General features: G+C 67.7%; 239 protein-coding genes, 3 tRNA genes and 4 pseudogenes (2 of these 246 only partly in view). 128 read left to right on the top strand and 118 right to left on the bottom strand.

The window, feature by feature from the left end; genetic code table 11:
* On the bottom strand, positions 1–534 hold the 5' portion of the coding sequence (locus P1L40_RS03625; RefSeq protein WP_284009949.1) for an agmatinase family protein. It extends 510 nt beyond the left edge of the window; only the first 534 of its 1,044 coding nucleotides appear in the window; it begins with the start codon at positions 532–534; its stop codon lies beyond the left edge, outside the window.
* A 116-nt stretch (positions 535–650) separates the two neighbouring features.
* The gene (locus P1L40_RS03620) at positions 651–1,385 is read right to left on the bottom strand and encodes a cysteine hydrolase family protein (protein ID WP_284009948.1); all 735 of its coding nucleotides are present in this window, start codon (positions 1,383–1,385) and stop codon (positions 651–653) included.
* 154 nt (positions 1,386–1,539) lie between these two features.
* On the opposite strand from P1L40_RS03620, the gene P1L40_RS03615 reads away from it, so the two are divergent.
* A complete protein-coding gene (locus tag P1L40_RS03615; RefSeq protein WP_284009947.1) occupies positions 1,540–3,090 on the top strand; it encodes an amidohydrolase in 1,551 nt (516 codons plus the stop codon).
* A 33-nt stretch (positions 3,091–3,123) separates the two neighbouring features.
* Here the strand turns inward: P1L40_RS03615 and P1L40_RS03610 are convergent, their stop codons facing one another.
* From P1L40_RS03610 to P1L40_RS03595, 4 genes are all read right to left on the bottom strand, one after another.
* Complete coding sequence (locus P1L40_RS03610) at positions 3,124–3,507, bottom strand: hypothetical protein (protein WP_284009946.1); 384 nt, start codon at positions 3,505–3,507, stop codon at positions 3,124–3,126.
* 76 nt (positions 3,508–3,583) lie between these two features.
* Entirely contained in the window at positions 3,584–4,870 is a 1,287-nt protein-coding gene (locus P1L40_RS03605) for a hypothetical protein (RefSeq protein WP_284009945.1), read from the bottom strand.
* The gene (locus P1L40_RS03600) at positions 4,870–5,298 is read right to left on the bottom strand and encodes a hypothetical protein (protein WP_284009944.1); all 429 of its coding nucleotides are present in this window, start codon (positions 5,296–5,298) and stop codon (positions 4,870–4,872) included. The genes P1L40_RS03605 and P1L40_RS03600 overlap by 1 nt, the downstream gene beginning before the upstream one ends.
* Positions 5,295–5,597, bottom strand: a complete 303-nt coding sequence (locus P1L40_RS03595; RefSeq protein ID WP_284009943.1) for a hypothetical protein — start codon at positions 5,595–5,597, stop codon at positions 5,295–5,297. The genes P1L40_RS03600 and P1L40_RS03595 overlap by 4 nt, the downstream gene beginning before the upstream one ends.
* Before the next feature lie 91 nt (positions 5,598–5,688).
* Here P1L40_RS03595 and P1L40_RS03590 point away from each other — a divergent pair, with 91 nt between their 5' ends.
* Together P1L40_RS03590 and cysK are read left to right on the top strand one after the other, a co-directional pair.
* The gene (locus P1L40_RS03590) at positions 5,689–6,387 is read left to right on the top strand and encodes an SOS response-associated peptidase (protein ID WP_284009942.1); all 699 of its coding nucleotides are present in this window, start codon (positions 5,689–5,691) and stop codon (positions 6,385–6,387) included.
* Positions 6,388–6,442: 55 nt separating this feature from the next.
* A pseudogene (gene cysK / locus P1L40_RS23480) lies at positions 6,443–7,371 on the top strand (cysteine synthase A).
* A gap of 7 nt (positions 7,372–7,378) precedes the next feature.
* On the opposite strand, the gene P1L40_RS03580 reads toward cysK, so the two are convergent.
* From P1L40_RS03580 to P1L40_RS03565, 4 genes are all read right to left on the bottom strand, one after another.
* Positions 7,379–7,792: a hypothetical protein gene (locus P1L40_RS03580; RefSeq protein WP_284009941.1), complete on the bottom strand. Its 414-nt coding sequence runs from the start codon at positions 7,790–7,792 to the stop codon at positions 7,379–7,381.
* A 61-nt stretch (positions 7,793–7,853) separates the two neighbouring features.
* Positions 7,854–8,465 carry a translation initiation factor IF-2 subunit beta gene (locus P1L40_RS03575; RefSeq protein WP_284009940.1) on the bottom strand — a complete coding sequence of 204 codons (612 nt, stop codon included), beginning with the start codon at positions 8,463–8,465 and terminating at the stop codon, positions 7,854–7,856.
* 55 nt (positions 8,466–8,520) lie between these two features.
* A complete protein-coding gene (locus P1L40_RS03570; protein ID WP_284009939.1) occupies positions 8,521–9,489 on the bottom strand; it encodes a quinone oxidoreductase family protein in 969 nt (322 codons plus the stop codon).
* A gap of 63 nt (positions 9,490–9,552) precedes the next feature.
* A complete protein-coding gene (locus tag P1L40_RS03565) occupies positions 9,553–10,659 on the bottom strand; it encodes a CapA family protein (RefSeq protein ID WP_284009938.1) in 1,107 nt (368 codons plus the stop codon).
* Positions 10,660–10,774: 115 nt separating this feature from the next.
* Between P1L40_RS03565 and P1L40_RS03560 the strand changes: the two genes are divergently transcribed.
* Both P1L40_RS03560 and P1L40_RS03555 read left to right on the top strand, forming a co-directional pair.
* Complete coding sequence (locus P1L40_RS03560; protein WP_284009937.1) at positions 10,775–11,170, top strand: hypothetical protein; 396 nt, start codon at positions 10,775–10,777, stop codon at positions 11,168–11,170.
* A complete protein-coding gene (locus tag P1L40_RS03555; RefSeq protein ID WP_284009936.1) occupies positions 11,167–11,430 on the top strand; it encodes a HalOD1 output domain-containing protein in 264 nt (87 codons plus the stop codon). Before P1L40_RS03560 ends, P1L40_RS03555 begins: the two co-directional genes overlap by 4 nt.
* 16 nt (positions 11,431–11,446) lie before the next feature.
* On the opposite strand, the gene P1L40_RS03550 is transcribed toward P1L40_RS03555, so the two are convergent.
* A complete protein-coding gene (locus P1L40_RS03550) occupies positions 11,447–12,520 on the bottom strand; it encodes an ABC transporter ATP-binding protein (RefSeq protein ID WP_419181188.1) in 1,074 nt (357 codons plus the stop codon).
* Positions 12,501–14,291, bottom strand: coding sequence for an ABC transporter permease (locus P1L40_RS03545; protein WP_284009934.1), 1,791 nt, complete (start codon positions 14,289–14,291; stop codon positions 12,501–12,503). The genes P1L40_RS03550 and P1L40_RS03545 overlap by 20 nt, the downstream gene beginning before the upstream one ends.
* A gap of 96 nt (positions 14,292–14,387) precedes the next feature.
* Here P1L40_RS03545 and P1L40_RS03540 point away from each other — a divergent pair, with 96 nt between their 5' ends.
* Positions 14,388–14,882: a DUF6653 family protein gene (locus P1L40_RS03540; protein WP_284009933.1), complete on the top strand. Its 495-nt coding sequence runs from the start codon at positions 14,388–14,390 to the stop codon at positions 14,880–14,882.
* A 23-nt stretch (positions 14,883–14,905) separates the two neighbouring features.
* Here P1L40_RS03540 and P1L40_RS03535 read toward each other — a convergent pair whose 3' ends face one another.
* On the bottom strand, positions 14,906–15,259 hold the full coding sequence (locus P1L40_RS03535; protein ID WP_284009932.1) for a DUF5658 family protein: 354 nt from the start codon (positions 15,257–15,259) through the stop codon (positions 14,906–14,908).
* A gap of 93 nt (positions 15,260–15,352) precedes the next feature.
* Positions 15,353–15,742: a hypothetical protein gene (locus tag P1L40_RS03530; RefSeq protein ID WP_284009931.1), complete on the bottom strand. Its 390-nt coding sequence runs from the start codon at positions 15,740–15,742 to the stop codon at positions 15,353–15,355.
* Between the two features lie 146 nt (positions 15,743–15,888).
* On the opposite strand from P1L40_RS03530, the gene P1L40_RS03525 reads away from it, so the two are divergent.
* On the top strand, positions 15,889–16,350 hold the full coding sequence (locus P1L40_RS03525) for a nucleoside deaminase (RefSeq protein WP_284009930.1): 462 nt from the start codon (positions 15,889–15,891) through the stop codon (positions 16,348–16,350).
* 1 nt (position 16,351) lies between these two features.
* Here the strand turns inward: P1L40_RS03525 and P1L40_RS03520 are convergent, their stop codons facing one another.
* The 3 genes from P1L40_RS03520 to P1L40_RS03510 form a co-directional block, all read right to left on the bottom strand.
* A complete protein-coding gene (locus tag P1L40_RS03520) occupies positions 16,352–16,507 on the bottom strand; it encodes a hypothetical protein (RefSeq protein ID WP_284009929.1) in 156 nt (51 codons plus the stop codon).
* A 67-nt stretch (positions 16,508–16,574) separates the two neighbouring features.
* Positions 16,575–17,285 (bottom strand): hypothetical protein, encoded by a 711-nt coding sequence (locus P1L40_RS03515; protein WP_284009928.1) that lies wholly within the window; start codon positions 17,283–17,285, stop codon positions 16,575–16,577.
* A gap of 64 nt (positions 17,286–17,349) precedes the next feature.
* Positions 17,350–19,098, bottom strand: a complete 1,749-nt coding sequence (locus P1L40_RS03510; RefSeq protein WP_284009927.1) for a transcription initiation factor IIB family protein — start codon at positions 19,096–19,098, stop codon at positions 17,350–17,352.
* A 268-nt stretch (positions 19,099–19,366) separates the two neighbouring features.
* Here P1L40_RS03510 and P1L40_RS03505 point away from each other — a divergent pair, with 268 nt between their 5' ends.
* Positions 19,367–20,686, top strand: coding sequence for a sulfatase (locus P1L40_RS03505; RefSeq protein ID WP_284009926.1), 1,320 nt, complete (start codon positions 19,367–19,369; stop codon positions 20,684–20,686).
* Between the two features lie 63 nt (positions 20,687–20,749).
* Positions 20,750–21,961 carry a YyaL domain-containing protein gene (locus P1L40_RS03500; protein ID WP_284009925.1) on the top strand — a complete coding sequence of 404 codons (1,212 nt, stop codon included), beginning with the start codon at positions 20,750–20,752 and terminating at the stop codon, positions 21,959–21,961.
* Here P1L40_RS03500 and P1L40_RS03495 read toward each other — a convergent pair.
* The 4 genes from P1L40_RS03495 to P1L40_RS03480 all read right to left on the bottom strand — a co-directional run bounded on the left by P1L40_RS03495 (position 21,948) and on the right by P1L40_RS03480 (position 26,722).
* On the bottom strand, positions 21,948–23,198 hold the full coding sequence (locus P1L40_RS03495) for a carboxylate--amine ligase (protein ID WP_284009924.1): 1,251 nt from the start codon (positions 23,196–23,198) through the stop codon (positions 21,948–21,950). The genes P1L40_RS03500 and P1L40_RS03495 overlap by 14 nt on opposite strands.
* The gene (locus P1L40_RS03490) at positions 23,195–24,271 is read right to left on the bottom strand and encodes a sugar-transfer associated ATP-grasp domain-containing protein (RefSeq protein WP_284009923.1); all 1,077 of its coding nucleotides are present in this window, start codon (positions 24,269–24,271) and stop codon (positions 23,195–23,197) included. The genes P1L40_RS03495 and P1L40_RS03490 overlap by 4 nt, the downstream gene beginning before the upstream one ends.
* Before the next feature lie 170 nt (positions 24,272–24,441).
* Positions 24,442–25,560: a beta propeller repeat protein gene (locus P1L40_RS03485; RefSeq protein WP_284009922.1), complete on the bottom strand. Its 1,119-nt coding sequence runs from the start codon at positions 25,558–25,560 to the stop codon at positions 24,442–24,444.
* Between the two features lie 76 nt (positions 25,561–25,636).
* A complete protein-coding gene (locus P1L40_RS03480; RefSeq protein WP_284009921.1) occupies positions 25,637–26,722 on the bottom strand; it encodes an AI-2E family transporter in 1,086 nt (361 codons plus the stop codon).
* Positions 26,723–27,134: 412 nt separating this feature from the next.
* On the opposite strand from P1L40_RS03480, the gene P1L40_RS03475 reads away from it, so the two are divergent.
* Together P1L40_RS03475 and P1L40_RS03470 are read left to right on the top strand one after the other, a co-directional pair.
* The gene (locus P1L40_RS03475; protein WP_379772815.1) at positions 27,135–27,329 is read left to right on the top strand and encodes a DUF1328 domain-containing protein; all 195 of its coding nucleotides are present in this window, start codon (positions 27,135–27,137) and stop codon (positions 27,327–27,329) included.
* A gap of 79 nt (positions 27,330–27,408) precedes the next feature.
* Positions 27,409–28,689 (top strand): TIGR00341 family protein, encoded by a 1,281-nt coding sequence (locus P1L40_RS03470; RefSeq protein WP_284009919.1) that lies wholly within the window; start codon positions 27,409–27,411, stop codon positions 28,687–28,689.
* Positions 28,690–28,792: 103 nt separating this feature from the next.
* Here the strand turns inward: P1L40_RS03470 and P1L40_RS03465 are convergent, their stop codons facing one another.
* Together P1L40_RS03465 and P1L40_RS03460 are read right to left on the bottom strand one after the other, a co-directional pair.
* Positions 28,793–29,263 carry a PIN domain-containing protein gene (locus P1L40_RS03465; RefSeq protein ID WP_284009918.1) on the bottom strand — a complete coding sequence of 157 codons (471 nt, stop codon included), beginning with the start codon at positions 29,261–29,263 and terminating at the stop codon, positions 28,793–28,795.
* The gene (locus tag P1L40_RS03460; protein ID WP_284009917.1) at positions 29,260–29,511 is read right to left on the bottom strand and encodes a hypothetical protein; all 252 of its coding nucleotides are present in this window, start codon (positions 29,509–29,511) and stop codon (positions 29,260–29,262) included. The genes P1L40_RS03465 and P1L40_RS03460 overlap by 4 nt, the downstream gene beginning before the upstream one ends.
* A 295-nt stretch (positions 29,512–29,806) precedes the next feature.
* Between P1L40_RS03460 and P1L40_RS03455 the strand changes: the two genes are divergently transcribed.
* The 4 genes from P1L40_RS03455 to P1L40_RS03440 are packed head-to-tail and all read left to right on the top strand — an operon-like array spanning position 29,807 to position 32,268.
* Positions 29,807–30,460: a DsbA family protein gene (locus P1L40_RS03455; protein ID WP_284009916.1), complete on the top strand. Its 654-nt coding sequence runs from the start codon at positions 29,807–29,809 to the stop codon at positions 30,458–30,460.
* Entirely contained in the window at positions 30,457–31,077 is a 621-nt protein-coding gene (locus tag P1L40_RS03450) for a hypothetical protein (RefSeq protein WP_284009915.1), read from the top strand. Before P1L40_RS03455 ends, P1L40_RS03450 begins: the two co-directional genes overlap by 4 nt.
* Positions 31,078–31,101: 24 nt before the next feature.
* Positions 31,102–31,680 (top strand): carboxymuconolactone decarboxylase family protein, encoded by a 579-nt coding sequence (locus P1L40_RS03445; RefSeq protein ID WP_284009914.1) that lies wholly within the window; start codon positions 31,102–31,104, stop codon positions 31,678–31,680.
* Between the two features lie 45 nt (positions 31,681–31,725).
* Positions 31,726–32,268 carry a hypothetical protein gene (locus P1L40_RS03440; protein WP_284009913.1) on the top strand — a complete coding sequence of 181 codons (543 nt, stop codon included), beginning with the start codon at positions 31,726–31,728 and terminating at the stop codon, positions 32,266–32,268.
* A 1-nt stretch (position 32,269) separates the two neighbouring features.
* On the opposite strand, the gene P1L40_RS03435 is transcribed toward P1L40_RS03440, so the two are convergent.
* From P1L40_RS03435 to cas5, 5 genes are all read right to left on the bottom strand, one after another.
* A complete protein-coding gene (locus tag P1L40_RS03435; RefSeq protein WP_284009912.1) occupies positions 32,270–33,916 on the bottom strand; it encodes a methyl-accepting chemotaxis protein in 1,647 nt (548 codons plus the stop codon).
* A 138-nt stretch (positions 33,917–34,054) separates the two neighbouring features.
* Positions 34,055–35,242 carry a redox-regulated ATPase YchF gene (locus P1L40_RS03430; protein WP_284009911.1) on the bottom strand — a complete coding sequence of 396 codons (1,188 nt, stop codon included), beginning with the start codon at positions 35,240–35,242 and terminating at the stop codon, positions 34,055–34,057.
* A gap of 98 nt (positions 35,243–35,340) precedes the next feature.
* Positions 35,341–36,111, bottom strand: a complete 771-nt coding sequence (locus P1L40_RS03425; RefSeq protein ID WP_284009910.1) for a response regulator — start codon at positions 36,109–36,111, stop codon at positions 35,341–35,343.
* Positions 36,112–36,166: 55 nt separating this feature from the next.
* Positions 36,167–37,171 (bottom strand): deoxyhypusine synthase, encoded by a 1,005-nt coding sequence (locus tag P1L40_RS03420; protein ID WP_284009909.1) that lies wholly within the window; start codon positions 37,169–37,171, stop codon positions 36,167–36,169.
* 67 nt (positions 37,172–37,238) lie between these two features.
* Complete coding sequence (cas5, locus tag P1L40_RS23475; RefSeq protein ID WP_379772802.1) at positions 37,239–37,370, bottom strand: CRISPR-associated protein Cas5; 132 nt, start codon at positions 37,368–37,370, stop codon at positions 37,239–37,241.
* Between cas5 and P1L40_RS03415 the strand changes: the two genes are divergently transcribed.
* Positions 37,333–38,850, top strand: coding sequence for a succinic semialdehyde dehydrogenase (locus tag P1L40_RS03415; protein ID WP_419181187.1), 1,518 nt, complete (start codon positions 37,333–37,335; stop codon positions 38,848–38,850). The two genes, cas5 and P1L40_RS03415, sit on opposite strands and share 38 nt — an antisense overlap.
* A gap of 7 nt (positions 38,851–38,857) precedes the next feature.
* On the opposite strand, the gene P1L40_RS03410 is transcribed toward P1L40_RS03415, so the two are convergent.
* Genes P1L40_RS03410 through P1L40_RS03390 form a run of 5 tightly spaced genes read right to left on the bottom strand, consistent with a single transcriptional unit; the run spans position 38,858 to position 44,018 of the window.
* Positions 38,858–40,036, bottom strand: coding sequence for a threonine synthase (locus P1L40_RS03410; RefSeq protein WP_284009907.1), 1,179 nt, complete (start codon positions 40,034–40,036; stop codon positions 38,858–38,860).
* Positions 40,037–40,073: 37 nt separating this feature from the next.
* A complete protein-coding gene (locus P1L40_RS03405) occupies positions 40,074–41,591 on the bottom strand; it encodes a DUF7519 family protein (RefSeq protein ID WP_284009906.1) in 1,518 nt (505 codons plus the stop codon).
* Complete coding sequence (locus P1L40_RS03400; protein WP_284009905.1) at positions 41,588–42,916, bottom strand: DUF58 domain-containing protein; 1,329 nt, start codon at positions 42,914–42,916, stop codon at positions 41,588–41,590. The genes P1L40_RS03405 and P1L40_RS03400 overlap by 4 nt, the downstream gene beginning before the upstream one ends.
* Positions 42,913–43,701 (bottom strand): DUF7269 family protein, encoded by a 789-nt coding sequence (locus P1L40_RS03395; RefSeq protein WP_284009904.1) that lies wholly within the window; start codon positions 43,699–43,701, stop codon positions 42,913–42,915. The genes P1L40_RS03400 and P1L40_RS03395 overlap by 4 nt, the downstream gene beginning before the upstream one ends.
* Positions 43,698–44,018, bottom strand: coding sequence for a DUF4129 domain-containing protein (locus P1L40_RS03390; protein WP_284009903.1), 321 nt, complete (start codon positions 44,016–44,018; stop codon positions 43,698–43,700). Before P1L40_RS03390 ends, P1L40_RS03395 begins: the two co-directional genes overlap by 4 nt.
* Positions 44,019–44,831: 813 nt before the next feature.
* On the opposite strand from P1L40_RS03390, the gene P1L40_RS03385 reads away from it, so the two are divergent.
* The 23 genes from P1L40_RS03385 to hpt all read left to right on the top strand — a co-directional run bounded on the left by P1L40_RS03385 (position 44,832) and on the right by hpt (position 64,541).
* A complete protein-coding gene (locus P1L40_RS03385) occupies positions 44,832–45,893 on the top strand; it encodes a M48 family metalloprotease (protein ID WP_284009902.1) in 1,062 nt (353 codons plus the stop codon).
* A gap of 52 nt (positions 45,894–45,945) precedes the next feature.
* The gene (locus P1L40_RS03380) at positions 45,946–46,326 is read left to right on the top strand and encodes a translation initiation factor IF-5A (protein WP_284009901.1); all 381 of its coding nucleotides are present in this window, start codon (positions 45,946–45,948) and stop codon (positions 46,324–46,326) included.
* A 6-nt stretch (positions 46,327–46,332) separates the two neighbouring features.
* Entirely contained in the window at positions 46,333–47,145 is an 813-nt protein-coding gene (gene speB, locus P1L40_RS03375; RefSeq protein ID WP_284009900.1) for an agmatinase, read from the top strand.
* Positions 47,146–47,188: 43 nt separating this feature from the next.
* Positions 47,189–47,950, top strand: coding sequence for a RodZ family helix-turn-helix domain-containing protein (locus tag P1L40_RS03370; protein WP_284009899.1), 762 nt, complete (start codon positions 47,189–47,191; stop codon positions 47,948–47,950).
* A 35-nt stretch (positions 47,951–47,985) separates the two neighbouring features.
* Complete coding sequence (locus P1L40_RS03365) at positions 47,986–48,753, top strand: Nif3-like dinuclear metal center hexameric protein (protein ID WP_284009898.1); 768 nt, start codon at positions 47,986–47,988, stop codon at positions 48,751–48,753.
* A 12-nt stretch (positions 48,754–48,765) separates the two neighbouring features.
* On the top strand, positions 48,766–49,338 hold the full coding sequence (locus tag P1L40_RS03360; RefSeq protein WP_284009897.1) for a SprT-like domain-containing protein: 573 nt from the start codon (positions 48,766–48,768) through the stop codon (positions 49,336–49,338).
* 52 nt (positions 49,339–49,390) lie between these two features.
* The gene (gene coaBC / locus P1L40_RS03355) at positions 49,391–50,548 is read left to right on the top strand and encodes a bifunctional phosphopantothenoylcysteine decarboxylase/phosphopantothenate--cysteine ligase CoaBC (RefSeq protein ID WP_284009896.1); all 1,158 of its coding nucleotides are present in this window, start codon (positions 49,391–49,393) and stop codon (positions 50,546–50,548) included.
* 105 nt (positions 50,549–50,653) lie between these two features.
* Positions 50,654–51,733, top strand: a complete 1,080-nt coding sequence (locus P1L40_RS03350) for a monovalent cation/H+ antiporter subunit E (protein WP_284009895.1) — start codon at positions 50,654–50,656, stop codon at positions 51,731–51,733.
* Positions 51,726–52,001: a cation:proton antiporter gene (locus P1L40_RS03345; RefSeq protein ID WP_284009894.1), complete on the top strand. Its 276-nt coding sequence runs from the start codon at positions 51,726–51,728 to the stop codon at positions 51,999–52,001. The genes P1L40_RS03350 and P1L40_RS03345 overlap by 8 nt, the downstream gene beginning before the upstream one ends.
* Positions 51,998–52,318, top strand: a complete 321-nt coding sequence (gene mnhG, locus P1L40_RS03340; RefSeq protein ID WP_284009893.1) for a monovalent cation/H(+) antiporter subunit G — start codon at positions 51,998–52,000, stop codon at positions 52,316–52,318. The genes P1L40_RS03345 and mnhG overlap by 4 nt, the downstream gene beginning before the upstream one ends.
* Positions 52,315–52,854 carry a DUF4040 domain-containing protein gene (locus P1L40_RS03335; RefSeq protein WP_284009892.1) on the top strand — a complete coding sequence of 180 codons (540 nt, stop codon included), beginning with the start codon at positions 52,315–52,317 and terminating at the stop codon, positions 52,852–52,854. The genes mnhG and P1L40_RS03335 overlap by 4 nt, the downstream gene beginning before the upstream one ends.
* On the top strand, positions 52,851–53,327 hold the full coding sequence (locus tag P1L40_RS03330; protein WP_284009891.1) for a Na(+)/H(+) antiporter subunit B: 477 nt from the start codon (positions 52,851–52,853) through the stop codon (positions 53,325–53,327). Before P1L40_RS03335 ends, P1L40_RS03330 begins: the two co-directional genes overlap by 4 nt.
* Entirely contained in the window at positions 53,324–53,695 is a 372-nt protein-coding gene (locus tag P1L40_RS03325) for a cation:proton antiporter subunit C (protein ID WP_284009890.1), read from the top strand. The genes P1L40_RS03330 and P1L40_RS03325 overlap by 4 nt, the downstream gene beginning before the upstream one ends.
* On the top strand, positions 53,688–55,166 hold the full coding sequence (locus P1L40_RS03320) for a monovalent cation/H+ antiporter subunit D family protein (RefSeq protein ID WP_284009889.1): 1,479 nt from the start codon (positions 53,688–53,690) through the stop codon (positions 55,164–55,166). Before P1L40_RS03325 ends, P1L40_RS03320 begins: the two co-directional genes overlap by 8 nt.
* The gene (locus P1L40_RS03315) at positions 55,163–56,827 is read left to right on the top strand and encodes a cation:proton antiporter (RefSeq protein ID WP_284009888.1); all 1,665 of its coding nucleotides are present in this window, start codon (positions 55,163–55,165) and stop codon (positions 56,825–56,827) included. Before P1L40_RS03320 ends, P1L40_RS03315 begins: the two co-directional genes overlap by 4 nt.
* On the top strand, positions 56,827–58,623 hold the full coding sequence (locus P1L40_RS03310) for a Na(+)/H(+) antiporter subunit D (protein WP_284009887.1): 1,797 nt from the start codon (positions 56,827–56,829) through the stop codon (positions 58,621–58,623). Before P1L40_RS03315 ends, P1L40_RS03310 begins: the two co-directional genes overlap by 1 nt.
* A gap of 103 nt (positions 58,624–58,726) precedes the next feature.
* A complete protein-coding gene (locus P1L40_RS03305) occupies positions 58,727–59,227 on the top strand; it encodes a type IV pilin N-terminal domain-containing protein (RefSeq protein ID WP_336402178.1) in 501 nt (166 codons plus the stop codon).
* A gap of 118 nt (positions 59,228–59,345) precedes the next feature.
* A complete protein-coding gene (locus P1L40_RS03300; protein ID WP_284009886.1) occupies positions 59,346–59,918 on the top strand; it encodes a DUF7344 domain-containing protein in 573 nt (190 codons plus the stop codon).
* 169 nt (positions 59,919–60,087) lie between these two features.
* Entirely contained in the window at positions 60,088–60,597 is a 510-nt protein-coding gene (locus P1L40_RS03295; RefSeq protein WP_284009885.1) for a type IV pilin domain-containing protein, read from the top strand.
* A gap of 433 nt (positions 60,598–61,030) precedes the next feature.
* On the top strand, positions 61,031–61,492 hold the full coding sequence (locus P1L40_RS03290; protein ID WP_284009884.1) for a type IV pilin domain-containing protein: 462 nt from the start codon (positions 61,031–61,033) through the stop codon (positions 61,490–61,492).
* Between the two features lie 84 nt (positions 61,493–61,576).
* On the top strand, positions 61,577–62,062 hold the full coding sequence (locus tag P1L40_RS03285; RefSeq protein WP_284009883.1) for a hypothetical protein: 486 nt from the start codon (positions 61,577–61,579) through the stop codon (positions 62,060–62,062).
* Positions 62,059–63,927 (top strand): hypothetical protein, encoded by a 1,869-nt coding sequence (locus P1L40_RS03280; protein WP_284009882.1) that lies wholly within the window; start codon positions 62,059–62,061, stop codon positions 63,925–63,927. The genes P1L40_RS03285 and P1L40_RS03280 overlap by 4 nt, the downstream gene beginning before the upstream one ends.
* 44 nt (positions 63,928–63,971) lie before the next feature.
* Positions 63,972–64,541: a hypoxanthine/guanine phosphoribosyltransferase gene (gene hpt / locus P1L40_RS03275; protein WP_284009881.1), complete on the top strand. Its 570-nt coding sequence runs from the start codon at positions 63,972–63,974 to the stop codon at positions 64,539–64,541.
* A 16-nt stretch (positions 64,542–64,557) separates the two neighbouring features.
* Here the strand turns inward: hpt and P1L40_RS03270 are convergent, their stop codons facing one another.
* The 4 genes from P1L40_RS03270 to P1L40_RS03255 form a co-directional block, all read right to left on the bottom strand.
* Positions 64,558–64,971, bottom strand: a complete 414-nt coding sequence (locus P1L40_RS03270) for a hypothetical protein (protein WP_284009880.1) — start codon at positions 64,969–64,971, stop codon at positions 64,558–64,560.
* A 314-nt stretch (positions 64,972–65,285) separates the two neighbouring features.
* A tRNA-Met gene (locus P1L40_RS03265) sits at positions 65,286–65,360 on the bottom strand.
* Positions 65,361–65,428: 68 nt separating this feature from the next.
* On the bottom strand, positions 65,429–65,908 hold the full coding sequence (locus tag P1L40_RS03260) for a GtrA family protein (RefSeq protein WP_284009879.1): 480 nt from the start codon (positions 65,906–65,908) through the stop codon (positions 65,429–65,431).
* Positions 65,905–66,672: a glycosyltransferase gene (locus tag P1L40_RS03255; protein ID WP_284009878.1), complete on the bottom strand. Its 768-nt coding sequence runs from the start codon at positions 66,670–66,672 to the stop codon at positions 65,905–65,907. The genes P1L40_RS03260 and P1L40_RS03255 overlap by 4 nt, the downstream gene beginning before the upstream one ends.
* A 96-nt stretch (positions 66,673–66,768) precedes the next feature.
* Here P1L40_RS03255 and P1L40_RS03250 point away from each other — a divergent pair, with 96 nt between their 5' ends.
* A complete protein-coding gene (locus tag P1L40_RS03250; RefSeq protein WP_284009877.1) occupies positions 66,769–69,093 on the top strand; it encodes a DUF2298 domain-containing protein in 2,325 nt (774 codons plus the stop codon).
* Here P1L40_RS03250 and P1L40_RS03245 read toward each other — a convergent pair.
* Positions 69,090–69,362, bottom strand: coding sequence for an HAH_0734 family protein (locus P1L40_RS03245; RefSeq protein ID WP_284009876.1), 273 nt, complete (start codon positions 69,360–69,362; stop codon positions 69,090–69,092). The two genes, P1L40_RS03250 and P1L40_RS03245, sit on opposite strands and share 4 nt — an antisense overlap.
* Before the next feature lie 334 nt (positions 69,363–69,696).
* Here P1L40_RS03245 and P1L40_RS03240 point away from each other — a divergent pair, with 334 nt between their 5' ends.
* The 6 genes from P1L40_RS03240 to P1L40_RS03215 are packed head-to-tail and all read left to right on the top strand — an operon-like array spanning position 69,697 to position 72,557.
* Complete coding sequence (locus P1L40_RS03240) at positions 69,697–69,981, top strand: 50S ribosomal protein L44e (RefSeq protein WP_284009875.1); 285 nt, start codon at positions 69,697–69,699, stop codon at positions 69,979–69,981.
* Positions 69,982–69,983: 2 nt separating this feature from the next.
* Entirely contained in the window at positions 69,984–70,157 is a 174-nt protein-coding gene (locus P1L40_RS03235) for a 30S ribosomal protein S27e (RefSeq protein WP_284009874.1), read from the top strand.
* Between the two features lies 1 nt (position 70,158).
* Positions 70,159–70,959 (top strand): translation initiation factor IF-2 subunit alpha, encoded by an 801-nt coding sequence (locus P1L40_RS03230; protein ID WP_284009873.1) that lies wholly within the window; start codon positions 70,159–70,161, stop codon positions 70,957–70,959.
* A gap of 2 nt (positions 70,960–70,961) precedes the next feature.
* Complete coding sequence (locus tag P1L40_RS03225; RefSeq protein WP_284009872.1) at positions 70,962–71,144, top strand: RNA-protein complex protein Nop10; 183 nt, start codon at positions 70,962–70,964, stop codon at positions 71,142–71,144.
* A gap of 5 nt (positions 71,145–71,149) precedes the next feature.
* Positions 71,150–71,908, top strand: coding sequence for a proteasome assembly chaperone family protein (locus P1L40_RS03220; protein ID WP_284009871.1), 759 nt, complete (start codon positions 71,150–71,152; stop codon positions 71,906–71,908).
* 46 nt (positions 71,909–71,954) lie between these two features.
* A complete protein-coding gene (locus P1L40_RS03215) occupies positions 71,955–72,557 on the top strand; it encodes a J domain-containing protein (protein ID WP_284009870.1) in 603 nt (200 codons plus the stop codon).
* A 9-nt stretch (positions 72,558–72,566) separates the two neighbouring features.
* Here the strand turns inward: P1L40_RS03215 and P1L40_RS03210 are convergent, their stop codons facing one another.
* Positions 72,567–73,721 (bottom strand): threonine synthase, encoded by a 1,155-nt coding sequence (locus P1L40_RS03210; protein ID WP_284009869.1) that lies wholly within the window; start codon positions 73,719–73,721, stop codon positions 72,567–72,569.
* Between the two features lie 82 nt (positions 73,722–73,803).
* Between P1L40_RS03210 and P1L40_RS03205 the strand changes: the two genes are divergently transcribed.
* Entirely contained in the window at positions 73,804–75,060 is a 1,257-nt protein-coding gene (locus tag P1L40_RS03205; RefSeq protein WP_284009868.1) for an NAD(P)/FAD-dependent oxidoreductase, read from the top strand.
* An 89-nt stretch (positions 75,061–75,149) separates the two neighbouring features.
* On the opposite strand, the gene P1L40_RS03200 is transcribed toward P1L40_RS03205, so the two are convergent.
* Both P1L40_RS03200 and P1L40_RS03195 read right to left on the bottom strand, forming a co-directional pair.
* Positions 75,150–75,308 (bottom strand): hypothetical protein, encoded by a 159-nt coding sequence (locus tag P1L40_RS03200; RefSeq protein WP_284009867.1) that lies wholly within the window; start codon positions 75,306–75,308, stop codon positions 75,150–75,152.
* A 37-nt stretch (positions 75,309–75,345) separates the two neighbouring features.
* Positions 75,346–76,038, bottom strand: coding sequence for a metallophosphoesterase (locus P1L40_RS03195; RefSeq protein WP_284009866.1), 693 nt, complete (start codon positions 76,036–76,038; stop codon positions 75,346–75,348).
* A gap of 149 nt (positions 76,039–76,187) precedes the next feature.
* Between P1L40_RS03195 and P1L40_RS03190 the strand changes: the two genes are divergently transcribed.
* The 3 genes from P1L40_RS03190 (at position 76,188) to P1L40_RS03180 (ending at position 78,737) form a co-directional block, all read left to right on the top strand.
* Positions 76,188–76,349, top strand: a complete 162-nt coding sequence (locus tag P1L40_RS03190) for a hypothetical protein (RefSeq protein ID WP_284009865.1) — start codon at positions 76,188–76,190, stop codon at positions 76,347–76,349.
* 64 nt (positions 76,350–76,413) lie between these two features.
* Positions 76,414–77,526 carry a tyrosine-type recombinase/integrase gene (locus P1L40_RS03185; RefSeq protein WP_284009864.1) on the top strand — a complete coding sequence of 371 codons (1,113 nt, stop codon included), beginning with the start codon at positions 76,414–76,416 and terminating at the stop codon, positions 77,524–77,526.
* Between the two features lie 89 nt (positions 77,527–77,615).
* The gene (locus P1L40_RS03180) at positions 77,616–78,737 is read left to right on the top strand and encodes a pyridoxal phosphate-dependent aminotransferase (RefSeq protein ID WP_284009863.1); all 1,122 of its coding nucleotides are present in this window, start codon (positions 77,616–77,618) and stop codon (positions 78,735–78,737) included.
* Here the strand turns inward: P1L40_RS03180 and P1L40_RS03175 are convergent, their stop codons facing one another.
* Positions 78,738–79,772 carry a DUF7504 family protein gene (locus P1L40_RS03175; protein WP_284009862.1) on the bottom strand — a complete coding sequence of 345 codons (1,035 nt, stop codon included), beginning with the start codon at positions 79,770–79,772 and terminating at the stop codon, positions 78,738–78,740.
* 247 nt (positions 79,773–80,019) lie between these two features.
* Between P1L40_RS03175 and P1L40_RS03170 the strand changes: the two genes are divergently transcribed.
* The 4 genes from P1L40_RS03170 to P1L40_RS03155 all read left to right on the top strand — a co-directional run bounded on the left by P1L40_RS03170 (position 80,020) and on the right by P1L40_RS03155 (position 81,983).
* Positions 80,020–80,298 carry an ArsR/SmtB family transcription factor gene (locus P1L40_RS03170; protein ID WP_284009861.1) on the top strand — a complete coding sequence of 93 codons (279 nt, stop codon included), beginning with the start codon at positions 80,020–80,022 and terminating at the stop codon, positions 80,296–80,298.
* A 73-nt stretch (positions 80,299–80,371) separates the two neighbouring features.
* A complete protein-coding gene (locus P1L40_RS03165; protein ID WP_284009860.1) occupies positions 80,372–80,668 on the top strand; it encodes a DUF8036 family membrane protein in 297 nt (98 codons plus the stop codon).
* A gap of 45 nt (positions 80,669–80,713) precedes the next feature.
* Positions 80,714–81,085 carry a hypothetical protein gene (locus P1L40_RS03160; protein WP_284009859.1) on the top strand — a complete coding sequence of 124 codons (372 nt, stop codon included), beginning with the start codon at positions 80,714–80,716 and terminating at the stop codon, positions 81,083–81,085.
* A gap of 43 nt (positions 81,086–81,128) precedes the next feature.
* Positions 81,129–81,983, top strand: a complete 855-nt coding sequence (locus P1L40_RS03155) for a UbiA family prenyltransferase (RefSeq protein WP_284009858.1) — start codon at positions 81,129–81,131, stop codon at positions 81,981–81,983.
* A gap of 1 nt (position 81,984) precedes the next feature.
* On the opposite strand, the gene P1L40_RS03150 is transcribed toward P1L40_RS03155, so the two are convergent.
* From P1L40_RS03150 to P1L40_RS03140, 3 genes are all read right to left on the bottom strand, one after another.
* Positions 81,985–83,166 (bottom strand): redox-regulated ATPase YchF, encoded by a 1,182-nt coding sequence (locus P1L40_RS03150; RefSeq protein WP_284009857.1) that lies wholly within the window; start codon positions 83,164–83,166, stop codon positions 81,985–81,987.
* 51 nt (positions 83,167–83,217) lie between these two features.
* Positions 83,218–84,336 (bottom strand): polymer-forming cytoskeletal protein, encoded by a 1,119-nt coding sequence (locus P1L40_RS03145; RefSeq protein ID WP_284009856.1) that lies wholly within the window; start codon positions 84,334–84,336, stop codon positions 83,218–83,220.
* A 78-nt stretch (positions 84,337–84,414) separates the two neighbouring features.
* Positions 84,415–84,726, bottom strand: coding sequence for a hypothetical protein (locus P1L40_RS03140; RefSeq protein WP_284009855.1), 312 nt, complete (start codon positions 84,724–84,726; stop codon positions 84,415–84,417).
* An 82-nt stretch (positions 84,727–84,808) separates the two neighbouring features.
* Here P1L40_RS03140 and P1L40_RS03135 point away from each other — a divergent pair, with 82 nt between their 5' ends.
* From P1L40_RS03135 to P1L40_RS03125, 3 genes are all read left to right on the top strand, one after another.
* Positions 84,809–85,006 (top strand): DUF5800 family protein, encoded by a 198-nt coding sequence (locus P1L40_RS03135; RefSeq protein WP_284009854.1) that lies wholly within the window; start codon positions 84,809–84,811, stop codon positions 85,004–85,006.
* Positions 85,007–85,237: 231 nt separating this feature from the next.
* Entirely contained in the window at positions 85,238–86,404 is a 1,167-nt protein-coding gene (locus P1L40_RS03130) for a thiolase domain-containing protein (protein WP_284009853.1), read from the top strand.
* Complete coding sequence (locus P1L40_RS03125) at positions 86,401–86,787, top strand: Zn-ribbon domain-containing OB-fold protein (protein ID WP_284009852.1); 387 nt, start codon at positions 86,401–86,403, stop codon at positions 86,785–86,787. Before P1L40_RS03130 ends, P1L40_RS03125 begins: the two co-directional genes overlap by 4 nt.
* Before the next feature lie 4 nt (positions 86,788–86,791).
* On the opposite strand, the gene P1L40_RS03120 is transcribed toward P1L40_RS03125, so the two are convergent.
* From P1L40_RS03120 to P1L40_RS03105, 4 genes are read right to left on the bottom strand one after another with little or no spacing between them, the layout of a single operon-like run.
* Positions 86,792–87,730 carry an alpha/beta fold hydrolase gene (locus P1L40_RS03120; protein WP_284009851.1) on the bottom strand — a complete coding sequence of 313 codons (939 nt, stop codon included), beginning with the start codon at positions 87,728–87,730 and terminating at the stop codon, positions 86,792–86,794.
* Positions 87,731–87,756: 26 nt separating this feature from the next.
* The gene (gene meaB, locus P1L40_RS03115; protein WP_284009850.1) at positions 87,757–88,812 is read right to left on the bottom strand and encodes a methylmalonyl Co-A mutase-associated GTPase MeaB; all 1,056 of its coding nucleotides are present in this window, start codon (positions 88,810–88,812) and stop codon (positions 87,757–87,759) included.
* Entirely contained in the window at positions 88,809–89,231 is a 423-nt protein-coding gene (locus P1L40_RS03110) for a cobalamin-dependent protein (RefSeq protein WP_284009849.1), read from the bottom strand. The genes meaB and P1L40_RS03110 overlap by 4 nt, the downstream gene beginning before the upstream one ends.
* A gap of 46 nt (positions 89,232–89,277) precedes the next feature.
* The gene (locus P1L40_RS03105) at positions 89,278–89,553 is read right to left on the bottom strand and encodes a DUF7111 family protein (RefSeq protein WP_284009848.1); all 276 of its coding nucleotides are present in this window, start codon (positions 89,551–89,553) and stop codon (positions 89,278–89,280) included.
* Between the two features lie 111 nt (positions 89,554–89,664).
* On the opposite strand from P1L40_RS03105, the gene P1L40_RS03100 reads away from it, so the two are divergent.
* A complete protein-coding gene (locus P1L40_RS03100) occupies positions 89,665–89,949 on the top strand; it encodes a PadR family transcriptional regulator (RefSeq protein ID WP_284009847.1) in 285 nt (94 codons plus the stop codon).
* 230 nt (positions 89,950–90,179) lie between these two features.
* Positions 90,180–91,052, top strand: coding sequence for a class 1 fructose-bisphosphatase (locus P1L40_RS03095; RefSeq protein ID WP_284009846.1), 873 nt, complete (start codon positions 90,180–90,182; stop codon positions 91,050–91,052).
* Here the strand turns inward: P1L40_RS03095 and P1L40_RS03090 are convergent.
* Entirely contained in the window at positions 91,049–93,730 is a 2,682-nt protein-coding gene (locus P1L40_RS03090; protein ID WP_284009845.1) for a BGTF surface domain-containing protein, read from the bottom strand. The genes P1L40_RS03095 and P1L40_RS03090 overlap by 4 nt on opposite strands.
* Before the next feature lie 156 nt (positions 93,731–93,886).
* On the opposite strand from P1L40_RS03090, the gene P1L40_RS03085 reads away from it, so the two are divergent.
* From P1L40_RS03085 to P1L40_RS03075, 3 genes are all read left to right on the top strand, one after another.
* Positions 93,887–94,282, top strand: coding sequence for a hypothetical protein (locus P1L40_RS03085; RefSeq protein WP_284009844.1), 396 nt, complete (start codon positions 93,887–93,889; stop codon positions 94,280–94,282).
* Between the two features lie 140 nt (positions 94,283–94,422).
* Positions 94,423–95,679, top strand: coding sequence for a Glu/Leu/Phe/Val family dehydrogenase (locus P1L40_RS03080; RefSeq protein ID WP_284009843.1), 1,257 nt, complete (start codon positions 94,423–94,425; stop codon positions 95,677–95,679).
* 37 nt (positions 95,680–95,716) lie between these two features.
* Positions 95,717–96,202: an SRPBCC family protein gene (locus P1L40_RS03075; RefSeq protein WP_284009842.1), complete on the top strand. Its 486-nt coding sequence runs from the start codon at positions 95,717–95,719 to the stop codon at positions 96,200–96,202.
* 2 nt (positions 96,203–96,204) lie between these two features.
* Here the strand turns inward: P1L40_RS03075 and P1L40_RS03070 are convergent, their stop codons facing one another.
* Positions 96,205–96,741: a hypothetical protein gene (locus P1L40_RS03070; protein ID WP_284009841.1), complete on the bottom strand. Its 537-nt coding sequence runs from the start codon at positions 96,739–96,741 to the stop codon at positions 96,205–96,207.
* Between the two features lie 129 nt (positions 96,742–96,870).
* Here P1L40_RS03070 and P1L40_RS03065 point away from each other — a divergent pair, with 129 nt between their 5' ends.
* Positions 96,871–97,422, top strand: a complete 552-nt coding sequence (locus tag P1L40_RS03065) for an NAD(P)/FAD-dependent oxidoreductase (protein WP_284009840.1) — start codon at positions 96,871–96,873, stop codon at positions 97,420–97,422.
* 91 nt (positions 97,423–97,513) lie between these two features.
* Positions 97,514–98,401 (top strand): DMT family transporter, encoded by an 888-nt coding sequence (locus P1L40_RS03060; protein ID WP_284009839.1) that lies wholly within the window; start codon positions 97,514–97,516, stop codon positions 98,399–98,401.
* A gap of 6 nt (positions 98,402–98,407) precedes the next feature.
* Here P1L40_RS03060 and P1L40_RS03055 read toward each other — a convergent pair whose 3' ends face one another.
* Positions 98,408–99,220 carry an RIO1 family regulatory kinase/ATPase domain-containing protein gene (locus P1L40_RS03055; RefSeq protein WP_284009838.1) on the bottom strand — a complete coding sequence of 271 codons (813 nt, stop codon included), beginning with the start codon at positions 99,218–99,220 and terminating at the stop codon, positions 98,408–98,410.
* Between the two features lie 64 nt (positions 99,221–99,284).
* Positions 99,285–100,745, bottom strand: a complete 1,461-nt coding sequence (locus P1L40_RS03050) for an RtcB family protein (protein ID WP_284009837.1) — start codon at positions 100,743–100,745, stop codon at positions 99,285–99,287.
* Positions 100,746–100,960: 215 nt separating this feature from the next.
* On the opposite strand from P1L40_RS03050, the gene P1L40_RS03045 reads away from it, so the two are divergent.
* From P1L40_RS03045 to P1L40_RS03035, 3 genes are all read left to right on the top strand, one after another.
* On the top strand, positions 100,961–101,485 hold the full coding sequence (locus tag P1L40_RS03045; protein ID WP_284009836.1) for a DoxX family protein: 525 nt from the start codon (positions 100,961–100,963) through the stop codon (positions 101,483–101,485).
* Positions 101,486–101,550: 65 nt separating this feature from the next.
* Positions 101,551–101,835 (top strand): hypothetical protein, encoded by a 285-nt coding sequence (locus tag P1L40_RS03040; protein ID WP_284009835.1) that lies wholly within the window; start codon positions 101,551–101,553, stop codon positions 101,833–101,835.
* Between the two features lie 110 nt (positions 101,836–101,945).
* On the top strand, positions 101,946–102,401 hold the full coding sequence (locus tag P1L40_RS03035; protein WP_284009834.1) for a redoxin domain-containing protein: 456 nt from the start codon (positions 101,946–101,948) through the stop codon (positions 102,399–102,401).
* On the opposite strand, the gene P1L40_RS03030 is transcribed toward P1L40_RS03035, so the two are convergent.
* Positions 102,402–102,932 carry a GNAT family N-acetyltransferase gene (locus tag P1L40_RS03030; protein ID WP_284009833.1) on the bottom strand — a complete coding sequence of 177 codons (531 nt, stop codon included), beginning with the start codon at positions 102,930–102,932 and terminating at the stop codon, positions 102,402–102,404.
* Between the two features lie 127 nt (positions 102,933–103,059).
* On the opposite strand from P1L40_RS03030, the gene nth reads away from it, so the two are divergent.
* Complete coding sequence (gene nth / locus P1L40_RS03025) at positions 103,060–103,743, top strand: endonuclease III (protein WP_284009832.1); 684 nt, start codon at positions 103,060–103,062, stop codon at positions 103,741–103,743.
* Here the strand turns inward: nth and P1L40_RS03020 are convergent, their stop codons facing one another.
* From P1L40_RS03020 to P1L40_RS03010, 3 genes are all read right to left on the bottom strand, one after another.
* Positions 103,744–104,247, bottom strand: a complete 504-nt coding sequence (locus tag P1L40_RS03020) for a universal stress protein (RefSeq protein WP_284009831.1) — start codon at positions 104,245–104,247, stop codon at positions 103,744–103,746.
* Between the two features lie 88 nt (positions 104,248–104,335).
* Positions 104,336–105,331 (bottom strand): sodium:calcium antiporter, encoded by a 996-nt coding sequence (locus P1L40_RS03015; protein ID WP_284009830.1) that lies wholly within the window; start codon positions 105,329–105,331, stop codon positions 104,336–104,338.
* A gap of 76 nt (positions 105,332–105,407) precedes the next feature.
* On the bottom strand, positions 105,408–105,890 hold the full coding sequence (locus P1L40_RS03010) for a DUF7321 family protein (RefSeq protein WP_284009829.1): 483 nt from the start codon (positions 105,888–105,890) through the stop codon (positions 105,408–105,410).
* Positions 105,891–105,977: 87 nt separating this feature from the next.
* Between P1L40_RS03010 and P1L40_RS03005 the strand changes: the two genes are divergently transcribed.
* The 9 genes from P1L40_RS03005 to P1L40_RS02965 all read left to right on the top strand — a co-directional run bounded on the left by P1L40_RS03005 (position 105,978) and on the right by P1L40_RS02965 (position 111,394).
* Positions 105,978–106,883: a DUF7319 domain-containing protein gene (locus P1L40_RS03005; protein ID WP_284009828.1), complete on the top strand. Its 906-nt coding sequence runs from the start codon at positions 105,978–105,980 to the stop codon at positions 106,881–106,883.
* 60 nt (positions 106,884–106,943) lie between these two features.
* On the top strand, positions 106,944–107,606 hold the full coding sequence (locus tag P1L40_RS03000; protein ID WP_284009827.1) for a halocyanin domain-containing protein: 663 nt from the start codon (positions 106,944–106,946) through the stop codon (positions 107,604–107,606).
* Positions 107,606–108,025 carry a DUF7318 family protein gene (locus P1L40_RS02995; RefSeq protein ID WP_284009826.1) on the top strand — a complete coding sequence of 140 codons (420 nt, stop codon included), beginning with the start codon at positions 107,606–107,608 and terminating at the stop codon, positions 108,023–108,025. The genes P1L40_RS03000 and P1L40_RS02995 overlap by 1 nt, the downstream gene beginning before the upstream one ends.
* A gap of 1 nt (position 108,026) precedes the next feature.
* Positions 108,027–108,890, top strand: coding sequence for a ubiquinol-cytochrome c reductase iron-sulfur subunit (locus tag P1L40_RS02990; RefSeq protein WP_284009825.1), 864 nt, complete (start codon positions 108,027–108,029; stop codon positions 108,888–108,890).
* A 2-nt stretch (positions 108,891–108,892) separates the two neighbouring features.
* A complete protein-coding gene (locus P1L40_RS02985; RefSeq protein WP_284009824.1) occupies positions 108,893–109,696 on the top strand; it encodes a cytochrome b in 804 nt (267 codons plus the stop codon).
* Positions 109,697–109,700: 4 nt separating this feature from the next.
* Entirely contained in the window at positions 109,701–110,477 is a 777-nt protein-coding gene (locus tag P1L40_RS02980; RefSeq protein WP_284009823.1) for a cytochrome b family protein, read from the top strand.
* Positions 110,478–110,565: 88 nt separating this feature from the next.
* Positions 110,566–110,871 (top strand): DUF7315 family membrane protein, encoded by a 306-nt coding sequence (locus P1L40_RS02975; RefSeq protein ID WP_284009822.1) that lies wholly within the window; start codon positions 110,566–110,568, stop codon positions 110,869–110,871.
* Complete coding sequence (locus P1L40_RS02970) at positions 110,864–111,133, top strand: DUF7314 family protein (protein WP_284009821.1); 270 nt, start codon at positions 110,864–110,866, stop codon at positions 111,131–111,133. Before P1L40_RS02975 ends, P1L40_RS02970 begins: the two co-directional genes overlap by 8 nt.
* Positions 111,134–111,247: 114 nt before the next feature.
* Positions 111,248–111,394: a hypothetical protein gene (locus P1L40_RS02965; protein WP_284009820.1), complete on the top strand. Its 147-nt coding sequence runs from the start codon at positions 111,248–111,250 to the stop codon at positions 111,392–111,394.
* Between the two features lie 6 nt (positions 111,395–111,400).
* Here P1L40_RS02965 and P1L40_RS02960 read toward each other — a convergent pair whose 3' ends face one another.
* The 3 genes from P1L40_RS02960 to P1L40_RS02950 are packed head-to-tail and all read right to left on the bottom strand — an operon-like array spanning position 111,401 to position 113,913.
* Positions 111,401–111,862 (bottom strand): DUF7313 family protein, encoded by a 462-nt coding sequence (locus P1L40_RS02960; RefSeq protein ID WP_284009819.1) that lies wholly within the window; start codon positions 111,860–111,862, stop codon positions 111,401–111,403.
* A 50-nt stretch (positions 111,863–111,912) separates the two neighbouring features.
* Complete coding sequence (locus tag P1L40_RS02955) at positions 111,913–112,629, bottom strand: NAD(+)/NADH kinase (protein WP_284009818.1); 717 nt, start codon at positions 112,627–112,629, stop codon at positions 111,913–111,915.
* Between the two features lie 48 nt (positions 112,630–112,677).
* Entirely contained in the window at positions 112,678–113,913 is a 1,236-nt protein-coding gene (locus P1L40_RS02950) for a digeranylgeranylglycerophospholipid reductase (RefSeq protein WP_284009817.1), read from the bottom strand.
* Between the two features lie 125 nt (positions 113,914–114,038).
* Here P1L40_RS02950 and P1L40_RS02945 point away from each other — a divergent pair, with 125 nt between their 5' ends.
* The gene (locus tag P1L40_RS02945) at positions 114,039–115,205 is read left to right on the top strand and encodes a hypothetical protein (RefSeq protein ID WP_284009816.1); all 1,167 of its coding nucleotides are present in this window, start codon (positions 114,039–114,041) and stop codon (positions 115,203–115,205) included.
* Positions 115,206–115,252: 47 nt separating this feature from the next.
* On the opposite strand, the gene P1L40_RS02940 is transcribed toward P1L40_RS02945, so the two are convergent.
* The 5 genes from P1L40_RS02940 to P1L40_RS02920 form a co-directional block, all read right to left on the bottom strand.
* Positions 115,253–116,623: a cryptochrome/photolyase family protein gene (locus P1L40_RS02940; protein ID WP_284009815.1), complete on the bottom strand. Its 1,371-nt coding sequence runs from the start codon at positions 116,621–116,623 to the stop codon at positions 115,253–115,255.
* Between the two features lie 131 nt (positions 116,624–116,754).
* Complete coding sequence (locus P1L40_RS02935; RefSeq protein WP_284009814.1) at positions 116,755–117,237, bottom strand: DUF6789 family protein; 483 nt, start codon at positions 117,235–117,237, stop codon at positions 116,755–116,757.
* Positions 117,238–117,415: 178 nt separating this feature from the next.
* Positions 117,416–118,702: a serine hydrolase domain-containing protein gene (locus P1L40_RS02930; RefSeq protein WP_284009813.1), complete on the bottom strand. Its 1,287-nt coding sequence runs from the start codon at positions 118,700–118,702 to the stop codon at positions 117,416–117,418.
* 407 nt (positions 118,703–119,109) lie between these two features.
* Complete coding sequence (locus P1L40_RS02925; RefSeq protein WP_284009812.1) at positions 119,110–119,973, bottom strand: 2-oxoacid:ferredoxin oxidoreductase subunit beta; 864 nt, start codon at positions 119,971–119,973, stop codon at positions 119,110–119,112.
* Positions 119,970–121,745, bottom strand: coding sequence for a 2-oxoacid:acceptor oxidoreductase subunit alpha (locus P1L40_RS02920; protein ID WP_284009811.1), 1,776 nt, complete (start codon positions 121,743–121,745; stop codon positions 119,970–119,972). Before P1L40_RS02920 ends, P1L40_RS02925 begins: the two co-directional genes overlap by 4 nt.
* A gap of 142 nt (positions 121,746–121,887) precedes the next feature.
* On the opposite strand from P1L40_RS02920, the gene P1L40_RS02915 reads away from it, so the two are divergent.
* From P1L40_RS02915 to P1L40_RS23705, 3 genes and pseudogenes are all read left to right on the top strand, one after another.
* Complete coding sequence (locus tag P1L40_RS02915; protein WP_284009810.1) at positions 121,888–122,523, top strand: FAD-dependent oxidoreductase; 636 nt, start codon at positions 121,888–121,890, stop codon at positions 122,521–122,523.
* A gap of 42 nt (positions 122,524–122,565) precedes the next feature.
* Positions 122,566–123,589: pseudogene (locus P1L40_RS02910) on the top strand (NAD(P)/FAD-dependent oxidoreductase); the annotation flags it as partial.
* 71 nt (positions 123,590–123,660) lie between these two features.
* Positions 123,661–123,951: a transcriptional regulator gene (locus tag P1L40_RS23705; RefSeq protein ID WP_284009809.1), complete on the top strand. Its 291-nt coding sequence runs from the start codon at positions 123,661–123,663 to the stop codon at positions 123,949–123,951.
* Positions 123,952–123,972: 21 nt separating this feature from the next.
* Here P1L40_RS23705 and P1L40_RS02900 read toward each other — a convergent pair whose 3' ends face one another.
* The 6 genes and pseudogenes from P1L40_RS02900 to P1L40_RS02875 all read right to left on the bottom strand — a co-directional run bounded on the left by P1L40_RS02900 (position 123,973) and on the right by P1L40_RS02875 (position 128,754).
* Positions 123,973–124,389, bottom strand: a complete 417-nt coding sequence (locus P1L40_RS02900) for a Rieske (2Fe-2S) protein (protein WP_284009808.1) — start codon at positions 124,387–124,389, stop codon at positions 123,973–123,975.
* A gap of 115 nt (positions 124,390–124,504) precedes the next feature.
* Complete coding sequence (locus P1L40_RS02895; protein WP_284009807.1) at positions 124,505–125,377, bottom strand: aminotransferase class IV; 873 nt, start codon at positions 125,375–125,377, stop codon at positions 124,505–124,507.
* Entirely contained in the window at positions 125,362–125,979 is a 618-nt protein-coding gene (locus P1L40_RS02890; RefSeq protein ID WP_284009806.1) for an anthranilate synthase component II, read from the bottom strand. Before P1L40_RS02890 ends, P1L40_RS02895 begins: the two co-directional genes overlap by 16 nt.
* Entirely contained in the window at positions 125,976–127,448 is a 1,473-nt protein-coding gene (pabB, locus tag P1L40_RS02885) for an aminodeoxychorismate synthase, component I (protein WP_284009805.1), read from the bottom strand. The genes P1L40_RS02890 and pabB overlap by 4 nt, the downstream gene beginning before the upstream one ends.
* A 47-nt stretch (positions 127,449–127,495) precedes the next feature.
* The gene (locus P1L40_RS02880; RefSeq protein ID WP_284009804.1) at positions 127,496–127,909 is read right to left on the bottom strand and encodes a helix-hairpin-helix domain-containing protein; all 414 of its coding nucleotides are present in this window, start codon (positions 127,907–127,909) and stop codon (positions 127,496–127,498) included.
* A gap of 24 nt (positions 127,910–127,933) precedes the next feature.
* Positions 127,934–128,754 (bottom strand): annotated as a pseudogene (locus P1L40_RS02875) (shikimate dehydrogenase).
* 121 nt (positions 128,755–128,875) lie between these two features.
* Between P1L40_RS02875 and P1L40_RS02870 the strand changes: the two are divergent.
* The 5 genes from P1L40_RS02870 (at position 128,876) to P1L40_RS02850 (ending at position 133,518) form a co-directional block, all read left to right on the top strand.
* The gene (locus P1L40_RS02870; RefSeq protein WP_284011102.1) at positions 128,876–130,234 is read left to right on the top strand and encodes a sodium:calcium antiporter; all 1,359 of its coding nucleotides are present in this window, start codon (positions 128,876–128,878) and stop codon (positions 130,232–130,234) included.
* Positions 130,234–131,586, top strand: coding sequence for a D-aminoacyl-tRNA deacylase (locus tag P1L40_RS02865; RefSeq protein WP_284009803.1), 1,353 nt, complete (start codon positions 130,234–130,236; stop codon positions 131,584–131,586). The genes P1L40_RS02870 and P1L40_RS02865 overlap by 1 nt, the downstream gene beginning before the upstream one ends.
* Positions 131,587–131,678: 92 nt before the next feature.
* Positions 131,679–132,836, top strand: coding sequence for a cell division protein FtsZ (gene ftsZ, locus P1L40_RS02860; RefSeq protein ID WP_284009802.1), 1,158 nt, complete (start codon positions 131,679–131,681; stop codon positions 132,834–132,836).
* 60 nt (positions 132,837–132,896) lie between these two features.
* Positions 132,897–133,076, top strand: coding sequence for a protein translocase SEC61 complex subunit gamma (locus P1L40_RS02855; protein WP_276220679.1), 180 nt, complete (start codon positions 132,897–132,899; stop codon positions 133,074–133,076).
* A 4-nt stretch (positions 133,077–133,080) separates the two neighbouring features.
* Complete coding sequence (locus P1L40_RS02850; protein WP_276220680.1) at positions 133,081–133,518, top strand: transcription elongation factor Spt5; 438 nt, start codon at positions 133,081–133,083, stop codon at positions 133,516–133,518.
* A gap of 85 nt (positions 133,519–133,603) precedes the next feature.
* On the opposite strand, the gene P1L40_RS02845 is transcribed toward P1L40_RS02850, so the two are convergent.
* Positions 133,604–133,909 (bottom strand): DUF7565 family protein, encoded by a 306-nt coding sequence (locus P1L40_RS02845; protein WP_284009801.1) that lies wholly within the window; start codon positions 133,907–133,909, stop codon positions 133,604–133,606.
* An 84-nt stretch (positions 133,910–133,993) separates the two neighbouring features.
* Between P1L40_RS02845 and P1L40_RS02840 the strand changes: the two genes are divergently transcribed.
* On the top strand, positions 133,994–134,794 hold the full coding sequence (locus tag P1L40_RS02840; RefSeq protein ID WP_419181186.1) for a PHP-associated domain-containing protein: 801 nt from the start codon (positions 133,994–133,996) through the stop codon (positions 134,792–134,794).
* Here the strand turns inward: P1L40_RS02840 and P1L40_RS02835 are convergent.
* A complete protein-coding gene (locus P1L40_RS02835; protein WP_284009800.1) occupies positions 134,791–135,297 on the bottom strand; it encodes a metal-dependent hydrolase in 507 nt (168 codons plus the stop codon). The two genes, P1L40_RS02840 and P1L40_RS02835, sit on opposite strands and share 4 nt — an antisense overlap.
* Before the next feature lie 35 nt (positions 135,298–135,332).
* Positions 135,333–135,842, bottom strand: coding sequence for a CinA family protein (locus tag P1L40_RS02830; protein WP_284009799.1), 510 nt, complete (start codon positions 135,840–135,842; stop codon positions 135,333–135,335).
* A gap of 76 nt (positions 135,843–135,918) precedes the next feature.
* Here P1L40_RS02830 and P1L40_RS02825 point away from each other — a divergent pair, with 76 nt between their 5' ends.
* The 3 genes from P1L40_RS02825 to P1L40_RS02815 are packed head-to-tail and all read left to right on the top strand — an operon-like array spanning position 135,919 to position 138,696.
* Entirely contained in the window at positions 135,919–136,062 is a 144-nt protein-coding gene (locus P1L40_RS02825; protein ID WP_284009798.1) for a hypothetical protein, read from the top strand.
* 39 nt (positions 136,063–136,101) lie between these two features.
* Positions 136,102–137,220, top strand: coding sequence for a pyridoxal phosphate-dependent aminotransferase (locus P1L40_RS02820; protein ID WP_284009797.1), 1,119 nt, complete (start codon positions 136,102–136,104; stop codon positions 137,218–137,220).
* A 60-nt stretch (positions 137,221–137,280) separates the two neighbouring features.
* The gene (locus P1L40_RS02815) at positions 137,281–138,696 is read left to right on the top strand and encodes a geranylgeranyl reductase family protein (RefSeq protein WP_284009796.1); all 1,416 of its coding nucleotides are present in this window, start codon (positions 137,281–137,283) and stop codon (positions 138,694–138,696) included.
* A 4-nt stretch (positions 138,697–138,700) separates the two neighbouring features.
* On the opposite strand, the pseudogene P1L40_RS02810 reads toward P1L40_RS02815, so the two are convergent.
* A pseudogene (locus P1L40_RS02810) lies at positions 138,701–139,980 on the bottom strand (amidohydrolase).
* Between the two features lie 30 nt (positions 139,981–140,010).
* A complete protein-coding gene (locus tag P1L40_RS02805; RefSeq protein WP_284009795.1) occupies positions 140,011–140,337 on the bottom strand; it encodes an uS10/mL48 family ribosomal protein in 327 nt (108 codons plus the stop codon).
* 169 nt (positions 140,338–140,506) lie between these two features.
* Here P1L40_RS02805 and P1L40_RS02800 point away from each other — a divergent pair, with 169 nt between their 5' ends.
* Positions 140,507–140,932, top strand: coding sequence for a bis(5'-nucleosyl)-tetraphosphatase (locus tag P1L40_RS02800; protein ID WP_284009794.1), 426 nt, complete (start codon positions 140,507–140,509; stop codon positions 140,930–140,932).
* Between the two features lie 71 nt (positions 140,933–141,003).
* Here P1L40_RS02800 and P1L40_RS02795 read toward each other — a convergent pair whose 3' ends face one another.
* A complete protein-coding gene (locus P1L40_RS02795; RefSeq protein ID WP_284009793.1) occupies positions 141,004–141,357 on the bottom strand; it encodes a hypothetical protein in 354 nt (117 codons plus the stop codon).
* A 155-nt stretch (positions 141,358–141,512) separates the two neighbouring features.
* Here P1L40_RS02795 and P1L40_RS02790 point away from each other — a divergent pair, with 155 nt between their 5' ends.
* On the top strand, positions 141,513–142,550 hold the full coding sequence (locus P1L40_RS02790; RefSeq protein ID WP_284009792.1) for a DUF5787 family protein: 1,038 nt from the start codon (positions 141,513–141,515) through the stop codon (positions 142,548–142,550).
* A gap of 6 nt (positions 142,551–142,556) precedes the next feature.
* Here the strand turns inward: P1L40_RS02790 and P1L40_RS02785 are convergent, their stop codons facing one another.
* Positions 142,557–143,036, bottom strand: a complete 480-nt coding sequence (locus P1L40_RS02785) for a DUF5797 family protein (protein ID WP_284009791.1) — start codon at positions 143,034–143,036, stop codon at positions 142,557–142,559.
* 98 nt (positions 143,037–143,134) lie between these two features.
* On the opposite strand from P1L40_RS02785, the gene P1L40_RS02780 reads away from it, so the two are divergent.
* The 5 genes from P1L40_RS02780 to P1L40_RS02760 are packed head-to-tail and all read left to right on the top strand — an operon-like array spanning position 143,135 to position 148,317.
* Positions 143,135–144,676 (top strand): NEW3 domain-containing protein, encoded by a 1,542-nt coding sequence (locus P1L40_RS02780; RefSeq protein ID WP_284009790.1) that lies wholly within the window; start codon positions 143,135–143,137, stop codon positions 144,674–144,676.
* A complete protein-coding gene (locus P1L40_RS02775; protein WP_284009789.1) occupies positions 144,673–145,350 on the top strand; it encodes an ABC transporter ATP-binding protein in 678 nt (225 codons plus the stop codon). The genes P1L40_RS02780 and P1L40_RS02775 overlap by 4 nt, the downstream gene beginning before the upstream one ends.
* Positions 145,343–146,482 carry an ABC transporter permease gene (locus P1L40_RS02770; protein WP_284009788.1) on the top strand — a complete coding sequence of 380 codons (1,140 nt, stop codon included), beginning with the start codon at positions 145,343–145,345 and terminating at the stop codon, positions 146,480–146,482. Before P1L40_RS02775 ends, P1L40_RS02770 begins: the two co-directional genes overlap by 8 nt.
* Positions 146,483–146,521: 39 nt before the next feature.
* A complete protein-coding gene (locus tag P1L40_RS02765; protein ID WP_284009787.1) occupies positions 146,522–147,406 on the top strand; it encodes a hypothetical protein in 885 nt (294 codons plus the stop codon).
* Positions 147,407–147,459: 53 nt separating this feature from the next.
* On the top strand, positions 147,460–148,317 hold the full coding sequence (locus P1L40_RS02760; RefSeq protein WP_284009786.1) for a hypothetical protein: 858 nt from the start codon (positions 147,460–147,462) through the stop codon (positions 148,315–148,317).
* Here P1L40_RS02760 and P1L40_RS02755 read toward each other — a convergent pair.
* From P1L40_RS02755 to P1L40_RS02745, 3 genes are read right to left on the bottom strand one after another with little or no spacing between them, the layout of a single operon-like run.
* Positions 148,312–148,815, bottom strand: coding sequence for a Mut7-C RNAse domain-containing protein (locus P1L40_RS02755; protein ID WP_284009785.1), 504 nt, complete (start codon positions 148,813–148,815; stop codon positions 148,312–148,314). The two genes, P1L40_RS02760 and P1L40_RS02755, sit on opposite strands and share 6 nt — an antisense overlap.
* Positions 148,808–150,544 carry a DNA polymerase/3'-5' exonuclease PolX gene (gene polX, locus P1L40_RS02750; RefSeq protein WP_284009784.1) on the bottom strand — a complete coding sequence of 579 codons (1,737 nt, stop codon included), beginning with the start codon at positions 150,542–150,544 and terminating at the stop codon, positions 148,808–148,810. The genes P1L40_RS02755 and polX overlap by 8 nt, the downstream gene beginning before the upstream one ends.
* Position 150,545: 1 nt before the next feature.
* Entirely contained in the window at positions 150,546–150,998 is a 453-nt protein-coding gene (locus P1L40_RS02745; protein ID WP_284009783.1) for a DUF5788 family protein, read from the bottom strand.
* Between the two features lie 111 nt (positions 150,999–151,109).
* Here P1L40_RS02745 and P1L40_RS02740 point away from each other — a divergent pair, with 111 nt between their 5' ends.
* Positions 151,110–153,182 (top strand): hypothetical protein, encoded by a 2,073-nt coding sequence (locus P1L40_RS02740; protein ID WP_284009782.1) that lies wholly within the window; start codon positions 151,110–151,112, stop codon positions 153,180–153,182.
* 61 nt (positions 153,183–153,243) lie between these two features.
* Here P1L40_RS02740 and P1L40_RS02735 read toward each other — a convergent pair whose 3' ends face one another.
* Positions 153,244–153,378, bottom strand: coding sequence for a DUF7503 family protein (locus P1L40_RS02735; protein WP_284009781.1), 135 nt, complete (start codon positions 153,376–153,378; stop codon positions 153,244–153,246).
* 396 nt (positions 153,379–153,774) lie between these two features.
* On the opposite strand from P1L40_RS02735, the gene P1L40_RS02730 reads away from it, so the two are divergent.
* Positions 153,775–154,698 (top strand): response regulator, encoded by a 924-nt coding sequence (locus tag P1L40_RS02730; protein WP_284009780.1) that lies wholly within the window; start codon positions 153,775–153,777, stop codon positions 154,696–154,698.
* Positions 154,699–154,725: 27 nt separating this feature from the next.
* On the opposite strand, the gene P1L40_RS02725 is transcribed toward P1L40_RS02730, so the two are convergent.
* Positions 154,726–155,766, bottom strand: coding sequence for a zinc-dependent alcohol dehydrogenase family protein (locus tag P1L40_RS02725; protein ID WP_284009779.1), 1,041 nt, complete (start codon positions 155,764–155,766; stop codon positions 154,726–154,728).
* Positions 155,767–155,869: 103 nt separating this feature from the next.
* Here P1L40_RS02725 and P1L40_RS02720 point away from each other — a divergent pair, with 103 nt between their 5' ends.
* The 3 genes from P1L40_RS02720 to P1L40_RS02710 are packed head-to-tail and all read left to right on the top strand — an operon-like array spanning position 155,870 to position 158,496.
* Positions 155,870–156,838 carry a rhomboid family intramembrane serine protease gene (locus tag P1L40_RS02720; protein WP_284009778.1) on the top strand — a complete coding sequence of 323 codons (969 nt, stop codon included), beginning with the start codon at positions 155,870–155,872 and terminating at the stop codon, positions 156,836–156,838.
* Positions 156,839–156,840: 2 nt separating this feature from the next.
* A complete protein-coding gene (locus tag P1L40_RS02715; protein WP_284009777.1) occupies positions 156,841–157,626 on the top strand; it encodes an endonuclease V in 786 nt (261 codons plus the stop codon).
* Between the two features lie 54 nt (positions 157,627–157,680).
* The gene (locus tag P1L40_RS02710; protein WP_284009776.1) at positions 157,681–158,496 is read left to right on the top strand and encodes an SDR family NAD(P)-dependent oxidoreductase; all 816 of its coding nucleotides are present in this window, start codon (positions 157,681–157,683) and stop codon (positions 158,494–158,496) included.
* On the opposite strand, the gene P1L40_RS02705 is transcribed toward P1L40_RS02710, so the two are convergent.
* The 7 genes from P1L40_RS02705 to mct form a co-directional block, all read right to left on the bottom strand.
* A complete protein-coding gene (locus P1L40_RS02705; protein WP_284009775.1) occupies positions 158,493–159,584 on the bottom strand; it encodes an ArsA family ATPase in 1,092 nt (363 codons plus the stop codon). The two genes, P1L40_RS02710 and P1L40_RS02705, sit on opposite strands and share 4 nt — an antisense overlap.
* Positions 159,585–159,634: 50 nt before the next feature.
* Complete coding sequence (locus tag P1L40_RS02700; protein ID WP_284009774.1) at positions 159,635–159,796, bottom strand: DUF7563 family protein; 162 nt, start codon at positions 159,794–159,796, stop codon at positions 159,635–159,637.
* Positions 159,797–159,882: 86 nt separating this feature from the next.
* Entirely contained in the window at positions 159,883–162,330 is a 2,448-nt protein-coding gene (locus P1L40_RS02695) for an ATP-dependent DNA helicase (protein WP_284009773.1), read from the bottom strand.
* Between the two features lie 190 nt (positions 162,331–162,520).
* The gene (locus P1L40_RS02690) at positions 162,521–162,868 is read right to left on the bottom strand and encodes a DUF7344 domain-containing protein (protein ID WP_284009772.1); all 348 of its coding nucleotides are present in this window, start codon (positions 162,866–162,868) and stop codon (positions 162,521–162,523) included.
* A gap of 65 nt (positions 162,869–162,933) precedes the next feature.
* Positions 162,934–163,593: a helix-turn-helix domain-containing protein gene (locus tag P1L40_RS02685; protein WP_284009771.1), complete on the bottom strand. Its 660-nt coding sequence runs from the start codon at positions 163,591–163,593 to the stop codon at positions 162,934–162,936.
* Positions 163,594–163,659: 66 nt separating this feature from the next.
* Positions 163,660–164,580, bottom strand: coding sequence for a sodium:calcium antiporter (locus P1L40_RS02680; RefSeq protein WP_284009770.1), 921 nt, complete (start codon positions 164,578–164,580; stop codon positions 163,660–163,662).
* Between the two features lie 60 nt (positions 164,581–164,640).
* A complete protein-coding gene (gene mct / locus P1L40_RS02675; protein WP_284009769.1) occupies positions 164,641–165,831 on the bottom strand; it encodes a succinyl-CoA:mesaconate CoA-transferase in 1,191 nt (396 codons plus the stop codon).
* A 121-nt stretch (positions 165,832–165,952) separates the two neighbouring features.
* On the opposite strand from mct, the gene glmS reads away from it, so the two are divergent.
* From glmS to P1L40_RS02630, 9 genes are all read left to right on the top strand, one after another.
* Positions 165,953–166,393 (top strand): methylaspartate mutase subunit S, encoded by a 441-nt coding sequence (gene glmS / locus P1L40_RS02670; protein ID WP_284009768.1) that lies wholly within the window; start codon positions 165,953–165,955, stop codon positions 166,391–166,393.
* A 3-nt stretch (positions 166,394–166,396) separates the two neighbouring features.
* Positions 166,397–167,842, top strand: coding sequence for a methylaspartate mutase subunit E (locus P1L40_RS02665; protein WP_284009767.1), 1,446 nt, complete (start codon positions 166,397–166,399; stop codon positions 167,840–167,842).
* Positions 167,832–169,154 carry a methylaspartate ammonia-lyase gene (locus tag P1L40_RS02660; protein WP_284009766.1) on the top strand — a complete coding sequence of 441 codons (1,323 nt, stop codon included), beginning with the start codon at positions 167,832–167,834 and terminating at the stop codon, positions 169,152–169,154. The genes P1L40_RS02665 and P1L40_RS02660 overlap by 11 nt, the downstream gene beginning before the upstream one ends.
* Positions 169,151–170,287, top strand: a complete 1,137-nt coding sequence (mch, locus tag P1L40_RS02655; protein WP_284009765.1) for a 2-methylfumaryl-CoA hydratase — start codon at positions 169,151–169,153, stop codon at positions 170,285–170,287. Before P1L40_RS02660 ends, mch begins: the two co-directional genes overlap by 4 nt.
* Entirely contained in the window at positions 170,284–171,330 is a 1,047-nt protein-coding gene (gene citE, locus P1L40_RS02650; RefSeq protein WP_284009764.1) for an L-malyl-CoA/beta-methylmalyl-CoA lyase, read from the top strand. Before mch ends, citE begins: the two co-directional genes overlap by 4 nt.
* A gap of 41 nt (positions 171,331–171,371) precedes the next feature.
* A complete protein-coding gene (locus tag P1L40_RS02645) occupies positions 171,372–172,364 on the top strand; it encodes an ABC transporter ATP-binding protein (protein WP_284009763.1) in 993 nt (330 codons plus the stop codon).
* On the top strand, positions 172,357–173,142 hold the full coding sequence (locus tag P1L40_RS02640; RefSeq protein WP_284009762.1) for an ABC transporter permease: 786 nt from the start codon (positions 172,357–172,359) through the stop codon (positions 173,140–173,142). The genes P1L40_RS02645 and P1L40_RS02640 overlap by 8 nt, the downstream gene beginning before the upstream one ends.
* Positions 173,143–173,244: 102 nt before the next feature.
* Positions 173,245–173,577, top strand: coding sequence for a 2Fe-2S iron-sulfur cluster-binding protein (locus tag P1L40_RS02635; protein WP_284009761.1), 333 nt, complete (start codon positions 173,245–173,247; stop codon positions 173,575–173,577).
* A 199-nt stretch (positions 173,578–173,776) separates the two neighbouring features.
* Complete coding sequence (locus P1L40_RS02630) at positions 173,777–174,379, top strand: DUF7110 family protein (protein ID WP_284009760.1); 603 nt, start codon at positions 173,777–173,779, stop codon at positions 174,377–174,379.
* 109 nt (positions 174,380–174,488) lie between these two features.
* On the opposite strand, the gene P1L40_RS02625 is transcribed toward P1L40_RS02630, so the two are convergent.
* A complete protein-coding gene (locus tag P1L40_RS02625; protein ID WP_284009759.1) occupies positions 174,489–175,106 on the bottom strand; it encodes a stage II sporulation protein M in 618 nt (205 codons plus the stop codon).
* A 130-nt stretch (positions 175,107–175,236) separates the two neighbouring features.
* Between P1L40_RS02625 and P1L40_RS02620 the strand changes: the two genes are divergently transcribed.
* A complete protein-coding gene (locus P1L40_RS02620) occupies positions 175,237–176,214 on the top strand; it encodes a phosphoadenosine phosphosulfate reductase family protein (RefSeq protein ID WP_284009758.1) in 978 nt (325 codons plus the stop codon).
* A gap of 37 nt (positions 176,215–176,251) precedes the next feature.
* Here P1L40_RS02620 and P1L40_RS02615 read toward each other — a convergent pair whose 3' ends face one another.
* The 3 genes from P1L40_RS02615 to P1L40_RS02605 form a co-directional block, all read right to left on the bottom strand.
* Complete coding sequence (locus P1L40_RS02615) at positions 176,252–176,968, bottom strand: type 1 glutamine amidotransferase (protein ID WP_284009757.1); 717 nt, start codon at positions 176,966–176,968, stop codon at positions 176,252–176,254.
* 97 nt (positions 176,969–177,065) lie between these two features.
* Positions 177,066–178,199 (bottom strand): glutamate--cysteine ligase family protein, encoded by a 1,134-nt coding sequence (locus P1L40_RS02610; RefSeq protein WP_284009756.1) that lies wholly within the window; start codon positions 178,197–178,199, stop codon positions 177,066–177,068.
* Positions 178,200–178,744: 545 nt separating this feature from the next.
* Positions 178,745–179,689: a beta propeller repeat protein gene (locus P1L40_RS02605; RefSeq protein ID WP_284009755.1), complete on the bottom strand. Its 945-nt coding sequence runs from the start codon at positions 179,687–179,689 to the stop codon at positions 178,745–178,747.
* Between the two features lie 150 nt (positions 179,690–179,839).
* Between P1L40_RS02605 and P1L40_RS02600 the strand changes: the two genes are divergently transcribed.
* Complete coding sequence (locus P1L40_RS02600) at positions 179,840–179,962, top strand: hypothetical protein (RefSeq protein WP_284009754.1); 123 nt, start codon at positions 179,840–179,842, stop codon at positions 179,960–179,962.
* A 104-nt stretch (positions 179,963–180,066) separates the two neighbouring features.
* On the opposite strand, the gene P1L40_RS02595 is transcribed toward P1L40_RS02600, so the two are convergent.
* On the bottom strand, positions 180,067–180,615 hold the full coding sequence (locus tag P1L40_RS02595) for a type IV pilin domain-containing protein (RefSeq protein ID WP_284009753.1): 549 nt from the start codon (positions 180,613–180,615) through the stop codon (positions 180,067–180,069).
* 59 nt (positions 180,616–180,674) lie between these two features.
* Complete coding sequence (locus tag P1L40_RS02590) at positions 180,675–180,875, bottom strand: hypothetical protein (protein WP_284009752.1); 201 nt, start codon at positions 180,873–180,875, stop codon at positions 180,675–180,677.
* An 83-nt stretch (positions 180,876–180,958) separates the two neighbouring features.
* Between P1L40_RS02590 and P1L40_RS02585 the strand changes: the two genes are divergently transcribed.
* The 3 genes from P1L40_RS02585 (at position 180,959) to P1L40_RS02575 (ending at position 185,939) form a co-directional block, all read left to right on the top strand.
* On the top strand, positions 180,959–183,367 hold the full coding sequence (locus P1L40_RS02585) for a penicillin acylase family protein (RefSeq protein WP_284009751.1): 2,409 nt from the start codon (positions 180,959–180,961) through the stop codon (positions 183,365–183,367).
* A gap of 419 nt (positions 183,368–183,786) precedes the next feature.
* Positions 183,787–184,977: an MFS transporter gene (locus P1L40_RS02580; protein WP_284009750.1), complete on the top strand. Its 1,191-nt coding sequence runs from the start codon at positions 183,787–183,789 to the stop codon at positions 184,975–184,977.
* A 116-nt stretch (positions 184,978–185,093) separates the two neighbouring features.
* Entirely contained in the window at positions 185,094–185,939 is an 846-nt protein-coding gene (locus P1L40_RS02575; RefSeq protein ID WP_284009749.1) for a hypothetical protein, read from the top strand.
* A 44-nt stretch (positions 185,940–185,983) separates the two neighbouring features.
* Here P1L40_RS02575 and P1L40_RS02570 read toward each other — a convergent pair whose 3' ends face one another.
* A complete protein-coding gene (locus P1L40_RS02570; protein WP_284009748.1) occupies positions 185,984–188,023 on the bottom strand; it encodes an AMP-binding protein in 2,040 nt (679 codons plus the stop codon).
* Between the two features lie 106 nt (positions 188,024–188,129).
* On the opposite strand from P1L40_RS02570, the gene P1L40_RS02565 reads away from it, so the two are divergent.
* Positions 188,130–188,711, top strand: a complete 582-nt coding sequence (locus P1L40_RS02565; RefSeq protein WP_284009747.1) for a GNAT family N-acetyltransferase — start codon at positions 188,130–188,132, stop codon at positions 188,709–188,711.
* Position 188,712: 1 nt separating this feature from the next.
* On the opposite strand, the gene P1L40_RS02560 is transcribed toward P1L40_RS02565, so the two are convergent.
* Positions 188,713–189,198, bottom strand: a complete 486-nt coding sequence (locus P1L40_RS02560) for an FKBP-type peptidyl-prolyl cis-trans isomerase (RefSeq protein ID WP_284009746.1) — start codon at positions 189,196–189,198, stop codon at positions 188,713–188,715.
* A gap of 85 nt (positions 189,199–189,283) precedes the next feature.
* The gene (locus tag P1L40_RS02555) at positions 189,284–190,306 is read right to left on the bottom strand and encodes a DUF7544 domain-containing protein (RefSeq protein WP_284009745.1); all 1,023 of its coding nucleotides are present in this window, start codon (positions 190,304–190,306) and stop codon (positions 189,284–189,286) included.
* Positions 190,307–190,844: 538 nt separating this feature from the next.
* On the opposite strand from P1L40_RS02555, the gene P1L40_RS02550 reads away from it, so the two are divergent.
* Together P1L40_RS02550 and P1L40_RS02545 are read left to right on the top strand one after the other, a co-directional pair.
* Positions 190,845–191,330, top strand: coding sequence for a type IV pilin N-terminal domain-containing protein (locus P1L40_RS02550; RefSeq protein WP_284009744.1), 486 nt, complete (start codon positions 190,845–190,847; stop codon positions 191,328–191,330).
* A gap of 500 nt (positions 191,331–191,830) precedes the next feature.
* A complete protein-coding gene (locus P1L40_RS02545) occupies positions 191,831–193,330 on the top strand; it encodes a sensor histidine kinase (RefSeq protein ID WP_284009743.1) in 1,500 nt (499 codons plus the stop codon).
* Between the two features lie 453 nt (positions 193,331–193,783).
* Here P1L40_RS02545 and P1L40_RS02540 read toward each other — a convergent pair whose 3' ends face one another.
* The 4 genes from P1L40_RS02540 to P1L40_RS02525 all read right to left on the bottom strand — a co-directional run bounded on the left by P1L40_RS02540 (position 193,784) and on the right by P1L40_RS02525 (position 196,136).
* Positions 193,784–194,536: a hypothetical protein gene (locus tag P1L40_RS02540; RefSeq protein WP_284009742.1), complete on the bottom strand. Its 753-nt coding sequence runs from the start codon at positions 194,534–194,536 to the stop codon at positions 193,784–193,786.
* On the bottom strand, positions 194,526–195,413 hold the full coding sequence (locus tag P1L40_RS02535) for a hypothetical protein (protein ID WP_284009741.1): 888 nt from the start codon (positions 195,411–195,413) through the stop codon (positions 194,526–194,528). The genes P1L40_RS02540 and P1L40_RS02535 overlap by 11 nt, the downstream gene beginning before the upstream one ends.
* A 118-nt stretch (positions 195,414–195,531) precedes the next feature.
* Positions 195,532–195,696 (bottom strand): hypothetical protein, encoded by a 165-nt coding sequence (locus P1L40_RS02530; RefSeq protein WP_284009740.1) that lies wholly within the window; start codon positions 195,694–195,696, stop codon positions 195,532–195,534.
* A gap of 297 nt (positions 195,697–195,993) precedes the next feature.
* Positions 195,994–196,136, bottom strand: a tRNA-Met gene (locus tag P1L40_RS02525).
* Positions 196,137–196,248: 112 nt separating this feature from the next.
* Between P1L40_RS02525 and P1L40_RS02520 the strand changes: the two genes are divergently transcribed.
* A complete protein-coding gene (locus P1L40_RS02520; RefSeq protein WP_284009739.1) occupies positions 196,249–197,181 on the top strand; it encodes a DUF7115 domain-containing protein in 933 nt (310 codons plus the stop codon).
* Here the strand turns inward: P1L40_RS02520 and P1L40_RS02515 are convergent, their stop codons facing one another.
* Complete coding sequence (locus tag P1L40_RS02515; RefSeq protein WP_284009738.1) at positions 197,182–197,553, bottom strand: DUF5830 family protein; 372 nt, start codon at positions 197,551–197,553, stop codon at positions 197,182–197,184.
* Between the two features lie 75 nt (positions 197,554–197,628).
* On the opposite strand from P1L40_RS02515, the gene P1L40_RS02510 reads away from it, so the two are divergent.
* Positions 197,629–198,291: a TVP38/TMEM64 family protein gene (locus P1L40_RS02510; RefSeq protein ID WP_284009737.1), complete on the top strand. Its 663-nt coding sequence runs from the start codon at positions 197,629–197,631 to the stop codon at positions 198,289–198,291.
* On the opposite strand, the gene P1L40_RS02505 is transcribed toward P1L40_RS02510, so the two are convergent.
* Positions 198,266–201,157, bottom strand: a complete 2,892-nt coding sequence (locus P1L40_RS02505) for a hybrid sensor histidine kinase/response regulator (protein ID WP_284009736.1) — start codon at positions 201,155–201,157, stop codon at positions 198,266–198,268. The two genes, P1L40_RS02510 and P1L40_RS02505, sit on opposite strands and share 26 nt — an antisense overlap.
* 88 nt (positions 201,158–201,245) lie before the next feature.
* The gene (locus tag P1L40_RS02500; protein ID WP_284009735.1) at positions 201,246–201,368 is read right to left on the bottom strand and encodes an HVO_2523 family zinc finger protein; all 123 of its coding nucleotides are present in this window, start codon (positions 201,366–201,368) and stop codon (positions 201,246–201,248) included.
* A gap of 85 nt (positions 201,369–201,453) precedes the next feature.
* Here P1L40_RS02500 and P1L40_RS02495 point away from each other — a divergent pair, with 85 nt between their 5' ends.
* Both P1L40_RS02495 and P1L40_RS02490 read left to right on the top strand, forming a co-directional pair.
* Positions 201,454–202,953 carry a sulfite oxidase gene (locus P1L40_RS02495; RefSeq protein WP_284009734.1) on the top strand — a complete coding sequence of 500 codons (1,500 nt, stop codon included), beginning with the start codon at positions 201,454–201,456 and terminating at the stop codon, positions 202,951–202,953.
* Positions 202,954–203,060: 107 nt separating this feature from the next.
* A complete protein-coding gene (locus P1L40_RS02490) occupies positions 203,061–203,210 on the top strand; it encodes a hypothetical protein (RefSeq protein WP_284009733.1) in 150 nt (49 codons plus the stop codon).
* 72 nt (positions 203,211–203,282) lie between these two features.
* On the opposite strand, the gene P1L40_RS02485 is transcribed toward P1L40_RS02490, so the two are convergent.
* Together P1L40_RS02485 and P1L40_RS02480 are read right to left on the bottom strand one after the other, a co-directional pair.
* A complete protein-coding gene (locus tag P1L40_RS02485; protein ID WP_284009732.1) occupies positions 203,283–206,414 on the bottom strand; it encodes an adenosylcobalamin-dependent ribonucleoside-diphosphate reductase in 3,132 nt (1,043 codons plus the stop codon).
* Positions 206,415–206,756: 342 nt separating this feature from the next.
* Positions 206,757–206,897 carry a hypothetical protein gene (locus tag P1L40_RS02480; RefSeq protein WP_284009731.1) on the bottom strand — a complete coding sequence of 47 codons (141 nt, stop codon included), beginning with the start codon at positions 206,895–206,897 and terminating at the stop codon, positions 206,757–206,759.
* A 9-nt stretch (positions 206,898–206,906) separates the two neighbouring features.
* On the opposite strand from P1L40_RS02480, the gene P1L40_RS02475 reads away from it, so the two are divergent.
* Positions 206,907–207,095, top strand: coding sequence for a DUF8029 family protein (locus P1L40_RS02475; protein WP_284009730.1), 189 nt, complete (start codon positions 206,907–206,909; stop codon positions 207,093–207,095).
* A 38-nt stretch (positions 207,096–207,133) separates the two neighbouring features.
* Here the strand turns inward: P1L40_RS02475 and trpG are convergent, their stop codons facing one another.
* From trpG to trpD, 4 genes are read right to left on the bottom strand one after another with little or no spacing between them, the layout of a single operon-like run.
* The gene (trpG, locus tag P1L40_RS02470; protein WP_284009729.1) at positions 207,134–207,772 is read right to left on the bottom strand and encodes an anthranilate synthase component II; all 639 of its coding nucleotides are present in this window, start codon (positions 207,770–207,772) and stop codon (positions 207,134–207,136) included.
* Positions 207,769–209,373: an anthranilate synthase component I gene (gene trpE, locus P1L40_RS02465; protein ID WP_284009728.1), complete on the bottom strand. Its 1,605-nt coding sequence runs from the start codon at positions 209,371–209,373 to the stop codon at positions 207,769–207,771. Before trpE ends, trpG begins: the two co-directional genes overlap by 4 nt.
* A complete protein-coding gene (locus tag P1L40_RS02460) occupies positions 209,370–210,011 on the bottom strand; it encodes a phosphoribosylanthranilate isomerase (RefSeq protein WP_284009727.1) in 642 nt (213 codons plus the stop codon). Before P1L40_RS02460 ends, trpE begins: the two co-directional genes overlap by 4 nt.
* The gene (trpD, locus tag P1L40_RS02455; protein WP_284009726.1) at positions 210,008–211,003 is read right to left on the bottom strand and encodes an anthranilate phosphoribosyltransferase; all 996 of its coding nucleotides are present in this window, start codon (positions 211,001–211,003) and stop codon (positions 210,008–210,010) included. The genes P1L40_RS02460 and trpD overlap by 4 nt, the downstream gene beginning before the upstream one ends.
* Positions 211,004–211,179: 176 nt before the next feature.
* Here trpD and P1L40_RS02450 point away from each other — a divergent pair.
* Positions 211,180–211,254 (top strand) — tRNA-Val (locus P1L40_RS02450).
* Positions 211,255–211,410: 156 nt separating this feature from the next.
* On the opposite strand, the gene P1L40_RS02445 is transcribed toward P1L40_RS02450, so the two are convergent.
* Together P1L40_RS02445 and P1L40_RS02440 are read right to left on the bottom strand one after the other, a co-directional pair.
* Entirely contained in the window at positions 211,411–211,902 is a 492-nt protein-coding gene (locus P1L40_RS02445; RefSeq protein WP_284009725.1) for an HTH domain-containing protein, read from the bottom strand.
* 178 nt (positions 211,903–212,080) lie between these two features.
* Entirely contained in the window at positions 212,081–212,395 is a 315-nt protein-coding gene (locus P1L40_RS02440) for a lycopene cyclase domain-containing protein (protein WP_284009724.1), read from the bottom strand.
* Positions 212,396–212,503: 108 nt separating this feature from the next.
* Between P1L40_RS02440 and P1L40_RS02435 the strand changes: the two genes are divergently transcribed.
* Positions 212,504–213,646 carry a CBS domain-containing protein gene (locus tag P1L40_RS02435; protein ID WP_284009723.1) on the top strand — a complete coding sequence of 381 codons (1,143 nt, stop codon included), beginning with the start codon at positions 212,504–212,506 and terminating at the stop codon, positions 213,644–213,646.
* A gap of 27 nt (positions 213,647–213,673) precedes the next feature.
* Here P1L40_RS02435 and P1L40_RS02430 read toward each other — a convergent pair whose 3' ends face one another.
* The 4 genes from P1L40_RS02430 to P1L40_RS02415 form a co-directional block, all read right to left on the bottom strand.
* Positions 213,674–214,645, bottom strand: coding sequence for a phosphotransferase family protein (locus P1L40_RS02430; protein ID WP_284009722.1), 972 nt, complete (start codon positions 214,643–214,645; stop codon positions 213,674–213,676).
* A gap of 34 nt (positions 214,646–214,679) precedes the next feature.
* Positions 214,680–214,835: a hypothetical protein gene (locus P1L40_RS02425; protein WP_284009721.1), complete on the bottom strand. Its 156-nt coding sequence runs from the start codon at positions 214,833–214,835 to the stop codon at positions 214,680–214,682.
* A 202-nt stretch (positions 214,836–215,037) separates the two neighbouring features.
* Positions 215,038–217,266: a CDC48 family AAA ATPase gene (locus P1L40_RS02420; RefSeq protein WP_284009720.1), complete on the bottom strand. Its 2,229-nt coding sequence runs from the start codon at positions 217,264–217,266 to the stop codon at positions 215,038–215,040.
* Positions 217,267–217,372: 106 nt separating this feature from the next.
* Entirely contained in the window at positions 217,373–218,026 is a 654-nt protein-coding gene (locus P1L40_RS02415) for an L-threonylcarbamoyladenylate synthase (protein ID WP_284009719.1), read from the bottom strand.
* 128 nt (positions 218,027–218,154) lie between these two features.
* Between P1L40_RS02415 and P1L40_RS02410 the strand changes: the two genes are divergently transcribed.
* Together P1L40_RS02410 and larC are read left to right on the top strand one after the other, a co-directional pair.
* Positions 218,155–218,571 (top strand): universal stress protein, encoded by a 417-nt coding sequence (locus P1L40_RS02410; protein ID WP_284009718.1) that lies wholly within the window; start codon positions 218,155–218,157, stop codon positions 218,569–218,571.
* 32 nt (positions 218,572–218,603) lie between these two features.
* Positions 218,604–218,647, top strand: partial view of a nickel pincer cofactor biosynthesis protein LarC gene (gene larC / locus P1L40_RS02405; RefSeq protein WP_284009717.1) — the 5' end (the start) only. Its footprint extends 1,222 nt past the window's final position; the window shows 44 of its 1,266 coding nt (coding positions 1–44); its start codon is at positions 218,604–218,606; its stop codon lies off the right edge, out of view.

Genomic DNA, 218,647 nt, shown 5'->3' with positions numbered 1-218,647 from the left:
GGCGTCCAGGTGGATGAGGCCCACGTCCTCGCCGACGGTTTCGGCGTACGCGCGGAACGCCGGATAGGTGATGTAGTGGTCCCCGCCCAGGACCACCGGCATCGTCTTCTCTGCGACCGCGCGGACGTACTCGGTTACTTTCTGTGCCGTCGCCTCGATGTCGTTCGGCACCGTCGGCGCGTCGCCACAGTCCCGGAGTGTCGCCTCGCTGTAATCGGCGCGCCGTTCCATCGGCAGCGTGACCGACTCCCCGTCGGAGTGGAACCGACGGCCCTGCCAGGCGCTCGACTCCCGCAGCGCGGAGGGGCCGTGTCGGGTCCCCGGTTCGCGGGTCACGCCGCCGTCGAACGGGACGCCGACGAAGCCGACATCGACATCGCTCGTCAGCTCCGTCGGTGGCTCGTGCGGTGCGCGGAGGAAGGTCTCGATTCCGCCGTAACTGGTCCCGTAGGACTCGTTCCCGGCCAGGTCGTGCTGACCGTCCGCCGTCTCCTGTTCCGATACGGTATCGTCGACATCTACATCACTACTCATGCGTCATTCGATTCGAGAGTGTACAATAAAACCCCCGAGCAAGGCACATATAAGAATTAAATCCCTGAAATAGGGTACGAACGTACTTTTCTATCCCGTAACTGTCCAACTGTCCTCTATTCCGTTTCTGCGGGCCGCTTCCCGGCGAGCGTCGGCGGGACGGCACCGGTCTCCTGTGTCACTTTCCCCTCCTCTTTGACGCGCTGGACCACCGGGTTCCCGGCGTAGTCGTCGAGTGCTTCGGTCACCGCCTCGACGTTCCGCAGCCCCCGCGGCTGGAGATACCGGATGCATTCGAGGCCGATCTCGTGGAGGCGGTCGGTCGGTGCCCCGGTCCCCTCCTCGACGACTCTGAACGCGTAATCGCGTTCGTGGGCCCCGTGGGCCGTGTAGTGGACGCAGATGTTCGTCATGAAGCCGACGAGGATCACCGTATCGACATCGTACGTCGAGAGGATGTGTTCAATGTCGGTCCGGTGGAAGAAGTTGTACCGCCGTTTCTCGACGACGTACTCCGCCGGCGGGAGGTCCGCCTCGTCGACGACGAGGTCCGCGTCGAGTCGCTCGGCCGCCGACCCGTACGCCCCGTGTTCGGGCTCGCAGGACTCCAGTTCCGAGCCGTAGTCGGCGAAGTCAGTCCGGTGGAGTTCCTTTCCCCAGACGATCGGCACGTCGGCGTCCCGCGCGTGTTCGACCACGGTGTTGATCCGGTCGACGATCGCTTCCCGCCCGCCGGGGATCGAACCACAGTCCGACCGCATCGGGTGGTCGGTCTCGGATTCGCTGTCCTGTGCGTCGACGACGATCAGTGCCGGTGTCTCTCCGATGGCGCTCTCGGTTGTCGGTAACATACGCCTCCTCGGTCGCCGAATCCGGGGATAAAACCCGCTGTACATACACCACATACACCTTAGTCGTCCTCCGTCGGAACCTCCTGGAGCGTGTTTTAAGACGTTATACGGGGTGATGCACAGATACTTACCGGCCACCGAACAGGTGGGCCGTATGGATAGCGGTTCGGTGCATCTCTCCGGCGGCACCGTCTACTCACTGGACGACGCGCTCTCGGCGTCGGACTCGGTGACGATCCGTGACGGCCGCGTCTCGGCGCTCGGCGAGACGCCAGAGGACGGCATCCGGACGCTCGATCTCGACGGGGCGACGGTCCTGCCCGGGTTCAACGACGCCCACACGCACGTCCTCTGGATGGGGTTGTACGAACACGAGAGCGACCTGAGCGGGATCACGTCCCGAGCCGGGGCGCTCGACGCGCTCGAACGCAACGCCGATGGGACGCCGGCCGGCGAGTGGGTGCTCGGCTTTGGCTACGACGACGGGCCGTGGGACCGCGGGCTCGACGCCGCAGTGCTGGACGGCGTCACGACCGCCCATCCCGTCGCCGTCCAGCGCGTCGACGGCCACTCGGTGGCGCTCAACACCGCCGCGCTCGACCGGCTCGACTTCGACGGCGTCGCGGGCGTCGAGCGCGAGGACGGGAAGCCGACCGGGATCGTCGTCGAAGCCGCGGCCGGGCGCGTCCAGCAGGCGATCTATCCGGACCGCGAGCGGGCGCGGACGCTGCTCGACGCTGCCTGTCGGCGCGCGCTCGAACTGGGGATCACCTCGATGCAGGACATGGCCGGGCTCGTCACGCCGGCGGGGCCCGGCGATCCGATGCACGCCGCCTTCCACGCGGCCTGGCGGGCCGGCAGCCTCCCGGTGCGGATCGGCTACTACGTCCACGTCGATCGCCACGACGCCCTGACGACGCTGGAGCTCGCGCCGGGGTTCGGTGACGAGCGGCTGCGCGTCCTCGGGATCAAACTCTTCTCCGACGGCTCGATCGGCTCCCGGACGGCGAAACTCTCCGGGACCTTCGCCGAAGACCCCGACGCGGACGGCCAGTTCGTCGTCGACCGGGAGCGACTGGACGCGGTCTTCGCGGCCGCCGCTCGCGCCGATCAGCACCTCGCCGTCCACGCCATCGGCGACGCCGCCATCGAGCGGGTGCTGGACGCCTACGCCGCGGTCGCGGACAGCTACGACACGCCGCCGCCACACCTCCGGATCGAACACGCCGAACTGGCGACCGACGACCACCTCCGACGGATGGCCGACCTGTCGGTCCTCGCGAGCATGCAGCCGAACTTCCTCCAGTGGGCCGGCCCGGACGGACTGTACGCCGATCGGCTGGGCGAGCAGTGGCAGGGTCGGACCAACCGGTTCTCGACGGTCCTCGACCGCGGGATCGATCTCGCCTTCGGCAGCGACACCATGCCGTCGGGGCCGCTGTACGGCATCCACCAGGCGGTGACCGCTCCGGCCCCGGCACAGCGACTCGCTGTCGAGACGGCAATCCGCGCCTACACGCAGGGCGGCGCCGTCGCCGAGGGGGCCGCGGACTGGAAAGGCACACTCGAACCGGGGATGGTCGGCGACGCCGTCGTCCTCGACCGGGACCCCTTCGACGAGCCGACGGCGATCGACGAGATCGACGTGCTCGCGACGGTGGTCGACGGGACCGTCGCGTTCAGACGCGAGGGCTGGCCGGCGTGAGACGGCGACGCCGGCAGCCGACCAGGGCGTGCCTCAGGCGCCGGTGACGTGGCGCTCGACGGTCCAGTCCCCGCCGGAGGCGTCCCTGAGTCTGTCGTAGAACCGCCGCAGGCCCGCCGACTCCGTCGTCGGCAGCACGTGCAGCCGGACAGTCCCGTCGCGGACCGCGACACGGAACACGTCGGCCGTCTCCTCGTCGCGGACCAGCCACAGCGGCATCGGCAGGTCGTGAAAGTCCCCGTAGCGGTACGGTCCCGCCGCGAGCAGTTCGCGGACGAGCGCCGGGAGCGAGCCGTCGTCGAACGACCGGTCGGGGAGCAACCGAAACTCCGTCCCGCCCTCGTACTCGACCCCGCTGTCGTGGGGAAAGCGCCGCTGTGGCCGGGCGGGAATCTCGAACGAGGGATCGGTCGTCATGCGGTGCTGTGACGGTGTACGTCGTCACGGGGTTTAAAATCCGCCTCGCTCACGAACCCCCGCCGCCCGCCGGCGATCAGGCAGCCCCGAGTGCCTCGACGGCCCGGTCGACGGCCGCGGGCGTCGCGCGAGCGATCGTCGTCGCGATGACGTAACTGACGATGGCGTCGTCGATACGGGTCGGCCTGACGGTGCCGTCGAGCCGGCCCAGTTCCCAGTCGGCCGAGACGACCGAGTAGCTGGCGTCGCTGAGGACCGCCCGGGAAAGCGGCGTCGCGCTGCTCTCCGCCAGTGCCGTCTGGAGCGCGTCGAGAGCCGTCTGTCGGTACTCCATGACCGCCTCGGCGCTCTCGACACGGAAGCGCTCGCCGTCGTCGATCCGCTGCTGGGCGCGGTCGATGGCGCCGTGGGTCGCCAGCAGCCGGGTGCCGTCGACGACGCCGGCGGCCGGCCCGACACCAGCCACGACCGTCTCTCTGCCGTCGTCGACCCGCCAGCGAAGGTCGTGGATCAGTTCCTCTCTCGGTCCCCAGTCGTCCGCAGTCGGCTCGGGCGGGAGCTGTGACTGGCGCTCGCGGAGCGCCGTGCCAAGCGTCTCCCGGGCGCTCCGGAGCGCCGATTCGACCGATCCCGTGTCCGACGGGAGCGACGCGGTGTACTGCGCGTCGAGATACCGGGCGTCGTCGAGGTGTGCCTGTGCTGTCTCGATCGCCTCTCCCCACCCGGCGATCGTCAGGAGCGTCCCGCCGTGGGAGGTGTGGACGCGGTCCTCCTCGGTCGCCTGCTCTAAGGCCTCCTCGATCACCGCGTGGACGACGGTGGCCCTGACCGGGTCCTCGCCGACGTACTCGTGTCCCTCGCGGACCGAACGGGCCGTCGAGACGACCTCGCTGCGCTGCTCCCGGAGCTCCGGGACGGTCCGGCCCTCGGTGACGAACGCCCAGCCCTCCGCGGCGTACCTGGCGTGTTCGCGGGCCTGCCGGAGCGACTGGAGCGCCGACAGGTCCGTCGGCGACCGCAGCGCCTCGTCCAGGTTCGACCGCGCGTCCGCGGCGGCGGTCGTGAGGTGGCCCCTGACGTGCCCGTTCGGGATGTCGTCGGGACCCAGCGCCGTCGGGAGCGTCGACAGGAGTTCGGTCGTCCGCGACCGGCCCTCGTCGAGATAGGCCGCTTCGATGTCGACCGGAACCGTCGGCGGGACGGGGGTCGCCGGTTCCTCGCCGTCTTCGATGTCTGGAAGGCCGTAGGTGTTGATCTCCGGTACGTCCTCCTCGGTGGCGTTTTCGAGGGTGGAACAGCCGGCGAGCGCGCCGGCCCCGACGAGAGAGAGGAACCCTCTCCGGGTGACTGCGCTGTCCCGCATCAGCTGTCACCCCCCGACGTGGTGTCGGTCCCTGCCTGTGCGGTGGTTCCCGACCCCGACGCCTCGGCGGCCGTCGACTCGCTCTCGCCGCCGCCGGTCTCCGCTGTCATTCCTGGGCCTCGGTTACAGGTCCCCGACCCGATCGAGGAGCCGTGGCTGTTGACTTCGCCCTCGTCGAGCGCGGCCGGGATACGGATGAGCCGCGCCTCGAAGACGCGGTTCTCGACCGCGCAGGCCTCGTTGTAGGGGCGGATCGTCCGGGCGTAGTCCGTCTCGACCGAATCGGGCGACCAGGCGACGTAACACAGCGTCAACTCGAAACACTCCTCGACGCGGTTCGTCTCCAGATACAGCGTCTCGCTGGCGAAGTCGGTGGCGTCGACGAACGAGCGGACGCGCGCTCTCCCCTCGACATCCGCGACTGTCACGCGGTCGGCGCGCTCGGGCGAGTCGACGAGCGTCGACGTGATGTGGCGGCGCCGGTCGTCCGGGTCCGGCCGCTCGTCGCCGTCCTCGTCGGCGAGCCAGATCGGGGTCGTTCGCTGTCGGTCCGGAGGACCACGCTCTCGGGCGTCATCTCGCGACCGCCGTCGGGCGGCACGTCGTCGCGTTCGCCGGCCGTCGCCGTGCTACTCGCCGAGCCACCGGTCAGCCCGCTACACCCGGTCAGGGCGGCGGCCAGGCCGGCGGCTCCGTGGAGGAACCGTCGTCGCGTTGGAGGGACCATTGTCTCGTTTTCGACTGTGACGCCCAGAGATATATTCTTCCTGGCTCGCTGATGAGCCGGGTTTTTGTCCGCTCGCGCCCTCGGTTCGGGTATGTGTGGTCGGTACAGCCTGTTTACCCCGCCCGACGAGATCGAGTCCCGGTTCGGCGCGGCGTTTTCCGAGCCGTTCGAGCCGACCTACAACGCCGCGCCGAGCCAGTCGCTCCCGGTCGTCACGAACGAGGCGCCCGAGACCATCCAGCGGATGGAGTGGGGGCTGATCCCCTCGTGGGCCGACGACCGCTCCGACCACGGCTACATCAACGCCCGCGCCGAGACGGTCGCCGAGCGGGCCTCCTTCGCCGACGCCTACGAGTCACGGCGCTGTCTGGTCCCCGCCGACGGCTTCTACGAGTGGGTCGACCGCGAGGGCGGCAAACAGCCCTATCGGGTCGCGCTCCCCGACGACGAGCCGTTCGCGATGGCCGGCCTCTACGAGCGGTGGCGTCCGCCACAGCGCCAGACCGGGCTCGGCGAGTTCGGCGCCAGCGGCGGGAGCGACGGGGACGACATCGTCGAGACGTTCACGATCATCACGACCGAGCCCAACGAGACGGTCGAAGCGCTCCACCACCGGATGGCGGTCGTTCTCGGCCCCGACGAGGAGGCTGCGTGGCTCGCCGACGATACGGACGACCTCGACTCGCTGCTCGATCCCTACGACGGCCCGATGCGGAGCTATCCGGTCTCGACGGCGGTCAACAGCCCCGGCAACGACCACCCGGGGCTGGTCGATGAGGTCGAGGTGTAGGCACCCACAGTATTCTGGTGGGCAGCTTACCGATCCGACCGGACTATCGCGGGATATGCAGTCAGCCCCGGAGCCACGGCCCGAGCGCCCAGCCGCGTCGAGCGTGACCGATCTCGTCGGCGAGACACCGCTAGTCCACCTCGACGGCTTCGCCGAGAACCTCTCCGGGAAGTACGAGGCCGCGAACCCCTACTCGGTGAAAGACCGGGTCGCGCTGTACATGATCGAGGCGGCCGCCGAGTCGGGCGACCTGCCGCCGGACGGCACCGTCGTCGAGGCCACGAGCGGCAACACCGGCATCGGCCTGGCGATGGTCTCGGCCGCGCGAGGGTACGACTGCGTGTTGACGATGCCCGAGTCGATGAGCGAGGAACGCCGTCGGCTGCTGTCGGCGCTCGGGGCCGACCTCGAACTCACGCCCGCCGACGACGGGATGAGCGGCGCCATCGAGCGCGCCGACGAACTGGCACAGGCCGAGGGGGCCGTCCGCGCCCGCCAGTTCGAGAACGCGGCGAACCCCGCGCCCACCGGGAGACGACCGGCCCCGAGATCTGGCGCGACACCGACGGCGCGGTCGACGCTGTCGTCGCCGGCGTCGGCACCGGCGGCACGATCACCGGGATCACGGAGCACATCGAGGAAGAACGCGGCGCCGACCTCACCTCGGTCGCCGTCGAACCCGACTCCTCGCAACTGCTCTCGGACGACGACCCCGACAGTCACGACATCCAGGGGATCGGCCCCGGCTTCGTCCCCGATATCCTGCGGACCGAACTGCTCGACCAGGTCAGGACGGCGAGCGCCGAGCAGGCCCGGACGGCGGCCCGTCGGCTGGCCAGCGAGGCGGGACTCATGGTCGGCATCTCCGCGGGCGCGGCGCTACATGCGGCGACGGCCTACGCCGAGGACAACCCCGCGGAGGCCGTGGTCGTGGTCCTCCCGGACACCGGTGAGCGGTACCTCTCGACGGAGCTGTGGGCCTGAACGCGGGTCAGCGGACGAACTCGTGAGCGCTCTCGTCTTTCGAGAGCGGGCGCGTGTCCTCGGCGTCCGCGAAGGCCTCGCTGGCCAGTAGGAGATAGAGCGAACTGCCGACCGAGACGGCCAGCCCGACGAGCGGGACGCCGACGGTCGCCCCACCGATCAGCGGGGTTAGCTGGAGGACGGCGACACCGCCGAAGGCGACGATCCCGAGGGTTCTCCCCCAGCCCTTCCGGAGCGCGATCCCGACGCCCGCGGGGACGAGGACGAGCCCGGCGACTCCCTGGGCGAGTGCGAGCAGTGTCGTCGGAAGCGACCCGAGGCCGAACAGGAGACTCACCGCGCCGGAGGCGGCCTGGACGAGGCCGAGCCCGACGGCGACTGCGGCGACGACGTGGAGCTTCGGGTCGCTCGTGCGTGCCATACCTCGTCTCACGCACCGCTCGATAAGTGTCTTGTCACGACAGGCGAGAAAACGGGTGGGGTTACTGGACGCGGCCGAACGCGAGCGTGCCGCTGATGGACTCGATGTAGGCGTCGACGACCTGGCCCTCGCGGGCGCCCGAGACGAAGATGGTGTACTTCCCTTTCTCGGCGACACCGTCGCCCTCGCGGCCGGTGCCGGTGATCTTGACCTCGTAGGTCTTGCCCTCTTCGAGGGTCGGCTGGTCGTGTTGCTGTGAGGAGCTCCCGCCCTTGGCCACCGGGCGGAAGGCACCACAGGCCTGACAGCGGAGCATGTCGACGCCGTCCTCGGTCTTGAGGACGGTGTCGGGCAGCCCACACTCCGAACAGGTGACGTACTCGGCGATGTAGGCGTCGATGGCCGCCTGGAAGTCCGCGACATCGAACGACCCGTTGTAGCGGGCTTCGTTGCCGTCGAACTGGCCGTTGGTCCCGAACTCCCGCTGGATGGCCCGGTGGAGGTGGCGGGACTCCCGCGAGAGGGCGTCGGCGATGGCGCCGAGGTTGGTCAGTCGTGTAAAGGCCCCGTCGGTCTGTCCCTCGGGATCGGGGACCGAGAGCCGCTCGCCGGCCTCCCGTGGCTGGTCCGGCAGTACGTCGTACGCGCGGTCGAGTGCCTGCTCGTAGTTCATACGGGGACGAGTAGCCACAGACGTAAAGCGTCTCTGTGAGTCGTGGTGACAGACACTAGGGTTCGAGCACGACCTTCCCGCTGGAGGCCCGGCTCTCGATGTGTTCGTGGGCCGCGGCGGCGTCCGTTAGCGGGAAGGTCTCGCCGACGATCACTTCCAGGTCGCCGCTTGCCAGCCCCTCCTGTAGGTCCGGGACCGCCGCCATCACCCGCTGTGGCTCCCGGAGGAGGCCCCGACCGAGGTGGTAGCCGATCGCCTGCTGGTTCGCGAACAGGAGGTCGCTGGTCGACAGCGACCCCGGCTGTCCGCTGGCCGCGCCGTAGACGACCATCCGGCCGAACTCCCGTAGCGCGGCCAGCGAGTCGCTCGACGTGTCGCCGCCGACCCCGTCCAGCACCAGGTCGACGCCGTGGTCGGTCTCGGCCCGGACGGCCTCGACGAAGTCGGTCTCGGTGTAGTTGATCGGGTGGGCACAGCCGAGCCGCTCGGCGAGGTCGAGTTTCTCGGCCGTGCTCGCGGTCCCGAACACCTCCGCGCCCGCCCGGCTGGCCAGCTGGACCGCGGCCGTGCCGACGCCGCCGGCGGCGGCGTGGATCAGCACCGACTCGTCGCGCTCTAAGTCGCCCCACTCGAACAGGCAGTTGTGGGCGGTCAGGAACTGGACGGGGAACCCGGCGGCCTCGGTCAGGGACATCTCGCCGGGGATCGGGAAGGTCAGCTGTGGGTCCGCCAGCGCGTACTCGGCGTAGCCGCCCTCGTCGATCAGCGCCACCACGCGGTCGCCGCTGTCGAGTCCTGCGTCCGCGCCCACGGCGTCGATGCGGCCGGCGACCTCCATCCCGGGGACGTAGGGCGGCTCCGGCCCGCCCTCGTAGTGGCCCCGCCGTTGCATGATGTCCGCGAAGTTGATCCCCGCCGCCTCGACCTCGATACGGATCTGGCCGGCGTCCGGCTCGGGAACCGACCGCTCTGTCACCGACAGTGCCTCGCGGCCGCCGAACTCGGTCACCTCGATAGCGTCCATGTCTCCTCGGACAGTCCCCACACGCCTCAACCCTTCTGAACGGGGAGCAACACCCACCGGGTTTCAACACTCGCCCAGCGGGATCCGCAGACCGTCGCCGGCCCGCTCGACGGTCGTCCCGAACGGCTCCGAGAGCGTTCGCAGCCGCTCGCGCAGCCACGTCGCGGCCGTCTCGCCCGCCAGGCCGACCGCCGAGTCGTCGATCACGACCGGGACGAGGTCCAGCGCCCGGAGGGTACCGTCGGCGACGACCAACTCGAACAGGAAGCTCCGGTCGTTGTGCAACCCCTCCTTGATCAGGTAGTCGTCGACGAAGTCGCCGGCGTCGTAGACGATCGGCCGGCCGCGGTACGTCTCGACGCCCTGGATCACGTGGGCGCTGTGGCCGTGGACAACGTCGACGCCGCGGTCGATCAGCCAGCGGGCGGTCCGCTGTTGCCCCTCGGAGGGGCGGACCTCCCAGTTTGGCCCCCAGTGCAGCGTCGCCACGAGCAGGTCCGGATCGCGTTCCCGGGCCCGCGAGAGGGCGGCGTCGATCCGCCGTCTCGACAGCGGGTCGCCCGTCGACAGCGTCGTGTACGCGGTCCCGGGGCTGTTCCCCCGGGCGGTGTACAGGGGCGCCTGGTCGGTCAGCGCGACGACCGCGACTTCGATCCCGCCGACGGTCACCGTCGCCGGCGCGGCCGCGGCCGACCGGTCGGCGCCCGCCCCCGTCGTGGCGATCCCGCCGGCTTCGAGGTGTGTGACGGTATCGCGCAACGCCCGATACCCGAAGTCCAGCAGGTGGTTGTTCGCCAGGCCCGCCACGCTGGTCCCCGCGGCTTGCAGGGCCGGAACCGCCCAGTCCGGGCCGGCACGGAAGTAGTACCCCCGGCCCGGCGTGCGCCGGCCGCGCTCGGAGACACAACACTCCAGGTTCAGGACGAGGCCGTCGAGCACGTCCAGTCGGTCGATCGTCGACCCCCACACCCCCGCCGGGTCGCGCCCGTCCCAGGTCGCGTCCACGTTCCGGCCCAGCATCGTGTCGCCGACGAATCCGATCCGCACCGCGCCGTCGCTCTCGACGGCCGGCGGACACGCGGGTTCCGGGACGCGGCCGAGACAGCCGGCGAGGGCGGTCCCTGCGAGCGCGGCCGACGAACCGAGAAACGCACGACGGGTCGGTCGCATGGCGCGGTCTTGGCGGTCACCGGACTTGAAATCGACGCCGTGGGGCTGGCGCGTTCGGTGCCGACGCCGGCCGTCCACCACGAAATATTATGTTTTCAGGCATACACGTCCGAGTATGAAACAACTCCGGGACGAACAGAAACAGCGGATGATCGACCGGTGGGACACCGTCTTCCAGACGCTCGGGGCCGAACCCAGGCGACAGATCGTCGTCTCGCTGCTGGAGGCGCCCGAGGATCGAGTGCTGTCGCTGCCCGAAGCCGCCAACCCCTCGTACCTCCGCGTGGACCCATCACGGCTGGCGACCGAACTGGTCCACTCGCACCTCCCCGAACTGGCGGCGCCGGGGTTCGTCCGCTGGGAGTCAGAGCCGTTTACCGTCCGCCGCGGGCCGGCGTTCGAGGAGGCCGCGATCGTCTTCCGGGCGCTGCACGACTGGGCCGACGAGATCCCGCCGGGCCTCGCCGAGGGCTGTCAGCGACTGGAGGAGAAACGGGGGGACAGCCGATGACCAACCAGGACGTGACCGTCGCGATCGTGGAAGCGATCGCCGAGGTCGAAGGACGCGAACCGCACCGACTGGGCTACTCGCTGGGGACCCACGTCGACACGGACGCGGTCGAGCGACTGGCCGCGATGGACAACCGCGAGTGGACGCTGACTTTCTCGGTGCCCGACCACGAGATCACGGTCACCGGGGACGGGACGATCACCCTCGACGGCGAGGTCGTCCGCGAGCTAGACGCTGACCTGTCCTCTGAGCAACACTGACCCGCCCGGGCGACCCCTACCGGATCGTGACGACGTGTGCGTCGGCCGGTTCGAACGCAACGGTCGCCGTTCCCGTCGGCGGCGAGCGAGTCCGGAGTCGGAGCTGTCGGCCGTGCCAGTCCAGATGGACCCGCGTCGTCTCGCCCAGGAACTCCGCGCTGGTGACTGTCGCCGACAGCGCGTTCTCCCCGTCACCGACGGCCAGACGTTCCGGCCGGACACAGAAGGTGAGTTCGTCGCCGCGAGCGGCCGTCCGGCCGTCCAGTCCGACGGCCAGACGCTCCTCGCCGATCGCCACGTCGGCGACCCGGCCGGCCGCCGTCTCCCGGAGGTCGGTCACCGTCCCCGAGAGCACGTTGTTGTCGCCGATGAAGTCCGCGACGAACGGCGTCGCGGGCCGCCGGTAGATCTCGCGGGGCGAGCCCACCTGCTCGGGGGTCCCGTCGCGCATCACCGCGACCCGGTCCGAGATCGCCAGCGCCTCCTCCTGATCGTGGGTGACGTACACCGTCGTGATCCCCAGTTCCTGCTGGAGCTCCCGGACCTGGACCCGGAGCCGTTCGCGGAGTTTCGCGTCCAGGGCACTCATCGGTTCGTCCAGCAGGAGGACCTCCGGACCCGGCGCCAGCGCGCGGGCGATGGCGACGCGCTGTTGTTGCCCGCCCGAGAGAGTGTCGGGGTCCCGATCGGCCATCCCTCCGAGGTCGACCAGTTCGAGCAAGTCCCGAACCCGCTTGTCGCGGCCGACCCCGCCCGGCGGGTCGGCGAAGTTCAGCCCGTAAGCGACGTTCTCGCCGACGGTCATGTGGGGAAAGAGCGCGTAGCTCTGGAAGACGACGCCCACGTCCCGGCTCTCGGGCGGGACGCCGGCGACGGACTGCCCGCCGAAGCGGACGGTGCCGGTCGTGGGCGTCTCGAACCCCGCGAGCAGGCGCAGCGTCGTCGTCTTCCCACAGCCCGACGGGCCGACGAGGGTGAAGAACTCGCCTTCCCGGACCGACAGCGAGAGCGCCGAGACGGCCGTCGTCTCCCCGTAGCGCCGCGTCACACCGTCGAGTTCGACCGCGGGCTCAGAAGCCAACGTCGTCACCCCCCAGCCGGTCGATGACGAGGAAACTCGCGCTCGTGACCAGGAGCAAGACGACGCCCATCGCCGTCGCCGGCCCGAGCCGTCGGCCGATGAACCGCTCGATGGCGATGGGCATGGTGAACTGGCTCGTCCCGGTCGCGAGGACGATCGTCGCCGAGAACTCCCCGATCGAGAGCGCGACAGCGAAGGCCGCACCGGCGACCACGGCCGGCCAGACCAGCGGCAGTTCGATGTCGACGAGCGTCCGCGCTCGGGGCGCCCCGAGCGCCCGTGCGGACTCGACGAGGGACTGGTCCAGGCTATCGAGTTCCGGCGCGACGGTCCGAACGACGAAGGGGTAGCCGCCGACGGCGTGGGCGCCGACGATGGCCAGCGCCCCGCCGACGGCCAGGCGCGCGTCGCCGATCTCGACGCCGAACACCAGGCCACGGAGCAGTCCGAGCCCGACGACGATGCCCGACACCGACAGGGGCGCCATCGCCAGCGCGTCGACGAGCTTCCGGCCGCGGTAGTCTCGGGTCGTCAGGACGGCGACGACGACGCCCATCGGCAGCGCGATCAGCAGCGACGCCGCGGCGAAGAGCACGGAGTTATGCACCGCGTCCCAGGGTTTGACCTGGAACGCCGCGCCGGTGGCCTGGCGCTCGACGAGAAACCGGTAGTGGTCCAGCGTCAGCCCGTTCGGGCCGGTGACACTCGCCAGGAGCATGCTCGCGATGGGGCCGACGAACACGGCCAGCGCGACCAGCGCGTAGACCGCCAGGCCGAACCGGGGGAGCAGTTCCCGCGGCGACCACTGCTCGGGGACGAGCGGCTTCCGGGCGAGTGGCTGTCCGCCTGCTCGCTGGACGGTGTTTCGCGCCTCGTACCGGAGGTAGGCGTACAGCAGCCCCAGCGAGATTCCCAGTTCGAGCAGCGCCAGAGCCGCCGCCTCGGCGTACTCGAACTCGTCGACGAGGCGGTAGACGAACACCTCGACGGTCGCCAGCTGGTAGCCGCCCAGCGCGAGGACGATCGGGAACGTGCTGAACGTGAACACGAACGTCAGCGCCCCGCCCATCAGCACCGCCGGATACAGCTGTGGCGCGACGATATCGCGGAACGCGCGCAGCGGCCCCGCACCCAGGCTGCGCGCCGTCTCGACGGCGCTGGCGTCGACGGACTCCCAGGCGGCCGTGGTCACCCGGGCCACCAGCGGCGCGTTGTAGAAGGCGTGGGCGACGATCACCGCCTCTAGCGTGAACAGCAACTCGACCCGCTGGAGCCCCAGCGCGGTCAGGACCGCGTTCAGCGTTCCGGTCCGCCCGAACGTGGCGACGAACCCGACGGCGACCAGCATCGACGGCAGGACGAACGGGAGGATCGTCAGCGACCGCAGCAGCCGCCGCCCGGGAAAGTCGTAGCGGGCCAGCAGATACGCCGCCGGCAACCCCAGGGCGACGCTCGCGACCGAGGAGAGCGCGGCCTGGTAGGCGGTGAAGCCGACGATACCGAGCCGGCGATCCGGCGAGAGCGCGGCCCGAGCGACCGCGATCGGCGAGTCGCCGGTCAACAGTCGCGCCGGCTCGCCGAAGTAAAACGGGTCCGAGAGGATCGTCCAGAACACCGACAGCGTCAGTCGCCCCTCGACGAAGACGCTGTCGACGAAAACTGTCGAGATCGGGTAGTAAAACAGCACGAGCAACACGAGCAGGGTCCCGGCGGCCAGCGCAGGCAGCGCCCGTCGGTCGAGGCGCTGGCGGATCACCCGCGGGAACCCCGGTCGTTCCATCACGCGGTGGTCACACCCAGTGGTACTTAGCTTCCGCGTTCTGTCGCCCACGAGTGTGGGCAAACAGTGATCACTCCGTGACGAGAGGGCGTATCCATGGCCGATACAGAGCCCGACCGGGGCGTCCGCCAGCGGCTCGCGGACGCCGTCTGGCGACGGCACGCGAACCCGCTGAGCGGGTGGTCCCGCGTGGCCGTCCTCCCCGTCCTGATGTACGGAATCTACGCGCGCCGACCGCGACTCGTCGTTGCCGCCCTGACGTTTACGGTCGTCAATCCCGTCCTCTTCTCGCCGCCGGCCGACGCGGACGCCTGGATGACCCGGGTCGTCCTGGGCGAGCGGATGTACTACCGCCACCGCGACGGCCGTCGCCCGATCGACCTGCTCAACTACGTGAACGGACCGATCAGCGCCTACGCGGTGTACGCCGCCTACCGGCGCCAGCCGCTACGGACGGTCGTTGCCACGGCGCTGTCGATGCTGACGAAGTTCGCCTTCGTCGCGTACGTGGCGCGGTACTACGACCGGAACCGGGAGCGGTATCCCGCGGACGTTCCGGCGTTCGACCGGCGCGACTCACCGTCGTCCTGAACGGGTGTCACAGCGACAGCCGTTCAGACGCCCAGCAGTAACGCGGTGTTGTACACCACGACGGCCAGCGTCACGGTCGCGAACAGCGCCAGAAAGACCGTCGCGTTCCGGTCCGAGAGCAGCGCCCACCCGCCGACGAGCCACACCATTGCCCCGAACTTCACGAGCCACAGGCCGGCGAGTCCGAACTCCGCGAGCAGCGTCGCCACGACGACGTTGCCCTCCTCGAAGCCGCGTGCCAGCCCCGTCATCGTCAACAGCACGTCGGCGACCGTCGCGGCGAGGATCACCGCCCACAGGACCGCGTGGGACCGGGTCAGCCGCCGCTCCCGCCGGAACGTGAACAGCGACTCCTCGTCTGTGGTCCCGCCTGTCATCGTCCGTTCCAAGGCGTGCCCGTGCAAAAACGCTGTGTCTGGACCGATCACCGACCGTGACGTGCGGGCCGTGACTTCTCGCAGACGACAGCGTCACTCCGTCGCCGTCGGATCAAGTATCGGATAGCCGTCGACCAGATCGGCCGGTAACTCCGCCGTCCCGTTGCGGGCGAGTTCCAGCGGCGCCGCCACCTCGTCGAAGTTCGGACCACGGGCGACGGTGAAAGGCGCGTCGTCGTACACGACGTAGCCCGCGTCCGCCAGCGTCGGCAGGTGACAGTGGCGCAACTGGACCGAAAGCGCCTCCGGGTCGATCGACGAGCCGGCCGGTACGACGCCCTCCGGAACCGCGAGGCGGCTGTCGGGTGGGGCTTCCAGCAGCGCGGCCAGTACCTGTCGGCGGGGTTCCGCCGACAACTGCCGCAACACTCGGTCCCAGCGATCAGCTACCGTCTCGTCGCTCCTGCGTTCGTCGCTGCCCATGAAGTGTTGTACGAATTTAATGTATACTCTATTTAACCTAACGGGTGGGCACGACTTTTGCGAGCGCCGGACCGTCACCGCTCCGGCCCGGCGACGGCGGACGAGACGACCGTGAGACGTTTGCCCGTCCCGTCCGAGGGTCGAGTATGTCCGCCGAGTTCGACGAGTTCGACCACGACGCACACATGGCGACAGCCTTCGTCCGCGCCCGTGTCGCGGCCGAGCGCGGCGATCGCCCCTTCGGATCGGTTCTGGTCCGCGACGACGAGGTGATCATGGAGGCGTCGAACCGCGTCGTCACCGAGGACGACGTGCGCCGCCACCCCGAACTGGACCTCGCGAAACGCGCCCGCCAGGAGCTGACAGCCGAGGAACGCGCCGAGACGGTGATGTACACGAGTACCGAGCCGTGTCCGATGTGTGCCGGCGGGATCAGACACGCCGGCCTCGGGCGCGTCGTCTACAGCGTCGGCGGCGACGAGATCGGCGACTTCACCGACCAGGAGGCCCCTGTCCGCTCGGCGGAGATCTTAGACGGTGTCACCGAGGTCGTCGGGCCTCACCAGAACGCCGTCGGGCGTCAGATCCACGAGGACTACGACTGGTAGCTCACCGCTGCCACTCGTAGAACCACCACGCCGCCCCCAGTAACAGGAGTCCGGCACCCAGCGCCGAGGTCGCCGGCTCCGGGATGACGAACAGGATGAACCCGATGAGTGCCATCGTCGCTGGACCGATGTCGTCGAGATAGGCTTCGAATCCCATAGCCGACTGTACGCGCGACCCGGCTAAAGTCGTTCTCCCGGCCCGTCGAGGAACGACGACCCTCGCGTCACACTCGGCCGGCAGCGGCGGCGAGGTTCAGGGCCAGTCCGAACAGGAGCAACACCGTGCTGGCGGCGTAGTTCAGCGTCGCGGCCGCCGGGCTGAACAGCGTCGGCAGTCCGCCGGCCTGCAGCGCGATGCCGTTGGCGACCCCGCCGACGACGAGCACCAGGCCGAGCAGCCCAAGCGACACCCCGCCGAGTGCGCCGAGGCGGCCGGAACCGAAGTCCTGAGACTCCATGGCCGCGGTGACCGACGCTTCGACCTGCTCGCCCAGTTCCCCCGTCAGATCGTCGAGCTGGTCGCCGACGTACGCCTCCAGCGTCTCGGCCTCGCGGTCGAGTTGGGCCGCCCGCTCGTCGAGTTCCCGCTCGCGCTCGTTGAGCGCCGTCCGCCGGTCTTCGAGGTTGGACTCGAACTCGGCGAGTTCGGCCTCCTTGTCTTCGAGTTCCTCCCGGAGGTCGACGGTCTGTTCGCGGCGCTTGAGCGTCTCTTCTTCCTGTTGATCGAGCTCCCGCTCGCGCTGATCGAGCTCCTGTGCGCGCTGGTCGAGTTCCCGCTCGCGCTGTTCGAGGCGCTGTTCCCACTCGTTGAGCCGCTCTTCCCGTTCGATGCTCTGGCCGCCGCCTGCTACGTCGCCGTCGGGCGGTTGATCGCTCTCGTCCCCCTCACTGGTCTCGAACGGGAGGTCGTCCTGCGGGTTGTTATCGTCGCTCATGACCCTTCTGCGTGGGATGTCGACACCACACCACAAGTAGCTTGTTGCTCACCCGACCGTCGCGTCACTCCTCGCCGAGCACGACATCGAGCGTGGCGTCGTCGATGTGACGCCCCTCGCGGCCCGCGGTGTAGGTCTTGGCGAGCGCGATCACACGGCCCGTGTAGGAGTCGCCGATGTCCGGCGACAGCTCCGACTCCAGGAGGTCGGTCGTCCAGGCACACTCCGCGTAGTCGATGTCACCGCGGACGAGCCCGAGACACAGCGAGACGACGATGCTGTTCATCGCGTCGGTGATGTAGTTCGGGTCGGCACCGCTCACCTCACCCAGAGACGTGATATCGAGCTGGGTGCCGTTGACGGTCGCGGCGAAGACGACCGCGCCGGCGCCCAGTTCGGCCGCCGTGTAGTCGGCGTCGCTCTCGGTGGGGTCGTACCGGTCGAGCGATCGCAGGCTCTCCTCCTGGATGTCGGTGGCGATCCCGACCTCGTCGGCGATGTCACCGACGACCTCCTCGGGGTCCCGCCGCGGAATCTCGACATCGACGGTCCCGTCGAGCGTGTCGAGCCACTGTGAGAGGACCCGCGGCGGGAACTCCCGGACCCGTGCGACCTCGACCGCGCCGACATCGCCTTCCTCCATCCGGGACGCCCCGACGACCGTCGCACCGGCCAGCTCGGCAGCGTCCTCGACGGCAACGTCGTCGACCGCGTCGCTGACCATCCCGCGGGCCAGCAGCCGCGTCGAGGCGCCGATGTCGAGCTCCTCGACCAGGGCGTCGACCTCGGTCTCGACGGCGTCGACGGTCAGGTCCGTCCCGACACCGTTCTGCTCGGCGGGGATCCAGACGACCACGGACCCGGCGTGCTTGCGCTTGAGCGTCCCGTCGTCGGCGAGCTGTTCGAGGGCGTCACCGACGGTCCCCTCGCTCTCGTCGTGGGCCTCGGCCACGCTCGTGGTGGTCGGGAGCTCGTCCGGGTACATCGACGTGACCGTCTCGACGTACTTCTCGGCCTCGACGACCGCCGTACCGTCCTCGGCCGCGGTCACCGTGTCGTCGTCCGCCGCGGCGTCCTCGCTCTCGGTGCCGGCGCCGTCGGCGGCCGTCGACTGTGTCTCGGTCCCGTCGGCCGTATCGTCGCTCGACGCTGCTGTCTCGGTCCCGTCGGCGTCCGGCGCGACCCGATATCGGTCGCTCTGTAAGTGGTCCTCGCCCAGGAGGTCCTTGAGTTCGTGGGCGCGGTTCCGGACGGTCACTTCGTTCGTCCCCGAGGCCTGCCCGAGCGTGTCCTGATCGAAGGTGTCGGCGTCGCCGTTGACGATCGCCGCAAGCGAGAGAACCGCGCCCGCCGTCGCCGCCGGCGAGGGACCGCCCGAGACCACCGTCGCGTCGGCCTCGAACGAATCGTGGAGGATGCGGTGGCCGACGTTGACGAGTTCGTCGGGCATGTCGACGGCCTCGCCGAAGCCCTGGACGAGCGCGTCCGGATGCGGCGGTACGTCGTCGATATCGAGATAGGAGCCGACGGCTTCGAGTTGCTGGTGTGAGATCGCGATATCCCGGTCGGCGTCGAGCAACTCGGACCACGCCTTCGCGATGTCGTGTTCGCTGACCGGCAGCCCGTCTTCACGCGAGGAGAGGGCGAGCGCCGCTGCCGCGACGTTGTCGAGACTGTCCGCGTCGACATCGGGCTCGTTGCTCAGCTGGTTCAGCCGGACCTGTGTGATCTGGAGTGTGTTGTTCGGGATCCGGAGCTGTTCGCCCACCTGGGCCAACCGACTTTCGACGCTGTCGTCTGAGCTGCTCGACATGGTTGCCCCATTCGACCGTCACTGTCTTAACTTTTGGATACTGTCCGCTGGCTCGCGGTAGGGAGGTCTTACCCCACTGTCGGGGCGAGCACGCGGCGGATTCCGGGCGTCGGCCGACAGCCACCGCTACGATCCGAGCGGGCCGTGGAGACGGCGTTCGACGAGTGGCTGTCGAGTCTCCTGACCACTCACGAGCGGTCGGGAGACGACAACCCACACACGTTGCCCAATTAGCGACCCCTACACCGGATGCCACCGACGGGAGGGTATGTCTGGCGTCGAGACGGCACCGAACGTCTTGCTCGTGGTGTTGGACTCCGTTCGAGCACACAACTGCTCGCTGTACGGCCACCGACGGCCGACCACACCGTTTCTGGAGTCGCTGGCCGCGGAGTCGACGGTGTACACCCAGGCCCGCGCGCCGTCGAACTGGAGTCTGCCGAGCCACGTCTCCCTCTTTACGGGACTGGAGGCCCACGAACACAGGGTGACGGTCCACGACCGCTTGCTCCCGGGGAACACGGTGTTCGAGACGCTCGCTGCCGAGGGGTACGACACCGGCCTGTTCACGGAGAACGGGTTCGTCGCGAGCCACAAGGTCGGCCTCAAAGACGCCTTCCAGACGGTGGAGACGGTCCCCGACTCCTGTCCCGGGGGCTACGACACGACGGCGCTGAACCCCGGCCCCGACGGGTTCTACTACGCCGATAGCTTCGACTCGTGGGTCACCGACCGGGACGGCCCCTGGGCCGCCTGTGTCAACTTCATGGACGCCCACCGGCCGTTCGAACCCCGGGCGGCGTTCGACCGCTGGGGCGACGACGAGGCCAGGGCGCTCCAGCGGGACCTCCCGACGCGCTGGGAGTGGGCGTTCCACGGCGGCGACAGACCGTACTGGCAACTGAACGGACTCGAAGCCCTCTACGACGGGGGGATCCGACAGGCCGACGCTCTCGTCGAGCGACTGCTCGGCCGCCTCCGCGACGACGGCGTGCTCGACGAGACGCTCGTCGTGATCTGTGGCGACCACGGCGACGGGTTCGGCCGCCCGGGCCTGCTCCCGGACGAACCGCCCGCCGTCTCGCACATCGTCCCGATGCACGAGACGCTGTTGTACGTCCCGCTCGTGGTCCGTCCGCCCGGTGGTGGCGACGGCCGGCGGTGTCACCGGCCCGCCGCGCTGACCGCGTTCCCGTCGGTCGTCGAGTCGGCCCTCGACGGGGAGCCGATCGTCGACGGATTCGCTCGTGACCGGGTTCTCACGACCAAACAGCCCGTGACGGCCGACCTTCGCGAGCGGTTCGAAGACGCCTGTGTGGACCCGTCGCAGTTCCTGGCCCCGAGTCGGGCCGTCTACCGTCCCGACCCGGACGACGAGCGTGCCGTTCGGAAACGGTACTACTGGGGGGAGACGGCCGCCGAGTGCCGCATCCACGGCCCCGGAGCAGTCTCGCGGAGCGAGCGGATCGAACCGCACCGGGTCGACGAGGCGTTCACCGAGGCACAGCCAGGGGTGCGTGAGCCACTGGAGGGCCGCCAGGCCAGCGACGCGACCAAGGAGCAACTGGCCGCGCTCGGCTACTACTGAGCGTCCCCGGTAACCGCGACATAACCAAGCCCGGGACGGCGAAACCCGGCAGGCGAACGGCCCATGCACCAGTCACCGGCCGCGGCGCGGTCACCGTCGGTCCCTCCGGCCGACACCGACCGCGCCCGTCAGGTCCTCGAACAGGCGCTGGCTTACGCTGCCGACCGCGAGTACACCGGCTGGGACTACGCCGACGGGCTGAGCAGTCGCTTCCGGACCGCGCTCCCCGTCGAGAACCGGTGGCTGAACCTCGCGTTCCAGGAGGGGATCAAACGGACACCGGTCAACGTCCGGCCGCTGTTTCTCGTCGAGCAGCGCCGGAGCTTCATGGGCGCCGGCCTGTTCGTGCTCGTCCACCGAATCCTCGATCGACTCCCCCCGGAACACGACGGCTTCGACCACCGGGCGGCGGCGTGTCGGCTGGCCGACTGGCTCGTCGACAACCGCTGTCGGGGGTACAGCGGGTTCTGTGGCGGCCACCGCCACGACCACCAGCACCTCGACCACAAGACGACACCCGCCGAACCCGATGTCGTGACGACCGCCGTCGCGGTGAAGGGACTGCTGGCCGCGGCCGACTACGACGACCGCTACGCCGACATCGCCCGGACCGCCGAACGGTTCCTCGTCGAGGACATGCGGTATCGGACGGTCGACGGCACCGCCCGGATCGACTACTACCCGCAGGACCGGCCGGCCCAGCACACGCTCAACGCGACCGCGATGGCCGCACAGACCTTCCTCGACCTCTACGAACGGGTCGGCCGGGACCGCCTCCGCCAACGGGCCGCGGCGTTGCTCGACTTCGTCGTCGGCCACCAGACCGACCGGGGCGGCTGGTACTACCGGGTCCCGGCCAGCGCCTCACACCTCTCGATGGACACCCACCACAACTGCTTCGTCGTCGAGTCGCTGCTCCGGTACCACGAGGTCACCGGGACGGACAGATACGCGGAGTCGCTCGCCGACGCGCTCGCTTTCCTCCGGCGGTCGCTGTTCCGGGCCGACGGAGCGCCCAACTGGGACGAGACGGCGTCGTACCCCCGAGATGTCCACGCGGCCGCACAGGGAATCCTGGCGTTTACCGCTGCCGGGGACCACGCCTTCGCCGGCCGCATCGTCGCGTGGCTGCTCGATACCCTCTACGTCGGCGGCGGGCGGTTCGCCTTCAGGAAACACCGACTGTACACCGAGCGGACGACGCTGATGCGCTGGTGTCAGGCCTGGCCCTGTTACGCCCTGGCTACGTATCTCCAGGCGGTCAGGAACCGGTGAACCGGTCGATCGCCCCCCGGAGCTCCGCCCAGCCTGTCGTCGAGCCGAGCCAGCCGGCCTGTGCCAGCACCGCCAGGGTCGGCAGCGGGTCGTCGTCGTCGACGAAGGTGTGTCGGGTGCGCAGGAAGTCACCGAGAAACGGTGCGACAGCGGCGACGTTCCCGCGGGCGAGGTTCTCGACGAGCCACTTGCAGTCCTCGTAGAACAGCCGCCGCTGGACGATGTCGGTCCGGTAGGCCCCGCTCGGACGGGGGTTGACCGGCCGGTGTCCCATGAGGTGTCGGTAGTGGTGCCAGGGGATGTCGACGCCGCTCTCAATCGCGAAGGGAAGCGAGCCCCAGTAGCGGCCGTTGACCTCGATGACGGAGAACTCGCCGTCCGGAGTCTGCATGAACTCCACCATCGCCGGCCCGGTCCAGTCGACGGCCGTCAGGACCGTCTCGGCGTGGTCGAGCATCGTCCGGTCCCGCATCGATCCGAGCAGTGCCGAGTTCCCGCCGGACGCGGGGTAGGTCCGCAGCCGTACTTCCTGGAAGAACTCGACGAACGTCCCCTCGATCGCCAGCCCGACCGTCGTGGTCGTCCGGCCGGGAACGTACGCCTGGACGAGCGGATACTGGCGAGTCAGCCCCTCGTGTCCCTCGACGAACCGGCGGTAGGTACGCACTAACTCCGCGGGTGACCGGGCGTAGTTGTCGTCGGTCACGAGCGTGGTCTCGACGGCGTTGTCGACGAGGTGGCTCTTGCTCCGGGGCTTGACGACGACCGGGTAGTCCAGGTCCGGGGCCATCGCCTCCACCGCCTCGATCGACTCCGGGCTGTGTGTCTCGGGGGTGGGGACATCGAGCGGCGAGATGGTCTCGAACAGCGCTCCTTTGTCGTATACCCGACGGAAGGTCGGCCAGTCCTCGCAGGCGACGCGGGTCCCGGTCGCCTCCAGGGTCGGCTTGTGTTGTGCCACGAGCAGCGCCGTCGCGTCGTTCGCGGGGATCACGATGTCGTAGTCGGACTGGTCCAGGTGTGACTGCAACACTTCCAGAAACGCCCGGCAGTCCCGCGTCGGGTCCGGATAGACGTACCAGTCGTCGCTGTACCGCGAGAGCCGGCCCAGCGACCACGGCGTACTGCTCCCCGCGGTGACGGGGATACCCTTGCTCCCCAGTGAACGGACGATACTCAGCGCACACTGGCCGTCGCTGTCGAGGACGAGCACGCCGTCCTCGCCGTCCGGTGTCATGTCCACCGTCTCCACGGGTTCGAGAGGACGCCGTGGTGCTCGTAGAACCGCCGCGCACGCTCGTCCGTGAGCAGCGGGCCGTGTGCCTGCTGGTCCGGGTCGACGGACTGGGGATCGCCCTCCAGCACGGTGATCTCACCGGCGTCGGTCCGGACCACAACGTCCCAGCCGACGTGGGGCCACAGCCAGCCGTACGCGCCCGCCAGATCACGGACGGTCGCTTTCACGCGCTCCCAGCCCGGCACTTCGACACCACTGATCCGGGCACCGGTGTCGGGATGGCGCGCCAGCCGTGTCCCGGGTCGGCCCTCGCCGGCCGGACTCGTGACCGCCGCCCCCAGTTGCCCCGTATCGAGGTCGACTCCGGCGCTGAGCCCGCCGGCGGACCAGTTGTCGGTGGTGCCGCTCTGGGCGGTCCCGAACCGGTGACTGGCCGCCGCGACGAACGGCGTCCCCGACGCCGGATCGATCATCGTGAGCAGTCGCAGCGTGTTCGTCGACTGCGGGAAGACCTCGCTCGCGTAGTCCGCGGCCGAGACGTGTTCTTCGAGCAAGAGGTCCTGGCCGTCCGGGAGTCGGGAGAGGAGTTCGTCGTCGGGGACTGGGGTGCCGTCGATCCGGACCGCGCCGTCGTCGCTGTCGAGTATCCTGACACCGTTTCCCTGCGCGCCCGTGATCGGTTTCGCGACGATCGATCCGTTCCGGATGCGGTCGTGAAGGTCGTCGAACGTCGTCGCCCAGTCGAACCGCGCGGTGTCCAGCAGGTGCCCCTCTCGGACCAGGCCGTGGAGTGTGGGGAGGACCGCCCCGTGTGACGGCGCGAGCAGGAGATGGAACAACAGCTTGTTGCCGAGCCCTTCGGCGTAGTGTGAGAGGCCGTTCACCGATCGGTACTCGACATCCGAGAGATACTGGTCCACGGTCTCCTCACGGAGGTCCCACAGCGGCGCCTTCGACGAGAGGAACCCGTGTGCGTACAGCCAGAGCCGCCGCTCCCAGGGCACGTCGTACCGGCGAACGTTCCGCGCCTCTGCCCTGAGGAAGGACCGAACACCGTCGAGCAGCCCGGACATGGGTATGCCTGCAGACGGCACGCGTCGCGGGATTTGTAATAGGCTCCTTACCCGCGGTAGCCGTCGGTAACTCGTCTCCGATGTCCCTCCGGCAGTTCGGCAGCCGGCTTCCGGGCGGTGAACTCCGTCCGAGCGGTGTCCACACCCCTCCCGCGATAGTCGGCGCCCGCTTACGGGACGGCCACCCGTTCGACGACGGTGCCGTCGGCCCCGACAGCCACGGCCCTGTCTTCGCCCAGTGCCACCGCGTCCAGCGGCACCGTCGCTGGCGTCGCGACCCGCGTCCAGCCGTCGCCGTCCCGCTCGAACACCGTCCCGGCCGGGCCGCTGGCGAGACACTGTCCGTCCCGCGTGGCGACCGCGGCGACCGCGCTGTCGGCGACTCGGTCCGGCGTCCACTGCCTCCCGTCGTACCGGCTGACCGCCCCGCTGTCGTCACTCACCAGACAGCCGTCGGCACCGGCCGCCGCCAGATCCGTCGGCGTCCCGGGGGCGTCGAGACCGATCCGGTCGGCCGTCCGCCCGCCGTCCGTCGTCCGGAACACCGCCTGGTTCGTGTCACAGACGAAGCCCGTCGACGGGGTCGAGAGGGCGACACCGCTCACGCTGGAGCCACTCCCCGGCGTCGTCGGTTCGTCCCACGCCAGTTCGCCGTCGCGGTACCGACCGCGCCGGAGTCGGCCCGACCCGTCCGCCAGCAGCACCGTCTCCCCGTCGGCGGCCCCGGCGGCACCGAGCGCGACCACGTTCGTCGTGTCGCCGTCCGGCTCGGCGTACGAGACGTGACGGCCCGTCTCCGCGTCGATTCTGGCGACGGTCCCGGCGTCACCGGCGACCCAGACGGCCCCCGTTCCCGTCGCGGCGACGCCCGCCAGTGCGGTCGACCGTGCCTCCGGCCCGTCGGCGACGACCTCCTCCCACCCGTCGCCGTCGTCACACAGCACGGTTCCAGCCGCCCCGACCGCGTACGCACGGCCACCGTCGACCGTCACGTCGGTGAGCGCCTCGTCGGTGGGGACCGTCCGCGTCGTCCACGCCGGCTCGCCACTCCCGTGGTGCTCGCTGTGGGAGTCGCCTGCGCTGTCACTACCGGCGTCCGATCGGGAACGCGCGTAGAGGACCACCGGCGGCAGGACGTACGCCAGCAGCGCCAGGAGAGCAAAGAGCCGGTGGAGGACGGTCAGTGTCCCGAGCGCGGTCAGTGCCGCCGTCGCGACGGCGTGGTGCCACGTCCGTGCGTACCGCTTGAAGAACGCGCCGAAGCTCTCGCCCCGCTCCGTGCCAGTCATCGTCCGCACTCACACGGTCGGACACTCGGGCCTTTCGGCTGTCCGACTCGTCGTGAGGGGGGCACTCCCCGTCGGCTCACTCCTCGCCGGGGTCGCCGCCGCTGATTGCGACACGCTCCCGCCGGACGAGTGCGGGAAGCACGTCGTGAGCGACCCGCAGGATGCCGACCAGCAACAGCGGCCCCAGAAACAGTCCGGCCCAGCCAAACAGTACCGTCCCGAGGACGTACGCGAACATCATCGCCCCGCCGTGGAGGTCTCGCCCCGACAGGTACGGCCGAATCCCCATCACCGGGAGCACGTCGAGGAGGACGAACGCCCCGACGACGAACCCGACCACGTAACCGACGAAGGTGCCGTCGGTGACGAGCGCCCGGGCGACGATCGACAGCGCGACCGGCACGTAGACGAACTTGCCGACGACGATCGGGACGAACGTCGCGAACCCCGTGGCGATCCCCAGCACCGTCGGCAGCGGGATCGTCAGGGCCTGTGGCGCGACGAGGTTGAACCCGTTGTAGAACAGCGTCGCCACGATCGTCACGATGAGTACGGTCAGGACGTTCCCGAAGTACACTGTGTGCAGGTCGCTGTCGACCCTGCGAGCGAACGCGTACCCCTCGCTGTCCGGGCCGAGCGTGGTCCGGAGCCAGTCGGCGACCCGGTCGTCGTCCCGCAGGAGGAAAAACGCCAGCGCGAACGCCAGCGTCACCCGGAGCACCCCGCCCATGACGGCGCCGGCCACTTGCAGACCGACGGTCAGCGCCCGGCGGAGGTTCTCGACGGTCGGGTCCCGGAGCAGTGACCGCGGATTACGGGCGACCGACTCCTCGACGTACGGGCCGAGCAGGTCCAGAACCGGCGCCGCCTGCCGCCCGTCTATCGCCGAGAGTTCCTGTAACCCGACAGCGACGAGGACGGTGACGACGGCCAGTGCCGGGACCAACAGGCCAAACAGCGGGAGCGCCGCCGCGACGCCGTCGGGGAGGCGCGGCTGGAGCCGTCGCGCGAGCGGACGAGCGGCGTAGTAGAGACCGAGTCCGAGCACCAGCGGCCCGACGAGCGTCCAGGCGACGAACCCGACGACGCCGAGGGCGCCCGCCGCGAGCAGCCACCAGGCCGCACGTGACCGCGACAGCCCCCCGAGCGTCTCCCGACTCATGCCCGCCCGTTTTCGCGCCAGACGGATACGTGTCGGTGGTCCGGACTGTGCTGTCAGCCAGGTCACCGGCTGGCGTGTGGCCCGGTTCTACGGAGAAGCGGCCTCGGCACTCACGTCTCAGGATCGATCTAGAGTGAACACCGCGTCGATAGCGTTCGCTTGTCCGGTTACTGCTCGTCCAGTATACGGATGTCACGCGCCACGACTGCCCTGGTCACGAAGAGACTCATCTCACGCTGGAGTGCTCGCACTCGGGATGCAACTCCGGTTCTATCTGACCGAGGAGATAGCGAAGCGCGATAATTCGTTCGTAACTCGCTCTCTTGGGTCCTAGTCACAGAATAACTAACGGGTCGATATCTCTGTGATCCGTATGACCTCTGTATCGTTGATATCGTCGAGCGACCCCGTGATGACGTTCGAACAGGTGACTTCCATGCCGCTCGTGATGTCGGGAGAGTTCCTCCAGTGGGCCGTCGTGTTTTTCGTCATCGCGATCGTCGCTGCCATCGTGGGCGCCCGGGGCGTCGCGGGTGTCACGATGACAGTTGCGAAGTGGTTCGTCATCATCTTCCTTGTGCTGGCGCTCGTCTCGCTCCTGCTCTGATGAGGGGCGAGCATCGCTTCGTCGAGACCACGGACGGTTCGGGGCCAATCCGTTCACGGACGCGGTCCCGCGGCTACTCATGCGACTGGTAAAGATCCTCGTCGACGAGGACGACCTCGACGCTGTGCTGTCCGTACTCGACGACGAGGACATCGATCACGTCAGTTTCGAACGCGTCACCAGCGGTGCCGAGACGAGCGAAGAGTTGCTCGTCGAATTCCCGCTCCCGAACCAGGCGGTCGAGTACGTCCGCGACCGTCTCGACGAGACCGGGGTTACGGGTCGGTATTTCGTCGCGGTCAACGCCGAGATGGCTCAGACCGAGCACTTCGACGCGCTCGAGGACCGGTTCATCACTGGGACCGAGGAGGGCGACAGCGTTTCGCCGGAGGAACTCCGCTCGACCGCGCTGTCGCTCCATCCCGATCCGGCGGCATACTACGTGATGACCGTCGTCAGCACACTCGTCGCCGTCGCGGGCCTGCTGCTCAACTCCGCGGCGCTCGTGGTCGGCGCGATGGTCATCGCCCCACAGGTAGGGTCGGCGCTCACTGCCAGCGTCGGTACGACCATGCGCGATTGGTCCATGCTGAAACGCGGGGTGCGTGCTCAGGTCCTGAGTCTCTCGCTCGCCGTCCTCGCCAGCGCAGTCTTCGGCGTCGCGCTGCAGTCGCTCGGCTCCGTCTCCCCGGTAGTACACTTGGAAACCATCGCCGAGATCGGCGAGCGCACCTCACCGGGGCTGCTCACGCTGGCCGTCGGTCTGGCGGCGGGTATCGCGGGCGCCGTGGGCCTCGCGACGGCGCTGCCGGTGTCGCTCGTCGGGGTGATGATCGCCGCAGCGCTCATCCCGGCCGCCGCTGCCGTCGGGGTGGGTATCGCCTGGAACGCCCCGAGCGTGGCCATCGGTGCCCTGGTTCTGCTCGTCGCCAACATCGTCGCGGTCAACGCGGCGGGCTACGCCACTCTCCGAGCGTTCGGCTACAAACCGAGAGACGACGAGGGTGGACTTCCGTCGATTCGAACGTCGGCAGCGTCCCTCGTCTTGATCGCTCTCGTGGTCGCCACCGGTGTGACTTTCACTCTGCAGGCGTCCTTCGAGAACGATGTCAACGGGGCGGTCGACGGAGTCCTCGACGATAGTGAGTACGAGGACCTGGAACTGATTCGGACGCAGACGGACTTCGTCTTCGTCCCCGGATCCGAACCGCCTGGCGTTGCGGTGGTCGTCGGCCGACCGGCACATCAGTCTTACCCGACGCTCGCCGCGGATCTGGGTCAGGCTATCTCGAGAACGACCGGTCGAGACGTGACCGTCCGGGTAGAGTTCGTCGAGAGACAACGATACGACGGCAGGTGAGTGTGGTGGGGCTATCGACGCTGAAGGGTGGCCTCTGCACTCACGACTCACAATCTATCCATAGTGAATGTGGTTAGCACGGCTTTAGTGCCCGTTCGTCTCGTTACTGTTCGTCCAGCATCTGGATGCCGCGCTCTACGACTGCCTCGGTCACGAAGAGACTTGTTTGACGCTGGAGTGCTCGCATGAGTGACGCCGCCTCATCTCTATCTAGTAATCCCCGAGCGTAACCGAACGCAATTACGCCGATAGAGCCGTGTACTTCTACGCCCGCGTCGGACGCTGCCTCTCGGGCGGCGAGGTCGTCGGTTAGAAGAACGATGCCCCGCTCTTCAGCGACCGCAATCGCGGCGCGTTCTCCGGCGTCCAGTTCTTTAGCCCCGACCTGGCTTTCATCGGCTTCGACGAGTTCGTACGAGAGGTCGGCAAACTCGTCCGGAACACCACCGGCCTCGACTTCCTCGTAAACCGTCTCTGGTACGAGTAGTGTGTCAAACGTCGAGAGCAGTTCGAGCGAACCGATTTCGGCGAGGTGAATGAGCGGTCCCGCGTCTGAGACAGCCGCAAGCGTCACGCGTTCAGGCCCCAGTCGACATCTTCCTCGACGACCTCACGCTCTCGGTCCGCTCGCTCGACTTTCGTCCGACCGACGCGCTCGATGGCCTCCTCGCGATTGAGTTCGCCGTCGAGGTACTGTGCGAGTACGAGGTCCTCCCACAGGTCTTCGAGACCGCGTTCCAGTGCCCGTTCGAACACCTCGGACTCTGGAAGGCCGCGAGCCTCCGCGATTTCTCGTACCCGGTCGGAAATTTCGGCGGCCATACCGTGTGATTACTCGGCAACGTTCATAAATCCGTGTCTGCCTGCTCGGCGGGAATCTGACCGGGGCCTATGTCTACCGTGGCCACAACTAGATACCCTCAGAGACGCCTTCTACCCTCAATAATAGCGGCCTCGGCACTCATAGGGCTCGTCGTCGCCGGGGAGTCACCCCGACTCGGTCCCGTACGCGTTCGTCATCGGCCAGACGGGCCTACAGCCTCCGGCGGCAAGACGGTTCTCCATTCGGGCCCAATATGGAACAACGCATAAACACCCGCGGGTCTTCGACGGCAGTATGAACCGACGGCGCTTTCTCGGACTCGCGACAGCGAGTGCCGTCACGGGACTGGCGGGCTGTGGCGGGAGCGAGGCGAGCGGTGAGTCGATCGACGACCACCCCGCGGCCGCCGACCTCGACGCCCAGCCACACCTGGGGCCACTGGACGGCCACGTCGTGTTGACGTTCGAAGACCCCTCCTGTCCGACCTGTCGTGACTTCCACGAGCGGACGGTGCCACAGATCCGGTCGAACATCGTCGACCCGGGGAAAGGCGCCTACGTTGTCCGGACGTACCCGGTCATCTACCCCTGGGGCGAACCGGCCACACAGGCCCTGGAAGCGACCTTCGCCCGCGATGCCGACGCGTTCTGGACGCTCTTGGCCCACTACTTCGGGAATCAGTCCGCGTTCTCGACGGACAACGTGCTCGACCGGACCGCGTCGTTTCTCGACAGCGAGACCGACCTCGACGGGCAGGCGGTCGCGGCCGACGCACGTGAGGGCGCCTACGACGAGCAGGTCCAGGCCGATATCACGGCCGCCGAGAACGCCGACCTGGGGGAGTCGACGCCGATCGTCCTGCTGTTCGAGGACGGCGAGTTCGTCACCAAAGTCAACGGGAGCGTCAGCTACGAGATCGTCGCACGGGCCATCGGCGAGGCCGAATGAGCGTTCGCACCCGGTTCCGGCGGTGGCGGGGTGTCATCAAGTTTCCGACCCGGCGGACCGACTGGCGGCTGATGGGCCGGACGATCAGGCTGGTGCTTGGGTTGCCGACGTACTCGGCGGTGGCCGTCCTCGCGGCGGGCGCGTCGCTGACGGCGTTCGTCGTCTCGCTGAACGTCCCGCTCGTCCTGGATCTGGTCGTCGGGGGTTCGCTCCCCCTCGTCGATCGGCTGATCGTCCTGTCGGAGCTGTACCCGTTCGTCGGGACTTCCTTTCATCCGCTGCAGGGGATCTTGCTGGTCGCGGTCGCGCTCCTGACCGGCGTCGACATCGCGCTTGCGGCCTATCACTTCCGTGAGCACGGGCTGGCGCTCCAGCAGGGCGGCGCGGGCGCGGCCGGTGTCTTGCTTGGCACGCTGGGGGCCGGCTGTGCGGCCTGTGGCTCGGCGGTCCTGTTGGGGCTGTTGTCGCTGTTTGGCATCTCGACCTCGCTGCTCTTTCTCCCGCTTGACGGCCTGGAGTTCGCGGTCGGCGCCCTGGTCGTGTTGACCCTCTCGATCTACTGGCTCGCCGAGGGGATGCGGGGCGGGGAGATACGGGGCTGTCCCGTCGATATTTAGCTGGACCGGGGTGAACATCGCCCTATGGACCCCGATCACGACACGGCCCCGGACACCCGCGTCCCGCTGCCGGACTCCTCGGCGGTCGTCGAGGCCGCCCCCGAGCTGTTCGACTCACTGGCTATCGACGACCTCCACGTCGCCCGGGCGATGGGCAACGACCCGACGGTGTTCGCCGGCCTGCTCGAGTATCTGGACGTGCTCTACGCGGCCCTTCCCGAGCGGACCCGCGAACTGGCGATCCTGGCCGCCGCGCGGGCGCTCGACGACCGCTACGAGTGGCACCAACACGTCTTCGAGGCCCGCGAGGCCGGCCTCTCGCTGGCGACGATCCGGGCCATCGGCCGGGACGAGACCGACCCGCTGGCCGACGACGCCACAGCGCTGGTCGCGTACGTCCGGGCCTACTGTGACCGGGCGGTGACCGACACGATCCACGAACGCGCGACGGCCCACTACGAGCCCGCGGAACTGGTCGCTATCGCGTTGCTGGTCAGCCACTACGTCGGGACGGGCCTGTTCATCGACGCCATGGGCGTCACCCCGGAGACGGCTTTCGTCGGGTGGGAACCGACAGAGCGGGATCTCGAACGAGTCGACTGAGAGAAAGATTATATCGTCGCAGTCGTAACGAACCGATACCCGCGAATGACCGACACTGCCTCCGCCTCCACCTCCACCGCTGTCACGGACACCGACGAGTACGAGCACCTCCGCCGCAAGCGAAAGGAGACACAGGGGACCGTCGAACTGGCCGAGGTCGTCGACGTGTGGGTCGGGACGGACGAAGTCGTCCTCCGCTGTCGGTTCGACTGGGCGACCGAGCCGACGCGGCTCGGCTACGACCTGAACAGCGACCGCGGCGTCGCCAGGCTCGAACGGCTCTGTGAGAGCAACGGACTGGCCTTCGAGCAGGCCGACCACCTGGAAGGGTCACTCGTCGAACTCCAGTACAGCGGCCAGCGCTGGGTCCCGACGGCCGAGGCCGGCTACGAGCAGGGCCAGGGCTCGGTCGGCGAGACGTTCCGCGCCGAACTGGAACTGCTGGCCCGGGAACTCGCCGGCTCGCCGGCCATCCTCCGCCGGGGCGTCCGGCGGGTTCGGTCCCTCTCGATGACACAGACGATCATCGCCGTCGTCCTCGTGAAGAAGCTCCTGATCGTCGCGCTGATCGCGTACCTCCTTCTGTAGCTCAGTCGTCGGTCATGGCCGGCGCGCTCTCGGCGTCCGAGCCGGCCGCCGCTTCGGCCGTTCCCGTCTCGAACTGCGCGAGTTCGGCCTGGAGCCGGTCGGCGTCGTCGACGAACGACTCGACGGAGTCGACCATCTCGGCGACGGCCGTGTCCTGCTGGGTGGCCGTCTCCGCGACGGCGTCCGCGTCGGCGGCGGTGTCGGCCGCGATGTCCCCGATGTCGTCGATGAGTCCGACGACCTGTTGTGCGGTGTCGGCCTGTCTGTTGGTCGCCCGGTCGATCTCCTGGATGCTCTCGTTGACATCGACGGTCGCGTCGACCACGTCGTCGAGCGTCGTGATCGTCGAGGAGATGGTGTCGCTCCCGCGGTCGACCGCCGACTCCATGGTGTCCATGGCCTCGACGCTGTCGCCGACCTGACCCCGCAGCGTCTCGATCAGTGCCTCCACGTCGCCGGTGGCGCTCTGGGTCTCGGCGGCGAGGTTCTTGATCTCGTCGGCGACGACGGCGAAGCCTTCGCCCGCCTCGCCGGCCCGAGCGGCCTCGATCGAGGCGTTCAGCGCGAGCATGTTCGTCTCCTCGGCGATGTTGTCGATGACCTCGACGATCTCGGCCATGTCCTCGGCGATCTCGTCGAGTTGCTCGACCTCCGAGGCGGCCGACATCGACTGGTGGCGGATGGCGTCGACGGCGCTTTGGGCCTCCGAGGAGGACTGCTGGGCGTCTCGACCGAGTTCCGCGGCCGTGTCGCTGCGCTCCGCGATCTCGGTCACGGAGGAGGCCATCTCCTCGACGGTGGCCGAGAGGTCGCTCATCTCGTCGGCGGCCTCGCCGAGTTGACTGCGTTGTCGCCCGGCACCGTCGGCGATGTCCTGAACGGAGTTCGAGACCGTCCGGACTTCGCTGCGAACGTCCCGCCCGGCGTCGGCGACGCCCTCACTCTCGGAGGCGATCCGGTCCGAGACGGTCTGGCCCTGGTCGACGGCGCGTTCGAGGGCGGCCAGCGTGTCGTTGATCGCCTCGCCGACGGCCACCATCGCGTCGCTCATGCTGTCGGTGTCGACGCGGGCGGTCAGGTCACCGTCGGCTGCCGCCCGCAGCGTGTCGCCGTACTGCTGGGCCTTCAGTTCGAGGTGGCTGCTGAGCGCCTCCATCTCCGTGCGCTCCTGTTCCGCCTGCTCGCGTGCTTCCTCGGCCTCGGACTGTGCGGTTTCGGCTTCCTCCCGGGCCTCGTCGGCCGCCTGGATCGTCTCGCCCATCGATCGAGCGGTCCGTTCGAGCGTCTCGTAGGTCTCGCCGATCTCGTCGACCCGATCGACGCCGAAGTCGATGTCGTAGTTGCCGTTGTCGATCGCGACGACCTGCTCGTTGATCTGGATGATCGCCCGGTAGAGCTCACAGTAGCCCAGAAACCCCGTCACGAGGACGATTCCGGCCGCGAAGGCGACCGCGGGAAGCGCCTGTGAGAACAGCGTCGCCGCGATCGCCGGGCCGACGACGACGGAGATCAGTGCCAGCGCGAACAGCCGCGCGCCGAAGTTCCGTCTGAGCGGCCCGGGGAGCGCCGGTTCGACGGCCATCGGGACCGCGCCGACGGCGGCGAGGAACTGTCCGAGCCGGCGTTTGCCGGCGATGGCAGTGGTCATGGGTCTCCCTCCGATCCGAACCGCAAGCCTCGATCGCAGCGTGTCGACCAGTCGCTCATGCCACCGGATACGGCGCTGACGAGCAAAAAGATGGGACTCCCGGTTATCAGGACTGATACGGGCCGTCCGTCGCGGCGGTCAGTTCGTCGTCGTGATCTCGACCACGTCCCGGTGGGCGAGTTCCGTGTCCGCACCGACCTGTCGACCGGACCGCACGTCGTGGGCGTGCAGGAACCCCTCGCCGATGTCGGTGTGCAGGAAGTACGCGAAGTCCTCGGCGGTCGACCCGTCCGGCAGCACGAAACAGTCCTGCAGGAAGGTCCCGTCCTCCTGGGGTTTACGCGCGCCGGGGAAGACGGCGATGGCGCCCAGTTCCTCGAACAGCGCCGTCTCCAGGACCGGCTGGACGCCGGTGCCGCCGAACTCTGTGACGAATTCGCGGATCTGTTCGAGACCGGCGGCTTTCTCCTCGGGGAGGTCGGCGGTCACCTCGAAGTCGTCGTCGCCGGGCCGGTAGTCAAGCACGTCCTGTTCGTCGCCGTTTTTCAGCGCCTTCTCGGCGTGGGCCGACACCGGGACGAACGTCAGGTGCTCGTAGTCGGGGTCCTCGGTGACCGTCTCCCAGTTGGCCTGAGCGGCAGGCGTGTCCATCTTGTTGGCCGCGACGACCATCGGCTTCGTCCGGATGCGGATCTCCCGGGCCAGCCGTTCGCGGTCCGCGGCGTCCCAGGTGTCGGGGTCCAGTTCCAGTTCCAGCGCGAGGACGACCTGCTTGATCTCCTCCTCGCTGATCTTGAACGCGGACATCTGTTCGGCGAGGTCAGCCTCGATGTCGGCGTCCTCGCCGTGATACCCCGAGCGGTAGCGCTCGATGCCTTTCTCCAAGATGTCGAGATACCACATATCGAGTTCGTTCTCCAAGAAGTCGATGTCCTCGCGGGGGTCGTGGTCATCTGTGGGTTCCCCTTCGAGATCCGTCTCGCCGGTGAAGTCGACCACGTGGACCAGTACGTCGGCCTCGTTGAGGTCGGAGAGGAACTGGTTCCCCAGGCCCTTGCCTTCGTGGGCACCTGGGACCAGGCCGGCCACGTCGACCAACTGGGTCGGGACGAAGCGGACGCCGTCCGAACAGTAACCGTGGTTGGGCGTACAGGCGTGGTCGAACTCCGGGGCCGCACAGTTTACCCGGACGTAGGCCTCGCCCACCGAGGGGTCGATCGTCGTGAACGGGTAGGCCCCTTCGGGCACGTCGTTCATCGTCGCCGCGTTGAAGAACGTGGACTTGCCGACGGAGGGTTTGCCGACGAGTCCGATCTTGTAGCTCATTGGAAATCTAGAGTCGGATCGGCGGCTAAAACGTTGTCAAAGCGAGCGAGAGCGTGTGTGAGTGCCATGCACGGGATCGGCAGTCCGGCGCGCTCGACTCATACGGTGTCGAACACGATCACCGCCCCGTCGACCGCACCGCTCTCGTCGAACAGCGGCGCGCCGTGGACGACGATGTGGAGTTCGGACCCGTCGCCGGCCTCGCCGACGTATCGGACATCACGGATCGGCTCGCCGGTGTCGATGACCCGTCGATACGGCAGGCGGTCGGCCGTGACGACGGTGTCGTCAGACTCCCTGAGCGTCCACGACACGTCCGGATACGCTGCCGCGTCGAGTTCCGAGGCCGGTGCGCCGAGTATCGCTTCTGCCCGGTCGTTCCAGCGACTCACGCTCCCGTCGCGGTCGTGGACGACGATGGCCATCGGCGTCGCGGTGAGGATTCGGTCGAGTCGGCGTTTCTCGCGGCCCAGCCGCTCGACGGTCCGGGCGTGGTCGATCGCGTTCAGCAGCCGGTTCGCCAGCAACTCGAACTGTTCGAGTCCCGACCCCTTCTGGAGATAGTCCGTGACGCCGGCCGAGATCGCGTCGCTGGCGACTTCCTCCGATCCTTTCCCGGTGAACAGGACGAACGGGATCGACGAATCGCGCTCTCTGACGGTCGCCAGCAGCGCCAGCCCGTCGATCCGGGGCATCTCGTAGTCGCTGACGACGGCGTCGAACGACGCCCCTTCGAACCGATCGAGCGCCGCGTCGGGATCGCTCTCGGTGGTCACGTCGAACCCGTGCTCGCTCTCCAGTACGGTCTGTGCCAGTTCGAGAAACGCCGGATCGTCGTCGACGTGGAGCACGCGGATCGAGTCGGTCACGGACGGTTCACGTTCGCTCTTCGGTTCCTGCCGGAATATATCCCCCTGACTTCAGTCACTCGCCGACCCGTTCGCGGGCCGCGGCCACCACCAGCGGGAGCGTGATGGTCGCGTCGGCGTACACGGAGACGTTCCGGGCGTCTTTCTCCAGTTTCCCCCACGACCGGGCCTCCTCCAGGGTCGCGCCCGAGAGGCCGCCGGTGTTGGAGGGGTCCATCGTCAACTGGACGGCGTAGTCGTAGGCGTCCGGCGAGACGAGCATCGTCTGGAGGACGTAGTTCTTCGGGACGCCACCGCCGACGACCATCGCGCCGGCGCTGTCGGCCTCGTAGGCGATGTCGGTGATGTCGGTCATGTCCGCCAGCGCGTCCAGGGTAAAGTCGCTGGTCTGGGAGTACATCCAGGCCTGGAGGCCGAGCACCGAGTCCTGGACGGCCGGACAGTACACCGGCACGTCGTGCTCGTAGGCGGCCGCCAGGATACCCGCGTCCTCGGCGACGTTCTCGCGGTCGTTGACCTCACTGTTTGCCCGCCCCAGTTCCTCGGTCATCCGCTGGATCGGGACGGCGCCTTCGGGTTCGAGTTCGGAGAACACCTCCTCGCGGAGGTGGCTCTCGAACAGCGCGAAGTGTTCCTGGGGGAGATAGACGTTGTAGATGCGGTCGACGCCCTCGTCGCGCAGCGTCTCGTCGTGTTCGCGTTCGGTCTTCTCCGGCGGCGTCACCTCGCCGTGGTGGTGCTTACCGCCGATGGCCTCGATGCTGTCGTGCGTGCAGTTCGCGCCCGTCGTCACCAACACGTCGATGTGGCCGTCCCGGATCAGTTCGCTCACGATGGCCCGCATCCCGGTCGGGACCATCGCCCCGGCCAGCCCGAAAAACGTCGTCACGTCGTCGTCGAGCATCTCGCTGTAGATATCGACGGCCTCGTGGAGGTCGCTGGCGCCGATCCCGGCCTCCCCGTAGCTGTCTGCCAGTTCGCCGACGGTCATCCCCGCCCGGACCTCGGCGTGCCCGATCGGATCGTGGTGGAACGTCTCCCGGTCCTCGTGGTCAGTCATCGTCGCAGTGTCCGACGGCCGTCGGTTTCAACCGACCGGTTCCGTCACACATCGCGCGCAGGGCAAATCACATACGGGTGGGAACCGAGAGGGCACCAATGGCAGCCGAGACAGTCGGGAGTCGCCTCGACGAGGCGACCTGTGAGCGACTCCGGACGCGGGTGGCGACGGTCGGCGATCGCGACGAACTTCCGGTCACCGCTCCCTACACCGGTGCTGTCGTCGGGACGGTCCCACGCTGTCGACCGGCGGATGTCGCGGCCGCGGTCGACCGGGCACGGTCGGCACAGTCGGCGTGGGCAGCGCGGTCGATCGAGGACCGGGCGCAGGTCCTCGATCGGTTCGCGGACAGCGTCCTCGCCGACCGCGAGCGACTGCTCGACGCGATCCAGGTCGAGACCGGCAAGACCAGATTCGACGCGCTGACGGAGGTCCTCGATGTCGCCCTCACTGCCGGCTACTACGCACAGCACGGCCCCGGCCAGGTGGGGGCCACCCGCCGGGACAGCCGACTCCCCGGACTCACCCGCGTCGAGACCGACCACCACCCGGTCGGCGTCGCGGGGTTCGTCGAACCCTGGAACTACCCGCTCACGCTCGCGATCTCGGACTTCCTGCCGGCGCTGCTCGCCGGCAACGCGGTCGTCCTCAAACCCGCCGAGGAGACGCCGTTTACGGCCCTGCTGGCCCACGAACTGCTCGTCGACGCCGGCGTCCCCGCCGATCTCGTTCAGGTCGTCACCGGCGAGGGCGCGCCGCTGGGCGAACCGCTGATCTCCCGGGTCGACCAGATCACGTTCACCGGCAGCACGGCGACGGGCCGGGAGATCGCCACACTGGCGGGCAAGCACCTCGTCGACGCCTCGCTGGAACTGGGCGGGAAGAACCCTGCGGTGGTGCTGGCCGACGCCGATCTCGACGCCGCGGTCCGGGCGCTCGTCTGGGGGAGCTACGCCAACGCCGGGCAGTTGTGCATCTCCTTCGAGCGAATCTACGTCGAACGGCCAGTGTACGACGAGTTCCGTGACCGGTTCGTCTCGGCGACCGACGCACAGACGCTCGGTGCCACCTTCGACTACGGCCCCGATGTCGGATCGCTGGTCAGCGAGGCCCAGCGCTCGGTCGTCGAAGAACACGTCGCAGACGCTCGCGAGCGCGGTGCGACCGTCCTGACCGGCGGCCGGCGCCGCGACGATGTCGGGCCGCTGTTCTACGAGCCGACCGTGTTGGCCGACCTCCCGGAGTCCGCGACGGCCGCAACCGAGGAGACGTTCGGGCCGGTGGTCACGGTCGAACCCGTCCCCGACGCCCAGGCGGCGGTCGAGCGGGCCAACGCGACCGACTACGGCCTCCACGCGAGCGTCTGGACGGCCGACCGCGAGCGAGGGGTGGACCTGGCGAACCGGATTCGGACCGGGTCGGTGTCCGTCAACGACGCGTTCGTCGGCATGTGGGGGTCGACGGACGCGCCGATGGGCGGCGTCGCCGACTCCGGCGTCGGGCGCCGCCACGGTCCGGAGGGGATCCGGAAGTTCACCGAGGTCCAGACCGTCGCGACCCAGCGCGGGCCGCCGCTGGTCCCCGCCGAGTCGATCCCGACCCGCTTTCTCGCACGCGCCGCGACACTCGGTGTCCGGACGGTGCGCGAACTCGGACGGCGATGGCCGCCCTGGGAGTGACGCCCCCTCAGTCGGTACGTGCCGCGACCGCGTCGTCGAGGTCGGCAAGCGGGACCGTCGGCGCAGAGACCGACGGGGTCGCCAGGTCGCGTTCCGTGAAGCCGGTCCCGGTCGCGACGAGGACGACCTCGTCGTCCGGTTCGAACGCCCTCTGTCTTCCCAATGCTCGCGCGCCAGCGAGGGCCGTCGCACACGCGGACTCGACGAACAGCCCCGTCCGTTCGGAGAGGGTCCGTCGGGCGTCGAGGATCGCGTCGTCGTCGACCGCCAGGACACCCCCGCTCGTCCGCCGAGCGGCCGCGAGCACCCGGTTCCCGCTGGGTGGGTCCGCGTTCGCGATCGAGTACGCGACCGTCTCGCCGCCGTCGACCGGCGCGACGGTAGTCTCGCCGCGGTCCCAGGCCGCGGCGATCGGTGCACACGCCGCCGCCTGGACGAAGTAGAGCCGCGGGCGCTCGGTGACGACGCCCGCCGCGAACAGCTCCTCGATCCCCTTCCAGATGCCGCTGGCGTGGCCCCCGCTCGACACCGGGAGCACGATGGCGTCGGGAACCGACGGCGCGAACGCCGCCAGTATCTCCAGGCCGGTCGTCTTCTGGCCGGCCACGCGGGCCGGCGCGTCCGAGTTGACGACCGCGATGTCGTGTGCCCTGCCCAACCGGAGCGAGGCTTCGTAGAGTCGACCGTACTCCCCTTCGATGCGGAGGATCGTCGGGTCGTAGCGCGCCAGGAGCGAGAGCCGTTCCTGGGGTACGTCCGCCGGGACGAACACGAGACAGTCGAGCCCCGCGCTCGCGGCGTGTGCCGCCATCGACCGGGCCATGTTCCCGTGCGAGACCGTGGCGACGGTCCCGGTCTTCGCCATCGCGACGCCGACCGCGCTCCCCCTGTCTTTGAACGTCCCGGTCGGGTTCGACCCCTCGTACTTCACCGAGACGGTCGCCCCGACATCGCCGTCCAGCCGATCCGTCCGAACGAGCGGGGTCCCGCCCGCGGACGCCGCGAGCCCGGTCGGCGTCACGGCCGGCAGGAGAGCGCTGTAGCGCCACATCGACCGATCGGTGTCGGCGGGCCACTCGAACCCGGTCGGGTCGGTGTCGAGCCAGAGCGGTTCGCCACACGAACAGCGATAGCGGTCGCTCTCGCTCGTGGTCGCTCCGCAGGCGTAACAGCGTAGCCGGTCCATGTGACCGGTAGGGCCTACCGCCCCGTAGCGCAAGGGGCTACTCGGCGATCGGGGTGTCCGATCGTACGGAGAGGGCAAGCCCCAGCGCGAGGATCGCCAGCACGATGAGGAACAGCGAGACGGCCGACCGGAACGCCGCCGCGCTCGTCTCCGGCGGGGCGATGGCCGGCACCACGAGGTAGCGCGCGGCGACGGCACCGACCACGGCCAGGCCGAGCACGATTCCCGTCCCGGTGACGTGGACGAACTCGCTGTCGGTCGTCCCCGCCGCACGGCCCAGTTGGGCGCCGATACTGCTCGCGTGGGCGCCGGCGTCCCAGACCAGCAGCGTGGCGGCGGCGCCGGCGATGACTACTACGGTCGGGACGCCCAGTTCCGCCCCGAGCAGGATCGTCAGGAACAGCACCGCACTGCCGAGTGCGAACCCTCCGGCGGGCTGGGGGAGGAAGCCACGCTGGCTCAGCATCGGCACGACGGTGACGAGGACGCCGACCAGCAACGCGGCCGTCACCAGGCCGCCGAGGACGATCGCTGCCGGCCCGATCACCCACGAGACGGCCGTGTTCCCGCCGAAGAGACCGACACCGAGCAGCGGGAGGATCGCCGTCCCGACTACCGTCGCGGCGACGGCGACGATCCCGCCGGCCTGCAGCGAGAGCGTGGTCGCGGGGTCGTCCCCGAGCCAGTCGACGACCCACCGCTGGAGGCCACTCACCAGCAGGATGCCGACCAGTCCGACGCCGATCACGACCAGCGGGACGTGCAAGAGCCCGCTCAGCGCCGCCCGGAGCACCGGCCCGACGACCGGCGTCCCGACGAGGAAGGCGTTGAACAGGACGTGGCTCTGCGGGAACAGCGCGACGACACTCTCGACACCGAGCACTGCCCAGGCGGCGACGGGCACTTCGTGTCTGGACAGTCCCACGTCCGACAGCGTCTCCAGCGGCCGGTCGCCACTGCCCGGGTCGGGAAGCCAGCCTTCAAGCACCGGCACGACCCGGTTCAACAGCAGGAGGACGGCGACTGCGACGATCTGGAGGGTGACGAACCCGACAAGCGGCGTGATCGACGCGATCCCGGTCACGCCCAGCACGAGGCCGCTCACGACGCTGTACTGCGCGTTGATACTCAGGAAGACCGCGAGGACGATCCCGACCAGCAGCGCGTTCCCGCTCTCTCTGAGCGCGGCCCCGAGGCGGTTCTCGTCGTCGATCGATTCTGTGACGGCGTCGAGCAGGACGTACGTCGTCCCGAGCGCCAGCCCGAGGTAGGCGGCCAGCCTGCTCCCGCCGGCCGCCAACACCACGGTGAGCGCGAACCCGACGACGCCGGCGACTGCCATGACGCTCCCGGCCGCGATACGCGCGTTCGACTCCTCGCCCAGCGCCCACGCCCCACCGGCGATCAACACCGCGCCGCCGACCGCCGAGACGACCGGGAGCGGGTCGCCGATGCTCACGCCGACGGCCAGCGCCGTCACGACCGCGAGGACGCCCGCGAGCGTCGCCGTCGAGCGGACCGGCCGCGTGTCGATCCCGCGCTCGCTGTCGCTCACGCCGACCACCGTCCCATGGCCCGCACGAGCGCCTTCGACAGCGGCTGCTCCGGCTCCCAGTCCACGACCCGGACGGCGCTGCGCAGGTCGTCGACGCGTTCGTCCCTGTCGAGGGCTTCAAGCGTCGCACCCGGCGTCTCGCTGGTGGTCACGTCCGGGGTCACCAGCGTGACCGCGTGTCCGTATGCCGCGAAGCGCTTGGCAACGTCGGCCGCGGCGTCGTCCAGGAGCGGGCTGCAGAACACGAGCTGTGCCTCGTCCGGGATCGATCGCTTGAGCGTCTTGACCGGGTTCCCGCCGTCCGCGACGCCGTAGCGCTGTTCGACCTCGTCGATCCCCTGGAAGAACCGCTGCCCGTCCAGGTCGCCGACCGACCAGTCGGTCCCGCTGACAGTCGCGGTGCCGTCGCCGTGTCCGATCTCGTCGAGCAGGAACTCCCTGACCCGACGGGCCTGGACCCTGTCGGCGGACGGACGGAGATACGCACAGGAGTCATAGACCGCCGCGCCGACGTGGTTCTCCTCGTCCAGCAGGGCGGTCGCCAGTCGCTCGGCGGCGTAGGTGCAGTACTGGACGGCGTTTGGCGCCCGCGGTTCCGCGGCGACCGGGTACCGTGCGTCGACCAGCAGGACGACGCTGGCAGCCTTCGTCTCCTGGAACTCCACGGTCGCCAGTTCGTTGGTCCGGGCGAAGCGGTTCCAGTCGATACGGCTCATCGGGTCCGCGGACTGGTACTCGCGGATCGAGTAGAACGCGACGCCTTCGCCGGCGGCGTCGGCCTGGATCCGTCCGGTCTGTGGCAGCGTCTGTGGGGGCATGTCAAGTCGTTCGGCGTCGGTCGAGCAGTCCAGGTCCGTCCCGATGTCGGCGGTCGTCCGGTACTCGGCACCGCCGGTGAGGTTCCGACACACCACGGTCGTCTCGCCGAAGCCGTGTTCGCCGCGACGGGCGGTGACCGTGTAGCTGAACGACGCCGACTCGTCGACATCCAGCGTCGTGCCAAAGCGTGGCGACCCCTCGATCACGCCGAGCCGGTCCGGGACGCCGTCGACGACCCGAACGTCGGGCAGGTAGTCCAGGCCGTCGTTGCGGACGGTGACCGTCGCTTCGACTTCCTGGCCGGGCAGCGGGGCTTCCGGCTCCAACGCCCGGGAGACCGTCAGCTTCGGCTCCGGGACGCTCGCCGCCGCCTCGTAGGCGGCGTAGACCAGTCCGACGACGGCGACCATGAACACGGCCGTGTTGCCGGTGACCACGCCGACCGCGCCGGCGACCAGTGCGACCCAGATCCCGATATCGCGTCGCGCGTCCAGCCGCGTACTCATCGGAGATCACCCCGCTCGACGCGGCGGATCGCGTCAAGCGTCGCGTTGACTCTCCGGTCGAACGCCTCGCCGGAGGCCCAGTCCCGGAGCTGGACGCCCAGCGACGGTTCGGCCACCGTCTCGTTCCCGAGGAAGGAAGCCGCCCGCTGGTCGTCCGTCCAGGTCCCCTCGTCGATGGCCGCGGCGGCCGTCGCGTCGGGGACTCCCGTCGAATCCACGATGACTCGCTTGGCGGTCTCGCGCAGTTCCCGACGGATGTCGGCCGCGTAGCTCGCCTCCAGCCCGTTGTAGGGGTCGACCCGGCCGTCGATGCTCTCCAGCAACTCGTCGATGTCCGCGCCGACGACCGTCTGTTCGGTCCCCTGAGTCGATTCGGGGTTCGCCGCGGGCAGTTCGACCGTCTCGTCGCTCGCGTACTCCGGGGACTCGTGGCGATCGTACAGGCCGTACAGGCCCAACGCGCCGACGACGGCCCCCAGTAGCGGTGCAGCGCCGCGCAGCTGTCGGACGGCGTCGGCCGCGGCGACCGTCTCCACGAGGCCGGGGAAGGTCGCGACCACCGCGGCGGCGGCCAGTGCGGCCAGCCCGGCGAACGCGAACACGAGCCAGAGCCGACCGGCCGGCTCGCGCTCGATCGTCGCGTCGACGGACGCACGTGCGGCAGTGGCGTCGTCGGTGTCCGCGTCAGCCCGTCGCTGGTTGGCCTGTTCGTCCGCGCGCTCGACGGTCTCGGTGTCGACGGCGAGCTTTTCGTCCGCCGGCTCGACCGTCTTGGTCTGGCTCATCGCTCGTCACCTCCCTTGCGAATGTGATCCAGGGCGTCGCGGGCGGCTTCCGTCCGGGAGCTGGTCGCGTCGGCACCGCCGTACTCGATCGCCCGGAACAGCTCCGTGAGTCGGCGGACCGGCGCGGCCGGCAGACCGATGTCGATGGCCTTCCGGGCGTACTCGCCGGGTGTCGTCGCGGCGGGGTTCCGGACGGGAACGAGGTCGACCATCGACTCCCAGGCTTCCCGGAGCGACGGCGGTTCGGGCTCGCGCCCGGCAGCCGCCGTCGGCCCCGTGGTCCGGGCGTCCTCGGTCGTCGGCTCGTCGGGCTCCATGAAGTCGGGCCGTGTGAGCCCACCGCGCAGCGACGCCAGCAGGCCACCGGAACTCCCGAGCGACCCGAGCGCCTGCAGCGGCGCGGCGAGGACGGCACCAGAGCGACCGGGAGCGCGCCGACGCTCCGGCCGACTATCCGCCCGAACGGTCCCAGTCCGGCGACGACGCCGCGGCCGACGCCGGCGGCGACCGTTCCGACGCCGGCGGCGACACGGCCCAGCATTGTCGCGCCGGCCAGCAGGACGGTGGTCGTCACCTGCGGGATGAGCTGGAGCGCGTTCCCGACGGGGGCGGGCAGCGACGGCAGCGTGAGCCAGCCCAGCGACAGTCCGCCACCGACATCGATGTCGGCCGCGCGGAACAACACGAGCCCGACGTAGCCGAGCCCGCCCAGCACGACGAGGCCGAACAGCTTCGGCACGAGGGAGAGCCAGCCGAGGTTGGGGTCTACGTCACCGGTGTCGTCGTCCGGGGGCGGGACGGGCGTCTCGGTCGGTGTCGGCGTCGCTGTCGGGGTTTCGGTGGCCGGACTGCCCGTGTCGGTGGGCTGGCTCCCGGCGGGGTTCGTGGCGTCCGACCCGACCGTATCAGGACCCGACGGCTGGAGCTCCACGTCCAGCGCGGCGGGGAACAATGCGGTCCCGAACACCACAGCGCCGGCACAGAGGAGGGCGAGGGCGGCGCGGATGAGACTGGAAGGCACTGTTACACAGTTCTTGCCAACGAATATAAAATATTGTCATTACTTCGACGCTCGCCGACCGACCACCAGAACTATTTTCATTCACTGACAGCTAGATTCTACACGCCCTATGGGGAGAGATACCCACCTCAACCGACGGATCCTGCTGACGCTCGCGCTCCTGCTGGTCGTCGACCTCGCGGTGGTCGCGACGGCCGCGTACCTCCTGACGCCGTGGCTCGCCCCCCTCCGCGACGCCGTCGCCGGGACGTTGCCCTTCGGCGCGCTGTCGGCCCAGGCCGCGTGGTGGCTGGCCATCCTGCTGCCGGCGCTGTCGCTGTTCGTCTGGGGGCAGCTCCGGTACACCCGCGCGCGAACACTCAACAAAGTCGACGCACGGGAAGTGTCCCAACGGGAGTATCCCGACCTGAGCGAACGCGTCCACCGGCTCGCACAGCTCGCCGACATGCGGCCCCCGACGATCGCGGTCGCGGACTCCGCGGTCCCCAACAGCTTCGCCGTCGGCACCATCAACAGCGCCACGCTGGTCGTCAGCGACGGCCTGCTGGAGACGCTCTCCGGCGACGAACTCGACGCCGTGCTGGCCCACGAGCTCATGCACATCAAGAACCGCGACGCGACGGTGATGACCCTCGCCAGCTTCCTGCCGGCGCTGACTAACGGCGAACACGGACTACTGGACGACACGCTCCCCGGGAAGCGCGGGAGCAAACTCGTCGTCGGTGCGCTCGCCCTGTGTGGTGCGTACGTCCTGAGCGCCCGGTTCCTGGCCGCACCGGTCGGGAGCCTCGCCTTTACCGCCGGGTTCGCCGTGCTTGCCGGCATCACGGTCGTTCTCGGCGGCGTCCTGCTCGGCGTGTTCACCGCACCTGTCGTCGTCCTGAGCCGCTCGCTCTCGAAGTACCGCGAGTACGCGGCCGACCGGAGCGCCGCGCTGTTGACCGGCGACCCGGCCGCGCTGGTCACCGCTCTGGAGACGCTGGACAGCGAGATCGCGGTGACGCCCGAGACGGACAAGCGACAGGCGTACGAGGGCGTTCGTGGGCTCTGTTTCCTCGCCGGCGGCTTCCAGACCGGGACCAGAACCGACCGATTCCACGTCGAGACGCGATCGCACCCGCCGACGGCCGACCGAATCGACCGCCTCCGCTCGATCGAGGTCGGTCGCTGACGGGGCGCCCCATTCCAAACCGTTTATGCCACAACAGGGGTAACCCGGCCGTATGGCAAGAGAGCAGACCGAAGTTCGCGAGCTCGACGAAGGTAGCTACGTGATGATCGAGGACACGCCGTGTAAGATCGACTCCTACAGCACGGCCAAGCCGGGCAAACACGGCAGTGCGAAGGCCCGAATCGACGCCCGGGGCGTCTTCGACGGCAAGAAGCGTTCGCTCTCCCAGCCCGTCGACGCGAAGGTCTGGGTCCCGATCATCGACCGAAAGCAGGGGCAGGTCGTCTCCGTCGACGGCGACGACGCGCAGGTCATGGACCTCGAAACGTACGAGACGTTCACGATGCTGATGCCCGACGATGTCGCGCTCAACCCCGACGACGAGATCGAATACCTCGAATACGAGGACCAGCGCAAGATCACGCGCACGTAACGCCGCATGTTTCCCGGTGCGAACGCCGACCGCGACCGTGCCGACTACGCCGTCGTCGGGGCGCCGCTGGACGTTTCGACTTCGTTTCGGCCCGGGGCGCGTTTCGGTCCGCGCCGGCTCCGCGAGTTCTCCGAGCAGTTCGACGACTACGACCACCACACCGGCCGGCAGTTCACCGACCTGGCCGTCTTCGACTACGGCGACATCGGTCCGACGGCCGACACCGACGAGTATCTGACTTTCCTCGAAGGAACGGTCTCCGACCTCGCAGACGAGAGTGTCGTCCCGCTCCTGATGGGCGGCGAACACACCGTCACCGTCGCCGCCGTCCGCGCGCTCGACCCGGACGTGTTCGTCTGTCTCGACGCCCATCTGGACCTCCGGGAGTCCTATGCCGGCGACACGCTCTCGCACGCGACGGTCACACGCCACGCCCTCTCGGTCGCCGACCGGGCAGTGGTTCTGGGCGCCCGAACCGGCAGCGAAGCCGAGTGGGACCGAGCGACAGCGGCGGACGTGACGGTCGTCCCGCCGGCGGAGGTGCCCGACTGGACGCCGTCGCTCGCGGGCGAGCGGGCCTACCTCTCGGTGGACATCGACGCCGCCGACCCCGGGTTCGCACCCGGCACGGGGACGCCGGAACCGTTCGGGCTCGACCCGCCGACGATGCACGACACCGTTCGGGCGGTCGCGCCACACGCAGTGGGGTTCGACGCCGTCGAGGTCAACGACCGCGACGACGGCCAGGCCGCGACGCTGGCCGCGAAGCTCCTCCGTGCGTTCGTCTTCGCCCACGCGGACGGGCGCGCCGGGGACTGAGTACTGCGCCCCGTTTTAAGACCGCGGGGGTGTATGCCGAGATATGGACCGCCTCTCGTCGTGTTACTTCTGCGGTGTCGCACTGGACGCCTCGCTCTCCGAGTACCCGGTCGTCCCGCGGGCGCTTCGACCCGCTGGCGGCGACGACCGGACCGTCGTGCTCTGTCCGACCTGCCGGCGCAAACTCGCGACGATCCTGGAGCCGGTCGTCGCCGCGGCCGGCGAGAGCGAGGCCAGCGACGGGGTCGCCGGCGACGCCGCGACGCTCCCCAGCGCCGCCGACGACGAGGACCTCACGGGGATGCTCGACGAGTCCGGCATGGAGCCACAGCCGGACCCGATGGAGCTCAGCGACGCCAGCGAGGCCGATACCGACGACACACCGACTCCGGACGGCGACTCGGCCCCCTCGCCCGCCTCCGGCCCCGAACAGCACCCCGACGCCGAAGACGCCAGCGAGCAGCGGCCCGCGACTGCCCCGTCCGGGAACGGGACCGAGAACGGAGACGGCACGTCCGACCCGGACCGAGCCGCCTCGACAGCAGACGGCGAGTCCGACCGCTCCGAGGACGACGATGACCCGGACGAGCAGGCCGACGACAGCCAGGGGCTCACTCGTCTGGAGTACAACAAGGTGATGCGCCTCCTCCAGAACCGCGAACTCCCGGTCGATCGGGCGGAGATCCAGGCCGTCGCGGTCAACGCCTACGAGATCCAGCCCGACGAGTTCGACACAATCGTCGACGCCGCCATCGAGCGGGACCTGATCGCCGAGCGCGAGGGGCAACTCGTCGCACCGGAGTAGCAAGGTCTACGAGCGGGGCGGGACAACGCCCGGCTATGGAGACAGGCGACATCGCCGCGCGACTCGACGAGCGACTGGCTATCGAGGACTACGCCGACATCGACGCGAGCCCGAACGGGCTCCAGGTCGGCCCCGACGACCGCGCGGTCGACCACGTCGCAGTAGCGGTCGACGCAGCCGCCGAGACCATCGAACGGGCCAGCGAGGCCGGCGCGGACCTGCTGGTCACCCACCACGGCATCGTCTGGGGGAGCGTCGAGCGGGTCACCGGCCGGACCTACGACCGGGTCGCGCCGCTGATCGGGAACGACCTGGCGCTGTACGTCGCCCACCTCCCGCTAGACGGCCACCAGGACCTCGGGAACGCGGCCGGCCTCGCGGACCTGCTGGAACTGACCGACCGCCGTCCGTTCGGCTCGATGGGGCCGGAGTACATCGGCCAGGCCGGGACGCTCGCCGATCCGCGTCCCGTCGAAGAGATCACGGGGACGCTGGAGTCGTCGCTTGACACGGGCGGCCAGCCGGTCCAGCTCCTCGATTTCGGCCCCGACCGCGTCGAGGAGGTCGCTATCGTCACGGGCAGCGGCGTCGACTGGCTCGACGAGGCCGTCGAGACGGGCGCGGACCTCTTGATAACGGGCGAGGGCAAACAGCAGGCCTACCACGAGGCCCGCGAGGCGGGGCTCAACGTCGCGCTCGCGGGTCACTACGCCACCGAGACCTTCGGCGTCCGGTCGCTCGCCGCCCGGATCGAGGAGTGGGGACCGACGACGACGTTCGTCGACTGCCCGACCGGGCTGTAGGGAGTGGCGCCGATGTCCGCGCCGGAGTACGACGCCATCGCGACCGACGAAGACCTGCTCGCCTGGTCCCGGGAGTACTGTCGGCAGGTCCGTCGGGAGCGCGGTGTCGACGTGCGGTTCGACCTGGTCGACTGGGAGATATCGACGCGGGCCAAGCGCCGGGCGGCCGCGGTCAAACGGCCCCGGCTTCCCGACGCGACCGTCGGGACGCCCTACGACTGGGACCACGTGTCCGGGAGCGACGGGCGGCCGCTGCCGTGTACGGTGTCGCTGACGCGGGCGGCCTTCGAGGCGTTCGACCGGAGCGAGTGGGCGGCGACGCTGCGCCACGAACTGATCCACGTCGAGCAGTACCAGCACGCGGGTACGACCGGCCACGGGCCGGCGTTCCGCGAGCGGGCCGCCGACCTCGACACCGACGTGCACTGTCCGGCCTTCGCGGACCCGAAGTACGTCCTGACCTGCGGGGACTGTGACGGCCTCGTCGCTCGCCGATACCGGGACTGTAAGCTCGTCCGCGAACGCGAACAGTATCGCTCGGACTGCTGTGGGGCCGCGCTCGTCCTCGCTCGTGGCCCGGACTGACCGCCAGCCTGCTCCGGGTGGCCTTTTACCCCGCGGGCGCCAACGACGGCGTATGCTTGAGGGAGTCAACGTCGTCCTCGGGGTCTCGGGCTCCATCGCGGCCGTGAAGACGGTCGAACTCGCCCACGAACTCCGCCGGGAGGGCGCGAACGTTCGGGCCGTGATGACCGACAGCGCGCGGGGGATCGTCCACCCCTGGGCACTGGAGTTCGCCACCGACCACGACGTGGTCACCGAGATCACGGGCTCGGTGGAACACGTCGAACTCTGCGGTCGGGAGGGGTGGGGCGACGTGCTCGTGCTCGCGCCGGCGACCGCCAACACGGTCGGGAAAGTCGCCGCGGCCGTCGACGACACGCCGGTGACGACGTGTGCGACGACGGCGCTCGGGGCGGGCCTGCCGGTCGTCGTCGCGCCGGCGATGCACGAACCCATGTACGACCACCCCGGCGTGCTGGACGCGATCGACCGGGTGCAGTCCTGGGGCGTCGAGTTCGTCGACCCTCGCGTCGAGGAAGGGAAAGCGAAGATCGCCACCGAGGCGGCGATCGTCACGGGCGTCGCCCGCGCGGCCGCCGACCGACCGCTGGACGGCGAGCACGTCGTCGTCACGGCCGGCGCGACGACCGAGTCGGTCGACCCGCTGCGCACCCTCTCGAACCGCGCGTCGGGCCGGACCGGCCGCGCGGTGGCGCGGGCCTGCTACGTCCGTGGTGCCGAGGTCACCCTCGTTCAGAACGGTCCCGAAGTCCCCTACGCGACCGTCGAGCGCGTCGAGAGCGCGGCCGAGATGACCGCCGCCGTCGCCGATCTTGCGGAAGATGCCGACGCCGTGGTCTCCGCGGCCGCGATCTCGGACTACACCGTCGAGACCGCCCCGGAGAAGATCAGCAGCGGCCAGACGGACCTGACGCTGGAACTGACACCGACGCCGAAGCTCATCGACACGGTTCGGGCGGACCACCCGTCGCTCCCGATCGTCGGGTTCAAGGTCGAGACCGAGGGCGACGACGACCGACTCGTCGAGCGTGCCCGGGCGCTGCGTGACCGGGTCGATCTCGCCTTCGTCGTCGCCAACGACGCGAGCGTGATGGGGGCCACGGAGACCCGTGCGCTGCTGGTCGACGCGGACAGCGCAGCCGAGTACGTCGGCGACAAGACCGGACTCGGACTGCGGGTCGCGGACGAACTGGCCGCCGTCCTCGGATAATCGTCCGACGGATTGCGAAATAGTTTTGCGTGTCCCGTTGTTCGAGAGGGGTAACGACAGTAGCGCTCGTCAGACACACAAAATCAGGATTTTCAAGGAACTATCGTGACCGTATCTGACGCACGCCGTCTGCTGGTCCCGGTCGCCGACTCCGAGACCGTCCGGAACACCGTCGCGTACGCGGTCGAACAGGCGCAGGCGGCCGCGGACGAGGGACGGTCGGTCGAACTCCACTTCGTCGTCGTCGCCAGCACGCGGGCACTCGATCCCGACGCCCCGACGGAACTGGGGGAGGCGACCGAACTGCTAGACCGAGTCGATGTCTGGATCGAGGAGGACCTCGGCACCGAGCCACCGGGCTGGCTCACCATCACCGAGGAGGTGCTGGGCGCCGACCGGTACCTCTTCAGTCCGGGCGACTACGCCGACACTCTCGTCGAGTACGGGGCCGAACACGGTATCGACACAGTCGTCCTCGACCCGGAGTACCGGCCCGGCGGAGCGGCACCGATGTTGCGCCCGCTGGAGGTCGAACTCTCCCGCGGCGAGTTCGAGATCGAACGCGCACCGGTCGAGCGGCGTGCCCAGCAGACCGTCCTCGCCAGAGCGGCGTCGCTCCCGAAGTACCTGACGCTGTTTGGGGCGTCGTACGTGTTCTACATGCTCCTGAGCGCGTACACGCCCTTCGATTTCTTCACCGGGGCGGTCACCGCGACGCTGGTGACGCTTCTGCTCGCCCCGATCACGTTCAGCCAGCAGCCGTCCGTGACGCGACTCCCGGTCCAACTCGCCCGGCTTCTGCTGTACATCCCCTATCTCCTCTGGGAGATCGCGCTCGCGAACTTCCAGATCGCCTACGTCGTCCTCCACCCGTCGCTCCCGATCGACCCGGAGATCGTCGAACTCCGAGCCGCGGTCTGGGGTGACGCCGCGGTGACGACGCTGGCCAACAGCATCACGCTCACACCGGGGACACTCACCGTCAGCGTCTCCGACCGCGCGTTCGACATCCACTCGCTGACCGGCGGTTCCCGGGAGGACCTGTTCGACGGCGGCCTCGAACGGGCCGTCCGGTTCGTCTTCTACGGCCGGGAGGCGGCCGCGATCCCGTCGCCGCGTGAGCGGGGCGACGGCGGCCGGCCGGACGGCCAATCCACCGACGAGGAGGTGGCCGGCGATGACTGACATCGGGACGGTCTTCGTGGTGCTCGCCGGCGCGTTCGTCGTCTTCGCCGGGGTCGCGCTGTACCGGGTCTTCGCCGGCCCGACGACCCACGATCGGGTCATCGCCGTCAACGTGGCCGGGACCAACACCGTCATCGCTATCTCGCTAGTCGCGGCGGCGCTCGACGAACCGGTGTTCCTGGACGTGGCGCTGGTCTACGCCCTGTTGAACTTCCTGCTCTCGATCGCGTTCTCGAAGTTCAACGTCGAACAGGGGGGTGTGCTGTGACGCCGATCGAGTGGGCGGCCGTCGCGCTGGGCGTCCTCGGGGCCTTCTTCGGCCTCGTAGCCGCGCTCGGGATCGTTCGCCTCCCGGATGTCTACACCCGCGCACATGCGGCCTCCAAGAGCGACACCCTGGGGGCGGTCCTCTCGATCGGCGCCGTCGCCATCGTCCTCCAGACCGACCTCTCGACGATCAAGGCCGTCTTCCTGCTCGTGTTCATGTTCCTGACGAACCCGACGGCGGCCCACGCGATCGCCCGGGCGGCACAGGACCAGGGGATCGAGCCCTGGACGGCAGACGACGGGGAGGGAGAGCCATGACGCCGACCGCCGTCGAGATCGCCCTGATCGGGTTCGTCCTCGCGTGTGCGGTCGGGACCGCGATGCTCAAGGACGTGCTGGCCGCCGTGATGGCGTTTGCGGCCTACAGCCTCGGCATCTCGATCATCTGGCTCGTCCTGCAGGCCCCCGACGTGGGTCTGACCGAGGCGGCCGTCGGCGCCGGGATCATGACGATCCTCTTCCTGCTCGCGCTCGCCAACACAGTCCGGCCCGACGAGGACCGCCTGCTCGAACCCGTCGGGCTCCGGACGCTGCTGGGCGTCGGGGTCTTCGTCGTCGTGATGGCCGCGACGGTGCCGGCGCTGCCGGCCATCGGCGATCCGAGCGCGCCGGTGGCGGGCGGCGAGGTGACCCAGTACTACATCGAGAACGCCTACGACCAGACCGGGGTCAAAAACGCCGTGACGGCCGTCCTGGCCGCGTACCGCGGGTTCGACACGCTCGGCGAGGCCGTCGTCGTCTTCGTCGCCGGTATCGCCGCGCTGTCGGTCCTCAGACAGGAGGTGTTCGCATGAGCGTCGACAACGAACCCGGGCTGTACGTCGAGAGTACGATCATCATGACCACCGTCCGCGTGGTCGCGCCGTTCGTGCTGACGTTCGCGCTGTTCGTGATGTTCCACGGCGCGGACTCGCCGGGCGGCGGCTTCCAGGGCGGTGTCATCGCCGGCTCAGTGGTGATGATGCTCGCGTTCGCCTACGGGATCGAGTCGGTCCGTAACTGGGTGGACATTCGGATCGTCGTCGCGCTCGCGTCAGGCGGGATCCTCACGTTCGCGACGATCGGGCTGGGCTCGATCGCGCTGGGCGGGACCTTCCTGGAGTACACCGAGTACCTCTTCATCACGAAGAAAGCCAGCAAGTACGGCATCGAACTGGTCGAACTGGGGATCGGCGCCATCGTCGCCAGCGTGGCGATCGGCCTCTTTTTCCTGCTGGCCGCGGGCTTTGGCCACGTCGCCGACCAGCCACGGGAGGGCGAGCGATGATCGGCCCGCTCCAGGTCGACCTGCTGACGAGCCACTACAATTACTACGCGGTGATGTTGCTGCTGGGCATCGGGCTGTACATGCTCGTCGAGTCGAGCAACCTCGTCAAGAAGGTCATCGGCATGAACATCTTCCAGACGGGGATCTTCCTGTTTTTCATCACGCTGGCCTACCGAGCGGGCGCGAGCCCGCCGGTGGTCCAGGAGGGCGCCGGCCCGTACGTCAGCCCGCTGCCCCACGTCCTCATCCTGACGGCCATCGTCGTCGGCGTGAGCCTCACCGCAGTGGCGCTGGCGCTGATAATTCGCATCTACTCCGAGTACGGTACGCTGGACGAAGACACGCTGAAACAGCTCTACTATGATTGAACACGTTCCTGCGCTGTTGGTCGTCCTGCCCATCGTCGGCGGCGCCGTCCCGCTGGTCGCCAGTCTGCTCTCGGACCGGGCCGGCTGGCCGGTCGCCGCGGTCACGCTCACCGCACACGCCGCGCTGGCGGTGTGGTTGGCCGTGACCGTCGTCACCGAGGGGACCGTCAGCTACGTCGTCGGCGGCTTCGTCGCCCCCTACGGGATCGAACTCGTCGTCGACGGGCTCTCGGCGTCGGTCGTCCTCCTCGTCAGTCTCGTCGCGCTGGGTCTGCTCGCGTACGCACGCCGCGCCGGCCCCCACGCGAACACCTTCTACAGCCAGTATCTCCTGCTGGTGACCGGCCTCACCGGGATGACCGTCACCGGCGACGCGTTCAACCTCTACGTATTTCTGGAGATCACCGGACTGGCCGCCTACGGCCTTGTCGCCAGCGGACGGGAGGCCAGCGCCGCCGTCGCGGCGCTGAAGTACCTCATCATCGGGACCGTCGGGGCCTCGCTGTACCTGCTTGGCGTCGGCTACGCGCTTGCCGCGACGGGGACGCTGAACATGGCCGACCTCGCGGACAAACTCGCGGCGGTCGGTTACGACTCGACGCTCGTCGTGACCGCCTTCGGGCTGATGATCGGCGGGCTGGTCGTGAAGGTGGCGCTGTTCCCGCTGCACACCTGGCAGCCCGACGCCTACGACAACGCGCCCGACACCGTGAGCGCGCTCATCTCGGCGCTCGTCTCGACGGTGTCGGCTTACGCGCTCGCCCGGGTCATGTTCTCGGTCTTCACCGTCGAGTTCCTGACCGCGGTCCCGGCCGCCCGCTGGACGCTCGTGGGGCTGGCGTCGGTGAGCATCGTCGCCGGCAGCGCCCTGGCCGTCTCCCAGGACAGCGTCCAGCGGATGCTCGCGTACTCCTCGGTGTCCCAGTTCGGCCTCGTCGTCGCCGGGTTCGCCATCGCTACTCCCACGGCGGTCGTCGGCGCGACGGTCCACCTGCTGGGTCACGCGGTGATGAAAGGCGGGCTGTTCGCCGCGACGGGCGTCATCGAGCGTGACACCGGCGCGTCGGCGGTCAACGGCTACGCCGGGATGGCCGAGCGGTCGCCGATCGGTGCCGGCGGGTTCGCCGTCCTGGCGCTGGCGATGGTGGGCGTCCCGCCGGCGGTCGGCTTCGTCGGCAAGTGGTACATCGTCGTCGGCGCCGTCGAGGCCGGTATCTGGCCGGTCGTCGTCGTCCTGCTGGCGAGTACGTTGCTGACGCTCGCGTACTTCGCCCGCCTGGTCGAGCGGCTCTACTTCGCCGAACCGACCATCCAGGAGGAACAGGCCATCGCCGACGGCGGAAGTGCCGTCTCGCCGGGGATGCTCGCCGTCGTCGTCGTCACCGCCGTCCTCGCGGTGGCGCTGACCGCACTGGTGCCGACGCTCGAACAGACGCTGATCGACACGCTCCCGCCGCTACTGAACCCATGACCGACATTACATCACTCAGACCACTGCTCGCAGTGCTCGTCTCGGCGGTCGCCATCCCGGTGATCCTCTCGCTGAAGCGCCGCCCGAACGTCCGCGAGGGCGTCACGATCACCGTCGCGCTGACGAAGTTCGCCATCGTCGCGAGCATGGTCCCGGCCGTCCTGGCCGGCGACCGGTTCACGTTCACGATCGGCCAGTTCGGTCCCGGCATCACGCTCGCGTTGCGGGTCGACGCGCTCGCGATCCTCTTCGGACTGCTGGCGAGTCTGCTGTGGATCGTCACCAGTTTCTACAGCATCGGCTACATGCGCGGGCTGGCCGAACACGCACAGACGCGCTACTTCGCCTCCTTCGCGGCGAGCCTGGCCTCCGCGATCGGTGTCGCGTTCGCGGCGAACCTCGTGACGCTGTTCGTCTTCTACGAACTACTGACGGTCTCGACGTACCCGCTGGTGACCCACGACGAGACCGACGAGGCTCGACGCGCCGGCCGGAAGTACCTCGCGTACACCTTCGGCGGCGGTGTCGCCGTCCTCGGGGGATCGATCCTCGTCTTCTTCCTGACGGGGACGACGGCGTTCACGCCCGGCGGTATCGAGGCGCTGGCCGGCGCCGACCCGACGCTGGCTCGCGCCGCGTTCGCGCTGCTGGCGGCCGGATTCGGCGTGAAGGCGGCGCTGATGCCGGCCCACTCCTGGCTGCCCGACGCCATGGTCGCGCCGACGCCGGTGTCGGGGCTGCTCCACGCCGTCGCGGTCGTCAAGAGCGGTGTCTTCGGCGTCGCACGGGTCGTCCTGGACGTGTTCGGCACGGGCCTGATGGCCGACCTCGGTGTCGACCTCCCGCTCGCGGCCGTCGCCGCGTTCACGCTGTTGACCGCGAGCGTCATCGCCCTGCGCCAGGACAACCTCAAGCGCCGGCTGGCGTACTCGACGATCAGTCAACTTTCCTATATCGTGCTGGGACTCGCTTTGCTGGAAGGGGACGCCCTGATCGGCGGCCTGCTCCACATCCCCGCTCACGCCTTCATGAAGCTCACACTCTTCTTCTGTGCGGGTGCGATCCACGTCGAGACGCACACCGACGACATCAGCGACATGGCCGGGATCGGTGCACGGATGCCCCTGACGATGACCGCTTTCGGGGTCGCCGCGGCGGGGATGGCCGGCATCCCGCTGGTCGCCGGCTTCGTCAGCAAGTGGTATCTCGTCATCGGCGCGCTGGACGGCGGTGGGTCGGTCTTCGCGGCCGCACTGCTCGTCTCGGGCGTGCTCAACATCGCGTACTTCTGGCCCATCGTCTACCAGGCGTTCTTCGAATCGCCCGAAGAACACGACGAGAAGCCGCTCATCGAGGCCGCCCTCGGCGGCACCTCCGTCCGCACGGACGGCGGTGACCACCACGCCGACGTGGACGTTCCCAACCCGGAACACGTCGACCACCTCGGCAAGCGCCACGAGGACGTGGAACACCACGGCGGCCCGCCCGCCGGCGGCTGGGACGTTCGGAACTGGCGTGGCGGCGAGAGCACGTGGTTCATGCTGGGGCCGATCCTCACCGCCGCGACGCTGTCGCTCGTGCTCGGGATCGTCCCCAACCAGGCGGTGTTCCTGCGAGTCGTGACGACCGTCGTCGGGAACCTCCCGGGGGTGGTCGCCTGATGGCGACTCCTCTGACGGCTCTCCCGCCGGTCGCACTCTTACTCCCGGTGGCGATCCTGGTCGCGCTGTTGCCGCGCCGGAGCGGCCACGCGCTGGGCGTGCTGGCGTCGGGCGCAGCGGTCGCCTGGACCTGGGTCGTTCCCGCGGGGGCACACCTCCAGACGACGTTCCTGGGCTTCAAGGCGGTGCTGTTCAACGTCGACGAGTTCTCCCGGCTGATGGGGCTGATCTTCGGGATCATCGGCGTCGCGGCCGTGCTGTACTCTTACGCGAGCGAAGCCGAGGGAATCCAGACAGGCTTCGCGCTCTCGTACGTGGCGACGAGCTACGGCGCCGTCTTCGCCGGCGACTGGCTCACGCTCCTCTTTTTCTGGGAACTGATGGCCGTCACGAGCACGCTGCTCGTGTGGCACTACGGCGGCAAGGCGGTCCGCGCCGGCTTCCGCTACGCGCTGTTGCACGGCATCGGCGGGACGCTCCTGATGGCCGCGATCCTCCAGACCTACGTCGCGAAGGGGACCTTCCTCTTTGGCTCGGTCCCCGGCGGCCCGGAGACGGTCGGGATCACGCCCGGACTCCCCGCGGCGCTGGCCGCCGTCGGGATCGGGGTCAACGTCGGATTCATCGGTCTGCACGCCTGGCTGCCCGACACCTACCCGCGCCCACACATCGCCGCCAGCGTCTTCCTCTGTGTGTTCACGACCAAGACCGGCGTCTACGGGATGTACCGGGCCTTCCCCGCCGGCAACGAGGCCATCGCCTACATGGGCGGCGGGATGGCCGTCTTCGGCGCCACGTTCGCGCTGTTCCAGAACGACATGCGCCGCCTGCTCTCCTACCACATCCAGTCCCAGGTCGGCTACATGGTCGCCGGCGTCGGCATCGGGACGGCGCTGTCCCAGGCCGGCGCCTTCGCCCACGTCTTCAATCACATCCTCTACAAGGGACTGCTGTTCATGACCGCCGGTGTCGTCGTCTACCGCACCGGCCAGGAGAGCCTGAAGAAACTCGGCGGCCTCGCTCGCGAGATGCCGATCACCGCCGCGGCGTTCACTGTGGCGGCGCTCTCGATCGCCGGGTTCCCCGGGTTCAACGGCTTCGTCAGCAAGGGGATCGTCATCGCCGGGAGCCACTACGACTTCGCCAAGGGGCCGCTCCCGGTCGCCGGCTTTGGTACCCTCGAGTGGCTGCTCTACCTCGGTGGCGTCGGCACGTTCATGTCGTTCATCAAGTTCGGCTACTACGCGTTCTTCCACGGCGACTACGACGGCAGCGTCGCAGACGCCAACCGCGGCCAGACCGTCGCGATGCTGTCGGTCGCCGCGCTCTGTGTCGCCTACGGCGTCTTCGACAGCGCCCTGTTCGCGATCCTCCCCTTCGACGTGACCGACGGGAACGTCGTCTCGCACGTCTACACCACCTACACCGTCGACCACATCGTCGAAGGAGTCGCGTTGGCGGTCGCCGGCCTGATCGGCTTTGTCGTCACCAAGCGCCCGCTGAGCCGTCTCGGGCGCGTCCCGGACATCGACTCGCTGTACAACCCTGGTATCTTCTACGCCACCCGGGCGCTGGTGGTCGGCGTGACCGATCTCTACGCCGCCGTCGACCGGGCGGTCGTCCGCGGCACGGTTGCCCTGGGAGATATTGTCAGGGAACCGAACGAAGCCGCCCAGAAACTGTGGAACAATCAGGTTGGACCGGACGAGAGCTCCCATCCACTCCGCGCGGGAATCGGATTCAGCATCCTCGTACTCGTCGTTTTCGTCGCCCTCGCGCTGCTGGCGCTGGGGTAATTCTCAATTCCGATAGTTACTCCTGTACATTTATATACGGTGATACCAATTGTCCCGTAAGCGCGTCGCCGTGAGAGCAGTCGGTAGTGGCCGACTTCTCCTCGTGCGCGTGCCGGACAAGGCGCAACTCATGAAACTCAAACAACTCTTCGACGACGACAATGCGGTGTCCCCGGTCATCGGTGTCATCCTGATGGTCGCGATTACCGTCATCCTCGCCGCAGTGATCGCAACGTTCGTCCTCGGTCTCGGTGACCAGGTCAGCAACACGGCTCCACAGGCCACGTTTAGCTTCGACTACGAGGCTGGCGCAGGCAACGGTAACGGCGATGGGTCGTTGACGGTCGTCCACGACGGCGGTGACTCGATCGTCGCGTCCGAGCTCTTCCTCCGTGGCTCGACTGCGACTGGCACTAACACCTATACTGGCAGCTGGGACCAGGTGAATAATAGCAATAGCGGTTTAGGACAAACTAGTGAAGTTAGAGCCGGGACGAGCGTATCCACTCAGGTCGGCTCCGGCGACACTGTCCGAATCGTCTACCAGTCCAGTGACGGCGGCAACTCTGCGACCCTCGGCCGGTGGACCGGTCCGAACGCATAATTGGGACTGACCCCCGGCGTCGTCATCTGGCCGGGACATCCGTACCGTTATTATCATCGACTCACCATCTACCTTCTACGATGGGAGCCTCGGGACAGGGCAGCGGGGAGGCATATAGATGAGCAACCAGGCGATGCAGATGCGCGACGCTGACGACTCGCTCTCGAAAGGCGAGATCTTCGACGTGCTCCAGAACGAGCGCCGACGGCACACGCTCCAGTACCTCCGGGAGAACCGGGGACCTGTCGACCTCGGCGACCTGGCGTCCCACGTCGCAGCGATGGAGTACGACTGTGAGTCCACCGATGTCTCCAGCGCACAGCGCAAACGAGTGTACACGACACTCCAGCAAACACACCTCCCACGGCTGGACGAGGCAGGAATCGTCGAGTACGACAGCGACGACAACCTCATCTCGACCACTCCACAGACCCAGGAGCTAACGGTGTATCTGGAGATCGTCTCGGCCGGTGAGTTTCCCTGGCGAGAGTACTACCTCTCGCTGAGCGCCGTCAGTCTCGCAGTGGTGACCGTCCTCTGGGTCGGCGTGTATCCGTTCACACTCATCCCGCCGCTGGTCTGGACGACGCTGATTACCGTCGTGTTCGCGCTCTCGGCCGGCTACCACACGTACGCCGGTCGGGAGATGACCCTCAGCGAGTACATGTCGAACCAGCGCGAAAACCGGTAGCGCGGTGTCGACGTAGCTTCGAAGCGCTCTCCAGGTAAATTTCACACTGAACAGTGGGATATAAGTGGGGCCTGTGCATAGCGAGTACTAACACGCTACTTCCGAGCCTGAGAGATGCCTCGATAGGGTGGGGCGGTGCTCGAACAACTGCGTGTGCGCAGGCAACACTATGGATCTGAAACAACTGTTCACCGACGACGACGCGGTGTCGCCGGTCATCGGAGTCATCCTGATGGTCGCGATCACCGTCATCCTGGCGGCGGTCACCGCGTCGTTCGTCCTCGGGTTGGGGGACCAGCAGCAGCGAACGACACCACAGGCGAGCTTCACGTTCGACTTCGAGGAAGATGTCTCGGGCAGCAGCGCCGACGAGGGTGTCTTGGAGATCACTCACGACGGCGGTGACACCCTCTCCGGGGCGAGCATCTACCTCCGCGGGAGCGGTTGGGTCGACACGTCGTCCAGTTGGAGCGCCCCGGCAACTAACTCGGTCGACATCGACGACACCAACGCGGACGACGACTGGGACACCGCCGTCGGTGGGCAGACCGAAATCGCGGCGGGGAACTCGATCAACGCCGGCGTCACGGACGCGTACAACGTCCGCGTCGTCTACGAACCCCCGGAGGGAGACACGTCCGCGACGCTCGGGCGGGATTCCGGTCCCGAAGCGAACTGACCTCGATCCGTCTTTCACCGCGTTCGTGCAGTCGCACCGATCATCGAGGCGCGGTGCTGTCGATCGGCGGACGCCAGCACTGACTGGCTGTGTCAGTGGTTCGGAACGAGTGTGAAGGGGAGCGCCGCTCGCCGACCACGCTGTATAACTGCGATACTGACTGTCTCACCCGGCCAATTATCACCGATGAAAACCGGACTTCGACTGCACCGCCCTCGTGCCGCAGTATTTCGCTGGCTGTGCCGGAATCTCGTGCCGGTCAGCACCGTCTTGATTCGGGTTCAGGCTGTTCTTGACCCGCTAAAACGTAATACGGGTATAAGACGGTCCCTCGCATTGCCCTGAGACAGCACACCGACGCGAAGCCGGCGCCTGTCCCGTCCTATCGGAACAGTGCCGCTCGCAGACGACACAGCCGGTGTGTCCACCAACAATGGATCTGAAACAACTGTTCAACGACGACGACGCGGTCTCACCGGTCATCGGGGTCATCCTGATGGTCGCGATCACGGTCATCCTGGCGGCAGTCATCGCCTCGTTCGTGCTTGGACTGGGCGACCAGACACAGAGCGCGACGCCGCAGGCGAGTTTCTCGTTCGACTACGACACCGGCAGCCCGAACTCACTGAGTGTCACCCACGACGGTGGTGACACCATCCAGGCGAGTGAACTGTACGTGCGTGGGCAGGTCGCCTCGGGGACGAATGTCGACGCGGCTTGGAGTGACCTCAGTAGTATCACTGAAGTGAGTGCCGGGCAGGGTATTACCATCGACGGAACTTCGGGTTCAGTTGGTTCGGCTCCCGACGGCACCTACGACATCCGGATCGTCTACGAAGCGGCCGAAGGTGACAGTTCCGCGACCCTCGGGCAGGACTCCGGGCCGAACGCGTAACTGACTGCCGCTTCTCGTATTTTTCAATCGGAGAGCGACAGCGCCGCGATGGGTTTATTTCCGTCCTCGTAATGGAGTGTAACGATGGACGCCACGCGTGGGGTCGTCGTCGCCGTCGGGGCACTCGTCGTGGTCACGGCGCTCGTCTCCGGGCCGTTGGTCCCCGGTCTCTCGCTGACGAACGCACAGCAACCGGCCTACGGCGAGGGCACCGCCACCGTCGCCAGCGTCGAGTTCCCCGAGCGGGCGACGATCGAGCGGGGCGGGTTCGGCTCCGAGAGCGACTATCTGGTCGTTCCGCCGGCGACGGTCCGGTTCGGGACGTTCGACGGCGCGCCGGTGCTCACCTACAAGATCGAAATTCCTGCGCTGAACTACTCCCGCGGGACGACCCATTTCCTGTCCCCCGACACGGGCACTCGGTACGAAGCCACGCTCCGGTCCGACTCTCTGGCGGAGCTTCCGGACGAGCGGACAGCGTTCGACGCGCGGCTGTCGGTCTGGATCGAAGACACTGATGGTCGCTCACGCGTCGCTACACAGAACACGACTGTCGAGGTCGTCGAATGAGCAGTATCGAGTTTTCCCAGGCTCGGCAGGCCGGCTCCGAAGCCGAGCACTCGGCCCGGACACGGCTCACGACCGCGCTGTTCGGCGACAGGATCGGACTGACGATCTTTCTGGCATCGCTCTGTCTGTTCGTGCTCGGCTGGCGGACTGCGATCTTCATTACCGATACCTACACGCTCGCCAACGGGCTCCACGCCGTCTCCCAGGGCGCTCTCGGATACACCGAGCCCGCCTACGGCGGGAGCCTCGATACCCCCGGCGCCACTGCATCCGACGGCCGGACGATCGCCCGGAACTACGGCGCGATCGTCCTCTCGCTGCCCTTTCTGGCGCTGATCGAAGGGGTCGGTGCCGTCGCCTCGCTGCGGATCGGGATCGCCGCACTGTGGGCGCTCCTCGCGCTCGGCGCCGTCGCACAGGGGGGTACACTGCTCGACCGTCCGCGTCTCGTCGTCGGCGGCAGCGTCCTCGTCCTCGGTGTGTTCGGCGTGAACGTCCTCCTCGCGACACCGGTCGACGATGGGGCGACAGAGCTCTACGCCCTCCAACTGTTCCACCTGACGGTCGCCGCGTTCGGCGCCGTCGTCCTCTATCGCCTCCTCCGTCGCGTCGACGGCCCCCGGATCGCAGTTGCCGGCGCGACGATGTACGTCCTGGGGTCACCCCTGGTGATCTGGGCGACGGTTCCGAAGCGTCACGTCCTCACGGCGACGGTGACGGTCGGGGTCATGTACTGCCTCTACCGGAGTCGGGACGCCGACGGAGACGGGGTTGGCAGTCGCTCGACCGCGTTCCGCGCGTCGGCCTACGCGCTCGTGATGCTCTACGCCTGGGTCCACGCACCCGAGGCACTCCTCCTCTGTGTCGCACTGGCTGCAGTCGACCTTCCGACGGCGGCCGACAACAGCCCCCGGGCGCTGGCGACGATCGCGCTCGCCTCCGCGCTCGCGCTCGTCCCGTTCCTCGTGACGAACACGCTGGTAACCGGGTCGCCAGTGACACCGACCCGGCTACTGAGGAACACCGGGCCAGCCGTGGAGGCGGCAACCGGTTCGTCAGCCCCGAACTCCGGCGATGGTAGCTCTGTGGTGGCTCCGCTGTCGACGGCACTGCGGCCCTTCACCCTCCTCGGCGGCGAACTGCTCCTCGGGTTCAGGACGGCCCTCTCCCGGCCCGGCGACGTGTTCCTGACGTTCGTCCGGTCCGGGAGCGCGCCCGCGACGCTGAACAACGACAACACCGAGGCGGTCAACCTCGCCGTGCTGGAGTCGGCTCCGCTGCTCGCTGCGACCGTCGGCCTCCTTCCGGCGGTCTGGCGCCGCCGGGACGAACTGACACGCCCGAAGCGTGTCCTCCCGGCGACGCGAGTCGTCGACAGCTACGTCGTCCTGGTCGCGCTGGGCGTCTGCGGGCTCTATCTCTCCCGGCTTCCGCTGCACGCACAGGTGACGGTCCGGTATCTGTTCGTCCTGTATCCGCTGGGGATCTACCTCCTCCTCCGTGTGCCGTCCGTCCGCGAGACGCTCTCACGGCACGCCCGGCCGTTCGCCTGGGCGCTCGCCGCGACGCTGCTGATCGGCGGGCAACTGATCGTGGCCGTCGTCGCGCTCTCGGTCAACGGGATCGGGGAAGCGTTCCAGTTCCACGCGCTGCTCGCGCTGGGGACGGCCGCCCCGCTCGGAGCCTGGGCACTGCTCGAACGGAGCGACGGGTGGATCGGCCGTGCCGGGGCCGGCCTGCTCGGTGTTACCACCGGCGTCACCTCGATCTTCGTCTGGCTGACCGTCCTCGAATACTACGCGCTCGGGAACAGCCACGCGCTCCCGATCGTTCGTTTCGTCGGGCAACTGCTGGAACTGTTCTGACCCGCTGACGGAGAACTTTTGTACGGCCTCGGAGTACCGTCGACATGGACAAGCTGAAAGCGTCGTTGCTTGAGGCACCGATCATCGAGAAGGACGGCTACCACTACTTCGTCCACCCGATCAGCGACGGCGTGCCGATGTTGCGCCCCGAACTCCTCCGGGAGATAGTCATCAAGATCATCCGCAAAGCCGAGATCGACGGCGTCGACAAGATCGTCACGCCCGCCGCCATGGGTATCCACCTCTCGACCGCGGTCTCGCTGATGACCGACATCCCCCTCGTGGTCGTCCGCAAGCGACAGTACGGCCTCGACGGCGAAGTGTCGCTCTCGCAGGTCACCGGCTACTCCGAGAGCGAGATGTACGTCAACGACGTGTACGAGGGCGACCGCGTCCTCGTGCTCGACGACGTGCTCTCGACGGGCGGCACGCTCGCGGCGCTGACCGGCGCGCTGGAGGACATCGGCGCCGACATCTGCGATGTCGTCTGCGTCATCAAGAAAGAGGACGGGCCGAACAAACTCGACGAGGCCGGCTACGACGCCAAGACGCTCATCAACGTCACCGTCGAGGACGGCGAAGTCGTCGTCGTCGACGAGAACGGCGACGGCTGAGCGGGCGGCCGACCGCTCAACAGCTGTACCACGGTTCGATACCGTCGGCCGACACCCTGATCCCGACATCCTGTCCCGGACAGTCCAAGTCGGGACGGGGCTCGTAGGCCCACTCGTTCGAGCGACCGTCCTGCGTGAACGCGACGACCGTCGCCGGCGGCGTGTCGACCCCTTCCGACTCGTCGGCGTGCCCTGCCGGCAGGTCGTAGACCCGACTCATGAGCGCCTCGCCGTCGGCGTCTTCGACCCTGACCGCCAGCGTCACTGGGTCCTCGCTCTCGTTTACCGGGATTATCTCGACGGTGTCTCCTTCACCCTCCGGCCCGCTATCGATGCCCGCACAGCCTGCCACGGCGCCAGCACCCACCGCGGCCAGGAATCCACGCCGCGTGGCCGTCGAGCGACCCGGGTCGGTCGCTGTCGTCTCCATACGCCCGGACACTGTTCCGTCTCACACGTGAGTCTTCTGCCCGCTCGACCGTTGTCCGGTCCGCGCCGCCCTGCTCTCTCGCGTGGTAACAACGACCCGGTGGTGTTCTCGACCGCGTCGCCGCCGCTCAGTGTTCTCTCGTTCGAACGACCCGTTCGGAATTTACTGCTCACGGAATCGTTCGCAGCAAACGTATAGCGGGAGGTAGATTTGAACCGAAGCCAGACGGCCGCTCACTTCGTTCGCTCTGTCTGGCAGGGTTCGAATCTTCTCCATACGAATTCGTCGCTCACGATGTTGTGAGCGACAGAATATAGCGGGAGGTAGATTTGAACTACCGATCTGCGGGTTATGAGCCCGCCGGAATCTCCTGGCTATCCCATCCCGCTACTTCCTCGTAACCGAGGCCCCTCATTAAGGGTTGTGATTCACCTGCCGTCCGTGAGTTCGTGACGCGCTACTCCTCGTGATGGACCTGCCAGGTGAAGATGCTCTCGAAGACGTAGTTGACGAGCATCCCGAGCCCGATCCCGCCTCCCTTGGCGACGAGAATCCAGAGGTCGATCCCGGCGACAGACAGGGGGACGAACAGTAACCGGTAGATGACGACGAAGACGAGAAACTGCGTCGTCGAGCCGCCGGCACGGACGACGTGTGAGCGGAGCAAGCGCCGCGGCAGCGACTCCGGGTCCCCCTCGTCGGCGAAGGTCCAGCGCTCGTTGATCGCGAACATGACCAGGATCGCCGTCTCGATCCCCGCGAGCGTCGCCAGTTCTGGGAGGACGCCGAACACCTCGGTCAGGACGAGCAGGACGGTAGTGTCACACGCTGCGCCGACGACGCCGACCGAGACGAACTGGCCGAACCGCACGCCCGAGACGAGCGACTCGAACCTGTCGGGGACGGCCTGACGGAGACGGTCTTCGGGCGGTGTCATCGGTCGCGTTTGACGAGCGCGGTCGGTTCCTCACGGCGGGCAGCGATCGCCGTGTGGAGCGTGCTATCCCGGAGCTGTTTCGCGCGGTGGCGGGCGGCGAGCAGCGCGCGAAACAGAGCGACCGAGGTCCGAACCGGCGAGACTGTCGAGCCGGGTTTGTCCTCCCACTCGATCGGCACCTCCGTCACGCGCTGATCGAGCGCACCCGCCATCGCCACCAGTTCGACATCCCAGGCGAACCCCGGTTCGTAGAGGTGGGCACGCACGCGCTCCCAGGCGTCGGCGTCGATCGCTTTCGCACCGCACTGGTAGTCGTACAGCCGGACGCTGAGCAGCTGGCCGGCCAGCCAGGCGAACCCGTCACCGAGGAACCGGCGGGCGCGGGTCTGGTGGCTGGCGACGGTCGCGTCCGGGTGACGCCGCGACCCGACGGAGAGGTCCGCCGACCCGTCCAGTACGGGATCGACGACTGCCTGGAGCGACTCGACCGGCGTCGAGCCGTCGGCGTCGGCGAACACGAGGATGTCGGTCTCCAGCCGCTCGAAGCCGGCGGTGATCGCCGCGCCTTTCCCGCGGCGGTAGGGGACCGATTCGACGCGGGCGGGGAGGTCTGCGAGCCGTTCCGGGACGCCGCGTTTCGGAGCGTCGAGTTCGACCAGGATCGTCGTCGGCGAGAGCGTGTCGTCGATCGCCTGGACGTAGCGCCGGAGCTGGGCTACGTCGGGCCGGTAGGCGGGGACGACGACACCGACGGTCGGCGACATTGTGGTATCGTGCGATTCGGGTGAGTAAAAACGGTTCGGAGCGCACCTCGGCCTCGTGCAAAAGACGTATACTCCCGGGTCGCGGCCACACCACTGATGGAGTTTGCGCTCGTCGCCACGTGGCTCGCCCTGTATCTCCTCTTGCTCTATGCGGGGGCGACGGCCGCGACGGCCCTGTTCCCGCGCTTTGCCGACGAGGGGACCGCGTTCGGCGTTCCGGTCGCGCTCTCGGTCCTGTGGCTCGTCGTCTACGTCGTCGGCCGGCTCTCCCTGACGGTGGGCGTCTGGCTCGGACTCGCCGTCCTGCTCGCGGTGACCGTCGCCGCGACCTACCGCGGGTGGGCCGTCGACGGTCGGACCTACGCGGAGGTGGCCGCTGTCTTCTCGCTCGCGTTCCTGTTCGTCGTCTGGATCCGGGCCGTCGATCCCGGGATCGTCCCCATCGGGGGCGAGAAGTTCCTCGACTTCGGACTCCTGCAGTCGCTCCTGCGGGCCGAGACGATCCCGCCCGAAGACATGTGGTTCGCGGGCGAACCGGTCGCGTACTACTACGGCGGTCACCTCCTGGCCGCGACGCTCGCCCGGCTGACCGGCACCGCCGGCGAGTACGCCTACAACCTCGCGCTGGCCGGGTTCTACGCCACGCTCGTGACCGCTGCCTACGGGCTCGCCGGGGCAGTCGCCGCCGACCGCGACCTCCCGCGCCGACTCTCGGCCGGCCTCGCTGCGTTCTTCGTCGGGTTCGCCAGCAACCTCTCGACGCCGGCGAAGTTCCTCGTCTGGCTCTTGCCCGGCTCGCTCTCCGGGCCGCTCGTGGACGCGGCGGGGGGCGAACTCGGCGGGCTTGCGGCCGGCCCGGCGTCGTTCAGTTACTGGGACGCGAGCCGCGTGATCCAGGACGACCCGGCCGACTTCGCGGCATACGAACCCGCGATCGCGCCCGTCATCGACGAGTTTCCGCTGTTCTCCTGGCTCAACGGCGACCTCCACGCCCACATGATGAGCACGGGCTTTCTCCTGCTTGCGGCCGCGCTGTGTTTCAGCTACTACCAGACTCCGGCCGCCGAACGCCGCCGTCGGCTCGCGCTCCTGTTCGGCGCGCTCCCGGCGGTCGGCGGCATCGTCGCGGTGACGAACACCTGGTCGTTCCCGTCGGTGGCCGGCCTCACGATGCTGACCGTCGCCGTCGCGCCGGCACCGCCGACGACGTTGCTGCCCGAGCGGTACGCCCGACAGGCCCGTGTCGACGGCGTCGGAGGCGAACTCGTCCGTATCGGCGCGGCACTGGCGGTCGCAGTGCTCGTCCTCGCGTTCGGGCTACTCTGGTCGCTCCCGTTCTGGCTCGGCCCGGCCAGCGGTCGCGAACTGGCGATCCTGCCCGACCGGAGTTCGCTCGTGGAACTGCTTGCGGTTCACGGCCCGTTCGTGCTCCCGTTCGGGCTGTACCTGTTCGCCCGCGTCGCGGGGACGCTGTCGGACGCCCGGTCGCGGCTGGCGGCGGCCGCTGCCGCCGTCGGCGTCGTCGCCGGCGCGGCGGCCCTCGACATCGCTGCCGTCGGCCTGATCGGCCCACTGCTCGTGGGCGCCTGGCTGCTGGCCCGCGGGCCGACGCTCTCCGAGCGGTTCGACGGCGTCCCCGCGCTGGCCGACGGCGGGGACCGCCCCGTCGGCTTTGAAGCCGTGCTGATCCTGGCTGGGGCGGGCCTCGTCCTGCTCGTCGAGTTCGTCTTCGTCCGGGAGAACATCGGCCGGATGAACACCGTGTTCAAGACCTACATGCAGGTGTGGATCCTCTGGGGGGTCGCCGTCGGCCCCGTGTTGTGCTGGCTCCTGGTCCGCTGGCGACCCGCGTGGCCGTCTTCGGCCCGGGCACGAACCGGCGCTGCCATCGGCGTGCGAGCGTTCGTCGCGCTGCTGGTCGTCTCCACCTCGCTGTACGGCGCGTTCGCGCTGTCGAACCACGCCGACCGGGCCGGCGAGCTGACGCTGAACGGGCGGGCGTACGTCGACGACGCCCACCCCCAGGAGGCGGCGGCGATCCGCTGGCTGGACGACCGGGAGGGCCAGCCGACCATCGTCACCGCCGCCCCGGCGGGCTACCAGTGGGCACCGGCCGACGGGAAGGGCGCCAGCGCGCCGGCGAGCCTGACCGGCCTCCCGACGGTCGCGGGGTGGTACCACGAAGCGCAGTACCGGAACAACACGGTCTATCAGCAGCGGGTCAGCGATGTCGAGACGATCTACACGGGCAACCGGAGCGCACAGCAACGGCTCGTCTCGAAGTACAATGTCACGTACGTCTACGTCGGGCCGGCCGAGCGCAACCGCTACGGAACGGTGACTATCGGGGAACTCCCGGGTGCGACGGTGGCGAAAGAAACCGGCGGCGTGACGATCTATCGCGTCGACCAGGACCGTTAGCTCTCGGCGCTGGGCGGTGCCTTCTCGCGGATGACGGTGACTGCTTCGGCGTCGATGTCCTCGGTATCTAGGTGCATCGGGATGTAGTCCTGCTTCTTGAACGTCTCCTCCTCGTGGGCCTTGCCCACCGTACACCACAGCTGGGGGCGGTCGGGACCGTGCCACTCGCCCTGTCGAGCGACGGCGAACACCTCGTACTCCTCGTCGTCGTACTCGATGCGGCCGCCCTTCCGGAAGCCGGCGTCCCCGTGGACGATGAGTTTCTTCATGCCTGGCCCTTTGTAAACGGCGTACTTAGTGACTTCGAAGGAGCCCCCGGCGCCGTCTACCTGGCACGGGCGCCGGGCCGATCGGAGGGGCTTTACGTGGGGAGGCGAGAGCACCACGTGGACGGCACGGTCCGACAGCACCTTTCAGCCCACGTGTCAAAACGTGGGTCACCGCTGCCCGACCTACCCCGTCTCTCTAACACACCTGAGCGGCTGCCCTGTGCAGCGGAAAGCGGGAATAGACCACGTGATGGCTCCCCGATCCGGGACGGGGAAGCTCGAACCGTCGGGGTTTTAAGCGGGCATATCGAACCGGTCTGTAAGGTCGATATCTATGGAGATGCCGCGACGCTTCAACACGTACTGTCCGCATTGTCACGCACACAACGAGCACGAGGTCGAGAAGGTCCGCTCCGGTCGCTCGTCGGGGATGAAGAAGGTCAACGACCGCCAGCGCAAGCGGCGTGGGACCGGTATCGGGAACAAAGGTAAGTTCTCGAAGGTCCCCGGTGGGGACAAGCCCACGAAGAAGACCGACCTCAAGTACATCTGTTCGGACTGTGGCAACGCCCACCTCCGCGAGGGATGGCGTGCCGGCCGACTGGAGTTCCAGGAGTAACCATGGCAGGAAGTTTCGTCACCGTCGCCTGTCCGGACTGCGAGAACGAACAGACCATCTTCGAGAAGGCGGCCTCCGAGGTCTCCTGTGCCGTCTGTGGCCACACGCTGGCCCACCCGACCGGCGGGAAGGCCGACATCGAAGGTGAAGTGACCGCCGTCGTCGAGGCACGATAGGATGAAGTACAGCGGCTGGCCCGAACCGAGCGAACTCGTCGTCGGCAAGGTCGACGAGATCGAGGACTTCGGCGTGTTCGTCGACCTCGAAGAGTACGAGGGCAAGCGCGGCCTCTGTCACATCTCCGAGGTCGCCAGCGGCTGGATCAAGAACGTCCGCGATCACGTCAACGAGGGCCAAACCGTCGTCGCCAAAGTGCTTGATGTCGACGAGAGCGCCCAGCAGATCGACCTCTCGATCAAGGACGTGAACGACCACCAGCGCAAGGAGAAGATCCAGGAGTGGAAAAACGAGCAGAAGGCCGACAACTGGATGGAACTGGCCTTCGGCGAGGACATCGACGACGAGCGCTACAGCGCCGTCGCCAACGCCCTGCTCGCGGAGTTCGGCTCGCTGTACGACGGCTTCGAGGCCGCCGCCATCCACGGCGAGGAGGCGCTCGAAGCGACGGACCTGGCCGACGAGGAGGTCGAGGCTATCGTCGGCACCGCTCGCGACAACGTCTCGGTGCCCTACGTCAACGTCACCGGCTACGTCGACCTGGAAGTGCCGGATCACGACGGCGTCGACATCATCAAGGAGGCACTGCAGGCCGCCGAGGGCAACGGCGAAGTGCCCGACGAGATCGAACTCGAAGTCACCTACGTCGGGTCACCGGAGTACCGTATCCAGGTGCAAGCGCCCGACTACAAGACCGCCGAGGGCGCGCTCGAAGACAGCGCGGCCCGTGCCAGCCACGTCGTCGAGGACCACGGCGGAACCGCGCTGTTCCACCGTGAGCGCCACGAAGACGACGAGTAGGCGTGAAATCGGATATCCACGTCTGTTCGGCCTGGGAGCGCGAACACGACCGCCCGGTGTACACGTTCGGTGACACCTGTCCCGACTGCGGGGCCGAGGCGGTCAACAGCGCTCCGGCGCCGTTCGATCCGTCGGACCCGCATGGTCCGTATCGACGTTCTCTTAAGCGGCGCCGCCGAGAATAGGCGGTATGGACGAATACGATGTCGAGACCGTCGCCGACCCCGACCTGACGGACCCCGTGCTGGTCGAGGGGCTCCCCGGTGTCGGCCACGTGGGCAAACTCGCCGCAGAGCACCTGCTGGAGGAACTCGAAAGCGAGCTCGTGCGGAAGGTCTACTCTACGCACTTCCCGCCGCAGGTCAGCATCGACGAGGGGCGTGCCGAACTGGCCGCCGCGGAGTTCTACGCCGTCACGCCCGAAGACGGCCGGGACATGCTCGTCCTCTCGGGGAACCACCAGGCACAGGACACCGAGGGCCACTACGGGCTGACCGACACGTTCCTCGATGTCGCCGACGAGTTCGGCGTCGAGGAAGTGTTCGCGCTCGGGGGCGTCCCGACGGGCGAACTCATCGAGGAGTACGACGTGTTGGGGGCGACGACGACCGACGAGTTCGCAGAGACGCTCACCGACGCCGGCGTCGAGTTCCGCGACGACGAACCAGCGGGCGGGATCGTCGGCGTCTCCGGACTCCTCCTGGGGCTGGGCAAGCGCCGTGGGTTCCCCGCTGCGTGTCTGATGGGCGAGACCTCCGGCTATCTGGTCGACCCCAAGAGCGCGCAGGCGGTACTCGAAGTGCTCCAGACCGTCGTCGGCTTCGAAGTCGACTTCGCGACCCTGGAGGAGCGGGCCGACGAGATGGAGGAGGTCGTCCGAAAGATCCAGGAGATGGAACAGCAAAACGCTCCGTCTCCGTCCGACGAGGACCTGCGCTACATCGGCTAGACGACGGAGCGAGAATTTCTTTAGCGTTCACGTCTAACGCGGAGTCGTGCAGTCACAACTGGGTACGCTCCCGAACTGGCTCGTCCTCGGTCTGGGGCTCGGTGCGGCCGGGAGCGTCCTCGTCGCTGGCCTGTTTCTCACGGCGAGTCGCCTCTTTCCCGCCGAACAGCAGGCCCGCCGGATGAGCGACGGTGGCGAGGAACGGCGCCGCTCGGAGCTCCGGGAGTACCTGACGGCGATCGACGAGCAGTTCGCGGAGAACCACTTCGTCGAGGGCCAGCACGTCGCCTTCTACCTCCCGAAGCGGGACGTGGCGATCACGTTCGACGCCCGGGCGTACTACCGGATCGAACGGTCACCGACCTATCCGGTGCTGGTCGAACACGAGATGCCCGGTATCCACCTCGGGACTCGTCTCCCGTTCGAGGTGCCCGAAGTGACGCTCGGCCCCGACCCCGAGGAGTCGGGTGATCCGACCGTGCGTGCCTTCGAGGAACTGGGACTGGACTACGGCGCGACCCCTGCCGAGGTCAAGTCGGCCTACCGGCAGCGAGTCAAGGAAGTCCACCCCGACCACGGCGGCGACGAGGACGAGTTCAAGCGTGTCCGCGAGGCCTACACGATGGCGAAACAGCACGTCGCGTCCTGACTCGCCGACTCAGATGCCCTGACTCATCAGGTGACTCCGCAGCAGATCGGCCTCCTTGCTCCCCGCGATCGGGTTGACGAGGACGACCACGTCGTCGTCTGCGAAGGCGCCCCTGTGTGCCAGTTCCCGTGCGCCGGCGACGGCGGTCCCGCCGGTGGCACCGACCTCGGGGCCGAGTTCGCAGCCGTCGACGGCGCCCTGGAGCACCGCTTTGTCCTCGACTGCCGCCGCCCCGCCACCGGAAGACTCGACGGCGGCGAGCGCGGCGGTCCCGGCAGCGGGGTCGGGGACCTCCAGCGGCCCGACGATAGTGTCCGGGTGGTCGACGGCGGCGGGCGTCTCGCTCCCCTCGACCCACGCGTCCGTCAGGGGCGCACAGCCGTCGGGCTCGACGGCGTACAGTTCCGGCTCGCGGTCGACGAGGCCGGTCGCCGCGGCGGCGCCGAACCCGCGTTCGAGACCGACGAGGCTCTCGCCGTGGCCGGTCGGGTGGACGACGGCGTCGGGTGCGGTCCAGTCCAGTTGTGCGACCGTCTCGACGGCGACGGGCTTGGCGCCCTCGACGCGGAACGGGTGGCCGGGCGCGACGCTGTAGCGGTCGCCGTGGGCTTCGTCGAAGGCAGCGACGGCGTCGTCGTAGCGGCCCTCGACGACCCGCATGTCGCCGCCGTGGACGTTGACCATCGCCTTGTTGAGGAACGGACACCGCGACGGGACGTACCCCTTCGAGTCGAGGTCGGCGCGGGCGGCGTAGGCAGCGGCGGCCTGTGCGCCGTTGCCGGTCGACGGGGCCGCGACCGCGTCGGCGTCGGACTGGCGGGCGGCGGTGACGGCCACCGAGAGCTTGCGGTCGGTCAGCGACCCCGTCGTGTTCCGGCCCTCGTCTTTGACGTAGACGGCCTCGACGCCCAGTTCCTCGGCCAGCGTGGGTACCGCGACCAGCGGCGTCCCGCCCTCGTCGATGCTGACCAGCGTGTCCGCCTCGAACGGGAGCACGGCTCCGGCCTGTGCTCGCCGATCCGGGAGGTCGGCCGGCGTCAGTTCGGGGTAGTCGTAGTCGCCGGCGAGGGTCCCACCACAGTCGGGGCAGCGTGTCGCGTCGGCGTCGGCCGTCGTGCCACACACGGTGCAGGCGAGGCCACGGAACGTCGCTGTCGTCTCCATGGTCGTCACTGTGACCGGGAGCCACAAATACTGTCGGTCACACTCCAGCACGCTCTTGGTCGGGGCAGCACAACGACCGACAATGACAGATGTCGTCGTCGCCGGCGGGGGACTGGCCGGCCTGGTCGCCGCGCGCCACCTCGCCGAAGCCGGACGGGACGTGACGGTGTTCGAGGACAGCGAGCAGGTCGGCGGGCGCGTCCGCACCGCCCACGAGGACGGGTACACGTTCGACCGGGGCTTTCAGGTGCTGTTCTCGGCGTACCCCGCGGTCAAGCGGGAACTCGACGTGGAGGCGCTCTCGCCCCGTCCGTTCACGCCGGGGGCGACCATCGCGCGGCCGAACCATCGGTCGGTGCTGTCGGACCCGCTGCGCGTACCGACCGCGGCCGTCGAGACGGCGTTCAACCGTGACGTGCGCCTCGCGGACAAACTCCGGCTGTTCACCCTCCAGCGCGAGTTGGCGGGTCGGGACCCCGAGGCGATCCTCCGTGGCGGCGGGAAGCCGATCAGTGACTACCTCGCCGACCGTGGGTTCTCACAGCGGTTCGTCGAGCGCTTCGCGGCGCCCTTCTACGGCGGGATCACGCTGGACCGTTCGCTCGGGACCGACAGCGCGATCTTCGAGTACACCTACAAGATGCTGAGCGAGGGCGAGATATTCGTGCCGGCAGCGGGAATGGAGGCGATGCCCGAGCAGTTGGCCGACCGAGCGCGGGCCGCCGGCGCGACGATCGAGACCGACCGGACGGTCACCGCGGTCGCCGGCGAGGGCGACGCGGCGACCGTCGAAGTGGGGTCTGAGACGCTCTCCCCGGCGGGGGTCGTCGTCGCCACCGACCCGGCGACGGCCGCCGACCTGACCGACGTGGCCGGGATCACGACGGACATCCTGGGCTGTGTCACCCAGTACTTCGCGCTCCCGACGAACCGGGCGCCGGACATGGGCAAACGGATCGTCCTCAACGCCGCCGACGAGCGGCCAAACACCGTCGCGCCGATGTCCGCGGTCGCCCCCGAGTACGCGCCCGAGGGGATGGAACTGTACAGCGCGACGTTCCTCGGCACGCCCGAGGACGACGACGCGACGCTGGCGACGGCAGTCCGCGAGGCACTTGGCTCGTGGTACCCAGCAGCGAGCTTCGACGACCTGGAACTGCTGCGGACCGACCGGGTGCCGCTGGCGCAGTTCGCACAGCCGCCCGGGTTCCGTGCCGGTCTGCCCGACCCCGACGCACCCGACGGACCGGTGGTCCTGGCCGGCGACTACACCCGGTGGTCGTCGATCCAGGGGGCCTTAGAGAGCGGGCGCGTCGCTGCCGACCTGCTCACTGAGTGAGCCGGGGGTCCCGAACCCAGGGCTGTCCCGACGAGGCCCGCCGCTGTCGCCCCGAACAGCGTCACGCAGAAAGCAGTCTGTGCGGCGGCCTACGCGACCGGACCGCCGCTATTCGTGTTTCCCTCGTGGTCGTGTTCCTCCTCGGGTGTCAACACTTCCGAGACGTACTTGATCGTCGCGAAGTACAGTGCCAGCAGCGCGAGCAGCGTAATCGCGATGAGCGCGAGTGCAGCACCAGTCTGAACCATGTTCGGCTGTCCACCGCCGTTCCCCAAATACCTACCGTTACAGCATCCGCCGGAACTCCCCCAGCGGCGGGAAGGAGAGCGTTTCACGGCCCTGCTCGTCCCAGACGATCGGCTCCAGTTCGTCGGTGTCGGTCACCAGCGGGGACTGGAAGTCGCCGGCGCGCATCTCGTTGACGACGACGCCGGCGTTGAGCGCGTTGAACGACGGGACCATCAGGACCTCGCTGCCGCGGTACTGGTCGGCTCCGACCAGATAACACGGCCGGCGCTGGCCCTCGATCTCGATGGTCGGATGGTCGTGGCCGATCACGTATCGGTCGCCCTGTTCCGGCGGCTCCTCGTGACCGTGGCAGACGACGGTGTCGCCGATGCGGGCGGCGGCTTCGGTCGGCCCGTCCCAGACGGCATCCAGCATCGTGTCGTGGTTCCCGGGGACGACGACCAGGCGAGCGCCGGCCTCGCGACACGCCCGTTCGAACCCGGCGACGGTGTCGTCGACGGGCCGCGGGACGGTCTGAAACGAGTGCAACAGGTCCCCGGCGACGACGACGCGCTCGGGGTCGTGCCGATCGACCAGCGACGTGAACCGCTCGACCAGCTCCGTGTTCGAGCCGACGGGGAGTTCCAGCGACCCGCCGGTTCCCCGGCCGACGTGGAGGTCTGCGACCACGAGCGTCCCGTCGAGGACGACGGCCCGGTCGTCGAACGTGGGGGTGCCTGCCGTAGTCATACGGCCGTTCTCGGAGACGGGGACACAAAGCCGTGACGCACCCGGTGTCCCGACGTGCGTTCGTCGGCCCGGCGGTCGACGTTCCCGGGGACCGGCGTCGACGGTCGCGGAGTGAACGCTTTTTCAGCGTCCCGGCCGTCGGGGCAGGTATGAGCGAGGAGCCCACCGAAACCGAGACGGCAGTGACCGAGTTCCTGGCGGCCGCGGACGCGGCCTACGAGGAGTACGAGAACGGCTACGCCGACGCGGACGCGACGCTGCGGCAACTGGAGAGCGCGATCAGCGACCTCCGAACGACAGTCGAGGAGTGACGCCGCGCACGGTGTCCCGTGCGGTGGATTTAGGAGTCACGCCCCACTCTTCTCACCCGATCATATGCCGACCGGCAACTCCGGCGGGACCCGGCCGCTCCCGGACGCGCTCGACGAGTTCGTCGACGGGAAGAGCCCGAACTACGCCGCCAACCTCGAACGGGTCGTGGGGAAGTGGATCGACTGGTGTCGCGACCGCGATGTCCACACGCTCGACGATGTCGAGGTCCAGACGATGGCGCGCTACGCCGACCACCTCACCCGCCGCGTGCGGGCCGGGCAGGCGGACGGCGACGACGGGATCGCCGCCTCCTCGGCCTGGACCTACTACAGCCAGATCTCCGCGTTCCTCTCGTGGGCGACAAAGTGGGAGTACATCCCCGAGAACCCCGCGGACAAGGGCCGCGCGAAAGACCAGTTGCCGCCCAGACCCTCGGGGAACGAGGCGGAGCGGCAGTTCTGGCAGCCCGAGCAACGGCAGGCCCTGCTGACGTACCTCGACGAGCGCGCCCGGGAAGCCGTCGATAGCGAGGGACTCGACGCCGTCGACCCCGTCCGGGACAGGGCGCTCGGCGCAGTCCTGGCGTACACCGGCGTCCGCGGCGCCGAGATCCTCGCGGACCGCCACGACCCTCGCCGGACGGGGATCACGTGGGGCGATGTCGACCTCGCGGCCGGGACGATCACCGTCCTCGGGAAGAACCAGGAGATCGAACCGACGCCGCTTCCCGAACAGGCGTCCCGGCCGCTCGGCCGGCTCAAACGGCTTCTCTCGCCGCCCGATGACGACTGGCCCGTCTTCCCTTCGCGACACACGCCGACGCTGTACGAGACGATCGAGGCAGCGGGCTACGACCGGCCGGCGGACGATCCCTGGACGTTCCTCCTCGACAACGGGATCGAACCGCCGTCGCTGACGACCTCGGGGGCCAGATCGCTCCTGAAGCGGTGGAGTACGGAAGCCGACATCCCCGGACTCGACGTGGCCGACGGGGAGTATCTGACCCTCCACGGCGCCCGGCGCGGCGTCGGGGAGAAGCTCTACCGCGAGCGCGGCGCTGCGGCCGCCCAGCGGACGCTTCGCCACGCCGACCCGTCGACGACGAGTCAGATGTACTCGCACATCGAAGCGAGTGAACTCGCCGAGGACAACACCGATGTCTTCGACGGCGAGTGAAAGCGTGACACGGTACCGAGGGCGGTGTAGCCACTGCCGGGACGACACAATCGGGAAGAATTATCGGGCCGGGCGCCACTGAGACGAGTATGACGGAATTCTCACGCCGCGTCGAAGCGGTTTCGATCTCGGGGATCCGCGAAGTGTTCGAGGCCGCCGGCGAGGACGCGATCAACCTCGGCCTCGGCCAGCCCGACTTCCCGACGCCGGACCACGCCCGCGAGGCGGCGGTCGACGCGATCCGTGCCGGGAAGGCAGACGCCTACACCTCCAACAAAGGGACCGAGGAACTGCGCGAGGCCATCGCCGCGAAACACGCCCGGGACAACGACCTTGATGTCGACCCCGCGGACGTGATCGCCACCTCCGGCGGGAGCGAGGCGCTGCATATCGCCCTCGAAGCCCACGTCGACGCGGGCCAGGAAGTGATCTTCCCCGACCCCGGCTTCGTCTCCTACGACGCGCTGACGAACCTCGCGGGCGGGACCCCGAAGCCGGTCGGTCTACGCGAGGACCTCACGCTCGCCCCCGAAACCGTCGAGGACGCGATCACCGAGGACACAGCGGCCTTCGTCGTCAACTCCCCGGCGAACCCGACTGGGGCGGTTCAGTCGCCCGACGATATGCGCGAGTTCGCCCGCATCGCCGAGGACCACGACGTGCTCTGTGTCTCCGACGAGGTGTACGAACACCAGGTGTTCGAGGGCGAGCACCGCTCGCCCGCGGAGTTCACCGACTCGGGCAACGTCGTCGTCGTCAACGCCTGCTCGAAGGCCTACTCGATGACGGGGTGGCGACTGGGCTGGGTCACCGGGGCCAGCGACCGGATCGAGCGGATGCTGCGGGTCCACCAGTACGCCCAGGCCTGTGCCTCGGCTCCGGCCCAGTACGCCGCCGAGGCGGCCCTGACCGGCCCCCAAGAGCCCGTCGCGGAGATGCGGGCCGCCTTCGAGCAGCGCCGGAACGTCCTGCTCGACGGACTCGCCGAGATGGGCCTCGAGTGCCCGACGCCCAAAGGCGCGTTCTACGCGATGCCGGAGGTCCCGGCGGGCTGGGTCGACGAGGTCATCGACCGCGGGGTCGTCGTCGTGCCGGGGTCGGCCTTCGGCGAGGGCGGCGAGGGCTACGCGCGGATCTCCTACGCGACGGACCTGGAGACGCTGGAAGAAGCCATCGAGATCATGGGCGAGGCCACCGCGGCCGTCCGGTAGCTACCCGAGTTCCAGCGTCTCGATGTAGCGGACGAACGACTCCAGAGCGGGATTCCCGTGGTAGTGGACGATCCTCGCCTCGCTGTCGTACGTGAGGATTCCGAGATCGGCGAGCTGCGGGAGGTGAGTGTGTGTCAGCGACACCATGACCGACTCGCGCGACTCCGGGCACTCCCGCACGGGGATCGACCGCTCGCGAGCGACGACCTGATCGACGATGTCGTCGAGCGGAATCTCCTCGTCGGTCCGGTCCTTGAGGTGATAGAGGAGCGTCCGCCGCCGCGGGACGGAGATGAGGTCAAGCGCCTGGTCGAACGAGTACGGGATCGGAACCGTCTCGGGCCGTTCGGGGTCCCACTTCCCGACGCCACCCGGGGGGGCCGTCGACTCCCTGAACGACGGTTCGTCACTGGACCGGTCCGCACCGAGTACCGTCCAGCCCGTCTCGGGGTCGTACTCCAGAACCCGGTCGTACAACGGACGGAACAGTTCGACGGTTTCCTCGCTGTGGGCGGTCGGATCCATGTGGTGGTGGGCGAGCGCAGACGTTCGATCACAGTTCTCGTTGAGCGTGTTCACCGTCGAGATCACGTCGTCGCGGGCGAACGTCTGTAACAGTCCGGTCACCGAGTGCAGGCAGAGGACCACCGAGTCCGCAGTCGCCTCCCAGCGTCCGAGCGTCCGGGCGACGGTCGCCACCAGATCGACGAGTTCGGCGTCGTCGGAGAGCGACTGGAGGTCGATCTCGGGGAAGGCGTCGGTCCCGGCGGCCTGGGACCCGCTCGCCCCGGCGGTACTGCCGTCGACGATCGTCGCCTGTCGTGGCCGCCGGTCGTCGAGGTGCTGTTGCCACACCGAGAGCCGTTCGTCCGGGGTCGCGTCGACGGTCACGCTGAGGACGTTCGTCTCCTCGGGTTCGTCACCGATCAGGAGGTCGATACAGGCCTCGTTCTCGGGGCCAGACGACGGGACCAGAAGCAGGACTGTCGCCGCTCCGTCGATCAGTCCCTGTAGCTCGCCGCCGGCCCCGTCCATTGGCGGTCAGGTATGCCGTCACCGAATAAAAATGTATCACCTAGCGAACTATACATCGGTCGCCCCGGCGGTCACGAATTTGGGGGAGTCTCGGAACGGAGTTCGAACAACGGTTATATCCGTCGGCCGAGTCAGTCCGAACGAACCGGGTGTGTCATACGTACGCGACGGGCCGCCCGAGCGTGGGCCGGCCCGAGAGAGACAGTGTTATTATCGGGGCGCGAACACAACCGCCCAAGAAAGAGGGATGGAGAAGGCGCTCTGGTATCTGCTGACGGCGACGCGTGGCGGAGCCAACCGAGCGCGCATCATCGACGCCCTCTCCGATCGACCGATGAACGCGAACGAACTGGCCAACGAACTCGACGTGGGGTACAAGACGATCCGCCACCACATGGACCAACTCGAAGACCACGGCGTCGTCGAGTCCGGCGACGAGGAGTACGCGAAACTGTACTTCCTGACCGATCGGTTCGACAAGTACCGCGACACGTTCGACGAGATCGTCGAGCAGATGGACTCATGATCGGAGACAGGACACGCCGGGAACCCACGGGAGCGACACCGCCGGCCTCCGAGGACTCGGGGGTGACCGCCTGATGGCGATGGGTCCGCTCATCACCGCAGCGGTGGTCCTGGCGGGGATCAACGTCGTGCTCTTGCTCCCGCTGGTCGGGGTCTGGGCGCGCAACTACGCGACCTTTCGAACCGGTCTCGTCGCCGGACTCCTCGCGTTCGCTGTGGCGATGCTCGCCGAGAACGCGATGGCGGTCTACTTCTTCTTCTCGATGCAGAGCTTCTACGCCGGCGACCCACACGTCCAGGAGGCCGTGCTGGTGTTGCGCTCGCTCCAGTTCGTCGCCATCGTGGGCCTGAGCTACACGACACTCCGCTGACTCAAGGCGAAGGGTGGATACCGGTTCGGGCCGTACTGCGGGTCGATGGAACATCTCGCGCCATCGAACGTGCCGATCTACGACACGCCGGGCGAACAACGGGAGATCTGGCAGCGGTGTGCCGACAGGGGACAGCCGGTTCTGGCGATCCGGGTCGGCGAGCGTGGCTACATCGTCCGGTACGATCTTCAGCATCTCGACAACGAACTCACGACCGAGACGGTCCAGCGGCTCCGCAACCGCGTCCGTTCCCGCCGGCCCTACCCAACGGGGACCGATCCGGTGTCCGAGACCGAGGGCGTCGGCGGGGAGGCCGGCCCCGTCGCCGGCGAACTCCACGCCTCGACGGAGAACGGCGCCCGACAGCTCGCCTCACACATCTCGCCGTTCGTGTTGACCCGGGACAACTGGCGATAGGCGCCGCACGAGACTTTTTGCCGTCCCGCTCCGTTGTAGACGTATGGCAATCTCCCGACACGACACGGGATTTTCGGCGGCGGGGCGAGCGCTGCTGTCCCAGGTCCATCCGGTGTTTATGCTCCCGCCGCTTGCCACCTCGCTGTTCGGCGCGCTCCTGGCCGGCGGCGTCGACCTCCGCGTGGCCGCGCTCCACGCCGGCGCGATGTTTTTCGCCGTCTACACCGCCCACGTCAAGGACGGCTACGTCGACTTCTATCTGCGCGGCGAGGACGACGACCACCCCCTGACAAGCGGCGCCTGTCGGGGCGCACTCGTGGGCGCGGGCGTCGGCTTCGCTGCCTGTACTGCCGGGCTCTGGCTCCTCGCCGGCCCGCTGGCCGCACTCGTCACGGCCCCGACCTGGGTCGTCGGCTACACGCACGCGCCACAACTGGACATGCACCCGATCGGCGCGACGATGGGGTACCCCACCGGGATCACGCTGGCGCTGCTCGGCGGGTACTACGCCCAGGCGACGGCGTTCTCACCGCGTGTGCTCGGTCTGGCGGCGGTGTTCTTGGTGCTTCTCACTGGAATCAAGATCGTCGACGACGAGGACGACCACGACTACGACAGTAGCATCGACAAGCGGACGGTTGCCGTGATGCTGGGTCCCCAGCGAGCACGGCGTCTCGCCGTCGGATTGCTCGTCGGTGCGATGGCCGGCGTGGTGGCGCTGGCGGCCGTGGTGCCCCGGATCCCGCCGACTGCCGCCGGCGCCGCGGTCGTCTTCGGGGCCGTCGCGGCCGTCGCCCACCGCGCGGACTCGACGCTGGCGACGATGTTGCTGATACGGGGGTCGTATCTCTTTCTGGCGGTCCTGGTCGCGGCGGTGTGGTTCCGGCCCCTTGCCTGACTCAGTTCGCGTCGCTGACGATCTTGATCACCGACCCCTCCCCGAGTTCCTCGCTGTCGGAGATCCGCATCTCCTTGCGGGCGTCGACCGCGTGGATGTAGCCGTCGCCGATGTCGGAGTGGACGGCGTACGCGAGGTCCTTCGGCGTCGATCCCTGGGGGAGCAGAAAGGCGTCCGGAAGGATGTTGCCCTGGCCGTCGGTCCAGTTCGTGTCGTTCTGGACGGGATAAGCCGTGAAGTACTCCAGCAGGTCGTACACCGCGGTGTCTAGCGCTTGCTGGACGCCGGTGCCGCCCCACTGGCCCATTACGTCCCGAATCCGGTCGAGCCCCTCCCGCTGCTGGTCGCTCACGTCGCCGATGATCTCGAAGTCGGGATCGCCCGGATCGTAGTCGATCGCGCCTGCCTTCGCCGCCTTCCTGAGCGCGAGTTCCCCGTCGGCGGTCGCGGGGACGACGATTTCGGCGGCCTCCCGGAGGCGTTCGACGTTGCCCTCCGGAGCGATATCGGCCTTGTTGGCGACGACCGCGATCGGTTTCGTCCGTCGGCGGATGTCACTGGCGAGCGTCTCGCGGTGGTCGTCGGTCCAGGCGATCGGGTCTTCGGGGTAGTCCATCTCCCGGAGGCTCCGGGCCACGTCGAGTTCGGTCGCGCCGACGCCGGCGAGCAGGTCCGTCAGTTCCTCGTCGAGGTCGAAATCGGGCGAGCGAGAGGCGCGTTCGACCGACTCCCAGTTCCGGTCGACGATGCTGGCGAGCCACAGGTCCATCTCCCGCTCGACGAAGTCGATGTCCTCGACGGGGTCGTGCTCCCCGACCTCGACGGGTTCGCCCTCCTCGTTGGTCCCGCCGGAGGCGTCGACGACGTTGAGGATGACATCGGCGTTCGTGAGTTCGTCGAGGAACTGGTTGCCCAGCCCCCGGCCCTCGTGGGCGCCGGGGACCAGGCCGGCCACGTCGATGAGTTCGATCGGGACGTAGCGTTTGCCGTCGTGACAGTGTTCGTCGCCACACCGCGTCTCGCGGTCGAGACAGGGGCAGTCGGTCCGGACGTGACTGACCCCGCGGTTGGCGTCGATGGTCGTGAACGGGTAGTTACCCACGTCCACGTCGGCCATCGTCGCCGCCTTGTAGAAGGTCGACTTCCCGGCGTTGGGTTTGCCGGCAAGCGCGATCGAGAGCATGCCACCGCCTACCGCAGTCGCGAAAAAGGGGGTTTCGGTTCCGGCGCCTGCTCAGGACCGCTCGGGCTGTTCGACGGGGTCGGCTTCGTCGGTGGACGATTCCACAGTATCGTCGTCGGGTGGCGCGGTGTCGTCCGACGTGTCGGCGTCCGTCGACTGGTCGTCGGCCGGCTCGTCGGCCTCGGTGGCCGTGGCTTCGGTCTCGGCGTCGGCCGCCTCGTCGGTGGTCGAGGAGTCGCCGGCGTCGGCCGTCGTCGCCGACTCCGCGTCCTCTTCCAGTTCCTCGGCCATCTCGGCCATCGCGGCGGCCGACTCGTCGGGGCGCTCGATCACGGCCTCGGTGTGCATCCGCATCTCGCCGCGGGCACGGATCGTCCCGTCGACGGTGGCGTTCTCGTGGAGGTGGACAGTGTCCGCCGAGATATCGCCCCACACCTTCACACCGGGGCCGATCCGGAGGTCGCCGTTCCGGGTGGTCACGTCGCCTTTGATCTCCGTTCCGCGCCCGACCGTGATCGCCTCGCGGGCGCGGAGACTCCCGAAGACGGTCGTGTCACGGCCCACCTCCAGGGACTCCGCACGGATGTTGCCGTGGAGTCGACAGTCGTCGCCGACGGTCGCCGGCGTCGAGACCTGCCAAGTGTCGTCCGAGACGGTCGCGCCTCGGGGGATCAACACCGGCTCGTGGTCGTCCCCGCCGTCGCCGGTCATCTCGTCGACCAGTTCCCGTGCGGCTTCGTCCTCGCCGATCCGCAGCAGTTGCGAGAGGTAGACGAACAGGAAGACGATCGTCGGCATCGGGTTGCGAATGACGATCCAGCCGTTGGCCTCGAACCCCTCCTCGATGTCGACATCGTCGCCGATGTCGAGGTCGCCGGCGACGCGCAACTGGCCGCCGATGTGGACGCGTTCGCCGATGTAGGCGTCCTCGCCGACCAGGACGTTCTCGGCGACATCACACCACATGTCCAGCCGGCAGTCGCCCTCGGCCTCGATGTGACCGCCAAAGCGGACGCGCTCGTCGGCGATGACCGACCGACCGCGGACGCCGAACTCGATCGTGCTCTGCCCGCCGACGATGACATCACCGTCTGTCACCAGGTCGTGTTCCTCGACGGTCGTCCCGTCGGGGATCGAGAGTTCCGAGAGCGGGGCAGAACCGAGTGGCACGTGCCAACAAGCGGTTGCGCTCGTATTAAAGCCTCAGGGTGCGCACGACGGGCGTCTGACGCGTGGCTGACGCGGCCGTCACTCGTCGTCGTTTTGCCCGAGCGCCTCCTCCTGTTCATCACGGACGAGTCCACCGGCACCGGCGAACCGGCCGTCGTACCGCCAGCCCGGGATCACGTCCCAGGTCGATCCCTCGGCCGAACCATCCAGACGGCGAACCCACAGGACGACGAGCGCGAGCCATCCCCCGACGACGAGACTCGGCACTACCGGGAGCCCGGCCTGGAACACCGCGGCCAGCAGCGGGAGCGTGACCCACTCGGTGATGGCCCCGGCGACGAGAGACTGCCGGCCCCGTGTCGACACCGAGAGATCGACAGTCTTCGCCACGGCTACCGCTGCGGCGCCGGGAGTAACCGTCTTGTGGGGTCGAGAAGCTACGCTTTTATCCGTGCCGCCCGTACCGCTGTCCATGACTGTTCTCTCGTTCGACGAGCAGGGTGTCGACGTTGTCTTTGAGGGGACGGAGTTCCGCCTGGAGAAGTCCCTGATCGAGGACGCGACCCAGAAGTCCTATCCGGACGTGACCGACCACGAGGTGTTACAGATCGTCGAGTCCGATCCGGCACTCTCCGGTGAGCCTCGTCGGGTCGCCGAGATCGTCGACTGACTCCTCGCTATCCCGATCGCGTGTCAGTCCTTCGCATCCCGTTCGGGCAGCGACGCATCGATGCCGGAATCCCGCCGTCTATCGATACCCACGAAGGCCATAGATCCTACGTGGGAAAATATATGCTCACTGGATAATCAACTGCCGTACTGCGGTCTCGACACGCTATTTTCGTGACATGTGGTCACATATGCGGCAGGCATTTAACTACTCGGTACACACTGATAGATAATGTCAGACCCACGCGTAGCCGGGGCCGGTGTCACGAAGTTCGGGAAACACCCCGAACGGACCGGCCGCGATCTGTTCGCCGAGGCGGGCCTGGAAGCGCTCGACGACTCCGGCGTCGATCCCGACGATGTCGATAGCCTCTACTACGGCAACTTCATGGGCGAACTGGCCGAACACCAGGGTCACCAGGGGCCGTTGATGGCCGAGGCGATCGGGCTGGACGCGCCGGCCACGCGGTTCGAGGCCGCCTGTGCTTCTGCGGGCGCGGCCGTCCGGGGGGCGGTCCAGGCGCTCCGGAACGGCGAAGCCGACGTGATCGTCGTCGGCGGCGCCGAGCGGATGACGAACATCGGGACGGCAGCGGCGACAGACGCGCTCGCGATCGCCGCAGACGACCTCTACGAGGTCCGGGCGGGGATGACCTTCCCCGGTGCGTACGCGCTGATGGCCCGTTCGTACTTCGACCAGTACGGCGGGTCCCACGAGGACCTCGCTCACATCGCGGTGAAGAACCACGAGCACGCGCTGGTCAACGACCACGCCCAGATCCAGAAGGAGATCACCGTCGAGGACGCCCTGGAGGCGCCGACGATCGCCAGCCCGCTGGGGCTGTACGACTCCTGCCCGATCACCGACGGGGCCGCCGCGGCGGTGCTGACAAGCGAGTCCTACGCCGAGGCCCACGACCTCGACGCGCCCATCGCCGTCACCGGCACCGGCCAGGGCGGGGACAACCTCGCGTTGCACGACCGTCCACACCTCGCACAGACGCCCGCCGCCGACAAGGCAGCAGCGGAGGCCTACGCCGACGCCGGCGTCGGTGCCGACGACGTGGACGTAGCGGAAGTCCACGACTGCTTCACGATCGCCGAAGTGCTGGCTATCGAGTCGCTGGGCCTGTACGAGCGCGGCGAGGGGATCGCCGCCGCGACGAACGGCGAGACGGATCGCCACGGTGAGATGCCCGTGAACCTCTCGGGCGGGCTGAAGGCCAAGGGCCACCCGGTCGGCGCGACCGGGGTCGCGCAGCTGGCGACGATCACCTGGCTGCTGGACGGGTCCCATCCGCGGGCCGACGCCGTCACCGACGGGACGGTCGGCGTCGCACACAACGCCGGGGGGACGGTCGCGTCTACGACGGTCCACGTTCTGGAGGTGGCGGAATGACGGACCAGGCCCCCGACGGGCAGTACGACGCCTGGCTCGACGCGATCGCTGACGGGGAGGGTCACTACGCCGAGTGTGCGAACGGCCACGGCTGGCTGCCACCCCGGCGGGTCTGCCCGACCTGTGGCTCCCGAGAGCTCGCCGAGAAACCGCTTCCCGACGCCGGCGAAGTCGTCACGCACACGACGATCACGGTCCCGACGCCGCAGTTCGAGGACGACGCCCCCTACGTGACCGCGATCGCGGACTTCGGCCCGGTCTCGATCACCGGGATCGTCCGCGGCGTCGACCCCGAGGCTGTCGAGATCGGGACGATGGTCGGCATCGAGGTCGGCGAGCGAGTGACCACCGGGGACCGATTGGTTGTCTTCAGCCCGCGCTGAGCGGTTACTCCTCGACCGGGATCGTCGTCTGTCCGCGGACGATGCCGACGAACTCCGCCGGGTGTTCGACGTGTGGGAGCAACAGCGACTGGTCGATCGAGACGAGTTTCGCGTCCGCCCGGTCGGCCAGTTCCCGGCCTTCCGACAGCGGCGTGATGTCCGCGTCGGCTCCCCAGACGAGCGTCACGGGCACGTCGAGTTCGGCGAGCACGTCGCCCAGGTCCTCCTCGGGGTCCAGAAAGCCCGAGACGAACGACGCCGGAGCGAACCGGGCTCCGGGCTGGTGGCCCGAAGTCCACTCGTAGTCGACGACCGCCTCGGTGAGGTTGTCCATGTCGTAGTAGCCGTGGTCCTCGTGGAAGTGTCTGATCGATGGTTTGGAGACGATGAGGTTGTATATCGCCTGGCCCACGAGCGGCGAGCGAAGCAGCGAGCGCAGCCAGACGTTGCGGTCGCCCATCGAGGTGTCGGTCGGACAGACCAACACCAGTTCCTCGACCGCGACCTCGCGGGCGGCGGCCGCGGCGTAGGAACCGGTCAGCGAGGAGGCGACCACGGTCGCGTCTGCGGTGTTGTCCGCGACGAAATCCCGGACGAACGTCGTCAACAGCGACGCCGAGTACAGCAGCGGCGGCCGATCGGAGTGTCCGAACCCGGGCAGATCCGGGGCGAGGACGTGGTACTCTTCGGCCAGCCGGTCGAACACTGTGTGGAACTCGTGGCTGCTGCCCGCGGCGTTGATGCCGTGGAGGAGGACCAGGTCGGGGTCGTCGGGGTCACCGGCCTCCGTGTAGGCGATGTCGAAGCCACGCCAGCGGTAGCTCCGCTGGGTTCCGTCGAGGAACGGTTCGAACTCGGCGGCACGGGACCGGAGGAGACGGTTCGCGAGCGCGGTCGCGCCGACGGTCCCGGCGGCCACACCCAGGGCCTTTCGGAGTTTCATACGTCGAGACGAGGGCCGGAACCGGCTTAACCGTGGTGGGACTCTCGGTCCTCGGCGAGGCAGTCCCGCAGCGGCGCCAGCAACTCGTCGACGACGCTGTAGGGGTCGGTCTCGCGGTCGACCACGTCGTCGACGAAGCCGTCCAGACCACCCCGACGGTCGAGTTCGGCCGACAGCAAGCCGTTGGCGTCCTCACGCAGCAGCGTCCGGATCTCCGCGGCGTACCGCTCGCGGGCCTGGTGCTCGTGCCGACCGCTCCGATCGAGATAGTCGGCGTGGGACGCGAGCGCGTCGAGGAACGCCTCGACGCCGTCGCCGCGGTTCGCGACCGTCTCGACGATCGGCGGGTCCCAGTCGCCCGTCTCGCCCGTTCGGTCAGCCGAACGGGTCTCACCGTCGCCGGGCGTCCCCGAGATGGTCCCGTGGTGGCCGGTGTCGGGCCGGCCGCTGCGGCCCTGGAGCATCTCTTTTAGCTGCTGGACGGTCCTGTCGGCCCCGTCCAGGTCGGCCTTGTTGACGACGAACACGTCGCCGATCTCCAGGATACCGGCCTTGAGCATCTGCACGTCGTCGCCGCTGCCCGGCGGGACCAACACGGCGACGGTGTCGGCAGTCCGGACGATGTCGACCTCGTTTTGGCCGGCGCCGACCGTCTCCACGACGATCTTGTCCTTCCCGAAGGCGTCCAGGGCGGTGACGGCGTCGGTCGTCGCCGTCGAGAGCCCGCCCAGCGAGCCGCGGGCCGACATCGAGCGGAAGAACACGTCCATATCGCCGGCGTTCGAGGCCATCCGGATGCGGTCGCCAAGCACCGCGCCGCCGGTAAAGGGTGAGGACGGATCGATCGCGATGACGCCGACGGTGAGACCCTGCTCGCGGTAGGCCGCCGCCACCTTGTCCACGAGGGTGGACTTGCCGGCGCCGGGGCTGCCGGTGACGCCGATCACGTCCGCGTCGCCGGCGTGGCGATGGAGCGCCGAGACCTGTTCCCGGTAGCCCGGCGCACGGTTCTCGATGTTGGTGATGACGCGGGCAAGGGCGCTGTGTTTGCCCGCGAGTACGTCCGAGACCAGTTCGCTCATCGCTCGGGCGCGTGTTCGCGGATGTAGGCGATCATCTCGTCCATCGAGGCACCGGGGCCGAAGATCTCGTCGACCCCCTGCTCGCGTAACTCTGCCTCGTCGTCGTCGGGGACGATACCCCCCACCAGGATCAGCCGGTCGTCGAAGGCGTCGTACTGCTTGAGCCCGTCGAGGATCTTCGGGACGAGTGTGTTGTGCGCGCCCGAGAGGATCGAGATCCCGACGACATCAACGTCCTCCTGGACCGCTGCCTGGACGACTTCCTCGGGCGAGCGGTGGAGTCCGGAGTAGATCACCTCGAAGCCGGCGTCACGCAGCGCCCGGGAGATGACGTGGGCGCCCCGGTCGTGGCCGTCGAGTCCCACTTTCGCCACCAGACACCGGATCGTTCGCTCCGCGTGTTCCTGCTCGACGCTCATGTGGGCTCCTACCACGTCACGCGGTTTCACTCTTTGCCCCGGCCGCTCACATCCCCATGTCGCGTGCGGCCTCGGGGACCGGCAGGGAGTGGGGATCGGTGTCGAGCAGTTCGGCGGCGTGGTCCAGCGCCATGTCGAACCCGTAGTACCGCTCCAGTTCGTCGCCGTCGGCCGAGGGCCGGACCTTCAGCATCGCGTACCCCTCGACGTTCTGGGCGATGGCGGCGGTCCGTCCGTCACGCTCGAAGGTCAGCAGCCGCTCGGTCTCCGTCTCGCGGTACGTCGCCGTGATCCCGTCCGCGACCGCTTCGGTCTCGGTCATCACACGGGGGTTGGACTGCAGACAGTCGAACCTACCGGTTGCGTACACGGCCGACGGTAGCCGATCGTCCCAGTCGAAAGAGCCGAAACCCCGCCTCGCGTCTGTCCCTGTATGTCAAAGTGGCTCCAGAGCGGCCGGCGACGGGACATGTGTGTCCTGCTGGCCGGCGCCGAGGACGGCGAACTCGGCGGCCAGCGGCTCAAGACCCGTCTCGAATCCCGGTACGACACGCGCATCGAACCACAGAGTTTCTACGGCGCACTCACCGCGCTCGAAGACGCCGGCTTCGTCACCCACCGGACCGAGGGCATCACGGACAAGTACTCACTGACCGAGGCCGGGCGGCGACGGCTCCAGGAGCAGTACGACTGGATGAGCGCACAGCTCGGCGACTAAGTATCGAAATAGTGGTACGTAAATTCTTTACTCGCTCTGGTAGAAGTTCACACGACTCTGAAGGCGTTCTACGGCCGAAACCGAACGATTCACTCGAAGCGTAGTAAATGTCAGAGATAAGATACTTAACCCCTCCGAGAGAGGTATCACTCGATGCGTTCCGCCGACGCCGTCTCGCCCGGACGACCCATCCGACTACCCTGCGACTGCCGTTTACCGTCTTCGAACCAATGAGCAAGTCACTCGACAGCGCGACCGCAGCGACCGACAGCACCGTCACCGAGACCATCGAGACCATCGCCGACACCGCGCCCGCGGTGCGGACTGCGATCGCGACACACCGTGAACAGGCCGGGGGCGTCAACCCCAGCGGCGACACGCAACTGGCTGCCGACGTGCGGGCCGACGAACTGTTCGAGCAACGGCTGCTCGGGATCGACGGCATCGCCACCTACGCCAGCGAGGAACGGGACGAACTCGCGACGGCCGACGGTCGCCTCCACGTCGCCATGGACCCGCTCGATGGCTCCTCGAACCTCGAACCCAACAGCGGGATGGGCACCATCTTCGGGATCTACAGCGAGCAGCCGCCGACCCACGGGAAGTACCTGCTGGCGGCCGGGTTCGTCATCTACGGGCCGGTCACCTCGATGGTCGTCGCCCGGAACGGTCGCGTCCGTGAGTACATCGCCGAGGAGGACGACTACCGGCTCATCGACGACGACGTGACCGTCCCCGGCGAGCCGACGGTCTTTGGCTTCGGCGGCGGTGTCGACTCCTGGACGGACTCCTTCGAAGGGTTCGCCGAGGAGATCCGCCGCGAACTGAAACTCCGCTACGGCGGCGCGATGATCGCCGACATCAACCAGGTCCTCTCCTATGGCGGGCTGTTCTCGTACCCCGCACTGCAGTCCCGGCCGGAGGGAAAACTCCGGCTCCAGTTCGAGGGACAGCCGATGGCGTACGTCGTCGAGACCGCCGGCGGGCGCTCCTCGAACGGGAACGGGTCGCTGCTGGAGACGAATCCCGACGACCTCCACGAGCGAACGCCGCTGTATCTCGGCAACGCCGACCTGATCGACCGGCTCGAAGCCAGTCTCTAGAGGAAGTAGTCGACGAGGTAGGCCCCGCCGACGATCACCGTCGCGCCCAGCGCGTCCCGCGCCCGCTGTGGGCCAAGCGGCGGCACCGGGAGCGCGCTCTCCGACGAGTCGCCCGACGGCGTCTCGCTGCCGTTCGTCGGGCTTTCCGGTGGTTCTGTCGTCCCGGGGGCGGGCGTCGGCGTTGCAGTCCCAGCGTCGCCCTGTGTGCTCGCCGGTGTCGGCGTCGGCGTTGGTGTCGCGGTCGCCTCGGCCGCCGGCGTCGCGGTCGGCGTCTGTTCTTCGATCAGCAAGGCCCCGGTCGCGCTGTCGGTTCCGGTCGCCAGTGTCACGTTGTAGGTGCCGGGCTCGCGGTCCGGGAACACCGTCTCGTAGGTGTACGTCACCGACTCGTCGACCCGGAGGAGTTCGACCTGGCCGGCGACCGTCTCGTTCTCGATGGTCAGGGTCACGTTCTGGCGTCCCTCGACGCTCCCGTTGTTCCGGATCGTCGCGGTCAGCCCCGACAGTGACTCGCCCTCGGTGACCGTCGCCTCGGTCGTCATGCTCGTGATCTCGAAGTCGGCCGGCGCGGAGCCGTTCCTGACGGTCACGCCCCGGCGATCGTCGAGGAGGCGCTGTTCTGCCTGGGGAGCGGTGGGCTTTGTCGTGTAGAACTCCACGTCGATCGTCTCGCCCGCGTCCAGGGTCGCCAGGTCGACGGTCGTGCCGAAGCTCCCGTTGGTACCGACGGTCCCCTGCGTGACCGAGATCGTCCGGGCTGGCTCTTGCTGGCCGGCGAGGACCCTGATCCAGTAGGGCGTCCCGGGCGCGAGGTTCGTCGTCCCCGAGAGCTGCGTGCCGGCGTTCGGCTCCAGCACGAGCCGACCCTGTCTGCTCACCTGTTCGTACCGGACCTGTGGCTCCCGGAAGGTGAACGTCGTCGTCGCCGTCCGCTCCTCGGTGGCGTACGGGAAGTGTTCGGTCCCGTCCTCGGCGGGCTCGTTCGCCGGGTCGAACGGCGGCGGTTGCGCCCCGGGAATGGTGTCGACGAAGCGGTAGCGCTCGCCGGGCGGCAGTTCGTGGGTAAACTCGACCCGGAACCGATCGCCAGGTTCGGGCGGGTCACGGAACGGCCGGCGGTGGCGTGTGTCGACGACGAGGTAGAACCGGTCGACCCGGTTCCCGTCGGGATCGGTCTCGGTCAGCAACACCGCGTCCTGCGGTGCGGCGGTCCCCAACTCGACCCGATTGGGCTCCGTGTTCACCTCGGGGTTGACCTCGGTGATCGTGAGGTTGACCCCCTCCCGGAGCCGGCGGAGTCCGCGGAGGTGCGAGAGGTTCGCGTCGGTGGCGGTGTCCGGGTCGCCGGCGACGTGAGCCAGCGCCCCCAGCGTCCCGTTCCCGCCGAACGCTATCACGAGGCGATCACCCACCGCGACGGTCGAGGCCTCGACGGCGCCGTCCGGAAGTGTGCTCGTCCCGGCCACCTCGTCGGCGTTCTGGCTCGGCGCGACGTAGGTCCGCGCGGTCCCCATCTCGGGCTGGGTCAGGCGGACGTTCGACCGCGCCAGCGAGGTCCGGAAGTCCGGGATGCCGTCGTCTCTGACGACGATATCCCCGCCGGCACCGGCGACGAGTCGGTACCGGGCGGGCTGGAGGGGCCGCGGGAGGTCGCCGATCCCGACGTGGGCGCGGAACTCGGCGAGGGTGCCGGCGACCTCCCTCCCGCTGGCCGTCTCGAACGAGAGGTTCCGGAACTCGTCGGTGTTCTGGGGGTCGGTTGCCGGGCCGTACTTGTGGGCGTAGCTGACGACGGTCCCGCTTTCGGGGTAGTAGGCGGCCTCGGAGGGCACGTCGGTCCCGACCAGCCGGGTGTTGATCGTGAACGTCGTGCCGTCCTCGACGTACAGCACGTCGAGGTAGTTCCGGAGCCCCGAGCCGCCGGTCCGTTCGTCGCCCCCGATCATGACGTAGCCGGCGTCGGTGTCCTCGAACGACACCGTCACTGTCGTGAGGTCGCCGGCGGTCGTCTCGTACAGCGGGCGCCCGAAGGTCGCGGAGGCGGGTTCCTCCACCACGGCGATGCTCGCGCTGTCGGCCAGTCCGTCCGGGCGATCGATCGCGGTGAACTCGAAGGTGTAGTTGGCCGCGCTCGTCTCCTCGAACGTGACCTCAGAGCCGTCGTAGGCCGTCGCGTTGACGATGACGATTCGCTCGTCGGAACCGTCGACGCGGTTGGCGAACATCGCGACGCCGTTGACCGTCGTCGCGTCGTCGAGTTCACCCGGGACCGCGTCCCGGGCCACGCCGGACGGCGACTGTCCGGCGAAGATCCGGAACAACTGCGACGCGGTGAGTCGGTCGGACCTGACCGCCACCGCCGTGTTGGGCTGTCGTGTCGTGATCGACAGCCGTGCGTCGGTGGTGCTCCCGTTCGTGTTGACCGTCGTCCGCTCCTGGCCGTCGTCGTCGACGAACGCGACGCCGGGTGGCTCCCGCTCTCGCGGCTCGTCTCCGCGGGGGTCCACGTTCCCGGGGTCCTCGACGGGTGTCGCCTCGTCGGGGGGTTGCTCGGTCTGGCCGGCGGCGACGCCGGGAAGACCGAGCCCGACGACGGCGACGGCGACGACGAGGACGACGCCGAGGCGCCGGAGCGTGTCTCGGTCGGGTGTGGGGAGGGTGTGTGGGAGCTGAGTCATCGATGACGGGTCCGATACTGCTATCGGTACTGGTACTGGCCGATAGCTCGGCGCTCGGCGCTCTTATGTCTGTGGGACGGATTCTCAGCAGCGATACTCGACGGCCACCTCCCCCATCACAATGTTCATAATCGCGTGCCGAGACGGTACTGGCGTATGCCGGACTGTGACGCGTGTGGGCTCTCGCTAAACGGTTCGGTCAACTTCTGCCCGCGGTGTGGGCAGCCACAGAACGACGCGGCGAAAAAGCGCCTCGACGACTACGTCAAACGACAGGCGGCGCTGGACGCCGAAACGGGCGCCCAGTCGACCGACGGGACCGCACTCGCCGACCGAGCCAGTTACGTTGTCGGCTACGTGGCCGTCGTCGCCGGGTTCGCGGTCGCCTCGGACATCCGGACGGTGTTGTTCGTCCTGGGCGGGGTCGCTGTCCTGCCGCCGGTGGGGAGGCTCCTCGGCCGTGTGACGGGCCGCTCGGTCGGAATCCGGCTCAGAGCGGTCGTCTTCGCCGTCCTGATAGCCGCCGGCGTCGCCGCGGGCCAGTTCCTCTGACGGGAGTCGCGCTGTCCCGGCCCGGTGCCGTCCTCGACGCCGGACTCCGCCTCGACGGGGCGAGCGACACGTCTCGGCCGGCCGACAGTACGTCTCGCCGGCGGCGGTACGCTTTTGGCCGCTGTCTGTCAACTATTCACATGGCGAACGACATCAACCCGTTCGAGAGTCTACAAGAGCAGATCTCGGACGCGGCCGAGTACCTGCCCTACGCCACGGACGTACTCGAACGCCTGAAACACCCCGAACGGGTCGTCGAGACGAACCTCTCGGTGGAGCTGGACGACGGTACGGTCGAGGTACTCCGGGCCTACCGCTCACAGTTCAACGGTGACCGCGGCCCGTACAAGGGCGGCATCCGCTATCACCCGCAGGTGACCCGCGACGAGGTCAAGGCGCTCTCGGGGTGGATGGTGTACAAATGCGCCGCGGTGAACATCCCCTACGGCGGCGGAAAGGGCGGTATCGCGATCGATCCGGACGACTACTCCGAAGCCGAACTCGAACGGATCACCCGGTCGTTCGCCACGGAACTGCGCCCCTTTATCGGGGTCGACCGGGACATCCCCGCGCCCGATGTCAACACGGGTCAGCAGGAGATGAACTGGATCAAAGACACCTACGAGACGCTGGAAAACACGACCGAACCGGGCGTCATCACCGGGAAGGCGCCCGACTCCGGCGGGAGCGCGGGCCGGGTCGAGGCGACCGGGCGCTCGGTGATGCTCACGACCCGGGAGGCGTTCGACTACCTCGGGAAGGACATCGAGGGCGCGACCGTCGCCGTCCAGGGCTACGGCAACGCCGGTTCCGTCGCGGCGAAACTCATCGAGGACCTCGGCGCCAGCGTCGTCGCCGTCTCGGACTCCTCGGGGGCGGTGTACAACCCCGACGGACTCGACACGCGAGCGGCCAAAGAGCACAAAGGCGAGACGGGGTCGCTGTCGGGCTTCGAGGGCGCGACCGAGGAACTGAGCAACCGGGAACTCCTGACGATGGCTGTCGATGTCCTCGTCCCCGCGGCCCTGGAGAACGCGATCGACGAGGACATCGCCCGCGACGTGCAGGCCGAGGTCATCGTCGAGGCCGCGAACGGGCCGCTGACGCCCGACGCCGACGACGTGCTGACCGAGCGTGACGTTCACGTCTTTCCGGACATCCTGGCGAACGCCGGCGGCGTGACGGTGTCGTACTTCGAGTGGGTCCAGAACCGACAGCGCTTCTCCTGGACCGAACAGCGGGTCAACGACGAACTCGAACGGGTCGTCACCGACGCGTTCGACGACCTGATCGAGGCCCACGAAGACACCGACGCGCCGAACCTCCGGACAGCGATGTACGTCGTCGCGATTCGCCGCGTCGTCAACGCCGCCGAGCAGGGCGGTATCTGGCCGTAATCGCCGACGTTTTGCGCGTCCCGTCCTAACCCCGGCCATGGACACCTACGACCGCCGGGTCCGCGTGAACGCGCCGCTGGACCGGGTCTGGGAGTTTCACTCCGCGGGCGACGGACTGGTGGCGCTGACACCGGACTGGATGCACCTCCGGATCGAGGAGGCACGCGGACCCGACGGTGAACTCGATCCCGACGTGCTCGAAGCCGGATCGACCGTCGTCGCGACGGTCCAGCCGTTCGGCGTCGGCCCGCGCCAGCGCTGGGTCTCGGACATCGTCGCCCGCGAGGAGGGCGACGACGAGGCGATGTTCCGTGACGTGATGCGGGAGGGACCGTTCCCCCACTGGGAGCACACGCACCGATTCATCGCCGACGGCCCCGACGCCACGATCGTCGAGGACAGCGTCGAGTACGAACTCCCGGGCGGGCCGGTCGGGCGGGCGGCCGGCCCGCTTGGCGTCGTCGGCTTCGAGCCGATGTTCCGGTACCGCCACCGGACCACGAAGAAGCTCCTCGAAGCGTAGGCTCAGAGGTACTGCGTCTCGCTGTGGCCGACGCCGACCGGGACGGGCCGCTCCAGCGATCGCCCGTCCAGTTCCACGGTCGCCCGCATCGTCCGCGGCGCCGTCGCCAGCAACTGCTCCATCGGGACGGTCGGCTCGCCGACCACCTCGCCGTCCCGGTTCCGGGTGACGGTGTGGTCGACGGTGACGACGAGTCCGAACAGCAGGCTCCTGATCCCCCGCCCGACTCCCGAGAGGTCCTCGTCGAGACGGCGGTCGACGACCGACAGGACCGTCTCGGCGGCGTGCTCGATCGCGGTCCGGCGAGCCCACGCGTCGAACGGTTCGGTCCCGTGGTCGGTCCGGACGCGGCCCGAGTCCGGGTCGTACTCGACAGCCGAGTCGGTGACTGTCTTCGTCGTGGCTGCCGGGTCGCCGTCGGCGCGGTGCAGACGCCCGTCGAGCGTGATGTCCACGCGCGTCGCGTTCGCCGCGGCGGTCCCGCCCACGAGCGTGGCGACCGACCCGCCCAGCGCCGCGAGGTACCGTCGTCGCTCCATAGCCGTGTGGCCGACTCGTGCCGGAATAAGCCTTCAGATGGGACAAACCCCAGTTGTAGCGACGCCGGTCGTGTGGCGGCCGTACACAGTCACAGGGTTTTCCGCCGTCCCGCTCTCACGGGCATCTGCATGACTGACGTACTCGTCGTCGGCGGCGGTCCCGCCGGCCTCAGCGCAGCGTTGTTCACCGCGAAAAACGGCCTCGACACCGTCGTCTACGACACCGACGAGACGTGGATGCACAAGGCCCACCTGTTCAACTACCTCGGGATCGAGTCGAAGGACGGCTCGGCGTTCCAGGAGGACGCCCGCACCCAGGTCTCCGACTTCGGCGCCGACCTCCGGGGTGGCGAGGTCGAGTCCGTCGAACGGACCGACGACGGCTTCGCGGCGACGGTCGACGGCGAGCGCGTCGAGGCGACGTACCTGGTCCTGGCGACCGGCGCCGACCGCTCGCTGGCGGAGTCGCTCGGCTGTGCCTTCGACGGCGACCTCGTCGACGTGAACGTCTCGATGGCCACGAGCGTCGAGGACGCCTACGCGACCGGCGCGATGGTCCGCGACCAGGAGTGGCAGGCGATCATCTCCGCCGGCGACGGCGGGGCGGCGGCACTGGACATCCTCTCGAAGGAAGAAGGCGAGCACTTCCACGACTTCGACGTGCCCGAGGACGCGGAGTAACCGGAACTCGCTCGGGGACTCGACGGCGGTCCGGGTCGGTCACTCTCCGGACTCGATCACTTTCTTGTCCCGCTGGTCCGTCCCGGGCGGTGTGTCGGCCCGTCGATTCGACCCCCGGACCGGACTCGTCGTCGCCGTGCTCGCGGTCAGCACCAGCGCCATCCTGATCCGGTGGAGCGACGCGCCGCCGGTCGTGGCGGCGTTCTACCGCGTGCTGTTCACGACGGCGCTGGTCGCCCCCGTCGCGCTCGGGCGTCACGCCGACCGGCTGTCGGCGCTGTCGGGCCGGGACCTGCTGGCGGCGGCGCTGACCGGCGTTGCACTTTCGGTCCACTTCGCCGCGTGGTTCGAGAGCCTCTCCTGGACCAGCGTCGCCGCCTCGGTGACACTCGTCCAGTCCCACCCGCTGTTCGTGGCGGTCGGCGCCTGGCTCGTCCTCGACGAGCGGGTCGACGGCCGGACGGCGGTCGGTGTCGTGGTCGCCGTCGCCGGGATGGCGGTGATGTCGCTGGGGGACCTACTGGGCGGCGGCGTCGGGGCGGCCCCGCTGTACGGGAACGCACTCGCCGCGGTGGGCGGGCTGATGACCGCCGGCTACCTGCTCGCGGGCCGGTCGTTGCGACAGCGGCTCCCGCTCTTTCCGTACGTGGCCGTCGTCTACGGCGTCGCGGCCGCCTGTCTGCTCGGGTTCGCGGTCGCCAGCGGGGCGCCCGTCCGCGGCTATCCGGCTCACGAGTGGCTCCTCTTTCTGGCGATGGCCGTCGGCCCGGGCGTGTTCGGTCACACTGTCCTCAACTGGGCCCTAGAACACGTCGAGTCCAGCCTGGTCAGCGTCTCACTGCTTGGCGAGCCGCTCGGAAGCGCGCTGCTGGCGCTCGTGATCCTCTCGGAGGTCCCGAGCGCGGCGACGCTCCTCGGTGGGACGGTCGTTCTGGTCGGCGTCGCGGCGACGGCACGAGCGCGGTCGAGCGGCGACTGAGCCGCCTCACTCCGAGGGACCGCCGCTTGCGAGTTTCTCGACCGCGCCGCGGAGGTCGCCGGCGTCGAAGTCGTGGTCCGGGCGGATGTTGACGAAATCGAGGAACTCCTCGGCGGCGAGGAGCTCGTCGGTCTCGTAGAACTCCGCGGCGGCACCGACGGCCGCGTCGGCGCCGACGATGGGTTCGAGCGCTCCGAGCGCACACGCCAGGTCGTAGGCCCGCGCGTCGGCGATGGCGTCCTCGCGGACGCTCGTCGCGTCGATGAAGTACACCTCGCCGTCGGCCAGCAGGACGTTCTCACACCGGAAGTCCCCGTGTGCCAGCCCGTCCTCGTGCATCCGGTGGAGGAAGTCGAACACCGTCGGTGCGTGGCGCCGGACCGTCTCGGGGTCGAGGTCGTCGAACGTCTCGAACTCGGCCAGATACTCCAGGACGACGACGCCCATCCCCTCGTACTCGAAGGCCTCGACCGGCTCGGGCGCGCTGATGCCGAGCTCCCGCATCCGCTCGGTCGCGGCCAGTTCGTGTTCGGCCATCTCGTAGGGCGTCCCGAAGTGCTCGAAAAACCCCTCCGTCCCCGAGGAGAACGCGCCCAGGTTCCGGCCGGTCGTCAGGAGTGCGTGGACCAGCGAGTTCTGCTGGGTGATCACCTTCACGAACCAGTGGTCGTTGACCACAAGCGGCGTCGAGAGCCAGTTGTCCGCCTCCAGAAACTCCACGCGAGCCGACGACTCCCCGTACCGCTCCATCACCGCCTTGGTGACGCCTTCGAGCCGGTCCCAGGGGACCGTCCCGCGGAGGAACCGCCGGAACGCCATCGACTGGACAGTGGTCTGGCCCGGGGATAGGGTTTGTGCCCCGGGTGACACCGAGCGGGTCGGGCTACGATGTCGCCTTGAGGTTGTGGACCACGTCGAGCCACTCGACGACCTCGGCGGTCGGCTCGATCGCCTCGCGGATCGCGTCGGCGTCCTTGTAGGCCATCGGTGCCTCGTCCCGGACCGCCTCGACGACCGACTCGGAGTAGATGCCGTCCATCGCTTCGGCGAACTCGTCCATGTCGACGACATCGTGGGCTCGGGTCCGACTCATCACACGCCCGGCGCCGTGTGGCGCGGTCTGGTGGTACTCGTCGTTGCCCTTCCCGCGGGCGATGACCGATCCCTCGGCCATGTTGAACGGGATGAGGAGGCGCTGCCCCTCGCGGGCCGGTGTGGCACCCTTACGAACCGTCAAGTCTCTGAAATCGATGTAGTTGTGCGTCGACTGGAAGCGCTCGACCGGTTCGACACCCAGTGTCTCACAGATGGCGTCGCTCATCAGTTCGCGGTTCCAGCGGGCGTACTGCTGGGCGAACAGCATGTCGACGTAGTAGCCGTGGGCCTCCCGGCCTTCGAGCCAGTCCAGATCCGTCTCACGGTCGCCGTCGTCGCTGTGGACGGCCTGTTGAAGCCGGCCCAGCGTGTCGAAGGCCTCCTCGATCTCCTTCCCGTCGAGTTCGCGCCGGAGGCGCTCCTTGTCCAGATAGGACTCGCCCTTGCCGCCAGTGACCCACTCGTAGAGGTCCCGGGACTCGACGGTGTCGGGGTCGAACTTCAGGAAGCGGGTGTACTCCTCGGGAATCTCGTCGCGGATGGCGCCGATGGTTCGGCGGTCGGTCGCCGTCGACTGCCAGTACTCCGCGACGGACTTGCCCAGATACCGGGAGCCGCTGTGGACGACGAGCCAGTAGTCCCCGGAACTGCGAGCGCGAGCGAACTCGACGAAGTGGTTCCCGCCGCCCAGGGTCCCGGCGCTCTTGATCACGTGGTCCATCCCCTGACGCTGGGCCGCGAGCACGCGGTCACACAGCGACTCGAAGTACTCCCCGTCGTAGCCGTCGAACTCGAACTCGATGGGGTCGATACGTTCGCCGAACTTCTCGGCGAAGGCCCGGTCGAACTGCTCGAACACCTCGTTGGCCCGCTCGAAGGGGAACGCCTCGACGAAGTGGACGGCGTCGTCGTAGTCGTGGACTTCCCGTCCCATCGGGACCGCTTCGCGCACGCGTCGCTCGCGCTCGGCGTCGGCGAGCGGGAGCTCGGGCCCCAGGTTCGTCGCGCACATGCCACAGCCGACATCGACGCCGACGATGTTGGGGACGACGCGGTCGGCCAGTGGCATCGTGAAGCCGATGGGCGCGCCGGCACCCCAGTGCGTGTCGGGCATCACCCGGACCGGCTCGGTAAACGCCGGGTGGTCGATGAGCGTCTTGATCTGGTCGAGACACCCCTCCTCGACCAGCGACTCGTCGTCGACCATCACGCGTGCCGTGGTGTGGGCACCTTCCAGTTTGAGGGTCATTGTCGACTGATAGCCCAGTGGCGGTGTTGAACCTCACGGTCGTTCGGGAGCCGCGTGCCCGACCGACGGAAAAAAGCCCGCCCGAACACGGGGTTACGACGGAAACTGCAGAATTCTTCATTCTCAGGCGCTCAGAACCGTTTTCAGTCGATGGGAACGCACGTCTGTTTATATGGTGGTCTCGGCCAGATGTCCATATGTGAGGTAACCCACCGATGTCCTACCAAGCAACCAACCCCCTGGGCGAGGCGTTCGAGCTAGAGCTCGACGGACCGTGGACGGCCTACTGGCTGGCGATGCTGCGTGTGCTGACTGGCTGGTGGTTCTTCCACGCGGGCGTGACCAAGCTCATCGAGGACGGCCTGAACTTCGCGTACGGGCCGGCCTACATGCAACAGATGACCGGCACGGCACTCGGGCCGATCCCGGTCTGGATGGGCAACAACCTGGCGTGGCTGATCGCGCCCGGTGTGCCGCTGTTCGAGACGCTGATCGGGCTGGCGCTGATCGCCGGCGCGCTGACGCGGCTGGCGGCCTTCGGCGGGGTCGTCTTCATGACCCTGTTCTGGGTCGGCAACGCCGGCTTCGGCCACGGCCTGGTCAACAGCGACTTCATGGGACTCCTGCTGTTCGTCACCATGATCGTCCTGGGCACCGGGCGCTACTACGGCCTCGACGCCATCATCGAGAAGATGGAGTTCGTCCGACAGCGCCCCCGGCTCAAATACCTGCTGGGCTGAACAGCACCGACTGACGACCACACAAACACCAACACCACCCCCCGACCAACCAACGGAGACCACCAATGACTGACATCATCGACAAGGCGGCAATGGCACTGAGCGGCGGACTGATCGTCCTGGGCGTCGTCGTCATGGGGCTGATCGAGACGCTGGCGGGCAAACCCTTCGGCGCGGCACCGATCACCAACGACGCGGGCGAGATCGTCGCCACCCCCATGATCGACCCCACGATCCGGACCGGACTCGTCCTGGCCGGCATCGCCGTCCTCGGACTGTACGCAGTCTACAAACTCGCCACGCCCGTCCCCGAAGAGACCGCGGCCGGCCGCGAGGTCACGGCCGACTGAACCGTGTCGGACACAGACGCGTCCTGATTCTCCCCGTTCTGCCCACGCTGACCAGCGGCGGCGCTGTCACGACGGCCAGGTTCTTCTCGCAGGAGGTCGTTCGCTCGGGTATGCTCGACGCTGGCGATCCGGCACCGGACTTCGATCTCCAGGGGACCGCAAACGGTGGGAGCGGCGCCTACCGGCTCTCCGCTGCGGCCGGGCAGGCGCCCGTCGTCGTCGCCTTCTACACCGAGGACTTCGCGCCGCGCTGCCGGCGGTACCTGGCGGCGTTACGGGACACCGAGTGGAGGGAACTGACCGACGGGATCGCCGTCTTCGGCGTGGCGCCGGGTGATATGGCGGACCACCGTTCGTTCGCGGCGGAGTTGGGACTCCCGTTCCCGCTGTTGATCGACCACGCCGGCGTCGACGCCCAGTTCGGCGTCCAGCGACCCGACGGGACGACGCGACGGGCGGCGTTCCTCGTCGACAGTCGGTGTCGCGTCCGGTTCGCGTGGGCCGACGACGGGTCGGGCGAGGTCCCCGACATCGCCCCGTTGCTGGACGCCGTCGCGGCGCTGTGACTACTCCCAGTCGGGCGCCAGCAGGCCGTAGACGTGTACGTCCTCGTACTCGCCGTTGCGGAACCAGTGTTCCCGCATGACGCCCTCGTGCTCGAACCCGACCTTCTCCAGAACGCGCCGGGACGCCTCGTTGTCGTCGAAGGCCAGCGCGTGGACGCGGTGGAGGCGCAACTCGGCGAACGCGTAGTCGACGATGGTCCGTGCCGCGTCTGTCGCGTAGCCGTTCCCCCAGGCGTCCGGCGTCAGGTAGTAGCCGAGTTCGCCGGCACCGGTGGTGGGGGCGACCCGGTTCAGGCCGATCACGCCCACCGGGTCGCCGTCGACACAGATCAGGAAGTGCACGTCGTCGCTGTCCGGGTCGCCGACGGACTCGATCCACTCGCGTTCGGCCCGCTCGCTCTGTGGTCTGGCGAACGAGAGCCCCTCGCGGACTGCGGGGTCGTTGACCGTCTCGTGGACGAACGCCACGTCGTCCTCCTCGATCGTCGCGAGCGATACCGTCTCGCCGTCGAGAAATGTGGGACCGGGCATAGTCGAACGGAGGACGGACCGGCGGATGAACGTTCTCCCGGTGTGACAACAGTTCGCGATGCCCGGCCACGGACCGCCGACGGCGGCGAACGACAGGCCAAAGGCGGGGCCGCCCCGGGATGCGTGTATGGGAACACCGCTTGCGAGCCGCCAGGCACAGGCCGAAGAGGTCGTCGACCGGCTCCACGAGGAGTATCCGGACTCGACCATCTCGCTGAACTACGCTAATCGACTGGAACTGCTCGTCGCAGTCGTCCTCTCGGCGCAGTGTACCGACGAGCGCGTCAACGAGGTGACCGCGGACCTCTTCGAGAAGTACCGGAGTGCGGCCGACTACGCCGCAGCCAGCGAGGAGCAACTCGCAGAGGACATCTACGGGATCACGTTCCACAACAACAAGGGCGGCTACCTCAAGGGGATCGGCGAGCGGATCGTCGAGGAACACGACGGCGAGGTGCCCGACACGATGTCCGCGCTGACCGATCTGCCCGGCGTGGGCCGCAAGACGGCCAACGTCGTCCTCCAGCACGGCCACGACATCGTCGAGGGCATCGTCGTCGACACGCACGTCCAGCGCCTCTCGCGTCGCCTCGGGCTCACCGATCAGGAGCGGCCCGAAGCCATCGAACAGGACCTCCTCGATATCGTTCCGGAGAGCGAGTGGCAGCAGTTCACGCACCTGTTGATCGATCACGGCCGGGCGATCTGTGGGGCGCGTGCGGCCGACTGCGAGGAGTGCGTGCTGGCGGACATCTGCTCCTCCGAGAAGGGCGACAGCGAGGTCGACCTGGCCAGCGGCGAGGCCTGGTAGTCAGGCGTCGTCGAGTCGCACGGTGAGAACGGGGACTTCGGACGTGCGGACGACTTTCTCGGCGACACTGCCGATCAGGAAGTGGTCGACGCCCCGACGGCCGTGGGTGCCCATCACGATCAGGTCCGCACCGACCCCCTCGGCGTACTCGATGATCCCGTTGTACGGTGTGGCCCGGCGGACTGCCGTCGTCACCGGCACGTCGTCGCCGAACGCCGCCGCGACGCGTTCGACGATCGCTTCCCCTCCGGCCTCGATGGTCCCAAGCGGATCGGTGTCCTCGGCGATCAGCCCCGACGGCTCGTGGTCGTGTTCTTCGCCCCGCATCCCGGACGGGGTGCCCGCGTGTTCCTCGCCGACCATCCCGGACCGCTCGAAGGAACTGTCCGCGACGAACAGGACGTGGACTTCCGCCCCGTACCGCTGTGCGTGGTCACGGGCGTGTGCCAGCGCCGCCTCGGCGCCTTCGCTCCCGTCTGTCGGGTAGAGGATCGTCTCGTACATGGCGTCTCAGCTAGTGCTTCGGTAACGCTCACTAAGAAATTTGTTCTTTATTGATACTTGTGGCTGCTTGACTCTACTTCGGGACGGCTCACACCGGAAAGACCAGCAGCCGCCCGGTGAGGTAGACGAGGTAGAGGACGACGAGCGTGGCGCCCTCGCGCCGGCCGAGCGATCCGTCGCCGACGAACCACAGGTAGCCAAGCAGGCCGACCCCGGCGAGCAGTTTGAACGGGAGGTCCCAGAGCAACACCGACTGCGGGACCGTGTAGGTCGAGAGGAGGCCACCCAGACCGATCCCGACGAGGGAGTTGACGACGTTGCTGCCGACCAGCGTTCCGAGCGCGAGCGAGGGCGTCCGCCGACGGATCGACTCGACGACCGTCGAGAGTTCCGGCAGCGCCGCGGCGATCCCGAGCGTGAGCACGCCGAGCATCGACCCGCCCAACTGGAGGCGCGTGACCGTCGCCTCGACCACAGCGAGGACGACGAACGCGCTCCCGAGGACGCCCGCCAGCGCGAGGGCAGTCACCGCCAGGTCCCGGCCGACCGCGATCGACTCCGGCGGGGATTCGGGGAGCGCCGTCGTCCGGACTGTCCGTGTGAAACTGTAGTACGTGTAGCCCCCGAACGCGAGGAGGAGGACAGCGCCGTCGAGTCGGGAGACGGCGCCGTCGGCACCGAGGCCCAGGACGAGTACGAACGCGGCCACCATCGGGACGTAGCTCGTCCGGAGGAACTCCGGTCCGGGAGTGTAGTGCCCGTACCCGACGAGGAACAGGCCGAACAACAGCAGTTGCTGGACCGTCGAGGAACCCATGTTGCTGCCGAGGACCGTCGCGGACGCGACGACGGGATCGAGCGTCCCGCTGAGGATGCCCAGCGACGCCACGAGATGTGCGCTGATCTCCGGGAGACTCGTCCCGATGGAGACGACGAACATCCCGATGAGCAGTTCCGGCAGGTCGTAGTGACGCGCCAGCGCGAGCGCCCGGTCGACGGCGACACCGGCGCTCCGGACGAGGACGGCGAGTGCCACCGCACCGACGCCGAGTTCCACGAGCGTCGTGGGGTCCGAGACTACCACGGGCGGTGCTCGCCTCCGGCCATACACGACGGTTCGACGCCGCTCCTCTACAGTGCTTGGGTGGCTCGCGCTCGACTCAGACCGCGTAGCGAAGCACGTACCGGGCCAGGCCGACGACGTAAGCCAGCATCCAGAAGATGACGTAGCCGAACACGCCGATCCGCAGGCGGGACCGCCAGTGGTCCATCGTCTCGCCGCCGATCTCGTCCAGCAGGAGGTCCTCGTCGTAGTCGTTGTAGAGGTCGTGTTCCTTCTTCGCCCGGAAGATACGGACGATGCCGGTCCCGCCGAAAGCGAGCAGGGCGTACGCCTGCAGGCCGAGATAGGCGTGGACCGCCGACACGCCGCCGAGTTGGTCGGGGAGTCTGGGCATCATCCACGTGACCATCGGCACCGTCGTCAGGACCAGCCCGGTGACGACGAACTTCAGGTGGTGGAGCAGTACGTCCCAGGTGACCGGCTCGGTCTCGATGATGTAGTACGCGCCGTAGACGAAACAGGGGAAACTCAGCGTCACCGACGCGAGGACGACCGTGGCGACGACCCCGTCAGAGACCATGGGCGGGGGTTAGGACAGGGTGTGCTAAAACGTGCCGGATGGCGGAGGTCAGAAAGTGTAAGACCGTGCGGACCCTACCGTCGGGCAATGGCCGACCCGGATTCGACCGCCTCCGACGACGCTGGCGTGGGCGAGCGGGTCTCCGTCCCGGACGAGACAGCCGACGAGTCGCCGTCGGAGTCGGACAACCAGAGCGAGCGGGACGGGGACACGGACCCCAACGCCGCGGACGCGGAGATGGAGACGCTCCGCGAGCAGGTCGAACAGAAGTACGACTTCGACGACTTCGGCCCGGCGGACATGGCGGAGATGTCCGCCGAGGAGTGGGAGGCCGCCTTCGACGCCGAGACCTGGATCACCGACGACGAACTGCTGGACCGGGTCGAACGTGACCTGCTCACCCGGGTCGCAAACAGGGACGTGTTCGCCCGGATCGAGCGCCACGAGGAACCGCCCCGGATCCTGGCGTACTCCGACGAGGGGTACGCTATCGTCTATCCCGACGGGAGCATCGAGGGCGAGGGGACGGTTCTCCGGGACGTGAAACCGACCGTCGCGCTGTGCTCGATGGACTCCTACGAGGTTCCCGAGGAGGTCCCACGGAACCCGCTGCCCGAACCCGAGGCGGTCCCCGAAGGCGGCGGTGAACTGGGCAACTGGATGCTGCAGGCCATCGCCGGTGCCCAACTGCTCGCCGGACTCGTCCTCATCGTGGGCGGGGGGCTGGCGACCGCGGGCGTCATCGGTGACGCCGGGACCAGCATCGCGTTGCTGTTCGTCGCGGGGTTCGCCTTCGTCGGCGTCGCGCTCGTCCTGTTTTTCACCGTCGCTAACGCGCGCCTCTCCGATAAGTTCCGGGCCGAGGAGTACCGCGACCGGTTGCGCGCGATCGGCCTGGAGGACGGGGAGCGCCCGGATTTCGTTCCCGAGATCGAACCCGAATATGACGGGGAACGATCCGACGCGGATTCGAACGACGAAGCGGGGGCGTGACACCGCAAGCGGGTGTATTCGGTGGGTTTATACAAACTCAGTCCCGACCCCCACGTGTACATGAACAGACGGGAGTTCGTCCGGACCGCAGGGGGCGCCGCCGGGACAGCGGCTGCCCTCAGCGCCACCGGTTCGGCCGCCGCCCAGGAAGAGGGCGGCAGCGGTGGCCAGACGGTCCCGGACTACGGCGGCTACCTCGACCAAGTCGGGAACTTCGGCGGACCGGCAAGCACCGTCGACGCGACCGGCCAGGACACGGTGACGGTCGAGGTCGGTGTCCAGGCCAACGGTGGTGCCTACGGGTTCGGCCCGCCGGCAGTCCACGTGGACAACGGCGCGACGGTCCAGTGGGAGTGGACCGGTGACGGCGGTGGCCACAACGTTGTCCAGGCCAACGGCGACACGCTCAACTCGGGCGACGCGGTGTCTTCGGCCGGTGTCAACTACGAGCACACCTTCGAGGAAGACGGCATCTACACGTACTACTGTGTTCCCCACGAGGGGCTCCAGATGAAAGGTGCCATCGTCGTCGGCGAGGACTACCCGACCGTGACCCTCAGTAGTGGCGGCCCGGTCGAAGTCGACCCCCACTACGCGGGCGTGCCGATCCAGCCCCACTTCGTCGGAATCGGCGCCGGACTGGCCGTCTTTCTCCCGCTCGTGTTCACCTTCTTCATGCTGAAGTACGGTGAGTCGCCCCACACCAGCGGAGGGAACAACTGATGGCCTCGGAAGGCTCTACGTACGGTGATATCCACCGCTACGAACCGCCCCGAGAGAGCACCGCAGCGGCGGTCGGGATCGTCCTCCTGACGATCATCCAGGTCTTTTTCGTCGGCCTGTTCACCTACGGCATGCTGGCCGGGTGGGCCTCCGGCATCGGGACGACGCTGACGGTCAGGCTCATCGAGGCCAACATGTTCCTGGGTGGCGTCCTGACGGTCATCTTCCTGGATCTGGCCTTCATCATGCTGCTGTACCGCAAGGAGTTCCTCCCCGACGTGATGATCGTCAAGAAGCGCCGCCGCAAGTGGGAGGACCTCTACATCCGGCAGGAGGATGTCGACGGGACGACCGCCCTCGACGAGGAACAGCTTGTCGACACGATCAAACGCGCAGTCTACCCCTACTACAAGAAGTAACATGCCACTAGACGAAGACAAATACCCCGCCGAAACCGGCCGTCGTCGGTTCGTGAAAGGCGTCGTCGGCAGTGCAGCCCTCTCCAGCGTCGGCGCTGGCGGGCTCGCGGCCGTCGACGCGACCACGGACGCGGCCGGTGAAGGTGGCGGGACGACACAGTTCGTCGCAGTCGAGAACACAGACGGTCCGGCGCCCCGCGGGATGCCGATCATCCCGCTTGAGATCGACGGCGGGCAGCTCAAAGGCATCTGGCCGGAGTACGACGAGGACGCCGGCGTCGCGATCACCCGCGACTTCGGTGGCAGCGGCGTCGATTACTCCTCGGCGTGGTTCCAGTACTGCGGGATGCAGTCCGTCGAAGGGATCTATCCGCAGGCAGACCAGGACAACACGTTCCGAAACAGCTCCGGGACGTTCTCGTGGCAGAGCGAGTACGAGAGCGGCGCGCCCCTGACCGTCGACATGTTCTCGGACTACGAGGACTGGGGCAACGGCATCGGCCGGTCCGGTGTCGGGAAGCCGGCAAGCGCGACCTGGCGTTCGGACGGCGACGTGTCGACGATCCCCATTCAGCTGATCCGGTCCGTCGAAGTCGAACGGATGGCGAACGGCGAGGGGAAATACAGTGAACTGCCGGGTACGGTCCAGGACTTCGTCTCGGCAGCGACCGCCGACGGCTTCATCGCGTGGCTGAACAAGTGTACGCACTTCTGCTGTGTCCCAGGGTTCAAGGCGTACTCGGGGAGTGCGAACTTCGGCGCCGCGGACAGGATTTATTGTCAGTGCCACCAATCTGTGTACAACCCGTTCAGCCCAGTCCAGTCAACGTTCGTGGCACTGCCACGCCCCCCACAAACTGAGTAACAATGAGCCTAGAACGCAAAGACGAACACGACCACAAAGGGTGGATGAAAAAGCGGGACCTCTCGCCCATCGAGACGGTGTACCTGACCGCACTCATCTGGCTCGACAAACGGCTCCGGGTCGTTGACTACCTGGAGATCCTGGAGGATCTCTACTACAAGGTCAACATGCAGATGCCCAAGAGCCACACCGAGCAGTACAACCTCGACAACAAGTTCTGGTACTGGTACCCGTTGTACGCGCTCGGCTCGTTCTCGACGGTGGCGTACATCGTCGCGGCGATCTCGGGCGCGTTGCTCGGGTTCTACTACGCGCCCGCGGCGGCAGCCGCCGACGGCTCGCCGACCGTGGCGTACGATTCGGTGCTGATAATCATGGGCCAGCTCAACCTCGGGTACTTCCTGCGGTCGGTCCACCGCTGGGCCGCCCAGATCATGGTCGCGGCCGTGTTCCTGCACATGCTCCGTGTCTACTTCACGGGTGCGTACAAGGAACCGCGCGAGCTGAACTGGCTCATCGGGATCGTGCTGATCTCGCTGACGCTGGTGTTCGGGTACACGGGCTACCTGCTGCCGTGGAGTCAGCTGTCGTACTGGGCCGGCCAGATCGGCGTCGAGATGTCGCTGTCGATCCCGCTCATCGGCGAGTGGGTCGCACAGCTGATGTTCGGCGGGTTCACGCTCTCGCAGGCGACACTCCAACGGATGTACATCCTGCACGTGTTCTTCCTGCCGTTCATCACGACGGCAGTGATCGCCGTCCACATCGGCATCGTCTGGATGCAGGGCATCGCGGAACCACACTGATACAATGAGCGACAACGACACAGACACGGAATCCGAGAACGTCCGCACGGACGGCTCGGGCGGTGGCATCGTCGCGCCGGACGACGAGACTCCCACGTGGTCCGAACGCAAGACACGGACCGAGGGGCTCTCCCGGCTGACCTACGAGTACTTCGAACGCGCACGGCGCGAGGATCAGGACCTGCGCCAGGAGTCCGACTACGTCGAGCGTGACGTGCTCGCGTTCCCGGCCTGGCCCCACGAGATGATGCGAAACCTCGCGCTGACGAGCTTCTTCGTCGGGATGATCCTGTTCGTCTCGGCGGCGCTCCCGCCCGAGATGCCCAACCCGGCGAACTCGTCGGTGACGCCGGCGATCATCCTGCCGGACTGGTATCTCTACTGGTCCTTTGGCCTGCTGAAACTCGGTCCGCTGAACCCCGACCTCTCGATCCTCGGCGGCTCGAAGCTGATGGCTGACCGGACCTACGGGGTGCTCGCGAACGTCGTGGTCGTCGGGTTCGTCGCGATCGTCCCCTTCCTCAACAAGGGGTCGGCGCGCCGCCCGGTCGAGCAGCCGTTCTGGGCCGCCGTCGGGATGTCCGGCGTCATCTTCAGCCTGACCATCGCGGCGCTGTCGATCAAGAACCTCCTCCCGATGGACTCCAACCTGCTGTTCGACCTGACGTTCCTGCTCCCGTTCGTCAGTGCGACGATCACCTACGCGGTGTTGAAGACGATGCGGGAGGGGTACATGTTCGACCTCAACCGCCGGTACTACCGGCTCAGACCACCGAAGTAACTGCTCTGTCGCCCGTTTTCTCCAGCCGCCGCCGATCCTTACAGTCCGTCTCGCCGCAGTAAAGTAGCTCCCGACCGTAGAGCGGTTGATGACGAACGACCAGACCGGCGACAACGGCCGACGGGATGTCGTCGTCCCGGTACGCGTCTACAAGACCGTCACGGTGTTCTCGACGCTGTTTGCCATCCTCGCGGTCGTCGGGGGGTTCATCCTCGTCGACGTGGCGACCAACAGAGCGTCGGCACCGGTCTCCGAGATCGACGCGCCGGTCGCCATCGCCGGGATCGGCCTCATCCTCGTCGGGACTGTCGTCTACGCGTTCTCGACGCGCTTTCGCACCGAGGAGATGGGAAAGTCTAAAGACGACGCTGCCGAACCATCTGATAATGGCTGACGAATTCATCAAGGGCTTCGGGATCCTCATGATCGGCGGGCTCGGCTGGATGACCGTCGCGGGCTGGTACCGGACCCCGAGCTTCGAGGGGGCACAGCTCACCGGCGAGGTCACCCTGGAGAACCCGACCGTCTTCGACCAGGTGGCGCTCATGCTGGGTGACGTGTTCTTCTGGTTCGCGATCCTCGGCGCGCTCACCTTCTGGGTCCTCATCCCCGCGTTCGACGAACTCCGCGAGTATCTCGACGAACGATCGGCCTGAGCGCCGTCACAGCCGCTTTTACTGTCGTTTCACGATCGACGAGCCGACAGGACCGCCTCCGACCGTCGGCAGCGACACGGTCGACCGAACTGTTCCGACCCCGTCGGTGACACCGTGAGGAAGGCACAGACGCCACCACGCGGGGACCATCTCGAACGGCGCCGGTCGGAGACTGGCGTCGATCCAGCCCTCGACGCCCGCTATCGTCGGTACGCCGAGCGGGTCGCTGGCCGGCGATGGAGCGCGGGAGAACAGCGGTGATCGCGTTCAGACGATGGACTGCCAGGGGCCGGCGATGACCCAGAAGAAGCTCTGGTAGCCGGCGTACAGCAGGACGAGCATCGCCGCGAAGATCGATCCCTTCGGCCGTTCGAGCGGGATGTCCCGGCGGGCCTCGACCCTGCGAGCCTCGAACTCGAAGAGGTCGGTGATGACCGCGCCCAGGACGAGCATCGACATGACCATCCCGCCGTGGTGGGCCAGGGTCGTGTAGTAGAAGGAGGTGAGGATGAGGATGAGGTTGCTCGCGGTGTGTGCCGGATGGCGGCTGAGGGCGTCGGCGCCGCCGTCCTCGTACTGTTTTGTGTGTCGTCTGTGGGCCAACTGCCGCGTCACGAGGTTACCGATCACCAGTGCCATGATGACGTACTCGATGACGAGGACATCCCCGGGAGCGGTGCTCCCCATGATGGTATCGAGTGGCCCGAAGAGCGTGACGGATGGCTGCATACGTGAGTCTCAGTCCGAATCCCATTAGTGTCTTTCCACTCGGGGCCGCGTCAGGCGAACCGCGGGCGACTCTCCGCGACGACGGCGACGCGAATCGGATCGCTCTCCGATAGTGTCACGGACTCGCCCCGGGCGACGGTGCCGGCGCGGTCGTCGTCGACCAACAGGGAGACGGTCGCCTCGTCGCGTTCGACCGAGAGCGTGAGTTCGTCGACCGGGACGACCCAGTGATCCGGATTCGTCGCGAACGGGGCGATCGGAGCGACCACGGCGACCGGTGACGGGGCGAGAACCGGGCCGCCGACACGGCGGGCGTAGCCCGGCGAGCCGGCCGGTGTCGCGACGACGACGCCGTCGGCACGGAACGCGTCGATCGTGTCTGTCGGGGTCGTGATGGCGAACTCGGAGATCCGGGCCGCGTCCTCGGTGACGAGCGTCGTGTCCCAGACGGTTCGGCCGACACACTCCCCCCCGCGAGTGATCGACAGGGTGTAGTGGCGCTCCGTCCTGGCGCCGTCGAGGCCGCGTACCGCCGCTGTGATCGATTCCCGGGCCACGCTCCGGACGCCCCGTCCGGCATCGACCGGGAGCACGAGCGGATCGGAGTCAGTGTCGGCGACCGCGGACAGCGCCGCCTGGCCGACGGCGACGACGGTCTCCGTCTCCGGGACGGTCCCGTCGGCGTGGCGCTCGACCGCGACGCCGTCGTCGCTGAGTCGCTCCGCGACGGACTCGTCGCCGACGACACCGACGGAAGGCGTTGTCATCACCGGAAGTTCGGTCAGCCGGGAAAAAAGGTTGCCGTCCTGGTGCGGTCAGAGCGGGAGCTTCTGCCGTGCGTACTCCCACAGCAGCGGGGCGTCAGAGAGGTGGAACAGCTCCGTCATCGCGCGGAGATTGCCGTTGTTGACCTCCGTCAGCGTGTCCGAGTCGTTCCTGTGGAGGTCACGCATCAGCCGGTCGTAGCGCTCGTTGGGGGCCAGATACAGCAGTTCGGTCATCGTGAGGCGCTTGCGCTGGTTCGGGGCTACGTCGCTGTGCCAGAGCCGGTCGTAGACGGCCAGCGAGTCGGCGGCGGTGTCCGGCGTGTCGGGGGTCAGCGCCGCGTCGGCCGTCGCGGCGGCGGCCCGGGCCGACTTCATCCCCTTGTGGATCCCCTCGCCCCACAGCGGATCGATCGTCGGGACGGTGTCGCCGATCGCCATGAAGTTGTCCGTGCTCACCGACTCGGGCGGCTGGATGTGGGCCGATCCGCGGTGGGCCTGCGTGCCTTCGATGCGGACGGCGTCCTCGAACCGGGGGTCGCGGTCGAGCCAGTACTCCAGGTAGTCGTCGATGGCCCACCCGTCGCGGGCGTTGTCGCGGTGGGCCTGGTTCTGGATGTAACAGAGGCCGACCTTGGCGGTGTCCGCGCCGGTGTGAAAGATCCAGGAGTAGCCGCCCGGCGCGAGGTCGTGGTCCAGGCGCAACATCATCGAGTCGGAGAGGTCGGCGTAGTGTGGGTGATCGATCCGGATGTTCTCGAACTCGTACTCGATGCCGATCGCCTGGTGATCCCGCTGGAGATCACACACGTCCAGCTTCTTGGCAAGCGGCGCCGCCGGGCCCGTCGCGTCGACGACGATGTCGGCGTACACTTCCTCGTCGCCGGCGTACCGGACGCCGACGATCTCGCCGCCGTCCATGATCGGCGCGGAGACTCTGGCGTCGAACCGGTAGGTAGCGCCGTTCTCGCGGCCTTCCGCGACGAGCCACCGTTTGAAGTCGGCGAACTCCAGGACGGCGCCGGTCTGTTTGCGGACGTAGTGGTCGTTCGGGGACTCCAGGACGACATCGTCGGTGTAGTTCATGACCACCTCGTCCGGGATGTTGAACGCCGTCATCGCAGAGGGGAAGGTTCCGGCGGTCGACTTGTTGCTCTGACGTGGGAACTCGTCCTCGGACTCCGTCTCCAGGACCAGCACGTCGTACTCTCGCTTCGCCAGGTCCCGGGCACATTGTGCCCCCGCTGGCCCCGCACCCGCGATGACCACGTCAAAGCGCTCGCTCATAACCGGAGGTTACACGTCGCAGTAATCAACCTTGCTGAATCCACCGAGATACTGTGGGTTCGCGCGGCTCTCGAAAGGGTAAAGGCGCCGCCAGCCACACGACTGGGCAAGCGGGGAGACGAGATATGGGACTTACCTCTGTGGCCGGTGTGCTCGCGGATCGACGCCGTCTCCCGACCGCCCTCCGTGCGGTGCTCGGGTACTACGCCGACACCGGCGTGTTCGACTACGCCAGCCTCTCGCTGAAGTCCGAGATCGACGACCGGACCGAGGCGATGGTCGCCGACGTGAACGCCCGGGTCGAGGACGCCCTCGAAGCGGAGTTCGGCCGCCCGGTCGCGTTCGACTACGACACGAAACTCGTCCTGCCGGCGCAACTGACCCTGGGGTACGTCTATCGGAACGCCCGGCGGCAAGCGCCCGGCGACCCGGTGACCGAGACGATCGCCGACGGCGTGCCGGATGTCGACGCGACGGCGCTGGAACAGGGGCCGGCACAGAATCTCTCGCCCAGGGAGATGGTCGTCCGCGCCGAGCAGATGACTCGCCTCTCGATCGAGGCGCTGATCGACGGCGACATGCGGGACGCCATCAACGACGACGAGTTCGAAGACTTCGAGGTCGACTTCGACGCCGACGACGAGGAGATACGCCGGGTCGCCGAGACGGCTCAGGGCGCCCTGCAGTCCCACCTCGATGGCCTGCTCGAATCGATGCCGCCGGTCGTCGAGGAGGCCTACCAGTGGGCCGTCGACTACAGCGAGGCCCACCAGGACCGCGACGACTACTTCCGTGAACTGATGACCGACGCCGAGGCCGGCGACGCCGACGCCGTCGAGGCGATCCGCGCGGAGTACAAGTTCGCCGACTACGAGGAGGAGCCGCCGACCTTCACCGACCGGGAGAAAGCGCTCCCCTACAGCAAGACCCAGTACGCCCGCGTCGGCGTCCTCTACGACGGGATGCTCGACCTCTATCGGCTCGCCGGGCTGGACATCGAGCCGGCCTTCGCCAAGTCGATCGTGCTGGCGATCATCGGCGCACAGATCTGGCTCGACGATGTCGACGACTACGAGGACGACCGCCGTGAGGGGCAACTGACGCCGGTGACCGCCGAGTACCTGCTGGCGCCCGACGACGAGGCGGGCTACCGGCACGTCCTCGACATCACCGAGCAGTACCTCGATCTCGCCGAGGAGTACGCCACGGCGGCGGACTCGCCGCTGACCGGCATCGCCGCCGAGTACATCTACCGATCGGGCGAGCCCGACGTGTTGCCCGGGTCGTTCTGAGCGGCAGCCCACAGGGCGCTGCTCTGGGTTGTGCTTTCGGTCTCCGTCTACCGCTTGCCCAGCGCCGTCTCGAACACCCGCTGTGCGCGGTCGTAGGCGGCGTTGCGGTCGACGATCGGATCGGGATACTCCGGTGCCAGCTGGTGGCGTTCGCCAGCGGAGAGGGTCGGCCAGTCGACGATCTTCGCGGGGTCGACGCCGCGCAGTTCGGGCACGTACTCGGTGACGTAGTCCGCGCCGTCGTCGTACTTGCTCATCTGAGAGACGGGATCGAAGATTCGCACGTCCACGGAGTCGGTACCGGTCGAGGCGATCCACTGCCAGTTGCCGGCGTTGGTCGCCGGGTCGTGATCGATCAGTTGCTTCGTGAAGTACCGCAGCCCCTCACGCCAGTCGGTCAGGAGGTGTTTCGTCAGGAACGAGGCGACGTTCTGGCGCGGCCGGTTGTGGACGTACCCCTCCTGATTCAACTGTCGCATCCCGGCGTCGACCAGCGGATAGCCGGTCTCGCCGCGCTTCCAGGCGGCGAGGTTGTCGGGGTCGTTTTCCCAGGCGATAGGGTTCGGGAACGACTTGTAGTTCGTCGACAGCAGGTCCGGGTTGTAGTACAGCAGGTGGTAGTTCTGCTCGCGCCAGGAGAGTTCGTAGCGGTACTTCTGGACGTTTCGCTGTGCGCTGCCGGTCACCGCGGCCTTCCGGTCGCTGGCGTCTCTCCAGACCTCGCGGACGCCGATCATCCCGGCCGCGAGGTACGGCGACATGCGGGAGACGGCACCGACCGGGCGTTCGACGGCGGCTTTCATGTCGTCGCGGGTGTCGTTGTACGTCTCGATGCCGTCGGCGAGGAACTGGTCGTACCGTTCGCGGGCCGCGTCGTAGCCCGCCGCCGGGAGGTCGATATCCGCAGCGAGGCCGGGCGCCGTCTTCCCGTCGGAGATGTCGGCGAGTTCGTCCGCCGTCGGCGTGTCGGCCGGCGGCAGTTTGTGTTCGGCCTGCCAGTCGTCGTAGAACCGGCTGTGGTTCTCGTACCGGGGTGTGAGCCGTTCCGGGTCGACCAGCAGGAGGTCCGTGACGGACTTCGTGGTGACGGCGTCGTCGACGCGGCGCTGTCGGTTCCGCCGGGCCGGCCGGTAGTGTTCGTTGTACACGACGCGGTCGGCGTCGTACTCGTCGACCACGGCCGCGAGGAGTTCGGCGGGGTCGCCCGACCGGACGAGCAGGTCGCTCCCGCGGTCCCGGTAGGCCCGTTTCACTGCTCGGACGCCCTGCATGAAGAAGGCACGCTGGCGCTTTCCGACCTTCTTGAGGATGTCCGTGTCGACGACATAGACCGGGACCACCGGCCCGTCGTTCGCGGCCAGTGCGAGCCCGCGGTTGTCGGGCAGTCTGAGGTCCCGCTGGTGCCAGAAGACGTTCATACCGACGAGACGGCTCCGGAAGGTAAGTCACCGGACCCAACGCTGTTGGGTATGTGTAGGCTCCACACGGGACTCACGCTCGGTCCAGGAGCCCACGGGCTGATGCGAATCCCCGGCCGCGGACCGACTCGTCATGCCTCCGTGCTCATCAGGGTCCGGTGGGCCGCAAGTCGGTCGTAGACGCCGCCGAGGACGAGCCCGTAGACGAGATACGCGAGCAACATCGCCGCCAGGATCGGCAGCGTCGCCGACAACTCCTCCCAGCCGCGAAACACGGCGATCCAGACGGTCGCAGCGTAGCCAAGCCAGATGACGGCGCCGAACATCACGCCGTGGACTGCGCCGGACTCGCCGGGCAATCCCCAGGTGAAGCCGGTAAACAGGAGTGGCCAGGCGACGACGAACAGGCTCAGGAAGACGATGCCAGTCAGTAGCGTCGCCGTCACGCTCCCGAGTTGGCAGTACGGCGGGCCACCGATCGTACAGAGGCTCGCGAACGTCGTGAGGACGAACAGGTTCGTCCCGCCGAGTGCCAGGTCCACGGTCAACAGGAACAACAGCAAGACGCCCGTCGCGGCCGCGCCACCGGCCAGCCCGCTTCGTACTGGGTCCATACTATCGGCTACGCGACCGGGCCGAATAAATGTAAGAGAGTGTGAAGGAATTCCGCTCGGCAGACACGGACGCTCACGGTTGGACTCGTGAGACAGTGTGTCCGGCCGCCTCCCTTCGAAGCCCGTCGGGGCTGTCTTCGGACACCTGCGGTCGCGGTACGCCGGTCCCGGGTGTGGGTTATCTATCGCGAAAATGTTGGTTCACGATCGAGCGTGCATAGGTACTGAGCCACAGACTGTTCTCGTAAGTCGTCGAAAACCAGACGACGACCGTATCGGTTTCGGGAGAGACGTACAGGCAGTTTCCGTTGCGTCCTGCTTTATATAGATCCCCATCCTCAAATATCGCATCCCACTGATAAGCTGCTGCAGTGGGTCCTGATCCGAATTCTTCGACCATCCTCGGCCCCTGTCCCCCGTTCAGATAGATAGACTTGTCAGCGCTCTCGTGTAATTTCTCGAAATAACTGTCCGAGACGATACGAGTGTCAGATGCCTCCCTCCAGCTTGGGGTAAAAAGCATCCCATACCGTGCAAAGTCACGAAGGCGTGAGCCAAATATACCGCCATTCAGTGGCTCTCCGCTCGGCGTAAGAACCAACAAGGCATCACCTTCCATACCGGCGGGTGACCAGATACGTTCGGACAATACGACATCAAACGGCTTTTTTGTGACTTTCTCTATAATGATTCCAAGCACCTGTGTATTGAAGGTTGAATAATCGAACACAGTGCCTGGTTCATCCTTAAGCACGACTTCGGTCAGGAGATCGTTAATCGACTCGCCTTGTGGTTCGTCTCTGGCGGCCAATGCGCTAGAAAAGGCACGGCTGACCGGATGCTTCGGGTTTCGTACGTTCTCATTATTCTCGACGAAGTCCATGCCTGAGCGTTGGTGCAAAACCTGGGATACCCGGACTTTCTCCCAATCTGTACCTTCCCACTCTGGGACGTACGCAGTAACCGGCTTGTTCAGATCGATGAGCCCGTCTTCTTCGAGGATATGAATTAGAAGCCCACTCAGGGTTTTTGCTGTGGAATTCCATATATGATTTTCATTCTCCCTCATTCCCCGATATTCTTCCAGCACAAGCTTCCCCTCGTGAACGACCGCAATCGACTGAAAGCGTGCGCGCGGATCATCCATGGCTTCCCGCAATGGCATGGTGCCTAATGCACTGGTTGCAACCACTTCTGTAATCTCAGACATCGGCTCGGATTCTAAACTTGAAACCCGTCCCGACCTGTAAATAATCGATGCGGGGACCACTTCGGAAGCACGGGCGTTGAAGAAAACACCGATGTCATCACCGAGCACGAAATTTCGCGCTTCGTAGTCATTGCGAAACGAATGGACCTGATCAGCGGTAAAGCCCTTGGCCCATTTCGAAACCGGGGTAAGCTCTGCAGGGACAGAATATTCGGGATTTTCCTTTGCAGACTCGGACGACTCGTCATCGGTCATTGCAAATAGCTTGGGTAAACAGGCGTAAAGTTAATCGGACATGATAGTCGGGGATCAGGCTGAAAATCAACTGCGACACGTTTCAACGCTACTGCGCTGAGGAGTACGTCGACGCCAAGACCGCCGAGGAGCAGACGGTCGACTGGCACTCACACTACAGCGACATCTACGGAAGTCGACGACCGAGACGAGATTTTCGACAATATATTTGATCGGACAATGCACGGACAATCGCTCATTACCGGTAACAGCCCATGATTTACCGTTGAGCCAAACGCCCATACCCTGTCGCGATACCTACGCGGATCTCGTGTACGGCAACTTCACCCGTGACTGATACGCGCTCTGTCTGCAGCACGACCGTCGAAAACTAGTACCGATCGAGCGTTTCGACGGAGCCGGGCCGTTCAGTAGAACTCGCGGACGAGGTCCATCGCGCCCTCGGGAGCGCCGTCGGGGATCTCGGCCATCGAGCTCTCGATACCCTCGCGCTGCTCGAAGGGCACGGAGTCCTCGTTCTGGTAGAGCACGCCCATGTACTCCTTGTCGGATTCGAGGATCTTGTCTTTGGCCTGGTCGCGGTCGTGCGGGTCGTGGTCCGTCTCGTCTAGGTCCACGATGGAGTCCCGGAAGTAGTCGTACGTGTCCACGTCGTTGAACGTCACACACGGCGAGTAGACGTTGACGAAGCCGAAGCCGTCGTGTTCGATGGCCTGCTGGACGATCTCGGCGTGGCGCTGGGCGTTCGAGCTAAAGGACTGCGCGATGAAGGTCGCACCGGCCGACAGCGCGAGTGCCTTCGGGTTGACCGGGGGCTGTTTGGGGCCCTCGGGCGTGGTCCCCGTCTCGAAGTCCTCGCGCGAGGTCGGCGATGCCTGGCCCTTGGTCAGCCCGTAGATGCGGTTGTCCATGACCACGTAGCTCATGTCGACGTTCCGCCGCACCGCGTGGATGAAGTGGCCGGCACCGATGGAGTAGCCGTCGCCGTCGCCGCCGGCGACCATCACTTCTAGGTCGGGGTTGGCCATCTTCACGCCGATACCCACCGGCAGGGCGCGGCCGTGGACGCCGTGCAGCGCGTAACTGTGCATGTAGGTCCCGATCTTGCCGGAACAGCCGATGCCGGCGACCACGAACGTGTTGTCGGGGTCGTTGCCGGTCTCGGCCAGGGCCTTCATCATGCCGTTCATCGTCCCGAAGTCACCGCAGCCGGGACACCACGTCGGTTGCTTGTCGGACTTGAAATCTGTGAATCGAACGTCTGAGCTCATTCTGCTTCAACCTCCTGTGTACCGTTGTCTGGATCGAGTGTCTGCTTGACCTCGGCCGCGAGTTCGTCCGCCTTGAAGCGGACGCCGTTGTACTTGTTGATGCGCTCGACGCGCTCTAACACGTCGTGTTCGATGATGTCGGCGAACTGCCCGGTGGCGTTACACTCGACGACGATGACTTCCTCGGCGGCCTGGACCTCGTCGGTCAGGTCCGGCCGCGGGAAGATGTACGGGACCGAGATGAAACGGACGTTGTGGCCCTCGGCGTCGAGCAGCTCCAGGCCCTCGCGCATGGCGCCCTCGTTCGAGCCCCACGAGATGATCAGCGTGTCCGCGTCGGGGTCGCCGAACTCCCGGTAGTCGAACTCCTCCTGTTCCCGGGCGGTCTCGACTTTCCGCTGGCGCTTGTCGACCTGCTCGATGCGCACGTCGGTGTCCTCGGTCCGCCGGCCGAGTTCGTCGTGTTCCAGCCCGGTGGTCATGTGTGCGCCGTCCGCGGTCCCGGGGAACGCCCGCGGGGAGACCCCGTCTGCGGCCGGGAAGTGCGCCTGGAAACGGCCCTGCTCGTCGAGCCAGGCGCCGATCTCGTCCTCGTCGACGACCTTGCCGCGGTCGACCTCCACCTCGTCCATGTCGAACGTCTCCGGCGAGAACGTCTGCTCGGTGACGGCCATCGCCAGGTCCGAGACCAGGAAGACGGGTGTCTGGTACTTCTCGGCGAGGTTGAACGCCTCGACGGTCTTCCAGAAACACTCGGAGACGGTCGTCGGCGCGACGACGAAGCGGGGGATCTCGCCGTGACCGCCGTACAGCGTCATGTTGAGGTCGCCCTGTTCCTGCTTGGTCGGCATCCCGGTCGAGGGACCAGAGCGCATCACGTCACAGATGACCAGCGGCGTCTCGCTGGTGGCGACGAGGCCGAACGTCTCGGTCATCAGGTCGATTCCCGGTCCGGAAGTGGCGGTCATCGCGCGCGCACCGGCCCGAGCCGCGCCAAGCGCCATGTTGATCGCCGACAGTTCGTCCTCGGCCTGGACGACCTTCCCGCCGAACTGGTCGACGCGCCCGGTCATGTACTCCATCACGTCGGTCGCCGGCGTGATCGGGTAGCCGGCGTAGAAGCGACAGCCGGCGGCGATGGCACCCATCCCGATGGCCTCGTCGCCGTTGAGGAGGACGTAGTCCGCGTCGGTGGTCTCCATCGAGTAGTCGAACTCCTCGTCGTACTCCTCCTGGACGTACTCCTGGCCCATCCGGGCGGCTTTCTTGTTGTTCTCGACGATGGCCTCGCCCTTGTCGCCGAAGCGTTTCTGGAGGCTCTCGTCCAAGTTCTCGATCGGGAAGCTCGTCACCTCACAGGCCGCGCCCAGCGCCACGACGTTGAGCATGATGGCGCCGCCGGCGTCCTCGGCGAGGCGCTTGAGCGGGACCTCCAGGGCGGTCGCGCCGTGGGGGACCTCGACATCCTGCATCGTCGAGCGCTCGCCGTCGTAGATGATGACGGAGTCCTCGTGGAGCTCGTCCTCGTTCTCGTGGATGGTGCGCTCGGTCAGTGCGATGAGGATGTCGAGGCGGTCGACGACGCTCTCGACGCGGTCGACCGAGGTCCGAACTTTGTACGCGGTGTAGCCCCCGCGGATCCGGGAGGCGAAGTCCTTAGAGGTGAAGACGTGTCGACCGGCCCGGGAGAGCGCCTGCGCGAAGATCTTCCCGGTAGAGTCGATCCCATCGCCGGCTTCGCCGCCGATGGCCCAGTTGAGGTCCTCTGGCATACTACCAAACGGGTAGCCTGCGGGGGGAGAAAAGGCTTCTGTGTGCGCCCGCCCGCGCGGGTATTCGGATGTGAAATAATCCGTCCAACTCCCGGCAGAATCGACCGAAACCCCCTTGTCGCCGCCGTTCTACCTCGCCGATATGGACGAACGTTTACTGCCCGTCACAGCGGTTCGCTCGGTCGGGCCCGACGCCGTCGCAATCGACATCGAGACGCCCCCCGAGTTCGACGCGCGACCGGGTCAGTTCGTCAAGGTCACGCTGCCCGGCGACGAGGACGAGGAGTCGCGCTTCTACACGATCTCCTCGCCGGATGTCGAGGGGACCTTCGAGATGACCGTCGGCATCGACCCTGAGGGTGCAGTCGCGCCGCGACTCGCCGACCTCGAAGCCGGCGACGAACTGCTGGTGGCTGGGCCCTTCGGCTCCGACTACTACGAGGGCGAACCACGCGCGGTCGTCATCGCGGGCGGTCCCGGCGTGGGTCCGGCCGTCGGCATCGCCGAGCGGGCGCTCCAGGACGGCAACGAGGCCGCGGTCGTCTATCAGGACGACGATCCGATCCACGTCGAACGCCTCGACGCGCTCGAGGCCGACGGCGCGTTCGTCAGCCTGCTGGCCGAGGACGAGGACATGACCGAGGCGGTCGCCGACGCCGTCGCCGACGGCGGACAGGTGTTCGTCTACGGGTTCGCGGACTTCCTGGACGCGGCGACCGCGGCTCTGGAGGCGGCCGGCGTCGACGCCGACGGCGCGAAAGTCGAGAACTTCGGCTGAACGGTGGCACGCTTTTGGTCGTCTGGTGCCTAGGGCGGTCGAATGCACACCAACGAGCAGTTCGAGTACGACGTTGCAGTGGTCGGCGGCGGCCCCGCGGGGCTGACCGCCGCCCTGTACACGACGCGGCTCGGGCTCGACACCGTGGTCGTCAACCGCGGTGGCGGCCGGGCCGCGATGATGACCGACACGCACAACGTCATCGGCGTCACCGAGGATGTCTCGGGCAACGAATTCCTCCAGACCGCCCGGGAACAGGTCCAGGACTACGGCGCCGACTACCGCCAGGGGTTCGTCGAGGACGCCGAACCGCTCGACGGCGGGTTCGAACTCACCACCGACGACGGACCCCTGCTCGCGCGCCGAGTGGTCCTCGCGACCGGGTTCTCCGACGAGCGGCCCGACCCTCCGTTGCCCCGGACCGGGCGTGGCCTCCACTGGTGTCTCCACTGTGACGCGTTCATGTTCGTCGACGAGCCGGTGTTCGTGATGGGGACCGGCGAGTCCGCGGCCGCGGTGGCGATGATCATGCTCAACTACACCGACGAGGTGGACCTGCTGACCCGCGGTGACGACCCCGAGTGGAGCGAGGAGACCGCAGAACAGCTCGCGGCTCACCCGGTCGACGTGATCGAGGACGATATCGTCGGGATGACCAAAGACGACTCGGGCTGGCTGGAGTCGTTCGAGTTCGCCGACGGCACCGTCCGGGCGTACCGCGGCGGCTTCCCGATGTACGGCTCGGACTACCACGCCGAACTGGCCGACGCGCTGGGGGTCGAGCGCAACGACGACGACACCGTCGCGGTCGACGGTGACGGGGAGACCTCCGTCGAGGGGGGTCTACGCCGTCGGCGACCTCACGCCCGGCCACAACCAGATCCCGGTCGCGATGGGCGAGGGCGCCGACGCCGGCATCGCGATCCACAAGGACCTCCGGCGGTTCCCGCGGTCGCTGGCCGACATCGAGGCCGAGGGGCCGGTCGGGGCGGACGACGTGCCCGCGGTCTCGCCCGAGTTGCTCGCGACGGCTGTCTCCCACGAGGGCCACGCCGCCGGGGCGCGGACCGAGGGGAGAGGCAGCGGCCGACGACTGAGTGCAACAAAACCTATAACCGAATCGCGCCAACTCAACCCATGCGCGAGGCAAGTCGGACGACGCGCCAGCGCATCGCCGACCGATTACGCGAGGACGCGATGGCTGCGGGCGCGATCGCGACCGCGTTCGAGATACAGACGAGCGACGCGCTCACCCACGTCGAACACATCGCGAAGTCCCTGGAACCGACCGACGAACAGTTGCTCGTCGCCCCGCCCGAGTGCGAGGAGTGCGGGTTCAGCGACTTCGACGACCTGACCAACCGGCCCAGTCGGTGTCCCGAGTGCAAGTGCGAGAGCGTCAGCGAACCGGCCTACCGGATCGGGTAGCGGGACACCCCCGACCCGGGGTCACTGACCCGAGAAACCGATCCGACCGCGAGAAGACAGATCGCGGTCGCCCGACGAGCCCCGGTTCTCGAACTCGTAGCGGTCGTCGGTCAGGTAGACGGTGCCGTCGGCAGTCGTCACGTCGACTTCTTCCAGGACGGCCCCTTCACAGGGACCGTACGTACAGTGGCCAGTGTCCGATTCGAACGTCGCGCCGTGTTTCTCACACACCAGTTCGCCGTCGCGACAGGTCGCGCCGCTGCCCTTGTCCAGTCGAACGTCCCGCCAGTGGGGACAGTAGTTCTCGAAGGCGACGACCCCGTCGTCGAACCGGAGCAGAATCGCCTCCCCGGTGTCGAACCCGTCGCGGACGGTAAAGAGGAAACTCCCGTCTTCGGGCACCTCGTCGACGGCCGCGATACGGCTGTCCTCGTCCATCGTTGCACACTGTAGGGAGGACACCGTTTTCAACGCCCCGGTCCCCGCAGTACTGGTCGGGACTCATCGGCCGCCGGGGCTTTGCTCTCTGTTCCAGTGGCCGCCCGCCGGAGTCTCAGTACTGGTCGCGCTCGACGCGCTCGGCGTAGAGCCGCCGGAGGAGCTTCGTCATCGGGCCGGTCCCCACGTCGATCCCGTCGACGGTTCCGACCGGGCGGACCTCCCACGTCGAGTTCGTCAGGAACGCCTCGTCGGCGTCGCGCACGTCGTCGAGCGTGTAGCTCCCTTCCTCGACGGGGAACCCTTCCTCGCGGGCTAGCTCGACGACGACGCCGCGGGTGACTCCCGGGAGCAAGTCTAGGTCCGCGCTGGGGGTCCGGAGCGCGTCGTCGGCGACGAAAAAGAGGTTGCTCGTCGCGCCCTCGACGACGGTCCCGTCGATGTCCCGCACGAGTGCCTCGTCGGCGGCGTCGCCGTCGGGGGCCGCCCGCTGGAGTTCAAGACGGGCGAGGATGCCGTTGAGGTAGTTGTGGGTCTTGGTATCGGCGGGCAGGGACTCGCTGGGGATCCGCCGAGTCCGGACGGTCTGGAGGTCGGCCGGGCCGTCCCAGACCGGCTCGCTGTCCCGGCCACCCGGCGGCAGTGCCGAACAGATGACGACCACCGTCGGGTCCACGTCGGGGTCCGGCGTGAGCTTCCCGGGCTGGACCCCACGGGTGACCGAGAGTTTGACGTAGGCCTCTTCGAGGTCGTTGGCGGCGAGCGTCTCGTCGACCCGCTCCCGGAGGTCGTCGGGCACGGCCGCCCCGAAGCCCAGCGTCTCGGCGGTGCGCTGGAGGCGCTCGCGGTGGGCCGCCCACTCGAACGGGTCGCCGCCGTAGACCCGCAGCGTCTCGAAGGCGGCGTCGCCGTACATGAACCCGCGGTCGCGCACCGATACCGTCGCCTCGTCGGCCGGGACCAGCCGGCCGTCTACGTGATACTGCATGTGAGACAGAAGTTCTCGACCATCGTCTTCCCGTGGTCCGTGAGGATGCTCTCGGGGTGGAACTGCACCCCGACGTGTGGCTGTTCGCGGTGGCGCACGCCCATCACGATGCCGGCCTCGTCGTCGGTGTAGGCCGTCTCCTCCAGCACGTCCGGTAGCTCGTCGCGCTCGACCGCCAGCGAGTGGTAGCGCCCGACCTGGACGCCGTCCGGAACGCCCTCGAAGACGCCCGCGCCGTCGTGGGTGATCGACGAGGACTTGCCGTGGACGACCGACTCGGCGTGACCGACCGGCGCGCCGCTCGCGGCACACAGCGCCTGGTGGCCCAGACAGACCCCCAGCGTCGGATACGACAACTCGGCGAAGACCGGCATCGAGACGCCGGCTTCCTGGGGTGTCCCGGGCCCCGGCGAGACGACGATGCCGTCGGGGTCCAGCGCGCGGATGTCTGCCACGTCGACGGCGTCGTTTCGCCGCACGAGCACGTCGTCCTCGGTACCGCCCAGCCGCAGGACGACCTCGCCGACGTACTGGACGAGGTTGTAGGCGAAGGAATCGTAGTTGTCCACCACCAGCACTGTCGGCGCCGTCCCGGCCGTCATCGCTGTCCCTCCACCGAGAGATCCGCTCTGGCGCCCAGTGCCTCGTCGACCGCGGTCACGAGGGCACGGCCCTTGTCCAGGGTCTCCTCGTACTCGCTGTCGGGGTCCGAATCGTGGACGATGCCCGCGCCCACACGGAGATGGTACTCCTCGCCGTAGCGGACCAGCGTCCGGATGACGATGTTCAGCGTCGCCCGGCCGTCGAACCCGAAGAGGCCGATCGAGCCGGTGTAGGGGCCGCGCCGACTCGACTCGACCTCGTCGATGATCTCCATCGTCCGTGGCTTGGGTGCGCCGGTGATGGTCCCGCCGGGGAACACGGCGGCCACGGCGTCCCGGAGCGAGGCGCGCCCGCGGAGCCGTCCTTCGACGACCGAGACGAGGTGCATCACCTCCGAGTAGCGGTCGACCCGGCGGTAGTCGGTCACCTCGACCGAGCCGAACTGGCTCACCTTCCCGAGGTCGTTGCGCTCCAGGTCGACGAGCATCGCGTGTTCGGCGCGCTCTTTCTCGTCGGCCAGGAGGTCCCGCTCCAGCCGATCGTCTTCGGCGTCCGTGGCTCCACGCGGGCGGGTCCCGGCGATGGGTTCGGTGACGAGGCGGTCGCCGTCCCGACTCAAGAGCAGTTCCGGACTCGCGCTCACCAGGTCGACGCCGGGAAACTCCACGAGCGCCGAGTACGGGGCCGGGTTCACGCTCCGGAGCGCGTCGAAGGCCTCGACCGGGTGGACGGCGGCCGGCGCGCTCAGTCGCTGGGAGACGTTCGCCTGGAAGGTGTCGCCCTCGCGGATGTACCGTTTGACCGTCCGGACGCGCTCGGCGAACGACTCGCGAGTGCAGTCGCTCTCGAAGCGCGCCTCGTCGGCCGCGACCGGTGGGTCCCCGACTTCGGGGTCGCCCTCGCCGGCCTGGCGGGCCAGTTCCAGTGCGTGTTGCTTGCCGAACTCGTAGGCCGCCTCGGCGCTCTCGTGGTCGGCCAGCCGGGGACAGGCCGTCACTCGGAGTTCGACCGGGCCGTCGCCGCGTGGTTCCTCCCAGGCGGCGACCCGGTCGTAGGTCGCCAGTTGGAGTCGTGGCAGCGCGCGGTCGGCGACCGCTGAGTCGGGGAGTGTCTCCAGTTCCCGGACGATGTCGTAGGAGAGCCAGCCGACCGCGCCACACGGGTAGGGCACGTCACACGGCCCCCGCGCCAGCGACTCGCCGTCGAGGACGGCCGCGAGCGCGTCAAGGCTCTCGCCGGTGTCTGGGCCGACTTCGGTGAACTCTGCCGGCGCCGTCGCGAAGTACCCCCAGCCCGACTGGCCCCCGGTCGTCGCCAGGTAGACGCCGCCGACTTCCTCGCGGGCGCGCCTGTAGGCGATAAAGGGGTCCTCGACGGTGACGCGGACCTCGACCGGCACGCGAGCGTCAGCGGGCGCGCCGCTGGCGACCCGCTCGAACGTCTCGCGGTCGGTTTCGACCGTTCGCATTAGCAGTAGAGAACAGCGGCGCGACTAATTCGCTTGCGGTTGTCCGATCAGTACTCTCTCGCGCGCTCGATCCACCCCGAGACGCGGCTCTCCGAGAGATCCGTCTGTGCGGCGATGTCGTCGGCGTCGGCGACTGCCAGTTCGCCCACCGTCTCGATGCCGATACCCGAGAGTCGGTCGGCGTAGGCGGGGCCGATACCTTTGATCGCGGTCACGTCGTCGCCGGAGCCCTCGGGCTCCGCGGCAGCGTCCTCGGACTCGGCTGACTCGGCGGCCGTCTCGGCCCCCTGATCCACGTCGGTGCCCGACGCCGCCGTCTCGGTCCCTTTGACGGCGTCTTCGGACTCCGTCGCGGGTTCCCGTTCGACGGTCACGTCGACATCACCGGACCCACTGGCTCCCGTGGCCGACTCGGCCCCGTCGAGTCCGAGGGCGGATTTCAGTTTCTGGAGCAGACCCATACCGTCCTCTATCACAGCCCGACACTAATCTCTTGCTGGACCGTCCGAGGCCAGGCCCGCCCGTAGCGCCTCGTTCATGGCGGTGACGGGGGCGTCCCGTCCGGTCCAGAGTTCGAACGCCTCGACACCCTGATACAGCAGCATCCAGGCGCCGTCGACGGTCGTCGCGCCCGCCGCGGCCGCGTCCCGGAGCAGCCGTGTCTCGATCGGCGAGTACACCGCGTCGAGCACCGCGAGGTCGCCGTGGAGCGCGTCGGCGGGCACCGGCGTCTCGTCCTCGTCCATCCCGACGCTCGTGGCGTTGACGAGCACGTCGGCGTCGGCCAGCAGCCCGTTCAGGTCGCCCAGCCCGTGCCCGCTCGCCCCCGGAACGGCCTCGGCCAGCTCGTGAGCGCGGGCCTCGGTCCGGTTGGCGATCCGAACCGTCATCCCCTCGTCCGCCAGCCGAACGCGACCGCTCGGCCGGCCCCGCCGGCGCCGACGACGACTGCGGTCCCGGAGCGCGACACGTCGTGGTGGTCCAGCGCACGGACGGCCCCGACGGCGTCCGTGTTGTGGCCGGTCGGTGTCTCCCCGCCGAAGTCGACGGTGTTGACCGCGCCGATCCGCTCGGCCAGCGGCGTCGGCTCGACGGCGCCGAGCACGTCCTGCTTGAACGGGATGGTGACGTTGAGCCCGTCCAGGCCGAGCGTATCGGCCGCCGCTACGGCAGCCGCGCCGTCGTCGGCCGCTGGTTCGAAGGTGACGTACTTCGCGTCGAGCCCGAGCGCGTCGTAGCCCGCCTCGTGCATCGGCGGCGACAGCGAGTGACCCACGGGATTCCCGATGAGCGCGTACACGTCCATACGTACACCCAGCGGCCCCACCGGCCATGAACGCCACGCTCTCGGCCGGCCCGATTCGCAACCTTTTCACGACGACCTGTGCTGGACTCAGGTAGTGAGTCGTCTCCGTCATCCCCTGGTCATGGTCGCCTTCGCGGTCGCGCTGACAGTCGGCTGGGTCGCCGTCGCGCTGCTGGGCGTCCATCCGGGGACGGTCGCGGAGGTCGCCGTCTCGGGGCTTGCGATCCTCGGCGCCTCGTTCCTGCTGGCCTGGGGTGCCGAGACCGCGGAGAAAGACGTGCCCCGAGCGTTCGCCATCGCCGTCCTCGCCGTGCTGGCGGTCGCTCCCGAGTACGCCGTCGACGCCCTGTTCGCCTGGAACGCCGGGGCCGGCGGGGCGACGGCCGCGAAGTGTGGCGAACTCTCGGCGGCGGCGATCGAGGCCGGCCAGACGGAACTCGCACGGGCCTGTCACGACGCCAACCTGGCGATCGCGAACATGACCGGCGCCAACCGCATCCTGATCGGGCTCGGCTGGTCCGGCATCGCGCTCTTTACCGTCTGGCGGGCGACACAGACACGCGATCCGGCGGTGATGCACCGCGACGGGTTCCTGAACGACGCCGTCGAACTGGACACCGACATCGCCACCGAGATCAGCTTCCTGCTGCTGGCGACCGCGTGGGCCTTCCTGGTCCCGCTGGGCGGCGGGATCGGCGGACTGGACACGCTCTTTCTGGTCGGACTCTACGTCGCGTACATCGGGCTGGTGCTGAAATCGGACATCGAGCAGTCCGACCACACCGTCGGCGTCCCGAAGTACTTCCAGCAGTGGTCGCTCCCGTGGCGGCCGCTGGTCGTCCTCGGGCTGTTCGGGTACTCCGGGCTGATGATCTTCACCGCCGTCGAACCGTTCGCCCACGGCCTCGAACAGATCGGACTCGACGTGGGGATCCCCTCCTTTTTCATGATCCAGTGGATCGCGCCACTGGCCAGCGAGTCCCCGGAACTGATCGTCGTCGCCGTCCTCGTCAACAAGGCCCGCTCGACGGCGGGATTCAACGCCCTCATCTCCTCGAAGCTCAACCAGTGGACGCTGCTGATCGGGACCATCGCGGTCATCTACTCCATCGCGCTGGGCAGCTACGGGACGCTCCCGTTCGACGCGCGACAGTCCGCCGAGATCTGGATTACGGCTGGCCAGTCGTTCTTCGCGCTGGCGCTCCTGTGTAACTTCACGATCAGCCTCCGGGAGGCGCTTGCTCTCTTCGTCCTCTTTATCTCGCAGGTCTTGATCGAGTTCGCACTGATCCGTGAGTACGTCGTCCTGCCGATCGACAGCTACGAACTGCTGCTGGCGTACACTGGGGTGTACATCGCTGCCGGGACCGTGCTGTTCGCGCTGCGCTGGCAGGCGCTCACGTACCTCCTCGGGCTGGCCGGCGACGCCGTGCGGACCGCCGTCGGCCGGGACCCGGTCCACATGAACAACGCGGACTGATGCTCGCGATCGTCGTCTCCAGAGCGGACGAAGCCTCCGAACACGTCGGCCAGCGCCTGCTCGAACTGGCCGACTGGACCGAATCGACCGACGACAGCCGCGCCGACGCCGACGGTGGCGGGACGGTCTATCGGACCGACGGCATCGAACTCCGCGAGTTCGACGCCCTCCACCTGGATCTGGACGGGGTCGCGGCCGCGTTCGACGACCCGGACCTGCTCGTGTTCGCCTCGCGTCACGCCGGTGAGACCGACGAACTCCTGACGGCACACCACACCGGTAACTTCGGCGCTGCCGAGTTCGGCGGCGCCGACGGATCGTTCGCCCGTGCCTGTCCGAACGCTCACCGGCGGGTCGTCGAGTCACTGACCGAGCACGCACCCGATGGCTACGAGGTCGGGATGGAGTGTACCCACCACGGACCGACCGACGTGGGCGTCCCGTCGATGTTCGTCGAGGTCGGCAGTGCAGCGCCACAGTGGCGCGATCCCGACGCGGCCGAAGCGGTCGCCCGGGCGATCCTCGACCTCGACGGCGTCGCGCCCGACACGCCGCGCGAGGACGGGAGCCGACGACAGCTCCTCGGGATCGGCGGCGGCCACTACGCACCCCGGTTCGAGCGGGTCGTCCGGGAGACCGACTGGGCGGTCGGCCACGTCGCCGCCGACTGGTGTCTGGACGACCTGGAGGAGTGGGCCGAGACCGACGAGCAGCGACGGACCGTCCTCCAGCGCGCAGTCGAAGCGAGCGGCGCCGACTTCGCGCTGTTCGAGGGCGACCGACCGACGATCGCGGCCGACCTCGAAACGCTGGGCGTCCGTGTCGTCGAGGAGACGTTCGTCCGCGAGACCACTGGGGTTCCCCTGGACCGGGTCGCGGCGCTGGAGGCCGACCTGACGACGGTCGGGGACGGCCTGCGATTCGGCGACCGGGCGAGCGAGGCCGAGGAGTGGTCGGTCGTGGACCTCCCGTCGGACCTGCTGACAGAAGTCAGCGGGATCGACGACGAGGCGACCAGACGGCAGGTCGAGCGCACCGCGCTCGCGTTCGTGACTGAGCAGAACGGGACCGTCGTCACCGGGCCGTTCGCCGTGCCGGCCGCGGCCGGCCGCGGGCCGCTCGTCGACGCACTGCGGGACATCCTGGAGCGGAAATACGACAGCGTCACGCGGGACGGTGACGAGCTGGTCGCCCGCGAGACGGCGTTCGATCCGTCGCTGGCCGAGACCGCGGGTGTCCCCGAAGGACCGAAGTTCGGTCGGCTCGCAGCAGGGGAGCCAGTGGAGGTAGACGGCGAGCGAATCACTCCGGAGCGGTTCCAACGCGAGCGGATTCGGCGCTTCGAACTGTGATGTCCAGCTGAAACGACCCGTCGGCGGCGTCTGCCGCGCGTCCGACACAGGGGGAAAGAATAAGACAGTTCGCTTGTAACGGGGATTTAAATATGGACTCGATTATCGACGACGCCATCGACGAGGCCGAAGAGGAGGGGTCCTCGCCGGCGTCGGAGGCGACGGACGGGCAAGCAGGGTCAACCGAAGAGATGTCGACAGCCGGACAGATGACCGACGAGGAGCTGGCGTCGGTCGTCAAGGATCTGGAGACGAAGATCACGGTCGTCGGCTGTGGCGGTGCCGGCGGGAACACGGTCACGCGGATGACCGAGGAGGGCATCCACGGGGCGAAACTCGTCGCCGCCAACACGGACGCCCAGCACCTCGCCGACGAGGTCGAGGCCGACACGAAGATCCTCATCGGGAAGAAACGCACCGGTGGTCGCGGTGCGGGGTCGGTCCCGAAGATCGGCGAGGAGGCCGCACAGGAGAACATCGAGGACATCCAACAGTCGATCGACGGCTCCGACATGGTGTTCGTCACCGCCGGGCTGGGCGGCGGTACCGGGACGGGCGCGGCTCCCGTCGTCGCACAGACGGCCCAGGAGGCGGGCGCACTCACCATCGCTATCGTCACCATCCCGTTCACCGCGGAGGGCGAGCGCCGGCGGGCCAACGCGGACGCCGGCCTGGAACGCCTGCGGTCGGTCTCGGACACCGTGATCGTCGTCCCGAACGACCGCCTGCTGGACTACGCCCCCAGCATGCCCCTCCAGGACGCGTTCAAGATCTGTGACCGCGTGCTGATGCGCTCGGTGAAGGGGATGACCGAACTCATCACCAAGCCCGGCCTGGTCAACGTCGACTTCGCCGACGTGCGGACCATCATGGAGAACGGCGGCGTCGCCATGATCGGGCTCGGAGAGTCCGACTCGGAGAACAAGGCCCAGGACTCCATCAGATCGGCGTTGCGCTCGCCGCTCTTGGACGTGGAGTTCGACGGCGCCAACTCCGCGCTGGTCAACGTCGTCGGCGGCCCCGACATGTCCATCGAGGAGGCCGAGGGCGTCGTCGAGGAGATCTACGACCGGATCGACCCCGACGCCCGCATCATCTGGGGCGCGTCGGTCAACAACGAGTTCGACGGGAAGATGGAGACGATGATCGTCGTCACCGGGGTCGAGAGCCCCCAGATCTACGGCCAGGGCGAGGCCCAGCAGGAACGGGCCTCCCAGCAACTCGGCGAGGACATCGACTACGTCGACTGATCGGGGTCGCGAGCGGCCGACACCAAAATATAGAAAAGCCGCCAGCGGGTACGGCCCGCTATGGACGTTCCGTACGACCTCAACTCCTACATCCGCGTGCTCAAACTGGCGAGTACGCCGGAGTGGGACGAGTTCTCACAGATCGCGAAGATCGCCGGCGCGGGTATCGTACTCGTGGGACTGATCGGGTTCATCATCTTCGCGGTGATGACATTCGTCCCCGGCAGCAAGCCGGTGTAAACACATGGGAATCTACGCAGTCAAGACCACGGCCAGCCAGGAGCGCACCGTGGCCGACATGATCATCAACCGCGAGGAAGAGAGCATCCACGCCGCGCTGGCGCCGGACTCGCTGACCAGCTACGTCATGGTCGAGGCCGACGACGCCTCGGTGTTCGACCGCATCCTCGACGAGATCCCCCACGCAAACGGCGTCGTCCAGGGAGAGTCCTCGATGGCCGAAGTCGAGCACTTCCTCTCGCCGAAACCCGACGTGGAGGGGATCGCCGAGGGCGACATCGTCGAACTCATCGCCGGTCCGTTCAAGGGCGAGAAGGCCCAGGTCCAGCGGATCGACGAGGGCAAAGACCAGGTGACCGTCGAGCTGTACGAGGCGACGGTCCCGATCCCGGTCACCGTGCGTGGTGACCAGATCCGGGTGCTGGACTCCGAAGAGCGCTAGTCGAGATTCGCCCCTGTCTCTCCGGCTGCGAGCGAACGACGTGAGCGAGTCGGCCGGATTTTTCGCCTCCGTCGAAGAACGTGGGTCAGTAGGCCCCGTCGCCGCTTTCCAGGCGGTCGATGACCGTCCCCATGTCGGCGGCGGCCTCGATTGCCTCTTTGACGCTCTCGCGCCGGCGAACGTCGCCTGCGGAGGCGTCGTAGGCGCGGACGTACTCGGCGCGGGAGTGTTCGTCGAAGGCGTGCTTGATGGCGAAGTAGCCGTCCGGGATCACGGTGCCACACACCTGACAGGTGATCCGCTCGTGGTCTGTCGACTGGTGGACGATGAGGTCCTCGACGCTGTCGAACTGCCGGTCGTCGCCGTCGATCGCGCACTCCCACCGCGTCATGTGGGAGGCGACGCGAGCCGGTCGTATAAGCGTACTGCCCGGCCGGGCCGATCTGGCAGCGGGCTGACCGATAGCGGGCGACGAATGAAAACCCCTAATGTGGCGACGGCAGGAGTACTCGGCGTGACGAGCGAGGGGTTCAACGTCGACGTACACGTCAAGATTCTCGACGAGCGGGTCGTCGAGCGGGCGAAGGCCCGCGGGCTGGACGCGATCGTGTACGCGCCACACTTCACGCGCCTGCCGGACATCCGTGAGGAAGCCGCCCGCTATTCCGACGACGACCTCGCGGTGATCCCCGCCCGGGAGCTGTTCACTGGGACCTGGCAACACCGCCGACACATCCTCGCGATCGGACTGGACGAACCGGTTCCGGACTTCATCACGATGGAGGCGGCGATGGACGAACTCGAGCGCCAGGAAGCGGCCGTGTTGATCCCGCACCCGACCTTTCTGAACGTCAGTCTCGGGCGCGAGGAGATCCGGACCTACGCCGAGACGATCGACGCGATCGAGGTGTACAACCCGAAACACCTCCCCTGGGACAACAAGCGGGCGCGCGAGATCGCCCACGAGACGGGGGTCCAGACGTTCACCTCCTCCTACGCTCACCTCCGCGGGACCGTCGGCGAGGCCTGGATCTCGTTCGATCGGCCGGTCGGCGACGCCGACGCACTCGCGGAGGCGTTCCGGAGCGACGCCTCCCGGCGGCTGTTTCACCGGCACGGGGTGGGCCACGTCGCCCGCCGTGCGCTGGAGTTCGCGCACCTGGGCTTCGAGAACTCGTGGGGGAAGTTCGACCGCTTGATGCTCCAGGGAACGGAGCCGACCCACCCCGATCACGTCGCCTACGGCGGCCGGTTCGACCACTGCAAGGTCTACTAGGCGACCAGCGCGGTGTTCTCGGCCAGCAGTTGCGTGACCTCCGGCGGGAGATACTGCGGGAGCACGTGGACCAGCGCCGCGACCAACAGCAGTTCGACGACGGTGATGGCGACGGTCACACCCTCCGCCCAGTCGCTGGTCGTCGCGACGCCCCAGGGGAAGGCAAACTCCTGGTCGGAGAGGGGATAGAAGAGCGCGATCCCGCGTTTCGACCCGAGATAGTCGAGCACGTAGTGGGTCAGGACGCCGAGCCACACCCACTGGAGGTTGCCGGCGTGGTAGATCGGGTGTGCGAGGAAGATTGCGAGGACGGGGAGGTTGTGCAGCGTCTTCCGGTGGCGGCCGAAGGCCGTGTCCACGTCGGGGAACAGCGCCCCCAGCACGACCGGGAGGAACACCTCGGCCATCCTCGCGAACGTCGAGAAGTCACCCGACGGGTCCAGCACGTATCCCAGGCCGATACTCAACAGGACGGCGTTCAACACGTGGCCGCGTTTGTTCACGGGGAATCCGTTGGAGGGGACGCCGAAAGGTCTTGCTACTGGCCCTCGACCGCGTCGAGGAGGTCGGACAGCGCCTGCCTGGCGATCTGCGCTTTGACCGTCGTCCGGTCGCCGTCGAACTCGTAGTGGGCGACGCGCACGCCCGACTCGCCCGTCTCCCAGGGAGCGGCGTGAGCGACCGCGATGTAGACGGTCCCGACCGGCGTCTCCGGCGTGCCACCGCCTGGACCGGCGACACCGGTCGTGGCGACACCCCAGTCGGTCCCGGCGGTGTCCCTGACCGCACGAGCCATCTCCGCGGCGACCGGTTCCGAGACGGCGCCGTGGTCGTCCAGGGTCTCTCGGGCGACCGCCAGCAGGTCCAGTTTCGCACCGTAGGAGTAGGTCACCACAGAGCGGTCGAAGTAGTCACTGGAGCCGGGTACGTCGGTCACGAGCGATCCCACCAGGCCGCCGGTACAGGACTCGGCCACGGCGACTGTCTCCCCGCGCTCGCGCAGTCGATCCCCGACGCGTTGCTCGACCGGTGTCGACGAGTCGGACATGGGGAGCGGTAGGCGACCCGCTCGAATAAACGTTGAGCGGGACAGCGCCTTTCAGTGCGCGACTCCGAGTGAGGGTATGGCATACCGAACGACGCTCGGATGGTCGCTCGTCTCCTCGGGCATCGTGACGCTGTTGCTCGCCGTCCTCCCGGGGTCGGACCTCGCGTGGGGCGTGTTGCTGTTACTCGCCGGCGTCGCGACGCTCGTGGTCCGCTCCTGAGAGGGAAAGACAGACGCCCCCGGCCCGACGAGGACGGGTATGGACTACGAGGAACCCCAGTTCTTCCGCGTCATCCAGTACGCCCGCCGGGCCGACCGTGACGTGGTCGACATGGTCTCGGGGAGTCCGGACTGGGACCCGCCCGCGGGTGTCCGCGATGGGCTCCGTGACTACGCCGAGGCCGACGCCGCACAGTTCCAGTACGCCCCGAGCGAGGGGTTGCGTCGCCTGCGTGAGCGGATCGCCGCCCGCCGCGATGTCGCCGTCGACCGGGTGATCGTCACCAACGGCACCGGCGAGGCGAACCACCTCGCGATGACCGGTGGACTCGACCACTTTCCGGGCGAGGAGATCGTCTTGACCGATCCCGTCTACCCCTACTACGCCGGACGGGCGAACTTTCTGGGCGCCGAGACGACGCTGGTTCCGGTCGACGACAGCGGTCACCTCCGGCCCGCCGCGGTCCGGGCGGCCGCCAGCGACGAGACGGCTGTCATCGTGGTCAACACGCCCAACAACCCCACCGGCGCGATCTACGGCGCCGACGCGATGGCCGAGTTCGCCGCCATCGCCGAGGAGCACGACGCCCTGCTGGTCAGCGACGAGGTGTACGACCACTTCGACTACGCCGGGCGGTTCAGTTCCGCGCTCCGGACCGACTCGCCAAACGTCGTCGCCACCAACGGCTTCTCGAAGACGATGGCGATCACCGGCTTCCGGATCGGCTACGCCGTCTTTCCGTCGGCCGAGGGGCCAACCGGTGACCTGCTGGAGCGAGCCCGGACTAGACATATGCTCACGAACATTACGACGAGCCGGCCCGCCCAGTACGCCGTTGAGCGCGCGCTGGCGACGACGCCGCCGGACTACTACGCCCGCTGTCGGGACCGCCTGGCCGACCGCGTCGACCGGCTCTGTGGGGCGCTCGACGACGTGGGGGCGGAGTACACTCGCCCGGAGGGAGGGTTCTACGTGATGGCTCGGTTCCCGGATTTTCCCGGGACTTTCGAGAACGTCTACGAACTGATCGACGAGGGCGGCGTCGCGGGGATGCCCGGCGAGGCCTTCGGGAGCGCCGGGGCGGGCGCAATCCGCTTTGCCCTGGTGACGCCACGTGTCGAGACGGCGGCCGAGCGCCTCCGGCAGTTTTTCGCCTGATACCGGCGGTCGCTGTACCCAGTCGGAACGATTTTGCCCTTTCGGCCTGGACGGGCGTTCATGAGTAGTTACGATGGCAGCACCGCCGGGGGCGCGACAACCACGCGGTCGGTGTCTGCTGATGTCGTCGTCGTCGGCGCCGGGACCTCGGGCTGTTACGCCGCGGCGACGGTCGCCCAGGCGGGGTACGACGTGGTGATCGTCGAGCGCAAGGACGAGCAAGAGGCGGGCCACATCGCCTGTGGCGACGCGCTGAAAGGCGCCAGCGACTTCCCCGAGGCGATCCCCAAGTCCCAGCTCGAACCGGCGTTTACGAACACCGGCGTCGATCACGGGCGCTTCGAGATCCCCCAAGAGAACACCGTACTGGACATCCCCGTGCCCGGTGAACTCGCGGTCATCGACCGCTGGGAGTACGGCCGCTGTCTCATCAGGGGGGCCGAGAAAGCCGGCGTCGAGTTCCACTACGACACCGTCGTCCAGGACGTTCGCCAGGACGAGACCGGCCGCGTGACCGGCGTCACGGGTATCCGAAAGGGGGACCCGGTGACTTACGACGCCGAGATCGTCGTCGACGCCGCGGGCGCGCTCTCGCTCCTCCAGGACAAGACCGACTTCGAGGGTGCCAGTTTCGACACGAACGTCCGGTACTCGCAGTTCTGCTCGGCCTATCGGGAGATCATCGAGGTCGACGAGCCCGTCGAGTGGGACGACGCCCTCGTGTTCAAGCCCACGGAGCGCTCGGCCGGCTACCTGTGGTACTTCCCGCGGACCGACACCGAGATCAACGCCGGCCTGGGGTTCCAGATGAACGAGGAGCCGATGGAACTCGTCGAGAGCCTCAAACGGGACCTCAACGGCCGCTCGGAGTTCGACGGGGCGGAGGTCACCGACAAACTCGGGGCCGCGCTCCCGACACGGCGCCCGTACGACTCGGCGGTCGCGCCCGGGTTCATGGCCGTCGGCGACGCCGCGGGCCACGTCAACCCCACGACTGGCGGCGGGATCGCCGGGGCCGCCTACGCCGGCACCTACGCCGCCGAGCAGGCGATCCAGGCCATCGAGGACGGCCGCGCGGGCGAGGAGGCCGCGCTCTGGGAGTACAACGCCGACGTGATGGACCACTTCGGCTCCCGGTACGCGGCGCTCGATGTCTACAACATCTTCACGACGGCCTACGATATCGACGACCTGATGGCGCTGTTGGCCGCGATGCCCGGCGAGAAGCTCGCCGAAGCGCTGTACGGCGGCTCGACGAGCGTGAGTTTCGGCCTGAAGCTGAAGATGGCGGTCAAGAGCATCGGCCACTGGGGGACGATCTACGACCTCTATCAGACCAAGAGCCTCGCCGACCGCCTGCTGGACCACTACGAGCAGTATCCGGACGACCGGACCGGCTTCGAAGAGTGGCAGCGCGAGCGGGACGCCATCATGGACGACATCTACGAGGTCACCGGCGCGGACGCGAAGTACTGACTCCCTACACCGGGTTCTCGCCGAGCCGTTCGATCGCGCCAGCGATCACGTCGACACCGATCGCGAGCGACCGCTCGTCCACGTCGAAGGTCGGCGTGTGGTGGCCGCCGGGGTGGTCGGTGCCGACGCCGACGAACGTCGCCAGCCCGCCGTGTGACTGGACCCGCTCCATCAGGTAGGTCGCGTCCTCGCTGCCGCCCAGGTCGGCGCTGTCGAGTCGGCTGTCGACACCGGCCACGTCGGCCGCCGCGTCGGAGACGACCGCCGCGAGGTCGGCGTCGCTCTCGGCGCTGGGCGCTTCGGCGGTGGTCTCGACGCGCACCTCGCAGTCGTGCATCGCCGCGGCGGACTCGATGACGGTGTCGGCCCGATCGCTCATGTACTCTTTCAGGTGAGTCGTCTCGCCCCGCACTTCGCCACCGATCCGGGCGTGTTCGGCGACGATGTTGGTCGCGGTGCCGCCCTCGACGACGCCGGCGTTGACCCGCGTCGCGCCGTCGCCGTGCCGGCGGATCGCGTGGAGGTTCTGGACGGCCGTCGAGAGTGCCTGGATCGCGTCCCGCCCCTGTGCCGGGTGGCCGCCCGCGTGGGCCGACTCGCCTTCGAAGGTCGCCTCGAACTGCCGGACGGCGAGAAACCCCCCGACGCCGGCGACGATCTCGCCGGTCGGGTGGTCCAGGCCGATGTGGATCGCGAGCAGGTGGTCAACGTCGTCGAGGTGCCCGCTCTCGGCGACGGCTCGGCCGCCGCCGATGACCTCCTCGGCGGGCTGGAAGAACACCTTCAGCGTCCCCGGAAGTCGCTCCCGGCGATGGCGTCGAGGACGCCGACGCCGATGGTCGCGTGGGCGTCGTGGCCACAGGCGTGCATGTACCCCTCGTTGCCCGACCGGAACCCCTCCTCCGCCGGCGCGTGGCCGTCGTCGGTCGCCTCCGTGATCGGCAGGCCGTCGATGTCGACCCGGAGGCCGACGGTCGGTCCCTCGCCGCGTTCGAGGACGGCCATCGCGCCAGTGAAGCCACTGGCCGTCTGTTCGAGGATATCCTCACGTGCGCCGACCTCACGCGCTCGCTCGTGCCACTCGTCGAGTTCGTCGTCGGTCGGGACGGCCATCCGGGCGTCGGCGTCGAGCACGTCGGGGCCGACGAGCAGGTCGTCGACGCCGATCCGCTCCAGTTCCTCGACGACGCGGCTGGTGGTGTAGTACTCCCGCCAGGCCGGTTCCGGATGGCGATGCAGATCCCGTCGCAGGTCGACCAGATGGTCGCGGCTGGACTGCTCCATGCCGGGGGCTGGGTCCCCAGTGCCTTAGGTTCAGCTACCGATCTGCGTGCGCTGTTCGACGCCGGCCTCGACGTGGACGCCGCCGGGGAACGACCGCTGGGCGACCGAGCGGGCGAACTCCTCGTAGCCGACGATCTCGATGGTCCGGGTGTAGACGGTGTAGCTCCAGGACTCGAAGCGCCCGTCGCCCGGGCCGAGCGTCTTCGACTGGGGGACCCGCAGATCTGTCGGCGGTTCCGGGTGTGGCCCCTTCAGTTCGACGCCCTTGCGTTCGGCGCGCTGTTTGATCTCCTCGACGGTGTCGTCGAGCTGTTCCCGGTCCCCGCTGCTGAGTGTGAGTGTCGTGACGAAGGGCATCTCTCGTCCGGCCCTTCACGGTTGGCGGCAAAATACCACGCGGTTTCGCCCGGTGAACCGAGCCGTCGGGATCTCGACGTACCGCCTCGGAGAGGGGTTTCTCACGAACAGTTCGGTCGGGCCGCTGTCTCCGGTATTCTCTTAAGTATCGGTCGTGTAAAATTGGGTAATGATAGAGGCCACGAGCGCGGGAGCGATCCTCTTTCGCGATACGCGTGGCCGGCGTGAGTACCTACTGCTCAAGAGTCGGCCAGGTGACTGGGAGTTCCCCAAAGGCGGCGTCGAAGGCGAAGAAGAGCTACAACAGACCGCGATCCGCGAGGTCAAAGAAGAGGCGGGAATCAGCGATTTCCGCCTCCTGGATGGCTTCCGCGAGGACTACGACTACGTCTTCGAGGCGGACGGCAACACCATCCACAAGACCGTCCACCTGTTCATCGCGAAGTCCTACGAGGCGTCCGCAGAGCTGTCGAACGAACACCGTGACATGCAGTGGCGCGACTACGACCAGGCGGTCAACACGGTCACGCAGGACGGCCCTCGCGAGATTCTCGAAGAGGCACACGAGTTCCTCGACGAGGAACTCGAAGAGTAAGCGCGATCGGCCACTCCCCGGGCAGACGCCTGGGATGGCTGTTCGAGCGACGAGCAGCCGCAGCGACCTGCTTACAGCGCCGCGACAGCGGCCGGAGCGGTGACGCCGGCGCTCCCGCCCATCCCGAGGACGAAGGCCCCGAGGACGGCCGCGATGATCAGCACGATCGGGAGGAGGACGACGATCGCGATGGCGACTTTCGCGCCCGTCTCGCCGCCCAACTCGACGGCGATGATCCCGATGATCCCGGCGAGGATGACGCCCCACGCCTCCCAGGCGCCCTGCTCGGCAGCCGTCCCGTTGTTCGATTTGATGTAGAAGTAGATCGGGACCGCCAGTCCGATCGGGAAGGAGATGATGGCGACGATCACTGCCGCGATCCACTGTACTGTCGTGTACTGGTCGAAGGTACCTTGTCCTGACATGGGTTCGTTCTGGAAGCCTTCTGGGGAGCAAATAATAGTTTTCATACGTGTTATCGAGTGTATACTGGCTCACAGCGGGACGCCCGGCCGACCGCCAGCCGCGGTCGCACCCAGGGGCAGTCAGCTATTTGAGCCGGCGGCGGCCAACAGTCGGTGTGGACGGGATCGACTCGGAGTTCACGTTCGAACTCGCCGTCTGTCAGTGGGCCGAACGCGCCTGGACGCCACAGCGGGCGGGCGACGCCGTGGTGGTCGCACGCCAACTCGGGACGAAGCGGCGCCGCTGGGACACCATCGTCGTCGAGTGTGACCCCGACGGGCTCCGCCGCCGGGCGTCGTTCGGACCCGACGCGTTCGACACCGACCTCCTGCACGTCCTCCGGTCGGCACCGGCCGAGTGGACCTACTACCGCGACGCCCTGCCCGAGCCGGGCTACCCCTGGCGGTACGTCCGCGAGGCGATCCACGCCGCCGCCGACCGGGCGGCCGTCGAGACACGCAAGCGGGGCAACCGCATCGAGATCCGCCGCCGGGCACTGTATCCGGACTGGTTCAACCGGATCGTCGCCATCGAGAACAAACCCGACCTCGACGCCAGCGCCGCCCGCGATCTGGTCCCACAGCTCCAGCGGGACGTGGCGCTGGGGCTTGCCGACGAGGTGTGGGTCGCCACCGCGGCGACCGGCGAGGCGGTCGAGCCGGTGTTGTTGACCGACATGCCCGCCGAGGCGGGCGTGTTGACCGTCGACACCGACGCCGGGACGGCAGAACAGCTCTGGCAGCCCCGGACGCTTTCGACCGACGACCCCGGAACCCGGATCCTCGAACGGCCCGCGGACGGGGCGAGCGCCGCCCGCTTCGAGTACGCCGACACCGACTGGAAACGCGAGAAACGGCTGGCGGTCGCCGAACGTGCCTACGAACGAGGGTGGCGGGCCTACGCGTCGACGATGCGGCCGGACTGTCGGCACTTCGGGCTCGACCGGGCCGACAGCGGCGTCTTCCCGTACTGCGACGCGAAGGGGTGTCGTCCGACACAGACGGAGTGTCGCGGGTCGTGTCCGTCCTTCGAGCCGGAACCGCCCGCCTGGCGGTCGAAGGGGTGGCCGATCGAGGGCGGGCCGGGCGCGGCGATCAAACGGTTGCTCGCCGACCGGCGGCGACGGCACCGACCCGGCCTCGCCGAGCGGTGAGCCGGTTCACTCCTCGGCGAGTTCGATGTCGAGGTTCTCCCGGGTGACCGCGAGTCGGAACGTCGGCACCGTCTTCTGGATCGTCTCGACGATCCCTTTGTCGGCCAGGCTGCGCAGTGCCGACCGAACGTCGTCGACCTCGGGGTCCTCGCCGGCGTCCCGGAGGGCGTGGAGGACGGCGACGACGCTCTGGCTCTCCTCGTCGGGCGCGGCGATCACGTCGACGATCGCCTGCTGGAGCCCCGTCACGGTGATCGTCTGCACGCGGTCGGAATCCTCGCCGTCGATGAGTTCGGTCGCCTCCGGTGTGGCACAGATGAGGCTGTCGTCGTTGCGGTAGTAGTACTCCTTGAGCTCCGATTCCAGGTACTGGTGGACCTCGCTCCCGCTTTCCATGCCCCACAGTTCCTGTAGTTCGCCGTTCTTCGTCGGCTGGCGCTCGACGATGTCGGCGAGCCGCTGGCGAGCCTCGTCCGAGAGGGTCATCACCTCCCTGTAGCGCCAGGGGTGTAACAAGCGTTCTGGAGTCCCGCGGTCGGGGCCGGCGAGGGGTATTTGTCCGTTCAGACCTTCAGTCCTCGTAGATGGAGCGCTCTCGTGTTCTCTGCCTCGTCCTCACACTCTCGCTCGTCGCCCTGTCGGTGCCGGCGGCTGCCGACGCACGCCTCACACTGACCGACACGACCGTCTCGCCGGGGACGCCAACGGCGGGCGCACCGATCACCGTCGAGACGACCGTCCGGCTCTCCGGCGGGAGCGACACGCCGCTGACGCTCGACAACGTCACGGTCGTCGACAGCGACGGCGAGCGACTCGGTCGCGCCACCGACCTCGGGCGGCTCTCGCCGGGTGAGACGCTCACGGTCCCCGTGACGATCACCGTCGACGAGCCGGCCGTCTACGACCTCCGGGTGATCGCCCGCGGGACCGACAGCGACGGCGAGGAAGTCCGGTCGACCCGCCCGCTCACGGTCGGCGTCGAGCGGGGGGAACCCCTCGTCGAGATCCGGAACGCGAGCCTGGTCGCCGGCACGGACAACACCGTCGAGGCGGTCGTCTCGAACCCAACGACCGCGCCGCTCCGTGACATCGTGGTTCGTGCGACCGATCCGGCCGGTGGCGAGCAGACGCGACGGACCATCGCCACGCTGGCCGCGGGGGCCTCCGAGACGCTCACTTTCGAGGTGCGTGCCGGCGACCCCGGCGACCGGGAACTCACGCTCAGGACGACCGCGACCGACCCGACCGGGGCGGTGTCGACGGCGACTCACAGCCGACCGGTGACGGTCGACGCGCTGACCGAGGATGTCGGCGTCCGAGCGCGGCCGACCACGGCCGACGAGACCGACCAGGTCACGAGCGGGCTGTCGGGGCTGCTCGGCGGGAACGGCGGGGGCGCGCTCCGACAGCAGTCCGACGAGGGCGAGCAGGACCGGGCGCTGGTGGACGTGACGGTGACGAACTTCGGGAACGCCCCGGTCGAGCGCGTCGTCCTGACGGCCCGCTCGACGGATGGGGCCGTGTTGAGCCCGGTCGGTCGCGTCGCCGTCACGGATCGGCTCGCACCGGGTGAGTCCGCGACCGCACAGGTCGACCTCACAGACGTGCGCGGCGTCGACGGGATCCGGTTCGTCGCGTCCTACCGGCTCGCGGACCGATCGGGCGAGGCCGCCGTCGCCTACGGTTACAGCGCCCGGGCGGGCAACGCGACGATCACCGGCGCGGACGTGACCGTCGAGGCCGACGGCCGGCTCCGCGTCGACGGGAACCTCGCCAACACCGGGACCGGCGAACTCCGAAGCGCCGTCGTCAGGGTCGTCCCCGACGACCGCGTCAGGCCGGCCTATCCCCAGCGGAACTACTTCGTCGGGACCGTCGCCGACAGCGAGTTCGCCCCCTTCGAACTGACCGCACAGGCCGACGTGGCAAACGCCAGCAGCGTCACCGTCGAAGTCACGTACACGACCGACGGCGAACAGGTCCGCCAGACGGCGACGCTCCCGGTCCCCGAGCAACGAGCCGCCGAGGCTACCGGCCCGTCGACGACCGTCCTCGCGGTCGGGAGCGCCGTCGTCGCCGTGCTCGCCGTGGGCGTGATCGTCCTGGTCCGCCGACGCCGACGATGACTGACACACCCGTCCCGCCGCTCCGGCTCATCGACGTGACCAAGCGGTACGGCGACGGCCCGACGGCGGTGGTCGCCCTCTCGCATGTCGACTTCGCGGTCGAGGCGGGCGAGGTGGTCGCCGTCGTCGGCCCGAGCGGGAGCGGCAAGAGCACCATGCTGAACATCATGGGGCTGCTCGACGAACCGACGAGCGGCAGCGTCGAACTCCGGGGCGAGCCGACCGCGGGACTGACTCCCGCCCAGCAGACCGACGCCCGGCGGGAGTCGCTTGGCTTCGTCTTCCAGGACTTCCACCTCCTGCCGACCCTGACCGCCCTGGAGAACGTCCGGCTCCCGACGGCGTTTCTCCCCGGCGACGCGACCGACCGGGCGCGGGACCTGCTGGAGCGGGTCGGGCTCGGCGACCGGCTGGACCACACGCCGGACGAACTCTCGGGCGGCCAGAAACAGCGCGTCGCCATCGCCCGGGCGCTCATCAACGAGCCCGCGATCCTGCTGGCCGACGAGCCGACGGGGAACTTAGATCGAGATACGGGCACCCGAATCCTCGAAGAGGTCCGGGCCATCAGCGACGGGGGCGTCGCCGTCGTCGCGGTCACCCACGACGACCTCGTGACCGACTACGCCGACCGGACCGTCGAACTCGTCGACGGGGTGATCCAGCGTGACTGAGCGACGGAGCCGGTTCCCGGCGGTCGCGCTCGCCCGTCGGAACCTCTCGCGCCAGCGGCTCCGGGCGGCACTCGCGGCGCTCGGCATCGTCATCGGCGTCTTCGCCGTCGTGACGCTCGGGCTGCTGGGCAACGCCTTGAGCGTCGCGGCCACCGAGGAACTGGGCGGGCTGGGCGACCAGGTGATCGTCAGCCCCGCACAGGGCAGCGGTGCCGACACGCTCGACGCCCGGGATCTGGGGGCGATCCAGCGGGCCGCAGACGGCCGCGGGACCGTGATCCCGCTGAAGACGACGGGGGGGAGCGTCAGCGCCAGTGGCGGCCAAACCGTCGCACAGATATACGGGACGAACACCCCACAGGCGCTGTTCGGGAACGGGAGCGACAGCGTCCCGCCGACACTCAGGCAGGGCGCTGTCGTCGGGTCGGACCTCGCCACCGAGTTGCAGTTGCGCGAGGGGAGTACGATCACCGTCGAGGGCAACGAGTATCGGGTGGTCGCTGTCCTGCCCGAGATCGCGAGCATCTCGCCGCTCCAGCCCGATTCGGCGGTGTTGCTCCCGGAAGAGGAGTTCGTCACCCCCGGCTTCTCCCAGGTCGTCGTCCGGGCCGACTCCGCTGCCGACGCGCGGGCGGTCGCCGACGGCGTCGACCAGCGGCTCAACGCCCGTCAGGAACGGGTCAGCGTCTTCTCGCTGACGAGCGTCCTCGATCAGATCACGGAGTTTTTCGAACTGCTGAACGGCTTCCTGCTCGCGATCGCCAGCGTCTCGCTGATCGTCGCCGGCGTCAGTATCTTCAACGTGATGTTGATGACCGTCTCCGAGCGCCGGGGCGAGATCGGCGTCCTGCGGGCGGTCGGCATCCACCGCAAGGAGGTGTTGCGGGTCCTGCTCGTCGAGGCGACGCTGCTCGGGGTTGTCGGCGGCGCCGTCGGTGCCCTCCTGGGTGTCGTGACCGTGATCGCCGTGGCGCTGAACACGGACCTCCCGCTGTGGGCGGTTCTGCTGCCGGGCAACGCCGTCGTCCCGCTGGGCGCGTTCGCCTTCGGAATCGTCATCGCGCTCGTCGGCGGCATCTACCCGGCCTATCGGGCCGCCTGGGAGCCGCCCGTCGAGGCGCTGCGAAGCTGACCGGACCGCTTTTCTTCCGGGCACCCCCCACCTCCTGCTGTGAAGCCGCCCGAGGAGTCCTACGGGGCCGCGACCCACCGTGTGGTGACTCACGCCGGCGTCGCACCCCCCGACGCCTGGGTCCGGGCCGAGAACGCCGTTCTGGAGACGCTGCTCTCGGCCGGACTGACCGTCCACGTCTCGCTGGCAGCGGCGTATCTCGAACGGAGCGCCCCTGCGGCGTCCGACGCGCTGACGGACCGTCCCGCGCCCGAGCAGTCGCCGCTGTCGACGACACAGACCGTCGTGGAACTGACGCCGGCCGACGCGGCGCTGCCCGCGGCCCACCTGTCTGTCGACCCCACCGACGGGGCAGTTCCGGCCTGGCGCAGGCAGGCGATCGACGAGATCGTCGCGTTCGACCCCGAAACCGGGAGCTGGACCTACTACTCCGTCCCGCGGAAGCCGGCCGTCCGCGCGATCGACGAACCGGGTTCCGACTGGAAGTCCGGCCTCCGCGAGGCACTGGCCGACGTTCCCTGCACGGCGCTGTTCCCCCACGGCGCGCTCGCTAGGTGGGAAGTCGCCGACGTGGCTGTCGAACTGACCGTCGAGGGCCTCTGGCTCGGCCGGGCCGACGGGACGACGCGGTGGTACCCACACGAGCACTTAGAGGGGGTCGTCGTCGACGAGCGGGAGTGTGAACTGGTGCTCTCCTGGCCCGACTGGCGCGACCGGGCCGACTCCTCGCTGGGCCGGGTGGTCCGGGGGATCGTCGACCGCGTCCGGGAGTCGCCGCCGCGGCTGCTCCACCCCCCGGACGAGGCGACGCTGTCGACGGCCGCGACCGCGTTCGAACTGCTCAGCGAACGGCTCTGTTACGGCTTCGAGGTCCGCCGGCACGACCGTGACGCCGACGCGGGTGTCGCCAGCCGACTCCGGTGAGCCGTTCGGTCGGTCCCGGCAGAGATTAACCGGTCGCGATAGTACGGCCCTGCGTGGACGTTCCCGAGCCCGACACTGACGCTGCTACCCACGGGGTCGTGACGAACATGTCCTGTGACGCGGTGACCAGAGCGACGTGGATCCGAGCGGAGAACGCCGTCGTCTCGGCGTGTCTCGAACACGGACAGTCGGCGTTTCTGACCGTCGACGAGGATGTGCTCGACGCGTACGCCCCCGAGTCCCTGGCGGCGATCCGATCGCTCGACCGGCTGACGGACCCGGGCGAGGACACCGCCGTGTTCCGGGCGGGCGAGGACGACCGACAGACGGTCCGGGCGGCGCTGTCGATCGACGACGCGTCGGAAGCGATCCCCGTCCATCAGGTCGTCTCCTGGCGGGCACACGGGATCGAGCGGATCACGACTCTCGGCGACGGCTCGTGGCGGTACGACTCGGTGCCCGAGCAGGCGTCGAGTCGCTGGGTCCACGAGCCGTCGCCGGCGCTCCTGTCGGCCATCGAGTCCGCGCTGGCACCTGTCCCCGCGACGGGGCTGTTCCCGACCGGGGCGATCACGGCCCAGACACCCGGGCGAGGGGCCGCGGCCGTCGGCGCCAAGCAGATCGAACTGTATCCGGATCAGGACCTGATCCAGGAGCTGTATCACTTCTCGGACCTCGAGACGGTGCTCGTCGATACCCGGAGCGAGGAGGTCGTCCTCGACTGGCGGACCTACCGGTCCCGGGCGAACTCCTCGCTTGGCAGGGTCGTCTTCGGGACGCTGCACCGGCTCCGCGAGTCTCCGCCGACGCGGCTCTGTCCGGACGACACGGCCCAGTTCGAACGACTGCGGGACGTGTTCTCGACGATGGCGGCCGAACTGGCGTTCGGGGTCGAGTACCGGGAGCTATAGCGACGCCAGCGTCGCCGCCACGTCGTCCCAGTGGCTCCCTTTCCAGAAGTGCTGCCCGCAGTCCCGACACCGCCACAGCGTCTCGTCGTCGGGGTCCGGGGCGTACTCCGGGGTCGGCTCCGTCCGGTCGACCGGTTCGAGCCGCCCGTTGCAGGTCCCACAGTAGGTCGGCGGGTCCGCGAGTTCGAGGACGAAGCCCTCGTCGGCCAGTTCCCGAAGCTGTCCCTCGACGGAGCGCTCGGTGAGCAACACGCGGTCGGGCGTCTCCGCGGCGAGGTCGGCGTCCCTGGTCACCAGGCGGCGGGCCTCGGTGTGGGCCAGCGCGAGCAGGGCCTCGTCGGCTTCGGCGTCTCGGTCCAGGGCGTAGGCGGCGTCGTAGCCACACATCCGGAGGTACGTCGCCAGCGTCCCGAGCATCGCGTCGAGGACCAGCGGCTCCCGATCGAGTTCGTGGTGGTGCGCGTTCTCGCTCCCGTCGTCGCTCGTGCTCTCAGTCATGGATGAACTCCCGGATCGCGTCGGCCGACTGCGTGTTCAGTACGTCGTCGGGTTCCGCCCAGCCACGCCGGGCGGTGTGGACGCCGTAGCGGATCTGCTCGAACTCGCCGGGGCCGTGTGCGTCCGTGTCGATGACGACGGTCGCGCCGGCCTCGATCGCCTGTTTGACCGCGCTCCCCGAGAGGTCCAGCCGCGAGGGGCTGGCGTTGACCTCCAGGGCGGTCCCGTGGTCGGCGGCGACCGACGCCAGCCGCTCGATGTCCACGTCCAGCCCGGGCCGGCGGTTGAGAAACCGGCCGGTCGGGTGACCGATCACGTCGACGTGGGGGTGTTTCGCCGCCGCGACCAGGCGGTCGGTGCCGTCCCCGTCCAGCGCGGCGTGTGGCGAGGCCACGACGATGTCCAGCGCCGCGAGCAGGTCGTCGTCGACCGAGATCGAGCCGTCCGGCGCGATGTTGGCCTCGACGCCGGCGAACACGTCGATCTCGGCGTCGGCAGCGACGGCCTCGATCTCGTCGAGTTCGTCCCACAACTCGTCGTCCGGAACGCCGACCCCGCCGACCATCCCGGGGCCGGTCGCGTGGTCCGAGATCGCGATGTAGTCGTGGCCGAACTCGGTGGCGCCCGCGACCATCTCCGCGACGGAGTAGCCGCCGTCGGACCAGTCGCTGTGGGTGTGGAGGTCCCCGCGGATGTCGCCCTCGGCCAGCAGGGCCGGCAACTCGCCGGCCGCCGCGGCCGCGACCTCGCCGCGGTCCTCGCGGAGTTCCGGCGGCATCCACTCCATCCCGAGAGCCTCGTAGACTGCTTCCTCGGTCTCGCTCGCGACCAGGCGACCCGCCCGCTGGTCGTCGTCCTCGATGCCCTCGATGTCGAACACGCCGTACTCGTTGACCTTCAGGTCCCGCTCGATGGCCCGGTTGCGCACGGCGACGTTGTGAGCCTTGCTCCCGGTGAAATACTGCAACGCGGCGCCGAACTCCTCGGGGACGACCACGCGCAGGTCGACCCGTACGCCGCCCGCGCGGACGCTGGCTTTCGTCTCGCCGGCCTCGATGACCCGGTCGGTCCCCTCCCAGTCGGTGAAGGCGTCGACGACGGCGGTCTCGTCGTCGCTGCCGACCAGTACGTCCACGTCGCCGATGGTCGGCTTCCAGCGCCGGATCGACCCGCCCAGCGCACAGCGGTCGACGGTGTCGACGCCCGCGAGGTAGTCACGGATCTCCTCGCCGTAGGGACGGGCCTCGCCCAGCAGCGCCCGCTCGTGGGCCTCCCGTGCGAAGTCGATGTTGTCGAGGATGTTCTGTTCCGTCTTGGCGCCAAAGCCCTTCACGTCCTGGATGTCGCCCGCCTCGGCGGCCGCTTCGAGTTCGTCCAGCGTCGTGATCCCCAGGGCGTCGTACAGCTTTCCGACGGTCTTGGGGCCGACGCCCTCGACGGCGGTCAGTGCCGCCATGTCGACGGGTAGCTCCGCGCGCAGCTCCGCGAGTTCGCCGATCTCGCCGGTCTCGACGTACTCGACGACCTTCGCGGAGATGGCGTCGCCGACGCCGTCGATCTCCCCGACAGCGTCGGTGCCGTCGGCGGCCAGTCCCTCGATGGCCCCGGGGTACTCGCGGATGTTCTCGGCCGCCCGCCGGTAGGCACGGGGTTTGTACTCGACGCCTTTCGCCTCCAGCAGGTCGGCGAACGCTTCCAGCTCCGTCGCGATCTCGTCGTTTCGGCTCACGTTATCTCCCTCGCCCGGCACGGCCGGTGCCGGAGTCCGCGTCCTCGTGCCCCAGTGCCTTGCGCAGGAACTTCATCCATCGCTTCTGGTCGGCGGCCTCCTGTGCCCGTTCCTCCTGTTCGAGGTTGGCCGGGCCGAGCTGTTCGAGCGCGTTCAGCGCCCGGTCGATCCCGATGATGGCGCTCGCCAGCCGCTCGCCCTCCTCGTAGCTGACCTCCCCGTCCTCGATGCGTTGCTTGCGCTGGAGGCGCTCCCGGCGGAGGTTCTTCTTCGCGCGGTCGACCCGCTCGCGCTCGCCCCGCGGGACCGTCTCCCGGCGCTTGATCTCGAAGACGAACGACCGCAGTTCGATCTCCTCGCCCTGGACGGTGATCTCGTCGGGGATGTCGGCGCCGACCGTCGCACCGTCCCGTTCGATGCGCTCTAACAGTTGCTTGCGCTCGAACTCCTTCACTGACTGGTCGTTCGGGACCGGGACCCTTGCCCGTTTCGCTCGGGGCGATATCTTTTTGCACTTCTTGCACGCAACGTAGACACAAGAGACCCGATCGACGATCGGACACAGATGAACGTCACGTTCGAACCACTCGCCGAGAGGCCAGGAATCAGCGTCATCGACCGCGTCGAGCGCCAGCGCTACCAGCTCCGGACACCAGAGTCGGTCTCGCCACGGCCCGTCGATACCGACTCGTTTCGGTTCCCGGTCAGCCAGGCCGTCGCCTTCGAGACCAGTTCGCTGGTCCTCCCGACCATCGTCCCGGTCTACGTCCGAGACGCCGACGGGGAGACGGTCGCGGAGGTCAAGCAGTTCGAACAGGCGTCGGTCCCGACCGAGAGCTACAGTCTGGACCTCTGTACCCGGATCAAGACGTACGTCCGGGTCGAGTCGGCCGCGCAGGTCAGCGTCGACATGGACCAGACACGAATCGAGTTCCCGGAGCCGACGACAGTCGCGGTCGGCGCGCGGTCCCGCCACGACCGCCCGGCCGCGACGGTGACGACGACGACGGACCCGACGGACATGCTGACCGCCATCGAGACGTTCGGGTCGGCGCTCAAGACGACCGATCCCGAGCGCTCGTATCCGACGCTTCGAGGTCATCCCCCGGCGCTGGAACTCGGCGACGAACTCGACATCCCCGAGTCCATCGAGCGACCGGAGACCGGCGTCACGCTCGAACTCCCGCCGACGCTGTCCGCCGCGTTCGTCGCCGCGCCGCTTTCGTACTACCTGGGCGCCTCGCTGGAACCGGCGCCGACACCGCGGCTGACGACCGACGACGGCTTCGAGTACTCGCTGTCCGGACCGGACGGGTACGAGCGGGCCGTCGAGCGGACGCTCAAACAGCTGTTCTTCCTCGACTGTGTCACCAGGACCGAGGGGTACTACGAACTCGACTTACACGAGCGCGGAGAGATCGAACCCCTCGTCGACATCGACTTCGCCGCGCTGTACGACCGCCCGCTCACCGAACAGGTCGAAGCGTACCTCGACATCCCGTACGAACTGGTCGCGGACCACGTCCCCGAGTGGCGCTTGACCACCCACATCGACCCGACAGCCGAGAACGCCGAGCAACTGCCGTTCGTCGTCGACGACCTCGCTATCGTTCGAACGCAGCAGGGTACCGGCCCCAGCGAACCGACTGTCCCCGCAGGACTCGAAGCGGAGTTCACCAGGGACGATGTCATCACCCGTTCCGCGAGCGCGGACACCAGCGCCGAGTCGGAGTACGTCGAACCGCAGTCGGCGGACACCCTCGAACAGGCCTGGATCGGCGACAGTATCCCCATCGGCGCCAGCAAACTGACCACGGACGCGTTCCGGAACCGCCTGGACCGGGAGGAGACGGCCGGAGACATCTCCATCACCGTCGTCCAGAACGACGCCCGGATGGAACAGGAGCGCCAGATCGCCGACGAGGTGTACGGCAACCGAGCGGACCTCCCGTTCGACGTGACCGTCCGCGAGAACCTGACGACCGACGACCTGGCCGACGTGTTGGCCGCCCCGACGGACTTCTTCCACTACATCGGGCACACGGACCACGAGGGGTTCACCTGCGAGGACGGGAAACTCGACGCCGCGAGTGTGGACACCGTCGGCGTCGACACGTTCCTGTTGAACGCGTGTAACTCCTACCACCAAGGGCTCGCACTCATCGAGAACGGAGCGATCGGCGGGATCGTCACCCTCAACGAGATCCTCAACGACGACGCCGTCGAGATCGGGAGTTCGACCGCGCGCCTGCTCAACAGCGGGTTCCCGCTCCGAGCGGCACTCACCATCTCTCGTGAAGTCAGCCCGATGGGGGGCCAGTACATCGTCGTCGGTGACGGCGGTATCACGGTGACCCAACCCGCCAGCGGGACACCGAACCTCCTCGACATCACGGAGTGTGACGAGGGCTACGAGGTGGAGATTGTCACGTACGCGACCGACGACAGAGGGCTAGGGAGTATATTTATGCCGTTCATCGAGAACGGGGACAACTACTTCTTGAGTTCGGGTTCGCTCGATACGTTCCACGTCTCCAGGGAAGAACTGATCGAGTTCGTCCAACTCGAAGAGGTTCCGGTCCGTATAGACGGCGAACTACGCTGGAGTACCGCTTTACAGTTCGAGAAGCTTCTGTGACGGCTGTGGCTGCTGTGTAAGTTCACATAATCGAAGAAGGCGAAGCTTTTCCCAGACCGTCTCAGGGGCCGCTGATAGTCGCACCGTTGTTCGCAGCCACGTTCCCAGCCTGTGACAGCAACAGCAGGATGGTGAACAGTGCGCCGATCATTCGTGGGTGGTCCGCCAGGAACTCTTTCATGGTGGAATCGGACATGATACATTGTCACTGTCAGGCGCGATTAAATTAAAAATTTTTGAACAGTTCTGACATATTATAGCTTATATTAACTGTGAATTAATAGTCAGTTTCATTAGGAGTCGGCTGCTGGGTGTCTCGCAGTCGTTAGCGTCGACAGCGGCTTCGAGGGGAAACCGGTGGGGCGCTCCAGGGGTGCAGTGGTAGGATCTGATTATTTCGTGCCTCTCTTCGATGTATCTACTATCAGTATTGTTTTGTGACCAGCCACCCTACCAGAGGATAGAATTACAGAGAGATGACGCAAGGGAATGCAAAAACCGACGGTACCCGGGGTCACGTCCGATCGACGATACCCCCCGCTCCCGGGATGTCGGTCGTGTGCGGCGCGGTTACCGGCTCCGGAGGCGTGCGATGACCGCTGATGGCCCGATCGACGACGCAGGGAGTGTCGAACTGTCCCGCTCCTCACTTCGGGGAAGCAGGCGGGTGGTCGACAGAACCATCCCGTTGATCAGAACCGAATCCTCCGAGACATCCGAGGCAACACCGACGGAGGTCCCGATTCCGCTGGCGAACATCGACGAGGAACAGCAGGTCCGCGTGCTCCACGTCGACGACGATCCACAGATCGGCGATCTGGTCGAGACGTTCCTCGAACAGATCAACGACGACTTCGCCGTCGTGACCGAGACCAGCGTGGTCCCGGCGCTAAACCGCCTCGAAACGGCGCAGTTCGACTGCATCGTCAGCGACTACCAGATGCCAAACACCGACGGCCTGGAGTTCCTCGAAATCGTCCGCGACCGGTATCCGGAACTCCCCTTTATCCTCTTTACCGGCAAGGGCAGCGAAGAGATCGCCTCGGAGGCGATCGCCGCCGGCGTCACCGACTACATGCAAAAGGAGATGGGCACCGACCAGTACGAGGTGCTCGCCAACCGGGTCGAGAACGCCGTCGACCAGTACCGGACCGAACAGCAGTTCTGGAACGCCCTCTCGTGGTACCAGCGCCTCGTCGAGCAGGAACTCGCCGGCGTCTGTATCATCCAGGACCGGGAGTTCGTCTACGTCAACGAGAAGCTCGCGGAGACGTTCGGCTACACGCAGAACGATCTCGTCGGTGCCAGTCCCGAGCGCTTGACGACGGCCGACGACCGCGAGCGGTTCCTCGATGCTGTCCGTGGCTCCGAGGACGGCGACCCCCAGTCGTTCGACGCCGAGTTCACGGGCGTCCGGGCGGACGGCGAGACGGTGACGGTCGAGGTCTCGGGCGGCTCGATCGAGTACGACGGCGAACCGGCCTGGATCGGCGTCCTGCGCGCGGTCGCGGAGTGACACGGACAGCAGCGAAGCCGGCTTCTCTCAGGTGAGGTCGACGAACACTTTGATCGCCTCGCGTTCGTCCATCGCCCGGTAGCCCTCGGGTACGCCGTTGAGGTCGACGGTCTTCGTGAACACCGGCGCGGGGTCGAGCGTCCCCTGGAGAACGTCTTCGAGCAGGTCGTCGACGTAGGCCCGGACCGGCGCGACCCCGCCGGCGAGCGTGACGTTCTTGCCGAACAGCGAGCCGACGAGGTCGCCGTCCTCGACACCGTGTGGGACCCCGACGTAGCCGACGGTCCCGCCCGGACGGGTGATGTCGATGGCCGTCTCCATCGCCGCACCCATCCCGACACACTCCATGGCGTGGTCGACCCCACCGGCGGTGAGCGCACGGAGTTCCTCGACGGCGGCCTCGCCCCGCGCCGAGATGGTATCTGTCGCGCCGAACGACTCCGCGATCTCCAGGCGATCCTCGTGGTGGCCCAGCGCGACGATCCGGTTCGCGCCCAGGCGCCGGGCCGCAAGCACGGCACAGAGCCCGACCGCGCCGTCGCCGACGACGGCACAGGTACTGCCCTCCTTGACGCCGGCGCTGACCGCCGCGTGGTGGCCGGTACACATCACGTCCGTCAGCGGGAGCACGGACTGCAACACGTCCTGATCGTCGGCGTACCGGTCTGGCACCCGGACCAGGGTCCCGTTTGCCTGTGGCACGCGGATCTGCTCGCCCTGTGCCCCGTCGGTCATGCTCCCCCAGAAGCCACCGTTCTCACAGGAGGTGTGCACTCCCTTTCGGCAGTACTCACAGGCCCCACAACTGATCGAGAACGGGGCGAACACGCGGTCGCCGGGCCGGACGTGGCGGACGGCATCGCCGACTTCCTCGACGATCCCCATGGGCTCGTGGCCGACGCGGGAACCCTCCTCGCGGTCACTCTCGCCCCGATAGAACCACAGGTCAGAGCCACAGACCGCAGTGTGTGTCACCCGGACGACGGCGTCGGTCGGCGATTCGATGGTGGGGTCGGGCACCTCGTCGATACTGATCTCTCCCGGGCCATGGTAGCGGGCAGCGCGCATACGCACCGTTGGGAACCACCCGACAAAAGCCCGACGGGGCTCGAACCGGCCGGCGGCGCCACAGTCACAATTCATTTGCGTCGCCCGCTCGTAACTCTCCTTAATGTCGGAGTGCGACGCCTGTGGCAAGTCAGAGAGTATGCCCTACCAGTGTGGGCACTGTGGGGGGACCTACTGTTCGGAACACCGCCTCCCCGAGGCCCACGACTGCCCCGGCCTGGAGAACTGGAACGATCCGCAGGCGGTCTTCGAGAGCGGGTTCGACGACAGCGTGAACAACCGCGGCGGCCAGCAGTCTTCCGGGATCGCCGACCGACTCGGCCTGGACACGGGGCCGGGCGGCGTCTTCGGCTACTTCCGCGGGAACATGACGTACGTGTTCCTGGCGGCGATGGCGATCACGTTCATCCTCGAACACATCGTCGGCCGGGTCGTCCTCGGCATCACGAACCCCTTCCAGTACTCCCAGTCGGAGCTGTGGCAGGCCATCTTCGTCCTCCACCCCGACAACCCGCTGTACGTCTGGACGTGGGTCACGTCCATCTTCGCCCACGATCCGTCGGGGTTCTTCCACATCCTCGGGAACGGCATCATCATCTACTTCTTCGGCCGTATCGTGGAGCAACAGCTCGGCTCGAAGCGGTTCACGGTCTTCTTCCTGGCGTCGGGCGCGCTGGCGGGACTGGGCCAGATCGGACTGCAGTACCTCCAGCCTGGGTCGGGCTACGGCGTCCTGGGCGCCAGCGGCGCGGCGCTCGCGATCCTGGCCTTCCTCACCGTGTTGAACCCCGACCTGCGGGTCCTGCTGTACTTCCTGATTCCGGTCCCCATCTGGGCGATCACGGGCTTCTACGTACTGTTGAGCGTCCTCGGGACGTTCGCGCCCGGGACCGGCGGGCTGCTGGGTGGCAACATCGCCCACACGGCACACCTCATCGGGCTCGGGATCGGGCTCTGGTACGGGAGCCGGATCAAAGGCCAGACGAGCGTGCCACAGCAACTCCAGTTCGGCCGCGGCGGCGGTCCCGGCGGCCCTGGTGGGCCGGGCGGGCCCGGCCGTCGACGGCCGTGACGATGCAGGTCGTCCGCCCCGAGTTCGTCCCGGACCCGTCGCTATCCCACGACGAGATGGCGGCGTTGCAGCGCGAGATCGCCGAGACGGCCCTCTTCGCGGACGAGATCGGGTTCGACACCGGCACCGTCTCGGCGCCCACGGACAGCGGCCAGACCACCCTCGGCGAGACCGACACGCCCCTCGTCGCCGGTGTCGACCAGGCGTTCGTCGGCGACCGGGCGGTCTCGGCCGTGGTCGTCACCCGCGGCGGCGAGGTCGTCGAGCGCGTCCACGCCGTCGAGCCCGCGGAGATTCCCTACATCCCGGGTCTGCTCTCCTTTCGGGAGGGCGGCGCCATCCTGGCGGCGCTCGACGCTCTCGACCACGACCCCGATGTTCTGCTGGTCGACGGCAGCGGCCGCATCCACTTCCGGGAGGCCGGCCTGGCGACACACGTCGGGGTCACCGTCGACGTGCCGACTGTCGGCGTCGCCAAGAGCCTCCTCTGTGGCGACCCCGAACGACCGCTCGACGGCGGCTTTCCGGAGGGGACCAGCGTGCCGATCCGGGCCGACGACGCCGTCGAGACGGCCGCGAACGGGACCCACATCGGCGACGCCGTCCAGACCCGGCAGTACGACTCGCCGAACCGCCACGTCAACCCGCTGATCGTCAGCCCCGGCCACCGCGTCAGCGCCGGGACGGCCACGGAACTGGTACTGGCGACGGCTGCGGGGTACAAGCTCCCGGAGCCGACCCGGCTGGCCGACCGGGCGGCCGACGAGGCGAAAGCCGCGGTCTCGTAGCCGCCGACGACCGGGTGTGCTTAACTGCCCCCGGCGTGTTCCCCCGGACAGACAATGGCGAAGACGGTGCTGATCACGGGTGCGTCCGCGGCGGTCGGGGCGGCGACGGCCGAGGCGTTCCTCGCCGACGACTGGACCGTGTGGGCGACCGCCCCCGACGAGGACGAGATCGTCGACCTGGCCGACCAGGGCTGTGAGACGGCGGAACTGGACGTGACCAACGCCCGCGAGTGCGAGCGTGTGGTCGAGGAACTGATCGACGACACCGGCCGACTGGACTGTCTGGTCAACGCGGCCTCGCTCTCCCGGTTCGGTGCCGTCGAGGACATCCCGACCGACCGACTCCACGAGCAGTTCGACGTGACCGTCTACGGCCCCCACCGGCTGATCCGCGAGGCGCTGCCCCACATGCGGGCCCGAGAGAACGGAACCGTCGTCAACGTCTCCAGTATCACGGGGCGGCTCTCGACGCCCGGACGTGGCGCCGACGCCGCGGCGAAGTTCGCACTCGAAGGGTTGAGCGACGCGCTCCGCGTCGAAGCGGACTCGTTCGATGTCGACGTGGTCGTGGTCGAACCGGGACCGATCCGTGACGGCGAGCAGCCCGCCGAAGACGAACCCGAGAGCGCCAGCGGCGCCTACGACTGGCTCTACCGCGCTCGGGAGGACTCCCGGCTGACCGGTGTGCAGGACGCACTGGGTGTCACGCCCGGCACCGTCGCGCTCGCCATCCGCGACGCCGCGAACAACAGCGATCCGGCGCCGCGCTATCCGGTCGGCGAGGGAGCGAAAGTCCTCCTGCTCGCCGACTACGTCCCGGAGCGCTGGCGCGACACCGCCTTCGGCGTGCTCCGACAGTTGATGGGCTAGTCGAGGCAGGCGCTGACGACGTTGAGCAGACGTTCGCCCCGGACTTCCTCGGCGAACAGCGGGATCCGGCGCACGTCGTGACCCTGGAACAGTTCCTGTGAGCGCGCCAGCGCCCGCTGTTGTACGTCCCAGCGGCGCGCACAGAACGAACACTCGGCGTGGTTCGGCCCCGGGATGTCGACGGCCTCGCCCAGCACCTCGCTCGGGTCTTGCATCACGCGGTTGACGACGACGGTACTGACCGGGACGCCGTACTCGTCGAGCCGGCCGAGCAGCCGCTCGGACTCGACCACGGAGAGTTCCTCGGGGACCATCACGACCCGGAAGTCAGTCTGTGTGGGGTCACGGAGGATGGCACGCAGGTGTTCGATACGGTCGCTCAGCTCCCGCAGATCTTCGATGCCCTGCTCGGCGTCGACCTCCTCGTCGCCGCCGAACATCCCGGTGAGGTTCCCGAGCATGCCGGAGAACCGCTCGCGTAGCTCCAGGATCTTCCCGACCATCGAGTCCATCGTCTCGGGCAGTTCCAGCAGGCGGAGCGTGTGGCCGGTCGGTGCGGTGTCGATGACGACCCGATCGAAGCGGTCGTCGTCGACGTAGTCCAGCAGGAGTCGCATCGCCGCGGCCTCGTCGGCGCCCGGCATCGACCCGCCGAGCAGGCCGCCCTCGCCGCCGATCACGTCCTCGTCCGGTCCGCCCGCTGGCCCGCCGCTCCCGGCACCGCCCATCGGCCCGTCGCCACCGAGTAGCTGTCCGAGGCCGCCCAGCGCGTCGTCGTCCATCCCGAGCGGTCCCTCGCCGACGGCGGCTTCGGGGTCGATCTCGGCGCCGTACAGCGGGATGTCCTCGCGGATGCGTGTCGGCGTCGGCGGGATGTCCGTCTCCAGCGTGTCCGAAAGCGAGTGTGCGGGGTCCGTCGAGACGACGAGCGTGGCGGTGTCGTCGCGGGCGGAGGCAAGCGCCGTGGCGGCCGCACACGTCGTCTTCCCGACACCGCCCTTGCCGCCGTAGAGGACGTACTCGGCAGCGTCGACGCCGGTCGGCGCGTCGATACTGTCGACAGCCTCGACATCGAGTTCGTGGTCCATGGCCAAGGGTGGCACTGCTGGCCTTGAGTATGTCCCGAAAACAGACCGCGTTATTGCCTGGAGGAGCGGGCTTCGCGGACTTCGGCGCCGTCCCGGAGTTTGTCCTCGCAGTTGGGGCAGACACGTGGGCCGTGGGCCTCGTTTGCCTCAGGTGTGAACACCCGTACGTACTGCTCAGTCACGAACTCACCGCAATTCTGACACTCGGGCATCTCGTTGTAAACTTTCCTCAAAGACCATATGTTTTCTGTTGCCCGCGACATGCTCCGATTCAGCGACAGGTGTCGAACTGCCCGGCTCACTGCCGGTCGCTCCAGAACGCGTCGAGTTGCCCCGCGAGGAACTCCGGGGTCATCCGCGTGAACTCCTCGCGTTCCCCGGCCGGGAGGTATGGAAACACCGAGTGGCGCGCGTCGGGGGTGTATCGCCGGCCGACGAACGCGCGCACACCGACTTCCTCGGTCCCGCGGATGACCCGGCCGATGGCCTGTCTGGCCCGCCGGACCGCCGGTACCGTCAGCGCGTACTCGAAGGCGTTGTCCTCGCCGAAGGCGTCGCCGTAGGCCCGCTGGACCGCTCGAACGCGGGGCGAGCCGATGTTGACGAGCGGGACGCCGACGACCGCACAGGTCGACAGTTTCGCCCCGTCGTAGTCGACGCCCTCGGTCAGGGTCCCGCGAGTGGAGGTGACCAGGACCTTCTCCTCGCCGCGGAAGAACTGCTGTTTGCGCTGTTCGGTCGCCTCGTTGCTCGAGGCCTGGTCGATCAGGACCGGTTTCTCGACGGCGTCGTCGAGGTAGGCCCCCGCCCAGGCGGCTTCCCGGTAGTTGGGCATCGCGATCATGACGTTGCCCGGCGAGCGGGCGAGCGCTCGTAACGCCTGTGCGTACTCGTCGCGGGTCCGGTTCCAGTTCTCGCCAAGCGGCTCCATGTCCTCGGGGTCGCCGCGGTTGCGGGCCGTGAACGGCCGTGCGTCGACGAGATACGACGCCCGGTTCTCCGGCGGGAAGGGGAGGTCGTACGTGGTCGAGCGGACCGGGCGGGCGTCGTCCTCGGTATCGTCGTCCCGTTGGGTGCCCGCTGCCAGCGCGTCCAGTCCCGAGACCCGGGTGAACACGTCCAGCGGTTCCAGGGTGGCACTCATCAGGACGCCACTGCCCAGGCCATCGAACACCTCCCGCAGTGCCGTCGCCGGCATGCAGTTGTAACAGAGCAGTCCGGGCGTGTAGGCGGCCTCGTAGTCGGCGTCGGTCTGCCGGCGCTCGGCCGGCGAGTGTTCGAGTTCGATCTCGCGCAGGAACGTCGAGTGGTCCCGCTCCCACCACTGACCGGCCAGGACGCCGACGGCCGCACAGACCGGATCGCGCGCCAGCCCAAGCTGGTCGATGGCGTCCTCGACGGCCGTGCCGACCTGGGCCAGCGTCCGCCAGACGCCGCCGTCGTACCCCTTTTGCTCGGCCCACTCGGTGAGTTCGTCCCGTTCGACAGCGTCGGGGTCCCGAAGGGGGATCTCGCGGTCCCGCTCGGGCAACAGTTCGGGATTCGCACGCCAGCCCTCGTGTTCGGCGTCCAGGAACGACTCCACGCGGTCGTCGAGCCACCGAAGCAGGTCGTCGTAGAACTTCCGGGCCTGGTCGACCGCGTCCAGCGGGACCTCCCGGGCCGAGAGCACGTCCCTGACCTGCTCCTTGCGGTCGGCGCTCTGCTGTGCGCGCTGGACGAGCAGGTTACAGTCGTTGCGGGCCTGCGTGATCGTCTGTTTGCCCAGTCGGTCCGACAGCAGGTCCCGGACCCGCTCTTCGAGGCGGTGGGCCTCGTCGACGACGACGAACGTCGAGTCGTCGAGCACGCCGGACAACAGCGGGCGCGAGCCGGGGTCGAACAGGTGGTTGTAGTTCCCGACGACCACGTCCGCCTGGTCCAGCATGACGCTCATCACCCGATGCGGGCAGGTCCCGCGCTCGACGGCCGCCGGCAGGTAGTCCTCGATGGTGACGACGTTCTCCGGCCCGGCCGAGAAGTCCACCGGCGACCCCTTGTCCCGGGCGTACCAGTCGGCCTCGAACGGGCAGTACAGCGGCGGGTCGTCGCCGTCGGCCATCGACTCCGGGGCGGTGGGCTGGCTGGGACGGTACGGCGAGGCGGCCCCGGCCGTCGCCAGCGTGTCCTCGCCCAGGGTCGTCTGGCTGACGGCGTCCGGCCGCGCGGCGGCCGCCAGGTCCTGGCCCAGCCGGGGGTCCCACCACTGCTCCTCGTCGTCGATCTCGGCGTCGATCGCGGTCTCGGCGACCGCCGCCTCGCTCCCGTGTCCGTCGTCCTCGACCAGTCGTGCAGTCGCCTCCCGCAGGTCCTCACAGCGGTCGTGGGTGCTCGTGTCCTCGGGGAACTTCCCTTCGCGGCCGTACGGGCAGAGGTCCCGCTTGCCGACCAGTGCGATCCCGTCCAGCGGCTCCTCGACCCCGGCGTTGAGCGTCCGCAGGTCGTCGACGAACTGCTTCAGTTGCTGTTTGACCGGCGTGACGACGAGAATCCGGTCGTATAGCTCCGTCTCGCGGACGAGGTGAGCGCCGGCGGTCAGGGCTGCCATCGTCTTGCCCGTGCCACAGGGGCCTTCCATCGCCAGGAAGCCCCGCGATTTGCCGGCCTCGATCGCGCGCTCGACGGCGTCGGCCTGATTGGCGTACGGCTCCGGGAAGCCGAAGTATTCGCGCCAGGGCTCGTCGCCGGTCGGGGCCGTCTCTCGCATCGGAACGGGGTTGGGCGTCGTCCTATTTGAACCGCGGGGTTCGATAGCGACGGGGGTAACCACGTACCGGCTCTGTCTCCGGAGACAACTGCGCTGTCTTGCCTCGGACAGCGACTACCCGACTGCTTCGGTCGCGTGCGGCGGTGCGTTCGCTCGACGGAATCGCTTCGGAACGCCGGGAGGCCGTCACTCACTGACCGGGACCCGAAACCCACTCGTCGGGCAGTTCGTCCCGATGGTCGGAGAGCAACTGGAGCAGTGGCGCGATCTCTCCCCACTCCGGCCCTTTCGAGACGGCACCCGCCTCGCGGTCCCACTCGATAACGCCCATCCCAGCGAGCTTCGGAAGGTGGCAGTGGTCGAGTTTGACGTGGACGGCCTCGGGATCGTCGCTGCCTTCTCCGTCGCTCAGGAGCGTCAGCGGGTGGAGGTGCTCGTCGCTCTGTAAGTTTTGGTCGAACAGCGCGAACAACAGCCGTCTGCGATACGGGTTCGCGAGTGCCTCGAACACGTGATCGCCGGCCAGCCGGTTGCTCATGCCTGGCCGTACGAACATCGGCTCAAAACTATGTTTTATTGACCAGTCAACCCTTTTTTCCATCGCTACTCCCGTTCCGCTCCCGACGACAGGAGGACGCCGGTAAGCACCTTCTCGTTAGCGCGACGGATCCGGTCCGAGAGCGCCTGTCGGGTGATGTCGAGTTCGGCTGCTAACTCGTCGAGGCTCGCTTCGCTCGGTGTCTCGAAGTAGCCGCTCCGGAGAGCGAGCATGAGTGCTTCGCGTTGTTCCGGCGAGAGGTCGAACCGATGGCCGTGTCCGGTGGTCTCACTCAACGTATAGGTACGATCGATGTGGACGGGGATGTCGTGTTCGATGATGTAGTTGTGGAACGCGGAGAGCTTCTCGTGGTCCGGAAACCGTAGCCGGAACGACCAGTCTTCGTTACCGTGTGCTTCGAGGACCACCGCATCCGCTCTGGAGATCCCTTCGAGCAGGTCGATCGGTGGTTCCTCCCACTCGATCCGATACAGCCGACTCTCGCCGATACGGTCCAGTTCGAGAAACTCGCGGACACTGGCGTGAGACCGAACCATCTCTGCAAACGCTGTCTGGCTCTCACCGGTAGCCCACACGAAGGGCATGATCATGTCCCCGGTCGGGACTATCCGTTCGAGTTCGATCCGTATATCGGGGGCTCCGGACAGCACGTTACCGAGCGGGAAGTCCGTCGCCGGGATCGAGAGCTCCAAAACAACACTCATCCCGGTCCTATTGGCGTGCTGTTAGAATAGCTGTTTCTCCCCCGTTCGATCCGGAGAGCGGCGTCGTCACAAAACGACGAAACTCGGGAGATAGAGAAGCAGACAGACCACGGCGGCCCGGCGGTCGATGCCGCGGCGCCAGTAGAACAGCCCGAGGACGGCGATAGAGGCGGCGAGCATGTAGCCCAGCGACGGGCGGATCGCGGCGGGGTCGGCGACGACCACGTCGAAAAACACCGCTCCGATACCCAGCGAGAAGACCGGGTCGGTGATGTTGCTCCCGAGGATCGACCCAACGGAGATGCCGCTGCGGCCCTCGTAGGCGGCGATCCCGGCGATGACGATCTCCGGCATCGTCGTCCCGAGCCCGGTCAGCAGGCCCACGAGAAACTCCGGCGTCCCGAACAGTCGTGCGAGGGCGACGCCGTTGGTGACCATCAGTTGCCCGCCCACGACCACGAGCGCGAGGCCGCCGACGATCCAGGGGAGCGTTTCGCGTGGCGTCCGTGGCTCTTCGATGACCTCCTCGGTGATCTCCTCGCCGCCCTCGTTGGTGTACAGCGTGTAGATGAACTGGACGTACGCCAGCATCATGAGCAGCCCCTCCGAACGGTTGATGACGCCGTCCTCCAGGGTGAGGATCATGATGATCATCGCCAGGATCATCGCGGTCCCGTAGACCAGCACGGACCGGCGCTCGACGACGAAGGGGGCGACGAAGGCGACGACGGCGATCGCGAGCGTGATCTGAGCGGTCTCCGAGCCGACGATGTTGCCGACGACGAGGTCGCCGGCGCCGTAGTAGGCGGCGTAGATCGAGGTGGCCATCTCCGGGACCGAGGTCCCGACGGAGACGACCGTGACGCCGATGAAAAAGGGCGAGACGCCGTAGTACAGCGCTAGATCGCCGGCCGAGGTGACGGCCCGGTCGGCGCCGCCGACGAGCGCCGCTAACCCGACCAGGAACAGCGCGACCTCGACGAGCATCGGTGGAGCGACGCCCGGCGACGGTAAAAGTAGTCGGCCGAAGTGACCCGGCAACGGCGGTTAATCGTCGCTTTCGGCCGCCGACCGGTCGTTTCCGGTGGCGGGGCCTTCCAGCAGTTCTGCCCGGTGTTCGTCCAGTTTCGGTGCCCGGCCGCGGGGACGGGGGTTCGTCTCGGTCATCTTGATCGGACTGCCGGCGACTGTCATCTCCTCGTCGGTGCCCGGCTGTGACACGTCGGCCAGCATCTCCCGTGCGTGGACGTGTGGGTCGTCGAAGATGTCGGCGGTCGTCTGGACCGGGGCGGCCGGGACGCGACCGTCCAGCAGGTCGACGATCGCGTCGGTGTCGTGTGTGCGTGTCCACTCGGCGATGGCCGCCCGGAGTTTCTCGCGGTGCGCGCGCCGTGAGGCGGCGTCGGGGTAATCGGCAGCGAGAGCAGGCCGGTCAATCGCCTCACACAGCGTCTGCCAGTGACCGTCCGAGAACGCCGCGATCACGGCGTAGCCGTCGGCCGTCTCGAAGGCGTCGTACGGGAACAGCGTCGGGTGGGAGTTGCCCTGCCGTGTCGGGGCCTCCCCGTCACAGGAGTACTGATAGACGGTCCGCTCACAGAGCGAGACCATCGCGTCGTACATCGCGGTGTCGACGTACTGCCCGTCGCCGGTCCGTTCGCGGTGGTGGACCGCTGCGAGGATGCCGACGGCGTTGAGGGCGGCGGTGAAGATGTCGCCCACCCCCGGCCCGACCTTCGTCGGCGGCCCGTCTTCCTGGCCGGTGATCTCCATGACGCCGCCCAGCGCCTGCGCGATGAGGTCGAAGGAGGGCTGACCCTGGCGCTCGGTCTCGCCCGTGCGCGGGTCGCCGAAGCCACGGATCGAGGAGTAGATCAGCTGCGGGTTGTGTTCCCGCAACGTCTCGTATCCACAGTCGAACCGCCCCATCGTCCCGGCTTTGAAGTTCTCCACGACGACATCCGCCCGTTCGACGAGCGAGAGGAAGGCTGTGCGGTCCTCGTCGGTCCGCAGGTCCAGCTCCAGCGAGCGCTTGCCGCGGTTGACACTCTGGAAGTAGCCGCCGTAGGCCTCGGAGTCGGCGTCCTCGACGTACGGCGGGTTCGACCGGATCAGATCGCCACCCGGTCGCTCGACCTTTACCACGTCCGCGCCCATGTCCGCGAGCAGCATCGTACAGTACGGTCCGGCTAGGACCTGCGTCAGGTCGAGCACCCGCAGGTCGGCAAGCGCACCCATGAACGAGGCGAGGCGGGTAGCTGTGATAAATCTTGGTGATAAATCATTATAGATTGTTTAAGGGCATTTTATCATTATAGACCATTAAGTTTATTTCCTCCCCTCCACCACCTCCGAGTACATGCCCCGGACCGTCATCCTCGGCGTGATTGGCTCCGACGCACACGTCGTCGGTATCACGATTCTCGAGCAGGCGCTTTCGGCCGCTGGCTTCGAGGTCGTCAACCTCGGCGTCCAGACTTCACAGGCCGAGTTCGTCGACGCTGCGAAAGCGCACGACGCCGAGGCTGTACTGGTCTCCTCGCTGTACGGGCACGCCCGGCAGGACTGTGAGGGCTTCCACGACCGCCTCGACGCGGCCGGACTCGATGTCTGGACCTACGTCGGCGGCAACCTCGCGGTCGGCCAGGACGACTTCGAGGAGACTCGGCGGACGTTCCGCGGGATGGGCTTCGACCGGGTCTTCGACGCCGAGACCGACCCCGAGGAGGCCATCGCGGCGCTCCGGCAGGATCTGGAGCTGACGACGGCCGAGACAGACCGCGTCAGCGTCGAGGGCTGATCGATGCCCACAGACAGCCGGCTCGCAGCCGACGAGCTACAGCGCATCGCATCGGAGTTGCGGGACAACTGGCACACCGGTCGGCAGGTCGACTTCGAGGAGGCGGTCGCCTTCCACGAGTCCCTGCCGCCCGAAAAGCGGTTCGCCCGTGTGCTGGAGTCGGCCGACCAGCCGCTCCTCCAGCCACGCGCCGGCGTCCCCTGTCTGGAGGACCAGATCTCGCTGCTCGAGTACCTCCACGAGGAGGGCAGCGCCGACCTGCTCCCGACGACCATCGACTCCTACACCCGTGACAACGAGTACGAGAAGGCCGAAGAGGGGCTCGCGGCCTCCCGCAACGGCGAGGCCGACGAACTCAACGGCTTCCCCGCGGTCAACCACGGCGTCGAGGACTGCCGGCGGCTCGTCCGGGCGCTCGACGCGCCCATCGAGGTCCGCCACGGGACGCCGGACGCGCGACTGCTGGCGATGGTCACCCTCGCCGGCGGGTTCCAGTCCTTCGAGGGTGGCCCCATCTCGTACAACATCCCCTACACCAAACGGCACGACCTGGCGACGACCATCGAGCACTGGCAGTTCGTCGACCGGCTCTGTGGCGCCTACACAGAGCGCGGGGTGACGATAAACCGCGAGCCGTTCGGCCCGCTGACCGGGACCCTGGTCCCGCCGTGTATCGCCATCGCGGTCATGCTGATCGAGGGGAAACTCGCGGCCACACAGGGTGTTCGCTCGCTGACGCTGGGCTACGGCCAGGTCGGCAACCTCGTCCAGGACGTGGCCGCGCTGCGAGCCCTGCGCTCGCTGGGCGAGGCGTACTTCCCCGACGCCGTGACGGTCACCACCGTCTTCCACGAGTGGATGGGCGGGTTCCCGCCCGACGAGGCCCGGGCCAGCGGCGTGATCGGTCTGGGTGGCGCTACGGCCGCCGTTGCACAGCCTGACAAGGTCATCACGAAGTCCCCCCAGGAGTTCCAGGGGGTGCCGACCAAGGAGGCCAACGCGGCCGGCCTCCGCACGACACGACAGCTCATCGACATGCTCATCGAACAGGAGATCGACCTCGGCGGTATCGACGACGAACAGCGGCTCATCGAGCGGGCGACCCGCGCGCTCGTGGACGCCGTCTCCGAGGCCGGCGACGGCGACGTGGCAAAGGGAGTGATCCGCGCCTTCGACTCCGGTGCGCTTGACGTGCCCTTCGCGCCCAGTGACGCGGCACGGGGTGCGGTCCTGCCGGCCCGTGACGACGACGGCCGAGTCCGCATCTTCGAGTTCGGCGACCTGGCGCTGCCCGAGGAACTCAAGGAGATGCACGCGGCCAGGTTGGGCGAGCGCGCCGAGACGGAGGGTCGGGACCAGTCGTTCCGGATGGTCGCAGACGACGTAGACGCGATCAGCGACGGCCGTCTCATCGGACGGCCCCGAGGAGGTGCCGGCGATGCGGATTGAGGCTGTCCGCGCCGTGCCCGGCCTCTCCGGGTTCTTCTTCGACGACCAGCGCGCGATCAAGGACGGCGCCACCCAGACGGGGTTCGACTACGAGGGTCAGCCGACGACCGCCGGGTTCGACCGCATCCGGGAGGCCGGCGAGTCCCTGCTCGTCGAACTCGAACTGGCCGACGGCTCCGTCGTCACGGGCGACTGCGCGGCGGTCCAGTACTCCGGGGCCGGGGGCCGTGACCCGCTCTTTCGGGCGACTGAGTACCGCCCCGTCGTCGAGGGCGCCGTCGCCGACGAACTCCGAGGCCGAGACGCGACGATGTTCCGCCAGAACGCGACTGTCGTCGAGGGACTGGACCCGGTCCGCTCCGAGGGCGACCAGCTCCACACCGCGGTGCGCTACGGCGTCTCCCAGGCCCTGCTGAACGCCGCCGCTCGGGCGACCGGCCAGACGCCCGCCGGCGTGGTCTCGTCGGCCTACCGGACCGAGATGGCCGCCACACCGGTGCCGGTGTTCGGGCAGTCCGGCGACGAGCGCCACACGAACGCCGAGAAGATGCTCGTCAAGCGCGTCCCCGTCCTCCCGCACGGCCTGTTCAACAGCGTCGAGAAGGTCGGGACCGACGGCGAACGGCTCCGGGAGTACGTCACCTGGCTCCGCGAGCGGACCGAGGAGCTGGGGCCGGCGTCCTACGCTCCGCGCTTCCATCTCGACGTGTACGGCATCCTCGGGGAGGTGTTCGGCCCGCCCTACGACCGGGCCGAGGTCGTCGACTACTTCGAATCGCTGCGGGCGGCCGCGGCGCCGTACCCGCTCCAGATCGAGGGACCGATGGACGCCGGCGACCGCGCGGAGCAGATCCGACAGATGGCCCAACTCCGCGACGGACTGGCCGATGCGGGCGTCGACGTGGACATCGTCGCCGACGAGTGGTGCAACACTTTCGAGGACGTTCGTGCGTTCGTCGACGTCGGTGCGGCCGACGTGGTCCAGATCAAGACGCCGGACCTGGGGGGTATCCACCGCTCGGCCGAAGCGGTGCTGTACTGCGAGGGGACCGACACCCGGGCGTATCTGGGCGGCACCTGCAACGAGACGGCCACCTCCGCGCGGGCCTGTGCGAACGTCGCGCTGGCGACCGACGCCGCCCAGGTGCTCGCAAAGCCCGGGATGGGGTTCGACGAGGGGTTCATGATCGTGACCAACGAGATGCGCCGGACACTGGCCCGGACGGGCGACGATACTGCCGATAGCGAACACGCCGACGGCCCTCGTAGCGGGACCCGCCGGACCGCCTCGGACGGGGGGACCCGGCGATGACCGACTGGAGCGAGGCCGACGCCGTCGACCTCTCGGACGCGGAGACGTTCGAGACGCTCCTGGACCGCGCCCGGACCCGGGAGAAGGGGCACTACTTCGACTTCTTCGACCCGGGCGACGAACTGACTCACGACCCCGGCCTGGTGCTCTCGCAGTCGGGCAGCGAGGACTGGATGGGCCAGACACTCAACCACGACCCGGCCTACTGGCGCCCGGACCGGGCCCGTAACCAGGGGTTCGAGACCGTTCCAGTCCACCCCGACTACGTCCTCGCCTGCGTGATGGGAGTGACCGTCGAGGACCTCTCGGAGAAGGGCGGCTACTTCCTTGGCCGGGACGACGTGACGATCCACCGGACGCCGACGCCTGGGACGGAACTGGCGGTCACCTCGACCGTCGTCGAGACGACTGCGTCGTCCTCCCGGCCAGCCTACGGCATCGTCACCTGGGAGACGGTCGGTCGGGACCGCGAGACCGGCGACCGTCTGGTCAGCTACGAGCGGACCAACATGATCCCACGCCGCGAGCCGACCGCGACGGACGGGGGCGGGGCCGTCGCCGACTCGGCGGACGGCGAGGACACCGACGGGACGGACGCCAGCGACCGAGACGCCGGCGACGACCCCAACGGTCCGACCGTCCCCGAGACACTCGTCGCCCCCGAGGGCGACTACTTCGAGGACTTCCGGGCCGCGCTCGACCGGGCGGAGGCCGACGGCGCCGCGGTCGCCTACGCCCACGAGCGCGGCCGGACGATGGACGAGGCCCTCGTCTCCGGGCTCCCCCTGTCGACGCTCAACACCGCCCGGCAACACCACAACCGCGACGTGATGGCCGACTCGCCGTCCGGTGACATCGTGGCCTACGGCGACGTGACCCGCTCCATCGCGCTGGCACACGCCCGCTCGGACGAGGCGACCTACCGCGAGTGGCGCTACGACGAGGAACGGTTCCACGACTTCGTCACGCTGGGTGACACGATCTACGGGTTCACCCGCGTCCTCGACTGTGACGCCGAGGTCGGCCCCGAGCGGGCCGGCGCGGTCACCTTCGAACACGTCGCGTACAACCAGCACCGCACCCCGGTCTACAGCGGCCGGCGAACCGCCCTCGTCCAGCGACACGACCCATGACAGCCACACGACTCTGCCGCACGTTCCAGACCGCGCCCGCTGCCGTCCCCCGCGACGACAGCGCGAAGTTCCTCGTCTCCGGGCTCACGAGCGAGGGGTTCCAGACCCCCGACTGGCTCGTCCCCGACATCGAAGACGGCACCGCCCCCTCGATGAAGGCCGAGGCCGTCGACAACGTCGTCGAGCACCTCCCCGAACACGCCCCCGACTTCGCCGGGCGCGTCCTCCCGCGCGTGGAGTGGGCCTACGACGACGCGACCTTCCGCGAGCGGGGCCGCGAGCAGATCGATCGCCTCGCGACCGAGGTTGGCGACCACCTCGACGGGTTCGTCGTCCCGAAGGTCGGGCGGCTCGACGACGTGCGCGACGCCGCGGGCGCGATCGCCGAGGCGGAACGCGACGCCGGCCTGGCGGACGGCGTGCTCGATATGGCGATCATCTTAGAGACTGCGCCGGCCCGCTCTGACCTGCGGGAGATCTGTGCGTTCGCGGCCGACTCGCGGCTGTCGGCACTCGTGTTCGGCCCGGTCGACTACACCGCCGAACTCGGTGGCCGCGCGCTCGACGGCGAGCGCCCGCGCTGGGACGGCCTGCTGGAAGCGCTCTCGAACGAGACCAGCGCCGCGGGCGTCGCCGCGATCGGCGGCCCGTTCGACCAACTATTCTGTGAGCGCGCCGGCGTCACCTACTACAACGCCGCGGGGTACGCCGACCAGGTCGAACACGAGGCGACCATCGGTATCGACGGCTCGTGGTCGCTCCACCCCAAACAGACCTCCCAGGCCAACCGCATCCACATGCCCCGGACCGACGAACTCACCGAGGCCCTGGGGAAGGTCGAGGCGTTCAACGAGGCCAAACGCGAGGGGACCGGCGCCGTCGTCGTCGACGGCCAGATGGTCGACGAGGCGACCTACAAGAACTTCGCCAACACCGTCGAGACTGTTCGGGCGGTCGACGAGACACACCCGACACAGACCGCCCAGTACTACGAGGCGGGGCTGCTGGAGCGGGCGCTGTCGGTCGAGTTACGCTTCAACTGAGCGGGACCAACCTCAAGCCCGTCCGGGCCCGACGGGACGGTATGAACGCCATCGAGGTCGACGGGCTGACCAGACGCTACGGCGATCTGGTCGCCGTCGACGCGGTGTCGCTGTCGGTCTCCGAGGGCGAGATCCTCGGCTTGCTCGGCCCCAACGGCGCCGGCAAGTCCACGCTCGTCAACACGCTCTGTACACTCCTTCGACCGAGCGAGGGCAGCGCCCGCGTCGCCGGCTACGACGTGGCGACCGACCCGGACGCCGTCCGCTCGAACATCGGCGTCGTCTTCCAGGAACCGGCCCTGGACGAGGAACTGACCGGGATCGAGAACCTCCGGTTTCACGCGCGGCTCTACGGGATCGGCGGCGAGTACCGCCGCGAGCGGGTTCGGACGGTCCTCGATCTGGTCGACCTCGCCGAGGACGCCGACAAGCGCGTCGGCGAGTACTCCGGGGGGATGGCCCGCCGGCTGGAACTCGCGCGCGGCCTGCTCCACGAGCCCGCGGTCCTCTTTCTGGACGAACCCACCGTCGGACTCGACGCCGGCACCCGAAAGACGGTGCGGGAGTACATCGACCGGCTCAACCGCGACGCGGGCGTCACCGTGGTGCTGACGACCCACTACATGGAGGAGGCCGACGCCCTCTGTGACCGGGTGGCGATCGTCGACGACGGAAGCGTGGTCGCGCTGGACGCTCCCGAGGCGTTGAAGGCCGATCTGGGCGGCGACGTGATCAGGCTGGGGACCGACCGCCCCGGGGCCGTCGCCGAGGTACTCCAGGGGGAGCCGTGGGTCCGGTCGCTGACCGACCACAGCGACGGGCTCGACATCGGTGTCGACGACGGCGCACGCCGCGTCGCGGCAGTGGTCACCGCCGCTAGCGAGGTGGCCGCGGTGACGACCGTCTCGGTCGATCGGCCGACCCTGGAGCGGGTCTTCCTCTCGCTGACCGGCCGGACGGTCACCGAGGCCGAAACGGGGGCCGAGGACGGCCAGCGGCCGGCGCCGACAGCGCGGGGTGGCGGCGATGACTGAGGAGAGCCGACTCCGCCGAGAGGCGGTCGCCGTCTACGGGCTCTGGCGGCGGGACCTCGTGCGGTTCTGGCGGGCCAAGAGCCGCGTCGTCGGGCTGTTGCTCGGCCCCTTCTTCATCCTCGTCTTTTTCGGCTTCGGCTTCCGTGACGTGCAGTTCGGCTCGATCCCACCGGGCGTGAGCTATCTGGAGTATCTCGTCCCCGGGATTCTCGGGTTCACGATGCTCTTTTCGGCGTCGTTCACGGGCCTGGCGGTGCTCTCGGACCGGGAGGTCGGCTTCCTGAAGGAGATCCTGGTCGCGCCGGTCAGCCGCACCGGGATCGTCGTCGGCCGGATCGCCGGCGGTGCGACGACGACGCTGTTGCAGTCGCTGCTCATCCTCGTGCTGGCGCTCCCGCTGGGGTTCCGACCGGCCTCCGTGACCGGCGTCGCCATCGCCGTCGCCTTCCTCGTGCTCGTGGCCGCGACGTTCATCGGGATGGGGCTGGCGATCGCCTCGCAGTTCAAGGACACCCAGGGGTACAACCTCATCGTCAACTTCGCGCTGTTTCCGCTGGCGTTCCTCTCGGGGGCGTTCTACCCGCTGGGGAACCTCCCGGCGCCGTTGCGGGTCGTCGGCTATCTGAACCCGCTGACCTACGGTGTCGACGGCCTCCGCGGTGCGCTGGTGGGCGTCTCCCAGCGGTCGCTGGCGCTGGACTTCGCGGCGATGGTCGTCGCCAGCGTCCTGATGGTCCTCCTGGGGGCGGCGCTGTTTCGGCGCGTCGAGGCGGTCTGATCGTCGGAACAGCCAGTGTATTGCCACCCGGTCCGTGCCGGGGCGGGAACTGCGGCGGACGACCGATAAAGAGTTTTGTCCCGGGGTTCCGAACGCCCGTTCATGACCGATTACACCGTCGAGTTCGCGGGGACGGGCGAGGAGATCACCGTCTCCGACACGGAGACGATCCTCTCGCGGTGCCTGGAGGAAGGCATCGCACAGGAGTACTCCTGCCGCGTGGGGATGTGTCTGGCCTGTTCGGCCGAGATTCTGGAGGGCGAGGTGGTCCAGCCCGCCGCCCGGGGGCTCACAGCGGAAGAACGGGAGTCGTACGCGCTGACGTGTATGGCGCGTCCGGCGTCGGACCTCGTCCTGGATCGCGGCGAGTATCCGCCCAGTATCGAAGCGGCCGGTGTGACAGACGATACCGAGCCCGCCGCTGCCGACGATTAACTGGCCGAACGTCACGGTTTGGTCGCCTTTCGCTGTGTAAGCGGCGGTTACTCGGACGATAACCAGTGTATTCGTGTAGTTCCGTTCCGCCGCTGTCGGCCGAATGGCGAAGGACAGATGATATAAGCGAGTGTCCCGTACATCAGGGTGACTGTAGCGTCAGCGGACGGCCGTCGACCACCGACACACGTTCCCAACTATGACCAGCCGCGTATACAGACTTCATTCGACACTCGAACTGCCACTCGAAGACGCCTACGATTTCTTCGAGGACCCAGATCTTCCGCCCGCAGTCGCTGACGTTGACATCACTCGGCGGAACAACACGCTCATCGTCAGTGCTGTCGCCGACGACGACAGCATGAGCAAGTACACTCCGACTGCACAGCTCAAAGCGAGCGTCACGGAGAACCGAGTCTACGAGGAAGACCCCGACGAGATGGGACCACCCGGCGCCGCGAGCACCGGGAGCGCCGGCGGTGGACCACAGTGGGGAGCACTCGAAGAGGAAGAAGAAGAGATCGAATCCGAACTCGTCGAGTACGCCTGCTTCAAGGGGGACCGGGAGACGGTGCTCCAGAACACCGCACTCCAGTACGAGATGTTCGAGGTCCTCTGTGAGGTCGCCAAGATCGCCGAGAAGGGGACGCTGACCGCGATCGCTGCCGTCGACGAGGAACTGGAAGCGGTCCGGATCGTCGACGGCGAGGAGCGGCCCGCCGTCATCAACGTCGCGGAAGAACCCCGCGACGACGAGGAGAAAGACGGCGTCAACTGGCGCGACAACGAGTTCATCAACTGATCGCTTCACGGTCGATTCCCCGCTGTACTGCTGTCTGGCGGTTCCTCCACGACGCTCCGTGCAACAGCGCCCGCTGTCGGACGCGGTCGTGATCGAACTTCCCGCTGACCTACGCTGACGGGAGTCCCGACAGGGACCCGTCGGCGACGCGTTCGGCGATGGCTAGTGTGACGTTGGCCTCGATGTAGGCGGCGACTAGCACGAGCACACAGGCGACGCCGACGAGCCAGCCCGCCTCTCGCAGCGCCTGTTCGGTGACCAACCGGTCTTCCGTGCCGCGGAGGTATCGGACGGTCAGGCGGCCAAAGCGGAGTCCGATCGCGGCGACGATCAGCAGTGCCGGAATCTCGACGATCCCGTGGGGGAGCAACAACGCGAGGATCACCATGGAGGGTAACTCCTGACCGGCGAGGCCGACGACGACGCCGATGAGCAGCCCGTTCAACACGAGACCGAGCACCGTGACGAGCCCGAGCGAGACGGCCCCAAGCAGCATGACCCCCATCGCGGTCAGGTTGTTCACGGCGATCGAGACCGTCGTGATCTCCGACGGGAGAAACGGGTTCGATCCGGCGTCGCTCCCGGCGGGCAGTGAGTCGACCGGAATCGCGTCGCCCAGGAGGAACCCTACCAGCGTACTCAGACCCAGGATCAACGCGGCGACGGGGACGTACAGCGCCAGCCACCGCCGGGCGATCCCGCGAAGCGACGATGGGGGGCCGATCATTCGTCTCGACGGACGGCCGTGAACGGCTTTAATTCCGGGGCGACAGTGCCGCACCGAGTGTGGTTCCGGTTCACACACCTGTCGGCGGAACACAAAATACTTACAGCTTCTAATTACATCTCATTACACGATGTCAGAGACAGCCGAGTTCCCCGATTACCTCGATGTCGACTACAGCGACGGCGAGGGCGAGACGCCCGAAGACTACCCGACGGTCAACCACAAGATCGAGAAGGCGATCGAAGTCACGAAGCAGGGTCTCGAAGAGTACGAGAACCCCGTCGTGATGTGGACGGGTGGCAAGGACTCGACGCTGACGCTGTACTTCGTCAAGGAAGTGGCGGACCGCTTCGACCTGGAGGTTCCGCCGGTCGTCTTCATCGACCACTACCAGCACTTCGACGAACTCATCGACTTTACCAAGCACTGGGCCGACGAGTGGGACCTCGACGTGATCTGGGCGCGCAACACGAACGTCGGCGACTACGTCGACGAGAACGGTCTCGAACCCGGTGACGACATCCCGGTCGACGAACTCTCCGAGCACAACCAGCACCACATCCGGAACATCCTCGAATACGAGGAGGACACGTTCCCGTTCCTGCTCGACACCTACGTCGGCAACCACCTCCTGAAGACGGTGGCGCTCAACGACACCATCGAGGAGCACGATGTCGACGGTATCCTCTCGGGGATCCGCTGGGACGAACAGGAGTCCCGCGCCGACGAGACGTTCTTCTCGCCGCGGCACGATCCGGACATCTACCCGCCCCACGACCGCATCCAGCCGATCCTGCAGTTCGCCGAGGCCGACGTGTGGGAGGCGTTCTGGAACTTCGTCGTGCCCGACACTGTCGAGGGCTACCCCGACGAGGGCTACGTCCCGCAGGGGCAGGACGACCTGCCCGAGGGCATCGAGAAGGAAGACGTGCCCGTCTCGCCGAAGTACTTCGCCGGCTTCCGCTCGCTGGGCAGCGAGGTCAGCACGGACAAGTCCGCCGAAGAACCCGCGTGGCTCCAGGACATGGAGAACACGACCGAACGCGCCGGCCGCGCCCAGGACAAAGAGGACCTGATGGAGCGCCTGCGCGATCTGGGCTACATGTGAGGCCGGTCCGGATCTGACTGTCGAACCCCGTCGGCGCTCAGTCGGCGCGGTCGGACGCCGAAACCACCCGTTCCGGGGTGTGTTCCGCGACGTACGCCAGAAAGTTGTCGAACAGCTGTTTCGCCTCGCAGGCGTCCCGGTAGTTCTCTCCGGTGATCCCCTCTAGGACCGCCCCGATCCGCTCGTCGGACAGTTCGTCTTTCCCCTCGGTCACGTTCCGGGCGGTCTCAGTGTCGTACTCGGGGTGGAACTGGACGGCGAAGACGTGTCCCTTCCGGAAGCCGTGGATACCGTAGTCGTTCCGGGCGAACACCGTCGCTCCCGGAGGCGCTTTCGTGACCTGGTCCGAGTGTGTCGTGAAGACGAGGAAGTCGTCGTCGACGCCGTCGAGCAGCCGGTTCTGGCCGTCCTGCTCGACCGTCCGGTAGCCGATCTCGTACTCGTCCATCGGCTCGACACGGCCCCCGAGGACGTTGGCGAGGAGTTGGTGGCCGTAACAGACCCCCAGAAACGGCAGCCCCGCCTCGATGGCCTCGCCGACCCACTCTTTCAGTCGGCCGATCCAGGGTTCGTCCCAGTAGACCGAGGCCTTCGAGCCGGTGACGACACAGCCGTCGAAGGCGAACGTCTCGGGGAGTTCGCCCGAGGGACAGTGGAACTCGACGAGTTCGGCGTCGAGCTCGCGCCGGAAGTTGCGACGGGTGTCCTCGGCGGCGTGTGCGGCGTTCAACAGCGCGAGCCGTGTCCGGGCCATTGCCCGTCCCTACAGGTTCCCCGCACAAATGGCCCGGTATCCTGTCAGGATTTGCCACGCCGTGGAGCAGGTCACGGCGTCGCTCGATCACCGCGTATCACAGCCCCCCGGACACCTTGTTCGCCGAACCCGAGCGCCGGATGTCACGCTCCAGTCGGTCGGCGTGTTCCAGCCGATGTTCCCGCGCTTCGGTCACCGTGACCGTCTCCTGGTCGATGGCTCCCGAGACGGGGTCGTACGCAGAGAGGTCGAACCCGAAGGCCTTGAGATACGACCGGAGCGCCGGCGAGTCGAGCCCGTCACGGATGGCAGCGTCGGCGTGTTCGACGACCGTCCGGAACGGAGGTAACGTGACAGTGTCGCCGCCCGGACCGACCGCGCCGATGTCGGGCGCGGTCTCCTCGTGTATCACGAGGTCGGTCCCCCGGAGCGCTTCGACGACCGACGCGATGTCGTCGGCCAGCCGGACGACCTGGCTCGGGACAGTCGTATCGGGCGACCGCCACTCGACGGTCCCGAACTCGCCTCGGAGTTGCACCGGGGTCCACACCGCACTCTCGGGGTCGAAGCTCGACTCGACTGCCTCCCTGTCGAGCCCCGCGTCCATGCTCGCCTCCAGAAACGCCTCGTAACAGCGCTCCAGTCGCTCGTCCCACTCGGCGGTGTCCTGGACGTACGGCCAAAGTGTCCCCTGGTTGGGCAGGTCGTCGTAGGCCAGCCAGCGGTAGAGTTTCGACCGGGCGCCGTCGGCGACGATCCGACCGCGGAAGTGCCGGGCGGAGTTGACCAGCGAGAGGGCCGGGTCCAGCGCGATGAGCGTGTTCAGCTGGTCGACCGCCCTGCCGGGGAGCTGCTCGACGTGGATATGTGTCCCCGCACAGTGGCGGACGTACTCGAAGTCGTCCCCGACGACGACGTTCTGGATCCGCGTCCTGTCGCTCGGGAGTTCCCGGATCCCTTCTGCGTGCAGCGGTGTCGCGAGCGGGACCAGGTGCTTGTCGAGTTCGTGAGCACGCTCCAGTACGCGTCGGAGCCGCTCGAACAGTTCTGCCTCAAGCTCCGCGGTCGTCTCGCAGGGTGTCGTCTTCACCTCCAGCATCGGTCGGACGAACTCACGCTCCGCACCCGGCGAGGCGTCGACCAGTCCCTCCGGGTCGACGAGCCGCCCGTCACCGTCTACTACCCAGTATTCAACCTCGATGCTCCGTCGGAGTGGGTCGCTCGATAACACAGTCTGTTGGTTCGGTCGCCGCGAGCACACTGTCCGCTGGGACGTGTGTGTTCCGCCACCTGTCGAGTGCCGTGGCGAGCGGCCACGAGACGGGCGGCGGTCGTTCGTCGGTGACGGCAGCAGTCGGTCGACGGCCTATGATGTCGCTGTCGAGGTGCCTACCATGAGATATCGTAGCACGGACCTCGAACAAGAAACCTTCGACTAAGTGGGATAGAATACCTTATATCCCACGTTATTCGAGCAGAAACACCTCGATATAGGTATCGTGTGTCGTCAGTGGATAAAGAACGGCCAGTTCCGGTCGGTGTTCGCCTCGTCATCGCGAGTCGGGCGCGGAGCCTTTGCTGGTCGGCCCGTGTCGTCCAGTGCGGTCGTGCTCACCCGGCCGTCGTGGGCTCTCCCCCTGTCACACACTGCGACGTTCAACTCGCTCTCTGTCGGTTTCGATGGTGCGAACGACAGCCCTCCAGTTGTTCGACGTCGCTGTCTGTTCGGGCTGTTCCAGCAGGTCGCGACGACGTGAGCCCCACCCCAGAAACGGTTCAGTACTCGATGACGGCCCCGGCAGCACCGACGGCGATGTCCGTGCTCCCGCGGACGACAGACTTGAGATTCTGGCCGGTCGGTGTCGACTCCTGCACCCACTGGCCGTCGTACCGGTAGACCTTCCCGCCGCCGCCGACGGTCAGCCCGGCGTCACCCTCCGTCTCGATGTCACGGAGCGTCGCGTCGCCGGTGTCGGCGGTCCGCCACTCGCTGCCGTTCCAGGTGTAGACGACGCCGCCACCGCCGGAGACGGTCACGTCGTCGGCGCCGTCGGAGTCGACGCCGTGGAAGTTGACGTTGGCGTTCTCGATGCCCAACTGATCGTAGGTAGACCCGTCGTCGGTCGTGAACACCGTCTTGTTACCGTCGACGGCGTGGCCCGAGCGCGAGCCGTGGAAGTCGATGGCGTTGATCGCCGACCCGCTGCCGGGCGTCACCGAATCCCAGGTCCCGGTCGCGCCGTTGTCGAAGCTGGAGTAGATCTTCCCGGAGTCGCCGGCGACGTAGACGTTCGCGTAGTCGGCCATCCCGGTGACGGCCACGTCGTTGAAGTTGTTGGTCACGTCGTTTGGCGCCGAGTAGTCGTTGAAGTTCCCCGTCCGGACGTTGTACTCGCCGATGGCGCCCGAGGAGCCGACGACCCACAACCGCTCCCCGAAGTAGGTCGTTCCGGCTCCGTACAGCGTGTTGCCGTTCCCCGTCGGCCCGCCCTGAACGACGGTCTCCCAGCCGTTGGCCGTCCGTTCGAGGATCGTCCCCGCGGCACCCACTGCGTAGGGGCCGTCGGCGGTCCGGACCACGTCGTACAGTGTCCCGTCCAGCGGGGTCTCGATCGTGTCCCACGTCTCGTTCGCCGATGCGGTCGCCGAGACGGCCGTGCCGGCGGCGAGCGCACCGAGTCCTTTCAGCGCCGTTCGTCGTGTGAATCGTCGGTCTGTCATCGTGCGCTTCCACAAACAGGAGGGGTAGATAAACCAACCGTCCAAACAACGTTAGGTGTGGGAACAGATAACTTGAAATAAATTCACCGGTGTTCCCCGCTATCGGGCGCCCGAACGGGCCGAACCTCCGCTGTGTGGCCGGCGATAGCGGTGGAACCACTCGAACACGTCCGGCGCCAGCCCCCAATCATGTCGAGCGAGTACGACTGGCTCACCCTGGACGATGACGAGAAGATCGTCTGTGCCGGCCAGTCCGCCAGCGAATGTACGTGAACCGGGCGCAGGGGACGACCGACGCCCTCCCCGGGACGCCGGAACAGTGGCAGGCCGTCCGTGACGAGGTCTGGCGGCTCAGGCGGCTGGTCGACCCGGAGTGATCAGGACGCGGTCAGTGTCTGCTCGACGACGACGGCGCCCGAGGGTGTGTGGACGATCCGGACGGTGATCCGGTCGCCGTCGGCGAGCGGACACGCGCCGTTGGTCAGCCGGAAGCGGATCGTGTCGCCGGCGCTGAACTCGGTGTCCCCCGTGGTCGGATCGAGCGCGCCGCCGTCGGGCGAGTAGTCGTCGAAGATGTCGTCGCCCTCGATCTGATCCGGGCTGCCGAAGCCGACGGCGTTGTCCGGCAGGTCGACTAACCGGCCGCGCTTGCCGCAGGCGTCGCTGGCGTCGACGGCGACCTCGATGTTCGCGACCTGGATGGTGTCGCCCGCTTCGTGGGTGATGTTGACGATCTGGTCGGTCCCGCCGGTAACGTCCCGGACGAGCTGGCCGCTCGACTGTGCGACGACCGGCGCCGGCTCGTCGACCTGGCTCGTGAAGCCAAAGGCGACGACCGACACCGTCGAGGCGAGGATGACGACGACGGCGACCAACAGCACGGTCGAGACGACCGGAGAGACCCCTCGTTCGGTGCTTCGTCCCATCTCGATGTGATCCTTGCCGTGAGTTCGTGCGTGGTCTGTGAAAAACGCTCGGACCGGAGTCACGACTCCGAGACTCGGTACCGATCCCCGGACCGTTCCAGGCGTCCCTCCGCAGTCGCCCGCTTGAGCGCGCGGTCGACCTCGCGCTTGTCGACCGTCGTCGCCGACATGAGCGACTCGACCTGTGCTCGCGAACACCACCCGTCGACGGTTCCCGCTTCGACGGCTTCGACGACGCGGGTCGTGATGTCGGTCGGCATCGTCCGACCCTGGGGCCGGGACCCACTTGACGATTCCTTCGACCCCGGCCAACGTTTAGGCATCCTCGGATCGCCATATCGGTATGGACTGGAGTCGCAGAGCCCTCCTGTCGGCCGTCCTCGCAGGCGGCGTCGGCGGGGCGACCCTCTCGCCTGCGGGGTCCGTTCTCGACCGGTTCGCGGCGCTGGACGGCGACTACTGGGCGGCCGCTCGCCGCGAGACGCCCGAGCGCGTCGAGAGCCCCTTCGGGTCGGCGACGGTCAGGTACGACGACGACGGCGTCCCGACGATCGAGGCCGACGGCTCGCGCGCGCTGGCCTACGCCGTCGGGTACGTCCACGGGACCGACCGCCGCTTCCAGTTGGACCTGTTCGCCCGCCGGATGCGCGGGGAACTCGCGGCCGCTGTCGGCCAGCAGGCCGTCGAGTCGGATCGCTTCCACGCCCAGATGGACTTCACCGCCGCCGCCGAGGCCAACTGGGCGGCCCTGGAGGACACCGACACCGGAGCGGACCTGGCGGCCTTCGCCGAGGGGGTGAACGCGGCCACCGGCGACGGCGCGCTGCCGGCGGAGTTTCAACTCCTGGAGTACGAACCCCGCCAGTGGACGCCGGTCGACTCGCTGTTGATCCAGAAACAGATCGGCTGGGGACTGACCGGGAGCTTCCGGACGCTCCGGGTCGCGGCCGCCACGGACGCGCTGGGGGCCGACGCCGCGGCCTCGCTGTACCCGAACCGGCTCGACCACGACTACCCGATCCTCCCGGCCGCCGAGATCGGCGGTGACGAGAGCGAACGGGTCGATGCGGGTGCGAGCGAGGTGAGAGTGGGCGGCGACCGCGGTGGCATCGCCCCCGAGTTCGCCCGCTGGGCGTCGGCCTTCGAGTGGCCCGACGGCGTCGGCTCGAACTCCTGGGTCGTCTCCGGCGAGCACACCGCCAGCGGCCGACCGCTGCTGGCCAACGACCCCCATCTGACGCTGTTCGCCCCACCGGTGTGGTACCGCCAGCACCTCCGGGCGCCGGACCTCCAGGTGGGCGGTGTCGCCTTCCCGGGGGTTCCCTTCGTCGTCATCGGCGAGAACGACGCCGGCACCTGGGGGTTCACGAACGCTAACGCCGACTGCATCGACTTCTACCGGTACGAGACCGACGGCGAATCCTACCGGTACGACGGGGAGACACGTGAGTTTGATGTCGAGGAGCGCCCTATCGAGGTCGCCGACGCCCCCGATCAGACGGTGACGGTCCGGAAGTCGGTCCACGGGCCGGTCCTGGAGCGGTTCGGCCAGCGGGTCGGCGTCGCCTGGGTCGGTCTCCAGGCCACCCGCACCGCGGGGGCCATCCGGGACCTGAACTACAGCGACGGCCGCGACAGCGCGCTCGATGCGCTCTCGCGGTTCGACCACCCGACACAGAACGCCGTCTACGCCGACCGGGAGGGCAACACCTGCTACTACATGACCGGGCTGGTGCCCCGACGCCGGACCGACGGCGAGGCCGTCCCCGGGGATCAGGTGTTCGACGGCTCCGCCGGCGCGGGGGAGTGGCTCGGCTACGAGCCCTACGATGTCCCCGACCACGACGCCTACGTCGACAGCGCGGACAAACCCCAGGTAATCGACCCCGACTACGTGGCGACGGCGAACCAGCGGATCGTCGCCGACAGCCAGTTGGACTACTATCTCTCCGAGGCCTACGGCGCCCCCTGGCGCGGCAAGCGGATCTACAACCTGCTCGACCGACGGGCGCTGAGCGACGACCCGATCGATCCGGCCTTCATGCGTCGCGTTCAGCGGGATGTCCGCGACGAGCGGGCGGCGGCGTTCGTCCCGACGATCCTCGACGCGCGGTCGGCGATGGGCGAGCGTGCCCGCGGGGCCGCCGACGAACTCGACGGCTGGGACTACCGGATGGACCGCGACTCCCGGGCCGCGCTCGTGTTCGCGTTCTTCGTCGACGCCTACCGCTCGCAGGTGTTCGACGACGCCTTCGCCGCCAACGACCTCGACGACCGGTTCTACCCCAACGACTGGGTGCTGTTGACGCTACCGGCCGAGAGCCTGTGGTTCACCGACCCGCCCGGGGGCGACGCCCGGAGCAGAGCGCAGACCATCGCCGCGGCCATGGCCGACGCCGCGGCGGCCATCGACGAGGCCGGCCACGAGGTCTACGGCGACTACAACCGGACGGCGATCGACCACCCGTTCGACCAGTCGTTTCTCAACTATCCGCGCTACCCGACCGACGGTTCGCCCGCGACGGTCCGGAACGTCCGGGTCGAGAGCGGTGTCGGCAGCAGCTACCGACTGCTCGCTCGGCTGGACAGCGCGCCGTCGCTGTCGATCATCCCCGGCGGCAACGAGGGCAGTCCGTTCTCCGAACACTACGACGACCAGCTCCGGGACTGGGCCGACGGCGAGTATCGCGTCCAGCGGCCCACGACCGACGGCGACCCCGACATTCGCTTCCGGGAGGGCGGCGATGAGTGACTCGCTGTCCGTGCTGTACGGGTTCCAGACCGATCGCCGCCGGCGCTGGGTGGCGACGCTCGTCGCCGCCGCGGTCGGGATCGCGCTCGCCGCCGGCCACTGGCTCGGCCTGGTTGCCGGCGGCGCGTTCGTCGGGCTCTGCTGGCCGCGGCTCCGGTCGGCCGTCGCTGCCGGATTCGGTTTCGGACTCGTCGCTGTCGCCGTCTTCCTCGCGAGGCTCGCAGCGGCCGGCACGCTCGGGGCCGCGCTCGGGATGTGGCCGCTCGTCGGGATCGCCGTCGCCGTCCCGCTCGTGGCCGGGCCGCTGGGGGCGACGGTCCGGGGCTCTTTCCGGCGGCGCCGTAGCCCGCTGTCGCTCGCCGTCGCCCCGCCACCCGTTCGCCGACACGTATTTTCCGTCGCCGGGCGTAACCGCGGTCGTGAGCGTTCGCCGGGAGCGAATGGTCCTCGCCGCGGTCGTCTTCGTCGTCCTGCTCGCGCAGGTGTTGCTCTATCCGGGGGTCGACACGCTCGTGCGGGCACTCGGCGCGGAGACCGACCTCGACGCGAGCATGTGGTTCCTCGCGGCCGAGTTCGCCGCCTTCGTCGCCTTCGCCGGCGTCTGGGGCGTGTTGAGCGACGCGACCGGCCGCCGACTCCCGTTCATCGTCGGCGGAGCCGTCGTCGGCGGCCTGCTGTACGGCCTGCTCGCCTGGCTGCCGGGCGTCACGAGCGTCTCCTTCGAGACGGTCCTGCTCCTCCGGGCGCTCCAGGGCGCCGCGACCATCGCGCCGTTCTCGCTGTCGATGACGATGCTGATGGACCTCTCGGGCGGTCACGGCCGGAACATGGGTGCGGCGGGGATCGCCATCGGCTCCGGGACAGCGCTGGGCGCGCCGCTCGGCGGGCAGTTGTACGGCGTCGCGCCGACGCTGCCGCTGGCAGTCGCCGGCGGGCTCTTGCTGGTCGTCGCCGCGCTGGCCACGCTGGTCACGGATCGTGCGCCGGCGGCCGATAGCGGGCACGTCCGAGAGGCGCTGGCGGGCCTCCGCGGGACGCCGGCGCTGGCGATCCCCTACACGTTCGGCTTCGTCGACCGGCTGACAGCGGGCTTTTTCGCGCTCGTCGGGACGCTGTACTTCCGGACGGCGTTCTCGCTGACGCCCGGCGAGACGGGTCTGATGCTCGCGCTGTTTTTCGCCCCCTTCGCCCTCCTCCAGTACCCCTTCGGCGTCCTCTCGGATCGGGTCGGCCGCACACTTCCCGTCGCCGTCGGCTCCTCGCTGTACGGGCTGGCCGTCGTCGGCGTCGGCCTGGCTCCGACGGTGCGTTCGGCCGGCGTCGGGATGGTCGTCGTCGGCGTCATCGGCGCGTTGATGGCACCGGCGACGATGGCGCTGGTCTCCGATCTGGCCGGCGACGCGGAGCGGGGCGGGGCGATGGCCGGGTTCAACGCCCTGGGAAGTGTCGGCTTCCTGACCGGAATCCTGGTCGGCGGGTTCGTCGCCGGTGAGTACGGCTACCTCGCGGCGTTCGTCGTCGCCGGCGGCGCGGAACTGCTGGTGGCGCTCGCGGCGCTCCCGGGGCTGTTGACGCTCGATACCGCGCTACGGGAGCGCCCTGCGGACTGACCCGCCGGCACCGAGAGCGTCCAGCAGCCGACTGACTCTCATCCGACGAACGCGTGCTAGCCATCCTCCCGCTAGCTATATTCTTTCAGACGCCGTACAGGACTAGTCGAACAACCATGCCATCGACAGTCACGACTACTGATTCCGGCGGGTCGCGGGTCGGGTCGCTCTCCCTCGCCGAGAAGGCCCGGCTCGCGGCGTTCTCGCTCGTCGCCCTGGCGATCATCGCGCTCAACGTCGCGCTGACGCCCGTCGAAGTACTGGGAGCGCTGTTTCTCAGTTGGGGCGGCGGCTTCGGCATCCACCAGGTCCACGACATGGTGATCTCGGGGCTGCTCTGGATCGCCGTCTTGCTCCCGTTCGCGCTCATGCTGTATCACCCTAGCGACCGGGTGAACACCATCCTGGCGCCCGTCTTCGCCGTGAGCGTGGTCGCGGTGTTCGCGTTCCTGGCGGAGTCGCCGCTGTTTACGGGGTTCCTGACCACCAGCGTGCTCGCCGTGGTCGCGCTCGCGCTCCACCCGGCCGGTCGGTCCCTGTTGCGGTTCGACCGCGTCGAGGCCGTCGATCGCCGGCTCGCCGGTCTGTTCGTCGTCGGCGCCGTCCCGCTCCTGGCCTTTGCCACGCTGGAGACCACCAAACCGCTCGGTATCGCCGACGAACACGCCCTGTTCGTCCACTACGGCGCCATGGCGATCACGGCCGCACTGGTCGTCCTCATGGGCGCACTCGCGGTCCTGCGCCGCCGCGACTGGCGGTTCGCCGCCTGGAGCAGCGGGCTACTGGCCGCGACGCTCGGCGTCGTCTCGGTGGGCTTTCCCACCATCGAGTCCAGCCTCGGCGTGCTTGGCGGGGCACTCGCGATCGCCTGGGCTCTCGCGTTCGTCGCCGGCGTCGAGTACGCCCGGCGGGACTCGGTCCAGGCTGACCACGGCGGCGACGCCGTCTCCGGTACGGTCTGAGGCGTTCGGTTTTCACTTCGCTCGGTTGTCGCGGGCAGCGACGGCTACGACGCGTCCTCGATCGCCGCCAGCACGCCGGGGTTCTCGACGCTGGAGAGGTCACCGAGGTCCTCGCCCCGGTAGGCGGCCGCGATCGCACGGCGGACGATCTTCCCGCTCTGGGTCTTGGGGAAGGCGTCGACGAACAGCACCTCGCGAGGGCGGAACGGCTTGCCCAACTCCGCGCCGACGGTCTCGCGGATCGCCTCGGCCAGGTCGTCGTTGGGTTCGTACTCGGGGTGGAGCACGACGTAGAGGACGACCGCGGTCCCGGTCGTTTCGTCGGGTGCGCCGACGGCGGCGGCCTGGGTGACCGCCGGGTGCTCGATCGCGGCCCCTTCGACCTCCGCCGGGCCGACCTTCCGGCCGGCGACGTTGAGCGTGTCGTCGGCGCGCCCGTGGAGGTACCAGAGTCGGTCTTCGGCCCGCTGGGCCCAGTCGCCGTGGTCCCATACGTCGGGCCAAGTCGACCAGTACTCCTCGATATACCGGTCGTCGCCGGCCCACAGCGATTTCGTCATCGACGGGCAGGAGTCCCGCGCGACCAGATACCCCCGCTCGTGGCTGTCACGGATCGACTCGCCCGCCTCGTCGACGATGTCGATGTCCATTCCCAGGCCGGGACCGCCCAGCGTACAGGGGTTGAGCGGCTGGGTCGGCAGCGGCATGAGAAAGCAGCCCATGATCTCGGTCCCGCCGGAGATGTTGATGATCGGGCACGAGCCGTTCCCGACGTGCTCGTAGAACCACTCCCAGCTCTCCTCGTCCCAGGGTTCGCCGGTCGACCCCAACAGCCGCAGACTGGAGAGGTCGTGGCCGTCGAGCCACTCCTCGCCCCGTTTGCGGAGCGCTCGGATCGCCGTCGGCGAGACGCCGAAGACGGTGAGGTCGTGGCGGTCGATCATCGCCCAGAAGCGGTCCGGCTCCGGATGGTCGGGGGCGCCCTCGTACATGAAGACGGTGCCGCCGAAGGTGTGGTTCCCGAGTAGCGTCCAGGGCCCCATCATCCAGCCGATGTCGCTGACCCAGAAAAAGCGGTCGGCAGGCTTGTGATCGAACCCGAAGTACACCTCCTTGGCCGCCTGCAACAGCGCGCCGGCGTGGGTGTGGACGATCCCCTTGGGCTCGCCGGTCGTCCCCGAGGAGTACAGCAACATCGACTCCTGGCCGCTGGGGAGAGACTTCGCGGCGTAGCTGTCGGGCTGGCTGCCGACGGCGTCGGCCCACCACTCGTCGCGGCGGGTCCACTGGAGGGTCCGGTCGGGGTCGTCGGCAGTCCCGACTCGCTCGTAGACGACAGTGTGTTCGACGCCGTCGCCCTCGACGCGGTCGGCGGCGTCGTCGACTGCCTCGTCGGCCGTCTCTTTGAGCCCGACCACCGAGCCGCGGCGGTAGAAGCCGTCGGCGGTGAACAACACGGCTGGGTCTGCGTCGGCCAGCCGCGTCGCCGTCGCGTCGACGCCGAAGCCCGAGAAGATCGGTACCGCGATCGCGCCGACCTTCAGACAGCCATAGAGGATGGCCGCGACCTCGGGGACCATCGGCATGTAGAGGGCGACGGTGTCGCCGGTCCCGACGCCGACCGATTCGAGGTAGTTGGCGACCTGGCTGGCCTGTCTGTTCAGCGCGTGGAACGTGACCTCCCGTACGTCGCCGGGTTCGCCCTCCCAGACGAGCGCGGCGTGGTTTCGCGTCCCGCTGTCGCGGGCGGCGTGTCTGTCGAGCGCGTTGTGGGCGGCGTTGATGCGGCCGCCGGGGTACCACTCGGTGAACTGTGGCCCGTCGTAGGTCTCGCCGTCGACCACTCGGGAGTGGCGTTCCCGGACCGCGTCGTACGGCTCGAAGAACTCGATCCCGAGGTAGTCGACGAGTTCGTCCCAGAACCACTCGACACCCGAGTCGGGTTCGGCCGGCAGTTCGGTGGTCGTCCGGTCGATGAGTTCCTCGGAGTCCCCGATGTCGTAAGCCCGCATGAACTCCCGGACGTTCGTCGACTCGACGAACTCGCGGGACGGTACGTGTCGGTAGTCGTCGTCGCTGCTCATACGTGGTTCTCGATGACACGACTCAAAGTAGTTGTGCGCGGGGGCGCCGTCGGACCCGACCGATCTACCGGCAAACCCTTTTGCCGTGGACGGCCAAGGCCGTGGTATGTACGTCCGGGACGCGAAAAACCGTGAGGAGGTCTGGCTGCTGGACCACATCGAAGCGATGGGGCTCGACGAGACAGCGTTCCGTTCCCGCGACTACGTCGTCGCCATCGACGAACAGAGCCACGAGAAGGCCGGCTTCGGCCGCATCCGTATCCACAAGACCGACGACGGCGAGTACTGCGAACTGACGAGTATCGGCGTCCTGGAGGAGTGGCGCGGCCAGGGTGTCGGTGCACACATCATCGAACGACTCGCCGAGTACGCCGCCGACGAGGGGTTCGACGTGGTGTACTCGCTGACCAACGCGGCCGACTACCTCGCGCAGTTCGGCTTCGAGCGCATCGAGCCCGAGCAACTGCCCGAGAAACTGCGCGACCGGCTGGTGACCAAACAGGAGAACATCCAGCCCGATTCCGTCCCGCTTCGCCTCCAGGTCGAGCGCTTCCGGATGCCAGACCGGTTCAGAACCCGGTTCAAGGCCGCGTCGGCCGAGGAGACGGTCGAGTCGGAGCCCGACGAGTCCGCGGAGGACTTCGGGATCGACCCCGACGAGGCGACCTACAAGTACGACACCGGCTGACTCACTCGTTTTTCCCCCACACGTCGATCACTTCGACCTCGAAGACGAGCGTCTTGCCGGCGAGTTCGTGGTTGAAGTCGACTTCGACGGTGTCCTCCCGGACGGCGGTCACGTCGCCGTGGAGGTCGTTCTCGGCGTGGACGTGCATCCCGACTTCGGGTTCGGTCCCGACCATCGCCTCGAACGTCTCGGGGTCGTACTCCCTGATCTTCTCGGGTTCGACCGGACCGTAGGCGTCGTCCGGTTCGACCGTGATCGTCGCCTCCTCGCCCTCGCTGCGGCCCACGAGCGCGTCGTCGAGGCCGGCGATCACGTCGCGGTTGCCGACCCGGAACGAGAGCGCTTTGTAGTTGTCCGGGCCGGCGTCCTGTGCCTCGGCGAGTCCGTGGTCGGCCGCGACCTCGTACCGGGACGTGTCGAAGATGGTCCCGTCCTCGAACCGCCCGACGTACTCGATGGTGACGCCGTCCCCGTCGTCGATAGCCATACGGTCATTCCGCGGAGGAGTCTGATAAACGTCCCGTCGAACGCTCCCCGGCGACGCCTGCGAACGCTATCGGCGCGTCTGGTCGTCACTCCGCGTCGCCCTGCTCGCGGACCGCAGCCCGACGGTCGGGGATCAGATCGAGTTCGGGATCGATGTCCCCGAGGACGAACAGCGCGTAGTAGCGAAGGTACGCCACTATCGGCACCTGGACGAGCGCCGCGACGACGAGCACCGACAGGCCAAACAGGAGCCCGACCAGAACGAGCACACCGATCCCGAACGGCGGGGCGGCCGCGAGCAGTGCGACGCCGAGCACGCCGAGGACACCGAACGGGATGAGCAGTACGAGGACGGCGACCCCGATAGCGATGGCGGCGAGAATCCCGCCGAGAATGTTGAGGACGAACCCGGCGACAGCGTAGGCGAGGTACTGCCAGACGCTGGCGGTGATCGTCGGCCAGAGCCGTCGCCACCCCGCGACGACGCCACAGTCTTCGACGATCATGACCGGGACGACGAAGACGGTGGTAAAGCCGTTGACCAGGCCGACGACGAGTGCGAGGACGACAGCGACCGGGAGCAACAACAGGAATCCGACTACCGAGAACCCTGCCAGCGGGTTCCCGGGGCCGGGTCCCGCCCCGACGAACAGCGGCAGGAACACTAAGGCAGCGACGACCACCGCACTGCCGACGACGAGGAGCCCGACGACGAATCGGAAGGAGAACAGCCGAATCCCCTGCCGCCAGCGCTCCCCCCAGTACTGGCGGATGGTGACGGTCTCCCGGCGGAGCGATTCGACGAGGACGAACTCCATCACCGAGCCGACCAACAGGAACAGGAGGCCGATCAGGAGCCCGATCAGGACGAGCGAGCCGACCACGAGCAGGATGTTCGCCCCGATCTCCGGCGGGAGCGGTACGTCGCCCGGTGGCGTGTCACCGTTGGCCGGAACGTTGTACTGGACCGAGTTGAAACTCGCTCCCGGACCGCCGACGAAGAACACGACGACCGCGAGCTTGATCCACAGCGTGCGGTCGACCGGCCACAGGAGCGACCGTGTGGCGCTCACCGCGTCGTCGATGTCTTCGAGCGCGTACAACGCCATAGTCGTCTGTCACCTGACCAGCGTATAGTTACCCGATAGTTACCCGCTCGTGTCCCGTGCAAGCCGTTCTGGCGCTGCCGTTCGAGCGACCGTCCTCCGGAGTCGCCCTCCCGACGACTGGTCCGCTCCGACCGCCCGTCGGGCATGCCCCGACCGACGGCCTCGCTCCCACCGGCCCGGTGCTCCCGACCGTCTCGTATGTCGCTCGGTCATACCTCTTCAAACCGCCTTCCGGACCTGTCTCGACAGAGTTTCACGCCCGCCTCGACGGCTTAGAAGGTCCATAACACCGCAGACAACGGCACAGAGCTTACAACCGTGGCTGTTCGAACTGCCAAACGCGGGTAGTCCCCGTATTCCGGATAATACGGCCTCCAAACCGGGCTCTGAACAGGCCCCGTCCATTGTTGGGCGGACACACCGTCCGCTCCAAATCCTTCAAGCCGGTGTTGAAACCGGCCAACACGGGCTTGAGACGGCCGTTTCGCGTAAAACGTGTTATTACTTTATACTAATCCCGGCTTACCGAAGGAGTGTAATGGATCTGAAGCAACTGTTCAACGACGACGACGCCGTCTCGCCGGTCATCGGTGTCATCCTGATGGTCGCGATTACGGTGATCCTCGCCGCAGTCATCGCATCGTTCGTCCTCGGACTCGGAGACCAGACACAGAGCACGACGCCGCAGGCCAGTTTCTCGTTCGATTACAATGAGAATGAAACCGACAGAGGCCAATTAACCATCACGCACGATGGTGGGGACACAATTACTGCAAGCGAATTGTACCTTCGCGGGAGTGGATTTACCAGCAGTAGTGACGTTGTTGGTGATGCCGACTTCAAGACCAGCGGTGGGGCTTGGGGTAATTCATCTGGTGCAGCATATGGTTCAAATAGTGACATCAGTGCCGGTCAGTCAGTTATCGCCAGTCTGAACGACGACTACGAGGTCCGCGTCGTCTACGAATCCGCCGAAGGCGACTCCTCGGCGACGCTCGGCCAGGACTCCGGTCCCGAAGCGTAACTGACGCACCGTTTTTCGGCTTTCTCGAACCGAGTGCAGCGCCCGAGCAGCCGACGCGATCGGGGCGCACCGCTTTTACCGCCGGCCGGGAGGCACTCCCGACGACACACAGTGGCGTCGGACCCGATATACAGCACTCCGGCACCGCCACAGTCGCTTCGAGGCCACGGGTAGCGTGAACCGTCATCCTCTGCGGGGTTCAGAAAACTTATTGTCGACCTGCCCGCACCGCACAGATGGGTCCCGGTTCCCGCTCCGATTCCCCCTCCTGAGCGCCCCATCCTGTCACCCGGGGCCCACCCCCTGACAGCCATCTGTTCGATCGCCGTGTGTGGCCCACACGAGGCCACACGCTTCCTCTCTGGGAGTCGCGCTTCACCCTCGCCAGGTGGGGCCGGCGTCCCGACGGATTTCTCCCGAGACGCACGCGAGGTCGAGTTACACGAGGCCACCCATGCATCCCACGAGAGAGGTGACGAATTACTACTCCAACCCTCGCGGTGGGTATCACGGATGAGATTCTGAGAGGTAGATTTATTGTAGGTAGCGACAGGTTTTCCACCGAAGTGTCTACCACGAACCGGTTCAGGTTGCTTTTTGTCACAAAGCCTGGCAGTCAGAACGCTGCCATCGGCCCTGAGCTCACGGCGATTCCCCAGTTCACGGTAGAGACGATACCCGAGCTCACGGACGAGACGGAGACGACTCTCCTGGAGCGTGTCGACTGTCTCTTGCTCTCGGGGAGATTCGACGACGCGACCATCGAGAGAGGCGTCCTGATCGCTCGAAACCGAGCGCCAGGCACGCCCGTCATACTGGTGCTCACTGACCAGGAGGACCAGCCACCCGGCGAGGCTGTCCTCGCGAAGGCCGACGACTACCTCTTCGACGGGGCCGAAAAGATGCCACGGACGGTCCTCAAACACCGCGTTCTCTCGACGATCGAGAACTCACGGGCTCGGACGGAGCTCCATCGCCATCGTGATTTTCTCAGGCGAACGGAAGAGCTGGGCGATATCGGGGGCTGGGAGTACGACCTCGACAGCGAGGAGTTGCGGTGGACGGAACACGTCTACGAGATCCACGAACTCCCGCACGAATACGAACTGAGCGTGGATGACGCACTGGATTTCTACCACGAGAAGGACCGTCCGCAACTGCGGGAGAAACTGGAGACGCTATTCGAGACCGGGGACCCGTTCAGCGTGCAGGTCCGGCTCGTGACCGCGAGGGGAAACGTCAGGTGGGTCCGCGTCCGTGGAGACGCCGACGTTCGCAACGGCCAGGTACAAAAGACGCGTGGCGTCGTACAGGACGTTACCGGGCTCGTCGAACAGCGAATGGAGACGGAGAGACTGCGTGAGCAGCTCCGGGAAGAAAAGGCCCGGCTCAAGCGGCTGTCGAGAGTCCTTTCGCACGAACTGCGGAACCCGTTGACAGCGATTTACGGCCACCTGGAGTTGTACCACGATTCTGGTGGTCGCGCACACCTCGATACCGTCGAGCGCAACGTCGATCGACTCGAAGCCGTTATCGACGACATGACGTGGTTAGTTACCGAAAACAACAGCGTCGCCGAGATGTCGATGGTCGATGTCTCATCGGTGGCGCTCGACGCGTGGGAAACCGTCGGGACGGAGTCCGTCACCCTTCGAACCGAATCGATGGAGCGGGTCCCCGCTAATAGGTCGCTCCTACAGACTGTCTTCGAGAAGCTGTTCGAAAACACGTTGATGCACTCCTCGGCCACAGAGATCGTGGTCGGGCCGCAGTACATGGGCGATCATTTCGACGGCTTCTACATCGAAGACGACGGAGACGGGTTCGAACAGACCGATCCGGACGAGCTATTCGAGATCGGCATAACCGGGACTGGAGGAAACTCCGGCATCGGACTCTCCGTCGTCAAGGAGATCAGTGAGCGACACGACTGGTCGATCACCGCGCGGGAGGCCGAAACCGGCGGTGCCACGTTCGAAATCAAGACCAGTCTACTGTGAGGATGTCGGACAGTGAGCGACCCGACGGTGGCCGGTCGTACCGAGCTGGTCCGGCGACCGCGTGAACTGCTCGGTCCAGGCACCACGCTTTTTTACACAGCGTCGATTGATCCTAGCGTTCCGTGTCCGGAACTACCCCAGTGCAGTGCCCCAGTTGTGGATGGACGGGAGCACAGTCAGACCTTCAGCAGCGCAGCGATGGGCAGGTCTGCCCAGTGTGTCACGAACACGTCGCGATCGACTAACACAGCCGGCGATACCGCGCGGGGCGCGCCGTGCGTGCCTGCGCAGTAGCGCCATGATTCGTCTCGCCGTCGGCCCGTGGCACAGGCCAGCATAGTCGACAGTCACAGAACACGCGAGGCGTGTGTCGGTGCCGTCTAGCGGTTACGGGCGTGACCGGGAGCAGGAAATGCTTCCGGGTGTCCGGATACGAGCTGAGATCGAGCCGGACTACCGGCCTGTCGGACTGGTAGTGAGGGTCTCGTTGGGAACCACTAACAGGAGGAGCAGTGTCACGTACCCGAGCGTGTACCCGATCCCACCAGCGAGATAGACGGTGATGTCGCCGCCGATAGACGAGAGATTGACGACTTCGGCACCGCTCAGAATGAGCACCGTGCCATAGAGCAGGTACGCCGGCAGGTCGATCGACGAGACCTTCCAGAACAGGCCGAGCAGCGAGATAAGGAACGTCAACACTGTCCAGACGACGACCAAGAGCTGGCCGCCAGGAATCGAGATGCCGTTGACGAACAACAAGGCTCCGACGAACGCATAGAAGGCAAGTATCGCGAAGAGAAACAGAATCAGCCGTCGGACGAGCTTCTGTGTCAGGGTCGTCTGGCTCGGCGTGGACTTCGTTTCCCAGACCTCGGAAAAATTGGTCGCGATGTACGCCAACTTGGGGAAGATGATGACGGCCGCGACGCCCTCGATCCACTTGGCACCGAACGCGAAGAGCACGGCAAAGGTCGTGGGATGTCGGATGACGAAGCCCGGCAACGCCAGGACGTTAGTCACCGCCCAGACGTAGACGAGCCCAGCCAGCGCCGGCACGATGTACTCGAAGTTCGACTCCACACCGATAAACAACTGATCGAGCCCGCTCCGGAGCAGTCCGATGGAACAGACGAACAGTCCGATGACGATCACCGTCGGTCCGAGCCACCCTGGCAGGAACTCGATAGCCCACTCAAGAACCATACGTGTGCTCCGCTTTCCGCAGGAACTCTCTCGTCACTGCACCACCGACCAGCAACAGGAGGAAGATCGGGGCCGCGAGCGCCGAGAAGTTCCCCACCAGATCGGCCGGTGCGTTCGGCGAGATGATGGTCACGCCGAAAACCGAGAGCCCGAACACGGCAAGCAGGACGGCTGGCAGAATCACGATCTGTGCGAGTGTTCCCGTGACGAGATAGCTGTATTTCATCCGCTTGGGCGAGATCCCGTTCCCGAATGGAAACATCGCCAGAACCCCGATAAGCCCGACGACGAGGTACAGATCCAGCCGAACGACTTTGATCAGCTGCACAACGAGTTTGTAGTCATCGCCGAACAACCCCGACCAGTACACCGACACCTCCGGCGTCGAGAGCAGAGACGCCCCCGAGGAGGGAAGCGTTGGGAACGTAATCGCTACGACCCGGGCCAAGATGAGCGAGCAGATAAACAGCCCGATGATTACCTCACCACGAACACGAACGAGACGGTTGAAATCGGATCGAGAACTGCGATAGAACCGATCTGTGTCGAGACCGTCGGTGAGCGAGCCGCCCGTCGTGGAGCTTTGCTCCCGGGCCGAGACGAATTCAAAGCGTGCCCAGAACACGACCCCGCATACCACGACAAAAAGCAGCATAAGCGCCTCGTGAGCGAGTGCCAGAAACGCACCGACAGCACCCGTGATCGAGGTCACCGAGGAAAAAATCATATCGAGGATGAGTCCGGCCACAACGACCTGTCCGAAAAAGTAGGCTTTCACGCCGACAGGGAGGTCCGTCTTGATTCCGGCAACAATGAATCCAAACGGGAGCATATGGAACAGCAATATCGACTTCAGAATATTCGCGAGATCTATCACAACCCTCGGTATAGTCACTTTGATAAAATATTCTTTGGTTGCTTCAGTTACGGCCGCTATTAGGCCTGCTTGCGGCCGCAACTGAGAAGAGCGAACCGGGAGGATACCCCCAGGCCAGTCAGGGCAGTGACCGGTAGACGGTCGCGGACCCGATCCCCTCGGTTTCGATGAGGTCGTACCGGCCCAGGTGCCGAAGATATCGCCGCCGACTCGGACGGGACTTCGGCGCGTCCTCGGGCTTCGGGGTGATCCACACGTTCCATGAGACGAACTCCCGCTGCATCGGCCACCTCCTTGGAAGACGGGATCGGGTGCCGCTCTGCCGTCCGGGTCGATGGGGCGTCGAGGTGCTCGGGACGACGGTCACAGTCGCGTTTGTGGCCGTATTCGAGGCCGTGCGCCGGCGACACAGAAAGACGGACGTGACAGGCCGGACAGCGCCGTTCGTGGGGCTTCGTCGGCACCGGGGCGGTGTTCTTCCGGCGCCGGAGTTCAGACCGGCTAATCGTCACGCAAGATACCCCCGCGATTGACGGCAAGGCTGGCCGCTGTCCGGTGGGTATGTGAAGTTTTGTAGAAGTGCCCGGGGAGGGCTCCGAACCCTCGATCTCCGCATGGCCCAGGTCCGGGGTGTGACGAGCACCCCTGGGTCATGCCGGTTGGTACCGCATGAGTCGAAAGACCCTATGAGTGCGGCGCTATGTCCAGCTAAGCCACCCGGGCTCGGGTGCAATCCAGGCTTGGCCGCTTTCCGTCTTGAAGGTTCCCATCTCCGCCGGTCCTGTGGATCACTCTCACCCGCGGATTTAAGCCACCGGACTGGCACGTACTGACCATGGAGATACCAGACCTCGTCCGGGGAGAACTCGGGGACGAGGAGGTCCAGGCCGGCGTTGCCCTCGGCGACGAGGACATGGTCTGTTTCACGCCGTCCCGGACGCTCGTCTACCGAGGCGAGGGGTTGTTGAGCGACGAGGGGGTCGAGGTGTTCCCCCACGAGTTCGAGCGGCTCTCCGTCTCGGAAGGACGCCGGAAAGCAACGTTCTCGCTGGCCTACGTCGACACGAAACGCGAACTCTCGGTCCCGGTCAAGCGCAGCGACGCCGTGCTCGAACAGCTACTGGAGAGTTCACTCAGAGCCACTGGCGTCCTCGACGAGGGCGAGACGGTCGCGGGCGTGTTCCGGTTCAGCGAACTCACGCTCGTGGTCACCTCCGAACAACTGCTCAAACACGTCGGCAGCGTCACCTGGGACGGCGACTTCGAGCAGTTCGCCTTCGGGGACGTGACCGGCCTGGAGTTCGAGGAGGGCAGCGTCGCGACCGCGATCGTCCTCTCGGTCGACGGCCGCCCCGAGCGGATCAAGGCGCCCTCGGACAAGGCCCCGTCGCTGCGGCGCACGCTCCAGCAGGCGCTGTTTGCCTACCACGACGTGTCGTCGCTTGAGGCGCTCAACGACGCGGTCGGTGACGACGAGGAACCGGCGCCGGACGCGTCGGGGCTGGGGCTCGACGCCGGGATCGACCCACTGGTGAGCGACGACGATGACAGCGAACAGGAGCCCGAGGGACCGACGGCAGACACCGACGACGGCTGGGAGACGGCCGAACCGGACCTCGGGTCCGGGCCCGCGGTCGACGGGGACCTCGCCGCACTGGAGTCACAGGTCGAGGAACTGACCGAACTCGTCGAGCAGCAAAACGAACAGCTCCAGCGCCAGGAGAAGGTCATCAAACAGCTCATCGCCGAGCTCCGACAGGGCCGCTGACTACCCCTCGCGGCCCAGGACCTTCCTGATACACGTCGAGCCGAACGGGCCGAGTTCGCCCCCGTCGAACTGCACGAAGTGGCCGGTACCGATCGACGCACCGCAGCGTTCACACGAGAACGATCCCTCCCGGACGACCACGTCGGCGTCGAAGTTCACGTAGGTTCCCTGCGATCGCGGGCGGACGAGCCCGCCCTCGCGGTCGACGATCTCGCGCATCACCGCCGTGTCGAGGATCTCTCGCTGGAGCTGTGGGTTCGTCGTCACCGTCTCGATACGGTCGATGGCGTCCGCGACCGACAGCTCCGCGTCTTCGAGGTGTGCGAGCAGTTCGACCCCGAGTTCGACGGGGTCCCCGTCGTCGGCTGGCACGTCCGCCCGTGGGAGCGGCGAGCGGTTAATCCTTACCACAAGAGGTTTGCCGATCCCAATCAGTACAGAGAGTAGATGGATCGTCTCGCGCGGCGACAACTGGTCGGGAGTGCCGGACTGGTGGCGGTGGTCGCGCTGGCGACGCTGGTGCTCTCGCCCGCCCGGGTCGTCGCCGAGGTGATGCACCTGGCGGACCACCCGGTCTACCTCGCGGGCGTGATCGTCGGTCTGTATCTGATCCGCCCGCTGTTCGCGTGGCCGACGATGCCGCTGTCGGCGTTCGTCGGCTTCGTTCTGGGCATCGAGTACGGCATCCCAGTGGCGCTGATGGGCGCACTCGTCACCTGTCTCATCCCGTACCGCTTCGCGCTGGAGGCCGGCGAACAGGGCGGCATGTTCGGCTGGCTCGGCGATTCCGGCCGACAGATAATCGAGGTGACTGGCGAAACCAGAGGCGTCCTGGCGGCTCGACTCTCCCCGGTTCCGGCGGACCCGGTTTCCTACGGCGCGGGCTTTGCCGGCGTGTCGAGCCGCGCGTTCGTCGTCGGGACGTTCCTGGGCGAGATTCCCTGGGTCGTCGTCGAGGTGATCGCCGGCGCGTCGATGCGGTCGCTCGCGCTCACCGGGCTCTCGATCGACGCGCTCCCACACGTTCTGGTCCTCGGGGGCGTGCTGGCGGTGCTGCTGGTGGCCGGGCCGGCCTACCGCCACGTCAGCGGTCGTCCGGGGTCGTCGTGAACTCGAACCGCGCGCCGCCGGCCTCGCTCTCGGTGAGCGCGACGCTCCAGCCGTGAGCGTGTGCGATGTCCTCGACGATCGTTAGCCCGAAGCCGGTCCCCCTGGAACTCGTCGTGTAGCCGCGCTCGAACACCTGCTCGCGCTCCGACTCGGGCACGCCGGGGCCGTCGTCCGCGACGTAGAACCCCTCGGCCCCGTCCAGGGGACCGACAGTGACGAGCGCGCCGTCGGAACCGTGTTCGAGGGCGTTGCGGAACAGGTTCCCCAGCAGTTCCCGGAGCCGCGCCGCGTCGGCCTCGATCGTCGCCGAGTCGGTGACCGAGAGCGACGCGAGGGGGGCGTCGACGGTTTCCCAGGCCTGCTGGGCGACCGGATCGATCTCGACCGGGCTCGTCTCTCCGACCGTCTCGCCCTCCCGAGCCAGCGTGAGCAGTTCCTCGATGAGCTGTTCCATCCGGTCGGCGGAGTCGATCGCGTCGTCGAGGTGGGAGAGGTCACCGGTCTCGACTGCCAGCGAGAGCCGGCCCTGGACGACGTTGAGCGGGTTTCGGAGGTCGTGGCTGACGACGCTGGCGAACTCCGAGAGCCGTCGTTCCCGCTCGACGCGGTCGGCCACGTTCCTGATGACGCCCGCACTCCCGGCGAACGACTCGTCCTCCGTCGGGAGGAGCGCGATGTTGTTCTCACACGGGACGTGCTCGCCCCAGCGGGTCACCACGTCCATCTCCAGCGTAGCGTGGTCGCGCTCCGGTTCGGACAGGAGGTCCTGAATCCGCTCCTGGCCGCGCTGGAGGTCCTCGGCCGTCATGATCGTGCCGATGTGCTCGCCGATCAGCTCCTCGGGCGGATAGCCGGTCAGGGGTTCGATGGCGTCGTTGACGAACGTGAACACGCCGTCGTCGTCGAGCGTGTAGACCGGATCGCCGACCGCCTGGACGATCGTCTCGTACCGTTCGAGCTCCCGTTCGCGTTCCTTGCGGTCGGAGATGTCCCGGATGACGCCGACGGAGCCGGCGAACGAGCCGTCGTCGACCAGCGGCGCGACCTTGTCCTCGTTGATCGTCCGCTGTCCCGCGGCGTCGATCGTCTCCATCTCGAAGGTCTCCCAGATCCGGTCGTCGTCGAGCAGCGACTGGATGATCTCGGTCCCCTGTTTGACATCCGATTCGGGCATGAACTTCGTCGGGTCGGCACCGGTGATCTCCGCGCGGTCGTACCCGAGGTGATCCGCCATCGCTTCGTTCACCATCTGGATCGTCCCGGTCTCGTCGAGGACGTACATGGCGTCACCGACGTTCTCGACCAGCGTCTCGTACTGTTTGAGCTTTCGCTGCCGTCGCTTTCGCTCGGTGATATCCCGGACGACGCCGACAGTCCCGATGAACTGCCCGTCGTCTGTCAGGACAGCCATGTTGTTCTCGGCTACCCGCGTCTCGCCGTCGGCAGTCGTGACCCGCATCTCGTAGGTCCCCCAGTCTTTCCCGCCCGTCCCGAGCAGTTCCTTCGTCAGTTCCAGTCCCTCCGAGTGGTCCTCGTCGTGGATGTACGACCGTGCCAGGCTCCCGACAACGTCGTCCCGATCCTCGTTCAGGTACTCCGCCATCGCCCGGTTTGCCGTCCGGATCCGGCCGTCGGCGTCGAGAATGAACATCGGATCGCCGACGTTCTCGACCAGCGTCTCGTACTGTTCGAGTTTCCGCTCACGTTCGCGTCGCTCGGTGATGTCCCGGCCGATCCCGGCGATCCCGACGACCGCGCCGTCCCGGTCTTTGATGATCGAGCCCCGGAACTCGTAGGGGATCTCACGACCGTCGGTCGTCAGCAGCGGCGCCTGGAAGGCGTTCTCGTCCGTGTCGCTGTCCGGATCGAGTGCGTCCTCGAACGTGTCGTTGTACGCGTCGGGCAGTAAGTCGGCGCCGTGCATCCCCGAGAGCTCCTGATGGCTGTAGCCGGTCACTGACGCGAGCGTGTCGTTCCAGCGGATGAGATGGCCGTCGGTCCCGATGAGGTAGAAGGCGTCGTCGATGGCGTCGATGAGGTCCTCGGTGAACTCGCGTTCGCGTTCCAGTTCCTGCTCGCGTTGCTTCCGCGCGGTGATGTCGGTGATGAACCCTTCGAGGACCTCGATCCCGTCACCTCGCTCGTCGACGACCCGACCGCGCTCCCAGAGCCACCGTGTGTCGCCCTCCGCGGTTGTGACACGATAGCTCACCTCGAACGGCTCTCCGGCCCTGATACAGGTCTGGACCTGATTCCAGAGCCGGTCGTTCTCGTCGTCACAGATGACCGACCCCCACGACACCGCGCCGTTCTCGATGGCGTCGGCGTCGTAGCCGACGAGGTCGTCCGCGCCGTCGCTGACGAACTCCATCGGCCACCCGGGCTCGTTTCGCGCTCGGTAGACCATCCCCGGGAGGTTCGAGATGAGCGTCGAGAGCATCCGCTCGGACTCTTCGAGCGCGGTCTTCGCCCGCCGCTCGCTGACCGCCCGCTCGATGCGGTTCGCCAGCACGGTGTACTGGTCGGTCCCGACATCTTTCTGGAGGTATTCGGTGACGCCGGCCGAGATCGCGTCGCTGGCGATCTCCTCGTTGCCTTTGCCCGTAAACAGGACGAACGGCAGATCGGCGTACTCCGTACGGACACGGCGCAGGAACTCCAGCCCGTCCATGGTGGGCATGTCGTGGTCGCTGACCACACAGTCGAACGACTCCGCTTCGAGCCGATTGAGGCCAGCCTGTGCCGACCCGACGTGGGTGACGGTGATCTCGTCGTGGATCCGTTCGAGATGCATGGCGACGATCTCGCCGAAGTCCTGTTCGTCGTCCACGTGCAACACGCGGATCTCGCCGGCCCCGCTACTCATTACCCCACATCTGTGTGGCCATCATTATAAATCCGTCATCAGATGACCACTCAGAGGCCACTCGCTCACGACCAGTGGCCCGCGCCGCCTAGTAGAACGTGTCCGCGCAGTCGTAGACCACGCCGTGCTCGGGACAGACGTACTTGCAGTGGCGGTGGTACATCTGGCGATCACAGCGCGGGCAGGGTCGTCCGGTGGGGTCGTCACCCATACAGGGGACAACCCACGGCTGCAGTATCGCTCTTTGGGAAGGAATTTGGAACAACACCTTTTGGTGGAGACTGCCTGGACCAGATATGGCCGACGACCTACTGGACACTCGCTGGGGGCGCTTGCTCGTCAGTGGCGCCGCCGGGATCGCTGGCGTCGCCGGTTCGTACGCGCTGACTGGTGCTTCGCCGGCGTTCCTCGCGTCGCCGGTCGAACGGACTCTCACCCGGACGATGCCCGGGGCGATCGTCTCCTTTGCGATCACGACGCTGGGGAGTCTCGGCCAGCAACTGAACTTCGTGACCGCGATCGGACTGACCGCGCTGTTCGTCGCGCTCGCTGCCCGAGCGGCGCTGATCTTCGGCGAGGCGGCGAACAACCGGATCGTGCCAGCCGTCGGTACCGCGCTCATCGTCTGGGTCGGCGCCGTCGTCCTGACCGACGAGGTGGTCCTCTCGGCCGGTGGGGCGCTGTCGGCGGCCGGCGTGGTCGTCGTCGCACAGGTACTCGACGCCGCCAGCGACGGGAGCGATCCGATCTCGGCGAAGCGACGGCGTGCCCTGGGGACCGTCGGCCTCGCGCTGGGTGCCAGCGCACTGGGGTTCTCCGTCGGCCGCGGTCGGACGCCCGCCGCGACCGGCGACGAGGCACCCCCCCTCCAGGCGCCCGGAGCCGATCTGGAGGACGCACAGGCGAAACTCGACACCGCCGAGGCGAACGGGTTGGCCGTCGACGGTATCGAACCGCTGGTCAGCGAGCAGTTCTTCGAGGTCGACATCAACTCGATCGACCCCTCGGTCGACGCCGCCGACTGGTCGCTGACGATCACTGGCGCAGTCGAGGAGGAGATCACCCTCGACTACGACGACCTTCAGGCGATGGCGGCTCGAAACCAGTTCTCGACGTTGCGCTGTGTCGGCGAGACGCTCAACGGCAAGAAGATGGACAACGCGCTGTGGACCGGCGTCCCGGTCGATCAGTTCCTCGACGAAGCCGGCGTCCAGAGCGGCTGTGAGTGCGTGATGCTCCGGGCCGACGACGACTACTTCGAGGAGTTCCCGATCGACGCGCTCCGGGACGGCCTGCTCGTCTACGGGATGAACGGGAAGCTCCTCCCCCGGAGTCACGGCTATCCCGTCCGGGCGCTGGTGCCCGGCCACTGGGGGGAGATCAACGTCAAGTGGCTCACGGAGATCGAAGTGCTCGAACAGGAGGCCCAGGGGTACTGGGAGAAACGCGGCTGGCACGGCACCGGCCCGGTCAAAGCGGTCGCCAAACTCCACCACGCCGAACTGCTCGACGACGGTCGGCGGGAACTGGGCGGGCACGCCTACGCCGGGACGCGGGGCGTCTCAGCGGTCGAAGTCTCGACCGACGGCGGCGAGACGTGGTCCGCGGCGACGCTGTCCGAGCCCCTGCCGGACGACGATGTCTGGCGCCAGTGGACCTACACCTACGACCCGCCCGCGGACGCCCACACCGTCGTCGTCCGGATGGTCGACGAGGACGGTACTGTCCAGCCCAGCGAGGAGACCGGGAGGTTCCCGAGCGGGCCGAGCGGCTGGGTCACCAGGGAGTTCGCCTGACCGCCGTAGTGAGTCCCTATTCGGTGGTACCGACACGATAACGAGAACGGTCGGGCACCCACTGCCGGCTGTGCCATGCGTTCGTTCAGTCGACGGGGGCGGTCCCCGTGAGCAGCGGGCCGGCCCGGGACGCCGCTGATCCCGACTACCAGCCGGACCCGTCGGTCGAGGTGACCGAGTTCGGCGGGATCAGAGTGGCGTACGTCCCCGGCGACGGCGAGGCCTGGATCAGCGGCTGGGTCGACGTTCCACGGTAAAAACGGACTGCGGGCGGCGGTACACGACGGCTCCGTTGTCACACGCTCCAGCGTCTCAGTTCGGGACTCCGGTCAGCACTCGGACCAGCCACAGGACTCGCAGGTCTTGCAGCCTTCCGAGTAGTACAGCGACAGCGAGCTACATTCGGGACACTCCGGGCTCTCGCCGGCGTCGATGATCTCCTGCTGGTCGCCGGACGCGCCTGCGTCTGCGGTCGGCTGTGTCGCCGTCGCGCCGGGACCGCCGTCGGTCTCCGTGGCGGCGTCGGCGGTCGGCTGTTCCGGATCGTCCTCGTCTTCTGCGGTCTCTTCGAGCGTGGCCTGCTGCGGGTAGGCCTTGTCGACCTCGCCGTCGAGGTACCGCCGGAGGGCGGTACCGATGGCGTCGGGGATCGACTGGATCTGTTCGCCTTTGTCCCAGGCGACCTTCGGCGAGCGGATGCCCTGGAGTTCGTCGGCGATCTCGCGCGGGTCCACGCCCGAACGCAGCGCCGTCGAGATGGTCTTCGCCAGGGCCTCGGTGAAGGAGGCGGTGAACCCGCCGGAGTTGCCGATGTTGGCGAACAGTTCGAACGGCCGCTCGGCCTCGGGGTCCTCGTTGATATTGACGTACAGCTTCCCGTAGCCGGTGTCGATGCGCTGGGTGACGCCGTGGAGCACGTCCGGCCGCGAACGCTTCTTGGCGAACTCGCCCTCGCCGTCGGCGGTCTCAAGCAGCGACTCGACGGAGTCGTCGATGGCCGCCTGGACCGCCTCGTCGTCGAGGAAGCCCTCGATGCCGCCGAAGACCTCTTCGATCTGGGCGACGATCTCCTCGGCGTCCATGTCGGCGAACTCGGTGTTCTGGGCGCGCGTGGTCAGGACCTGCTTGGACCGGGTACCGTCCCGGTAGTAGGTGACGCCCTTCCCGCCGTGGTCGTAGATGTACTCGAACACCTCGGCGGCGTCCGCCACGGTGGAGTCGTTGGGCGCGTTGACCGTCTTCGAGATGGCCGAGTCGACGCCCTGCTGACAGGCGACCTGGATGCCGGCGTGGCCCTTCGCGGGCAGGTCGCCGGTCGTGACGAACAGCTCGCCGATCGCGTCGGGGACCGTCGAGAGCCCGTCGATACCGTCGAACTCGTTCGTGGCCATCTGTTCCTGGGCCTCCTGTTTGACCGCTTCAACGTCGAGGTCGTTCTCCTCCAGCGCCCGGAGGAAGTAGTCGTCGAACTCGACGAGCATCTCGTCACCCTGCACGTCGCCGGAGACGTTCTTGTAGTAGGCGACGTTGTAGATCGGCTCACAGCCGCCTGTGGTGTTGCCGATCATCGAGGTCGTCCCGGTCGGGGCGATGGTCGTCGTGTTGTGGTTCCGGATCGGGTAGCCCTCTGCCCACTCCTCGGCGTCCTCGCCGGTGTGGTGTTCGAACCACTCGGCGTACTCGGTCGGGTCGGCGAACTTGGAGCTGTCCCACTCCTCGAAGGACCCCCGGTCTTCGGCGAGTTCGTGGGAGGTCCGCTTGGAGTGGTGGTTGATGTGGGTCATCAGCTGGCTGGCGACCTCGTTCGAGGTCTCCGAGCCGTACCGCATGCCGAGCTGGATGTACAGCTGTGCCAGGCCCATGATGCCCAGCCCGATCTTGCGCATCTCCCGGACTTTCCGCTCGATCTCGTCGACCGGGAAGTCCGACATGGTGACGACGTTCTCTAGGAAGCGGGTGCCCATCTCGATGCGGCGGTCGAACTCCGCCCAGTCGATCGCGTCTTCGAGGAAGGCTTCGACGGCCTCGGCCTCGGTGTCGTACTCGTCGGCGTGGGCGGCCTCCCAGACTCGCCAGTCCGGGGCGTCCTCGGCGGCCAGCGTCGAGAGGTTGATGTGACCGAGGTTGCACGCTTCGTACTCTTCGAGGGGCTGCTCGCCGCAGGGATTCGTGGCCAGGATGCGGTGATCCGGATGTTCGTCCACGTCGAAGCTGTGCTGTTTGTTGACCCGTTCGAGATAGATGACGCCGGGTTCGCCGTTCTCGTGGGCGCCCTCGACGATCCGCTCCCACAGTTTGTCGGCGGGCACAGAGAGGATCTCGCCGGCCTCGACGTACTCGCCGAGGTCGAACATCTCGTACAGCTCTTCGGTCTGCTCGGTGGCGACGTGGGGCTCGTCCGTCCGGGGGTTGGTGAACGTGAACTCCTCACCGGCTTTCAGTGCGTCCATGAAGGCGTCGGTGATCCCGACGGAGATGTTGAAATTCGAGAGGTGGCCTTCGACGGCGTTCCGGAGGTGCTTTGGAACCTTGCCGTCCTCGTCGATGAGGTCCCGGGCCTCCTCTAAGGCGTCGGCGAAGGAGTTGTGAGTGAAGTCGTCGGGGTCGTTGAGCCGCAGGGTGTGTGCGAGTGAAACGTCCTTGTTCTTGGCGTGGATGAACTGGATGACATCGGGGTGTGAGACGCGCATGACGCCCATCTGGGCGCCGCGGCGGGCGCCACCCTGGGCGATGGTCTCACACATCTGGTCGTAGGTCCGCATGAACGTGATCGGGCCGGAGGCGATCCCGCCCGTCGAGCCGACCTGGTCGCCGTACGGGCGCAGGCGCCAGAACGCATAGCCCATCCCGCCACCGGACTGGAACACCTGGGCGGCCTCCTTGGCCGTCTGGTGGATGTCGTCGATATCGTCTTCGGGCGAGTCGACGAAACAGGCAGAGAGCTGCTGGAGTTCGTCGCCGGCGTTCATCAGCGTCGGCGAATTCGGCATAAAGGAGAGCCGTTCCATCGAGTCCTGGAACTCCGCGGCCGTCTCCTCGACGTGTTCGCGGACCGGCTCGGGGAGGTCCGGGACGACGGTGTCGTAGGCGAACTTGTTGACGTTGTATTCGGAGAGTTCGGTTTCCGTGTCGTCGTCGACGCTCGTCCCTTTCCCGAAGACCTCTTCGGCGAGCTCGTCGCGACGGGGGTGGTCGGGCTTGAGCTGGTCCGGCGTCACCGTCACGTCGATGTCTTGCTTGCGGGCCTCGAACACCGCCTCGGCCAGTGCGATGTTCTTGGCGACCCGTTCGAACAGGTCCTCCTGTTGCTCGACGAGGTCGCCGTCGGCGTCCTTCCGGAGATAGCGAGCCGGCAGGATGTTGTGATAGGCGTTGTCGGTGAGCCGATCGGCGAGCGTGTCTCCCTCGGTGCGCTTGATCGGCAGCGAAATCTCGTCGGCGGAGAGGTCGGCGTCGCTCATCTGTCCATCGTCTCCCCGACAGCGGTCGTCTGTCGGTCGATACCCCGATCTACGGCTGACCCAGTTCCTGTCATTTCTGGCGGCACATCTGTACTCATGGATGTCGTATAACCCTTCTGTCTGCGGATTCTGTCGGACTCCGTAGCTATTCGCAGTCGTCACTACGGTGGTCGTCAGGCAGTGCCACGGCGCGGCGTCGCGATGCCGGCGTGTACGAACACTAGCAACGTCGGTCGCTTCTTAATACTGACCAGACCACAGTGAAAGTGAAACCGGGCCCCACCCAACCACGAGACGGGCCGGGGAAATCCAGTGGAAACGAACGGGGGTTTCGACTGGAGATTACCGATCTGTCCCACCGGGGGCGATCACGCGGCCGGTGTCGTCGGGGTCGGGAGCGACCGCGCTGTGGCCCGTCTCTGGGCCGGTTGACGCACCGATCTCTCGGGCGACAGCCAGGAAGTATTTGTGGCAGAACGGCATGGTCCTAGTATGCTCCCCGTCTTACAACTCGGTGGGTTGCCCGGCCTGCCGGCGCTGCTCGCCGGCCTCGTCGCGATCGCGCTCGTGTTACTCGTCGGGCGGGTCGTGATGAAAGTCGCCTGGCGCCTCGTCGTCATCGCGATCATCGTCGTCGCGACCGTCTGGATCCTCGGCATCCTGGGGTTCCAGTTCCTCTGAGAACGGGGTCGCCGTGCCCCGATAGCTCGGCGCGGGGGTCAGTCCTCGGCCGAGCGCAGGAAGTTCCGGATGATGTCGTGGCCCACCGCGGTCAGGACCGATTCGGGGTGGAACTGGACCGCTTCGATCGGGTACTCGCGGTGGCGGACACCCATCACGAGGTCGGTCGGCCCGTCGCCGGTCGCCTCGGTCGTGGTGGCCGAGACGGCGAACGCTTCGGGGACCGACTCGGCGATCAGCGAGTGGTAGCGCCCGCCCTGAAACCCCTGTTCGAGGCCGCGGAAGACGCCTTTCCCGTCGTGATCGATCGGCGAGGCCTTGCCGTGGATCGGATCGGGAGCACGGCCGACGCTTCCCCCGTAGGCGTACACCGCCGACTCCAGGCCGAGACAGACGCCAAGCGTCGGCACGTCGGGGCTGATCTCCCGAAGCACGTCCATCGTCACGCCGACATCCCGGTCGTTCTCGGGGTGGCCCGGTCCCGGCGAGAGGACGATCGCGTCCGGATCGAACGCCGTTACGTCGTCCAGTGAGGCCGTGTTGCGGACCACCTCGGTCTCGGCGTGTTCGGAGACGTACTCGACGAGGTTGTAGGTAAAGGAGTCGAAGTTGTCGACGAACAGCACGCGCATCCCTTCGGGGACCGCGTCCTGGCCGGTCGGCCGTGACGAACTCATCGGCCCCCCTCCGGAGCCACTTCGGTCCGGATCTCGTCCAACGCGACCAGTACGCCGTCCATCTTCTGTTCGGTCTCCTCGTACTCGCTGGTCGGATCGGAGTCGGCGACGATGCCGGCGCCGGCCTGGACGGTCACGCGGTCGGCGGTCCCGTCTGTGGCGGGCAGCGGCGCGTCGGTCTCGACGGTCGCCGAGCGGATGACGATGGCGAAGTCGGTGTCCCCGCCCCAGTCGAAGTAGCCCACACCGCCGCCGTAGGGGCCGCGTGGGGAGCGTTCGAGTTCGTCGATGATCTCCATGGCACGGATCTTCGGCGCGCCCGAGAGCGTGCCCGCGGGGAACGTCGCCCGCGCGGCGTCGAAGGCATCGGCGGTGTCGTCGAGCGTCCCGGTCACCGTCGACTCGATGTGCTGGACGTGACTGTACTTCAGGACGTTCATGAACTCGTCGACCCGGACCGAGCCCGGTTCCGAGACCCGGCGTACGTCGTTGCGCGCCAGGTCGACGAGCATCGTATGTTCGGCCCGTTCCTTGTCGTCGGCGAGCATCTCGCCGGCCAGGCGGCGGTCCTCGACGGGCGAGTTCCCCCGGGGGCAGGTACCCGCGATGGGGTTCGAGACGACACGGTCGCCGGCCACCGAGACCAGCGTCTCCGGGCTCGCACCGACGATGCTCAGGTCGTCGTACCCGAGCAGATACATGTACGGCGAGGGGTTGACCGCGCGCAGCGACTCGTACAGCCCCAGCGGGTCCACGTCGCCGTACAGCTCACGGGTCCGGGAGACGACGCCCTGATAGATGTCCCCCGAGAGGACGTACTCTTTCGCCCGCTCGACGGCGTCCTCGTAGTCGTCCTGTGGGCCGGCCACCTCGTCGACCTGGGTGAAGCCGCCGGTAGTCAGCGGGTCGAGGTCCGAGAGGACCGACTCGACGCGCTCGGCCTCGGCGACGAGTTCGTCGTATCGAGCGCCAGCGTCCTCGTCCGCGCGGACGACCGGCGTGAACACCAGTTCGACGCGCTCCTCGACGTGGTCGAACCGGACCGTCGCCGTCGTCAGGACGAACTGGGCGTCCGGAAAGCGGGAGTCGGGCCGCTCCAGCCCGACCTCGTCGAGCCAGAGGTCGTACACCGCGTCGTAGGCCAGAAAGCCGACCAGGCCGCCGTCGAGGCGCTGGCGGTCCGTCTCGGGGAACCCGCGGAGTTCGACATCCGGCATCGCCGCACGGAGGTCGTCGACCACGTCGCCGCCGTCGGTCGTGACCAGGTCGGCGTACCGGTCGTCGAAGACCTCGACCTCGCTGTCGGCACCGGTGACCGTGACGACGGCTCGCGGGTCGTAGCCCACGAAGGAAAAACGGGCGTGGCGGTCGTCCGTCTCCGGGGCGAACGCGCCGTCGGGGTCGCTGGAGGCGACCTTCTCGGCGCTCTCCAGCAGGAACGTGTACGCCCCGGCGTCGACATCGGTCGTCCGGCCGGTCAGTGCGGCGTAGGCCGTCAGCGGTTCGACGGCAACGTCCAGTTCCGCGGCGGCGCGGACGACGACCGGACGGTCGGCTTCCGCGTCGGCGACGAACTGCTCGCGCGAGCGGTCCAGCGTCACGCCGGCACCTCCGCGCTCGTTGCCTCGGCGACGAACCGTTCGACGGCGTCGTGGTCTTTGACGCCTCCGCTCGCTTCGACGCCGCTCGCGACATCGACGGCGAAGGGACGGACGGTCTCGACGGCCTGCCCGACGTTGTCGGGTGTCAATCCGCCTGCGAGTACCACCGGAACGTCGAGCGAGCCGACCAGTTCACGGGTCCGCTCCCAGTCGTGCGTCTCGCCGGTGCCGCCGGCCCCGTCCGCGTCGACGGAGTCGACCAGTACCGCGTCGGCGCGACTGGCGTACTCGGCCAGATCGTCGGCCGCGGCGTCGACGACCGCGACGACCTGCTGGGAGACGCGTCTGCGCAGTGCGCCCAGTTCCGCCGGCGAGAGGCCGTCGTGGATCTGGACCGCACCGGGTTCGATCGCGTCGACGCGACGGACGGCCGCCTGGACCGTCGTCGGCATCGTCACGAGGACGCTCGTCACGAACGGCGGGACGCCGTCGACGAGGTGCTTGGCGGTCTCCTCGCCGACTTCCCGCGGGGTGTCGACGGGGACGCCGTGGATGACACCGACGGCGTCGGCTCCGGCCGCGACGACGGCGTCGCGGTCCTCGGCGGATGTCACACCACAGATCTTGACCCGCGTCATACCCCGACCAGATCCTCCAGCTTCGCCGCGGCGTCGCCCGAGTCGATGGCCTCCCGGGCCAGTTCGACTCCCTCGCTGTGGGTGTCGGCGACGCCGGCGACGTAGATGGCCGCGCCGGCGTTCGCGAGGATGATGTCACGTTTGGCGCCGTCGACGGTCCCCTCGACGATCCCTCGGAGGTCCTCGGCGTTCTCCTCGGGCGTCCCGCCGGAGACGGCCTCGATGTCGGCGGTCTCCAGGCCGATGTCCTCGGGGACGATGGTGTACTCCTCGATCCGGTCGCCGGTGACCTCCGCGACCGTCGTCTCGCCGTGGATGCCGATCTCGTCCAGGCCGGCCCCGTGGACGACCAGTGCCCGCTCGACTTCCATCCGGGCCAGCGCCTCGGCGACGATCGGAACGAGTTCTGGATCGTAGACGCCCAGCACCTGTGCGTCCGCCCCGGCCGGGTTGGTCAGCGGCCCGAGGATGTTGAAGACGGTCCGCATCCCCAGTTCCTTGCGCGGGCCGATGACGGCCTTCATCGCCGGGTGGAAGACGGGGGCGAGCATGAACCCGATCCCCTCCTCCTCGATGGCGTCCTCGACGGCCGGGGGTTCGGCCTCCACGTCCACGCCGGCGACCTCCAGCACGTCGGCACTCCCCGACGACGAGGACACGGAGTAGTTCCCGTGCTTGGCGATCGGGACGCCGGCGCCCGCCGCCACGATCGCGCTCGTCGTCGAGACGTTGATCGTGTCGTAGTCGTCGCCGCCCGTCCCACAGGTGTCGACGAGCGTCTCCTGCTGTGGCTCGATCGTGCGTGCGGCGTCGCGCATCCCCTGCGCGAAGCCGGCGATCTCGGCCTCCGTCTCGCCTTTTGCCCGGAGCGCGGTCAGGAGCGCACCGATCTGTGCTTCCGTCGCTTCTTCGAAGACGAGCGCAGCGACCTCGCGGGCCTCGTCCTGTGTCAAGTCTTCGCCGTCCGTGACGCGTTCGATGTACTCCTGCATGGGATCACCAATGAACTATTTCGTGTTGTAATGTACAAATCCGTACACTGACTTAACGTTGTCGGGCTGACCCCGTTCGTGGCCGGTGTGAGTCGAATCAACAGACGACGCACGGATACCGAATCCGAAACCTTCAATTATACCCCCCGGCAACAGAGAAGTGTACGAGGCAGCGAGGGTTCGTGGTCTAGGTCGGTTATGACACCTCCTTGACATGGAGGAGGCCGGCGGTTCAAATCCGCCCGAACCCACTCCTTCTGTCGCGACCGATCCTGAAGCGGCTGGTATCGATATGAGGATTCGCTGTTCAGTGTCTGATCGAGCCAGAGAACCGTGTCTTTCGACGGAGTGGTCGGTGCTAATCGGCGAGGCCTACAGGAAGTAAAACTAGCCGGCGGGGACGGGCCTCAGACGATGCTCACGTCGGCGGCGTCGCGGCTGACGGCACTCTCGCGGCCGTCCTCGATGGCTTCGAGGCGGTCCATGATCGTGTGGACTACGTCGCCCTCGGTACAGGGGGCGACGTGTGAGAGTTCGCCGTCGCGGTACTCGGCAAGGCCCATGACCGGGAGCACCATCGCGTCGTAGGCTTCGTCGGTGACTTCGGACTCGACCTCGCCGGACTGATAGAACGACTCCAGGGAGACGTTGTTCGAGAGGGCCCACTGTTTGAACTCCGCGACGCGGTTCAGGATGTACTTGCCTTCTTCGGTGTTGGCGGCGGCCGACTCCGGAGCGATCTGCTTGCCCCAGACGACGACGTTGAAGCCTTCGATCTCGTCCTCGCGGTCGAGGCGGTCGAGGCGGTCGAGCACGGCTTCCTGTCGTTCGTGGGCGCCGTCGGGGAGCATCGATCGGACGTACAGTTCGATATGGGGTGCGGGAGCGTCCTGAGTCATGTCTGTTTTGAGTCATACAGGCGGGACTACAAATAGATTCCGTGGGTAATGTATGCACAGCACGGAACTGTATATACTCCTTGTACCCGACTACGTCCGTCGATTCCGCCGGTGCTGTTTCCATCGTTATCCGACACCTCGGGTCGGTTTACCAACTGAAAGACCAGTGTCGAGGTGGTTATATATCACGATCGTTCCGGTGGTGGATCGTCTCGTGGAGACCGATGACAAGCGCCGGCACGACGATCATGAAGATGTGTTCTTCGACGGGGATACCCAGGAGGTCGATGCCCGTCCGGAGGCGGATCTCGAACACGCCGACGGTCAGTGTGTACCAGTCCCAGACGTATGCGATCGGGTACAGGACGACGATGGTCCGGGCCGCCTTCCGGAGTGCCCCGGCCCGCCACAGCAGACCCAGCGCGACACCGCCCCACAGCACCTCCGTGACGAGGTAGGTGTAGGGGCCAAAGACCCCGATGTCGGGAAGCATATTCGATGGACGAAGCGCCGCTCCTAAAACCTGTCCGGGGTCTCCTTTGCCGGGAACCAAACCAAGCTTGATAACCCTTCACGTCGAACCTCCGCGGTGTGAAGCACGATGGACATTGCTGACATCGCCACCAGAGAGTTTGTCGAGGTCGACGCCAACAAGCGCCTCGGGAAGGTCCGGTCGATCTTCGAGCGCGAGAACCCGAAAGGCATCATCGTCACCGAGGACGGTGCCTACGCTGGCGTCATCACGCAGAAACAGTTGGTCCAGTCCCACGTCGAGGACAACGCGAAGGCGGGGGCGATGACGAGTTCCGCACCCAAGGTCGAACTGACCGACGACGTGCGGAAGGTCGCCCGCGTGCTCGTCGAGGGCGGGACGAAACTCGCCCCGGTCTTCGAGGGCGACTCCCTGTGGGGGATCATCACCGAGGACGCGATCCTCGAAGCGGTGCTGGAGAACCTCGACGCCCTGACCGTCGAGCAGATCTACACCCAGGATGTCATCACGGTGTCGGAAGAGACCAACGTCGGGCAGGTCGTCAATCTCCTCCGGAAGAACGGGATCTCCCGGCTTCCGGTGCTCGACAGCGACGACCGGTTGACCGGAATGGCGACCCGCCACGACATCGTCGACGTGGTCGTCCGGGACATGAACAAGGCGACCAGGGGCGACCGCTCGGGCGAGATCGAGCGGATCCTCGACCTCCCGGTGTACGACGTGATGTCCAGCCCGGTCGCGACCGCCAATCTCGACGAGTCCGTCCGGGACGCCGTCGGCCGGATGCTGGAACACGACTACGCCGGCCTCGTCGTCACGCCGGCCGACGACGACAGCGAGGTCGCCGGCATCGTCACCAAGACGGATGTCCTCCGGGCGCTGACCTACACCGAGGAAGAGCATATGGACGTACAGATCACCAACATCACCCTCCTGGACACGATCAGCCGCGAGGACATCCGACAGTCCATCCAGGAAGTCGCGGACAAGTACCAGGCGATGCAGGTCCAGCACGCCCACGTGCGCTTCCACGAACACAAGGAGAAGCTCCGCGGGACCCCGCTCATCCAGTGTCAGATCCGCCTCCGGACCAACAAGGGCCAGGCCGCCGGCTCCGGTGAGGGGTACGGCGCCGAGACGGCGTTCAACGTCGCGCTCGACAAGCTCGAACGGAACGTCCTCGAACTCAAGGGCGTTCAAGCCGACGAGGAGTACCGCGGGCAGCTACTTCGGAAGCTCGGCGAGTTGTAACGGCGTTTCTTCCCCCGCTTGCTGTACTCAGGACCCTGACGGGTCCGCCGTCGCCGTCTCGCGAGCGGCCGCGAGTCGCGTGTCGAACTCCGACCGAACGTCGGCAGCCAGTTCGTCAGCCGGCGCCTCGGCGTCGTCCGACCAATCGTCGAACGCCTGCGGGACGAGAAGATACGAGACGGCCCGATAGAGGGGTTCATACCGCTCGAAACCGGGTGGAAGTCCCCCGGCCTGGTCCCGGTACCCCGAAAGCAGCGCATCGTCGAAGGACTGCTGCTCGGCTTCGGATACGTCGGGCTGACCGGTGTGGTGGAACATCGCGTCGACCAGCCCGAACGCCGGGTCGCCGACGAGGGCACGCTCCCAGTCGAGCAGTCCTGTGGGGTCGAGATGGAGATTGATACGACTGGGGTCCCCGTGGACGAGTGTCGGCGGGCCTTCGAGGACGGGGTCGACCGCGCGGACAGTCTCGACGAGTCGTTCGGGCAGGTCCGCGAACCGCTGGGGGAACCAGTCGTCCGCTCGCGCCTCGATTGTCCGACACAGCGTCTCGGTCCAGGTGCCCGAGTGCAACTCCAGCCCGTCGGCGTCGCCACCGGTGACGACGCCCGGCGAGTCGAACGTCGCGCGGTTGACATCGGCGACGACCGCCCCGAGGCGGTGGAGTGACTGCTCCCGGTCGCCGTCCCCGGTCCACCTGTCGTTGAACAGCGTCCCGGGCAGCGGTTCGGTGACCAGATACGGCGGGTCACCCGCGGAGTCGGCGGCCACCACCGCCGGCGTCCCGACCGGACAGTGAGCCCCCGCGTAGCGGACCGCCGCGATCTCGCGTCGGAGTCGTCTCGGCGATCCCGTCACAGTCTTCACGTAGACGGGGTCGCTGTCGGCGAACGTCACGAACGCCGTCTCGTTGCCCGGACGGGTCGTCTGTGGGCTGATCGTCTCGACGGTCTGGTCGGGGAGGGCGCGCTGGAGGGCGCGTTCGATGGAGTCGCTCATGCGGGTGAGTCTATCCCGGCATTCGGCTATCGCGTCAAAAAGCTTCGTTCGGTATCGACAGGAAACACAAGGTGTCACTGTGTCGGGAAGCCGACCGCTCTCGGCCCTGCGTCCGCTCGACGGCCGTCTCGAGGTCGCTGAAGCTCTCGATCACAGCATCCGGCACGTCGACCTGTGATTTGACCGCCATCGCCGTCGTCCCGTCGGAGACGAACCCGATCCTGTCGACTCCCGTGTACTCGCCGTTCTTCGACCACTGCTCGCCCAGGTACTCCTGGGTCTCCGTGCGAGGGTGGTTCCGTCACTGCTTACGTAACGTCCACTAACAGCGTAGGCACTCGTCGGAGTCGAACGAGACTGGCCGGAAGGGGCGATACGACTGCGAAACGGGGTTACTGGAAGCCGATCCGGCCGCTGCCACCGCGGCGCTGCTGTGGGCTGGAGCCCCCGCCTTTGAAGTCTTCCTCCATGCGCTCGTAGTACTCGCGGATGTCGTCGGTCACCGTCGGGCGGACGTTGTCCATCGCCTGCCGGAAGTGGCGCATCTCGACTTCCTCGGCGTCGTCGGACTCCCGCAGGGCCTCGATAGCCGCTTCGCGGGCGATCGACTCCAGATCCGAGCCGACGAATCCGTCGCTGATCTCGGCCAGTTCGCGCAGGCTCACGTCAGGCGACAGCGGCGTGTCGTCGGTGTGGATCTTGAGGATCTGCTCGCGGCCCTCGATGTCGGGTTCGCCGATCATCACGAGCCGATCGAACCGTCCCGAGCGGATCAGCGCCGGGTCGATCATGTCCGGCCGGTTGGTGGCACCGATGACCATCACGTCCTCCATCTCTTCGAGACCGTCGAGTTCGGTCAGCAGTTGGTTGACCACGCGCTCGGAGACGTTCGACCCCATGTCGCCGCCCCGACCGGGCGCCAGCGAGTCGAGTTCGTCGAAGAAGATCACCGTCGGCGCGACCTGCCGGGCCTTCCGGAAGGTCTGCCTGATGGCTTTCTCCGATTCGCCGACCCACTTGCTGAGCAGTTGCGGGCCGCGGACGCTGATGAAGTTGGCGTCGGTCTCGTTGGCGACGGCTTTGGCCATCAGCGTCTTCCCGGTGCCGGGCGGCCCGTACAGCAGGACGCCGGAGGGCGGCGTCACGCCCATGCGTTCGAACTTCTCGGGGGAGTTCATCGGCCACTCGACGGCTTCCTGGACCTCCTGTTTGGCCGATTCGAGGCCGCCGACGCTGTCCCAGGAGACCTTCGGCAACTCGACGAGGACCTCCCGCATGGCGCTCGGACTCACCTCGTTGAGGGCTCCCTTGAAGTCCTCGCGTTTGATGATCATGCGGTCGATCAGGCTCGGCGGGATGTCCTCCTCGTCGAGATCGATCTCGGGGAGGTACCGGCGCAGGGCCTTCATCGCGGCCTCTTTCGTGAGGCTCTCGATGTCGGCGCCGACGAAGCCGTGGGTCTCGGTCGCCATCTTCGCGAGGTTCACGTCGTCCGAGAGGGGCATCCCGCGGGTGTGGATCTGGAGAATCTCCTCGCGGCCGACCTCGTCCGGGACGCCGATCTCGATCTCGCGGTCGAACCGGCCGGGACGGCGCAGCGCCGGGTCGACGCTGTCGACGCGGTTGGTCGCGGCGATGACGATGACCTGGCCCCGCGATTCGAGGCCGTCCATCATCGTCAGCAACTGGGCGACGACGCGGCGCTCGACCTCGCCGGTCACGTCCTCGCGCTTGGGCGCGATCGAGTCCAGTTCGTCGATGAAGATGATCGAGGGCGCCTCCTCGCTGGCGTCCTCGAAGATCTCACGTAACTGCTGTTCGGACTCCCCGTAGTACTTCGAGATGATCTCCGGCCCGGCGATAGAGAAGAAACTGGCGGAGGTCTCGTTGGCGACGGCCTTCGCGAGCAGGGTCTTCCCGGTGCCCGGCGGACCGTGTAGCAGGACCCCCTGGGGCGGCTCGATGCCGAGTTTCTTGAAGATCTGGGGGTGTTTCATCGGCAACTCGACCATCTCGCGGACCCGCTGGATCTCGTTCTGGAGCCCGCCGATGTCCTCGTAGGTGATGCCGCCGCCGGTCTTCTCGAAGCCCGAGATGGGTTCCTCCCGGAGTTCGACCTCGGTGTCCTCGGTGATGAGACAGACGCCGTCGGGCTCGGTTTCGACGGCGATCAGCGGGATCGCCTGACCGGGCGAGCGCATGAACGGGTGGTTCGTCGAGGACATCACCGGGACAATGTCGCGTTCGACGACAGGGCGCTTGAGGATCTGGCGTTTGACCATGCCGGCCGCGTCCGAGCCGAACTGGACCGACGCCTCCTCCGGTGGGGCCAGGACGAGTTTGTCGGCCTTCTCGGCGTCGGCCTTCCGGATGGTCACGCGCTCGCCGATGCCCACGTCGGCATTCTGGCGCGTGAAGCCGTCGATCCGGACGGTGTCGGTGTTCCAGTCCTGCCGGTCGGCGCGCCACACCTTCGCGGCGGTCGTGTCGCTGCCCTCGATCTCGATGATGTCGCCGGGCGAGAGCTTGAGATGCAACAGCGTGTCGGGGTCCAGCCTGGCGATCCCGCGCCCCGAGTCGTTCGGGTACGCCTTCGCCACTTCCAGTTGAACTTCGTTCATAGTAGAGTGAAGGTAGAGAGAACTCGGGTATCCCGGGAGATATGCTTTATGCTACCGGCGGGCAAATCGCGTGGCGACGGGTTTTTATGTGACGTGCTACCACAGATCAGTCGACGCGCAACGGCGCGGCGCTCTCGATCGCTTCGGCGTCGATGTCACCCCGCCTGAGGGGCGTCGCGTCTCCCCGGTCCCCGGCAGCCAGTGAGAGGATGGCCGAGGCTCGCGTGGTCCCCTGTGGCTCCCCGGCGAGCACGTAGTCGGCCGCGTCACCGACGTGCTCGACCGCCCGGTCGACGGTGACGAGCGTGTCGTCGTCGACGGTTCCCGACTGGTTGGCCGAGGTCATCGCCAGCGGGCCGTCGACGGCCGCCGCGAGGTCCCGCCAGACAGGGTTCGAGAGACAGCCGACCGAGACGGTCCCGTCCATCGAGAGCCGGTCGTGCTGTCCTGTGTCGGCCTGTTCCAGCACGAGGTTCAGCGGGCCGGGCCAGAACGCCTCGACCAGCGTGTCGACGACTGCGGGGTCGGGATGGGTCCCGAACCGCCGCCAGTCGTCGGGATCGCGCACGAACAGCGTCAGCGGCTTGTGCGCGGGGCGATCCTTGATCTCGTAGACCCGCTCGATGGCCGCCGCGTGCCCGGGGTCGACGGTCAGTGCCATGTTCGTGTCGCTGGGCGCGACGACGACACCGCCGTCCGCGAGACAGTCCGCGACGGTTTCGACAGCCGCCGTCGTCGGGTCCAGAACCTCCGTCGTCATACGCTCCGCTCCTCGGCCGACCGTGATGTCGGTTCCGATGGCGTGCCATCGACCCGCATACCCTCCGAAAGCCACCGACGGCTGCCGCCACCGCCGTGATTGATAAGGCTGGATGCGATACCGCAGGTATGGTCTTTCTCGTCCCCTTCGACGGATCGCCGCTCGCAGAGGCAGCACTCGACCGCGCAGTCACCTACGCCGCCGCCATGGACACCGATGTCGTCGCGGTCAGTTTCGTCCCGACCGGGGCGGACTACGCCGAGCGCCGTCGACGGGTCGACCCACACGAGGACTTCGCCGTCGAGAACGCCGCCAGCGACCTCCGCCGGAAGATCGAGGAGACGACCGACGACGCCGAACTGCGCTACGAGGACGCGAGCGCCCAGTCGGCCAGCGAACTCTCCGAGATGGTGAAACGGGTCGCCCGCGACGTTGATGCGACTGTCGTCTTCCTCGGCAGCGACGACGCCGACGACATCGTTGTCCCCATCGGAGAGGCCGCGGCCGGCGACACCTACGACGTGCATATCGTCCGGCGTTCCTGAGGGCTTTTTACGGCCCGGAGCCACGTCTGGGTATGCGAACACTCGCTTTCGACGGCCGGACCGGCGCCGCCGGCGA

It is taken from the genome of Haloarcula pelagica (assembly GCF_030127105.1).
Classification (GTDB): domain Archaea; phylum Halobacteriota; class Halobacteria; order Halobacteriales; family Haloarculaceae; genus Haloarcula; species Haloarcula pelagica.
The sequence above is the reverse complement of the archived record's forward strand: the minus strand, read 5'-3'. Positions and strand labels throughout refer to the sequence as shown.

Coding starts and splice junctions, on each gene's coding strand:
- P1L40_RS03620 (WP_284009948.1), bottom strand. CDS start 1,385: ATGTTACCGACAACCGAGAGCGCCATCGGAGAGACACCGGCACTGATC.
- P1L40_RS03615 (WP_284009947.1), top strand. CDS start 1,540: ATGGATAGCGGTTCGGTGCATCTCTCCGGCGGCACCGTCTACTCACTG.
- P1L40_RS03610 (WP_284009946.1), bottom strand. CDS start 3,507: ATGACGACCGATCCCTCGTTCGAGATTCCCGCCCGGCCACAGCGGCGC.
- P1L40_RS03605 (WP_284009945.1), bottom strand. CDS start 4,870: ATGCGGGACAGCGCAGTCACCCGGAGAGGGTTCCTCTCTCTCGTCGGG.
- P1L40_RS03595 (WP_284009943.1), bottom strand. CDS start 5,597: ATGGTCCCTCCAACGCGACGACGGTTCCTCCACGGAGCCGCCGGCCTG.
- P1L40_RS03590 (WP_284009942.1), top strand. CDS start 5,689: ATGTGTGGTCGGTACAGCCTGTTTACCCCGCCCGACGAGATCGAGTCC.
- P1L40_RS03580 (WP_284009941.1), bottom strand. CDS start 7,792: ATGGCACGCACGAGCGACCCGAAGCTCCACGTCGTCGCCGCAGTCGCC.
- P1L40_RS03575 (WP_284009940.1), bottom strand. CDS start 8,465: ATGAACTACGAGCAGGCACTCGACCGCGCGTACGACGTACTGCCGGAC.
- P1L40_RS03570 (WP_284009939.1), bottom strand. CDS start 9,489: ATGGACGCTATCGAGGTGACCGAGTTCGGCGGCCGCGAGGCACTGTCG.
- P1L40_RS03565 (WP_284009938.1), bottom strand. CDS start 10,659: ATGCGACCGACCCGTCGTGCGTTTCTCGGTTCGTCGGCCGCGCTCGCA.
- P1L40_RS03560 (WP_284009937.1), top strand. CDS start 10,775: ATGAAACAACTCCGGGACGAACAGAAACAGCGGATGATCGACCGGTGG.
- P1L40_RS03555 (WP_284009936.1), top strand. CDS start 11,167: ATGACCAACCAGGACGTGACCGTCGCGATCGTGGAAGCGATCGCCGAG.
- P1L40_RS03545 (WP_284009934.1), bottom strand. CDS start 14,291: ATGGAACGACCGGGGTTCCCGCGGGTGATCCGCCAGCGCCTCGACCGA.
- P1L40_RS03540 (WP_284009933.1), top strand. CDS start 14,388: ATGGCCGATACAGAGCCCGACCGGGGCGTCCGCCAGCGGCTCGCGGAC.
- P1L40_RS03535 (WP_284009932.1), bottom strand. CDS start 15,259: ATGACAGGCGGGACCACAGACGAGGAGTCGCTGTTCACGTTCCGGCGG.
- P1L40_RS03530 (WP_284009931.1), bottom strand. CDS start 15,742: ATGGGCAGCGACGAACGCAGGAGCGACGAGACGGTAGCTGATCGCTGG.
- P1L40_RS03525 (WP_284009930.1), top strand. CDS start 15,889: ATGTCCGCCGAGTTCGACGAGTTCGACCACGACGCACACATGGCGACA.
- P1L40_RS03520 (WP_284009929.1), bottom strand. CDS start 16,507: ATGGGATTCGAAGCCTATCTCGACGACATCGGTCCAGCGACGATGGCA.
- P1L40_RS03515 (WP_284009928.1), bottom strand. CDS start 17,285: ATGAGCGACGATAACAACCCGCAGGACGACCTCCCGTTCGAGACCAGT.
- P1L40_RS03510 (WP_284009927.1), bottom strand. CDS start 19,098: ATGTCGAGCAGCTCAGACGACAGCGTCGAAAGTCGGTTGGCCCAGGTG.
- P1L40_RS03505 (WP_284009926.1), top strand. CDS start 19,367: ATGTCTGGCGTCGAGACGGCACCGAACGTCTTGCTCGTGGTGTTGGAC.
- P1L40_RS03500 (WP_284009925.1), top strand. CDS start 20,750: ATGCACCAGTCACCGGCCGCGGCGCGGTCACCGTCGGTCCCTCCGGCC.
- P1L40_RS03495 (WP_284009924.1), bottom strand. CDS start 23,198: ATGACACCGGACGGCGAGGACGGCGTGCTCGTCCTCGACAGCGACGGC.
- P1L40_RS03490 (WP_284009923.1), bottom strand. CDS start 24,271: ATGTCCGGGCTGCTCGACGGTGTTCGGTCCTTCCTCAGGGCAGAGGCG.
- P1L40_RS03485 (WP_284009922.1), bottom strand. CDS start 25,560: ATGACTGGCACGGAGCGGGGCGAGAGCTTCGGCGCGTTCTTCAAGCGG.
- P1L40_RS03480 (WP_284009921.1), bottom strand. CDS start 26,722: ATGAGTCGGGAGACGCTCGGGGGGCTGTCGCGGTCACGTGCGGCCTGG.
- P1L40_RS03475 (WP_379772815.1), top strand. CDS start 27,135: ATGACGTTCGAACAGGTGACTTCCATGCCGCTCGTGATGTCGGGAGAG.
- P1L40_RS03470 (WP_284009919.1), top strand. CDS start 27,409: ATGCGACTGGTAAAGATCCTCGTCGACGAGGACGACCTCGACGCTGTG.
- P1L40_RS03460 (WP_284009917.1), bottom strand. CDS start 29,511: ATGGCCGCCGAAATTTCCGACCGGGTACGAGAAATCGCGGAGGCTCGC.
- P1L40_RS03455 (WP_284009916.1), top strand. CDS start 29,807: ATGAACCGACGGCGCTTTCTCGGACTCGCGACAGCGAGTGCCGTCACG.
- P1L40_RS03450 (WP_284009915.1), top strand. CDS start 30,457: ATGAGCGTTCGCACCCGGTTCCGGCGGTGGCGGGGTGTCATCAAGTTT.
- P1L40_RS03445 (WP_284009914.1), top strand. CDS start 31,102: ATGGACCCCGATCACGACACGGCCCCGGACACCCGCGTCCCGCTGCCG.
- P1L40_RS03440 (WP_284009913.1), top strand. CDS start 31,726: ATGACCGACACTGCCTCCGCCTCCACCTCCACCGCTGTCACGGACACC.
- P1L40_RS03435 (WP_284009912.1), bottom strand. CDS start 33,916: ATGACCACTGCCATCGCCGGCAAACGCCGGCTCGGACAGTTCCTCGCC.
- P1L40_RS03430 (WP_284009911.1), bottom strand. CDS start 35,242: ATGAGCTACAAGATCGGACTCGTCGGCAAACCCTCCGTCGGCAAGTCC.
- P1L40_RS03420 (WP_284009909.1), bottom strand. CDS start 37,171: ATGACTGACCACGAGGACCGGGAGACGTTCCACCACGATCCGATCGGG.
- P1L40_RS03410 (WP_284009907.1), bottom strand. CDS start 40,036: ATGGACCGGCTACGCTGTTACGCCTGCGGAGCGACCACGAGCGAGAGC.
- P1L40_RS03400 (WP_284009905.1), bottom strand. CDS start 42,916: ATGAGTACGCGGCTGGACGCGCGACGCGATATCGGGATCTGGGTCGCA.
- P1L40_RS03395 (WP_284009904.1), bottom strand. CDS start 43,701: ATGAGCCAGACCAAGACGGTCGAGCCGGCGGACGAAAAGCTCGCCGTC.
- P1L40_RS03390 (WP_284009903.1), bottom strand. CDS start 44,018: ATGGAGCCCGACGAGCCGACGACCGAGGACGCCCGGACCACGGGGCCG.
- P1L40_RS03385 (WP_284009902.1), top strand. CDS start 44,832: ATGGGGAGAGATACCCACCTCAACCGACGGATCCTGCTGACGCTCGCG.
- P1L40_RS03380 (WP_284009901.1), top strand. CDS start 45,946: ATGGCAAGAGAGCAGACCGAAGTTCGCGAGCTCGACGAAGGTAGCTAC.
- speB (WP_284009900.1), top strand. CDS start 46,333: ATGTTTCCCGGTGCGAACGCCGACCGCGACCGTGCCGACTACGCCGTC.
- P1L40_RS03370 (WP_284009899.1), top strand. CDS start 47,189: ATGGACCGCCTCTCGTCGTGTTACTTCTGCGGTGTCGCACTGGACGCC.
- P1L40_RS03365 (WP_284009898.1), top strand. CDS start 47,986: ATGGAGACAGGCGACATCGCCGCGCGACTCGACGAGCGACTGGCTATC.
- P1L40_RS03360 (WP_284009897.1), top strand. CDS start 48,766: ATGTCCGCGCCGGAGTACGACGCCATCGCGACCGACGAAGACCTGCTC.
- coaBC (WP_284009896.1), top strand. CDS start 49,391: ATGCTTGAGGGAGTCAACGTCGTCCTCGGGGTCTCGGGCTCCATCGCG.
- P1L40_RS03345 (WP_284009894.1), top strand. CDS start 51,726: ATGACTGACATCGGGACGGTCTTCGTGGTGCTCGCCGGCGCGTTCGTC.
- P1L40_RS03335 (WP_284009892.1), top strand. CDS start 52,315: ATGACGCCGACCGCCGTCGAGATCGCCCTGATCGGGTTCGTCCTCGCG.
- P1L40_RS03330 (WP_284009891.1), top strand. CDS start 52,851: ATGAGCGTCGACAACGAACCCGGGCTGTACGTCGAGAGTACGATCATC.
- P1L40_RS03325 (WP_284009890.1), top strand. CDS start 53,324: ATGATCGGCCCGCTCCAGGTCGACCTGCTGACGAGCCACTACAATTAC.
- P1L40_RS03320 (WP_284009889.1), top strand. CDS start 53,688: ATGATTGAACACGTTCCTGCGCTGTTGGTCGTCCTGCCCATCGTCGGC.
- P1L40_RS03315 (WP_284009888.1), top strand. CDS start 55,163: ATGACCGACATTACATCACTCAGACCACTGCTCGCAGTGCTCGTCTCG.
- P1L40_RS03310 (WP_284009887.1), top strand. CDS start 56,827: ATGGCGACTCCTCTGACGGCTCTCCCGCCGGTCGCACTCTTACTCCCG.
- P1L40_RS03300 (WP_284009886.1), top strand. CDS start 59,346: ATGAGCAACCAGGCGATGCAGATGCGCGACGCTGACGACTCGCTCTCG.
- P1L40_RS03295 (WP_284009885.1), top strand. CDS start 60,088: ATGGATCTGAAACAACTGTTCACCGACGACGACGCGGTGTCGCCGGTC.
- P1L40_RS03290 (WP_284009884.1), top strand. CDS start 61,031: ATGGATCTGAAACAACTGTTCAACGACGACGACGCGGTCTCACCGGTC.
- P1L40_RS03285 (WP_284009883.1), top strand. CDS start 61,577: ATGGACGCCACGCGTGGGGTCGTCGTCGCCGTCGGGGCACTCGTCGTG.
- P1L40_RS03280 (WP_284009882.1), top strand. CDS start 62,059: ATGAGCAGTATCGAGTTTTCCCAGGCTCGGCAGGCCGGCTCCGAAGCC.
- hpt (WP_284009881.1), top strand. CDS start 63,972: ATGGACAAGCTGAAAGCGTCGTTGCTTGAGGCACCGATCATCGAGAAG.
- P1L40_RS03270 (WP_284009880.1), bottom strand. CDS start 64,971: ATGGAGACGACAGCGACCGACCCGGGTCGCTCGACGGCCACGCGGCGT.
- P1L40_RS03260 (WP_284009879.1), bottom strand. CDS start 65,908: ATGACACCGCCCGAAGACCGTCTCCGTCAGGCCGTCCCCGACAGGTTC.
- P1L40_RS03255 (WP_284009878.1), bottom strand. CDS start 66,672: ATGTCGCCGACCGTCGGTGTCGTCGTCCCCGCCTACCGGCCCGACGTA.
- P1L40_RS03250 (WP_284009877.1), top strand. CDS start 66,769: ATGGAGTTTGCGCTCGTCGCCACGTGGCTCGCCCTGTATCTCCTCTTG.
- P1L40_RS03245 (WP_284009876.1), bottom strand. CDS start 69,362: ATGAAGAAACTCATCGTCCACGGGGACGCCGGCTTCCGGAAGGGCGGC.
- P1L40_RS03240 (WP_284009875.1), top strand. CDS start 69,697: ATGGAGATGCCGCGACGCTTCAACACGTACTGTCCGCATTGTCACGCA.
- P1L40_RS03235 (WP_284009874.1), top strand. CDS start 69,984: ATGGCAGGAAGTTTCGTCACCGTCGCCTGTCCGGACTGCGAGAACGAA.
- P1L40_RS03230 (WP_284009873.1), top strand. CDS start 70,159: ATGAAGTACAGCGGCTGGCCCGAACCGAGCGAACTCGTCGTCGGCAAG.
- P1L40_RS03220 (WP_284009871.1), top strand. CDS start 71,150: ATGGACGAATACGATGTCGAGACCGTCGCCGACCCCGACCTGACGGAC.
- P1L40_RS03210 (WP_284009869.1), bottom strand. CDS start 73,721: ATGGAGACGACAGCGACGTTCCGTGGCCTCGCCTGCACCGTGTGTGGC.
- P1L40_RS03205 (WP_284009868.1), top strand. CDS start 73,804: ATGACAGATGTCGTCGTCGCCGGCGGGGGACTGGCCGGCCTGGTCGCC.
- P1L40_RS03200 (WP_284009867.1), bottom strand. CDS start 75,308: ATGGTTCAGACTGGTGCTGCACTCGCGCTCATCGCGATTACGCTGCTC.
- P1L40_RS03195 (WP_284009866.1), bottom strand. CDS start 76,038: ATGACTACGGCAGGCACCCCCACGTTCGACGACCGGGCCGTCGTCCTC.
- P1L40_RS03190 (WP_284009865.1), top strand. CDS start 76,188: ATGAGCGAGGAGCCCACCGAAACCGAGACGGCAGTGACCGAGTTCCTG.
- P1L40_RS03185 (WP_284009864.1), top strand. CDS start 76,414: ATGCCGACCGGCAACTCCGGCGGGACCCGGCCGCTCCCGGACGCGCTC.
- P1L40_RS03180 (WP_284009863.1), top strand. CDS start 77,616: ATGACGGAATTCTCACGCCGCGTCGAAGCGGTTTCGATCTCGGGGATC.
- P1L40_RS03175 (WP_284009862.1), bottom strand. CDS start 79,772: ATGGACGGGGCCGGCGGCGAGCTACAGGGACTGATCGACGGAGCGGCG.
- P1L40_RS03170 (WP_284009861.1), top strand. CDS start 80,020: ATGGAGAAGGCGCTCTGGTATCTGCTGACGGCGACGCGTGGCGGAGCC.
- P1L40_RS03165 (WP_284009860.1), top strand. CDS start 80,372: ATGGCGATGGGTCCGCTCATCACCGCAGCGGTGGTCCTGGCGGGGATC.
- P1L40_RS03160 (WP_284009859.1), top strand. CDS start 80,714: ATGGAACATCTCGCGCCATCGAACGTGCCGATCTACGACACGCCGGGC.
- P1L40_RS03155 (WP_284009858.1), top strand. CDS start 81,129: ATGGCAATCTCCCGACACGACACGGGATTTTCGGCGGCGGGGCGAGCG.
- P1L40_RS03150 (WP_284009857.1), bottom strand. CDS start 83,166: ATGCTCTCGATCGCGCTTGCCGGCAAACCCAACGCCGGGAAGTCGACC.
- P1L40_RS03135 (WP_284009854.1), top strand. CDS start 84,809: ATGACTGTTCTCTCGTTCGACGAGCAGGGTGTCGACGTTGTCTTTGAG.
- P1L40_RS03130 (WP_284009853.1), top strand. CDS start 85,238: ATGTCAGACCCACGCGTAGCCGGGGCCGGTGTCACGAAGTTCGGGAAA.
- P1L40_RS03125 (WP_284009852.1), top strand. CDS start 86,401: ATGACGGACCAGGCCCCCGACGGGCAGTACGACGCCTGGCTCGACGCG.
- P1L40_RS03120 (WP_284009851.1), bottom strand. CDS start 87,730: ATGAAACTCCGAAAGGCCCTGGGTGTGGCCGCCGGGACCGTCGGCGCG.
- meaB (WP_284009850.1), bottom strand. CDS start 88,812: ATGAGCGAACTGGTCTCGGACGTACTCGCGGGCAAACACAGCGCCCTT.
- P1L40_RS03110 (WP_284009849.1), bottom strand. CDS start 89,231: ATGAGCGTCGAGCAGGAACACGCGGAGCGAACGATCCGGTGTCTGGTG.
- P1L40_RS03105 (WP_284009848.1), bottom strand. CDS start 89,553: ATGACCGAGACCGAAGCGGTCGCGGACGGGATCACGGCGACGTACCGC.
- P1L40_RS03100 (WP_284009847.1), top strand. CDS start 89,665: ATGTCAAAGTGGCTCCAGAGCGGCCGGCGACGGGACATGTGTGTCCTG.
- P1L40_RS03095 (WP_284009846.1), top strand. CDS start 90,180: ATGAGCAAGTCACTCGACAGCGCGACCGCAGCGACCGACAGCACCGTC.
- P1L40_RS03090 (WP_284009845.1), bottom strand. CDS start 93,730: ATGACTCAGCTCCCACACACCCTCCCCACACCCGACCGAGACACGCTC.
- P1L40_RS03085 (WP_284009844.1), top strand. CDS start 93,887: ATGCCGGACTGTGACGCGTGTGGGCTCTCGCTAAACGGTTCGGTCAAC.
- P1L40_RS03080 (WP_284009843.1), top strand. CDS start 94,423: ATGGCGAACGACATCAACCCGTTCGAGAGTCTACAAGAGCAGATCTCG.
- P1L40_RS03075 (WP_284009842.1), top strand. CDS start 95,717: ATGGACACCTACGACCGCCGGGTCCGCGTGAACGCGCCGCTGGACCGG.
- P1L40_RS03070 (WP_284009841.1), bottom strand. CDS start 96,741: ATGGAGCGACGACGGTACCTCGCGGCGCTGGGCGGGTCGGTCGCCACG.
- P1L40_RS03065 (WP_284009840.1), top strand. CDS start 96,871: ATGACTGACGTACTCGTCGTCGGCGGCGGTCCCGCCGGCCTCAGCGCA.
- P1L40_RS03055 (WP_284009838.1), bottom strand. CDS start 99,220: ATGGCGTTCCGGCGGTTCCTCCGCGGGACGGTCCCCTGGGACCGGCTC.
- P1L40_RS03050 (WP_284009837.1), bottom strand. CDS start 100,745: ATGACCCTCAAACTGGAAGGTGCCCACACCACGGCACGCGTGATGGTC.
- P1L40_RS03045 (WP_284009836.1), top strand. CDS start 100,961: ATGTCCTACCAAGCAACCAACCCCCTGGGCGAGGCGTTCGAGCTAGAG.
- P1L40_RS03040 (WP_284009835.1), top strand. CDS start 101,551: ATGACTGACATCATCGACAAGGCGGCAATGGCACTGAGCGGCGGACTG.
- P1L40_RS03035 (WP_284009834.1), top strand. CDS start 101,946: ATGCTCGACGCTGGCGATCCGGCACCGGACTTCGATCTCCAGGGGACC.
- P1L40_RS03030 (WP_284009833.1), bottom strand. CDS start 102,932: ATGCCCGGTCCCACATTTCTCGACGGCGAGACGGTATCGCTCGCGACG.
- nth (WP_284009832.1), top strand. CDS start 103,060: ATGGGAACACCGCTTGCGAGCCGCCAGGCACAGGCCGAAGAGGTCGTC.
- P1L40_RS03020 (WP_284009831.1), bottom strand. CDS start 104,247: ATGTACGAGACGATCCTCTACCCGACAGACGGGAGCGAAGGCGCCGAG.
- P1L40_RS03010 (WP_284009829.1), bottom strand. CDS start 105,890: ATGGTCTCTGACGGGGTCGTCGCCACGGTCGTCCTCGCGTCGGTGACG.
- P1L40_RS03005 (WP_284009828.1), top strand. CDS start 105,978: ATGGCCGACCCGGATTCGACCGCCTCCGACGACGCTGGCGTGGGCGAG.
- P1L40_RS03000 (WP_284009827.1), top strand. CDS start 106,944: ATGAACAGACGGGAGTTCGTCCGGACCGCAGGGGGCGCCGCCGGGACA.
- P1L40_RS02995 (WP_284009826.1), top strand. CDS start 107,606: ATGGCCTCGGAAGGCTCTACGTACGGTGATATCCACCGCTACGAACCG.
- P1L40_RS02990 (WP_284009825.1), top strand. CDS start 108,027: ATGCCACTAGACGAAGACAAATACCCCGCCGAAACCGGCCGTCGTCGG.
- P1L40_RS02985 (WP_284009824.1), top strand. CDS start 108,893: ATGAGCCTAGAACGCAAAGACGAACACGACCACAAAGGGTGGATGAAA.
- P1L40_RS02980 (WP_284009823.1), top strand. CDS start 109,701: ATGAGCGACAACGACACAGACACGGAATCCGAGAACGTCCGCACGGAC.
- P1L40_RS02975 (WP_284009822.1), top strand. CDS start 110,566: ATGACGAACGACCAGACCGGCGACAACGGCCGACGGGATGTCGTCGTC.
- P1L40_RS02970 (WP_284009821.1), top strand. CDS start 110,864: ATGGCTGACGAATTCATCAAGGGCTTCGGGATCCTCATGATCGGCGGG.
- P1L40_RS02960 (WP_284009819.1), bottom strand. CDS start 111,862: ATGCAGCCATCCGTCACGCTCTTCGGGCCACTCGATACCATCATGGGG.
- P1L40_RS02955 (WP_284009818.1), bottom strand. CDS start 112,629: ATGACAACGCCTTCCGTCGGTGTCGTCGGCGACGAGTCCGTCGCGGAG.
- P1L40_RS02950 (WP_284009817.1), bottom strand. CDS start 113,913: ATGAGCGAGCGCTTTGACGTGGTCATCGCGGGTGCGGGGCCAGCGGGG.
- P1L40_RS02945 (WP_284009816.1), top strand. CDS start 114,039: ATGGGACTTACCTCTGTGGCCGGTGTGCTCGCGGATCGACGCCGTCTC.
- P1L40_RS02940 (WP_284009815.1), bottom strand. CDS start 116,623: ATGAACGTCTTCTGGCACCAGCGGGACCTCAGACTGCCCGACAACCGC.
- P1L40_RS02935 (WP_284009814.1), bottom strand. CDS start 117,237: ATGGACCCAGTACGAAGCGGGCTGGCCGGTGGCGCGGCCGCGACGGGC.
- P1L40_RS02930 (WP_284009813.1), bottom strand. CDS start 118,702: ATGACCGATGACGAGTCGTCCGAGTCTGCAAAGGAAAATCCCGAATAT.
- P1L40_RS02925 (WP_284009812.1), bottom strand. CDS start 119,973: ATGAGCTCAGACGTTCGATTCACAGATTTCAAGTCCGACAAGCAACCG.
- P1L40_RS02920 (WP_284009811.1), bottom strand. CDS start 121,745: ATGCCAGAGGACCTCAACTGGGCCATCGGCGGCGAAGCCGGCGATGGG.
- P1L40_RS02915 (WP_284009810.1), top strand. CDS start 121,888: ATGGACGAACGTTTACTGCCCGTCACAGCGGTTCGCTCGGTCGGGCCC.
- P1L40_RS23705 (WP_284009809.1), top strand. CDS start 123,661: ATGCGCGAGGCAAGTCGGACGACGCGCCAGCGCATCGCCGACCGATTA.
- P1L40_RS02900 (WP_284009808.1), bottom strand. CDS start 124,389: ATGGACGAGGACAGCCGTATCGCGGCCGTCGACGAGGTGCCCGAAGAC.
- P1L40_RS02895 (WP_284009807.1), bottom strand. CDS start 125,377: ATGCAGTATCACGTAGACGGCCGGCTGGTCCCGGCCGACGAGGCGACG.
- P1L40_RS02890 (WP_284009806.1), bottom strand. CDS start 125,979: ATGACGGCCGGGACGGCGCCGACAGTGCTGGTGGTGGACAACTACGAT.
- pabB (WP_284009805.1), bottom strand. CDS start 127,448: ATGCGAACGGTCGAAACCGACCGCGAGACGTTCGAGCGGGTCGCCAGC.
- P1L40_RS02880 (WP_284009804.1), bottom strand. CDS start 127,909: ATGGGTCTGCTCCAGAAACTGAAATCCGCCCTCGGACTCGACGGGGCC.
- P1L40_RS02870 (WP_284011102.1), top strand. CDS start 128,876: ATGGTCGCCTTCGCGGTCGCGCTGACAGTCGGCTGGGTCGCCGTCGCG.
- P1L40_RS02865 (WP_284009803.1), top strand. CDS start 130,234: ATGCTCGCGATCGTCGTCTCCAGAGCGGACGAAGCCTCCGAACACGTC.
- ftsZ (WP_284009802.1), top strand. CDS start 131,679: ATGGACTCGATTATCGACGACGCCATCGACGAGGCCGAAGAGGAGGGG.
- P1L40_RS02855 (WP_276220679.1), top strand. CDS start 132,897: ATGGACGTTCCGTACGACCTCAACTCCTACATCCGCGTGCTCAAACTG.
- P1L40_RS02850 (WP_276220680.1), top strand. CDS start 133,081: ATGGGAATCTACGCAGTCAAGACCACGGCCAGCCAGGAGCGCACCGTG.
- P1L40_RS02845 (WP_284009801.1), bottom strand. CDS start 133,909: ATGACGCGGTGGGAGTGCGCGATCGACGGCGACGACCGGCAGTTCGAC.
- P1L40_RS02840 (WP_419181186.1), top strand. CDS start 133,994: ATGAAAACCCCTAATGTGGCGACGGCAGGAGTACTCGGCGTGACGAGC.
- P1L40_RS02830 (WP_284009799.1), bottom strand. CDS start 135,842: ATGTCCGACTCGTCGACACCGGTCGAGCAACGCGTCGGGGATCGACTG.
- P1L40_RS02825 (WP_284009798.1), top strand. CDS start 135,919: ATGGCATACCGAACGACGCTCGGATGGTCGCTCGTCTCCTCGGGCATC.
- P1L40_RS02820 (WP_284009797.1), top strand. CDS start 136,102: ATGGACTACGAGGAACCCCAGTTCTTCCGCGTCATCCAGTACGCCCGC.
- P1L40_RS02815 (WP_284009796.1), top strand. CDS start 137,281: ATGAGTAGTTACGATGGCAGCACCGCCGGGGGCGCGACAACCACGCGG.
- P1L40_RS02805 (WP_284009795.1), bottom strand. CDS start 140,337: ATGCCCTTCGTCACGACACTCACACTCAGCAGCGGGGACCGGGAACAG.
- P1L40_RS02800 (WP_284009794.1), top strand. CDS start 140,507: ATGATAGAGGCCACGAGCGCGGGAGCGATCCTCTTTCGCGATACGCGT.
- P1L40_RS02795 (WP_284009793.1), bottom strand. CDS start 141,357: ATGTCAGGACAAGGTACCTTCGACCAGTACACGACAGTACAGTGGATC.
- P1L40_RS02785 (WP_284009791.1), bottom strand. CDS start 143,036: ATGACCCTCTCGGACGAGGCTCGCCAGCGGCTCGCCGACATCGTCGAG.
- P1L40_RS02780 (WP_284009790.1), top strand. CDS start 143,135: ATGGAGCGCTCTCGTGTTCTCTGCCTCGTCCTCACACTCTCGCTCGTC.
- P1L40_RS02775 (WP_284009789.1), top strand. CDS start 144,673: ATGACTGACACACCCGTCCCGCCGCTCCGGCTCATCGACGTGACCAAG.
- P1L40_RS02755 (WP_284009785.1), bottom strand. CDS start 148,815: ATGACTGAGAGCACGAGCGACGACGGGAGCGAGAACGCGCACCACCAC.
- P1L40_RS02740 (WP_284009782.1), top strand. CDS start 151,110: ATGAACGTCACGTTCGAACCACTCGCCGAGAGGCCAGGAATCAGCGTC.
- P1L40_RS02735 (WP_284009781.1), bottom strand. CDS start 153,378: ATGTCCGATTCCACCATGAAAGAGTTCCTGGCGGACCACCCACGAATG.
- P1L40_RS02730 (WP_284009780.1), top strand. CDS start 153,775: ATGACCGCTGATGGCCCGATCGACGACGCAGGGAGTGTCGAACTGTCC.
- P1L40_RS02725 (WP_284009779.1), bottom strand. CDS start 155,766: ATGCGCGCTGCCCGCTACCATGGCCCGGGAGAGATCAGTATCGACGAG.
- P1L40_RS02720 (WP_284009778.1), top strand. CDS start 155,870: ATGTCGGAGTGCGACGCCTGTGGCAAGTCAGAGAGTATGCCCTACCAG.
- P1L40_RS02715 (WP_284009777.1), top strand. CDS start 156,841: ATGCAGGTCGTCCGCCCCGAGTTCGTCCCGGACCCGTCGCTATCCCAC.
- P1L40_RS02710 (WP_284009776.1), top strand. CDS start 157,681: ATGGCGAAGACGGTGCTGATCACGGGTGCGTCCGCGGCGGTCGGGGCG.
- P1L40_RS02705 (WP_284009775.1), bottom strand. CDS start 159,584: ATGGACCACGAACTCGATGTCGAGGCTGTCGACAGTATCGACGCGCCG.
- P1L40_RS02700 (WP_284009774.1), bottom strand. CDS start 159,796: ATGCCCGAGTGTCAGAATTGCGGTGAGTTCGTGACTGAGCAGTACGTA.
- P1L40_RS02695 (WP_284009773.1), bottom strand. CDS start 162,330: ATGCGAGAGACGGCCCCGACCGGCGACGAGCCCTGGCGCGAATACTTC.
- P1L40_RS02690 (WP_284009772.1), bottom strand. CDS start 162,868: ATGAGCAACCGGCTGGCCGGCGATCACGTGTTCGAGGCACTCGCGAAC.
- P1L40_RS02685 (WP_284009771.1), bottom strand. CDS start 163,593: ATGAGTGTTGTTTTGGAGCTCTCGATCCCGGCGACGGACTTCCCGCTC.
- P1L40_RS02680 (WP_284009770.1), bottom strand. CDS start 164,580: ATGCTCGTCGAGGTCGCGCTGTTCCTGGTCGGGTTAGCGGCGCTCGTC.
- mct (WP_284009769.1), bottom strand. CDS start 165,831: ATGGGTGCGCTTGCCGACCTGCGGGTGCTCGACCTGACGCAGGTCCTA.
- glmS (WP_284009768.1), top strand. CDS start 165,953: ATGCCCCGGACCGTCATCCTCGGCGTGATTGGCTCCGACGCACACGTC.
- P1L40_RS02665 (WP_284009767.1), top strand. CDS start 166,397: ATGCCCACAGACAGCCGGCTCGCAGCCGACGAGCTACAGCGCATCGCA.
- P1L40_RS02660 (WP_284009766.1), top strand. CDS start 167,832: ATGCGGATTGAGGCTGTCCGCGCCGTGCCCGGCCTCTCCGGGTTCTTC.
- mch (WP_284009765.1), top strand. CDS start 169,151: ATGACCGACTGGAGCGAGGCCGACGCCGTCGACCTCTCGGACGCGGAG.
- citE (WP_284009764.1), top strand. CDS start 170,284: ATGACAGCCACACGACTCTGCCGCACGTTCCAGACCGCGCCCGCTGCC.
- P1L40_RS02645 (WP_284009763.1), top strand. CDS start 171,372: ATGAACGCCATCGAGGTCGACGGGCTGACCAGACGCTACGGCGATCTG.
- P1L40_RS02640 (WP_284009762.1), top strand. CDS start 172,357: ATGACTGAGGAGAGCCGACTCCGCCGAGAGGCGGTCGCCGTCTACGGG.
- P1L40_RS02635 (WP_284009761.1), top strand. CDS start 173,245: ATGACCGATTACACCGTCGAGTTCGCGGGGACGGGCGAGGAGATCACC.
- P1L40_RS02630 (WP_284009760.1), top strand. CDS start 173,777: ATGACCAGCCGCGTATACAGACTTCATTCGACACTCGAACTGCCACTC.
- P1L40_RS02625 (WP_284009759.1), bottom strand. CDS start 175,106: ATGATCGGCCCCCCATCGTCGCTTCGCGGGATCGCCCGGCGGTGGCTG.
- P1L40_RS02620 (WP_284009758.1), top strand. CDS start 175,237: ATGTCAGAGACAGCCGAGTTCCCCGATTACCTCGATGTCGACTACAGC.
- P1L40_RS02615 (WP_284009757.1), bottom strand. CDS start 176,968: ATGGCCCGGACACGGCTCGCGCTGTTGAACGCCGCACACGCCGCCGAG.
- P1L40_RS02605 (WP_284009755.1), bottom strand. CDS start 179,689: ATGACAGACCGACGATTCACACGACGAACGGCGCTGAAAGGACTCGGT.
- P1L40_RS02595 (WP_284009753.1), bottom strand. CDS start 180,615: ATGGGACGAAGCACCGAACGAGGGGTCTCTCCGGTCGTCTCGACCGTG.
- P1L40_RS02590 (WP_284009752.1), bottom strand. CDS start 180,875: ATGCCGACCGACATCACGACCCGCGTCGTCGAAGCCGTCGAAGCGGGA.
- P1L40_RS02585 (WP_284009751.1), top strand. CDS start 180,959: ATGGACTGGAGTCGCAGAGCCCTCCTGTCGGCCGTCCTCGCAGGCGGC.
- P1L40_RS02575 (WP_284009749.1), top strand. CDS start 185,094: ATGCCATCGACAGTCACGACTACTGATTCCGGCGGGTCGCGGGTCGGG.
- P1L40_RS02570 (WP_284009748.1), bottom strand. CDS start 188,023: ATGAGCAGCGACGACGACTACCGACACGTACCGTCCCGCGAGTTCGTC.
- P1L40_RS02565 (WP_284009747.1), top strand. CDS start 188,130: ATGTACGTCCGGGACGCGAAAAACCGTGAGGAGGTCTGGCTGCTGGAC.
- P1L40_RS02560 (WP_284009746.1), bottom strand. CDS start 189,198: ATGGCTATCGACGACGGGGACGGCGTCACCATCGAGTACGTCGGGCGG.
- P1L40_RS02555 (WP_284009745.1), bottom strand. CDS start 190,306: ATGGCGTTGTACGCGCTCGAAGACATCGACGACGCGGTGAGCGCCACA.
- P1L40_RS02550 (WP_284009744.1), top strand. CDS start 190,845: ATGGATCTGAAGCAACTGTTCAACGACGACGACGCCGTCTCGCCGGTC.
- P1L40_RS02540 (WP_284009742.1), bottom strand. CDS start 194,536: ATGGTTCTTGAGTGGGCTATCGAGTTCCTGCCAGGGTGGCTCGGACCG.
- P1L40_RS02530 (WP_284009740.1), bottom strand. CDS start 195,696: ATGCAGCGGGAGTTCGTCTCATGGAACGTGTGGATCACCCCGAAGCCC.
- P1L40_RS02520 (WP_284009739.1), top strand. CDS start 196,249: ATGGAGATACCAGACCTCGTCCGGGGAGAACTCGGGGACGAGGAGGTC.
- P1L40_RS02510 (WP_284009737.1), top strand. CDS start 197,629: ATGGATCGTCTCGCGCGGCGACAACTGGTCGGGAGTGCCGGACTGGTG.
- P1L40_RS02505 (WP_284009736.1), bottom strand. CDS start 201,157: ATGAGTAGCGGGGCCGGCGAGATCCGCGTGTTGCACGTGGACGACGAA.
- P1L40_RS02500 (WP_284009735.1), bottom strand. CDS start 201,368: ATGGGTGACGACCCCACCGGACGACCCTGCCCGCGCTGTGATCGCCAG.
- P1L40_RS02495 (WP_284009734.1), top strand. CDS start 201,454: ATGGCCGACGACCTACTGGACACTCGCTGGGGGCGCTTGCTCGTCAGT.
- P1L40_RS02485 (WP_284009732.1), bottom strand. CDS start 206,414: ATGAGCGACGCCGACCTCTCCGCCGACGAGATTTCGCTGCCGATCAAG.
- P1L40_RS02480 (WP_284009731.1), bottom strand. CDS start 206,897: ATGCCGTTCTGCCACAAATACTTCCTGGCTGTCGCCCGAGAGATCGGT.
- P1L40_RS02475 (WP_284009730.1), top strand. CDS start 206,907: ATGCTCCCCGTCTTACAACTCGGTGGGTTGCCCGGCCTGCCGGCGCTG.
- trpG (WP_284009729.1), bottom strand. CDS start 207,772: ATGAGTTCGTCACGGCCGACCGGCCAGGACGCGGTCCCCGAAGGGATG.
- P1L40_RS02460 (WP_284009727.1), bottom strand. CDS start 210,011: ATGACGCGGGTCAAGATCTGTGGTGTGACATCCGCCGAGGACCGCGAC.
- trpD (WP_284009726.1), bottom strand. CDS start 211,003: ATGCAGGAGTACATCGAACGCGTCACGGACGGCGAAGACTTGACACAG.
- P1L40_RS02445 (WP_284009725.1), bottom strand. CDS start 211,902: ATGACTCAGGACGCTCCCGCACCCCATATCGAACTGTACGTCCGATCG.
- P1L40_RS02440 (WP_284009724.1), bottom strand. CDS start 212,395: ATGCTTCCCGACATCGGGGTCTTTGGCCCCTACACCTACCTCGTCACG.
- P1L40_RS02435 (WP_284009723.1), top strand. CDS start 212,504: ATGGACATTGCTGACATCGCCACCAGAGAGTTTGTCGAGGTCGACGCC.
- P1L40_RS02430 (WP_284009722.1), bottom strand. CDS start 214,645: ATGAGCGACTCCATCGAACGCGCCCTCCAGCGCGCCCTCCCCGACCAG.
- P1L40_RS02425 (WP_284009721.1), bottom strand. CDS start 214,835: ATGGCGGTCAAATCACAGGTCGACGTGCCGGATGCTGTGATCGAGAGC.
- P1L40_RS02420 (WP_284009720.1), bottom strand. CDS start 217,266: ATGAACGAAGTTCAACTGGAAGTGGCGAAGGCGTACCCGAACGACTCG.
- P1L40_RS02415 (WP_284009719.1), bottom strand. CDS start 218,026: ATGACGACGGAGGTTCTGGACCCGACGACGGCGGCTGTCGAAACCGTC.
- P1L40_RS02410 (WP_284009718.1), top strand. CDS start 218,155: ATGGTCTTTCTCGTCCCCTTCGACGGATCGCCGCTCGCAGAGGCAGCA.